Origin of the sequence: Sorangium sp. So ce1036, from assembly GCF_051369805.1 — a bacterium.
GTDB lineage: Bacteria > Myxococcota_A > Polyangia > Polyangiales > Polyangiaceae > Sorangium > Sorangium cellulosum_F.
The window spans coordinates 576,716-807,401 of record NZ_JBBMOX010000001.1 but is presented as its reverse complement, the minus strand read 5'-3'; the positions used below and the strand labels follow the sequence as shown (position 1 = coordinate 807,401).

Below are 230,686 nucleotides of genomic sequence, written 5' to 3'. Positions count from 1 at the left end.
CACCGAACGAGCTGCACCAGGCCCGGATCCGCGCCGGTCAGGCAGGCGGCCCCGAAGGCCACCATCGAGATGTCCTCGACCATTTGGGGATCGTTGGTGCAAATCACCATATCCAACCATCGGATTAGCTCGCCGATATCTCTGGAAGCCCAACGCGCCAGCTCGGCGCGGAGACGCCTGCGCCAGGCCGTGTCCACCGACGTGAGCGCCCAGGCCAGGAGCAGCGGCGGACCGTCCGCCGGGTCGTCTTCCGCGAGCGTGAGCTCCTCCAAGGCCGGATCGCCGCTCCCTTCCCATGGCTGCCCGCTGTCGCCGGGCAGATGCCGCGGACCTGACCAGACCTGGTCACGCCGCGCTGGCAGGAGCGGAAGGAGCGCCTCATGGACGAAGCGGGGACCGAATGGATGGATCACATCCCGAGCCACCGGAATGCAGAGCTCGGCCAGCACCCGCCGACACGAGGGCATGCTGGCCAGCAGCCGGTCGAGCACCCATCCGTGGTAGGTGCAGGCTGCGCCGGCGTCCAGCGCGGCGATGGCCCGTAGCTCCAGGCGCTCTATCTCCTCGCGCGGTAGCTGATCGAGCCAGAGGCCCGAGCGAACCAGGCTGGTCCCCTGCTGCGCGAGCAGGATCGCCGCCTGCGTCAAGGCGTCGCGCCGATCCCGCAGCACCTCGGGGAGCGGCGGCGCCTCGCCTCGTGCCAGCGCGTCCTGCGCCGCCTCGCATGCTCGGCGGGCGATGAGGTAGTCCACGAGGGGCTCAGACGCCAGCTCGACATGCTGGATCGGCGGATGGAGATGGTCGTCCGGCTCCGTCACCCACTCGGTCACGAGGCCGTGCTCCTTGGCCTGGTCGAGCAGCCAGAGGGCGTCGCCGATCGAGAGCCCCTGAGCCGGCGGGAACGCTGCGTAGACCGCGGCGACAGCGTTGTCACGGCTCATCGCACCGCGCCCCATGCTGGCCCCGGCGAGCGCTGTGAGCGCCTCGCGCAGGGGGACGCGCCGACTCCCTTCGAGCTTGTCTTGCAGGGCTTCTTCGACGCGCTTGAGCTTCTCGCTGAGCAGCGCAGTGAGGGACACCTCCTGGGGCCGAGAGCCCCAGGCTGCTGCGTGCGCCGGTCTCCGCCGGCGAAGCTCGCAGTAGAGCCGCGCGCTCAAAGGCTCCCGGATCGCCCAGCGGATTCGCCTGTCCGGGAGCTCGATCTTCCACACTTCGCAGGCTTTCCGCAACAGCGTGTCGACCTCACCGTCCGTGGGGAGCGCAATCTCATGGAACAGGCCGACGCGTACACGACCCAGGATCGCCTCGCGGCTGGCCGTTCGCAGGGTCACCGCGGCCCGTATCCGGGGGTGGCGCTCCAGGTGCACCGAAAGCTCGCCGAGCAGCTCGGCCCAGCGGCGATGCTTCCCCGACTCCTCAAGGCCATCGATCGCGAGCAGGAAGCAGACCGGCTCGGGCTCCACCCCGCCATCGCGGACCGAGGCCGAATCGGCCTGTTGAGCAGAGCCCTGGAGGTCTGCGGCGTCCTGCGGGGCTTGCACCGGCCTTCGCGTCCGTCGCACATCCGCGCGCGTCGCCGTCGCTTCCATGGCGTTCAGGATCTCGGGGAGCCGGGAGCGAGGTTGATCCAGCGCATTACGAAGGATCTCTTCCCATCCTTTTTCGACAGGGCAATCCCTGGCGCGGAGGATCACCGCTGGCATCCCGCGGCTCAGCCGCTGCTGGACCGCATGTGCGAGGCCATGGGTCTTCCCGGCGCCTGGCGCACCTACGTAGGCGCCGAGGAGTCGCGCTCCGCGCCAGCGCGCCCATGCGGCGCGAAGGCACGAGGATGGATGCCCCAGCTCGTCGACACAGCGCTCCAGGTGCTCGCGAATGCTGCGCGTTGGGACGTGGAAGCGGTCGCGTTCGAGATCGAGGAGCATCCCGGCGAGCCGGCGGAGGTGTTGCTCGTCGCGCTCGCTCGGCTCCAGCTGGTCCGGGGGAGGCGTGGCGTGACAGAGCGCATAGGCCAGCGCCTTGCCCGCGCCTATCATGCGGTCCAGGGCGTCGAGGGCTGCCACGCGGAGTTGCTCCGCGTCGGGGACATCGCGTCCGACAATCGATAACCGCTCCAGGCGAGCGACATCCTCGCGCAGCGCCTCCAGCTTGGCCGCTGCCGCCTTCACATGGTGGAGAATCTTCGCGCGCGCTTCACGCTCACCCAAACGGAGCGCGAGATCTTCCTCCAGCCGGCCGGTTGCGTGCAGATCCGGATCGTAGCGGACGTTGAGCCAGCCACGGTGGACAGCCTCGAAGCGCTGGGTTAGGTCGGTCAGTGTGAAGACGCTGTCGGTGAACCAGTACGCGTGCAGCCCCTCGTTTTCGCTCTCACTGAGCAGCGCCTCGAGCTTCGCCCCGTCCCAGAGGTCGACTTCGATGCTCGGCGCAATCTTGGCCGCCCTGTCGATCCAGTCCCTCCACCGCGCCCGGTCCGTCTTCTCCTTGCGGCCGCGGTCGTCGGTCAGGGCACAGGGCAGAGCAACACAGTAGCGCACGAGGTCCGGGCGTACCGTGATCGCCCGCTGAAAGGAGGCGTGGATCTGATCGATCTGGGTTCGATCGAGGTGTCCGGAAAACCACTTCGCCTGCAGGCCGACGACCTCCCCGGATGCCAGCACGGCGTACGCGTCCAGACCGCCATCGCCCCCCCGCCCATCGGGGATCCCGACCTCCCGGAGCTCACCCGCGTACTCCTTCCGGCACCAGCGCTCGAAGAGCTGGCTGGCGAAGGCCTCGAAGGCCTCGGCCTTGTCCTTCCCGCGCGCGTCGAACCGGCTCCAGTCCATGCCTCTCGCAAGCAACATGCCCCCCGACGCCCCCGGGACGCAAGCTGGCCCGGGCCGCTTCGACCCCCGCGCTGTCTCGGCGCCGGGCGCGAGCGGCTCGATGTACGAGATCGTCGCTCGCGAGAGCGCCCAGCGCGTCGTGCTCACGCCCCTGGCGGAGCATGCGCCCGGCGCGCTCTACCGATCCAGCGGAGCTTCCGTCCCAGCCAGGCCAGGGCGAGCGGGCGCGCTCCTCGATGCCGAGGACGACAGGAGAGCCCGCCGCGCGCCCTCGTGGCAGCCGGGCGTCAATACAGGTGGAACTCCGGGTGCCGCACGAGCCCGTAACACACCGCCGCCCACCCCGCCTCGGCCGGCGAGAACCGCGACCTCGCCGCCCCCTTCGCGCGGTGCCGCGCGACCGTGCCCGCATAGAGCGCGAAGAACTTCTCCTCCCGGTCCGGCGGCGCGAGGCGCGCCGGGTAGCTCAGGAACGTCCGGTGCAGCACGTCGAAGCGCGGCGCGAAGGCCGCCTCGTCGAGCTCCTGCCCGGGCAGGTCGAACGCGAAGATGAACCGGCGCTCGATCGGGACCCGCTCCTTCGCCTTGAGGTCGTGCTCCAGGGCGCGGTCGCACAGCGCGATGCCGAGCCGCTCGAACGCCGCCAGCATGAGCGCGTTGGTCTGCGTGGCGCGCGGGAGATCCAGCCTGTAGTCGGGCAGCCCGAGCGCAGCGAGGTAGTCTTGCCAGGTGTCGAAGAGCGCGGCCCCGTCGCTCCCCCGCGCGCGGCGCTCGGCCTCGGCGAGGGTCAGCCCGCCGAACAGCCGGAGATAGGTCCGGAGGTACGCCTCGGCCGGGATCAGCCGCAGGTCCTCCCTCGGCGCCCGGCGCTGGGCCACGCGCGCCGCCTCCCGCGGCGGCGCGGCAGCGGCAGGCCGCGGCGCCACCGCCTCCTTCGGGCCGCACGCGCCCGCGAGCGCAGCCAGGCCGGCCAGGACCAGGGCCCTCCCCCGCCCCGCCGTCACCGCGCCCCCCCGCCGCGCTCCCCCGCGCCCCGCGCGCTCCCTCCGCGCGCGTATGCCGGCGACCGCACGATCGCCCCCACCAGCGCCCGCATCCGGTGGCCGCGCGACACGAACCGCTCGCGCAGCGACCGCAGCAACGCCTCGTCCCCGTCGCCCACCGGCCTCCCGAGCAGCGCCTCGGTCACCCGCCGGACCGCGCACGACGCGAACTCCCGCCTCCGCGTCAGATCCGCCGCCGCCCCGACCGGCCCCCGCTCGGTGTGGTCCTCCGAGGCGTACGCCCCCCGGAGCACCCCGCGCTCCTGGTCCGAGAACGCAGGGTCGTAGAACGGCTGGCACACGAGCCGCGCCTTGCCCTGGGCGTTCAGCTTGCAAAAGGGGTTCTCGATCGGGAACTTCTCGGCCGGCAGATAGGTCCACGTCGTCTCCTCGACCCGCGAAAAGTACGCCGCGAGCGGCTCGAGCGTCGCATGGCAGCTCGCGCAGCCGGGGCGCACCATGAGATCGACCTCGTCCGAGGGCGGGAGCTCCGCGTGCTCGGCACTGAAGCCCTTGCACAGGAATGCATCGTAAAGCGCCGCCGCGCGCGCCCGGCGCGACGCGTACTTCGTGAGGAACACCGGCATGGTGATGAGCCCCGCCGCGCGCGGCCCGCGATCGGGGATGAACGTCCAATCCGACACGTCGTGCGGAAAGACGACCGACGGCACCGCGCTCGGCAAGAACAGGGGCGCCTCGTCGTCGCGCATCCCGAACGCCGTGTGCTGGGCGCAGCACGCCCCGGGCGCGCTCGATTGATAGAACTGCGCGAGCGGCCCGTTGATGAACGTGTAACGCCCGGTCAGCATCTCCCGGAAGTCGCGATCCGCCCCGAAGACGTGCTTCATGTAATGAATCGCCTCCTGGGCCCACCAGAACTTGTGCCAGCCGGAGCTCGTCGTCGTCACGAGCCCGATGGGGTCCTCGACGCCGAGCGGCACATGCGCCGGCAGCAGGAAGGCGCGCGGATCCCGCCACCAGCTCTCGCCGGGCATGCAGCGCACGAGCCCGATGCCGCAGCCGCAATCCACGCTCATCCACGGCGCGAGCGCGCTCCGGCACGAGATCGGCTCGCCCCGGTGCGCCTTCGCGTACGGGTCGTCGGGCATCGGCGGGCGGATGCGGCCCGGTGGGAGCGGCGCGCCCCTCGGCAGCGGGGGGATGTCGCTCGCCCAGAGGTGGCCGACGTCGGCCGTCTGCGCCTCCTCCTTGCAGATCCGGATCGCGACCGTCGGTGTCTTGCCGTCCGGCTCGAACAGGAGCGCTCGTATCGGGCGATAGGCGCTGTCCGGATCCTTCCATCCGGCGCCGTAACGCTGCGTCGGAGAGACCGAGAGATAATCTCGGTAGAGCCAGTAGGGGCGCACGAGCGTGGTCCGCTCGTCGAGCAGGCGCTGGGAGATGGGGATCCGCGTCCCGGTGGGGAGCGCGCCGTTCGCCACCCGGAGCCCGCTCTCGAGCGGGCTGAAGCAGAACTCGCCGTCGATCACGGGGAGCAGGCGGCGCTGGTTCTGGCGATAGTAGACGTGAAGCGGCTTCCCGTCCGGGCCGAGCACCTCGATCCGGTGGAGCGTCGTCGCCCGCGGCGCGAAGTAGACCGCCGGGCCGAGCTCCAGCCGCAGGGCATCCATGTAGATGCGCGTGAGCCGGTCGACATACCCCGGGCCGTCGAGGTGGCGCTCGATCCAGGCGTCGAGATCGAAGCCCGGCGCCTCGAAGTCGGCGAGCTCGGCGCGCGTCGGGAGCCGCCCCAGGAGGTCCAGCGAGAGCGCGCGGAAATACCGGTACTGCTCCAGCGTCGGCGCGGCGGCGGACGGCGGCGCCAGCAAGGCCGCGGCCGCCGCCGCGAGGAGCGCCGCCGCGGGCAGCGCGCGCGCGACGCGCCGCCCCCTCACCGCGCCCCCCGGCCCGCCGCGCTCCGCCCCCTCACGGCACCCCCCGGCCCGCCGCGCGCCGCCCCCTCATGACGCCGCCGCCCCGGCGTGCGCCCCGGCCATCAGCAGCCCGAGCTCGGTCCGCGACACCTCCCCCGCCTCCCGCGTCGCCACGATCGCGCCCCGGGACATCACCGCGATCCGGTCCGACAGCGCCAGGATCTCGTCGAGCTCCGCCGAGACCAGGACCACGGCCGCCCCCGCGTCGCGCGCCGCCACGATCTCGCGGTGGATGTGCTCGATCGACCCCACGTCCACGCCCCGCGTCGGCTGGCTCGCCACGAGCAGCGTCACCGGGCGGCTCAGCTCGCGCGCGAGGATCACCTTCTGCTGGTTGCCGCCCGACAGCGCCGAGACGGGCGCCCCCGCGCCCGGCGCGCGGATGTCGAAGCGCTCGATGAGCCGCCGCGCGTTCTCGTCGCGGGCCTCGTCGCGCAGCACGCCGCGCGCGGCGAACGGGGCCCGGTGGTAGGTGCAGAGCACCAGGTTGTCGGCGACCGAGTACGAGAGCACCAGCCCGTGGCGCTGCCGGTCCTCGGGGACGTGCGCGACGCCGCGCGAGAGGAGCGCGCGGGGCAGCGCGCCCGTGACGTCGTGCCCCCGGAGCAGCACGCGCCCGCTGCGGGGCGGCGAGAGGCCGGTCAGCGCCTCCACGAGCTCGGTCTGGCCGTTGCCCTGCACCCCGGCGACGCCCAGGATCTCGCCGGCGCGCACCGAGAACGACACCTCGCGGACCACGTCGCCGCCGGCCCCGCGCCGGCCGGCCACGCAGAGGCGCTGCACGTCGAGCACGACGTCCCCGGGCTTCGCCGGCCCCCGGTCCACCTGGAGCGCGACCTCGCGGCCGACCATCATCGCCGCCAGGCCGTGCTCGTCCGTCTCCGCCGGGACCGCGGCGCCCACCACCCGCCCGGCGCGCATCACCGTCACCCGGTCGGCCACCGCGAGCACCTCCTTGAGCTTGTGCGTGATGAACAGCACCGACACCCCCCGCGCCGTGAGCCCCCGGAGCACGCGGAAGAGCTCCTCCGCCTCCTGCGGCGTGAGCACGGCCGTGGGCTCGTCGAGGATCAGGATCTCGGCCTGGCGGTAGAGCGCCTTGATGATCTCCACGCGCTGCTGCACGCCGACCGGCAGATCCTCGACGCGCGCGTCGGGATCGACCTCGAGCCCGTACCGCGCGGAGAGCGCGCGGACCTCGGCGCTCGCCCGCCGCCGGTCGAACAGGCCCCGGCGCACGGGCTCCGCGCCGAGCACGATGTTCTCGGCCACGGTGAACACCGGGATCAGCATGAAATGCTGGTGCACCATGCCGATCCCGAGCGCTATCGCGTCGCTCGGCGAGCGCAGCGCGACAGGCCGGCCGCCCCGGCGGAGCTCGCCCTCGTCCGGGCGCGTCAGCCCGTAGAGGACGTTCATCAGGGTCGACTTGCCCGCGCCGTTCTCCCCGAGCAGCGCGTGGATCTCGCCCTTCCGGAGATCGAGATCCACCCGGTCGTTCGCCACGACGCCGGAGAACCGCTTGGTGATCCCCCGGGCCTCGAGGACGAGCGTCACCTGTGCCCCTCCTCCTCGTACGGCTGGCCGTCGGCGGCCGGCGGGGTGGTCTTGCCGATGACGCCCGTGAGGATGAGCAGCGTGAGCAGGTACGGCACGAGCCCGACGACCGACGACTGCTGCAAAAACCCCCACGACGGCGGGATGAGATCGCGGAAGAGCTGGAGGTTGATCTGGAACGCCTGCGCCGCGCCGAACACGAGCGCCGCCGCCCACGACCCGAGCGGCGTCCAGTCGCCGAAGATCATCGCCGCGAGGGCGATGAAGCCGCGGCCGTTCGTCATGAGCGGCTCGAACGACGGCACCGACTCCAGCGTGAAGTACGCCCCGCCGAGCCCCGCGATCGCGCCGCCGAGGACGACGTTGACGTAGCGCACGCGGGCCACGTCGATCCCGACCGTGGCGGCGGCGCGCGGGTGCTCGCCCACGGCGCGCGCGCGCAGGCCCCAGCGCGTGCGGAACAGCGCGAGGTGCAGGAGCCCGACCAGCGCGATCGCGGCGACCGCGATCGGCTGCTGCTCGAACACGGGGCCGACCACGGGCAGGTCCGCGAGGAGCGGGACGCGGAGGCGCGGCAGCACGCCGGGCGCGTGCGGGACCTCGCCGCCGAACGCGCTGCCCGGCCCGAAGAAGAGCTGCCGGTTGAAGAAGCCGGTCATCCCCACGGCGAGCAGGTTGATCACCGTCCCCGCGAGGATCTGGTCCACCGCGAAGGTGACCGCGAGCGCGGCGAGCAAGAGGCCGAGCGCCGCCCCGGTCGCGATCGCGATCGCGACGCCGAGCACGAGGCTCGGCAGCGGCGGCAGGCCGAGGACCGCGCTCGCGTAGATCGACCCGAACCAGCCGGAGAACGCCGCCGCGAGCATCATCCCCTCGATGCCGAGGTTGACGACCCCGGCGCGCTCGCAGACGACGCCCGAGAGAGCCCCCAGCGTGAGCGGCGTGGCCACGGCGAGGGTGGTGGCCGCCATGCTGGCCACGATCGTGAGCGGCGGCACCCGCGACGCGCCGATCAGCGTCACGACGCCGACGAGCACGCTCACGACCGCCGCGATGAATCCGTACCGCCTCAGGCCCATCTGCGCCCTGTCGCCCCTCTCGACGTCTCGCCGCCTAGCCGCCCCAGCCGCGCGTGAGCACGAGCCGCTCGCGCTCGCCCCGGATCCGGTAGATGCGCCGGACCAGCGTGTCCGCCGCGACGAAGAGCAGGATCAGCGCCTGGATGACCGAGATCACGTCGATCGGGATCTGGGTGAGGAACTGCATCCGGGTCGCGCCGCTGCGCATCGCGCTGAACAGGAGGGCCGCGAGCACGGTCCCGCCCGGGTGCGCCTTGCCGAGCAGGGCGATGGCGATGGCGTCGAAGCCGTAGCCCTGCGAGAACCCGAGCTCGTGCCGGTGGTGCAGCGCGCTCACCTCGAGCGCGCCGGCGAGCCCGGCGAGCGCGCCCGAGAGCGCCATGGTCACGATCACGGTGCGGCTCACCCGCACGCCGGCGTAGCGCGCCGCGTCCGGGTTCTGGCCGGCGGTGCGGATCTCGAAGCCGAAGGCCGTCCGCCGGAGCCCCCACCCGACGAGCGCCGCCGCGAGCAGCGCGAGCGGGAAGCCCCAGTGCAGCCGGAAGCCGTCGACGAGCGCGGGCAGGCGCGCGCTCTCGTCGATGAGCGGCGAGCGGGACAGCACGTTGCCCGGGGCGGGATCCTTCATCGGGCCGTTCAGCAGGAAGCTGACCGCGTTGAGGGCGACGTAATTGAGCATGATCGTGCTGATCACCTCGTGCCCCCCGGCGCGCGCCTTGATCCACCCGGGCGCCGCGCCCCACAGCGCGCCTGCGAGCGCGCCGAGGAGGAGCGTCGCGGGGAGGTGCAGCGCGGCCGGCAGGCCCACGCCGAGGAGCCGCGGCAGGGAGTGGCCCGCCCACGCGGCCGACAGCGCGCCGAGCGCGAGCTGCCCCTCGGCGCCGATGTTGAACAGGCCGCCCCTGAACGCCAGCGAGACCGAAAGGCCCGCGAGGATGTACGGCGTCGCCCACACGAGCGTCTCGCTCACGGCCCGCGGCGACCCGAAGGCGCCCTCGGCCATGCCGGCGTAGGCGTCGAGCGGGTTGCCCCCGGCCAGGGCGATGAGGACGCCGCCCAGGATCATCGCGGTGAACACCGACAGCGCGGGCAGGCGCAGCGGTTCGAGCCGCCGGAGCAGCGGCTGGAGCCGCCGGAGCAGCGGCTGGAGCCGCCGGATCAGCCTCTCGCGCATGCCTGGGACTCCGGCGAGGTCACGGGAGAGATCACTGGCCGGGCTTGGTGGGCGGCACGTTCGTCTTGAGCGTCCCGTCGAGGAGCGCTTTCCTGAGCTCCTCCATCTTCGCCTTCACCTCGGCCGGGACCTTGCTGTCGAGATCGTGATACGGCGCGTACCCCGATTTGCCCTGGAAGTTGCCGCTCGGCAGCTTGCCGTCCTTCGCCATCCTGATGAGGTCGAAGGTGCCCTCGGCGATGAGCTTGACGGCGCTGGAGAGGATGACCTTCTGGGCCTCGGGCACCGTGTAGTACTGGTCGGTGTCGACGCCGATGGCATAGACGCCCTTCGTGGCCGCGCCGAGCAGGGCGCCGTTGCCGGTCTTGCCGCCGCCGCCGAAGACGATGTCGACGCCCTTGTCGATCATCGAGACCGCGGTGGTCTTGCCCCACTCGGGGTCGGTGAACGTCTTATCGAACCCGACGTCGTTGTGATAGACGATGCTGAGCTCGATGTCCGGCTTCACGTGGCGCGCGCCGGCGCGGAACCCCTCGCCGAAGCGCCAGACGGGCGGGACGGCGTCGGTGGCGAGCACCGCGCCGATCTTGCCGGATTTCGAGACCATGGCCGCGAGGGCGCCCACGAGGAAGCCGCCGTGGTCCTCGGGGAAGACGAGGCCGACGACGTTCGGCTTCTCGGCGCCGGGGTTCTGGAACTGGTCGATCCCGATGAACCTCACGTCCTTGTACTGCGCGGCCGCGCCGTGGGTGGCCTCGGTGAGGCCGAAGCCGGACGTGACGATGACGTCGTACTTCTCGTCGGCGAAGGTCCCGATGTTCTTGGGGTAGTCCTTCGGGTCGGTGGTCTCGATGTACTGGGTCGTGGCGCCGAGCTCCTTCTGAGCCCGCTGGATCGCCTCCCACGCCGACTGGTTGAACGACTTGTCGTCGATCTTGCCCATGTCGGTCACGAGGCCCACGCAGAACACCTCGGGGCTCGCGCAGTCGGCCTTCTTCTTGTCGCGGGAGCACGCCGGGAGCGCGCCGGCCAGGGCCAGAAGGACGACAGTCGCGAGGCGCCGCTGCTTCAACATGCCAGATCTCCTTGGAGGGGCCGCATTGGACACCGGGCCGCGCACCGAGGCAACCACGGCATCGCACCGGCCCACCTTTGCACACGCGAGCGCGGCGGTCCGGTGTCCTGCGCCGGGGATGGCGTCGACCGAGCTCGTCCCTGGCCCGGTCGCGCGCGCTGGAAGCAACTTTTTCCGGTCGAGCGTTGTCACAGCCGAGCGGTGGCGCCCGATGAGCCCGGGGGGTGGGCTGCGGGGACGCACGCCTGCCCTGAGGAGGTCTTTCCATGAACGGTCCTGCCGTCCGAGTCTCGCTGTGTCTTGCGCTCGCCTCGTCCGTCTTCGTCGCCTCGGGCGACGCGTCGGCCTGCGGTGGCGTGGAGGTGATGCCCGCCATCGACCACCGGGTGATGGGGGTCGCCCGGGCCGAGCAGGCGCTGCGCGACGGCCGGCTCGCCGTCGCCGCCGGGAGCGTGATCCGCATGTTCCCCGAGATCCGCCGGATCTCCCACGGCCAAGATCCGCTGCTCAACCGCGCCTTCCGCGTCCTCGCCGTGGCGGCGGCGCGCGCGGAGGGGGCGCTCGGGGTCGGCGCGGAGGTGCCGCGCGCGCTGCTCGGCGCGTGGGGCGGGACCTCGGCCGAGGATCGCCGGGCGAACATCGACTGGTCGATCCGCACGCTCCAGCGGCTGAACGAGCAGCGGAAGAACGACCCGGCGCTCCAGGGCGACCTGGGCGAGGCGCTCGCCAGGGCGCCGGAGCGCCGCGGCGAAGCGCTCCGGCTGCTCGGGGGTCTGGCGGAGAGGGATCTCCTGGCGAGCCCCGAGGCGTACGCCGCCCTGGCGCGGCTGCGCGCGCTCTCGGGCGACGGCGCAGGGCACGACGCCGCGGCGAGCCGCTGCGAGGCGATGGCGAAGAACACGGCCCTCTGCCGGACGAGCGGCGCGACCGGGCCGCAGAGCTGACGCCGATGCGCCCCCGCCCGATGCGCTCCCGCCCGATGCGCCTCTGCCCGATGCCCGCCCGCTCGACGCGCCCCCGCTCGACGGGCACCTGCCCGATGCCCGCCCGCTCGATGCGCCCCCGCTCGACGGGCACCTGTCCGACGCTCGCCCGCTCGACGCGCGCGCGTCCGCTGCTCGCCGCGCTGGTCGCGCTCGCCGCGGGCGCCGCCGCGTGCACTTCCGGGGACACGCGGGGGCCCGCGCCCGCCGCGCCGCCGGCGGCGCAGGATGGCGGCGCGGCGGGCGCGCCGGCGGCGGCCGCCGCCATGGCCGTGACCGGGGCCGTGGAAGCGGCGCCCGCCGGGGATCCGGAGCGCGGGCGGCGGCTCGTCGCCGAGGTTCAATGCAACCGCTGCCATGACGGAACGGGGCAGGCGCCCGCGCCGCGCGAGGCCCATTGCGTGGCGTGCCACCAGGACATCGCCGCCGGTCGGTTCCAGGCGCCGGCCGCGGCGCTGAAGCGGTGGAACGAGCACCTCGTGCTGCTGCGCGAGGTGCCGTCGCTCGAGGCGCTCGGCGACCGGGTGCGCGGCGGCTGGATCCGCGGGTTCCTGCTGGATCCGCGCGATATCCGGCCGCGGCTGCACGCGACGATGCCGCGGCTCCCGCTCGGCCCCCAGCAGGCGGCGGACATCGCGGCCTACCTCACGCGCGATCGCCGGGCGCTGCCGCCCGTGTCGCTCGAGGGCGCGAGCGCGGCGCGGGGGCGCGCGCTCTACGAGGCCAAGGGGTGCGGCACCTGCCATGCCTTCACCGGGGTGGCCGGGGTGACGGCGGTCGCGCCGGTGCGACCAGGGGAGAAGGAGACCCGCGCCGTGGGGGCGCTGGCGCCGGACCTCCGGGTCGCGCGCGATCGCATGGAGCCGGAGAGCCTCGTCGCGTGGCTGCTCGATCCCGCGGCGATCAAGCCCGGCACGCCGATGCCCAGGCTGCCGATGTCGCCCGCGGAGGCGCGGGATCTCGCGGCGTTCGTCCTGACCGCGCCGCTCTCGCCGCGCGTGCCGGAGCGGGTGCCCGACAGGCTGCCTGTCCTGACGCGGCGGGTGACCTATGAAGAGGTGGATCGCCGGGTCTTTCGCGTCACGTGCCGGCATTGCCACTCCGAGCCCGATTACGCGCTCGGCGACGGCGGACCTGGCAACACCGGGGGGTTCGGGTTCAAGCCGCGCGGGCTGAACCTCGCCACCTACGAGGGGATCGCCGCGGGCTACGTCGACGATCACGGCGAGCGGCGGAGCGTCTTCGCCGCCGGGCCGGGCGGCCGCTCGCGGCTGGTCGCGGCGCTCGTGGCGCGTCAAGCGGAGGAGGCAGGCCACCCCGATCCGGCGGTGCGCGGCATGCCGCTCGGCCTGCCCGCCCTCGGTCCGGAGGAGATCCAGCTCGTCGAGAGCTGGATCGCGCAGGGGCGCCCTCAGTAGCGCGCGGCGGCCTCGCGGCAGCGCGCGGTGGCCTCACGGCAGCGCGCGGCGGCCTCACGGCAGCGCGCGGCGGCCTCACGGCAGCGCGCGGTGGCCTCACGGCAGCGCGCGGCGGCCGTTAGGCCGGGGCGCGGCGGCGCGCGCTTGACGAGCGGCATCGGTCCGCGCACGGCGTGGCGGGGTCAACGCCACCGGGAGGGAAGCCTGCCGAGAGTCGCGGGGCTGAATTGAAATTCAAACCGAGGCTGCCGACAGGGCGGTGTCCTAATTAGGACAGACGGGTCCTTGGCCTCTTGACCGCGCGAACGCGTGCGGCCCGCGCAACCCCGCATCTGCTTTCCTCGGTCACACCTGACCTCACCACGCGATCTCGCCATCCGGCAGCCGTCCACGCGCCCCGCCAAGGCGTCCCGCTGCCTCTAGGACGGACCATGTCACACGGCGCGGCCGTTCCCCTTGACTGAGCATAAAAGCCCGCGTTTGACGCTGGATCTGCGCAGATGGCTCGGACAACCGCTGTCCTAGCTGCGCTGGAGACGCAGGAAACAAGGGTTATACTCACTTGCACAGGCAAAGCGCCCCGTCGCGGCTGGTACCCGCGACGGGGCTGCGGAACGCCGGATGGTTGGCCACCCGTCGCACTACGCACGACGATCATGGGCTCGCGTCCGGGGAGGTGCAAGGCCCATGGCGAACGTGCTCCCAGCGGAGCGGCGGCTAGAGGTGTTGGCCGCGCTCGTGAACGGCACCAGCATCCGAGCATCCGAGCGCATGACCGGCGTGCATCGGGACACGATCGGCCGCTTCGCGCAGGCGATGGGCGAGGGCTGCACGCGGCTCCATGACCGCATGGTGCGCGACCTGACCTGCCCGCTCGTAGACCTCGACGAACAGCACTCATGGTGCAGGAAGCGCCAGAACAAGGTGGACGCCGCGAAGGATGACGCGGCGGCCGTGGGCGAGCAGTGGACGTGGGCAGCCATCTGCCGGACCAGCAAGCTCATCATCGCCTGGCACGTCGGGAAGCGCGACCAGGAGAGCGCCGATGCTCTCGTCGAAGACGTGCGCGCGCGGCTCGTCGTCATGCCGCAGATCACCACCGACGGGCTCGCGCTGTACGCGCAACCCATCGCGGCGAACTTCGGGCCCGCCGTGCCGTACATGCAGACCGTCAAGAACTTCTCCTCGCGCCCCGGGAAGCCGGGCGTCTCGGAGAAGTACGCGGTGCCGCGCGGCGTCGACTTCATCCAGAAGCGCGCCGTGTTCGGCACGCCCGACCCGGCGAAGGCGACCAACTACGCGATCGAGCGGAGCAACCTCACCGCGCGGCAGTGGAACGCGCGGCTGCGGCGCCGCACCCTCGCCTTCAGCAAGAAGCGATCGCGGCACTGCGCCGCGATCGCGCTGCACTACGTCTACACGAACCTCTGCCGCATCCCGCGCAACATGCGGATCACCCCGGCGATGGCCGCGGGCGTCACGGACAGCGTGTGGACCCTGGAGATGCTCATGGACGCCGCGCTGGCCGAGCCCGCTGGCGAGAAGCCCGAGCCGAAGCCGCTCGCCATCCCGAAGCCAGAGGGGCCCACCAGGGAGCTCCCGGCCGGGCGCGGATGGCTTCGAATCGTCTCGGGTGGACCTGCCCCGTCGGCTCGCTTGTCGCCGCAGCCTCCGCCTATGGTACCGCCCCCGGCCAGCCATCCCCACGAGCCGGGACTACCAGCGCAGCCCGGCATGCTAACGCAGCCACCCATTGCGCCCCAAGCGCCGATGTGCCAGCTTGACCTTTTCTCTTGGCAGCCGAGGCCGCAGAAGCCGATCCAGCTATCGCTGTTTGGCGATCCGCCGGACCGCGCGGAGTAGCTGCGCTGCCGTTGTACCAGTGGCCATGCGTTGGCAGGGACGAGCTGAACGGATTCTCAGAATCCGGAACGGCTTCAGCCATCAGGCCCGCCGCCCGCTTCGCCACAGCGTAGTGGCCCGTTCCTTGCATGATCGCCTGGCGAGGCTGCGCCAGATCGAGCCATCCAAAGTGTGGCGGGCACAGGTCCGCCGCGTGCCGCTTCGACGGAAGCGCAAGGGGAACGAGCCGTAAGTTGTTGAAATTATTGAATTAAAGGGAACTTGACAGAAGTATATCCGGACACTACGGTTACCCATGGCGGGTAACGCCTAGGCGCGGCAGGCGCCAGGACCTGCGACGAGGATAGTTCTATGGTCGAGCGCTACAACTTTGCGTTCACTGTCAAGCCGGCCGAGGATGTGCCTGGGCAGTGGCTTGCGCATTGCCTCGACATCGATGTGATGACGCAGGGGAATTCGCTCCTGCACGCCGTCCGCATGCTCTTCGAGGCAGTGGTGATGGTTGCCATGGCAGACCGAGAAGTGGGGCAAGATCTGCGCGACCGTAAGCCGGCCCCCGAGGAGGATTGGGCGGCATTCTGGTCTGTTCTGACCGACGGAGAGCGGGTGGAAATGAGGCAGATGCTGGATAAGCCCGACACTAACGTGTTGTTTCTGGCCGGCAATCTACTCTTGGAATTCCGCGATAAGCACACGGAGCCGAAAGTCCCTGCCGCATGGGAGATCGAGGCATCGAGGCGTAGCAACCGAATCCACTGCCACGCTTGAGTCTCGCGCGTGCCCGCCCGTCTTCGCGACATAAAGCGCGTTTTCGAGGCTCTTGGAGTCTCGATCGAAGAGCCTAGCACGGGCTCTCATTACAAAGCCATTCTGGGTAGTATCACTTACACGATACCTGCGCACAACGGCCTCAAGACCGAGATTTCGGATGTGTACATTCGCAGTGCATGCCGGAATCTCGGCTTGGATTACGAAGCTGTGAAGAAGGCTTTGTAGCCAAGGCCCCCGCAAGGTGCATCGCACCTCGATCTGCGCCGGCGGATCTACCCTCCGCCCTCGGCCATCTGCGCCATGACGGCGATCTCGCGCAGCACCTCGCCCGGGTACGCCTACTTCCGGCGCACGTGCGCGGCGTCCAGCGCGTCGAGCACCTTCAGCGCGCCGATCGCCTGCTGGAAGTGCTCCCACGCGCGCGGCTTGCGCTTGCGGGAACGGGCGGATCGGACGCCGAGGTCGAGCACGGCGCGCCACAGCGCCCGCGGGTTCCACGGTCGGACGCCGGGGAGCCCGTCCAGCAGGCCGCTCGCTTCGGCGATGCTGGACAGGTCGTCCCGGGTGAGGCGGGGCGCCCGGTCGATGCGTCGCTTCATCGTCGCCACCTCCGGAGCTTCAGCGCCAGGGCTTCGCGGGCGATGCGGAGCCGGGACGCCGCGGTGTTGCGGTTCATCCCGTGCCGCGCGGCGTACGCGCCGAGGGACTCCGGGTCGTCTACGGCGAGCAGGATCCGGAGCTGCCACGGCTTGAGCTGCCAGAGGGCTTCCAGCACCTCGCGCGCTTCAAGCTGCCCCTCGAAGCTCGGCCGCGCCAGCTCGCGCATAAGCCCCAGCGGCTCGGGGTGGATGACCTCATGACGGACGCTCGCCCGCTCGCGGTAGTGCGAGGCTGTGCGCCAGCAGATTGCATGCACCCACTTGCAGAGCGCCTGCCGTGGGTCGATCGCCGGGTCCGGCCGGTACATGCCGCGCCGCACGGAGAGCCACGCGCCGAGCAGCACCTGCTGCGCGACATCGGGCCGGTCGCGCCGCGGCACGCCGCAGGCGATGAGGGTCGCCAGGATGAGCCCCCGCTCGGCTGCGATCGTCTCGAAGGCCGGGTAGCTCGGGGGATGCGTCGCGGCAGGCGGGCGGCGAGCCCCCTTCCGCGGGCGCTTCACCCGCTCCTCCCGCACGTCGGACAGCGGTCAGCGGCGACCGGACGGCCAAGGATCTGGTCGAGGCTCACTCCGGCGGCCTTCGCGGCGCGCAGGGCCATCGCGTGCGAGCCGCCGTTGCCGCTCGCGAGCTGCTGGAGCGTCCCGGCGCTGACGCCCATCACCTCGGCCAAGCAGGCCCAGGTGCCGTACAGCGCGCGCAGGTTGCGGATGGCGGCGCGGAGCCGCATGCGCTCCACGTCGGTCAGGGAGAGGGATCGGCTTCGGTGGTACGGGCGGCGCGCGGGCGCACGTCCGCCTTGCCCTCCATCGGGAGGGATCAGGTACAACTGCATCGTCGGACCTCGTGGTGCGGGGTTCGGCCACGCAGCCCGGACGGTTGGCCCCGTCGCGGGCTGCACTACTTCCGGCCGAGCCTAACCGCTCACGCGAGACCCGGAGTCAAACTAGGACAAGGATCCTCAAATTAGGACACCACCGCCGACAGCCTCCGGGCTGAATTGAAATTCAAACCCCGGGCTGCCGACGGCCTCCGGGCTGAATTGAAATTCAAACCCCAGGCTGCCGGCAGCCTCCGGGCTGAACCGAAATTCAAACCCGAGGCTGCAGGCATCTGTGACACCGAACAATTCCTGCACCACTGTAGCATCGGATGGTCTTCAGCGCTCCGGTTGTCCGGATGCCAGGGGGCGGGTGCGCTGTCCCGAGCGCTGCGTGCCCCACGACGGCGGCGTACCGCCCGCTGGACGCGGTGAGGCAAGAGGGCCGCAACGCGGAGGTGCTGGTCGGCGACGCGACCCATGCTTCAGACGCAGCGAGGAGTGCCTCGCCCAGGGCAACCCGACGACCCGACCCATGTTTCAGGCGCAGCGAGGAGCGCCTCGCCCAGCGCATTCCGGCCCATGCTTCGGGCGCAGCGAGGAGCGCCTCGCCCAGCGCAATCTGTGATCGCGGCGCAAGCGCCCCCGGAATTCCTGGGTGGAGCCTCACCGCCGGCGCGTAGCGCCCGCGGGGCCGACCCCATGACGCCCACCCCGCACGACGCCCTCTTCAAGGCCACCTTCAGCCAGCCGGAGCACGCGGCCGCGGCGCTCCGCCAGGTGCTGCCACCGGCCCTGGCCGCCCGCATCCAGTTCGGGTCGCTCTCGCTGCTGCCCGGCAGCTTCATCGACGAGAAGCTCGCCGCGAGCCACAGCGACCTGCTCTTCTCCGCGAGCATCGAGTCCGCGAGGCGCGAGCAAGCATCGATATTGCTCTACCTGCTCTTCGAGCACCAGAGCACCACGCACCCGCTCATGGCCTTCCGTCTGCTCGAGTACATGGTGCGGATCTGGCAGAGCCATCTGCAGCGCCACCCGAAGGCCACGCGCCTGCCAGCGATCTTGCCCGTGGTCCTGCACCACAGCGACACCGGCTGGACCGCGGCGGTGGCCTTCCAGGACCTGATCGACTTGCCGCCGGAAACCTTGGCGCTCATGGCCGAGTACGTCCCGCGCTTCCGGTTCGTGCTGGACGACATCAGCGCGGAGACCGACGACGCGCTCCGGGCGCGGGCCATGACCGCGCTGGGGCGGCTCGTGCTCTGGTGCCTGCGGCACGCCCGTCACCCCGAGGACCTGGTGGCGCGCCTGTCCGCATGGACCGAGGTGGTCCGGGAGGTGCGTCTCGCCCCCGGCGGTGGGGCTGCGCTCTCGCGCGTGTGGCGGTATATCTTGAACATCGCCGACCCGGCCCGGCCCAGGGAGCTGCTCGAGCGGCTGCTCCTCTCGGCTGGGCCGGAGGCGAAGGAGGAGATCGTGACCATCGCAGATTACCTTCGCGAGCAGGGCCGCCTGGCGGGCGAGCGCGAGGGCCGCCTGGCGGGCGAGCGCGAGGGCCGCCTGGCGGGCGAGCGCGAGGGCCGCCTGGCGGGCGAGCGCGAGGGGCAACGGAGCACGTTGCTCAAGCTGCTCCGGCTGCGCTTCGGCGAGCTCCCGGCTCCGGTCGTGGCGCGCGTCCGCGCCGCCGACGCCGCGCGGCTCGAACGCTGGACCGAGCGCGTCCTCTCCTCGCCCACCCTCGACGACGTCCTGCTCGAGCGCTGAAGTCGCCCTCCGCCCCGGTGGCCGAGGCCCTCCGCCCCGGCGGCGGAGCACCTTGAGCCGCGCTCCCTGCGCAATCTGTGATCGCGGCGCAAGCGCCCCCGGAATTCCTGGGTGGAGCCTCACCGCCGGCGCGTAGCGCCCGCGGGGCCGACCCCATGACGCCCACCCCGCACGACGCCCTCTTCAAGGCCACCTTCAGCCAGCCGGAGCACGCGGCCGCGGCGCTCCGCCAGGTGCTGCCACCGGCCCTGGCCGCCCGCATCCAGTTCGGGTCGCTCTCGCTGCTGCCCGGCAGCTTCATCGACGAGAAGCTCGCCGCGAGCCACAGCGACCTGCTCTTCTCCGCGAGCATCGAGCCCGCGAGGCGCGAGCAAGCATCGATATTGCTCTACCTGCTCTTCGAGCACCAGAGCACCACGCACCCGCTCATGGCCTTCCGTCTGCTCGAGTACATGGTGCGGATCTGGCAGAGCCATCTGCAGCGCCACCCGAAGGCCACGCGCCTGCCAGCGATCTTGCCCGTGGTCCTGCACCACAGCGACACCGGCTGGACCGCGGCGGTGGCCTTCCAGGATCTGATCGACTTGCCGCCCGAAACGCTGGCGCTCATCGCCGAGTACGTGCCGCGCTTCCGGTTCGTGCTGGACGACATCAGCGCGGAGACGGACGACGCGCTCCGGGCGCGGGCCATGACCGCGCTGGGGCGGCTCGTGCTCTGGTGCCTGCGGCACGCCCGTCACCCCGAGGACCTGGTGGCGCGCCTGTCCGCATGGACCGAGGTGGTCCGGGAGGTGCGTCTCGCCCCCGGCGGTGGGGCTGCGCTCTCGCGCGTGTGGCGGTATATCTTGAACATCGCCGACCCGGCCCGGCCCAGGGAGCTGCTCGAGCGGCTGCTCCTCTCGGCTGGGCCGGAGGCGAAGGAGGAGATCGTGACCATCGCAGATTACCTTCGCGAGCAGGGCCGCCTGGCAGGCGAGCGCGAGGGCCGGCTCGAAGGGCAGCGGAGCACGTTGCTCAAGCTGCTTCGGCTGCGCTTCGACGAGCTCCCGGCACAGGTCGTGGCGCGCGTCCGCGCCGCCGACGCCGCGCGGCTCGAACGCTGGACCGAGCGCGTCCTCTCCTCGCCCACCCTCGACGACGTCCTGCTCGAGCGCTGAGCGGGGCGGCTCGGCTGTACCCCTGGAGCAACCAACGGATTGAAAGGCGAAGAGGGCGCGAGAATTCAACCCCAAGGCGCGAAGGCGCAAGGAGAAGATCTCTTTCTTGCGCCTTTGCGTTGATCGCCGGCTTCCAAGCGGTTCGGTGTTCTAGCAAGCAGCCGGTCGAGGTCTCTCTCATCGAGATCGCCTGTTCTCCGTCTCTCTCCCTGGCGAGAACTGGAATCGGTACAGTGATGCGTTCGCGCGCTCTGCTCACGCGGCGCCGGCTCGCGCCTCGCATCGCCATCTCTTGAAATCGCCACTGTTTCCGGCGACCGTTCGTCATCGACCGGTTTCTCTGGCGGGGCTGCTCCGCGGGGGCGATTTGGCGGCTGTCCGCCCGTGGCAGCGCGCGGTTACCGACACGCCCTAACAGGATGGAGATGTCTTGCGGCTCGATCCCGTCCTTCGAGGATCGAGCTCAAGGTGTTTTTCGCTGACATTGCGCCGATGCCAACGCTCGAGCACGTTGACGAGGGCCGCGCGGACCCAGCCCAACGCTGCCCCGAGGCCAGGCGAAGGCTCGTCGCACAGCGTCGGTGCGACCGGGAGCCGCAGCCGGTCCTGAATGATCTCCTGAGCGCGGCGAATGGATCGTGGATCCCGGCGGTCGAACCAGATGGCTTCGCCAAACGACTCGTCCGCCTCGGGACCTTGGTCCTCCGCGGGCCCGAGGTACAGGGTCACGGTGTGTCGTCCCAGTGTGGCAGGTGGATCGATCAGCATGCTCCTAGGAAACAGCGTGAGCCGCGCTCGTGACAGCTCGGTGGCGCCAGCGAAGACTCTCAGTTACAGCGCGACGCTCACCCCGCAGGCTGTGGCCCAGGTGCTGCCACCGGCCCTGGCCGCCCGCATCCAGTTCGGGTCGCTCTCGCTGTTGCCCGGCAGCTTCATCGACGAGAAGCTCGCCGCGAGCCACAGCGACCTGCTCTTCTCCGCGAACATCGAGCCCGCGAGGCGCGAGCAAGCGTCGATATTGCTCTACCTGCTCTTCGAGCACCAGAGCACGACGCACCCGCTCATGGCCTTCCGCCTGCTCGAGTACATGGTGCGGATCTGGCAAAGCCACCTGCAGCGCCACCCGAAGGCCACCCGCCTCCCGGCGATCTTGCCCGTGGTCCTGCACCACAGCGACACCGGCTGGACCGCGGCGGTGGCCTTCCAGGACCTGATCGACTTGCCGCCGGAAACGCTACCAGCGGTTCATCGCCGAGAACCCTGACTTCGTCGCGCTCACGCGACAGCGGGCGACGAGCTACTGGAACTGCTACCATCGCAGCCTCTGGCCCCGCAAGGACGACTACCCATCGCTTCAGCTGCTCAACGAATGCGTGGCCAGGCGAGCCACCGTATGAGATGAGCGCGCTTGGCGTGGTTGGACCGGCGCCGCCCCCTTGACGCGGAGCTCAGCCCGCGTGCGCCATCCCGCGCGCGCCGCCTTCAGCCTTGTCTCGCTGCGTCATGGCACCCGCTGGCCGGCCCCTTGGCCGGCCACGGCCGCCCCCCGGACCTGATGGCTTGATGCGGCATCCCCGCGATGCGCGACGTTTCGCGCCGAGCGAGGGTGCCGTGGACCGGGTACGCCCCGTGCTTGGGCGCGGCCGCAAGCCGCCAGCGAGCGCAGGTCGAGCTCATCGCGAGGCCAGCGCGCGCGTTCGACCGCGCCAGCAGCCGCCTCGTCGACGGCGCAGCCATGAGGAGAGTGCTTTTATATGGACAGCTCTACGAGACGAAGCCCACGATGGCCCCTCGCGGCGGCCTGGTCGTGGACGCTCACCCCCCTGATCGCGCTGCTGGGCTGTGGCAATCCATTCGACGCGAAGTCGTGCGCGCCCGGTGCCGTGGCGGGCGTGGACGAGGGGTGCGCGCCGAGGCCGTGCGGCCCGGGGGAGATCCCCCTCGAGGCGGGCGTGTGCCAGCCCGCAGGGCTGCCGCCGGACATGTCGTGCCCGCCGGGCCAGCTCGCGCTGGACGGCCAGTGCCACCCCGCAGGGCTGCCGCCGGAGGCGTGCGGAGAGGGCGCCGAGGGCCACCGTCGTTGCGCGGAGATCCTCCCCGCGACGATGTGTCCGGAAGGAAAGATGGCCATTCCCAAAGAACGCGCGTGTCGCGAGGTCGCCTCCTGCGGCGATGGACCTTGGGGCGAGATCCCGGTCGAGACCACTACCCAGTTCGTCGACGGGGCCTACGAAGGCGACGACAGCGACGGGACGGCGACGAGGCCGTGGACGACGATCCAGCGGGCGATCGACGAGGCGCAGGACGGGGCCATCGTCGCGGTCGCCACGGGGTCGTACACCGAAGACGTCGTGATCAGGGACAAGGCGGTGCGCCTGTGGGGACGATGCCCCGGGCGTGTGACGATCCACGGGACGGGGCAGCGACCCGCCGCCGTTCAGGTGCTCAGGAAAGTCGCGAGCAGGACCGAGATCCGGAGCCTCGCCGTGACCGGGACCGGCAAAGGTCTGTCCGTGGGAGGCGCGCGCGACGTCACCATCGAGCAGGTATGGGTGCATGGGTCGAGCGAGCTGGGGGTCGAGGTACGCGGCGAGCCTGGATCGACCAGCGCGCTGCTGAAAGGCTCCCTCGTCGAGCAGAACCACGACACGGGCGTGCTCGTCCAGGGGTCGGAAGCGACGCTCGAAGGCACGGTCATCCGCGCCACCAGGCCCGGCGCGGAAGGGAGAGGACGCGGCATCGAGATCGAGAGCGATCCCGACACAGGCACACACGCAAACGTGAGCGTGCGCGCCAGCGTCATCGAGCAGAACCAGGATTACGGCATGTTCATCTCTGGCTCGGATGCGAGCATCGAGGACAGCGTGGTCCGTGGCACCCAGCCCGGCGCCGACCGGACAGCAGGACGGGGCATCGAGGTCCAGGGGTGGCCCGGCACAGGCGCGCGTGCCAGCTTGACCGTCCACGCCAGCGTCATCGAGCAGAACCATGAGGCGGGCGTGTTCGTCTCCGGCGCGGACGCGACGATCAAGGCCAGCGTCGTCCGCAACACCGAGCCCGGCTCGGACGGGATGGCAGGACGGGGCATCGAGGCCCAGGGGCGGCCCGAGACAGGCGAGCGCGCCAGCCTGACCGTCCACGCCAGCGTCGTCGAGCAGAACCAGGAGGTGGGCGTGCTCGTCTCCGGCGCCGACGCGACGATCGAGGCCAGCGTCGTCCGCGGCACCCGGCCCAACTCGAAGGATGAATTCGGACGGGGCCTCGGGATCCAGTATGACCGTGATACGGGCCCCGCGCGCGCGACCGTGCGCGCCAGCGTCATCGAGCAGAACCTCGAGGCGGGCGTGTTCGTCGCCGGAGCCGAAGCGATGATCGAGGACAGCGTGATCCGCTACACCAGGCCCGGCTCGGCGGGCGCATCCGGACGGGGCATCGAGGTCAGGCCTGAGAGCCACGAGCGCGGAAGCTTGATCGTCCGCTCGTGCCTCCTCGAGCAGAACCACGGGGAGGGCGTGTTCGTCGCCGGAGCCGAAGCGACGATCGAGGCCAGCGTCGTCCGCGACACCCAGCCCGGCCCGGATGGGATGGGAGGGAGGGGAATCAATGCGCAAAGCGTGCCCGGCACGGGCGAGCGCGCGGACGTGACCGTCCGCGCCAGCCTCATCGAGAGGAACCATGAGCTGGGCGTGTACGTCTCTGGTTCCGACGCGACGCTCGAGGCCAGCGTGGTCCGCGACACCCGGCCCAGACCGGACGGGAGGGGGGGAGCTGGTATCGGTGTTCGGGGTGAGCCCCGCGCAGACGGGCGCTCGAGCGTGACCGTCCGCGACTGCCTCGTCGAGCGGAACCACGAGAGCGGCGTGCTCGTCTCCGGCTCCAGCGCGACGATCGAGGGCAGCGTGGTCCGCGGCACCCGGCCCAGCCGTGATGGGACGGGAGGACGGGGCATCAGCGCTCAGGACGAGCTCGGAACGGGCGAGCGCGCCAGCGTGACCGTCCGCGACTGCCTCATCGAGGAGAATCACGAGGCGGGCGTGTTCGCCATTGCCTCGGACGCGACGCTCGAGGCCACGGTCGTGCGCGCGACGAGGACGCGTGACGATCACAAATTCGGAGACGGAATCGTCGTCGAGGAGGGCGGCACGGCCACCCTCCTCGACACCACCATCACCGGCAATGACGGTGCCGGGGTCGCCAACTTCGCCTCGACGGTCTCGTTCTTCGACGCCACCCTCACCTGCAACGCGGTCCCCCTCCACGGCGAGCGCATCGCAAACGTCCCCGCTTCGTTCCATCGCAGCGGCCGCTGGCTGTGCAGCCGCCGCGGCGCCGAGGACTGCACCGAAACCGACGAGCACTGTCGCGTGACCTCCTTCGGCGTCGAGCCCCCACCCCGCATCGCCGAGCCCCCGAGCCCGGGGGAGCCGCTCCCCCCGCTACCTCTCCCTTCGTCGGAGTAGCCTGACCCGAGGGCAAGGCGCGCGCGCCGCCATCTCCCGCGCAGCACCCCCCGGCGCCGCAACCGCCGCGCTCACGGACGCGGCGCGCTGGGCGCCTGGGGGATCGAGGCGCTGCGCTCGGAGACGGTCTGCGGCGCCTCGCCTCCGGGCCGAGCCTCTCCCGCCGCGACGTTCTGCTGCACGGGAGGCGTGTCCCGGTCATCCGTGACGAGGCGCTGGATACTGCCTCCCGCAGGGCCGTCGATCAGCAGGCTTTGCCGCGCATTGCCGCTCAGGATCAGATCTTCGACCGTCACGTCGGAGCCGCCCATCCAGTCGACGCCGTCCCCCACGGTGTCGGTCGCCGGCTCATTGTCCTTGTCGAAGACGGGCATACTTTCCATCGCGGTCTCCAGGACCGCCGACTTGCACAGGATGATGCCCCGCGACGCGCCCGTGAGGCCGATGCCGACGCCGAAGTTGCCGTCCAGCCTCGCCTTGTGCAGCGCGACGCAGAGCTCCCCGCCAGCGTGGCAGTCCGCGACGGCCGGCTGGACGTCCTGGATCCACAGCCCCCGCGTGTTCCGGCTGATCTCGATGGATTCCTCGTCCGCATGATCCCCCAGGATGGCCGCCGAGTGGTCGACCAGGACGCCGAACGACATGCTGTTGATGACCCGCACCCTCCTGGCGCTCTTGATGTTCGAGCACTCCGCCGCCGAGATGCCGCCCCCGAAGCCGCCCAGCTCGAAGGTGTCGCCCTCGATCGTGTTCATCACGTCCACGTCTTCCAGCTCGGCGATGGCCCCGCGCAGCGAGATGCCGATGACGTGGTTCCGGCGGATGACGCTGCTCCTCACCACGAGCGAAGGACGGCCCGCGCAGGCGCAGGTCTCCTGGTTCTCGCAAAGCGGCCCCTCGATCACGATCCCGCCGCGCTGCGCGCCCGTGACGACGCTCCGCTCCAGGGTCACGTCGGAGTCGACGGCGAGGACGCCAGCATCCCCCGAGCCGGCGATCTCGGAGTCCACGAGGGTGATCGACGAGCCTTCGCGGACATCGACGCCGCGGCGCTCATCGCCCTTCTCCCCGACGATGCGGACCGACTCGATGCGCACGCCGGTCGCCCCGGTCGCGCGCACGCCCCCTCGTCCGACCCTGAGGCCGCGCACGACGGCGCCGTGGCCTGCCCCGAGCGTGATGCCCTCGATCTCCACCGCGTCCGCCGAGCGCCCGAAGAGGCGCACGCCGCCGGCGACCTCGCCGACCACGCCGTACCGGCCCTCTCGCAGCGCGATGCAGGCGCCGCTCGAGGCGCTCCGAACCGCGGACTCGAGCTCCTCGTCGTTCGCGACCTCGACCACCGACGCGCACTCGAGCTCTCTGGCGCACCCCTCGCCGCTGCAGACGTCCCCGGCCGGGACACCCACGCAGATCCCCCGGATCCGGTCCTCGTCGGAGCACGTCGCGGGCGCAGGCTCGTCACCGTCGCACCCGGCGGCAATCGCGCACGCCGCGCCGCCCAGGATCATGACCGAGGACCAGGTCCAGAACCGATTCATCATGCTCTTCCCTCCAAGAATCGCCGCGAACCCTAGCGCGCAGGCGCGCGGCGCGAGCATGCAAAAACGGGAGCACCGGCGGCTCCCGGCCTGGAGATGCAGCGCGACGCCGTGACGACACGGCCGCAGCGCCGCATTCTACGGCTTTCAGCGGATCCGGAGCGCGCGCGCCCCGCGCTTGCCGCGTCGAGGACGAGAGCAACCCCGGTGCCCCGTCGCGCCGTCGCCCATCGATGGCCGGCCAGCGTGCCGGCCATCGACCGGCCAAGCGGCAACATGTCGATCGACGCGAAGAAGATCTATCGCGTCATCCGGTCCTCGCGGCGACAACGCAATGCGACGGAGGCGACCCGGCGGACACGTCGCTTCCCGCGGGCAGGACGACGCGCGGGTGAGGCGTCCGCGCGCGGGTCGCCCCCTTCTCACCGCATCCCGCAGCCGGTACCCTCGCGCGCCATGACGCTGGAGGACCCCTTCGGCTGGGTGGGCGCGACGCTCGACGACCGGTTCGACGTCGAGGCGGTCGTCGGCGAGGGCGGGTTCGGCGTCGTCTACCGCGGCGTGCACCTCGGGCTCGACGTCCCTGTCGCGATCAAGTGCCTTCAGATGCGGCCCGGGTTGGCCTCCTCGGGGCGAGACGGCTTCCTCGCGACGCTCCGGGCCGAAGGCAGGCTCCTCCACCAGCTCTCGCGGCAGACAGCCAGCATCGTCCAGGCCCTCGACATCGGCGCGGCCACCTCTCCGCGCGGCGTCTGGACACCCTACCTCGTCATGGAGTGGCTCGAGGGTGAGACGCTCGCCGCCGCGCTCTCGGCCCGCCGCGCCTCGGGGCTCGGGCCCATGGGCCTCGACGAGGCGATATCGCTCCTCTCCCCGGCCGCCGCGGCGCTCGCCGTCGCCCACGAGAACCACGTGTCGCACCGGGACCTGAAGCCAGGCAATCTGTTCTGCGTACGCCTGCGCGGCGGCGCCGGGATCAAGGTGCTCGACTTCGGGATTGCCAAGGTCTTCGAGGAGACAACGCCGTTCGCGGCCGCCCGCACCGGGACGACCGGGAGCCAGCGCGCGTTCACCCCCGTCTACGCTGCCCCGGAGCAGTTCGTCCGCGAGTACGGCGCCACCGGGCCATGGACCGACGTCTTCGCCATGGCGCTCATCCTCATCGAGGTCGCGTCGGGCCAGCGCGTGCTCCGGGGCGACTCCCTCCTCGCGCTCCTGATGTCCGCGACCGAGGCGTGGCGGCGTCCGGACCTGCTCTCCGGCGTCGCCCCGGAGCCCTCCGGCGTGGCCTCCGTCCTCCGCCGCGCCCTGACGGTCGAGCCCAGCGCCCGTTACCGCAACGTGAAGGAGCTCTGGTCGAGCCTGCTCAGGGCGCGCTCCAGCCCGGCGGAGGCGTCGCTCGTCACGACGGGCCGCGAGATCGATCAGGGCGCTTGCCTCTCCGCGACAGCCGCTCTCCCCGAAGGCAGGCGCGCCACAGGCCCCGCGGACGCGGCGCGGCGCTCGACGCCGCCGAGGTCCGCGCCGGCCTCGCTCCCCCCGTCGGGGGAGAACCGGATCTGCACGGTCCTGTGCGTCGACCTCTCCAGCCTCGCCGCGCGCTCCTCGCACCTCGACGACGAGGAGATCGCCGAGCTCACCGATCGCAGCCGCGCGCTCCTCGCCAGGGAGATCGAGCGCATGGGGGGCGCGCTCACCCGCTCCGGCGACGAGCGCGTGATCGCCGTCTTCGGCGTCCCGCGCGCGACCGACCACGACGCGGAGCGCGCCGTCGTCGCCGCGCTCCGCATGGCCGCCGTGCGCGTGAGCCCCACGCCCGGGCGCTCCGCGGGCCCCGCGCTCCTCGCGGCGTCGTTCGGGATCGCCACCGGGCGGGTGTTCGCGCGGACGAGCGGCGATCCGCAGCGCCCGGAGCTGCTCGTGACCGGGGGGGCCGTGCGGGCCGCGGCCGCGCTGCAGGCGGCCGCGCCCGCCGGGACCATCGCCGTCACGCGCGACACGTACCGGCAGGTCGCGGGCCGGTTCAGCGTGGTGCCGCTCCACGCCGTCGCGATCCCCGGCCGGACCGAGCCGCTCTCCTGCTACCGGATCACGGGCGTGATCCACGACCACGTCGCGTTCGCCCGGACCGACTTCCTCGGCCTCGCGACGAAGCTCGTGGGGCGGGGCGCCGAGATCCAGCGCCTGCTCGACGCGCTCGAGACGGTGCTCGCCGGGGGGCGGGCCCAGCTCCTCTCGCTCGTCGGTCCGCCCGGCGCCGGGCGGAGCCGGCTGCTCGCGGAGCTCCTCGCGAGCCTCGCCGCCCGGCCGCGCGAGGCCCTGGTGCTGACCGCGCAGTGCTCGCCGCTCACCGCCGACATGACCTACAGCCTCGCTTCGGCGCTCCTCCGCCAGCGCTTCCGGATCCGCCCGCGCGACGGTCAGCGCGGGATCCGCCGCAAGCTGCGCCTCGGCCTGCGCTGGCTCCGCGCGCGCCGCGAGGGCCACGCGCCGCCTCCGGAGGACGAGCGCTGGGCGGGCCACGCGACCGGAGAGGAGCTCGACGCCGCGGACATCGACGCCGCGCTGGCCCAGGTCGAGGGGCTCCTCGGCGGGACGGCCGGGACGAGCGCCGCCTTCGACTCGCTCGGGCCCGAGGAGTCGGGGGCGCTCGTGAAGCAGCGCATCGCCGCCGCCCTGACGCGCCTCGCCCGCCTCGCCGCGCGGCATCTGCCGATCGTGGTGCTGTGCGACGATCTCCAGTGGGCCGACGACGCCAGCCTCGACCTGCTGGAGAGCCTCGTCCAGGGCGCGGCGGACCTGCCGCTCCTGCTCGTGTGCAGCGCGCGGGCCGAGCTGCTCGAGCGGCGCCCCGGCTTCGGCCTCGACGCCGAGGTGCACCACCGCCAGGAGGTCGCGCCGCTCGCGCGCCGTCACATCGAGGACATGATCCGGGACTGGCTCCGCCGCGTGCCGGACCTGTCCGCGGACGTCGTGCGGACGCTCGCCGAGCGCGCCGAGGGGAGCCCGCTCATCGTCGACGAGCTGCTCCACCTGCTCGTGGACGCCGGCGCCATCGAGGCGCGGGGGGACGAGGCGTGGGCGCTGCGCGAGGAGCGGCTCGGGGCGCTGCGGCTGCCGTCGACGATCCAGGGGATCGTGCAGGCGCGGCTCGACCGGCTCGAGCCCGACGTCCGCGAGGTGCTCCTCTCCGCGGCGGTCGTCGGGCGGACGTTCTGGCAGGGGGCCGTGGAGCACCTGCGGCGGGCGAGCGCGACGGACATCACGGGCGCCTCGGTGGAGGCGACGCTCGCCACGCTGCGGCAGCGGCGGCTCGTCCGCCTGCGCGAGCCGTCGTCGCTGGAGGGCGAGCGCGAGCTGGCGTTCGCCGACGCGGCGACCCACGAGGTGGCGTACGAGATGCTGAGCGCGAAGCTCCGCCGCGCGCTGCACCTCGAGGCGGCCGGGTGGCTCGAGCGGCGGGCGGAGACGGGGGTCGCGGCGGCGCTCCTGGCCGTGCAGTACGAGCGGGCGGACGACGCGGCGCGCGCGGCCTCGGCCTATGCGCGGGCGGGGGCGCGCGCCATGGCCTTCGGCGAGAACGCGGAGGCGATCCGCCACCTGGAGCGGGCGCGCGTCCTGCAGGACCGGGCCGAGGAGGTCGGCGGCGGAGAGCCCGGCGACGACGACGCGGAGGAGCGGCGGAGCGCCGCCGCCCGGGAGCGGCTGCGCGTGCGGTTCGACCTCGGCGACGCGCTGCGCCGCGTCGGCCGGCTCGACGACGCCGCGCGCGTGTACGAGGAGGCGCGCGCGCTGCTCCGCGGGGTGGAGCGCCGCGCGGGGGCGGGCGGCGGTCGGACCGAGGCGCTCGCCTGGGACGGGCGCATCGACGCGCGGCTCGCGCTGATCGCGAAGGTGCGCGGCGCGCTGCCGGAGGCGCGGGCCCTCGCCGAGCGGGCGATCGCGTGCGCGACGGAGGCCGGGGAGGTCCGCGAGACGCCGGCGATGTACGCGCTGCTCACGTACCTCCACCGCCGCGAGGGGCGGCGCGACGAGGGCTGGCAGGCCGCCCGGACGGGGCTCCGGATCTGCCGGACGATACGGCGGCGCGACGAGCGCTGGCGGGAGGACATCGCGACGATCTTGCTCGGCGTGGCGCTCGCGCTGGCCGCGCGGGGCCGGACGGTCAGCGCGGAGCGGACGTACCGCCAGGTCACGCGCCTGGTCTCGGACGCCTCGCACCCCCACCTCGTCGCCCTCGCGCTGAACGGGGTCGCGGCGATGCGGCTCCGCGCGGGGGATCTCCCGGGGGCGCGCGAGACGTTCCTGCGGGCGATCCGGCTCAAGGAGCGCTCGGGCGATCTGCACCAGATCGCGATCGGGTACAGCAACCTGGCCGAGACCGAGCTCGCCATGAGGGAGATCGCGGCGGCGCGCGACCACGCCCGGCGCGCGGTGCGGCTCGGGGAGCAGAGCCGCGCCGGCTCGGACCTGGCGGAGATGTACCGGAACCTGGCCGAGGCGGAGCTCGGGAGCGGCGATCTCGGCGCGGCGCTCGCGGCGGGGAGGAGGGCGCTCTCGATCGCGGAGACGCGCGGGCAGGTCTACCTCGGCGACGTCGCGGAGACGCTGGCGCGGACGATCGCGCGGGCGGCGCCGTCGGCGGACGCGGCGCTGCGCGGGGCGGCCGCGGGCGCGGCGGCGGCGCTCGAGGCCTCGCTCCGGGCGCACTTCCGCGGGGGCGAGCTCCGGCAGCGGGCCGAGGCGTGCCGCGCGCTGCTCGCGGGCGCCGTGGTCCACGATGGGCTGGCGGCGGCCGGGTGCGCGGTGGGGACCTAGATCGTCCTCGGCCGCCTGGCTCGGTCCGGTTCTGTTCGGCGCTCTGCGGCCCGACGTCGATCCGCACCTCATCTCCCGGGCAAGCCGGCGGGCATCACGGCGCCCAGGCCTGATCGTCCGTGTTGATGAACCGCACATCGCGCGACGCGCACTCCGCCTCATCAGGAGGCTCCCACAGGTCGCTCGCCATGTCGAAGATGTCGGGCGGCACCACCATCGAGAACGTCGCCCCCTTCGCGCGGTTCCGCTGCTCCACGCGCTCCCGGCGCAGATCGCGAGAGGCGTCCAGCACATGAATCGTCAGGTCATGGCCGGCGCCGGCCATGCGCCGGTAGAACCGCTCGCGGTCGCGCCGCTGGATCAGGCCGATCTCGAGGACCACGTCCGTGCCCGCGTCCATCGTCCTGGTCGCCACCTTCCAGATCTGTTCGATGCAGCGCCCGGTCCGCTCGACATACCATGAGATGACGCCAGAATCCGGCCTGTCCGGGCTGAAGAGCGTCGCCATCCACTCGTCCAGGTTGAGGTGGACCGCCGCGTGCTCCCGGACGAGCTGATGCGCAAATGTCGATTTTCCTGCCCCGACCGGGCCGATGATCAGATGAAGGCGCGCCATGCACCGAGGCTGCCCGTCGGCCCTCGGGAGGTCAATACCCGCTCCACCACCGCCAACGCAGAGCGGTCACCCATGCGGTCGTGATCGTGGTCGTGGACGTGAACGTGGTCGTGGACGTGAACGTGGTCGTGGACGTGAACGTGAACGTGGTCGTGGACGTGGTCGTCAACGGATCGATCGTGAACGTGAACGTCCCCCGGAACTCGCCTCTCCCATTTCCCACGATTCACATCGGCCAGCGCCCTCTCCAGCAACCCTCGACCCCTGGCGGGCCTCAGGGCTTGCCCTTGGGTCCGCCCCCCTTCGCGCCGCCGCCGCCCTTCGCATGGACATGCACCTTGTCGCCCCCGCCATGGCCCTTGTCGTGGACCATCACCTTCACCTTGTCGCCCCCGCCATGGCCCTTGTCGTGGACCATCACCTTCACCTTGTCGCCCCCGCCATGGCCCTTGTCGTGGACCATCACCTTCACCTTGTCGCCCCCGCCATGGCCCTTGTCGTGGACCATCACCTTCACCTTGTCGCCCCCGCCATGGCCCCTGCCGTGGATCCTCACGTCCGCGTCGGCGCGCGCCCCCGCATGCACGCGGACCTCGGGCCCGTCCGCAAAGCCCTTCACGAGGATCTTCACCCGCGGCGCCCGCGCGGGCGTCGCGATCACGCGCACGCCGGGCCGGTGGCCCCAGAGCGCCACGCGCGTCGTGCCGCGGTATCCGAGCGCGACGGTCAGCTTCAGCGGATTCACCGCCGCCGCGAGCTTGCCCACGAAATAGAACCCCGCGGAGGCCGGCGCGAGCACCAGCGTCTCCGGTCGCTCGGCGACGAGGGCCAGCTTGACGGTCCGCCCCTCGATCGAGACCGGCCTGAGGTCGGCGTCGAGCACGTAGACGCGCACCTCCCCCGTGGCCTCGTCGGCCACCATCTCGAGCCGGTCCTCGCCGACCACCTGAATGGAGCCGCCGTGAGGGCCCACCGTGACCTCGGGCAGCTGGATCTCCGCGCTCGCCCTGGCGCTCGCCACGAGCTCGGCCGTGCCGCCCGCGGGCACGTGCAGCACGCCGCTCCACGGCTTCCCCGAGATCGTGAGCGTGTAATCGACCTCCGTCAGATCCGCCTCGAGCTTCGGCCCCGCCCCGACCAGGAGCCCCGTCCTCGCGTCGACCGCGAGCGGGATCGTCCTCGCCTCTCCGGACGGCAGCTTCCAGACGAGCGTGCCGCCGACGTCCTCCTTGATGCGTTCTCCGGTGCTGGCCGAGATCGCGGCCTTCACCTGGCCGTCGCCGTCGATGTGCCACGCGACCGCCCCCGCTTCATGCTCCTCGACCAGCGCTCCGGGGCCGAGCTCCTCGCTCACGACCAGCGCCGCCTCGGCCGTCGCCTCGGCCTCCGCCTCGGCCGTCGCCCCCTCCCGGCAGGCAGGCATGAACGCGACCGCGAACGACACCAGCGTGATCCGAGCCCAACGAGCCATCCGTGCCTCCGTCCCCCACCCTCGCGGGCACGATCTGCCGCGCGTCGAGCGGTCCTCCCCCAGCAGTGCGTCCACCGGGCCGCCGCGGCTCAACAATCCGTGGCGCCCCACAGGCCACGTGCGCGCCGCCCAGCGCACTCCGGCGCACACCCCTGCTCGACGACGGAGCTACCGCACCTCCACCCGCGCCCCGTCCTCCAGCGTGTCGCTCGGATGCACCACCACGCGGTCCCCCTCGCCGAGCCCCGCGAGCACCTCGGCGTCGCTGCCGCTGCGCTTGCCGATCTCCACCTCGCGCAGGTGCGCGCGGCCGTCGGCCAGGACGAACACCGCCCAGCGATCGCCGCGCCGGAAGAGCGCGGTCTGCGGCGCCTTGATGACGTCGGCCTTCTGCCACACCACGACGCGCGCGTAGACGCGGTACCCGTCGCCGAGCGCCGCGCGGGCCTCCGGAGGACCGGAGAAGTCGGCGATCACGTTGACCCGCTGCTCCTCGACGCCGAGCGCCGAGACCTTGGTGAAGCCGCTCGGCTCGACGAGGCGCACCCGGGCCTCGAGCGGCGCCTCGCCGCCCCAGCGCTCGACGCGCACCTCGGCGCCCGGCTTCACCGCCACGGCGTCGGCGGAGAGCAGGTCGATCACGATCTCGAGCGCGCCCGGGTCGCCCAGCTCGAGGATCGGCGCCCCCGCCTGGAGGAGCGTCGCGCTCTCCTGGAAGACCCGCAGCACCGTGCCGTCCACGGGGCTCTCCAGGGCCACGCTGCCGTCGCCGCCGCCCGCCCGCCGGGCGGGCGCGCCGGGCGCGGCGGGCCTCATGCGCACGAGGGCGGCCTCGGCCGTCTGCAGCTCGTACTGGGCCACGCGCGCGCCGAACTTTGCGCTCTCCAGCTCGGCCTGGGCGGCGCGCTCGCGGAACTCCGCCGCCTCCAGCTCGGCCTGGGGCACGCCGCCGCGCTCGTGGAGCGTCCTCACGCGCGCGAGCTCGACGCGGGCCTGGGCGAGCGACGTCTCGGCGAGGGCGACGCGCGCCTTCACCTGGGAGACCCCGGCGCGCGCGCTCCGGGCGTGCGCCTCGGCCTGGGCGCGGGAGCGGGCGTCGAGCAGCGGCGGGTCGATGGGCGCGATCTCGACGAGCGCGGCGCCGCGCGCTACCCGGTCGCCAGGGTGCAGCTCGAGGCGGGGCATCTGCCCGCTCACGGGCGCGGAGATCACGAAGCGATCCTTGATGCGCGTCCGGCCGTCGCCGTCCACGGTGACCACGAGCGGGCCGCGCGTCACCGCCGAGGCCTCCACCAGCGCGGGCTTGGGCAAGGACGCCAGCGCGATGGCCCCGACGAGGAGCGCGGCGAGCACGGCGTAGAGGATCTTCCGGGCGATCGTCATGCGTCAGTCCCTGGTCTTGAGCACGCCCACGAGGTCGAGCTGGTCGACGCGGCGCCGCACCAGGAGCGCCGAGACGGCCGCGGAGACGAGCACCACGAGCGCGGCGTACGCGTAGGTCGAGGGGTGGATGATCAGCGGGAACCGGAACAGCTCGGTGTCCTCGTAGGCTTTGCACATCGCCCACGCGAAGTAGTACCCGAGGCCCAGGCCGAGCGGGATGCCGGCCAGCGTGGTCACGCCCAGCTCGCCGAGCAGGATCAGGCTGACCTCGGCGCGGGTGAAGCCGAGCACGCGCAGGCTCGCCAGCTCGCGGCTGCGCTCGGCGAGCGCGATGCGCGCCTTGTTGTAGACCACGGCGAAGGCGATGATGCTCGAGAAGACGACCTGGATGGCGCGCATCACCCCGAGGTTCTCGCCCATGATCTTGTCGAAGCTCTCCAGCGCGGCGCGGGTGGTGCTCACCCCGGCGACGGCGGGGGTGCGCTTGAGCCGCTCGTAGGCGGCCTCCTCGCCGAGGCGGTCGACGGCGAGGTAGGCGCCGGAGATGGAGTCGCCCTCGCCGAGGAGGCGGTTCAGGGCGTCGAGATCCATGGCCGCCGAGGCGCCGACCAGGTCGTCGATCAAGGCCGCGACGGGGACCTCCCGCACCGGGCGGCGGCCCTCCAGGACCTCGACGGTGAGCACGTCGCCGGGGCGGACGCCGAGCCTGCGCGCGAGATAGACGCCGAGGAGCAGGCCCTCGTCGGGGAGCGGGACGAAGGCGCCGTGGCGGTCGACGGTGCGGTGCAGGACCGCGTCGGGCGAGGTGCCGACGATCGCGGTGCGGTGCTCGCGGTGGCCGGCGCGCAGGGCGACCGGCGCGGCGCGCATCGGCTCGACGTGGAGGACGCCGGGCACGTGCGCGAGCTCGGTCAGGGCGGCGCGGGGCACGGCCCGGTAGAAGAAGACCGCGGCGTCCTCGCCCTGCACGAGGCGAAACTGCATGTTCATCATGTACTGGCCCGCGTCCTCGGTGAAGCGGCCGACCACCACGATGGAGACGGCGACGGCCACGCCCGCGGCGCCGAGCAGCGCCTTCACCGGGCGGCGCGAGACGTTGCGGAGGATCATCCGCGCGGCGGGCGAGAGCAGGCGGCCGAGGCCGAGCCGCTCGACCAGGGTGGGCCTGTAGCTGGCCGGCGCCTCGGGGCGCATGGCCTCGGCCGGGGGCAGGCGGACGGCGCGCGCGACGGCGAGCGCGACGCCGAGGGTCGCGGCGACGACGCTGATCAGGGCGCCGAGGGCGGCGGTGCCCGCGGTGATGCGCAGCTCGAGCACGGGGAAGCGGTAGAACTCGGCGTAGAGGCGCGTCATCCCGTCGCCGAGCCACAGGCCCACGAGGACGCCCGCGGCCGCGCCGGCGAGCACCAGGAGGAGGGCCAGCGCGAGGTAGTGCCGGCCGATCGCCCAGCTCGAGTAGCCGAACGCCTTGAGGGTCGCGATCTGCGTGCGCTGGGTGCTGATCACCCGGGAGATGACGACGTTCAGCAGGAAGGCGGCGACGGCGAGGAAGAGGGAGGGGACGACGGTGGCGGTCGAGCGGAGCTGCTGGAACTCGTCGGAGAGGAACCGGTCGGAGATCTGCCGATCGCGGCCGTGCGCGCCGAGGCCGCCGTAGGGGGCGAGGATGCGATCGAGGGCGGCGATGACGTCGCCCTCGGACGCGCCGTGGGCGAGGGTGAGGGCCAGGTCGTTGAAGGCGCCGCGCATGTCGAGCGCGGCGCGCAGGGCCTCCGCGCCCATCCACATCACGGCGAAGCGCTCGTCGTCCGGCCAGGGGCTGGTGCCGCTGATCTGGTAGACGTACTCCGGCGAGAGGGCGAGGCCGACGATCTGGAGGCGGCGCATGCGGCCGTTCACCACCACCTCGACGCTGTCGCCGGGGCGGAGGCCGCGCTTGTCGGCGAACGCCTCGCCGAGCAGCACCTCGTCGTCGCGGCCGGGCTCGATGTAGCGGCCCTCGCGCAGGTAGAGGTCGTTGAGCATGGGGGCGCGCCGCTCGGGGATGGAGATGAGCCTCCCGGTGAGGGGCTCGGCGACGCCCGGGAGCGCGAGCGTGACGTCCGTGACCACGCGGGTCTGCGCCTGCAGCACGCCGGGGAGCCCGGCGGCGCGCCGGCCGACCGACTCCGGGGCCCGCGTGACGCGCGCGAACACGTGGGCGAAGCGGTACTCCTCGTAGTAGGCGGCGCGCGTCAGCTCCAGCGAGTCGAGCGCGCTCCGCGAGGCCACGAAGACGGCCACGCCCGCGGCGACGACCAGGAGGATCGCCAGCGCGGGCCCCCGCATCTGCCAGAGGTCGCGGAGGAGCTTGCGATCGAGGGCGCGCATCACCAGGCGATCTCCGCCGGATCGAGCTTCTCGGCGTTGCGGCGTTCGCCGGCGATGCGGCCGTCGGCGATGGTGATCACCCGGTCGGCCATGCCGGCGATGGCCGCGTTGTGGGTGATCACCACCACGGTGGTGCCGAGGTCGCGGTTGACGCGGGCGAGCGCCTCCAGGACCACCTTGCCGGTGTGCACGTCGAGGGCGCCGGTGGGCTCGTCGCAGAGCAGCACGTCGGGCCGCTTGGCGACGGCGCGCGCGATGGCGACGCGCTGCTGTTCGCCGCCGGAGAGCTGCGCGGGGAAGTGGTCGAGGCGCTTGCCGAGGCCGACCAGCGCGAGCGCCTCCGCGGCGGGCATGGGGGCGCGGGCGATGTCCGTCACCAGGGCGACGTTCTCGCGCGCGGTGAGGCTGGGGATGAGGTTGTAGAACTGGAAGACGAAGCCGACGTGCTCGCGGCGGTAGCGGGTGAGGCCCGCGTCGCCGGCGCGGGTGAGGTCGTCGTCGCGGTAGCGCACGGCGCCCTCGGTGGGCACGTCCAGGCCGCCGAGGATGTTGAGCAGGGTGGATTTGCCGCTGCCCGAGGGGCCGAGCAGGACCACGAGCTCGCCCGGGTAAAGGTCGAGGTCGACGCCGCGCAGGGCGCTCACCTCGACCTCGCCCATGCGGTAGGTCTTGGTGAGGCCGCGCGCGACGAACACCGGCTGGCCCGCCCCGCCGTCGGGACCGACGGGCGCCGGGGCGCGGTGCGCGGGGGGGAGATCGACCTTGGTCATGGCAGAAGAGGTCCGCGCCGCAGGTTCGCCGATCGGCGGCCCGTCCGCCAGCGCGCATTGACACGTCACGTCTCCAGCGCGCCGGCCGCATCCGGCGATCGAGGACCAGGAGGAGCAGGGCAGTCTCACGGTCGCGCGCCGCGCGTCGCTCGTGAAGGTGGCAGATCGCGGGGGCGATCGTACACTCGGTCTTCTTGACGGCTTCGGGCGAGGGAGGAACAGAGCGCGTCCCGCCTCTCGGCTCCCCCCCTCGGCCGGACTCCCCGCGTTGGTATGAGGAGGCGATCTTGACGAACCTTGCCCCGCGAACAGCGCGCTTCGGCTGGAGCGCTGTGCCACGGCTGGTCACCCTGCTCTCGACAGCCTCATGGCTCTCTCTCGCCGGGTGCTCCCTCGACCCCCAGTTCATCGGGCGCGAGCGCGAGGGTTCTTCTCCCCCCGACGACGGCTTCGGCGGCAGTCTCCCGCTGCTGCCGAGCGATGATCCGGGCAGCAAGCCCGGCTGCGCCCCGCGGCTCGAAGGGATCGTGCGCGACTTCAAGGCGTTCGGCACCGAGGGCGGACACCCCGATTTCGAGCAGTTCGAGGGGGAAGGCATGGCGGGCATCGTCGAGGACGAGCTCGGCCCGGACAGGAAGCCCGTTTATGCGTACGACGGGCCCACGCCCTACACCACCGGGCGCGAGCATTTCGACCAGTGGTTCCGGGACGTGCCGGGGGTGAACAGCTCGATCCGGCACGTCATCCCCCTCGACGTGAGCGATCAGGTGTTTCGCATCTTCCACAGCGACGAGTTCTTCCCCATCGACGGCAAGGGCTGGGGCAACCAGGACCGGGACCACAACTACGGCTTCACGTTCGAGCTCCACATGATGTTCGAGTACAGGGGCGGGGACGACTTCATGTTCGGCGGCGACGACGACATCTGGGTCTTCATCAACAACCGCCTGGCGATCGACATTGGCGGGGTCCACGGCTCGGCGTTCATGGTCCTCGACCTGGACGAGATGGCCGAGGAGTACGGCCTCGAGCTCGGGGAGCGGTACCCGCTCGACATCTTCTTCGCGGAGCGCCGCAGCGGAGGCTCGAGCCTCCTGATCTCGACGCTCAAGTACACGAACTGCGACCCGATCCTCCTGTAGCAGCGGCGCTCGCCCCGGCCGGCGCGCTCCCCTGGGCGTCCGGCTTCAGCAGATAGCGCGTACCCGGGTTCTCGCGGCGCCAGATCACGTTATCCATGAAGTAATGGTGGATGTTCACGGACACGTAGATGGCGGCGAGGTACGGCGTGTCGCCCAGATCGGTCGCCGCCTCACCGCCGCTCGTGCCCAGCACCAGCGCGCCGTCGAGGAGCGCGGGCGCGCCGCGGAGCAGGACCCAGCCGAGCCCGATCGCGGACGCCGCCAGGATCCCCAGCCGGAGGCCGGTCGGCCGGCCGAACGACGGCGGCCCCTCGGCCTCACGCGCCTCGTTCCGCGTGAGGAGCCAGACGAAGTACAGGTACTGCACGGAGTGCAGCGCCGGGATCACGTACATCATGAGCCGGTCGAGGCTCGAGTACACCGTCCACAGCCAGATCGTGATGAGGAACCCGGCCAGCGGCCCGAGGGGCGGAATCCGCCGCTCCGCCCGCCACGCGCGCACGAGCGCCGCGATCAGCGCGAGCGCGCTCAGCCCGAAGACCGCCCCGGTGACCACCTCGATCCCGGGCGGGTGCGCGAACGACGTGTAGATGACCCCCTTCTCCGCGACCTCCCTGCCCGGATCGGCCGGGCTCGCCCACGCATACGCCCAGCCCGCGAAGCAGTGCGCGAGGACCACCTTGCGCTCCAGCGGGGTGAAGCGGAACCCGCGCCGCGCCGAGAGCACCGTCAGGACGCCGAAGCCCTGCTTCACGTAATGCCAGCCCACCAGCAGGAACATGAGCTGGATCATGAAGCCCATCGTCCGCGCGGAGCCGGTCGCGAGCGCCGCGACAGACCACGCGACGAGCGCGAGCGGGACCAGGACCCCGGCGACGAGGTAGCGGGCGCGCTGCATGGGGGCGAACGCGTCGCCGAACGCGCGGCGCCTCGCGTCCCTGTAGAACAGGAGGTACGTCACCGCGAAGTGCGGGTCGTTGATCACCGACGCCGCGTGGAACGTCAAGAAGCCCACCGCGAGCTCCGACGCGCCCAGCCCGGCGGCCTCGCGGGCGAGCCACGCGAGGGGGAACAGCACGAGCGTCGCGCCCCCCACGAGCAGAAACTCGATGAGATGAGCCCGGAAGGCCGCCGGACGCGACGCCGCCGCAGCGCCTGTCAGCGTCACGCTCACGGTCGTCATGCGACGAAGCTACCACGCGACCGCGCCGGCACCGGTCACCACACGACGCCCGGGCGGCGGCGCGCGGCCCGGGGGGAATGTTTCTGGTCCGTCTGCTGCGCGCGTTGCCCGTCGCGCATCGAGGCCGGCTCTCGCGCGACTTGCGCAGGATCGGCACGATCCGGGCGGGCCGCGCGGCGCGCGAGGGCGGCGCGCGAGGGCGTCTCCCCGGCGAAACGCCGCCTCCGCGGCTGGCCCGGAGCTCGCATTGGCGCCCTCCGCGACTCGCCGCCCGCGCGCCGTGCGTGGACCAGGCGAGCGCGCTTGGAGGAGACTGGCATGTTCAAGAGATCGCTTACGGTGCTCGCGCTCGTCCTCGGCGGCTCCGTGCTCGGCGTCGGCTGCTACGCCGAGGCGCCGAGCGAGGGAGAGGCGCTCGACGAGGCGCAGGCCGCGCTTCAGCTCACCTGCGGCGGCATCACCGGCCGCGGCTGTCCCGGGGACAACCGGTGCGTCGACGATCCGAACGACGACTGCAATCCGCGCAGGGGCGGAGCCGACTGCGGCGGCCTCTGCGTGGGCGCCCCGTGCGGCGGCTTCGCCGGGCTCGGCTGCGAGGAGGGCTACGTGTGCGTCGACGATCCGCGGGACGACTGCGATCCGCTCAACGGGGGAGCGGACTGCATGGGGACGTGCCTTTACGCCGGCGAGATCCGGTGACGGCGCCGCCGCGGTGCGGCACGCGCCGCGGCGCCCCCTGGCCCGCCCCGCGCGCGTCACTCGTCGGTGACCGCGTGGACGATCCCGTCGAAGAACTCCGCGCTGCCGACCGCGTCGATCATCCGGTTCCACCCGGGCTCGTCGAACGGGGTCGGCAGCCCGTGGTTCGTGAGCAGGATCCCGAACAGCTCGCGGCGGCGATCGATCCACAGGAACGCCCCCGTGCCGCCGGCCTTCCCGAAGGACCCCTTCCGGAGGCGCATCCCGCCCGTGCAGAAGCGGGGAGTCGCGAGCTCCCAGCCATACCCCTTGGGCGTCGACAGGAGGTTCGACAGCGGGGACACGTCGGTGTCCTCCGCCGAGACCTCCGGCGTCTGGTTGCTCACCATCGCGTCGACGAGGTGGCGGCGCAGGATCCGGGCGCGACCGTACTGGCCGCCGTTCAGGATCATCTGGCAGAAGGTGGCGAGGTCCCTCGCGGTCGAGAAGACGCCGTCGCAGCCGACGACGCCGCCGAGCGCGTAATCCTGCTCGTCCTGCACCTCGCCGCGGACCAGGCGGCCCCGGGCCGCGGAGAAGCCCGTGGCCGCGGTCCGCGCTCTCAGCGCGGGCGACGGGTTGAAGGTCGTGTCGCGCATGCCGAGCGGGCGCCAGATGCGCGCCTTCGCGAACGTGTCGAGATCCATGCCCGCGGCGGCCTCGACCACGCGCCCGAGCAGGCGGTAGGTGAGATCGCTGTAAAGCACCTGCGTCCCGGGCTCGTACTCGAGCGGCTCCTCGGCCATCCGCCGCCAGGCGCCCTCGCCGTCCGGATCGTGCTGGAGCGAGACGTCGAGCGGCAAGCCGGCCGTGAACCGGAGCATGTCGCGCACGGTGACGTGGGCCTTGTCGTCCTCCGCGAACTCCGGCAGGTAGTCGCCGACCGGATCGTTCAGCCCGAGGACGCCGTCCTGCACGAGGATCAGCGCCGACGTCGCGGTCGCGACGACCTTCGTGATCGAGAGCAGGTCGAACAGCGTGTCGCGCGTGACCGGCTCGTCCTCGCCGCGGACCCGGGTGCCGAACGCCTGGTGCGCGACGATCCTGCCCCGCCGCGCGATCAGGGCGACCGCGCCCGGGAAGAGCCCGTCGTCCGCGCGGCGCTGCACGCGCGCGAGGGCGTCCGCGACGCGCTTCGAGCTCATGCCGACGCTCTCCGGCGATCCGTCGGTGAGCTCGCGGCAGGCCGGCGCGTGCGCCTCCGCGACCCGGGTCGACAGGGCCGTCGGCGCCAGCGCGGCCACCGCCGCCGCACGACCCAGCCCCCGGAGAAGATCCCTGCGATTGAAAGAGTCATGCTCGCTACACATCGTCGCTCCTGCTTCGTAAGCGAGATCGCTCGCGCCGCCGCACAGCCCGCCAGGGGAGACCTCGCGCGCTGTGGATCGAGGCCGGCGGCGCGGCTCGCGAGCGGGTGATGAGCAGGACGCGTGCCGGGCGGCGCGCCCTCGGGATCCCGCGGCGCGGCCGCGTCGGTCGTCGGCGGCCGCGGCGCCGCTCGTGCAATCGTCTGCACGATGCGCACGATCCTGCACGATCCGTGCAGGTCGCCGCACGCGCCCCGATTAGGATGGGATCATGGACGAGGGCGCTCCTGGCGACGACGCGCGGGGCTCCTGCCCGCCGCTGCGGCTCGCGATCGTGGCGGGCAGCGCGGTCACCTTCGTGCCCCTGCCGCCCCGCGGCTCCGTCGTGCTCGGGCGCGACGAGGGGTGCGACGTGCGCATCGACGATCGCTCCGTGTCGCGCCGGCACGCGGTCCTCCACGTCGGCCCGCCGCTCCGGATCGAGGACCTCGGCAGCGCCAACGGCACCTTCATCGGCGAGCAGCAGGTCGCCGCGCTGACGGCGCGGACCCACCGCCTGCGGCGGCTGTCGCGGGACGGCGCCGAGATCGCCCTCGGCGAGCGGTTCAACCTCGGCGCGACGACCATCGCCGTCTGCCGCGCGCCCGCCGGGCCGCCGGTCGAGGAGCCCGACGGCGGCCACGGGCCCGCGGACGTCGTGGTGCGGGCCCCGGCGATGGTCGCGCTCTACGAGCAGGCCGCCCGCGCCGCGCGAAGCTCCATCAGCGTGCTCATCCTCGGCGAGACGGGGGTGGGCAAGGAGGTGCTCGCCCGGACCGTCCACGCGCGCTCGCCGCGGGCCGGCGGCCCCTATGTCGAGCTGAGCTGCGCCGCGCTGCCGCCGTCGCTGCTCGAGGGCGAGCTGTTCGGCCACGAGAAGAGCGCCTTCACCGGGGCGAGCCACGCGCGCCCGGGCCTGATCGAGTCCGCCGACGGCGGGACGCTGTTCCTCGACGAGATCGGCGAGCTGCCCGTCGCCTGCCAGGCGAAGCTGCTCCGCGTGCTCGAGGACCGGAAGGTGCTGCGCCTCGGCGGCCGCGCGCCCCGCCGGATCGACCTCCGCTTCGTGGCGGCGACCAACCGCGATCTCGAGGCGGAGGTCGCGCGCGGCGCCTTCCGCCAGGACCTCTATTTCCGGCTGAACGGCATCTCGCTGGTCGTGCCGCCGCTCCGCGAGCGCGCCTGCGAGATCGCCCCGCTGGCCCGCCGGTTCCTCGAGGAGGCGTGCCGGCACCTCGGTCAGCGCAGGGCGCCCCGCATCTCCCCGGAGGCGCTCGCCGTGCTCGAGGCGTACGCCTGGCCGGGGAACGTGCGCGAGCTGCGCAACGTGATCGAGCGCGCGGCGGTCCTGTGCGCGGGGGACTCGGTCCTGCCCGGCGATCTGCCGCCGCACCTCCAAGGCGGCGGCGTGAGGCCGCCTCCGGCCGCTGACGCGGTCGCGGCGCGCGCGGCCGGAGGCGAGGACGCCGAGCGCCGCGCGCCCGCCGACACCCTCGCGCCGCCTCCGCCGGGCGAGGACGCGATAGCGAGGCTCCGGCTCCAGATGAAGGCCGTCGACCGGAGGCGCGTGCTCGAGGCCCTGGAGCAGTCCGCGGGCAACCAGACGCGCGCCGCGAAGCTCCTCGGCATCTCGCTCCGCACGCTGATCAACCGCCTCGACGAGTACGGTATCCCACGCCCGCGGAAGCGGCCGCCGTGACCGGCCGGGCCGCCGCCGCCTGGATCCCCTGGAGCGTCGCCTCGACGTCGCGCTCCGCGCCGAGGGCGAGCCCCCGCGCCGCGAGCGTGACCGCGGCGGCCGGGTCGCTCCCGGCGAGCGCCTGCTCGGCCGCGCGCTGGTAGAACTCCACGGCGAGCCGCGGCTCGCCGCCCCGCTCGAAGTGCTCGGCCAGCACCTTGGCGTCGTGCTCCCCCGCCTGCAGGAGCCACTCGGCGGCGAGCCGGTGGCCGAGCGCGCGATCGCGGTCCGGGAGCATCGCGTAGCAGCCGTCGCGGATCAGCGCGTGCCGGAACGCGTACTCCTCCTCGTCCGAGAAGCGGCCCTGCTCGCGCCGCTCGAGGAGCTCGCGCTCGAGCAGCCAGGGCAGCCAGTCGACCACGAGGGTCGAGCCCTCCGCGTCGCCGAGCAGGGCGAGCGCGCCCTTCTTCCAGAACGTCTCGCCGAAGACGCTCGCCGCCCGCAGCAGCCGCCTCGCCTCCGCGGGGATCGCCTCGAGCCTCGCCTCGACCATGCCCAGGATCGTCTCCGGCAGCCTGTCCCCGCGCCCCTCCGCGACCGCCCGGATGAGCTCCTCCAGGTAGAAGGCGTTGCCGCTCGCGCGCTCGACGAGGGGCGCGATCTCCGAGGCCGGGAGCCCGTCGCCGAGCACCTGCCGGACGAGCTCCTCGGCGGCGCGGCGCGGCAGCGCGCCGAGCGTCATCTCGTGGAGCTCGCTGCCCTCCCAGAGCACGGGGAAGGCCTGCCGCACCTCGACGCGCGCCAGGTAGAGCGCCGCGAACGGCCTGTCGCGGAGCTCCCGGAGGGCGCGCGCGATGAGCTTGAGCGACGCCGCGTCGCCCCACTGGATGTCCTCGAGGACGAGCAGGTAGGGCCCCGCCGCGCACGCCGCCGCCATGAAGTCGAGGTAGGCGAGCGGGATCTGGTCGGCCATCAGGGCCGGGCTCTGCCGCGCCTCGAAGAACCTCGGATCGGCCTCGCTCGGGAAGGGGGTCCCGATGATCTCGCCGAGGAAGGCGGCGACCCGCGTCCGGTCGGCCGCCCGGGTGCGCGCGACCAGCGAGAGGAGCCGCTCCCGCTGCGCCGCCGCGGGCTCGCCGCCGGTGATGCCGGCCGCGCCCCGGAGCGCGGAGCCGAGGAGCGAGAACGGCGACCCCGCGCTCAGCGAGTCGCCGCGGCCGACCGCGAGGGTGATCGCGGGGTGCCGCTCCCGCAGCGCCTCGATGAGCTCGTACCGCAGGCGGGACTTGCCGATCCCGGGCGGGCCGGTGATCAGGATCGCCCGGGGCTCGGGCCCGCCGAAGCTGTCCTCGAGGAGCTCGCGCAGGTTCCGGAGCTCCCGGTCGCGGCCGACGTAGGGGCTCGGCTTGCCGAGGAGCGTCCGCGCGGCGCGGCCGACCTCGCGCTCCTGCAGCAGGTAGAAGATGCCGGGCTGCGCGGCCTCGACCTCGAACCGCGCGTCGAGCAGCGCCCGGGTCACGTCGTCGATCCGCACGGGCGCCCGCGCGCCCCCCTGCCGCGCCTCCCGCTCGGCGAGGGCGAGGAGCGCGGCCGCGCGGTCCATGACCGGCCCGACCGGGAGGCTGCCGGTCTGCTCGGCGCGGCCGGTCGCGAGCACGACGGCGGCCTCCGGCAGGAGCGCGCCGAGCGACAGGGCGCACCGCGCCGCGCGCGCGGCCTGGTCGATCGCGTCGCCGACGCCCGCGATCGAGAGCAGGAGCGTCCCGTCGGCGAGCGTGTCCACCCGCGCCCCGATCGGCTGCGCGCTCGAGTGGAGCGCCGTCGCGACCTCGCGGGGCAGCGTGGCGCCGAGCGTGGTGGTCGCGCACGCCGCGGGCGACCGCCGGAGCTCCTTCACCGCCACCATCGAGAGCAGCCGGAGCTCGCCCGCCGTGATCGCCTCGTACAGGGCGGGCACGGCGGACAGGCGGCTGCCCGGCTCGCGCTCCAGGGCGTCGAGCGCCTCGAGCAGGGCCGAGCCGTCGCGCGGCCGCCGCTCCGGGTCCTTCGCGAGCATGCGGGCGACGAAGTCGTCGAGCTCCTGCGGCACGTCCGGCAGGAGGTTGCGCACGCGGGGCGGCTCCTCCATCAGGAGCTTGGCGAGCAGGGCCATCACGTGCTGGCCCTGGAACGCCGGCCTGCCCGTGAGGCACTCGAAGAGCACCGCGCCCAGCGAGAAGACGTCGGCCCGCGCGTCGAGGCGGTCCCGCTCGCCCGTGGCCTGCTCCGGCGCCATGTACCCCGGGGTCCCCATCACCGAGCCGGTCTGCGTCAGCTCCCCGACGGTGCGCCGCATCCGGGCGATGCCGAAGTCGAGCACCTTGAGGCCGGAGACCTCTCCGCCCACGAGCAGGAGGTTGCTCGGCTTGACGTCGCGGTGGACGATGCCCAGCGCGTGCGCCGCCCCGAGCGCCTCGGCGGCCGCGCGGAGGAGGGCGAGGCTCTCCTCGAGGTCGAGCCGCTGCCGGGCGAGGCGCTGCTCGAGGCTCTCCCCGTCGAGCCATTCCATGGCGAGGTAGGGCGCCCCGTCGGCGGTGATGCCGTGCGCCACGTGCCGGACGATCCTCGGGTGATCGAGCTCGGCGAGGATCCGGGCCTCGTGCTCGAAGCGGCCGACGGCGCGCGGGTCCGGCTGCCCGAGGAGCTTCAGCGCGACAGTCGTCCTCGTGGCCCGGTCGAGGGCGCGGTACACCGTCCCCATCCCGCCGGAGGCCGCGAGGCACTCGATCTCGAAGCGGCGGTCGATGACTGTACCTGGGCGCATCGGACAGAGGATGCACCGGCGTGGAGCCGTCATCAACGGTCGCTCCGCGCGCCTCGCCCCGCGCGGACACGCGGCCGACGCGCGTCGAGCGCAGCGGCGCGACGGCCGGATCGATGAGCGCCGAGCGGATCGCGCGGAGCGCTCGCGCCGCGGCGCCTGACCTCGACGAGGGAGATCGCGTCGAGGCGCCTGAGCTCCGAGGACGGGAGTGCTGGGCGCGTCCTCGAGATGCGGTGTCATGGACTCGCAGCGATCGGAGCGCCGCCGTTGGATCGGCGAAAGGGCGCGATCCGCGCGGCCATCCCGGTGGTGAGCCACGGTGCCACGCACTCTGGCATGTGCCGCGGCGCAAGCTGGCACAACCTCGCCGATCACCGCCTGGAGACCGCTGTTTTCAGGGTCTTTCTCGCGCGGTCGGGGTGGCCTCGATCATGCAGAATGGGGAGTCCATGACACATACGACGCTTCTTCTCATCCCTCTCGCACCTCTCCTGCTGGCCGCCTGCGGCCCCGTGATCATCGACGGCGCGCCGACCGACGACGTCGGTCAACCGGTCGCTCCAGCGCACGACGGCGGCACGGACGGGTGCTCGGGAGAAGGCGGCTCGGATGGCGGCGGCGAGCCCGTGCCCACGATGCTGGCGAACGCGATGACCCGCGCGCAGTCCGACGCGCTCTGGGACGAGTACTGGGCGCAGCAAGAAGTCCAGTCCGGCACCACGGGCGGCGGCGGCACAGAGCCCGAGCTCGATCCCGACGACCTCTTCCTCAGGATCTCGGATGTCGGCGTCACGTGCGATTCGCCGACGACGCACCTCACCTGCGGCGGGCACTGGAAGGTGAATTTCGTCGTACCGACCGCTTATCAACAGGTCGGCGTCTACGACATCAACGCTCCCGGCGGCATCGGCGTCACGGGCACCTTCTTCGAGACGGGCGAGCCCTACACGCCGGGGTCGGAGGATGACTGCGCGCAGGGAGGAGGCACCCTCTGGCAGGGCACGATCGAGATCCTCGCCATCAACGACGCGGAGGTGCGGTTCCGGCTCGACGTGGGCTCGTTCGGGGACGCCGACCCGAGCGGGGAGTACACCGCCCCGCGCTGCCCGTGAGCCCCGGCCACGGGGCGAATCAGGTCGTCCTCCGATCCGCGAGCCCTCTCGACGGGCAGCGCGACCCTCATGGTGAGGGTCGAGCCCTCCATTGAACGAAAGATGGCGCCCTGGAGGAATTTCCTGGCACGAACGCGGGCCTGGGCCAGACGTCACAGGCACGACGGCTGGATCGTCATGAGGCGAAGGAGCAGACGATCCCGTGGCAAGGAGACCGACCGTGAGTGAGCACACCGGCGTGAAGGGGGCGAGGTCCTGAGATGGCGCAGCGCGACGACCTCTCCGCCTTCGAGGAGGCCAGGCCCATGCTCCTTGGGCTGGCTTACCGCATCCTCGGCTCGCGCGCGGAGGCCGAGGATGCGGTGCAGGACACGTGCGTGAAGTGGCTGAGCGCCGACAGGAGCGCGATCGAGAACCCGGCGTCGTGGCTCACGACCCTCTGCACACGCCGGTGCATCGATCTCCTGCGGTCTGCCCGCAGGACGCGGGTGGAGTACGTGGGCGCGTGGCTGCCCGAGCCGATCCAGATGTCGGTCGAGCACGAGCCCGGGGAGCGGGCGGCGCTGGCGGCGTCGCTTCAAACGGCGTTTCTGCTGGTGCTCGAGCGCCTCACCCCGAAGGAGCGGGCGGCGTACCTGCTGCACGAGATCTTCGACATCCCTTACCCCGAGGTCGCGACGGCGCTCGACATCCAGGAGACGGCGGCGCGCAAGCTGGTCTCGCGGGCGCGCGCCAACATCGACCGGTCGAAGGTGCGGCACGTGACCCCCCTGGACCGGCAGGAGCAGCTGCTCGCCGCGTTCCAGGCGGCCGTCGCGACCGGCGGCACGGAGCCCCTGATGGCGGCGCTCTCGAGCGACGTCGAGCTCTGGGCCGACGGCGGCGGCAAGGTGCCTGCTGCGCTCCGCGTGCTGCAGGGCAAGGCCGAGGTGCTGGGCTTCATCGATCGCGTGCTCCTCGGGTACTGGCGCACCTGCGCGTGGGAGGTGACGGACATCAACGGCGGCCGGGGCGTCATCCTGCGGAAAGACGGGGAGATCGCGGCGTGCATGTCGTTTGCCTATGACGAGCACGGCGCGGCGACGAACATCTACATCGTGCGCAACCCCGACAAGCTGGCGCGGCTGGGAGAACCGGTCTGATCTCGGCCCGTCCCCGCTCCGCGCTCAACCGGCGTCCTCGCACAGCGCCGCGAGGCGGCGCTCGTCCTCGGGGCCGCCCGCGGAGCGGGTCGTGTAATAGACGAGCTTCTGCCGGCTCGAGGTCGTCGACGCGAGGGTGTGCCACTCGAGCACGAGCGGCCCACCGCCGGCGCCCCGGCCCTCCACCCTGAACGCCTTGATGCCGCTCACCTTGGCGCGCACCTCATGACGCGCCCAGAGCGCCCGGAACGGCTCGCTCGTCTCGAGCAGCTCCGCGATGAGCGCGTCGAGCTCGGGATCGCCGACATACGAGCTCGCGCTGAAGCGGAACGCGGCCACGGCCTCCCGCTCGATCACGCCGATGTCCGCGTAGCGGGCGCGATAGCCGGCGTGATGGAAGGTCATCCAGAGCAGGTTGCGCTTCCGCGAGGGGACGTCGCCGAAGTCCACCAGGAGGCGGCACGCGGCCCCGTTCCACGCGAGCACATCGAACCGCGGGCTGAAGACGAGCGCCGGGACGCGCATCGCCTCGAGCGCGCGCGCCATCGCCGGCTCGGCCCTCTCCTGGCGCGCCGAGGACCGCGCCGTGCCCCCCGCAGGCTCGGGCCGCGCGAGATAGAAGAGGTGGCCTCGCTCGTCCTCGTCCAGCTTCAGCACGCGCGCGATCGCCTCGAGCGTCTCGCGCGAGGGGTTCACGTCGCGCCCTTGCTCGAGCCGCGTGTACCAGTCGACGCTGAGCCCCGCGAGCTGCGCGAGCTCCTCGCGCCTGAGCCCCGGCGTGCGCCGCCGTCTCCCCGTGAACCCACCGCCCGGGAGCGGCGCCGCGCGCGTCCGCCGCCCCCGGAGAAAATCCGCCAGCTCGCTCCGCCTGTCGCTCACGATCCCACGCGCCCCGGACATGCGACCAGGATGCATGAGCCGCGCTCCCGTATCCAGGGATTGCCAGTCCCAGGATCACCGCGCGCCTTCCTGACCTCGAAGCGAAGCTCCAGAGTGCGCTCACCCCCCAGGCGGGGCCCCACCAGGAGCAAACATCATGTCCCAGAATCTCCCTCTCTCAGGTCGTATCGCCGTCATCACCGGGGCTTCCAGCGGCATCGGGGAAGCCGCCGCGCGCGAGCTCGCGGAGCAGGGCGCGGCCGTCGCGCTCCTCGCGCGCCGCAAGGAGCGCCTCGACTCGCTCGCCGCCGACCTCCGCGCCGCGGGCGGGCGCGCGCTCCCGCTCGCCGTCGACGCCACGGACAGGGCCGCCGTCGCCGAGGCCGCGCGGACCATCGCCGGAGAGCTCGGCGCCGTCGACCTCGTGATCAACAACGCCGGCGTCATGCTGCCCTCCGGCGTCGAGGAGCACCGCGTGGCCGACTTCGAGCAGATGATCGCGGTCAATCTCACCGGCGTGATGCGGATCGTCGACGCGTTCGTCGACCCGCTGATCGCGGCCGCGAAGCGGGGCGGCCCCTCGGATCTCATCAACATCTCGTCGATCGGCGCGCACGGCGTCTTCCCGACCTTCGCCGTCTACTGCGCCACCAAGGCGGCGGTCACGCACCTGTCGCGCAACCTGCGGGCCGAGCTCGGCCCGCGGCACGTCCGCGTCTCGGTCATCGAGCCGGGCTTCGTCAACACCGAGCTCCAGAGCCACATGACCGACGAGGCGGCCAAGGCCTGGATCGAGAGCGCCCGGCGGCAGATCACCTGGCTCTCGGCCGCCGACGTGGCGAGCACGATCGCGTTCACGGCCGGCCTCCCGCGGCACGTCAACCTCCAGCAGGTCACCATCATGCCGACCCAGCAGGTGTGAGCGGCGCCGCGCGCGCCCGGGTCCGCGGCCCTCGGGCGCCGCCGCGGGCGCCCCGGCGGCGTCGGCGCGGCGCCCGGGGGCCTCGGGCTTCGCCCGCGGCGCTCCCGTGATAGGCTCCGCCGCGAGCTCGCGCGCGGGCGAGTCGCCCTCGCCGCGAGCCGCGGAGGCCAGCCTCATGACAGGACAGCTCCTCGAAGAGACGTTCTCCGGACCGAGCCTCGATCCGCGGCTCGCGTGGCGTCACCCGCCGGCGCGCTGGTCGGTCGATCCGGCGCGGCGCGCGCTCGTGGTCGAGCCCGCGGCGAAGACCGATTACTGGCAGCGGACCCACTACGGCTTCCGCAACGACAACGGGCCGTTCCTCTTCGCCCGCGCCACAGGCGATCTCGTGATGACCACCCACGTGCGGTTCCGGCCCGCGCACCGGTACGATCAGGCAGGGCTCATGGTGCGGCTCTCGGCGTCGTGCTGGCTGAAGACGTCGGTCGAGTTCGAGCCCGATGGGCCGAGCCGGCTGGGCGCGGTGGTGACGAACGCGGGCTACAGCGACTGGTCGACGCAGCCGTTCTCCCCGGAGCGCCGCGAGCTCTGGCTGCGCATCCGGCGGGAAGGCCCGGATTACCTCGTCGAGAGCTCGGACGACGGCGCGTCGTGGACCCAGCTCCGCATGGCGCACCTCCACGAGGACGACGGCGCCCGCGAGGTGGAGTGCGGCCTGTACGCCTGCAGCCCGGTGGGCGAAGGGTTCGTGGCGGAGTTCGAGCTGCTCCGGATCGCGCCCGGCCGCGCGGCGTGAGCGCCGGCGATGCGCCGCCGGCGGATCAGCGCGGGTGGCGCAGCCGCCGCGAGGCCAGCAGCTCGAGCCCGCCGGTGCGCTCCGCGATGCGCTGGAGCGACCCGAGGAGCGCGCCGGCCTGCTCCTCCCCGAGCAGCGCCCGGAGCCGCCGGTTCACCGCGGCGCGCGCCGCCCGCCCCGCCTCCACCGCCGCCCACCCGCGCTCGGTGAGCTCGACCAGCCGGTTGCGCTGGTCGTCCTCGGCGACGCGCCGCCGCACGTAGCCGAGCTCCTCCAGCTCGCTCACCGCCTTGGAGGCGCCCTGCGCCGTGATCCCGAGCCGCGCCGCGAGCTCCCGCACCTTCAGCGGACCGGGGACGAGGTGCTGGAACACGTACCCGTGGCTCGGCCGGAGATCGCCGTGGCCCGCCCGGGCCACGCGGCGCATCACCTCGTCGCTGTTCGCCGTGGCGATGGCGGCGAACAGCAGCACGAGATCCTCGTCGGGGCGCGCGGGCTCCACGCCGTGAGCCTGTACCGCGCAACCAAGGTTGCGCAAATGACGTTGACAGATCCGCCCGGCGCCCCACATCATCAACCAAGGTTGCGCATTACGCGGCAGGGCGGAGGCCCCGCCGGCGCCGGGCGGGCACGCCCGCGCGCGCCTTGAACCCCGGCGGCTCCGAGGAGGGGCGAGCGATGAACCTCGTGATCCATGGCTCCTGCGACCCCGCGTTCGCGCCCGTGCGCGCGGCGTTCGCGTCGAACTTCGAGCGGTTCCCCGAGCTCGGGGCGGCCGTGAGCGTGGCCGTGCGCGGCCGCGTGGTCGTCGACCTCTGGGCCGGCTTCCGGGACGCGGCGAGGACGGCGCCGTGGGGCGGCGACACGATCGTGAACGTCTTCTCCGCGACGAAGGGCGCGGTCGCGCTGTGCGCCCACGCGCTCGCCGAGCGGGGCGCGCTCGACCTCGACGCGCCGGTCGCCGCCTCGTGGCCCGAGTTCGGCGCGGCCGACAAGGGGGGCATCCTCGTGCGCCAGCTGCTCGACCACAGCGCCGGGCTGCCGGCGATCCGCGCGGAGCTGCCGCCGGGCGCGCTCTACGAGTTCGGCGCCGTGACCTCGGCCCTCGCCGCGGAGGCGCCGTTCTGGGCGCCCGGCGCGCGGCACGGCTACCACGCCGTCACGTTCGGCTTCCTCGTGGGCGAGGTGATCCGGCGCGCGAGCGGCCGGAGCGTGGGGGCGTTCCTGAGGGAAGCGATCGCGGGGCCGCTCGGCCTCGACGTTCACCTCGGCGTCGGGGCGGAGCACGACGGGCGCATCGCCGAGGTGCCGCCGACGATCGCGGGCCCGGGGGGCTTGGGCGGCGCGTTCGGCGCGGCGCTCCGCGATCCGACGTCGCTCACGTCGCTCGCCTTCACGAGGCCACGGGAGCTCGTGACCCCTGGCCTCGTGAACACCGAGCGCTGCCGGCGCGCGGAGATCCCCGCGATGAACGGCCACGCGAACGCGCGCGCCCTCGCGCGCCTGTACGGCGCGCTCGCGAACGGCGGCGCGCTCGCCGGCCCCGCGGGCGCGCGCGTGCTCTCGCCCGAGGCCGTCGAGGCCGCGCTCGCCGAGCGGTCGCGCGGCCTCGACGCGGTCCTGCTCGCGGAGAGCCGCTTCTCGCTCGGCTTCATGCTGCCGAGCGCCCTGCGCCCCTTCGGGCGGGGCGCGCGGACCTTCGGCCACCCCGGCGCGGGTGGCGCGCTCGGCTTCGCCGATCCCGACGCGGCGCTCGGCTTCGGGTACACGCCGAACCAGACGATCGCGAGCGGCGAGGGGGGCGACCCGCGGTGGCCGGCGCTGATCGACGCGGTGTACGCCTGCCTCTGAGGCCCACCGCGCCGCCCAGGTGCGCCCCTGGTCACGGACCGCGTGGGGCGCCGGGCCATGCCCGCATCGCGGCCTCCACGGCTGCGCGGAGGCCCTCTGGCGACGCGCCGTCCCGCGCATGAACCGACATCCCCAGCAGGACGGTCACGTAGAACGTGGCCAGCGCGGCGGCGTCCGTGTCGGACGCGAGCTCGCCGCCCTCGATGGCCCGCTGGATCCGCGCCTGGAGCGAGGCCTGCCAGGCCTCTCGGTGCCCCCGCACCAGGTCCTGCACGGGCCGGGCGCCGGGGGAGCACTGGGTCCCGGCCAGCGCGATCATGCAGCCGGACGGCTGATCGGACCGGGTGAACTCGTCGGCCGCCGTCTGGAGCAGCCGCTGCACCGCGCCCCGGGCCGTCGGCTCCTCGGCGAAGATGCGGTCCATGGAGCCGCCCCCCCTGGCGAGGTACCGATCGACCGCCGCCCGGAAGAGCTGCTCCTTGCCCCCGAACGTCGCGTAAAGGCTCGACGGGCTGATGCCCATCGCCGCGCTCAGCTCGTCGAGCGACGTCGCCTCGTACCCCCGGTCCCAGAACAGGAGCATGGCCCGCTCCAGCGCCGCCTCCTGATCGAAGCAGCGCGGCCGCCCTCGCCCCCGCTGGATCTGCCCCACCGCCTTTTTCATAACGATCGTTCCATAAATCGCTTGACGGACATCGACAGCCTACGTACCTTCCAATTTAGGAACGATCGTTCCAAAAGAAAAGGAGACCTCCCCATGGGAACGTTGAAGGGCAAGGTTGCGCTGGTTACCGGGGGCTCGCGGGGCATCGGGGCGGCCATCGCCAGGCGCCTGGCGCACGAGGGCGCCGCCGTGGCCATCACCTATGCCGCGTCGCCGGCGAAGGCCGCCGAGGTGGTGCACGGCATCGAGGCGGCGGGCGGCAGGGCGCTCGCCGTCCGGGCGGACAGCGCCGACGCCGAGGCGGTGAGGAGCGCCGTCGTCCAGACGGTGAAGACCTTCGGCCGGCTCGACGTGCTGGTGAACAACGCCGGCGTCGCCGCCCTCGCGACCCTCGAAGAGCTCTCGCTGGAGGAGTTCGACCGCCTCATGGCGGTGAACGTCAGGGGCCTCTTCGCCGCCACGCAGGCGGCCGTCCGCCACATGGGCGAGGGCGGGCGCATCATCAACATCGGGAGCACCAGCAGCGACGGAGCGCTGTTCCCCGGGATGGCCGTCTATGCCGCGACCAAGGCAGCGGTCGCCGGCCTGACGCGCGGCTGGGCCCGGGATCTCGGCCCGCGCGGCATCACGGTCAACAACGTCCAGCCGGGCCCTGTGGACACCGACATGAACCCGGCCGACGGCCCGCTCGCCGCCGGGCTCAAAGGCCAGATCGCCGTGCAGCGCTACGGACAGGGCGACGAGGTCGCCAGCATGGTGGCGTACCTGGCCGGCCCCGAGGGCGCCTTCGTCACGGGCGCCCACCTGAAGATCGACGGCGGCCTCACCGCCTGATCTTCCCGCGCCACGCCTGCAAAACTCCTCGACGCCGTGTACGGCTGCCCAGACCCAGCCCTCGGCAGGTGTGCGGGCTCAGTCGGCCGGGCAGGGCTGCTCCTGGACCACGGGGGCGGCCGGCTCGCCATCGGGCGCGGGGAAGAGGCGGCGGAAGGTGAACGCGCGGGGCGTGGGGCCGTGGCGCCGCAGGTGGGTGAGCCGCTCTTCGGCCTCGGCCACGGTCGGGATGTGCCCCGCCGGGATCCACCATAGCACCAGGAAGGCCTCCTTCATCGGGACGAACCATTCCCGGCGACGGCGCATCATCGCGGCGTGCTCGGCGTTGCGGTAGGTGAAATCGGACAGCGCCTCTACCGATTCCCACACGGACATGTTCACGATGAGCCGATCATCGTCGAACCCCCGGACCGCGGTGGCGTCGCCTTCATCGGTCTTGAGCCGCCACACGAACCCGGGCGCTGCTTCGGCGAGCGCGTTGACCGAATCGAGCGCGGCCACGAAGTCGGCCAGCCGCGCCGAGCCGAGCGGCTCCACCGGCAAGGCGATGTTGACCTGAGCAAGATGGTAATTCGACATCCCTCCAGCTATACCACGCCGCCAGAGCTCGTCCCTGACCTCTGCGATGTGACCCCGAGAGGCCCCTGTTCGTCGAAGCGTCATGAGGAGCGCTCGATCCATCATCCATACCGCAGGCCCCCGGAGAGGGTGTTCGTGGGGCGGCGCGGGGGACGGACCGATGTTTGATCCCCAATGGACGTGCTTTCTCCGGCGTGCGATGCACGCCGGAGAAAGAACTTCCCGGGCGAGTTCGGTGGGACCCCCGCGCCGCCCCACGAACACTCTCTCCGGGGGCCGGGCAGCACGGCAACACCCTCTCCTCTCCTCCGCTCCGCAGCCCAGCCGCTGCCCGCGTCAGCCGCCGCTCCCCTCCAGCCCGCCGTCGGACACCCCGGCGCGGCACCGCATCACCATCCGGATCTCGTTGCCCTTCTCGTTGTGCCGCACCTCGTCCATGAAGGTGCGGATCAGCATCAGCCCCCGGCCGCTCGGCTTCTCCAGGTTGGCGAGATCGGTCGGATCCGGCAGGCCCCGCGGGTCGAAGCCGGGCCCATCGTCGCGCACCACGTAGATCGCCTCGGTCCGCGTCTCCCGCGCCACGACGTGGACCCGCCGGTCGCGGTACGGGCGCTCCCGCCGGCGCTGCTCGACGAGCGCCGAGAAGGCGCTCGCGTCCTCGTCGAGCAGCGACGAGCTCACCTCCAGGTTGCCGTGGACGATGGCGTTCACCAGCGCCTCGCGCATCGCCACCGCGACCTGGATCCGGCCCGTCTCGTCGCACAGCCGCATCCGGCCCAGGCTCTGCTCGATGTGGCCCACCAGCGCGGGCACCTTCGCCACGTCGTTGTCGAGCTCGAACTGGGACTCCGTCGCGACGAGGCACGCGAGGAGCTGCTGCTCGCGCCGGTCGAGCCGCGCCACCGCGAGCACGTTCTCGATCGTGCTCACCAGCTCGGCCGCGAGGTTCCGCTTCGGCACGTAGCTCGCGGCGCCGCGCCGGAGCGCCTGCACCGCGATCTCCTCGCTCCCGTGCGCCGTCATCAGGATCACGGGCAGGTACGGGTGCTCGCGCCGGATCGCCTCGACCAGCTCCAGGCCGTCCATCTCCGGCATCTGGAGATCGGTCAGCACGATCTCCGGCGCCGACCTGGCGATCACCTGGAGCGCCTCGACGCCGTTCTCGGCGTACATCGGCTCCATGCCGGCGCGCTTCTTGAGCAGGCTCCCGGAGAGGCGCCGATCCAACGGGGAGTCGTCGACCACGAGCACCCTCACCATCGCGTCACCTCGCTGTCAGAGGGCCGTTCGCCCGGCTCCTTCGGCGGGGGGTCCGCCGGCGCGCCCTCGCGCACGAACGCGGCGAGCTCGGGGATCAGGCGCTCGATCTGCGCGCGCAGCGCGAACTGCGCCTCGGGCAGGCCGACGAGATCGCTCTTGCGCGCCATCTTCTCCAGCGCGAACGCGGCCTCGAACGCGCCGCGCGCCCCGAAGCTGTCGACCCCGCCCTTCAGGCTGTGCGCGGCCCGCTGGAGCTTGCGGGCGTCGCCGGCGCTCACCGCCTCGTCGATGTCGGCCATCCACCGGGGGCACTCCTCGAGGAAGACCTCGGCGAGCTCGCGCAGGAGATCGGCGTCGCCGCCCGTCCGCTCGAGCGCCCGCGTGCGATCGAACATCGGCCGGCTCGCGAACACCGAGGGCGAGCTCGTCCGCCGATCGTCCGACCGGGCGCTCGGCGGCGCGCTGTCGAGCGGCGACGTGGGCACCGGCGTGTGGGACGGAGACGAGCCCGGCGCGCCGAGCGACAGGCGCGTCGTGTCGTCGATGTCCAGGGTGGGCGGCCCGGCGACCAGCCGGTCGATCATATCGTAGAGCTCCTCCACCTGCACCGGCTTCGTGACGTAGCCGTCGAACCCCGCCCGGAGGCACCGCTCGCGATCGCCCTTCATCGCGTACGCGGTCACGACGATGAGCGGCATGTGCCCGCCCTCGCGCCGCTCGCGGGCGCGGACGGCCCGCGCCGCCTGGAGGCCGTCCATCTCGGGCATCTCCACGTCGAGCAGGGCCACGTCGTACTGCCCGGTCGCGATCTTCTCGACCGCGATCCGGCCGTTCTCGACGATGTGCACGCGGTGATCCTGCCGCTCCAGCCAGCGGCGCATCAGCTTCTGGTTGATCGCGTTGTCCTCGGCGACGAGCACGCGCAGGCCGCGGGCGCGCGGCCCCGGCGAGAAGCGGCGCGACTCGGCCGCGCGGAACGCGCTCCGCGTCGGGATGCCGAAGGCGTGGAAGACGGCCTCCTGGAGGTGCGACGGCTTCACGGGCTTCGTGACCATGGCCGAGACGCCGAGATCGCGGCAGCGCGCGGCGTCCGCCTGCGCCGAGGTCGAGCTGAGCATCATGAGGATGCGCCCCTTCAGGATCTCGCGCTTGCGGCAGTGCTCGACCACGGCGAAGCCGTCGACCTTCGGCATCCGGGCGTCGACCAGGGCGAGGCCGAACGAGCTGCTCGCGCCGAGCGCGTTGCCCCCCGGCTTGCCCCAGGGCAGCGCCCACATCCCCGAGTCCTCCGAGAGCGCCGCGATCGCCGCCGCGCCCGAGTCGACGGCGACCGGCCGCATCCCCCACCCCTCGATGGTCTCGGCGAGGATGCGCCGGACGGTCGCGTTGTCGTCGGCGATCAGCACCCGCGTGCCGATCAGCTCCCGCGGGATCTGCAGCCGCCGCGACCGGGCCGCGCCCTCGAGCGCCCTGAGCTTGAGGGTGAAGTGGAAGGTGCTGCCCTTGCCGAGCTCGCTCTCGATCCAGATCCTGCCGCCCATCATCTCGACCAGCCGGGCACAGATTGTAAGGCCAAGCCCTGTGCCACCATACTTCCTCGTGGTCGATCCGTCCGCCTGGGCGAAGGCGTCGAAGACGAGCCGCTGCTTGTCCGGGGCGATGCCGATGCCGGTGTCGATGACGTGCACGTGGAGCACCACGGTGTCGCCGAGCGCCTCGCCCGCGTAGAGGGTCGGCAGGCTGTGGCGGTCCGCGCCGGCCTCTTCCTCGGGCGGGGCGGGCGCGCGCGCGTCGATCGTGGCGCGGACGAGGATCTCGCCGGCGTCGGTGAACTTCACGGCGTTGCTCACGAGGTTCACGAGCACCTGGCGCAGGCGCAGCGGATCGCCGACGAGCGCCTCGGGCACGTCGGGGCCGACGTGGTAGGCGAGCTCGAGCCGCTTCTCGTGGGCCCGGAGCGCGAGCGTCTTCACCGCGTCGCCGAGGATCTCGCTCGGGTCGAAGACGACGGGCTCGATCTCGAGCTTGCCCGCCTCGATCTTCGAGAAGTCGAGGACGTCGTTGATGATGGCGAGCAGCGCGTCGGCGGAGATCTTGACCATCTCGAGGTACTCGCGCTGCTCCTGGGTGAGCTCGGTCTGGAGCGCGAGCGACGTCATGCCGATGATGCCGTTCATCGGGGTGCGGATCTCGTGGCTCACGCTGGCGAGGAACTCGCTCTTGGCGCGGCTCGCCGCCTCGGCCGCCTCCTTGGCCTGCTGGAGCTCGGCCTCGACCTCCTGGCGCTGCATGAGCAGGGCGCGCAGGCTGGCCGAGTGCTCGCGCTCGTTCTGGAGCGAGGCCTCGCCCATGGCGTCGGCGCGCCGCTTGGCGATGCTCGCCATGACCGCCATGGCGGGCGTGGTGACGGCGTAGACGATGACCCGGAGCAGGTTCTCCGCGGAGTAGGAGAACCCGCCATCGGAGTAGTAGCTCGCGAAGTAGGCGCACGAGATGAGCGCGGTGGCGATGCCGCTCCGGAGGCCGCCGCTGAACGCCGCGAAGACGATGATCATCGACAGGATCGCGGGCGGGTTCGGGACGCCCCAGCTGAACGCGGCCTGGAGCGTGGCGACCGCGCCGATGACGAGCAGGGCGAGCACCGGGCCGAGGAGCGGGAGCCAGAGCTTCTCCAGGGCGCGGCGGCTGCTGGGCGCGGGCGCGACCTGGACGGGCAGGACGGTGCTGCGGCCGTCGAGGAGGCCGGCGCCGGTCAGCGAGAGGCGGGGCTCGCCGGCCAGCGAGAGGCGGGGAGGCTCGCCCACCTGCGAGAGGCGGGGGTTGCTGCCCTGCGGGGGCCGGGAGTCGCTGGTCGACGGGGGTCGGGGCTCCGCGCGGGCGGCCCCCGTCGCGGCGGCCGGCGGGGGCTCCTCGGTCGGCGACATGGCGTCCATGGAGATAGCGGGGTCGCGATCGGGCGTCCATGGCCGCGAATGCGGGGCGCGAGGTGGGCGAGCGCCGGCCGGTCGTCAAGACCACCGCCACGGCACCTCGGGATTCGCCTGAGCGCAGGAGATCCAGGCGCCCGCAGCCTCGGCCAGATCTGGACAGACGGCCAGCGTGCGAGCCACGGCGGGCCGGCGTACGCGTCGTGGAGGTCGCGGGCGGGCAAGAACGCCAGGGCGCTCCCTTCCTCGAAGGGACCTGCGTGTTCGCGACGCACGGTCCGACAGGAAGCGTGACGCGCGGCCGGCTCTCGGAGCGAGCGGCGACGGAGCCGTTGATTGACCTGCAGGGGAGAGCCAACCGCGAGGGGCGCAAGATCTCGAGAGCACATCCCATGCGCTCTCCTGGAGGTGTCATTGCCGCTCTGGCCGCCCTCCTCGACGATGGCCAAGAGCGCCGAACGAAACCGGACCGAGCCAGGCGGCCGAGGGTGGGTGCAGCGCTAGGCGCGACGAGGAGCCCTACTGAAGTAGAGCGACGAGGAGCAACGACGCGATGCGCCCGCCCTCGGCCGCCTGGCGACGGGAGGTTTTGAGAGGCGCTCTAAGGCTGAAGACAGGTCCCTCGGGCACGCCGAGCACGAGTGACGGGCCTCCGCCCATTCACGCTCTTTCCCTTGCGCCCCTCGCGGTCCCCTCTCTCGTCTTCTCGGCAGCGCCAGTAGCCAAGGAGTCCGCGCCTCACGCCGCCCGCAGGCTCACCCCGGACTCCGCGTCGAACAGGTGCACCTGCCGGAGCGCCACCCTCACGGTGTCGCCCTTCGCCACCGGCGCCGCCGGCTCCAGCCGCGCCACGAACGGCGCGCCCGCCACGGTGCCGTGGGCGTACGACTCGGCCCCGAGCGCCTCGACGATGGCCACCTGGAACGACGCCCCCCCCTGGCCCGGGGCGACCTCCACCTCGTGCGGCCGCACGCCGACCGTGACCCGCCGGCCGGGCGCGAGCGCCCCCGGGAACTCGGCCGCGTCGATCTCGACCGCGAGATCCCCGTGGGCCGCGACCCACCGCCCGCCCCGGTCCTCCATGCGCGCCTCGAGGAAGTTCATGGCCGGGCTGCCGAGGAAGCTCGCCACGAACTGGGTGCGCGGCCGGGCAAAGACCTCCAGCGGCGGGCCCGACTGCTCCACCACCCCCTTGTTCAGCACGAAGATCTCGTCCGCGAGCGTCATCGCCTCGACCTGATCGTGGGTGACGTAGACGCTGGTCGCCCCGAGCCGGTCGTGCAGCTTCCGGATGTCGACCCGCACCTGGGCGCGCAGCGCGGCGTCGAGGTTCGAGAGCGGCTCGTCGAAGAGGAAGAGCTGCGCCCGCCGCACGATCGCCCGGCCCATGGCCACGCGCTGCCGCTGGCCGCCCGACAGCGCCCGGGGGTAGCGGTCGAGCAGCGGGCCGAGCCCGAGCATCTCCGACGCCTCCTTCACGCGCGCCTCGATCTCGGCCGGCGGCGTCTTCCGCAGCTTCAGGCCGAAGGCGAGGTTCTCGCGCACCGTGAGGTGCGGATACAGCGCGTACGACTGGAAGACCATCGCGATGTCGCGATCCCGCGGCTCCAGGTGCGTGACGTCGCGGTCGCCGAGCGCGATCGAGCCCTCGTCGGCCTCCTCCAGGCCGGCCAGCAGCCTGAGCAGCGTCGATTTGCCGCAGCCGCTCGGGCCGACGAGGACGGCGAACGAGCCGTCGGGCACGTCGACGGAGACGCCCCGCAGCACGTGGGTCTGGCCGAATCGCTTGTTGAGTCCGCGCACTTTGACAGAAGCCATGGGAGAGACTTTCGAGGAAATGGATGCCGGGACGCTTGAGGTTACCGGGACATGCTGGAGGGGTGAATCAAGGACCCGGGGCGATCGGGTCCTCGGGGAAGAACGAGGCGCCGCTCACGGCGCGGCCGCCCGACCGCGACGGCGCCGTCCGCGCCTGCAAACTATGCCTCTTTCTCGGGCGATGGCACGCGGACGAGCGCGGCCCCACGCGCCAGCCCCGCCTCGCCGCCCCCGGAGGGCCCATGGAGCGCGGCGCCCCCGGCCCGGCCGGCCGACCGCGTCCGCCGTATCGGGAGAGGCCGTATCCACGACAGGCCCCTGCCGAGCCGCAGAGCGCAAGACCGAGCCCAGCAGTGGCATGGCCACCCGCGCGCCCGCGACGCGATGCTCCCTCGCCCTCGACGCCCCTCGCACGGCGGGAACGCTACACCACCCAGCGTCGCGAGGTCCACGATTTCTCGATTCGGCGCGTGGGTTCCGGGGCGCACTTCCAATCGACGCATGCGCCTCCGCGCCGCGGATCGCGGCGGCCGCATCGGCGCCGAGCCGCGCTCGCCTCCGCCGAAAATGCCGCGCCAGCGGCCCGACAGGCGCGCTCACGCCAGCCTGCGGGCGCGCGACAGACTCGTGAGATCGCCGCCCCGGCGTATCGCGCGCTCTCCACCATGGATCCATCGCGGTTCCACCACGGACGCTTGTTGACGTGGGATTCCCGCCGCATTGACGGTCTCGCCGCAACATGGCACCGTCAACTCGTGACCTTCTCGGCGCCTCCCGACCTCGAGCAGGAGCAGGCCAGCGCCGGAGATCCCACGTGCGGGTTCCAGGCGGGCGGAACGCTCGGGGACGGCGCCCTCTACATCGAGCGATCCGCGGATGGCGAGCTCTTCAATGCGCTGTTCCGCGGAGAGCTCTGCCATGTGCTGTCGGCCCGGCAGACAGGGAAATCCAGCTTGCGACTCCGGGTCTCAAGGCGGCTCCGCGCCGAGCAGGTGGCGTGCGCGAGCGTGGAGCTCGGGGCGCTCGGCACCGACGGCGTCACGCCGGTGGGCTGGTACCTCGGGATCGCCTCGGAGATCGCCGAGCAGCTCGGGCTGGAGCCGCCCGGCGAGTTCTGGGACGCGCACTGGCACCTCGGGCCCGTGCACTGCTGGTCACGCTGGCTCGAAGACGTCGTGCTCGAGGAGATCTCGTCCGCGATCGTCCTTTTTCTCGACGACATCGAGGCCACCCTGTCTCTTCCGTTCTCGCGAGACGATTTCTTCGCGGCCATCCGGGCCTGCGTGAACCGCCGCGCCGAGCGCCCGGCGAACGCCCGGCTGACCTTCTGCCTGCTCGGGGCAGCGGCGCCGTGGGAGCTCGCCGCGGATCCGATGCGCGCGCCGTTCAGCATCGGCCGCGCGATCCGGCTCGAGGACTTCACCCGCGCCGAGGTGGAGGGGTTCCGGGCGGGCCTCGCCGGGGCCGTGGCCGATCCCGACGCCGCGCTCGGCGCGATCTTCGCGTGGACCTCGGGGCACCCCACCATGACCCAGCAGCTCTGCGCGGATCTCGCCGGCGCGCGGCGCGGCCTCGGCGTGGACGAGGCCGTGGCGCGGCGCTTCCTCGCGCAGGGCCGGACCACGGACCCGGCCCTGCGCCACGCGGCGCGGTGCCTCGACGCCCCGGGGGCCCGCCGCGCGCAGGCGGCGAAGCTCCTCGCGCTGTACCGGCGGCTGCTCGACGGCGAGCGCGTCGGCGCCGACGGCGGGGATCCGGTCCAGGTCGCGCTGGGCCTCGCCGGGCTCTCGGCCGTCCGTGCGGGCGGAGGGGGCGCGCCGTACCTCGCCGTGCGCAACCGCGTCGTCGCGCGCGTCTTCGACCGGGCGTGGGTCCGGTCGCGCGAGGCCGAGCGGGCGATCACGGCGCCGCTCGTGCGCTGGCTCTCGAGCGGGCGGCGCGACGACTTCCTCGTGGGCGGCGCCGCGCTCGCCGAGCTCACGGCGTGGGCCGACGGGCGCGGGGACCTCTCGGGGGAGGAGCAGGCGTTCCTCTCCGCCTGCGCGCGGGCCGACGCCCAGCGGCGGTCGATGCGGCGGCTGCTCACCGTGCTCGCCGTCGCCGTCACCCTGCTCGGGTCGCTGCTCCTCGTGCTCCTCTGGCAGATGGGGCAGGAGGAGCAGGCGCGGATCCGGGCGCAGCAGGAGGCGCGCGAGCAGGACGCCCGGCGGCTCGCGGCCCAGGCCGCGAAGGAGCTGTCCGAGGGCCTCCTGCAGCGGGCGCGCCTGCTCGCCGTGGAGGCCGGCCTCGCCGCCAGGGCGAGCGGCAGGCCCGCGGGCCCGACCGTGGTGCAGGCCCTCGGCGACGTGGTGTGGGGGCCGGCCGTCGGCCAGGAGGTGCTCGTCGGCCACGGCGGCGCGGTCCTGGACGCCGCCTTCAGCCCCGACGGCCGCTCCGTGGTCACCGCGTCCGCCGACGGCACGGCGCAGCGCTGGCCCCTCGACGGCGGCGGGGCGCCGATCGCGCTGCGCGGCCACGCGCTCGGGGTGGTCGCCGTCTCCTTCAGCCCCGACGGGAGCCGGCTCGCGACCGCGTCGCTCGACGGCACGGTGCGCCTGTGGCACGCGGACGGCCGGGAGGACCGCGCGCTCCGCGCGCACGACGCGGCGCTGGCCAGCGTGGCGTTCGACCCGGAGGGCCGCCGCCTCGTCGCGGGGATGTCGGACGGGACCGCGCGCGTGTGGCGCCTCGACATGGACGACGAGCCGCCGCTCGTCCTCGCCGTCGCCGCGCGGCCCGTCCGGCGCGCCGTGTTCAACCACGACGGAAGCCGGATCCTCGCCACGACGGTCGGCGGCGCGGTCCACGTCGTCCGCGCCGACGGGCAGGGCCCCCCGGCGGCGCTGGGCGCGGCGGGGCAGGGCGTCGAGCGCGCGGACCACGCCCCGCTCGACGACCGCATCGTCGTCGCGGCGGGCGACGGGACGGCGCGCGTGCTCGGCGGGGGCGGGCGCGCGCCGATCGTGCTCCGCGGCCACGAGGGGGCCGTGCGCAGCGCGGCGTTCAGCGCCGACGGCGCCCGGGTCGTCACCGCCTCGGCGGACGGGACCGCCCGCATCCACCGCGCCGACGGCAAGGGGACCCCCACGGTGCTCCGCGGCCACGAGGGGCCCGTGAACAGCGCCGCCTTCAGCCGCGACGGCGGCAGCGTCGTCACCGCGTCCGAGGACGGGACCGCGCGGGTATGGCGCCTCGACGGGCCGGGCGAGCCGCTGCTCCTCCGGGGCCACGACGGGCCGCTGACCAGCGTCGCCGTCAGCCCGGACGGGGGCAAGATCGCCACGACCGGCACCGACGCCACGGCGCGCGTCTTCCGCGCCGACGGCGCGGGCGAGCCCGTCGTGCTGCGAGGGCACGAGGATCACCTGCTCAGCGTCGACTTCAGCCCCGACGGCGACCGCCTGGTCACCGGCTCGGCCGACAGGACGGCGCGGGTGTGGCGCGCCGACGGCAAGGGCCAGCCGCGCGTGCTCGGCGACCACGACGACCGGGTGGTGGGCGTCGCGTTCAGCCCGGATGGCGCCCGCATCGTCACGACCTCGTGGAACGGCATCCTCCGCGTGTTCGAGGACGGCGGCCGCGGCGAGCCCGTCGTGCTGCGCGACGCGCGGGCGGGGCTCCTGCGGGCGGCGTTCAGCCCGGACGGCCAGCACATCGTGGCGACCTCGGGGCCCGACGTGAAGGTGTGGCCCGCGGACGGCCGCGGCGCCCCGCGGGTGATCCCGTCGGGGTACGTGGACCGCGCGCTCACCGCCCTCGCGGTGAGCCCGGACGGCCAGCGCATCGCGATCGCGGCGCCCGACGACGGGGTGCGGCTGCTCCGCGCCGACGGCCAGGGCGAGCCGTTCGTCCTGCCCTGCCCCGGCGCCTCGGTCCGCGCCCTGGCGTTCAGCAGCGACAGCGCCCGCGTCGTGGCCGTGTCGAGCGAAGGCAGCGCGGCGGTGCTCCCCGTCGACGGGCAGGGCGAGCCGATCACCCTCCGCGCCGAGGACGTCATGCTGACGGACGCCGTGTTCAGCCCCGACGCCACCCGCGTCATCGCCGCGGCGAGCGACGGCGCGGCGCGCATTTTTTCGATCACGGCGGACCCGCTGATGGCGCGCGCGTGCGCCTACGCCGGGCGCAACTTCTCCCGCGTCGAGTGGGCGCTGCTCATGCCCGGCGTGAGCTACCGCAGCACCTGCCCCGCGTGGGCGGCTGCCCCCGAGCAGGACGCCGGCGCGGCGCCGCTGCCCAGCGTGCGCTGAGGCACCGACATCGCCCCCTATCGCCCTTCATCGCTCTTTTCGTGCGACCACCACCAGCGCCGCCCGATCTCGGCCGCTGGCCGCTCGCCGCGGCTCTCTGAAGGCGCGGCGCGCGCATCACCGTGCCAAGAGGGCGGACGACCTTGTCGGGTTCGCGCTTCCGCGGGAACCATGTATGCTCGTCTTGGCTTACTCGCATTCTGCCGCGCACGTTGCGGCATCGATCCGCCGCCCGGTCCATGGCCCCGCTCGATCTGCACGCCGAGGAGCCGAACCTCGTAGATGCCGCCGCGGCGCGGATCGGGACGCCCCTGAACGCCAAGTGGCGGCTCGATGATCTGCTGGGCGTGGGCGGGATGGGCGCGGTGTTCGCCGCGACCCACCGCAAGGGCTCGCGCGCCGCGGTCAAGGTCCTCCACATCGAGTTCGCGCGCAACGCCGAGCTGCGCGACCGCTTCCTGCGCGAGGGCAAGATCGCGAACAAGGTCGACCACCCGGCGCGCGTCGCCGTGCTCGAGGACGACCTCAGCGACCGCGGCGAGCCGTTCCTCGTCATGGAGCTGCTCACCGGCACCACCCTCCAGCGGCTCGCGAGCGGCGCCGGCGGCACCCTCCCCCTCGACCAGGTGCTGCCCGTCTTCGACGTCGTGCTCGATCTGCTCGAGAGGTGCCACTCGATCGGCATCGTCCACCGCGACATCAAGCCGGCGAACATCTTCGTGACGAGCGCCGGGCACGTGAAGGTCCTCGATTTCGGCATCGCCCGGATGCGCGACCCCGAGCGGCAGGCGACGCGCGCGGGCATCACGTTCGGCACCCCGGCGTTCATGTCGCCCGAGCAGGCCATGGGCGTCTCCGGCATCGACGGCCGGTCGGATCTCTGGTCGGTCGGCGCGAGCCTCTTCACGCTCCTGTCGGGCAAGCGGCTCAACCGCGGCCGGAGCGAGTCGGAGTCGTACTTCCTCGCGGCCACGCAGACCGCGCCGTCGATCGCGACGGAGGCGCCCGACCTGCCGGTCGAGATCGTGGCGTTCGTCGACAAGGCGCTCGCCTTCGAGCGCGGCAGCCGCTTCCAGAGCGCCGCGGCGATGCGCGGCGAGCTCCGCCGGCTGATCGCCGCGCACGCCTCCGGCCAGCTCACGCCCTCGCGCGAGCGGAAGGCGCCGCGCGTCCTGGTCCGCGGCAACGACGCGATCGACGAGGAGAGCGAGCCCCAGCCCCTGGCCCTCGTCGAGCAGACGTGCCAGCGGCTGGTCGCCATCTGGAAGCTGCTCGCGCTCGCGCTCGGCAACATCCGCCAGTACGGGTGGAACCACCCCCACGTGAACAAGGGCATCCACTTCGCGTTCGACGAGATCACGCGCACGCTGTCGCACAACCCGCTCGGCGTCCGCTGGGAGGTCACCCCGAACGCGTTCACCGCCGGCGGCCAGCCGATCTGGCAGCCCGATCGGCCGCCCTTCGACCGCATCCCCTACCAGCTCTTCGCCGACGGCATCCGGAAGATCCAGGTCAAGGCCGGCGTCACCGAGGCCGAGCTCCGCGATTTCGCCGCCATCCTGCTCCGCGACCAGCGGTTCGGCCTCGGCGAGGACGACGACGCGGTGACGGCGCTCTGGGATCGCCGCTTCGAGCACATCGCCTACATGGCGATCGACCAGTTCGCCGACGGCGACATGGAACAGGAGGAGTTCGAGGAGCAGTGCCGCGAGATCGCGGTCGGCGCGCGCGCCCTCGCGCAGATCGAGAGCCTCTGGGACGAGAGCTCGCTCGCGGGCAGGGCGCTCCAGAGGAACGTCGAGGCCGCGCTCGCGGACGCGGGCGCGGCCGCCTCGGCGCTCGCCATCGACCCTTTGACCCGGAGCACGCTCAGCGCCCAGGTCGCGCTGCCCGCGGAGCAGTGGAGCGAGCGCTACATGGACGCGTTCGTCGACGGCTACGTGGACGCCGCCCGGCACGGCGACCTCGACCTCCTGACCTCGGCGCTCACCGCGTGGACCTCGGACCAGATCGTCCTGCACAGCTACGAGCTCGCGTTCGAGGTGCAGGCGATGCTCCGGCGCGCGTTCGCCGGGCGGCTCGACGAGGTCCAGCGCGCCGCGGCGGGGCGGGGCGGCGAGGGCGCGCCGCGGCTCTCGCGGCGCGAGGTCGACCGGACGCTCGCGCAGGCGATGTTCCCGGTCGAGGCGCTGAAGGCGATCCTCGACGACCTCGCGACGGCTCACCCCGAGGAGGCGGCCGCCGCGGGCCCCGGCGCGGCCGCCGCGGGCCCCGGCGCGCACGGCGGCGCGGGCGCGGCGGCCGCCGCCGGCGCCGCGCCGGGCGGCGCGGCCGCGGGCCCCGGCGCGCACGGCGGCGCGGGGCGGAGCGTCGCGCCGCTCGATCCCGCCATCGTCGACGGGCTGGCCCACGCGCTCGAGGCGCTCGAGGACGGCTCGCTCTTCAGCGCCGCCTGCCAGTGCCACGGCGCGGTGCAGTCCGAGCGCCTGCGCGAGATCCTGCTCGCGTACATGCGGCGGTGGGCGCCCGGCCGGGAGGCGGAGCTCGCGCACCTCCTCGCGCGCGCCCAGGTCCCCCTCGCCCTGACGCTCGTCCAGCTGCTCGGGCAGCTCAGGACGCCCGAGGCGTTCGCCGCGCTGGAGGCCGGCTTCGCGAGCCCGCACGTCGAGGTGCGCATCAGCGCGCTCGCCGAGATCCCGGACGCCACGGGGCCCGACGGCGCGCCGGGCACGGGCGCCACCGCCGAGCGCGTCCGGGAGGAGCTGCAGAAGCTGCTCGACGACCCCGCGCCGCCGGTGCGCCGCGAGGCCCTGCGCATGATCGGCAAGCTCGGCGTCCTCGCCGCGGGCCCGACGCTCGTGCGGCGGATCCTCTCGACCTCGTTCCACGACCTGCCCGGGACCGAGCGCCGGCAGTGGCTCGAGACCGTCGCGCAGCTCAACCCCGCGCGGGCCGAGAAGCTCGCGATCGAGCTGCTCGAGAAGCGCCAGCTCATCCCGTCGGAGGCGATCGAGCAGACCCGCGAGATGGCCGCGCACTTCCTCTGCCAGGCGCGGAGCTACGAGGCGCTCCGCGCGGTGAAGGAGGCGACCAAACCGCGCTGGTGGAACACGCCGCCGGTCCGCGACGCGGCCGCCCGCGCCGCGGTCACGATCGCCGCGCGCCTCGTCGCGCCGACGCGCCAGAGCGACCGGCCGCTGTCGCACGCGTCGCCGTCGTCGCTGCAGCCGGCCGATCCGGGCGGGCCGACCTCGCGCGCGGCGCGCTCGCGCGTACCCGCCTCGGCCCGGCGCTCGAACCCGGGTGTCCCGCTCGGGCTGGAGCCGCTCGAGCCGTGGAGCACCCCGCGCCCGGGCCCCGCGGGGTCGCAGGGCGACGACGCCGGGCGGAGCGCCTTCAGGCCCCCGGGGCTCGGCTCCCCCCTGTCCGGCCCGCCCGCCGCCGGCTCGGTGCCGCCCACCTCGGTGCCGTTCAGCCGGCGCATGCCGCCGCCGCCCTCCGCGGCCTCGTCGTCCAGCCCGACCGCCGCGCCGCCGCCGATGGCGCCGCCGGGCGGGCGCCCGGCCTCCCCGCCGCTGTCCCCTGCCCCGCCCTCCGGCGTGCCGCACAGCGCCCGGCAAGGCCCCGCGCCATACCCGATGAACCCGCCCGTCCGTCCGCTCATCGAGCCTGCGCCCGCGGGCGCGGTGCCGTCGACGAAGCCGGCGCCCTCCCCGGCGCCCCGGGGCGGGAGGAAGCCGTGAGCGAGGAGAAGGCCAACCTCACCGAGAGCACCGGCGGCACGGCGATCTCGGGCGTGAAGGCGGACGGGCGGCGGCGCGCGGCGCTCGGCCTGGTCCAGATGCTCTACCGGCTCGCGAAGGCGTGCCTCCTGCACAGCGACTCGAACCAGGCGGTGCTGTCGCTCGTCCCGTCGGCGATCGACAGCATCGTCCAGTTCTGCGAGCTCTCGGGGACCGAGGCCGCGACCCTGGTGTTCGCGGGCAACACCCTGTTCATCAACGGCCAGATGCTCCGCGCCTCGCGCGAGACGTACGAGGTGGCGCTGGAGCTCGGCAGCTTCTTCGAGACCTGCGACGTCTCGGAGGTCGTGCTCGACAAGGCGGTCCGGCGCGCCGAGCTCGCGGCGTTCGCCCGCCTCCTCGCCGACGCGCAGCGCGACCGCAGCAGCGCCGCCCGCCTCGCGCAGTCGAGCCTGCGCGGCGTCCGGGTCCGCAAGCTCACGAACCCCTTCCCCGGCGGCTCCATCGAGGGCGACGGCACGCGCACCGGCCGCATCAGCCGCACCTACGCGGCGGCGCTCCTGGTGATGCGCGGGTTCTACGCGGGCCTGCGCGCCGGGGAGGCGGCGCTGCCGCAGCGGGTGAAGCGCGTCGCGCAGAAGCTCGTGGCCGCGGCCGAGGAGGACGCGCGCCTCCTGCTCTCGATCGCCGCGGGCAAGGTCGCGGATCCGGACGAGGCGGGGCTCAGCGTGTCCACCGCGATCGTCGCGCTGGGCATCGCCCGCCAGCTCACGACCGACCGGCGGATGCTCGGCGGCCTCGTCACCGCCGCGCTCCTCTACGACGTGAGCCGGCTGCGGCTCACGGGCGCCGTCGCCGGCGCGGCGGCCGGCGGCGGGGAGCCGGCGGCGGGCCCGTTCCTCGAGCGCGGCCTCAGCGAGGACGAGAAGGAGCGGCTGCCGGCCAGCGCGGCCGTGATGCTGACGGCGCTCGGCAAGCTGCACGCGCCGTCGATCACGCGCACCGTGATCGCCTACGAGGCGCTCGCGCTGCGGCCCGGCGGCCCGCGGGGCCCGCTCTACGGCGGCCGGCGCAGCCCCACGGTGCTGGCGCGCATCCTCGCGGTGGCCCGGCAGTTCACGGAGCTCCGGTCGGCGTCGTTCCCGGTCCTCGACGGCGCGCCGGGCGGCGCGTCGCTCGACGGCGTGCTCCAGCGCATGACCACGGGCGCGGAGAGCGCGACCGACCGGGCGATCGGCCGGCTGCTCGTCGGCGCGCTCGGCATCATCCCGACGGGGACGTTCGTGCAGCTCAGCACGGGCGAGCTCGGCGTCGTGCTCGCGACGCCGAGCTCGCCCGCGCATTTCGCGCAGCCGCCGGTGCGCCTCCTCTTCGACGAGCAGGGCCAGCGGCTCGCCGCGCCGGTCGACGTCGATCTCTCGCTGAGGGCGCCGGGCGCGGAGCCGTGCTTCATCATGCGGCCGGCGCAGGTGGAGCCGCACCACGAGCGGGCGATCCGCGCCGCCTTCGGCTTCGGCGCCGCGAGGTCCGCCGCGGGCGTGGACGCGCGCGCCGCCGCCGCGGGCATGGACGCGCGCGCCGCCGCGGGCATGGACGCGCGCGCCGCCGCGGACATGGACGCGCGCGCCGCCGCGCCGCCGCTCCTGTCCGAGGACGAGGTCCCCGCGACCGAGCCGGGCAACACGCTCGCGTCGCGCGCGCTCCGCCCGGCCGAGGAGAGCGCGCGCTCGTCCCCGTCGCGCAAGGACGCGGCGTGGCTCGGCAAGCCGCTCGTGGGCGTTGCCCGCGCCGCGCCGTCCTCGCACGGCGCGCCCCCCAGGCCGCCCGTGTCGGCGGAGCGCCCGGCGCGGGCAGAGCGGGGGCGCAACGAGAACCTCATCTCGACGCAGCCCCCTCCCTCCGCGGCCGCGGCGCAGGCGCCCGCGGTCCCGCCGCCGCCCCGGCTGCCGCGCGACTCGCGGCCGTTCGGGGCGCTCGCGTCCAGCAGGTATCCCGCGCCGCCTCCGTCGCGGCGGAGCGAGCGCCGGGGCGACGCGTCGGCGCCGGACCAGGGCGTGGGCCAGCTCCCGACGATCGGCCCGCCGTCCGGCCCTGCGCTGTCGCGGCGGGCCGGGGATTATCGGCTGGGCCCGCCGTCGCGCCGGCTGGATTCCCGGGCCGAGCCGGAGGAGAGCGACTGGAACGACGAGCTGCCGACGATCGATCCTCCGCCGCCGCACTCGCCGCCGACGTCGCGGAGCCCTTCCTATGTCCCGGAGCCAATTCCCACCGAGCGCAACGCGCAGCAGGCGCTCGCCGGCCTTTCGCACGGCCCGGGCCTGGAGGAAGCGGACCTGACCTGGGCCGATGAGCTGCCGACGCTGGATCCTCCGCCGCCGAGCACGGAGACGGAGGAGCGGGAGCGCGACCGGCTGCTCGCGGCCTACCTCGCCGAGCAGACGCCGCTTCCGCTGGCGGCTCACCGCGAGTGGAGCACGGCGCCTGGCGCAACGCCTTACGTGGCGGAGACCGAGCACGGCACGTGGCGCGGCGGGGCGCCGCCCTCGCAGCGCGGGGCGCCGGAGTCGCGCCGTGGGGCGCCGCCCTCGCAGCGCGAGGCGCCGGAGTCGCGCCGTGGGGCGCCGTCCTCGCAGCGCGGGGCGCCGGAGTCGCGCCGTGGGGCGCCGTCCTCGCAGCGCGGGGCGCCGGAGTCGCGCGCGGCCCCGCCGATCAGCTCGGGCTCGTACGGCGGGTCGCGGCGCCCGCCTCGCGCGCCGATCCCGCGGGAGGAGCCGGAGGACGACGGGTACACCCCTCCGGCGCCGGAGGGGCGGGACCGGTGATGGACCGGGCCGCTGCGTCTCCTCCGCTCGTGGCGCTCCTCGCGCTGCTGTTCGCGGGGGCGGCGTGCGGCGACGATCGGGAGACGCCCCCTCCCCCCGAGGATCCCTGCAAGCTCGGGTTTCTGGGCGAGGAGGGCGAGGACCTCCGGATCGAGGTCATCGCGCTCGGCGCGGACGGCGCGGCGCGCCCGGTGGACGACGGCGACGCGCTCGATATCCTCATGCCGCCGCAGGGCGGGCGGGTGGTGTTCCTGGGTGCCCGGGCGACGAACCTGAGCGCCTGCGGCGTGCAGCTCTCCGGGTCGCTGCGCGACACCGTGTCGGGGCGGGTGATGTCCGAGTCGCGGACGATCAACCTGGATCCGACCGGCGACGGGTGGGGGGCGAGCGTCGATGTCGACATCTCGACGTTCGCGAACGTGGGAGTCTGCCCGAACAACTGGTCGGGGCGAGACATCTACGATGAGGACTACGAGATCGTGGTCCAGGTGCGGGACAGGGACGGCCGGATGGCCAAGGAGACGAGGCGGGTGCGGCCGGCGTGCGGCGAGCCCGGGCTCGAGATCGAGTGCCGGTGCATCTGCAAGCACGGGTATATCCTCGGTGAGGCGTGCGAGTAGGCGGAGTAGCGCGGCGGGCGGGGGCTCCGCTGCCCCGGAGGACATCCCGCCGGGCGAATCAACGAGCTATCGAGTCAGGAGGTACCCACTTTGCACCTGCGCCGGGAGCATGGGCACGGAGGACTTCGACACCCATCCAGACGGCCATCACGGGATGACGCCATGGCTCGCGAGCTACATCACCTCGCAGCGGCAGGCCTGTCCGTGACGCCCCGCACGAACGCACTCCTCCTCGCGCTCGCGCTGGTCGCCTGCTCTGGCGAGCCGGAGCCTGCGAATCCCGCCGGCTCCAGCTCCGCCTCGGGCGGCGGCGGTGGCAGCGACGCGGGCGCAGGGGGCGGCGGCGGTTCGCCGGAGGGCTGCCCGTCTGGCGCCATGATGCTCCAGAGGGCGGCAGTTCCCAGCGATGCAGCATCCGGCTGCGTGGACACGGACAGCCCGCTTGCGATCCCGGTCTGTACGGGGCCCGAGATCTACAAGCTGGTCACGTACACCTGCCTTCGCCGCGTGTCCGACGGCAAGGAGTTCTGGATGGCGCACAACGCCGTTGTTCGTCCTGCTTCGAGCGAGTGGCAGCTCTGCGGCCACGAACCGCATCCCGACGACCTGTCGCCCGAGTGGCCCCGGCCGCCCGCCCCGTGCGCCACGCGCTGCGGTGGCTCCCAGCAGACTGCGCCGCCGGTCCTGACGCCGGCGCCGATCTCGACGTGCAGTCCGGAGGACATGCGGGACATGTTCAGGTGCGGAGCCGCCAACTCCGAGCGTGACGAAGGCTGTTGCCGCCGTCCGTTCTGCGAGACGGACGATGACTGCGGCGACGGCGCATCGTGCAAGCGGGTCGACCCGGTCGGGTTCATCTACAGCTGGGTTGGCCTGGCACCCGACGGCTCGCTCTCCTGCAACTGGGCGGGCGCGATCGGGAGCGCCCCCGAGATGCTCTGCGTTCGCAACGATCCCTGAGGCGACCTCCTCCCCTCCCCTCCCCTCCCCTCCCCACGCGGCGCGACGGGCTCAGCCCCTGGCCGCTGTAGCGCTGATGCGCTTGCTCTCTCGAACGACATGTCCGGGCTCCCCGGGGATGGCGATTGGAGGGCGGCGCCGGCCATCTTCAATTTTCCGACAGGAGCAAAAAATCGAGAAAAGCAGAACATTCAGAACATGTCAAGGACGGATCGCCCATGCCACCCCAGACGATAGAAGATCTCTGACGCGATGCGCCTTCGGCCCGGGAAATTACACCATATCGACAATTTAACGCCGATGCTCCCCCGACGCGCGGGAAGTGTATCCAGAACGTTTCGGCACGATGTCGACGACGACTTCCCCGCGCGCCGCGCCGGTGTATACCCGACGCGACATGGTGCATTTGGACGAAAAAGTAGAGCCGCTCTTCGATCAGATCGTTCGCCGCAACCCCGGCGAGTCGGAGTTCCACCAGGCGGTCCGTGAGGTCCTCGAGTCCCTCGGCCCGGTGCTCTCGAAGCACCCCGAGCTGATGCGGCACAAGATCATCGAGCGCATCTGCGAGCCCGAGCGCCAGGTGATCTTCCGCGTGCCGTGGGTCGACGACCGCGGCGAGGTGCAGCTCAACCGTGGCTTCCGCGTGCAGGTGAACAGCGCGCTCGGCCCCTACAAGGGCGGCATCCGCTTCCACCCGACGGTCTACCTCGGGACCATCAAGTTCCTCGGCTTCGAGCAGGTCTTCAAGAACGCGCTCACCGGGATGCCGATCGGCGGCGGCAAGGGCGGCGCGGACTTCGACCCCAAAGGGAAGTCCGAGGGCGAGATCATGCGCTTCTGCCAGAGCTTCATGACCGAGCTCCACCGCCACCTCGGCGAGTACACCGACGTGCCGGCGGGCGACATCGGCGTGGGCGAGCGCGAGCTCGGCTACATGTTCGGGCAGTACAAGCGCCTGACCAACCGCTACGAGTCGGGCGTGCTCACCGGCAAGGGCCTCGCGTGGGGCGGCTCGCTGGTGCGCCGGGAGGCGACCGGCTACGGCGCCGTCTACTTCGTCGCCGACATGCTGCGGGTGCGCGGCGAGAAGCTCGCGGACAAGACGTGCGTGGTGTCGGGCTCGGGCAACGTCGCGATCTACGCGACCCAGAAGCTGGAGCAGCTCGGGGCCCAGGTCATCGCGTGCTCGGACTCGAGCGGCTACGTGCACGACCCCGACGGCATCGATCTCGCGCTGCTCAAGCAGGTGAAGGAGGTCGAGCGCGCGCGCATCAGCGAGTATGCGACGCGGCGCGGCCGGCGCTCGCGCTTCGTGGAGGGCGGCAACGTCTGGGAGGTGCCGTGCCAGATCGCCATCCCCTGCGCGACGCAGAACGAGCTGAACGGGCGCGACGCGACGACGCTCGTGAAGAACGGCTGTCGCACCGTCGCCGAGGGCGCGAACATGCCCACCACGCCCGAGGGCGTGCGCGTCTTCCTCGAGGCCGGCGTGGCGTTCGGCCCCGGCAAGGCCGCGAACGCGGGCGGCGTGGCGACCTCGGCGCTCGAGATGCAGCAGAACGCGAGCCGCGACTCGTGGACGTTCGAGCACACCGAGGAGCGGCTCGCCGAGATCATGACGAACATCCACCGCACGTGTCACGAGACGGCGGAGGAGCTCGGCGTGCCCGGCAACTACGTGGTGGGCGCGAACGTCGCGGGGTTCCTGCGGGTCGCGCGCGCGATGATCGCGCTCGGCGTGGTCTGACGGCCGGCCGCGGGGGGGAACGAGCTCGCGCGCGAGGAGGCCGGCCGAGGCCGGTCGGCCGAGGATGGGAGGCGAGGACGGGAGGCGGCGGACGAACGCCTCACACGTCGAGGTCCTTCCACCGCTTCGATCGCTGCGTGACGATCAGCATCCCCACCAGCAATGCCACGCCGATCGCCGCGAGCGCGAACCAGATCGCGCAGGGGCGGGAGGTCTCCCAGAGCAGCTTCGTGGCCTCGACCGCGTCGATGTTGAGCACCGCCTGGAGTCTCCTGAGTGCCTCATCCTTGACATGCCCGGACCACTGTGGTCCACATCACACATGAAGCCGTCACCGGTGCGCGCCGATGCTGCGAGCGCGCCTCGAGTTCTCGAGAGCTCGCCGTGCGATCATCCAGTCTTGCGTCGTTCCCCTGGGGTGGCGTCGACCTCCGGAGTCTGCGAGCCCGAGCGCCTGGAGCGTTGCTCGACCCGCCCTGTACGCGCGCTCGCCGCGCGCCCGCTCGTCGCGCTCGTGGCCGCGATGTTGCCGCTCGCCGCCGTGGCCCACGGCTGCGGCGGCGACGCCCCCGCGCCGGATGACACGGGTGCAGCGGGCGCCTCCGGGGACTACCAGATCGAGCTCGATCTACCGCCCGAGATCGGAGCCCGCGTGCTCGAGATCGCGACCGAGCTCGGCGCGGCGATCTGCGAGCGAGCTCGGAGCTGCTGCGACCACTTCGGGTTCGAGCCGCGGACCGATTGCGTGCAGATGGGCGGCGAGATCTTCGCCTACCGGATGCTGGGGGTCGCGGGCCTCGGCGAGGTGGACCTGAGCGAGTTCGACTTCTCGATCAACGAAGCCATGGCGGAGCGCTGTATCGACATCGCGCGCTCCCTCTCGCACCAGTGCACGTTCCCGGCCCTCGAGATCGTCGATTGGTTCTGGCCTTGCTACCTGGTCCTCGAGGCCTCTCGGGAAGGAGAAGTGCCCGACGAGTGCGATGGCGACGAGGTCTGCCAGGTCAAGTATGGCCCGGGCAATGGGTGCTTGAGAAACATCTGCCTGCCGTTCGCCGAGGTCGAGGAGGGCGCAGACTGCGGCCTGCCCCAGGAAGGCCCGACCATCCCCGTCTGCAGCGCGAGCCACTACTGCAGCTCTACCTGCCAGCCGCGAGCGGAGCTCGGCGAGCCGTGTGGCTCCGCAGCGTGCGTTGCAGGGGCCTTCTGCGACCGTGAGGCCGACGCGCGCACCTGTGTCCCGCTCTTGCCGCTCGGCGCCCCCTGCCCGAGCGACCACGCCTGCGCGGAGGGGCTGCACTGCGAGTGCCCGAAGTTCGGGAGCTCCTGCGACGAGCGGTTCTGCTTCGAAGAGCGCGAGATCGGCGAACCTTGCTCCGCAGATCCGGAGTGCCCCTTCCCGACCCGCTGCGAGGGCGGTATTTGCAAGCCATCGAGCCTCGGATTCTGCGAGGCCCCGTGAGCTCCGACACGAGAACGGGCGCGCGACGGCCCGGACATGGCGACGCGACCGAGGCGCGCCCCGGTCGCGGAGAGGAGGAGAGGAGCGCGCGCCCGGTCTCCTCCCCGGCGCCCGCGGCGCGCTGGATCCGCTCGATCAGGAGCGGCATCGCGCCGAACCCCCAGGAGCGGCATCGCGCCGAACCCTGCCCAGATCCGGGGGAGCCGCACCAGCACCTCGCGCGAGCCGTCCGGCAGCGCGGAGGAGCCGTACCCACAGCTCCGGGTCACGTGGCGCCCGCGCGCCGGGTTCCCGGGCGCGCGGCGAGGTAGCCGAGGGCGAGGGCGACGAGCTCGTCCTCGAAGGTCGGGTCGAACAGGGCCGCGGCGTCGTCCTCGAGGGCCGTCGCGACGACGCCCTCGAGCGCGGAGGCCAGCACGCGGGCCGCGACCGCCGGGCGATCGAGCGCCGGGTCGGCGGCGCGCAGCAGCGCCTCGAGCGAGCCGGTGACCAGCTTCGTGGCCTCGCGGAGGGACGAGGGGCCGCCGATCTCCGCCATCGAGGCCTTGAGCGCGAGCGCGAGCTCCCGGTTGTCGCGCTTGGCCGAGAGCAGCTCGCCGATCGTCCGGCGGATCGCGTCCGCGAGCGGCAGCCCGTGCGCGCCCTGGATCGCCGCGAGCAGCCGCCCGGTGACGCGCTCGAAGTATCGCAGGTGGAGCGCGGTCACCAGCGAGCGCTTGTTCGGGAAGTACTGGTAGAGCGAGCCGACCGACACGCCGGCGACCTCGGCGACCCGCGTCGTCGTCAGCGCGCCCGGGCCGTGCTTGCGCAGGACCTGAAATGTCGCCTCGAGCACCGCCTCCACCGTCGCCTGCGACCGCTCCTGAACTGGCCGTTTTCGTTGCTGAACTTGCCGGGCCAGGCGGCCCATCGGCAATGCGAATGGCGAACCTGAAGGTTTCTTCACATTCTTCGAGCATGGTACAGGATCGCAGGGAAGCACGGGAAACGTTCATCGTGACCGGCGCGACGCGGGGGCTCGGCCTCGAGATCGCGCGGGCGCTCGCGCGGCGGGACGGGGCGCGGGTCGTCGCCGCCGTACGCGACCCGGCGCGGGCGGCTGCGCTCGGGCTCGGGCCGCGGGTGGAGATCGTGGAGCTCGACCTGGGCTCGCTCGCGGCGGTGCGGGCGTTCGTCGCGGGCTGGCGCGGGCCGATCGCGGGTCTCGTCAACAACGCCGGGCTGCAGCCCGGCGCGACGCGCCGCACCGCGGATGGCTGGGAGGAGACGATCGCGGTCAACCACCTCGCCGCGTTCGCGCTGACCGTCGGGCTCCTGCCGTGGCTCGACGGCGGGCGCGTGCTGTTCGTCGGCAGCGGCACGATCGACCCAGAAAACCGCGTGCCGAAGCGGCTCGGCTTCCGCGGCGCGCGGTTCACCAGCGTCGCCGCGCTCGCGCGCGGCGAGGGCGAGGGCAGCGAGGTCCAGCGCGGGCGCGATCGTTACGCGACCAGCAAGTTCATGAACACGGTCGCGGCGATCGAGCTCGCGCGCAGGATCTCCCCGGATCGCACGCGCTTCTACACGCTGGACCCCGGGATGATGCCGGGCACCGGTCTCGCGCGCGAGGCCCCCTTGCCCGCGCGCGTGCTGTGGTCGACGGTGCTGCGCTGGCTGGTCCCGCTGCTGCCGGACGCGAGCACGCCGGCCCGCTCGGCGGCGACGGCCGCCTGGATCCTGACCGGCGACGAGGCCGCCGCGCACAGCGGCGAGGTGTACGGGCCCGACCGCCGACCGTCGCGGCGGATGTGGGCCGCCGTGCGCGAGCCGCAGGTCGGCCGCGCCGTGGTCGACGAGACCCTCGAGCTCCTCGGTCTGTCGCTGCCCGACGCGCGCGGCCGCGCTGCGGCGTGAGCGTTCAGGCGATGAGGGGCGCGCTGGCGCGGGTCTCGGTGCTGGGGCAGCTGCCACCGTCGACACGCCGGGGCCCTGGGCTCCAGTCCCTCCGGCTGTGACGTAGCGGTGCTAGCACCGCGTCACCCGAGCTCATCGCTGGTTCATCGCGGAGGGGCCGGAGACGAGGCGGGCCACAACCGGGGCCCGCCGGAGCGCAGGCCCCGTGAGCGACGAACTTGGGTGACCCACCACGAGCCGCGACTCGTGGTCGTTCGAGCACGCCGAGGAGCGGCTCGCCGAGATCATGACGAACATCCACCGCACGAGTCACGAGACGGCGGAGGTGCTCGGCGTGCCCGGCTCGTGCAATGACGCTCTCAAAAAACATGGACATGCTCAGCACCTCGCTCACGTTGCCGTTCGCATCCGTGAGCTGCCACGGGCCGAGGACGCGATAGTCGGGGACGGCTTCCACGGCGTTGCTCAGCCCGTGGTCTCATGGTGGTCGAGGTCGTCGACGCGCAGGTCGGAGGCAATAAACACGAATTCATGAACGACGGTGTTCTTCAACCCGAGCAGGACGCGTAGTAGACTGGTGGCGCGCACGGACGACGGTTGCGATTGGGAGTCTGGCAACCGCTATCGTGGCCGTCCGTCCGTGCGCCTTCCATACCGTGTCTGCCCCCTCGTGCGGGCCCATACGAGGTTTCTGCTTTCGCCAGCGGCGGGACGCGCGCCGGCTGCTGCTCTTCCCCTCCGAGTACCCGGAACCAAGCCGAACTCTCGCTCGGTCACGCCGCCTCGCGCCGCTCACGCTCCCACGAAGCCATCAGGAGGCTCGGTTTTGATGCGCCCGCCCTGGAGTTTAACCCAAGCCGCTCAATTCGCCATCCACCCATTTCACCTCATCGATCAGCGAGGCGGGGATCAGATGGGGAAACTCCTCCACAAAATCCGCAACATCCTTCTGAAGCTGCCTTAACGAATCCCGCTGCAGTTGACCATGGAAGCGCAGAGTATCGTCGCACCGCAGGCGCAGCCACTCGACATCTAGGCGCGGAACGTCCACGGATCGCTCGAGGACAAGCAAGCAGTCCCGGAGCCGCTCGACTGTCTCAACAATAGTCATATCAACACTCACCTCTTTCCATGAGTATTTTCTACCATCCATTTGATACCATCTCTTGTCTCTCGGTACAAAAATCGAGCCGACACTTCTCTCCCCTTGAGATCGAGTGATATCCATCCCTCACGATTACCTGTGAGAGGATGTGGAGTTCTCGCCCTGAGGGATCCCCTCATTATCGCAGCGAAATCTGGCGAATTGATGGTCACATCGAATCACTCCACGGTAGGCACATGTACGATCATTGTGCGACATGACCATCGAACCCCTGAGCTTCATGGATGTCGAAGCGAAGAGTTGCGTCATGCGAGTGAGAAATCGTCGTCGCTGGTCGGAATATACATTGGTAGGAGGCGACCAGCGAGCTTACCGCATGCGCCGTTGGTTCGAGCGACATCATGACGACTCTCGCGAAGGACGCGCACAAGCCTGCCGCACATGGCTCCGCGTCTGCGCCGTCTAAGCAGACCATCCGGTCGAAAATCGACCAGAAGTACATCCAGGCCTTCGTCGAGAATTTGTTCGGCGATGACCTGCACGCGATGCGCGTCCTGTCGCTCGCGAACGGCGTCGTTGGCGTCCTGCAGGCGGCGGTGCTGGCCATCCATGCCATCGGCCAAGCGTATGCGAAGGTCGCCAACATCAAACCGAAGAGTGGGGTCAAGCAGGTCGACCGGCTGCTGAGCAATACCGGCATCGACGTGTTTCATTCCCTGAGGTCGTGGGTACAGTTCGTGATCGGGGTCCGCAAAGAGATCGTGGTCGCATTGGACTGGACGGACTTCGAGAAGGACGACCACACGACGCTCTGCGCCTACCTTGTGACGCGGCATGGTCGTGCGATGCCGCTGGCATGGAAGACGGTAAAGAAGTCCGCGTTAGAAGGTACCCAGAAGGACCACGAATACGAGCTCATCGAGTGGCTTCACGACGCCATCGACGAGACGGTCGAGGTCGTTCTGCTCGCCGACCGGGGCTTCGGCGATCGCAAGCTCTACGACTTTTTGGAGTTCATCGGCTGGAACTTCGTCATCCGTTTCCGCGGTTGTATCGTCGTCGAGAACGCGATCGGGGAAGCGAGGCCCGCCGACGCCTGGGTGCCCGTGAGCCGCCGCGCCACGATGCTGCGCGATGTGCGCGTCACGGACGACCGCGCAAAGGTTCCAGCCGTCGTCCTTGTTCACGCACCGAAGATGAAGGAGGCGTGGTGTCTGGCCACAACGCTTTCGGATCGCAAGGCGGGCGACATCGTCAAGCTCTACGGCAAGAGGTTCACGATCGAGGAGACGTTTCGAGACATCAAGGACAACCACTTCGGGATGGGCCTCTCCGCCACGCACATCCGCAACGCCGGGCGGCGCGATCGGCTGCTGCTGCTCGCGGCTATCGCCTTCAGCGCTCGCCAGAAATGGTCCACCTCTGCTCGCCAAAAATGGTCCAGGCTCGGATCCGCGCTCGTGGCGCTGATCGCGATCATCGACGCCGACCAGCAGGACGGCGCGGTGGCGGCTGTGGCGGGAACGCACCCGGCCGCGGAGGGAGCAGCGGTGGCCAGCCGCCGAGATGGCGATGGAGCTCATGCTGAGCGACGCCCGGCCATCGGGAGCTGCACGACATCCGGCGGGAACGCCTGCCGGCGCGTGCATCCGCAGCCCGGAGCCCCCGCCGGAGGCACATCCACGTGCCCATCGCCCGCAATGCATCGGCGCCGTCGGGCGCAGCGAAAGGCAACTGAGCGCCCGGAGCCACGCGCAGGCAGAGCCGAGCATGGCGAGGACGCGACGTTGCCTGGAGCGAGCACGGCGGCATGCTGCACGAGGCGATGGACCATGCTGACCTTCGCGCTTCGCAGCTCTGAGGGCTGCCGCAACGCCGTCGTCGGTCACCGCGCCTCCGGCTACGCCTTCGGGGAGCGCACACGACGCACTGCGTTAATCGTGTGATTCCGTGTGGTTGCTTCGTTTGCGGCGCGTGCTTCCGTGGGGACGCGCCACAGTTGGCGCGCGCCAAGGGGACCTCGTAAGGGGCGGCGTGTCCCCGAGACTGCGGAACGTCGAAGCACGCCGGTGCACGGCATGAGCATCAACTCCTCCTCCGCTCCTGTCAACGGGTCATTTTTCGCAAGCACGCGCGAGAGCACGCCATCAAATCGCCGCTGCTGGGAGCCGTCTGCGCGTAGTACGGCCACGAGCCCGCTTCCGCCGCTCCTTGGCGCAGCCGGGGAGTGGACCAGTTCTGGAGAGCACAGATGCCAGCGCCTCGGATCACGGCAGCGCCTGGTCCCAGCCAGCATCAGCCTACGCAGGGGGTGGACCACTTCTGGAGAGCAGACCCGGCTCATTTCTCGTGAGCGTCGAAGGCTATCGCCCATGCGCTCTTGACGCTGCTCGGCGCTGCGAGCGAGGAAGCCGGTCTCGATCGATACCTAAAGGTCAATACGGTCAAGCGCCGCACACACTCGCTCTATCGCCAGGGGCTCTACTGGTACGACTGCCTTCCCACCTTGCGCGAGGACTGGCTTCGGCCCCTCATGATTGCCTTTGACCGCATCGTCCGGGAGCACGCCGTCTTCCGCGAGATCTTCGGTATTATTTGAGGGGATTCCCCAGCCCGTTCACCGGATCTCCCGGCAGACTCGTGCTCGTCAGCCGGTTGCTCGTTTCCGCGTAGGCATACCGCCGCGTCCAGCTCCCCGCACCGGCCTGGTGCACCATTCGCACAATGTTGCCGACGGCATCGTAGAAATACTGCTCGGTGTAGTTCCTCAGCGCCTGCGCGTCGTTCGCGTGCGGCAGCGACTGGATCGGCAGGTCGTTCTGGTCCCGCTGCGCGTCGGCCAGCCCTCCCGCGTGCTCCCGCCCTGTCGCCTCGACCAGCCGATACACCGCGTCGTACACATACTGCGCGCTCGGCGACACCACGTCGTTGTTGAAGAACACCGTCTGTTGCGCGCTGTCCTCGATCTCCACGATGTTGCCGACCGGGTCGTGCACATACCTGAGGTTCTGCAGCACCGCGCCGTCCGCGCTCCGCGTCGTCTTCAGGCGCGCGAGCCGGAACGTCAGCGGGTCATACGTGTACACCGTGAATGTGCCGTTGCCGTACTCGATCCGCTCGCGCTGCCCCTTCGCGTCGTAGTCGATGTCGTCGACGAACGTCGTCCACGCCGCCGCGCCTCGAACCCGCGCCTCGACCCGCTCGAGCAGCCCCGCCTCGTTGTACGCGGGCTTCACCTCGCTCGCGTCCGGCGCCGTCACGCTCGTCGGGCGGTTCAGCGCGTCGTACGCCGTCTGCGTTCCGAAGCTCTCGAGCTCCAGCAGCGGTTCAGCCGCCGTCGCGATGGCGGCCACATCCGTGAGCGCCGCGAGCGCCGACCAGTCCTTTCAGCATGCACGTCGCTGCGCAGCCGCCGCGATGCCTCCAGCACATTGCCCTTGAAGTCGTACGCCTGGCTCGTCACCACACCCGCGCCATCATACACCTGGTACGGCCTGCCGCGCAGGTTCAGCGCTGTTGCTTGTGGATGGGCTTCGCCATGGACATAGCACCGCGCCAGCCGTTCGCCGCCCGAGGCGGGCTGTACGTGCTCGTGCGTCGGCCGGCGCAGCGCATCGTACGACGAGCGGTAGATGAATCCCCGCCCCTTCCAGGCGCGCAGCCGCTGCCCCGTTGCGCCCGCCAGCATCCATCGCTCGCCGCTGTCGTTGCTCTGCTGATAGAGCAGCTGCCCGCCGAGCCCGAAGCGATGCTGCATCGCCTGGTTGCCGCGTGCATCGGTGATCAGGAGCGGCCGCCCCTCGATATCGAGCATGCTCTGCGTGACGTACTGCCCCTCGGCCCCGTTGTCCGCCACCGCACGGAACACCCGCCCCAGCGCGTCCAGGTGGCTCACCGCCGGCGTACCTGCGTGGGTAGCCGCCAGATCTGCCGCGCGCGAGATCCTGGAGCTCCGGCTGCTCGCCGCCGCCCTCAACGCCGTCTCCATCGCGCTCCGTATCGAGCACCCCACCCTCGACGCGCACGCCGCGCCCACGGAGCCGCCTACGCTGTGCGCGGCACGCCAGTTGCTCGTGCAGATCCGCTTGCTCCGCGGCACCATTTACTCTTACCGCGCGGCCGTCCACCGCGTCCTCGAAAGCTGGACGACGACGGCATCCCCTTTTGACGCGCACGCTACGCGCTTCACGCTCCGCGTCCCTCCAAATCCGCGCGCAGAGAACCCTCAATTCTCGTGGTGATGCTCAGTCGGTCGTCCCCGAGCCGTCCACGTCGGCGAGCCGGATCCGCTTCGGGTCGAAGCGCCCCTCGTGGTCGAACCGCATGCGGCCGCCCATCTGCACCTTCGCGCCGAAGCGGCCATGGCCGAGGTTGGGCCAGTAGCACACGTTGCCGTTCCGGATCCGCACCAGGTCGACCAGCCCGTCGCCGCTCATGTCGGCCAAGAAAATGCTCTGCGCCGCGTCGGCGAACACCAGCGACGCCCCGCGCTCCTCGTCGCTCGGGCGCGCGATCGTGATCGGCCGGTCGAACCCGCCCTTGGCCAGCGACGGATACCACGTGAACGTGTCAGGCCCCGTGACGAGGATGTCCTCGTGCCCGTCGCCGTTCAGATCGATGAGCCGGAGGTTCGGGTCGCTCCAGTCGACGTTCGGCTGCGACGCGAACGGCCGGAACGGCGCCCACCCCGCGTCCGTGCGGTCGAAGTAGCCCGCCACCGGCCGCTCGAACACCACCATCTCGTTGCGCCCGTCCCCGTCCACGTCGAGCAGCTGCCCGCCGGAGACGGCCCGACGAGACGTGAGCGGCCGCGCCGCCGACAGCAGGCCGGCGCCGAGGGGGCGCTTGTATTAGAGGATCTCGCCCTCCTCGGCCATCGCCAGCATGCGCGGGCAGCGCCAACGAGCACGATGACCATCGTCAGCATGCGCGAAGCCCGCGATGGCGACGTAGCGATCGCCGGCGCATGCTGGGATCAGCGGAATGGTGGTGATTGCCGAGACGAGAGCGCCGCCAGTGGGGCGCGAGAGGTCACCGATGTCAAGCCCTGCCTCACGGGGCCACGGCGGCATCGCGCCGATCATCAGCGCCCCCAGCTCGAGCAAGAGCGGTGCCAAGAACCTGATACAGCTATCCAAAGATCGCATTACGAAGACACGACAGGAGCTCCTGTTCATCCCACGGAAACGGCTCTCCCTCCTTGACAGCGGGCTGGCCGAGTGCGGTATGCAAATGCGCGAGCAACAACTGCACGGTCTCTGCCTCGGTAATCAAACCGCTCTGCGCGGACTCAAAAGCAGACCGCTCGAACAGAACTTCACGCACCACGCGCCGACACTCTTCGTCTGAAAGCGGCGAAACCGACAAGAGGCTCGCAAACCGACCGGCGCAAAGAACAATTTTTTCAATATCAACCTTCGATCCCTGAGAATTTAGCTCCGCCATTTATTTGCCTCCACTGCTCTGTATGAAAGACCTGATTGCATCGATGTTCTCGATGGTTTCAACCTCAAAATCACCGTCCTCATTCCTTGTTCTCACATGCAGACGGTTTACTTGCGCAGGAACAAGCCGATCTGCATAAATTATCGTCGTATTAGGAACATTGGGCGTGGACGTCTTCTCGATCTTCAGCCCCTCGACATTCACATCTACTTCGATGCTAAACGCGGCTTTTCGGCTCAAGTCAGCACCATGAACAAACGTCGACGCTGCGGAGCCTCCGAGGAACACCTTGCCGCCATCCGGAAGGAAGCCACCGGATTCGATGATCGACAGGATGCCATCGCCCTTTGTGCCGTGGAATCCACTGATTACTCGGCCTCCTTTCGCGGAAGCGCTCGCCGATACCTCCGATGCTCGGGGAGGAGCCTGCGATGCCTCCTTTCCAGCCCTATCATCCGGTGCTGCGCTAAGGTCAGGCGGCGGCTCTTTACGTTCGGCGTCGGGCGGCGGCGGAACGGCAGGCGTCATACCCGGTGCCGGTGGTGGCTGCGGAGGTCCTGGAGGAGGGGCCGAGATGCCGCCATCACCCTTGGCCGAGAGTTTCTCGACGAGATAGCCAACGCCCATCTCGACAAGAACTATCCCGACGCCGATCGCAATCGACGGGCCGGGGCCGCCGGGGGCGCCGCCAGGCGGCGGTCGGGTGGGCGCCGCGCCCCGCGTGGCAGGAGAGATCCGAAAAACTCCCGAAGCGTCACCTCTTGACGGCGCACTAGGCGGCGCGGAAACTGGCTTGGCAGCGGCAGCGCCCAACGCCGCCGGAGTCCCGCCTTCTAGAGGCGCCTCCTCTGAACGCTCTGGGGTTGCGCCGCCAGAGCTCTTCGTCACCGCCGCGGCAATGCCTTTTTGCGCCTCGATCGGCTCCCAAGGCCATCGCCAGCGAATCGGCTGCTGCTGCGGAACTGCACGCCCATCAGGGTCGAACAATGTCGTGGGATTGTTCCTCGCGTACGCGTACAGGCTCGGCCCGTCCACCATCCCCTCTGGATCCGCCGCCGTCCACCTCCCGAGCCACGGCGCATAGTACCGCGCCCCATAGTAGTAGATCCCCGTCTCCTCGTCCTTCTCCTTGCCCGTGTACCTGTACCTCTTCCGGCTCACCTCCACCGCGCTGCTGGCCGACCAGTACGCCGTCGTCCCATAGGGGTGGTACTCCTCGTAGCCGATCACCAGCCCCGCCCCATCGACCTCCAGCGATGCCGAGCCAAGGTGGTTGTCGAGCTGATACCGCACCCGCGGCGTCACCGTGAACGGCCCCGAGGTGTCCACCGTCTTGGTCTCCACCATCGCCACCCGCCGCGCGCCATCCATCACGTGCAGCGTCTGCCGCTCCAGCACGAGCCCCGACCCGTTCCGCCGCCGGTAGACCTCGTAGCCGCCGAGGTAGATGCGCTCCTCGACGAGCCCGCTGTGCTCCCAGACCTTGCGCACGCGCTGCCCCGTAGCATCGTAGTCGTAGTAGACCACCCCGCCGCCACCGAGATCTGTGCTCCGCACCTGGTCGTTCTCGTCCCAGGTCAGCGCCGCGATGTGCGGCATCGCCGTCATGTTGCCGTGCGCATCATGCGCATATGTCGCGCTGTACGGCCCGTTCACCGGATCTCCCGGCAGACTCGTGCTCGTCAGCCGGTTGCTCGTCTCCGCGTAGGCATACCGCCGCGTCCAGCTCCCCGCACCGGCCTGGTGCACCATCCGCAGCAGGTTACCCACCTCATCATAGAAGTACTCCTCCGTGTAATTTCTCAGCGCCTGCGCGTCGTTCGCGTGCGGCAGCGACTGGATCGGCAGGTCGTTCTGGTCCCGCTGCGCGTCGGCCAGCCCTCCCGCGTGCTCCCGCCCTGTCGCCTCGACCAGCCGGTAGACCGCGTCGTACACGTACTGCGCGCTCGGCGACACCACGTCGTTGTTGAAGAACACCGTCTGCTGCGCGCTATCCTCGATCTCGACGATGTTGCCGACCGGGTCGTGCACATACCTGAGGTTCTGCAGCACCGCCCCGTCCGCGGTCCGCGTCGTCTTCAGGCGCGCGAGCCGGAACGTCCGCGGATCGTACGTGTACACCGTGAATGTGCCGTTGCCGTACTCGATCCGCTCGCGCTGCCCCTTCGCGTCGTAATCGATGTCGTCGACGAACGTCGTCCACGCCACGGCGCCTCGAACACGCGCCTCGACCCGCTCGAGAAGCCCCGCCTCGTTGTACGCGGGCTTCACCTCGCTCGCGTCCGGCGCCGTCACGCTCGTCGGCCGGTTCAGCGCGTCGTACGCCGTCTGCGTTCCGAAGCTCTCCATCTCGAGCAACGGCTCGGCCGCCGTCGAGATGGCAGCCACATCCGTGAGCGCCGCCAACGCCGACCAGTCGGCTTCAGCATGCACGTCGCTGCGCAACCGGCGCGACGCCTGCAACACATTGCCCTTGAAGTCGTACGCCTGGCTCGTCACCACACCCGCGCCATCATACACCTGGTACGGCCTGCCGCGCAGGTTCAGCGCCGTTGCTTGCGGATGGGCTTCGCCGTGGACATAGCGCCGCGCCAGGCGCTCGCTGCCCGAGCCGAGCTGCACGTGCTCGTGCGTCGGCCGGCGCAGCGCATCGTACGACGAGCGGTACACGAACCCCCGCCCGTTCCAGGCGCGCAGCCGCTGCCCCGTCGCGCCCGCCAGCATCCACCGCTCGCCGCTGTCGTTGCTCTTCTGATAGAGCAGCTGCCCGCCGAGCCCGAAGCGATGCTGCATCGCCGGGTTGCCGCGCGCGTCGGTGATCAGGAGCGGCCGCCCCTCGATGTCGAGCGTGCTCTGCGTGACGTACTGCCCCTCGGCCCCGTTGTCCGCCACCGCGCGGAACACCCGCCCCAGCGCGTCCAGGTGGCTCACCGCCGGCGTGCCGGCGTGCGCAGCCGCCAGATCCGCCGCGCGGCGCTCCGGGTCGCCCTGGGGCAGCGCCTGCCGGGCCGCATACCACGCGCTCTCCAGCACCGTGTCGTTCGGATCGTGTGACGTCTGCTGCCACGCATCGAACACCACCCTGGAGAACGTGCCGTTGGGCAGGTCGGTCCGGATGAGCCGGCCCAGCGGGTCGTACCGCAGGATCGGCGTGACCCCCCACTCCACGAGCTCCGCCTCGTCCTCGTACTCGTGCGTCGCGCTGAAGAACGGCTCGTACTGCTTGACCGGGTTGCCCTTGTTGTCCAGCACCGTGCGCCCGGTGCCCACCCAGCGCGACGTCACATGCGAGAAGACCAGGTCGCCCTGCGCGTTGTGCACCAGCGCGCCGTTCGCGTCGCGCTCGGGCGCCGGCCCCGGCTCCGCCTTCACCTTGCGCAGCACCTCGTTGCCGGCGCCGTCGGAGTAGATGTACGTCTCCAGCCACCGCGGGTTGCCCGCCCCGTGCTGCTCGCGGGCGCGGGCGTGCACCACGTTCGGCTTGCCCGTGCTCTGGAATCGCTCCAGATCGTACTCGAATGTGACGGTCGGGTCGTCGAGCGTGTCTGAGCAGCGCCTTCAAGATGGAGGGGCGTTCGCTCGATTCCGATCAGGTTTGCCGAGGAACAAAAGACGAAGCCCCCTCAGAAAACTTGCCATAAGTCGTCCGAGAGGGCCCGCTCCGGGTGTGGAAGACCGGAGAGGATGCATGCTGGCTCGCCTTTGTCCTCGGGGACAAATTTTTCTCATGCCTCCAGGAGATCGACCAGGAGATCGCGCGGCAGGTGGCGCGGGCGGGGTGCCCGCGGTGCGGCGGCCCGCTGGATCGTAGCGACTATGACCGCAAGCCCCGCGGCGATCGCTTCATCGCGGCGACCGCGGAGCCGCCGGTGCGAAGGATCAGCTACTGCTGCCGCCGGGAGGGGTGCCGGCGGCGGCGCACGCCGCCGTCGGTCGTCTTTCTGGGCCGGCGCGTCTACCTCGGCGCGGTCGTCATCGTCGCGAGCGCGAGCGCGCTTTTGCGGCGCACGACGGCGTGTCCGCCGGCGCAGGTCCCGCCGGCAGACGTGCCGCCGGCAGAGGTCGCGCCGGCGCAGGCCTCGCCGAGACGGACCCCGGCGACGCAGGTCCCGGCGCGGACGCTCGGGCGGTGGTCGAGGTGGTGGCAGACGGAGTTGCCGGTCACGGGCCTGTTCGTGGCGTTGCGCGGGCTGCTCGCCTCGCCCGTGGACGCGGCGAGACTGCCCTGCTCGCTGCTCGAGCGGCTGACCGGCAGCGCCGTCGAGCAGGTCACGGCGCTGCTCAAGCTGCTGGCGCCGCTGAGCACGGGGTCTGTCGCTGACGGCGCACGATTTCTGAGGAGCGCTGGGGCCTGATGAGGGGCACGCAGAAGATGTAAAATGAAGGGATTCGCAGGTTGGCGTAGGGTTTCCCTCGCGGCGCACGGACAGATGACCCTGCCCGCGGAGAGGACCCATGAGCCACGAAGACACGCCAGCGCGCGTGCGATGGGCACGTCTGCGCCTTTCGATCATCGGACCGCTGCTCGCCTCGCCGGCGGTGCGGGGGCGGCTCGGCGAGACCATCGCCGAGCTCTCCGGCCGCCCCTGGCATCACCCGACGACCGGCGAGACGGTCTGTTTCTCCGCCAAGACGATCGAGCGGTGGTACTACGCCGCGCGCAGCGAGCTCGACCCGTTTCGGGCGCTCGCACGCAAGGTGCCCAAGCACGCCGGCACCCATCCGAGCGTCACGCCGGCTCTCGCCGCCGCGCTCGGCAAGCAGCACGCCGAGCACGAGACCTGGAGTTACCAGCTCCACTATGACAACCTCTGTGCGAGCGCGAAGCAGGATCCATCGCTCGGGAAGCTCCCCGGTTACGCGACGATCTGCCGCTTCATGAAGGACCAGGGCCTGACGAAGAAGAAGCGGCAGACCCGTATCGCCCGGGGCGAGGGCTACGTGCCCCGCGAGGTCAGGTCCTTCGAGGTCGAGCATGTCAACGGGCTGTGGCACCTCGACTTCCACAAGGGCTCGCTCAAGGTGCTCCACCCGTCCGGCGCGTGGGTGAAGCCGGTCATGCTCGGCGTACTCGACGATGCCTCGCGGGTCTGCTGCCACGGGCAGTGGTACTACAAGGAGAACACGCAAGCCCTGGTGCATGCGCTCTCGCAGGGGATCCAGAAGCGAGGACTGCCGCGCGCCCTGCTCGACGACAACGGCTCGCAGATGGTCGCCGCCGAGACCACGGAGGGGCTCTTGCGCCTCGGCATCGTCAACTTCAACACGATGCCCCGCACGCCCGCCCAGAACGGCAAACAAGAGTCCTTCTGGGGCCCGATCGAAAAGCGCCTGCTCGCCATGCTCGAGGGCGTCGAGGGGTTGACCCTCAGCCTGCTCAACCAGGCCACCCAGGCATGGATCGAGCAGGAGTACCACCGCGCTGTCCATAGCGAGCTCAAGGAGACGCCGCTGGAACGCTACCTTCGCGGTCCCGACGTCGGCCGGCCCAGCCCTGGCTCCGAGGAGCTGCGCCGCGCCTTTCGCATGGAGATCACGCGTACCCAGCGCAAAAGCGATGGGACCGTGACGGCGTGCGGCGTGCGCTACGAGGTCCCCTCTGCCTATCGCACCCTGAACCGGCTCCGCCTTCGCGTGGCGCGCTGGGACCTCAGCCATGTCGATCTGGTCGACCCGCGCACCGGCGCTCACCTCACCACGCTCCGGCCGCTCGACAAGGTCAAGAACGCCGATCGCGCGCGCCGCGCGCTCTCCGAGCCCGCGCCGGCGCCGCGGCGCTCCGGGATCGCGCCGCACCTCAAGGCGCTGATGGCCGAGTACGCCGCCACCGGGTTGCCGCCTGCGTACCTGGCGCTCGACGACGGCGGGCAGGACGGCGCTCCCGAGGATGGCGCCGCGCTCGACCCAGCGAACCAAGATCCTTGTCTTGAATCGACGGAGGAGGCCCTCTCATGACCTCGAAGATCCTGTCCCTCTACAGTCTCATCTTCAACCCCTTCCGACCCGACCTCCCCGTCGAGGCGCTCCACGTCACGCCACAGGTCCACACCTTCCTGCGGCGCGTCGAGAGCGGCGTCACCGACGGCGGCTTCGCGCTCGTCACCGGCGACCCCGGCACCGGCAAGAGCGTCGCGCTCAGGCTCGTGCGTGAGCACCTCGGCACCTTGCCTGACGTGACGGTCGGGACCATCGAGCACCCGCAGAGCCGCGTGCCCGACTTCTATCGTGAGCTCGGCGAGCTCTTCGGCGTGCCCCTGAGCGCCCATAACCGCTGGGGCGGCTTCAAGGCGCTGCGGACGCGCTGGAGCGAGCACATCAGCACGACGCGCAGCCGCCCCGTGCTCATCCTCGATGAGGCGCAGGAGGCGCTCACTCAGGTGCTCTGCGAGCTGCGCATCCTCGCCAGCAAGGACTTCGACGCTCGCCAGCTGCTCTGCGTCATCTTCGCCGGCGACGGCCGCCTGCCCGAGCGGCTGCGTACCCCCGAGCTCTTGCCCCTCGGCAGCCGCATCCGCCGCCGCCTCCACCTCGATTACGCCTCCCGCGACGATCTCACCGCCTGTCTCGACCATCTCCTCGAGGCCGCCGGCAACCTCGCCTTGATGACCCCGGAGCTGAAGGCCACCCTCGTCGATCACGCCGCTGGCAACTACCGCATCCTGATGAACCTCTGCGACGAGCTGCTCGCCGCCGGCGCCGACCGCGGCCTGCCACGGCTCGACGAGAAGCTCTACCTCGAGGTCTTCTCTCCGCCCCAGCGGCCGAAAGCATCGACGAAGAAGCGATGAGCCCCTCGGTCCGCCGCAGGCTCTACGCCGCGCGCGAGCTCCTGGAGCTGCGGCTGCTCTCCGCTGCGCTCGATGCCGTCTCCACCGCGCTCCGGCTCGAGCACCCGACCCTCGACACGCTCGCCGAGCCGACGGAGCCGCCTACGCTGTGCGCGGCACGCCATCTGCTCGTCCAGATCCGCTCGCTCCGCGGCGCCATCCGCTCCTACCGCTCGGCCGTCCACCGCGTCCTCGAACAACCCGACGATGACGGCATCCCCTTCTGACGCGCAAGCTACCCGCTTGACGCTCCGCGTCCCTCAAGCTCCGTGCGCAAGAGCCCCTCAATTCTCGTGGTTATGCTCAGTCGCCCTCGCCCGCCCCCGGCTTGCCCATCACCGCCATCGCCGTGACCCTGCCCAGCGCGTCGAAGCGCACCTCGCTCACGTTGCCGTTCGCATCCGTGAGCTGCCACGGGCCGAGGACGCGGTAGTCGGGGACGGCTTCCACGGCGTTGCTCAGCCCGTGGTCTCATGGTGGTCGAGGTCGTCGACGCGCAGGTCGGAGGCAATAAACACGAACTCATGAACGACGGTGTCCTTCAACCCGAGCAGGACGCGTAGTAGACTGGTGGCGCGCATGGACGGCGGTTGCGATTGGGAGTCTGGCAACCGCTATCGTGGCCGTCCGTCCGTGCGCCTTCCATCCCGTCTCCGCCCCCCTCGTGCGGGCCCACACGAGGTTTCTGCTTTCGCCAGCGGCGGGACGCGCTCCGGCTGCTGCTCTTCCCCTCCGAGTACCCGGAACCAAGCCGGACTCTCGCTCGGTCACGCCGCCTCGCGCCGCTCACGCTCCCACGAAGCCATCAGGAGGCTCGGTTTTGATGCGCCCGCCCTGGAGTTTAACCCAAGCCGCTCAATTCGCCATCCACCCATTTCACCTCATCGATCAGCGAGGCGGGGATCAGATAGGGAAACTCCTCCACAAAATCCGCAACATCCTTCTGAAGCTGCCTTAGCGAATCCCGCTGCAGTTGACCATGGAAGCGCAGAGTATCGTCGCACCGCAGGCGCAGCCACTCGACATCTAGGCGCGGAACGTCCACGGATCGCTCGAGAGCAAGCAAGCAGTCCCGGAGCCGCTCGACTGTCTCAACAATAGTCATATTAACACTTACCTTCTTCCGTGAGTATTCTCTACCATCCATTTGACACCATCTCTTGTCTCTCGGTACAAAAATCGAGCCGACACTTCTCTCCCCTTGAGATCGAGTGATATCCATCCCTCACGATTACCTGTGAGAGGATGTGGAGTTCTCGCCCCGAGCCGCGCCGCCGCCGCCGCATCTCCTGCGCGCGAGGCATGAAGGTCCTCGATGATGTCGAAGACCTGAGGATGTAGCTCTTTCGGAATTCCTTCGAACGGATGCGGCGTCGAACCGAGCGCACGAGCCGGACGTAATGACGGCACCAGTTCTTCGACCGCGGGAGCCGACACTCCTTCCCCTGCGTCCGTACTCCTTGGCTGTCTTGCGGGTGACGCGTGCTCGGCGCCGCCACCAGCCTGTGCTATGTTGGCGGATGACTTGGGCTTTGTTGTGCCTCTCGCTTTGCCTCCGGTACTGAGGGCCGTCGTAGCGGTGCCAACCGTATTCAACCCTGGCGCACCGAGGCCGCCGCCCGAGGCCGTGGCTTCGCCTGCGATGGCGGCGCTGCTGGTGACGCGCCCCCCAGCGGTTGCTAGAGCAGGCGTTCCGGACTTAACGGCCGCCGCGGCGCCTTCCATCGTCCTCCCTACCGCGGCCGCACCTCTGCCCGCTGCTCGAGCGGCTCCGGAACCTCCGACCAGCAGCGTCCCGGCATCGGCGGCATTCAAACCGATATCGAGAGTCCGACTTGCAATCTTCTCGGCGCTCTTGTCGCCGTCGTAATGAGTCGCCTCCCAGGCTATATCACCTAGCGCCTCACCAGTATTCTGAACGAGGTGGCCTGCCCCTGAGGGATCCCCTTGTTCTTCGCGGAGCCGGGAATCCATCGCCCGGCGGGTGGTTGATGCGGCAATGCGGCATGATGCCGCCCGTGACCGTTGCCGATTCGCTTTCGACCCAGAAGCCCGACCGAGAGAAGCTCGGCCTGGAGCACACCCGCGAGTTCGTGGACCGTGTCTTCGGCCCCGATCTGCATGCCCTGCGCGTGTTGTCGCTGGCCAACGGCGTCGCCGGGGTTCTGAACGCCGCCGTCCTGTCGATCCACGCCATCGGGCAGGCCTACGCGAACGTGGCGAAGATCACCGCCAAGAGCGGCGTCAAGCAGGTCGACCGCATGTTGGGTAACGACGCCCTGTCGCTCGACATCGTGCTGGCGCGCTGGGTCCGGTTCGTCGTGGGAGAGAACGCGTCGATTCTCATCGCCCTCGACTGGACCGACTTCGACAAGGACGACCACACGACGCTCTGCGCCTACATGGTGACGACCCACGGTCGGGCGATGCCGCTGGCTTGGAAGACGGTGAAGAAGTCGGCGCTGAAGGATCAGCGCACCGGACATGAACTGGAGATGGTCGAGCGGCTGCACACCTGGCTGCCCGAGAACGTGAACATCACGCTCCTGGCCGACCGGGCGTTCGGCTACCAGGAGCTCTACGCGCTCTTGGAAGCGTTCGGCTGGGACTTCGTCATCCGGTTCCGAGGCTGCATCCTCGTCGAATCGACCGAGGGCGCGGTGCGTCCCGCCGAGGACTGGGTGCCGTCGAACGGCCGGCCGAAGTTGCTGGTCGGGGCGCGAGTGACGGACAAGCGTGCCGCCGTGGGCGCCGTAGTGCTCGTGAAGGCGGCGCGCATGAAGGAGGCATGGTGCCTGGCGACGTCGCTCGCGACCACGAAGGCGGCGGAGGTAGTCAAGCTCTATGGCCGGCGGTTCACGATCGAGGAGACCTTCCGCGACACCAAGGACCTCCACTTCGGCATGGGGCTGTCGGCGACGCACATCCGCGATGCGGCCCGGCGCGATCGGCTCCTGCTGCTGGTCGCCATGGCGCACACGCTCTTGACGCTGCTCGGCGCCGCCAGCGAGGCCTCCGGGCTCGATCGAACTCTGAACTTCGGCGCTCACCAGAAGTGACCCACCCGTGCTCGTCAGAAGTGGTCCGGGCGCGGATCAGCGATCGCTGCATGGACTGCGAGCGCGGACTTGGAGCACGCGAGGCGTAGCGCGCCGACGTAGGCATCCGACGGTGCTACGCTCGCGCCCACAGTGCCCTCCGACCTCATCCCGCCCGAGTACGCCGGCTGGTGGCGGATCACCGAGACCGGCACGTGGGTCAGCGAGCACCTGGACGACCTCGGCCCGGCCGTGATCTCGTTCACGGGGCACGGTGATCGGCTCCGCATGCACTGCCTCCTGGCCTACGTCACCGCAAGGTTCACGCGGGGCGGGATCTCGTTCACGTGGGAGGGAGCCTGGGAGTACGACCCGATGTCTGGAACCGGCCGAGCACGGCTCGGAAAGGACGGGCGGCTCACGGGGACGATCAAGATCAAAAACGGCGACGAGTCCGCGTTCGCCGCCGAGCGGACCAACGAGCCCACCGAGCCGATCCCCCAGCCGCCTTCCTACCGTGACAAGTGGCGTCGGAGGTGGTGATGGGCTCGGTTCGGAAGCTCGTGCAGCGCGCAGGCGAGGGTGAGATCGAGCTCGGACGCGAGGTGGGGAGCCACGGAGGACGGCGCTAAAACGGGATCTCGTCCGGCTCGATGGGGCGCGCGGGGCGACGATCACTGTCTTCCCCGGTGAGTAGCTCGCGATAGGCCTCGATGGCGCGGTGCAGCTCGCGGATCCCCTCGAGCAGACGGCGGGCGGTGCGCAGGCCGGGCGGCGGATGGATCAGGGTCACCTCGGGCGGCAGCAGCAGCTCCGGGTGCCGCGCGACAAGGACCTGCACCGTGAAGAGGAGCGTCGCGTCGATGAGCGCGAGCGGCTCGGGGACGTGCAGCGAGATGGGGTCGGAGCGGAGCATGGGACACCTCCGGACGTGGTGGAAACATCAACTCTGGGGGTCGCGCAGCGACGGGCCGTCGATGCGGACGGTGTGACACTGGTGACGCAGGCGGCTGAGCAGCGCCTCGACGAGCGACTTGTTGCCCAGGAAGTTCGCCCACTCGGAATAATCCAAACTGGTTGCAATGATCGTCGGACGACGTCGATACCTCTCCTCCATCAGCTTGAAGAAGATGTTGGTCTGCTCTGGCCGGAGGTTCAGGTAGCCCATCTCGTCGATCACCAAGACATCGACGCGCGCGAGCCTGTCGAGCAGCTTGCGGCTCGATCGGTCCGCCAGCGACGCGTACATCTCGTCGAAGAGATCCTGGGCGCGGACGAAGAGACCGCGGTGACCGTTCTGCAACGCCTTCAGCAACAGCCCCGTGGCCAGGCCCGTCTTGCCGACGCCGGTGGGGCCGATGAAGACGATGTTCTCGGCCTTGGGCACGAAGTCGAGCTCGGCGAAGCCGCGGATCTGGCGCTGCGTGACGCCGGGCTGGCGCTTCCAGGGGAAGGACTCGATCGTCCACTGCTCCGGCATCGAGGCTTGCTTGATCCGATATGCCAGCACGCTCTCCTGCTGGTGGTGCCACTGGGCTCGGAGCAGGCGTGCCCACATCTGCTGGTGCGACAGGCCGTCCCTGTCCGCGCGCGCCAGCTCCTCGTCGAACAGCTCGGCGATCTTGCCGAGCCGCAGCGACCTCAACAACTGCGCGATCTCATCCGTCATCGTCGTCCTCCGATCCGGGGGTGTCGTCGGCCTCGGGCGCCTCTTCGCCGTCGGGCTCGTCGTGACCATCCTCGTCGTCTCTCCCTTCCTCGCAGAGCGGCGCTCCGGCGACCTCGGGCGGAAGCGGGAAGAAGTCGCCGGCGACGTGGCGCAGCACCAGTCTCTCGAGCCGATCCCTGTCGTCGAGCCCGTAGTGCGTCGCGATCCGCACCGCGGCGAGCAGCGGCTCGCGCGGGTAGTCGCGCATCATGGCCGCCAGCCTGCGCAGGACGCGCAGCGACCGGCCGCGCCGCTTGAGCAGCGCGACATACGCGATCACCTCGTCGCCGCCGCGCGACAGCTCGCGCTCCTCGGCCGACGGCGCGTCGCGCGCGAAGACCTTCTCGCTGCGCGGTGGTCGGTGCTCGGGCACGGTCACCCGCGCGTCGATGGGCTCGGGGATCCGCTCGTGCGTGGCGACGCGGCGCGGACCGTCGTACAGATCGATCCGGTCCTTGGTCTCGCGCACCTCGAGGTGCCGCCCGATGAGCCGCCACGGCGCCGAGTAGCGATTCCGATGCACGGTGACGTACCCCTCGCAGTCGACGATCCGCTCGTGGAGCTGGTAGACCTCGGGCACGTGGACCGGCAGAGGCGCGAGGTGCTGCCGCTCGACGGCAAAGAGCTCTCGCGGGCTCGCGTGCAAACTACGCTTGACCTTCGCGTTGACCTTGTCGCACCGCCCGCCCCTCGGCATTCGCGCCGAGCCACGCCGCGTGCACGATCGCCATCTGCCGCGTCGTCAGCCGCAGCGGCGCCGCCGCATCCGCGAGCCGCTCGCCGTCGGCGCGGTTGGCGCGCGCCAAGGGCACCAGGTATTTCATGGCTGCGTGCGCCCCGATCGCGCCCGCGCGCACGTGCGCGTGCACCGACTCGGGCAGCTCCGCGACCAGCGACAGGCGCCGGCTCACCCAGCTCGGCGTCCGGCCGAATCGCTTGCTCAGCTCCTCGCCGCTGAGCCCGAATCGATCCCGCAGCTCGCGCAGAAACCAGCCCTGCTCCAGCGCGTTGTCCGCGTCGCCCGCGCGCAGCATCCGCTCGAGCAACAGCGCCTCCGCCTCGCCCAGGTCCCACGCCGTCGCCCGCACCGTGTCCTGCCCGAGGCGACGAAGCAGCCGCACCCGCTTGTACCCGTCGATCACCACGTGCCGCGCGCACGAGACCGGGCTCACGACGACGATCGGCGCTCGCTGTCCGACCTCCGCGAGCGACGAGAGCAGGCGCCGCTCGCGCGCCGGGCTGCGGCCGCGGAGCTCTTCGTAGCGAAGGTCGAGCTGGTGGAACTCGAGATCCATAGGGCAGCGGGACGCCGCGGCTCGGCGGCGCGCGGCCGACCCTCGCACGCCCCGGCTCGGGTCTTTCCGGCGACCCCCGGGATGTCCGCCCGTTTCTCATGAAGTATCCAGCACTTGCGCCTGCCTCTGGTCTTGCGCGGCGCCCAGCAGGACTCGGCCGAATACCCCAAGGAAATCCGCACCTTGGACCCCGAACTCGTCTTGCGCGACGTCCCAGGGAAGTCGGTCGAGCGGCGGCGGCACCCGCAGCGGCGCAGGCGGCGGCGGCGCCATCGCCGTCCGCTGCTTCAGCCGCCGCGCTACGAAGTAGCCCGGGTTGCGCTCCCGCCACGACGCCTGCGTCTTCTTCCGCCTCGCGGCCTGGCAAGACGGCGACGAGCAGACCTGCTGCCGATCGCCAACGCGAGGATCAGGCTGGAACCACCGACGGCAGACCCGGCACGGTCGTGCACGACGCATCCCCCGAGCGTCGCACCTTGCCCCCCGTCACGATCTCCGCGCTCACCACCGGCTCCACCGCAAACGCGCCGGCGGCGCGCTCGACGGGACCGCCGTCAGCCGGGAGGGGGTGGACCATTTTTCGCGAGCAGAAGCGGGTCAATTCTCGCGAGCGCTGAAGGCCCACAGCTTTCCGGCCCCGCTTCTGCTGGATACCTCGCGGCATCACGCAGGGGACCTGGCTACCTATCTTCTCGACTTTTGACAGGGTGAGCTCCTCTCATCTCACAAGGAACGCGCCGCTTTCACGGCGCACAGGGGATGCCTCAGTGATACAGTAGCAACCTGGTTTCGATTCAGATTTGCAGCGACGATCATCTCACCACGAACGCGCGCCCTTCTGCCACGCGCTCGTGACTACACGACGTCTATCCGCTCTTCAACATGCGTCGCCCCTCATGGCGGAGCTTCTGTGTGGGACCAGAATCGGCGAGCGCCGCAAGCGCTCGTTCTATCTTCGGCGAACGCTCGATAGTTTTGGCCCACCTCAACGCAAGAGCAGTCCAATGCTGGGACTGACTCGTAAGCCCTGTAGCGATCACATCTTCGAACGGAAATAGCTCGATGAACTCCTCCGATATTCCTTTGTCTCGCAACCCTTCCAGAAGGCGCTGTCGTGCCTCGACTGGCGCAACTTCCAGAATTGGCAAGAGATATACGCAGTTCTTTCCCAGCGAAAACTCTCTCGCAGATCTCTCCCCTATTATAACCCACCAGCCATCCGAGGAGATGCCTAAGTCCAATCGCGCTGTCTCGAGCGATGCGACGGGAGTCAACCGGATCATGGATCCGTCGATCGGTCCAGGCAAAACCATCCAATGGATCGACAACCCGACCAGACTTGCTACGAGCTGATGGCGCCGTTCCATATCCATCAATCCTCCCACGGTGTATGCACGACTCGGACTCCATGATTTCTCATAAAGTCGACAAACTGTTGCCTGATCTCGGGAGTCCAATTTCTCCCGTAATGGCCACTCCACTCATCCGTGACCAGTCCTTCAGGCTGCCGCGAAATGCGGCCTCCGACGACGCCCGAGTGCGGCGAGATCCTGGCCGCCTGCAGAATGCTGTCGTGCCCGTGAGGCTGCCTGTCGGTGCTCACGACGAACCTCCCGCTCTTCGAGTCGAAGATGAAGTCCACGGGCTTAGCCGAACCGAAGCGCTGTACGGCCTTCGATGACCGATAGGCATCGCTTACCTCGAAGAAGCCCGCCGCTGGGCCACTGCCCCTCGCGGCGTCAGCGGCGCCCTTCTGCTCCTTGCTTACCGCAGCAGGCGGTCCTTCGGGCTTAGCACTGGCAGCTGAAGTAGCCGCTACCTGGCCTGTCTCTTGCTCTTTTGTACCCTCGGGCGGCGGCGGTACAACAGGCGTCATGCCCGGTGCTGGCGGCGGCTGAGGAGGGCCGGGTGGAGGAGCCGAGATGCCGCCATCACCCTTGGTCGAGAGTTTCTCGACGAGATAGCCAACGCCCATCTCGACAAGAACTATCCCGACGCCGATCGCAATCGACGGGCCGGGGCCGCCGGGGGCGCCGCCAGGCGGCGGTCGGGTGGGCGCCGCGCCCCGCGTGGCAGGAGAGATCCGAAAAACTCCCGAAGCGTCACCTCTTGACGGCGCACTAGGCGGCGCGGAAACTGGCTTGGCAGCGGCAGCGCCCAACGCCGCCGGAGTCCCGCCTTCTAGAGGCGCCTCCTCTGAACGCTCTGGGGTTGCGCCGCCAGAGCTCTTCGTCACCGCCGCGGCAATGCCTTTTTGCGCCTCGATCGGCTCCCAAGGCCATCGCCAGCGAATCGGCTGCTGCTGCGGAACTGCACGCCCATCAGGGTCGAACAATGTCGTGGGATTGTTCCTCGCGTACGCGTACAGGCTCGGCCCGTCCACCATCCCCTCTGGATCCGCCGCCGTCCACCTCCCGAGCCACGGCGCATAGTACCGCGCCCCATAGTAGTAGATCCCCGTCTCCTCGTCCTTCTCCTTGCCCGTGTACCTGTACCTCTTCCGGCTCACCTCCACCGCGCTGCTGGCCGACCAGTACGCCGTCGTCCCATAGGGGTGGTACTCCTCGTAGCCGATCACCAGCCCCGCCCCATCGACCTCCAGCGATGCCGAGCCAAGGTGGTTGTCGAGCTGATACCGCACCCGCGGCGTCACCGTGAACGGCCCCGAGGTGTCCACCGTCTTGGTCTCCACCATCGCCACCCGCCGCGCGCCATCCATCACGTGCAGCGTCTGCCGCTCCAGCACGAGCCCCGACCCGTTCCGCCGCCGGTAGACCTCGTAGCCGCCGAGGTAGATGCGCTCCTCGACGAGCCCGCTGTGCTCCCAGACTTGCGCACGCGCTGCCCCGTAGCATCGTAGTCGTAGTAGACCACCCCGCCGCCACCGAGATCTGTGCTCCGCACCTGGTCGTTCTCGTCCCAGGTCAGCGCCGCGATGTGCGGCATCGCCGTCATGTTGCCGTGCGCATCATGCGCATATGTCGCGCTGTACGGCCCGTTCACCGGATCTCCCGGCAGACTCGTGCTCGTCAGCCGGTTGCTTGTCTCCGCGTAGGCATACCGCCGCGTCCAGCTCCCCGCACCGGCCTGGTGCACCATCCGCAGCAGGTTACCCACCTCGTCATAGAAGTACTCCTCCGTGTAATTTCTCAGCGCCTGCGCGTCGTTCGCGTGCGGCAGCGACTGGATCGGCAGGTCGTTCTGGTCCCGCTGCGCGTCGGCCAGCCCTCCCGCGTGCTCCCGCCCTGTCGCCTCGACCAGCCGGTAGACCGCGTCGTACACGTACTGCGCGCTCGGCGACATCACGTCGTTGTTGAAGAACACCGTCTGCTGCGCGCTGTCCTCGATCTCGACGATGTTGCCGACCGGGTCGTGCACATACCTGAGGTTCTGCAGCACCGCGCTGTCCGCGCTCCGCGTCGTCTTCAGGCGCGAGAGCCGGAACGTCAGCGGGTCATACGTGTACACCGTGAATGTGCCGTTGCCGTACTCGATCCGCTCGCGCTGCCCCTTCGCGTCGTAATCGATGTCGTCGACGAACGTCGTCCACGCCACGGCGCCTCGAACCCGCGCCTCGACCCGCTCGAGCAGCCCGGCCTCGTTGTACGCGGGCTTCACCTCGCTCGCGTCCGGCGCCGTCACGCTCGTCGGCCGGTTCAGCGCGTCGTACGCCGTCTGCGTTCCGAAGCTCTCCATCTCGAGCAGCGGCTCGGCCGCCGTCGAGATGGCAGCCACATCCGTGAGCGCCGCCAACGCCGACCAGTCGGCTTCAGCATGCACGTCGCTGCGCAACCGGCGCGACGCCTGCAACACATTGCCCTTGAAGTCGTACGCCTGGCTCGTCACCACACCCGCGCCATCATACACCTGGTACGGCCTGCCGCGCAGGTTCAGCGCCGTTGCTTGCGGATGGGCTTCGCCGTGGACATAGCGCCGCGCCAGCCGCTCGCTGCCCGAGCCGAACTGCACGTGCTCGTGCGTCGGCCGGCGCAGCGCATCGTACGACGAGCGGTACACGAACCCCCGCCCGTTCCAGGCGCGCAGCCGCTGCCCCGTCGCGCCCGCCAGCATCCACCGCTCGCCGCTGTCGTTGCTCTTCTGATAGAGCAGCTGCCCGCCGAGCCCGAAGCGATGCTGCATCGCCGGGTTGCCGCGCGCGTCGGTGATCAGGAGCGGCCGCCCCTCGATGTCGAGCGTGCTCTGCGTGACGTACTGCCCTTCGGCCCCGTTGTCCGCCACCGCGCGGAACACCCGCCCCTGCGCGTCCAGGTGGCTCACCGCCGGCGTGCCGGCGTGCGCAGCAGCCAGGTTCGCAGCGCGCCGCTCCGGGTCGCCCAGCGGCAGCGCCTGGCGCGCCGCGTACCACGCGCTCTCCAGCACCGTGTCGTTCGGATCATGCGACGTCTGCTGCCACGCATCGAACACCACTTTCGAGAACGTGCCGTTGGGCAGATCGGTCCGGATGAGCCGGCCGAGCGGGTCGTACCGCAGGATCGGCGTGACCCCCCATTCCACGAGCTCCGCCTCGTCCTCGTACTCGTGCGTCGCGCTGAAGAACGGCTCGTACTGCTTGACCGGATTGCCCTTGTTGTCCAGCACCGTGCGCCCGGTGCCCACCCAGCGCGACGTCGCATGCGAGAAGACCAGGTCGCCCTGCTCGCTGTGCACCAGCGCGCCGTTCGCGTCGCGCTCGGGCGCCGGCCCCGGCTCCGCCTTCACCTTGCGCAGCACCTCGTTGCCGGAGCCGTCGGAGTAGACGTACGTCTCCAGCCACCGCGGGTTGCCCGCCCCGTGCTGCTCGCGGGCGCGCGCATGCACCACGTTCGGCTTGCCAGTGCTCTGGAATCGCTCCAGATCTGAGCAGCGCCTTCAAGATGGAGGGGCGTTCGCTCGATTCCGATCAGGTTTGCCGAGGAACAAAAGACGAAGCCCCCTCAGAAAACTTGCCATAAGTCGTCCGAGAGGGCCCGCTCCGGGTGTGGAAGACCGGAGAGGATGCATGCTGGCTCGCCTTTGTCCTCGGGGACAAATTTTTCTCATGCCTCCAGGAGATCGACCAGGAGATCGCGCGGCAGGTGGCGCGGGCGGGGTGCCCGCGGTGCGGCGGCCCGCTGGATCGTAGCGACTATGACCGCAAGCCCCGCGGCGATCGCTTCATCGCGGCGACCGCGGAGCCGCCGGTGCGAAGGATCAGCTACTGCTGCCGCCGGGAGGGGTGCCGGCGGCGGCGCACGCCGCCGTCGGTCGTCTTTCTGGGCCGGCGCGTCTACCTCGGCGCGGTCGTCATCGTCGCGAGCGCGAGCGCGCTTTTGCGGCGCACGACGGCGTGTCCGCCGGCGCAGGTCCCGCCGGCAGACGTGCCGCCGGCAGAGGTCGCGCCGGCGCAGGCCTCGCCGAGACGGACCCCGGCGACGCAGGTCCCGGCGCGGACGCTCGGGCGGTGGTCGAGGTGGTGGCAGACGGAGTTGCCGGTCACGGGCCTGTTCGTGGCGTTGCGCGGGCTGCTCGCCTCGCCCGTGGACGCGGCGAGACTGCCCTGCTCGCTGCTCGAGCGGCTGACCGGCAGCGCCGTCGAGCAGGTCACGGCGCTGCTCAAGCTGCTGGCGCCGCTGAGCACGGGGTCTGTCGCTGACGGCGCACGATTTCTGAGGAGCGCTGGGGCCTGATGAGGGGCACGCAGAAGATGTAAAATGAAGGGATTCGCAGGTTGGCGTAGGGTTTCCCTCGCGGCGCACGGACAGATGACCCTGCCCGCGGAGAGGACCCATGAGCCACGAAGACACGCCAGCGCGCGTGCGATGGGCACGTCTGCGCCTTTCGATCATCGGACCGCTGCTCGCCTCGCCGGCGGTGCGGGGGCGGCTCGGCGAGACCATCGCCGAGCTCTCCGGCCGCCCCTGGCATCACCCGACGACCGGCGAGACGGTCTGTTTCTCCGCCAAGACGATCGAGCGGTGGTACTACGCCGCGCGCAGCGAGCTCGACCCGTTTCGGGCGCTCGCACGCAAGGTGCCCAAGCACGCCGGCACCCATCCGAGCGTCACGCCGGCTCTCGCCGCCGCGCTCGGCAAGCAGCACGCCGAGCACGAGACCTGGAGTTACCAGCTCCACTATGACAACCTCTGTGCGAGCGCGAAGCAGGATCCATCGCTCGGGAAGCTCCCCGGTTACGCGACGATCTGCCGCTTCATGAAGGACCAGGGCCTGACGAAGAAGAAGCGGCAGACCCGTATCGCCCGGGGCGAGGGCTACGTGCCCCGCGAGGTCAGGTCCTTCGAGGTCGAGCATGTCAACGGGCTGTGGCACCTCGACTTCCACAAGGGCTCGCTCAAGGTGCTCCACCCGTCCGGCGCGTGGGTGAAGCCGGTCATGCTCGGCGTACTCGACGATGCCTCGCGGGTCTGCTGCCACGGGCAGTGGTACTACAAGGAGAACACGCAAGCCCTGGTGCATGCGCTCTCGCAGGGGATCCAGAAGCGAGGACTGCCGCGCGCCCTGCTCGACGACAACGGCTCGCAGATGGTCGCCGCCGAGACCACGGAGGGGCTCTTGCGCCTCGGCATCGTCAACTTCAACACGATGCCCCGCACGCCCGCCCAGAACGGCAAACAAGAGTCCTTCTGGGGCCCGATCGAAAAGCGCCTGCTCGCCATGCTCGAGGGCGTCGAGGGGTTGACCCTCAGCCTGCTCAACCAGGCCACCCAGGCATGGATCGAGCAGGAGTACCACCGCGCTGTCCATAGCGAGCTCAAGGAGACGCCGCTGGAACGCTACCTTCGCGGTCCCGACGTCGGCCGGCCCAGCCCTGGCTCCGAGGAGCTGCGCCGCGCCTTTCGCATGGAGATCACGCGTACCCAGCGCAAAAGCGATGGGACCGTGACGGCGTGCGGCGTGCGCTACGAGGTCCCCTCTGCCTATCGCACCCTGAACCGGCTCCGCCTTCGCGTGGCGCGCTGGGACCTCAGCCATGTCGATCTGGTCGACCCGCGCACCGGCGCTCACCTCACCACGCTCCGGCCGCTCGACAAGGTCAAGAACGCCGATCGCGCGCGCCGCGCGCTCTCCGAGCCCGCGCCGGCGCCGCGGCGCTCCGGGATCGCGCCGCACCTCAAGGCGCTGATGGCCGAGTACGCCGCCACCGGGTTGCCGCCTGCGTACCTGGCGCTCGACGACGGCGGGCAGGACGGCGCTCCCGAGGATGGCGCCGCGCTCGACCCAGCGAACCAAGATCCTTGTCTTGAATCGACGGAGGAGGCCCTCTCATGACCTCGAAGATCCTGTCCCTCTACAGTCTCATCTTCAACCCCTTCCGACCCGACCTCCCCGTCGAGGCGCTCCACGTCACGCCACAGGTCCACACCTTCCTGCGGCGCGTCGAGAGCGGCGTCACCGACGGCGGCTTCGCGCTCGTCACCGGCGACCCCGGCACCGGCAAGAGCGTCGCGCTCAGGCTCGTGCGTGAGCACCTCGGCACCTTGCCTGACGTGACGGTCGGGACCATCGAGCACCCGCAGAGCCGCGTGCCCGACTTCTATCGTGAGCTCGGCGAGCTCTTCGGCGTGCCCCTGAGCGCCCATAACCGCTGGGGCGGCTTCAAGGCGCTGCGGACGCGCTGGAGCGAGCACATCAGCACGACGCGCAGCCGCCCCGTGCTCATCCTCGATGAGGCGCAGGAGGCGCTCACTCAGGTGCTCTGCGAGCTGCGCATCCTCGCCAGCAAGGACTTCGACGCTCGCCAGCTGCTCTGCGTCATCTTCGCCGGCGACGGCCGCCTGCCCGAGCGGCTGCGTACCCCCGAGCTCTTGCCCCTCGGCAGCCGCATCCGCCGCCGCCTCCACCTCGATTACGCCTCCCGCGACGATCTCACCGCCTGTCTCGACCATCTCCTCGAGGCCGCCGGCAACCTCGCCTTGATGACCCCGGAGCTGAAGGCCACCCTCGTCGATCACGCCGCTGGCAACTACCGCATCCTGATGAACCTCTGCGACGAGCTGCTCGCCGCCGGCGCCGACCGCGGCCTGCCACGGCTCGACGAGAAGCTCTACCTCGAGGTCTTCTCTCCGCCCCAGCGGCCGAAAGCATCGACGAAGAAGCGATGAGCCCCTCGGTCCGCCGCAGGCTCTACGCCGCGCGCGAGCTCCTGGAGCTGCGGCTGCTCTCCGCTGCGCTCGATGCCGTCTCCACCGCGCTCCGGCTCGAGCACCCGACCCTCGACACGCTCGCCGAGCCGACGGAGCCGCCTACGCTGTGCGCGGCACGCCATCTGCTCGTCCAGATCCGCTCGCTCCGCGGCGCCATCCGCTCCTACCGCTCGGCCGTCCACCGCGTCCTCGAACAACCCGACGATGACGGCATCCCCTTCTGACGCGCAAGCTACCCGCTTGACGCTCCGCGTCCCTCAAGCTCCGTGCGCAAGAGCCCCTCAATTCTCGTGGTTATGCTCAATCGTACTCGAATGTGACGGTCGGGTCGTCGAGCGTGTCGCCCTCGCCCGCCCCCGGCTTGCCCATCACCGCCATCGCCGTGACCCTGCCCAGCGCGTCGAAGCCCACCTCGCTCACGTTGCCGTTCGCGTCCGTGAGCTGCCACGGGGCGAGGACGCGGTAGTCGGGGACGGCTTCCGTGACGTTGCTCAGCGGATCCGTCACCGCCGTCACGAGCAGGCGATATGGGTCGTAGACTACCTGCGACGCATTATCGAACGGATCGATGAATGTCGTCGGCAAGTAGAAGTGCGCCGCCGAGGGCACCGCCCGCCCCGAGGACACCCAGTAGTCCGAATCGCCCGGGAGCTGAAGATAGCGCCCCTCCGCGAGCATGCCGCTCGTGACGCGAGCGCCGAACACGGACGCGATCAGCGACGGCGTGAGCACCTTGGCAAGGCTCTCACACGGCAGCGCCCTGCCCCCGACCTCGCCGAACGGCAGCGGTCCCGTCAGATCGTCGCTCCAGTACATCGTGCGCACCTGCTGCAAGAGGCGCTTCTGGAAAGCCCCGCCCGACGTCCCGTCGTACTCGAGCGGCGTCGCGGCGTCTGCCGCAGCGAGGACCGCCTCGAACGCGAGCACCCCCTCCTGGCCGAGCGGCAAGCCGTGCAGCTCGTAGGTCCGGCTCTCGATTGGTACCCCGATCCGATAAGCCCCCTCCTCACCCGGGATCAGGTGCACCACGTCGTGCTCCGTCAACGTCGCCTTCCCCTGCTCCTGCTCGGGGAACGCAGCCCACGCGGCCCGCCTCCGATACCCGATCTGCACCGTCCTCCGGACCGCGCCGTGGTCGTCGACCTCCAGCGTGAGCGCGTGCGCCACGCGCGGATCGCTCTCGTTCCGCTCGTAATGGTACTCCAGCGCCTCGCGCGGATGCGCGAAGAACACGGCGTGCGCATCGCCCACCGCGGGCTGGAGCCGCCGTAGCGCGTAGCTGCGCTCGGTGACCACGTACGGACGCGGCTCCTCCGCCGACCCGTCGAGCGCATAGACCTCCTGGCGGAGCGGCCGCCCCTTGAGCGCCCGGCACGCCTCGCGCATCTCCACGGCGCGGAGCCCCTCAAGCATCGGCGTATCCGCCAGGCGGACCGCCCCCGCGTCGCCAGCGTAATACTCGCTCTCATACTGCGCCGAGATCTTCGCCCCCTCGACCCACGCGCCCGTATGGAACCACGTCTTCGTCAGCACCGGCGGCAGGTGCAGCTCGGGATCGGCGTTGGCCGCCGGCGGCGCGAAGCCCGCCCCGCTGAACGCCGAGAACGACTCCGTGTCCCACTGCTCCACCATGCCGAAGCCGCGCATCTCCCGCTCCACCCCGTCGTAGTCGCCGTGGTGGTAAGCATACGTCGTCACGAAGCGATGCCGCGAGACCGCGTCGAACACCTCCACGCGCTCGATGACGTGGACCACGAACGGGAGCCTCGTCCCCCACGGGCGGCCGGCAGCCCGGTCGGCGAGGTAGAACTTCGTCGACGGGGCATACGTCACCGTCGTCGTCCTTCCAAGATTGTTCGCGACCGACGTCAAGAGATGCGGTTTCTTGCTCCCGAGCAGATCGATGTAGCGCATCCGCGGGCGCGCCCCGGGCAGCGACGAGGTCCACACGAGGCACCCGGTCCCGGAGCCGAGCAGATCGACCACGTCGACCGCCGCGAGATCGCTCACGTCCGGCAGCCGCGGCAAGATCACCGGCGCAGCCAGCGTGTTGCCGGCGTTGTTCGCGTACAAGCGCACGCCGTCCGCGTGTAGGTAAAGAATGTCGGTCGTCCCCGAGCCGTCCACGTCGGCGAGCCGGATCCTCTTCGGGTCGAAGCGCCCCTCGTGGTCGAACCGCATGCGGCCGCCCATCTGCACCTTTGCGCCGAAGCGGCCATGGCCGAGGTTGGGCCAGTAGCACACGTTGCCGTTCCGGATCCGCACCAGGTCGACCAGCCCGTCGCCGCTCATGTCGGCCAGAAAGATGCTCTGCGCCGCGTCGGCGAACACCAGCGATGGTCCGCGCTCCTCGTCGCTCGGGCGCGCGATCGTGATCGGCCGGTCGAACCCGCCCTTGGCCAGCGACGGATACCACGTGAACGTGTCAGGCCCCGTGACGAGGATGTCCTCGTGCCCGTCGCCGTTCAGATCGATGAGCCGGAGGTTCGGGTCGCTCCAGTCGACGTTCGGCTGCGACGCGAACGGCCGGAACGGCGCCCACCCCGCGTCCGTGCGGTCGAAGTAGCCCGCCACCGGCCGCTCGAACACCACCATCTCCTTGCGCCCGTCCCCGTCCACGTCGAGCAGCTGCCCGCCGTTCAGGACCGCCGGCCTCGACGGCAGCGGCCGCGCCGGCGACAGCAGACCTGCGCCGAGGTTCTGCTTGTAATACAGCGCCTCCCCCTCCTCGATCAGCACGCCGGGCAGCGCCTCGCCGTCGAGATCGACCCACCGCCGCCCAGACCCCATCGTGCCGCTGGGCAGATCGCGCAGACCCTCGGGGTCGAGCGCCTTCACCTCGCGGTGGATCACCGGCTCGCTGTACGTCAGCGCGATGGGCGGGAGCGCCTCGCGGCTATACGCCTGCGTCTGCGGATCGCGCACATATCCGGCCTGCGTCGCGGTGGCGAGCCGCGTCAGGTATGCGTTCTCCGCATACGCGAGGTCGAGCGAGCGCACGAGGCACGGCGTCTCGCCGAGCTCGGACATTTGGTGAAACATCAGCACGCGACGGCAGAGCCGGTACGTGCGGATCTCGAACCCGGCGCGGTACACCGAGAACGGGTCCTGGCGGACCGGCCACGGGGCGCTCTCCGCCGGCGTGGGCGCCACCGCCTCGTGCTCCCCGTAATCGAAGACGACCTCGAACAGGAAGCTCCCCGCGACGCCCGGCACCGTGTTCCCGTAACGGACCCGCTTGAGATAGCGGTTCGCGACCGCCGCGCGCCCCGCGTGGCGGTGGCTCTCCGCGGCCTCGTCGCGCGCCACGCCCGTCAGATCCTCCGCCTTGTACTCGTAGGCGACGACATTGCCCTTGTCGTCCCGCGTCTCCTCCAGCAGCCACGAGAACACGCGCTCCGGCCTCGCCGGGTCGGCGACCCGCGCGTCCTGGCTCCGCCCGTAGACGCTCGTCATGTTGTCCGGCGTCGTCGCCGTCCAGTACACGTTCCCGCTCGCCTTGACCTCGCGGCGCTCGATCCGCGCGAACGCGCCCTCCACGCGGGGACGGTAGCGGATCACCCGCTCACCCTCCGTCTCGTACCGGTCGAGCACCGCGCCGTCGCTCGACCGGGCCGGCACCAGATCCTCCGCGCCGGACAGGACGAACACGTCGCTCTCGTGCGCGTCGTCGTAACGGGGAAGGCCCTTGTCGGTCTTTCGCGTGATGCGCGGGATCGACAGCTGCCAGCCGACGCCGAACGGACCGTTGCCAGCTCCGGAGTCGTACGTCACCGCCAGCCCTGGCCCGAACCCGGCCCGGCCTGGGCTCAGCGGCAGCGGGATCGAGAACGAGCCCGTACCCGTCACCGGGTTCGCGGAGAACTTCTCATCCACCCCGCGGATCGCGCCGCCGCCCTTCGGCAGCGCGGGCGCTGGCAGCGCCGGCGCCTTGGGCGCGCCGGGGAGGCCCTTCGGAGCCTCGGTGTCCTTACCGGACCCGTCCCGGGCGAGGGACGCCGGGTCTCGGCGCTTGCCGCGTGTTCCGACGTCCGGTGCGGCCGGCGCTCCTGTCCGAGCAGCGGTGGTTTCCTTCTTGGGCTCACGAGCGTTCATCCGTCTCTCTCTTCCCATGGCAATGGGCGGCCCGCGCGCCCGGAGCGCCTCGCTCCGGCACGACGGCGTCGACCGCCGAATCCGTGAGCGGCGCCGGGCCAGCGCCGCTCACGGACGGTTCGAGCTCTTTACGGCCCTGTCCTCGTCGCCCGGCTTCCCCCCGGGACAAGGGCTCGTCCCCCCTGCGGGCAGCGCTACTTGTAGAACACGTTCACGATGATCGTGTTCGGCCCCGGTGTGGAGGTGTTGTTGTCTGACGCCGCGGCGGACGCGCCGATCCCGATGCCGTTCGTGAACGCGATGCCGTTCGTGTGCTCGGCCGAGACCACCTGCCCGGCCGGCACCATGAGCGTCAAGGCTGGCTGGGTCGTGCCGACCGTCGGGGCCCCCGCCGTGTCGTAGAGCTTCACGAACGCGTCGCTCGAGCTCCAGTTGGCCAGGTGCCAGCCGAACACCTGCCCGGGGGAGCTCTTCACGTTCTGCCCCGTGGTGCTCAGGCCGACGTTGCGGTAGATGGAGAGCCCACCCGCGGTGGCCGGCGTCACGTGGACCGCGCCAACGGTGTTGGTGCCCGCCGGGAGCGCCCCGACCAGGCCCACCGGCAGCGGGTCGTCCTGCGAGACGTCGACGGCCGTGCCGTCCACGCCCGTCTGCACCTTGGCGCGCAGGACGTGGACGCCGAGGATCTCGTCGGTGGCGAGGATCGTGCCCGCGCCTTCAGGAAGCGTGATGTTGTCCGACATGGATGCTGACTCCTTGGTGAGAGATCGCCTGGGTTTCTTCCATGGTCACGCCGACTGGAAGCGGTACTCGCAGAGCAGGTAGATGTCCTGCAGCGTGTCGTTGAGCCGGTTGTCCTCCGTCTTGAGCCCGCTCGCGATCGAGAGGATCGCGCCGCTGCTCGCGCTGAGCGTCCAGGCGCCGAGCGCCACGCCGTCGACCGGCAAGGTCAGGTCGTCGCTCTTGCCCGTGTTGCGCTGGTTGCTGTCCGGATAGGCCGTGAGCGTGCATGGCTGCGCCTCGGCGCCCGGCGGCGCCACCTGGACGGCGAGCGCACCGCCGCTCGAGTAGTACTGCTCGCCGTTCCACCGCGCATACAGGCTGGCGCGCGTGATCATGACCTTCCGTGTCGCCGGCGCATAGGGGAACATCTCGGCCGTGAGCGGGATCGAGAGCTCCTGCGCCACGTTCGAGTCCGAGGGCGCCGCCATGAACCGGGCCCACTCGAACGGCAGCTCGGACCGCAGGCTGAACAGCCGGCGCCGCGTCGGCGGGTGTTGATCGTAATACGCCTTCGCCGCGGTGGCGAGGGCGCCGTCCGAGCGCGCCGTGTACCGGATGTGCAGGATCACGTCGCTCACCGCCCCGATGTCGAAGCGGTTGCTCGCCGCAGGGAGCTCGATCGTGCACGCGCCGAGCACGCCCGCGCCCTCGAAGGGGAGATACCGCTCGTCACGCAGGTTCGGCTCGAACAGGCCCGCGTCGTTCACCCCGCCGCTCGTCGCGATCACGTTCGTGAGCGGAACGAGATCCGTCCGGAAGTTCCCCGCGTCGTCATAGGAGCCGGTCACCTGCGCCCTGCTGCGCACCTTCGTGTTGCTCAGCGTGAGCGTGCAGCTGACGCCCGCGTACGGCCCGGTCACGGTCGGGATCGTGACGGCGACCGACTTGATGCGCCGGAAGTAGTGGCCCGGGTAGTCGAGATCGAACACCTCCTCCGGCAACTCCACGTCGCAGGTGCCTGTCTCCCGGAGGTGCATGAGCTGCTCGGGCGCGACCTCGGCGAGCGAGACGTGCTTCACGAGCTCCACCTCCCGTGGGGTCTGCTCCAGGAACGCGACCTCCAGGCGGCGGAGATCGTGCTGGAGCCGCTCTCCCGCGAGCAGGCCCTGCTTCAGGCTGTCCCAGGCGCCGAAGCGCACCATCGCGGGCGTGCCGTCAGCCGTGCCCAGCTCGAACCGGAGCGCCCGCTCCGCGCGCTTGGCCATGTCATAGGCCAGCGTGTACGTCTGGTAGTGCACGGTCGACAGCTCCGCCACCATCCAGTCGTACAGCTCCTCGGTCGTGCGCTTCCTGTCGTGGAGGAACTCGAGCACCTCGCGGGCCTGCTCGGTCTGCCGATCGTGGTTCTTGAGCTCCACCTCGGCCACCGCGGCGCGGATCTTCGCGGCGACGATCTGCTTCTCCAGCCCCTGCATCTCCTTCGCCGCGAGCCGCTCCTGCAGCGCCCACTCCTCGGCGCGCCGCTCGTAACCGGCGAGCGTCGACGCGATCGACGCGCCCTCGCGCAGCGCGCCAGCCACCATGGAGAGCACGTTCGACGCCGCCTCGATCGGAGCGCCCGAGGCCTGCCCTCCGACCGTGGTGAGGGCCACCGGGCTCCCGAACGCGCCGGCGCCGCCGAACGTCACCGGAGGGATAGCCTCGACGCCGGGGGCGACGGCGGCGACCGCCTGCGCCACGAGCCCGAGCTCCATGCCCGCGACGCTCATGGCCAGCGCGCCCTGCTCCGCCGCGCTGATCCGCGGCAGGCTCGCATAGTGGTCGCGGCGGAGCCGCGCTGTCTCGAGCGACCGCTCCAGCGCAGCGACGGTCGCCTGGGCGTCCTTGATCTGCTGCGCCTTGATCTCCCGCACCGCCGCGAGCAGCTCGATCTCGTGGCCCGAGCGCAACCGTGCGATCGCCTCGCCATCCTTCTTCTCCATGGCGGCGAGCAGCGCGGCGCCGAGCCCGGCCACCGCGGAGCAGAGCTCCATCGCCTTCGCGTGCAGCACCTGGAAGCGGTAGGGGAGCCGCGGGGAGCTCGCCTCGTTGAGCACCGTCGCGAGATCCACGCCGAGCGCCCTGGCCTGCACGAGCAGCATCGGATCGATGGGCGGCTCGAACAGGGGCAGCGTCCGGACCACGCCCTCGATGCTCATCGAGTGTCGGATCTTGAAGAGCCGATCCGCGACCGTGTCCCACAGCCCCGAGAGCGCCTCGTCGCGGGGCACGCAGAAGTAGAGCTCTCCGAGGTCAGTCGTGTGCCCGAAGAACGTGCTGCGCAGCGAGTCCATCAGCGAGTCGACCACGAGGCTCTCCGCCTCGACGCGGGACCGTGACGCGATCACCGGGTCGGAGAGATCGCCGAGCCCGAGCGCCTCGAGCTGCCAGTAGTTCCGCGGCGTCACCGCGTCCTGCCGCTCGATGCGCACCGGGCGCCGGCCGAGGATGTTGCTGGCGAGGACGTACAGCTGCGTCGCCTCGTTGATCGCCTCGATGGTCTCGCGCCGGAACAGCTGATCGCCCCAGGCGATCAGGTTCTCGATGTACTTCATCACCACCGCCTTCTGGTAGGCGATCGGCCGCATCCGCGCGACGAGGTGCGGATTGAACGGGTCCTTCCGCCACGCCTCGATCTGCGCGGCGAGATCGACCTTCTCCGGCTCGTCGTCCTGATTCGCCAGGAGCGAGCCCAGCAGCCTGGCCATCGTACCCTGCTGCGAGGGCGACAGATCCCGGAGCTCGTCCTCGATCGAGGCGAGATCCTTGTTCTCGCGGAACGGCCGCACGTTCCAGAAGCGCTCGGGCGCCGGGGCCGGATCGCCCGTGGTCGGGTCGAAGATGAAGTGGAACCAGCGCTGCGCCTCGGCGTGCCGGCCGCTCTGCATCAGCCGCAGGGCGATCAGGAACGGCGCGTGGAAGAACAGCTCCCAGTTGTAGAGCGAGTACGCGCCCTGGAACGAGAAGTCGACCTCCTCGACCGGATACGGCGTGAGCACGTTGGCGGGATCCGGGTCGTACGTCTGCTCGAAGAACTTGCTGGAGCGGAGCTGGAGCGGATCGGTCGGGTGGAGCGACCACTTGAGCAGCCCGTCCACGCCGGCGCGCTGCAGCTCTTTCCGGAACAGGCAGGCGTAGGGGTGGTAGAAGGACGTGAAGCGGTACCGCTTCGCGTCTTCGTAGACGTGCGCGATGCGCGTCATCGTGGGCGCTTTCTTCGTCCACGCGTCCGTCATCGGCCCCGCGCGCTTGGCGAGCACGGCGTCGACTCTGGCAACGTCGGCGAATGGCGTGATCCCGGGCTGGATCTTCGAGGCAGGATACCACTCGGTGTGCTCGGTCAGGACGAGCTCGGAGAAGAACGTCGATCTTGCGTCCTTGTAGAAGAAGAACGGCGCGCCGGCATAGGCGCTGTCGTCCCTCTCCCCGCCGCCGATCTCCCGGGGAATGAGCGCGCGGAACGCGGAGACATCCCTGAGCAGCGGGAGCCGCTTCGGGAGGTCGTTGAGCTCGATTGGAACGTCCAGCGAGGGCACATTCATGGTCGAGACCACAAACTGCCGCCGCCAGTTGGTGAAGCTGGGCTTCGCGGGCTGGAACTCCCAGGACTTCTTTTCATCCTCGTCGTGATCGGTGCCCTCCAGTGCACCGCAGCTGCTTCGCTCGAAGTACCCGAGGCGATGGCCGAAGTAATAGTAGATCTGTACCACCGCGATCCGGGGCGGCCGCGGGGTCGATTCGCGCTCCAGGAACAGCGAGATGTAGGTGGGACGATCCGGCATCATCGACACCTCCGAGCCGCCGCTCATACGGCGCGCGCCCCACGTGCCGTTCCGGCGCTCGCTCCACGCGAGCCGGATGTAATGGCGCGTCTCCGCCGTCTCGCCCGCGTGGCGCGTGTCGGACGGGATGCGCTGGCTCGGAAGGGCGCGCTCCTCGATGATGGGCCAGTACAGGTGCGGGCGACGGTCCTCCACGGTGAGCAGGAGGTTCTCCGCCTCGATGTCGAGATCGATCGGCTCCCAGGGAGTCCAGGACAGCCCGTCCACCCGCGTGCGGTAAAAGTACTTGTACGGCTGGGCCGCGGTGCGGCCGACGACGTGGAGCACGTCGATGGGGAGGTGCGTGTCATCGCCGTCCTCCTGCTGGTGGAACGCGGCCACGACCTCGAGGTTCGCGACCTCGTCGAGCCGGTCGAGGTACCGCTCGAACGCCCGCTCCGCGGCCTCGTCGGTGATGTCCTTCTGCCGGAGCTCGGCCTCGAGATCCTTGAAGAACGGGGACTTGTCGTCGCGCAGCGACGGGTCGAGGTACGCCTCGGGCTGGAGGAGGACCTTTCGGTTGGCCTCCCAGACGCGGTAGCTCTTGCGCCACGCCCACTCGCGCGCCGCCTCCTCCGGGAGCGTCAGCTCGTCCGCCTCCAGGTTCAAGAACGCGCGCTGCACGAACGTCTGCACCGAGCCGATCGCCTGCTTCAGGCGCGAGGTGAGCACCGCGGGGCTCGTCTCGACGTCCACGAGCAGGTCGGCGAACAGGTCGTCGCTGTCCTCGTATCCCCGCTTCGCCACGAGATACCCCACCAGCGACGACCGGAGCCGCTCGCGCAGCACGTCGCGCAGCGGCGGCGCCACCCGCGCCCACTCCGCGTCGGAGTACTTCGCCTTGGCGGCCCGGACGATGCTCTCGGCGGGCACGGGGCCGTCCGACATGATCGCGCTCTCCCACGCGAACGCCTGCTCGGCCGAGACGCCGAGCCGCTTCAGCACCACGATCGCGCGACGCATGAGCCCGAGGATCGAGACCTGCTGCGCGGCGTTGCTCGGGTCGAGCGTCACCCAGCCGCGTTCGCTGAGCACCCCCGCGACGTCGGCCGCGGGCCAGCCGGTGGCGGCCGCCAGCGCCGCGGGCTCGGCCACGAACAGGCTCGCCAGCGACGGGCTCGGCCCGACGAGGTGGGAACGGAGCGCGACGAAATCCACGAGCCTCTCCCAGGCCTCGAACAGCGCCGAGCCGGTGCCGTCGGTCACCGCACGCGGCAGGCCGTCGAGGTCGAGCGCCGGCCACGCGCCGGTGAAGATCCGCTCGATCTCGTCGGCGCTCGCGCCGAGCTGCTGCACGATGGCCGCGGCCCTGGCCAGGTGCCGGTAGGCAGCGAGCTGCGCGGCGCGCAGGCCGAGGCTGTCGAGCGACGGCGGCGGCGAGGCGGGCAGCTCCGCAGGCAGCGAGAAGGCACTGGCGAGCGACGCGTTGCCAGGCTCGCCCGTCGTGAGGATGTCCGTGAGCAGGAGGTGCATCGACCGCGCGTCCACCTTGAGCGCCGCGGCGAGCGTGTCCTCGACGAGCGCCGCCTCGGCCTCGCTGTCCGGACCGCCGTTCTTGCCGCGCAGCGCCAGCAGCGCGCCGAACATCTGGTCGAGCACGGGGCTCACGGCCTCGTCCGTCACGGCGACCCGCGCGCGCGGAGACGACCGCCCCCGGAAGACGACCTCGAGGTCGGCGGGCGACAACCCCGAGCGCCGGACGCGCTCGACCGTGTCCAGGAAGCGCAGCGTGCGCTCGGGGTTGTCGGCCTCGAACGGCTTGTAGGCGCTCAGGTTGTAGATCACGAGGAAATCGGGCAGCGACAGGCGCGCCGCCCGCGCGAAGGTCACGATGCGGTGGAGCTTCGCCAGCGCCTCCAGCGCGGGGACCTCCGCGATCATGGGGACGAGGACCGGAAGACCGACGCCCGAGTCCTCGGTGAGCAGCGACAGCTCCTCCCGGCCGATGCGCAGGCCGGCGAGGATCGCGGGGATGTGGTCGGGGAGCAGGTCGGCGGCCGAGAGGCCGGCGACGCCCGGCAGCGCGAGCGCGGCATCGACCGGGCTGGTCACGGTCCTGGCCTGGAAGAGCTGCTCGTAGAACGACGGCGTCTCGCCCGCGTCGCGGCGCTGGGTGTCGAGCGGCCCGAACCAGCTCGCGAGCACCGCGATCGGCAGCGACATGCCCCGATCGGCGCGCAGCGCCTGGATCACCGCGATCACGCGCAGCGCGCGGTCGTTCACGATGTCCGTGCCGGTGGGGGCGCACGCGGTCAGCACCTGATCGAGCTCGCGGATCGACCAGCCGAGGCGCAGCCGGAGCCGCAGGAAGCGGTGCAGGATGTCCAGGTCGGTCAGATCGCCGATCTGACTGTCGATGGTCTGCTCCTCGATCTCGCAGCTCCCCGCGGGCTCGATCGTCGGCGACCCGAAGCGATGGATCACGGAGGTCGCGAGCAGCTCGCGCAGCTCGTCGTAGGACAGCCCCGAGCGCACGAGGAACTCCGGCACGTTGAACAGCCCGCCGGGGATCCAGCCGACGCCCCAGGCGCTCGCCAGGCTCCCGTTCGGGACCGGTTCGCCGCGGATCAGCAGGAGCTCGCGCCATGAAAGCCCGAGCCGGTAGGCGGCCATGTTGCCGGGATCCGCGGTCTCCGGGCTCGACCAGCCCGCCCTCAGCTCGGACATGAGCGCGTGCAGCGGCACGCCGAGGTGCTCGAGATAGACGCGCGCCTCGTGGAGCCGGTGGTGGTACGGCAAGCTGAAGGGGAAGTCGCGCTTCGACAGGCGGTCGTAAGCCGTCTCGTGCCAGTCCTCCTCGCCGCTGGGCGGGTTCGGCATGGCCGCGAGCTCGTCCGCGGTGCCGACGGTCGCGATGTGCTCCGGGAAGACGGGCGGGGCCTCGTTCTCCTCCAGGGTCTCGCCCACGAAGGCGTGGACGAGGATCTCGTTCACCAGGTCGACGTACGGCAGCGGCGTGTCTCGCCCGACGGTGGACAGCGGAGCAGAAGACGGCAGGGGGCGGCCTCGGAGCCCGCGGCGCGACGATCCGTGCGCCCCTGCTCCGCGCCCCCCGCGCGGTCCCGCGAGACATCTGATTGCTTCTGTCGGTCGCGTGATCCAGCCCTTGCGAGCGTCCGCGGCCAGCGCCGGAATCACCTGCAGGACGTCATGGATGAAGTACCACGGCGCGCTTCACTTCACGATTTGTAAAGAGGGATCACCATTCGATGATCCCGGCGTGCCGCCGGGTCATCGCCTCCGGCCTGCATCGCCCGACGGGTGGCGGCGCGCGGCCGCCGTCATGCCGTGAGCGCGCACGCGCACGCGCACGGGGAGGCCAGACGAGGACGAGAGACGGAGACGGGAGACGGAGACGGAGACGGAGACGGAGACGGAGACGGGAGGCGGAGACGGGAGACGGGAGGCGGAGACGGAAGACGGAGACGGAAGACGGGCGGCGGAGACGGGAGGCGGAGGCGGAGACGGGAATGCTACACGTCGAGGTCCTTCCACCTCTTCGATCGCTGCGTGAAGATCAGCATCCCCACCAGCGACGCCACGCCTATCGCCGCGAACGCGTACCAGATCTCGTAGGGGCGGTAGGTCTCCCAGAGCAGCTTCGTGGCCTCGACCGCATCGATGTTCAGCACCTCCTGGAGCTTCCTGAACGCCTCCTGCCGCGAGACCCCCGTCACCTCCGGCAGCGAGGACACGTCGCCGTCCCACGCCCTCCCCTTCACCAGCTCGGTCTTCTCGGCGAGGTAGCGCAGCGCCAGCGTCGCCTTCTCGCCCCGGGTGCCGTACAGGATCCCGGCGAGCTGCGCCCCGAGCGCCGGGCCGATCGCCGCCGGGATGTTGATGTACCCGAGGTACAGCGCCTTCTTCCCCGGGGGCGCGATGAGCGCGAAATACTCGACCTTCTTGGGGCCGGTCAGCATCTCTCCGGTGGAGAAGAGCAGGATCCCGAGGAAGAGCACGTACAGCGACGTCGTCGTCCCGGAGACGAGGATTCCGCCGATCGCCACGAGGATGCCCAGCGACATCGCCGAGAGCACCTTCATCCTCGCCACCAGGTACGAGAACGGCACGAGGAAGAGGACGATGCACACCGCGTTCACGTTGAGCACGTTCTCCTGCTTGAGCTGGACCCCGCGCGGATCCCTCGTGTCGAGCCACGACGTCGGGAGCCACGGGTTGTTCTGCACGAACGAGGTGCTGCTGATCCAGTCCGTGTAGAAGTTCGGCATCAGATCCCAGAGCTGGTACATCATCAGCCAGAACCCCGAGAGCAGCAGGATCACGGTGATGAGCCGCGCGTCCCAGATGTTCTTGATCGTCTCCCGGAAGACCTTCCACGCGTCCGACGTCTTGTCCGCGCCGGAGTCGACCTCCTTGTACGTGAACAGCATCAGGAAGTTCAGCGAGATGATCGCGGCGCAGCCGTAAAACACCCACGGCCAGCTCTTGCCGTGGAGATAGCCGGCCAGAGGCGGGCCGATCGCCGCGCCCACGTTCACGAGCCAGTAGAAGAGCCCCCAGCCCACCGAGGAGTTGGACTTGTCCATCGACTGGGCCAAGGTGCCCTGGATCCCCGGCTTGAAGAGCGCCGTCCCCGTCGCCAGGACCACCACGCCGAGCAGGAAGCCGGTGAAGCTCCGCTGCGTCGCCATCAGCAGATAACCGATGATCTTGAGCCAGACGGTGATGAAGATGGTGCGCTTGTAGCCGTATCGATCGGCGTAGCCGCCCGTGACCATCGGCAGCAGCGACTGGATGAGGGCCCAGACCATGTAAATGGTGCCCTTGTCCTGCTGGCTGAAATGCAGCCCCCCGGGCTCGTCGGCCTGGGCGATGTAGATGGGCATGACGACCCGGACCCCGTAGTAGGCCAGTCGTTCCCACATCTCCATGGTGCAGCCCATCCAGAACGAGCGCGGGAGGCTCTTGATGGTCTGAGCAAAGGAGAGCTTCGGCGGCTCCTTCGCAGCGGGCTCGATCACGGCTGCATTCGACATTCCATGCTCCTCGCACGCCCGCGCCCCCGGGCGAGCCTTCGTAGCACAGCGGGTGCGGCGCACATATCGGGATCATGGGCGCGATGAGCGCCATCCACCGCAGGCCGTCGCGGGCATAGAAGATCGTGTGCCCGGAGCGCCGCGGGCGAGCTCCCCGCCGCCCCCCGCCGGATCAACCATGCAAAGTCGCGCGGCGCGGTGCAGTAGACCACGACGAGGCATTGAGTCCGCGAGTCGCGGAGAGAGGCCTCCTCCGCGCCGCCCCCGTGTCCCGCCGGCCGCGCGCCGCGCCGCCACGACCCGGCTGCGCCGCGGCCGGCGACACGCCGGGCAGCCGGCGCGGCCGCCCGCATCGGCCCGCCGCGCGGCCGGATCACCCCCGGTGCGCGCCCGGCTGCCGCCCCGGCTCGCCCGCCGGCGTCTCTTTGCCCGCCACCGGGCCGAGGTGGTAGGGCAACCCCCGTGATGCACGCGCGGCAGAGCGGGGATCGATCCGGCGGGACCACGCTGGAGCAAGCGATTGCGCGCTTCCTCACCTACCTCACGGCCGAGCGCCGGGCCTCGCGCCACACCGTGGCCGCCTACCGGCGCGATCTCACCCAGCTCGCCCGCTTCGCTCGCGAGCAGTCCGCCGCGGACGCCGAGCGCCGGGCGCCGGCGGCGCGCGGCCAGGCGACGCGGAACAAGGCCGCGCGTGGCAACGCCAAGCCGGGCACGGCCGTGCGCGGCGAGGCGGCTCAGGACGCGGCGGCGCGCGCCGAGGCGGCTCAGGACGCGGCGGCGCGCGCCGAGGCGGCGCAGGACGCGGCGGCGCGCGGCGAGGAGCCGGCCGTGGACGGCCTCGACGTGCTGCTCCTGCGGCGCTGGCTCGGCTCCCTCGCCCGCACCCACGCGCCCGCCTCGATCGCGCGCAAGGTGGGCGCCGCCCGCGCCCTGCTCCGCTACCTCGAGCGGCGCGGCGAGGTCGACAAGAACGCCGCCGCCCAGCTCGCCCTCCCCAAGGTCCGGCGCCCGTTGCCGACCTTCCTCGACGTCGACGCCGCCGCCGAGGTCATGGAGACCCCCGGCGCCGAGACCGCCGAGGGGCTGCGCGATCGCGCCCTCCTGGAGACCCTCTACGGCGCGGGCCTGCGCGTCTCCGAGCTCTGCGGGCTCGACCTCGCCCACGTCGACCGGCAGCCCGGCCGCGCCTCGGTGCGCGTCGTCGGCAAGGGCGACAAGGAGCGCGTCGTCCCCCTCGGCGCCCACGCCCTCGCCGCCATCGAGCGCTACCTCGAGCGGCGCGACGAGCTCGCCGATCCCACGACCGGCGCCCGCGACCCCCGCGCCCTGTTCCTCTCCCGCCGCGGCGCGCGCCTCGGGGTGCGCCGCGTCCAGGAGCTCGTCCACCGCTACGGCGCGCTCGGCGCCGGCCGGGCCGACCTGCACCCGCACGCGCTCCGGCACACCTGCGCGACCCACCTGCTCGACGGCGGCGCCGACCTCCGGGCCATCCAGAAGCTGCTCGGCCACGCGTCGCTCGCCACCACGCAGCGGTACACGCACGTCTCGATCGATCACCTGCTCAAGGTCTACGACGCCGCCCACCCCATGGCGCGGAAGCGGAGCCCGGCGTGAAGAAGACTCCGGCCGGCCCCGGCGCCGCGGTCCCCACGCTGGCGCGCGGGTGGGCGGCGCGGCTCGCCCGGAGCGCGCTCGGCGCCAGCGTCGCCGGCATCCTGGCCGCCAACCTCGACGCCGGCTGGGCGACCACGGGCGGCGCCGACGACCCCTCCTCCCAGCTCGCCACCTACCTCGCCGACGCCGGCGTGATCGCGCCCGTCGTGCTCATCGTCGGGCTCGTCGCGGGCCTCGGGGCGATCGCGGCCGATCCGTCGCGCCCGCCGACGCCGGCGACGCTCGTCGCCTCGCTCCGGCTGCGCGCGATCGGCCGGCCCGCCGACATCGCGGCGTTCGTGCCGCTCACCGTGCTCGCGGCGTTCCTGTGGATGACCCTGTGCGCGCAGCTCGCCCGCGCGCTGCTCGGGCTCGACGCCCCGCCGCTCCTGGTCGGCACCGCCGTGGCCGCCGGCGCGCTCGGCCTCGGCGTCATCGCGGGCCTCGCCGTGCTCGCGCTGACGCCGCCGCTCCGGCGCGCCCTCGCCACGGCCAGCGACGGGCGCCCGGCCTGCGTCGATCCGGCGGTGACCGGCGGCGTCGCGCTCGCCGCCGCCGCGGCGCTGTTCGCGTACGGGGTCGCCACGGGCGGCGTCTCCGGCGAGGGGGGCCTGTTCGGCATCTACGGCGTCTTCAAGCGCCCCGAGCTCGACCTGCGCGCCCCGGCGCTCCTGCTCGGCGTCGCGGTCGCCGCCTTCCTCGCGCAGGCCGCCGCCCGGACGGTCCGCGCCCCGGTCGCGCTGCTCCTCGCGCTCCTGCCGCTCGGGCTGACCGCGCGCGCCGCCACCTCGCTCGGCGCGGCCCCCGCGGTCGCCCAGGCGCTCGAGCGCGGCGCCCCGGTCGCGGGCAAGAGCCTCGCGCTCCTGCGCCGCGCCGCCGATCGCGACGGCGACGGCGCGGCCGCGCTCTTCGGCGGCGGCGACTGCGACGACCGCGACCCGCGCGTCCACCCGCTCGCCGAGGAGGTCCTCGACAACGGCGTCGACGACGACTGCACCGGCGGCGACCTGACCGCCGCGGCGCTCGCCGCGCTCGCGCCCCCGCCCCCCGCCGAGCCCCCGCCGGAGGCCGCCCAGCGCGTGCCGGACGACCTCAACGTCGTCCTGATCACGATCGACACCCTCCGCTGGGATCTCGGCTACGCGGGCAACCCGCGGCCGGTCTCGCCGAACCTCGACGCGCTCGCGGCCCGGTCCACGGTGTTCGAGCGCGCGTACGCGCTCGCGTCGTACACGGGCAAGAGCGTCGGCCCGATGCTCATCGGCAAGTACGGGAGCGAGACGAACCGGAACTGGGGTCATTTCAACAAGTTCGGCGAGGAGGACACGTTCGTCGCGGAGCGCCTGAAGGCCGCGGGGGTGAGCACGATGAGCGTGCACGGGCACCGCTACTTCGGGAAGTTCGGCGGGCTCGATCGCGGCTTCGACGTGGTGGACCTGTCCGCGGCGCCGCCCGAGGGCGCGCCCTGGGACATCGACAACAAGGCGACGAGCCCCGCGCTGACCGACGCGGCGCTCCGGCTGCTCGCGTCGCCCGAGCGCACGGGCGGGCGCTTCTTCCTGTGGGTCCACTACCTGGATCCGCACGCCGACTACCTCCGGCACAAGGACGGGCCGAGCTTCGGGGCGGCGACGCAGCGGGATCTCTACGACGGCGAGGTCGCGTTCACGGACCGGCACATCGGCCGGCTGCTCGACGCGATCGCGGCGGCGCCGTACGGCGGGCGCACGGCGATCCTCGTGACCAGCGACCACGGCGAGGCGTTCGGCGAGCACAAGATGTACCGCCACGGCTTCGAGCTCTGGGAGGAGCTCGTGCGCGTGCCGCTGCTCGTCCACGTCCCGGGCGCGGCGCCGTCGCGGGTGTCGGCGCGGCGCAGCCTGATCGACCTCGCGCCGACGATCCTCGACCTGATGCGGGTCCCCGGCCCCGGCGAGGGCGCGGCCCCGACGGACTTCCTGTCCGGCACGTCGCTGCTGCCCGACGTGTTCCTCGCCGCCGGCGAGCAGGCCCAGGCGCGCGACGTGCTGATCGACATGCCGGCGGGGCCGTACAACGACGCGCGGCGGTCGTTCCTCCACGGCGACCTGAAGCTCACGATCTCGGGCGGCGCCCGGTTCGAGCTCTACGACCTCGCGAGCGACCCGGAGGAGCGGAAGAACCTGTGGGGGACCGAGGCCGGGAAGGGAGCGGCCAAGGAGATCGAGGCGCGCTACGCGGCGATGCGGGCGCGCCTCCGCGAGGTGCGCGTGACCGGCGCGCGCAAGTGAGCGCAACGTAACGCAACCCGGAACGGGGCGCCGCGGGACGCGGGACGCGCGTGATGGCCGGGCGCTGACCGGACCGCGACCGCCGGCGCGGCGACGACCCTCGATCGCGATCCTGCTCCCTGCAGGCCTTGCCATGGATGGCCCGCGTGCGCTCCGCTACAGTCACCATCGTAAGGCCCACGACAAGGAGAACCGGCGCCATGTCGGACGCGCAGATCATCCTTTTCTTGCTCACCTCGCTCCTCGTCATCGTGACGCCGGGGCAGGACATGGTCCTCGTGATGTCTCGCTCCCTCGCGCAGGGCTCGTCGGCGGGGATGGCGACCGCGAGCGGCATCAGCGTCGGCCTGCTGGGCCACACCGCGCTGGCGGCGCTCGGGCTCGGGTCGATCCTCATGGCCTCGAGCGCGCTGTTCCTCGTCCTCAAGCTCGTCGGCGCGGCGTACCTCGTCTATCTCGGCGTGCGCCTGCTGCGCGCGCCCGCGGCCGCGCTGGAGCTCTCGGGGGCGCGGGCGTCGAGCCTGGTCAAGCTGTTCGCCGAAGGGGCGCTGTCCAACCTGTCGAATCCGAAGGTGACGATCTTCTATCTCGCCTTCCTGCCGCAGTTCGTCCCCGCGGACGCCGAGCACCCGACCCTGCTCCTCGTCGCGCTCGGGACGGCGTTCTCGCTGCTCACCTTGCTGGTGAAAGGGCTGGTCGGCCTCTTCTCCGGCGCCCTGTCCGCGTGGCTGCGCGCGCGCCCGAGGGTCCTCACCGGGGTGTACCGGACGAGCGGCGCGGTGATGGTCGGCCTGGGGGTCAAGCTCGCGCTCGAGCGGCGCACGTGAGCGCTCCCGACATGCGTTGACCGGCGCGCGCAGGGCGACGGGCGAGCGCCGGCACCTCGCGGCCGCGAGGCGCCGGCCGCGGCGCGCGGGGCGGGAGCGCTGGCGCCTCGCGCCGCGCGCCGACCGTGCCAGGATGCGGGCTGGAGCATCGCATGGAAACGCTGAGCTGCCCGGGCAAGACCGTCTCCGGTGGCTCGACGGCAGCTCATCTGCCCGGGCGAGGCCGTCTCCGGTGGCCCGACGGCAGCTCAGGTGCCGGATCCCAGGGCCGACAAAAGAAGGACAGGGCCTCGGTTCAGCAAGGAGATGCGCACATCCCAGCGGGCAGTCTTTCAGCTCGCCGATCGGCTCACGGAAGCGTGGTGGAAGGTCGAGTCGCCCGCCATCTACCCCGACACGGGCGAGGACGTTCGAGCCGAGATCTTCGAGCGGGAAGGGACGCCCACCGGGCTCTCACTCGACCTGCAGGTGAAAGGGCACAAGAGCCTCAAGGGGTTTGTCGGGAAGGGAGAACTTGCGCATCTGCATCATTCGCTGGACGTCAAGCACCTCCAGAACTGGGAGAGCAGGAGGAGCTATCTCCACTGGGCCCCTGAAGGTAGCCTCGAGGATCGCCTCGACGCTCTGGCGAAAGAGCAGGCCGGGTACTTCACGGCCGAACAAGCGCGGGCGGCGGGCTGCTTTGCAGATTACCTGGACTACATGGAGCAGCGCAATAAAATCGAGACGGTGGTGGAAGGCGTGTTCCGCCTGGTGCACTTTCCACCGGTATCCGACGTGGAAGATCTGGTCGTCGTCTGGCTCCAGAGCGGCAAGACGGCGGTTTTCTCCCACCACACCGCGCTCATGCTCCGCGGGCTCTCCGATATCCTTCCCCCACGGATCCATGTGACTGTTCCGCCCGACTGGGCGCCTGCTGCGTCGATGCCGGCGCACGTCGTCCTGCACCGTGCGACGTTGATGGAGTCGGAGATCACCTGGCACGATGTCGTGCCTGTCACGGCTCCCCTCCGCACCGTCCGAGATTGCAGCGCGGCCGGGTTGGATCCAGAGCTCTTGGACCAGGCGCGCCGCGAGGGGATCGAGCGCGGCATATTCCCGGCCGAAGAGCTGCCCCCGAGCCCTATTGTAGCCGCGGAATGAAGACGCGCAGCTACCGGACCGCAGATCAGCTTCGACAGGCGCTCGAGCAGCGGATCCGCACCGAGGCGCAGCGCAGCGGCATGCTCATCGCGCGCGTCCGCCAGATCGTGATCTTCGAGCGGTTCACGGCGCGGCTGGTAGCGGCCTTCGGGTCGCGCGTGGTGCTCAAGGGAGGCTTTGGGCTGGAGTTGCGTCTTCACGGCGCACGCGCGACGCGTGGTTGGCCTTCACCCTGCCCCCGACAGGGAAAACCCCTCGTACCCCCGGGCCGCGACGGCCTCGCACGTCTTCCTGTAGGCCCCGACGCCGCCGGCATAGGGCATCAGGACGCGCGGCTTGCCAGGGATGTTGGCCCCGAGGTACCAGGAGCTGGCCCGGGGATAGAGCGTGCCGTCGGCCACCTCCTTGACGTGCGCGACCCACCTGTCCTCCGCCTCGGCGGTGGCCTCGATGCATCCCAGGCCGCGCGCGCGCAGGGTCGCGATGCAGTCCGAGATCCACGCCACGTGCTGCTCGATCGACACGATCGCATTGCTGAACACGGAGGGGCTGCCCGGGCCGGTGATGGTGAACAGGTTCGGGAACCCGGCGACGGCGATCCCCAGGTACGTGCGCGGGCCGCCGGCCCACTTCTGCTTCAACGACGCGCCGCCCCTCCCCCGGAGGTCGATGCGGGTCAGGGCGCCCGTCATCGCGTCGAAGCCCGTCGCGAGCACGAGGCTGTCGAGCTCGATCTCCGCGCCCCGCGTCCGGAGCCCCCTGGGCGTGATCTCCTCGATCGGGGACGCCTTGACATCGACCAGGGTGACGTTGTCCCGGTTGTAGGTCTCGTAATAGCCGGTGTCGACGCAGAGGCGCCTGGTGCCGAGCGGATACCCCCGTGGGCAGAGCGCCTCGGCCACGGCCGAATCGCGGACGGTCGCGCGGATCTGGGATCGGACGAACTCGGCCGCGGTCTCGTTGGCCTCCGGGGAGCGCATCACGTCCGAGAACGTCGCGAGAAAGCCGGTGCCGCCCTGCTCCCATCGCGCCCTGTACTCGCGCTCCCGCGCCTCGGGCGACACCTCCAGCGCCGACGCCGGGTTGCCCTCCATGACGACCCCGGCGCGCGTCTCGCGGGCCCTGCGCCGGTACTCTGGATAGCTCGCCTTCATCCACGCCGCGTGCGCCGGATCCAGGGGCGCGTTGCGCGCGGGCACGCTGAAGCACGGGGTCCGCTGGAAGACGAAGAGGCGGGCCGCCTGCTCGGCGAGGACGGGGATGATCTGGACCCCGGACGAGCCCGTGCCGATGACGCCCACGCGCTGGCCGCTGAAATCGACGCCCTCGTGCGGCCAGCGGCTCGTGTGGTACACCGCGCCCCGGAAGGTCTCGAGCCCCCTGAAGTCGGGCGTCTTCGCGGCGGACAGGCAGCCCGTCGCCATGATCAGGAACCTGGCCGACACGCCGGCGCCGTCGTCCGCGCGGATCACCCAGCGATCCGTCGCCTCGTCGAAGACCGCGGCGGTCACCCGTGTCCCGAGCTGGATGTCCCGGCGGAGATCGAACCGGTCCGCGACGTGCTCGAGGTAGCGCAGGATCTCCGGCTGGGTAGCGTACCGCTCGGTCCACGTCCATTCCTGCTCGAGCTCGGGCGAGAACGAATAGGAGTAATCCATGCTGGGGATGTCGCAGCGCGCGCCGGGGTAGCGGTTCCAGAACCACGTGCCGCCCACCCCGCCGCCCGCCTCGTAGACCCGCACCGAGAGGCCGAGCTGGCGCAAGCGGTGGAGCATGTACAGGCCCGCGAACCCGGCGCCGACGACGACGGCGTCGAGGCGGCGCTCAGGCGCCGCGCCGCCTTCCGGACGATTCGACTGCAAATCAGACATGATGCTCGCCTCCCTCTGGACATGGATGTGCGCCCGGGCGCCTCGCGCCCCGGCGCGGTGGCCGCGAAGAAGCGTGGCGTACCGCGTCGCCCCGCCGCGTGTCCCGAGCGTCAGGTGCGGTGGACGTGGCAGGCCAGCGCCATCAAACCGAGGACCAGCAGCACGCCGAGGTGCAGCAACCCGCCCCACCCGAGCGCCGACAGGAGGGCTCCGGACGAGAGCGACGCCACGCCGCTGGCGGCAAACACGCACAGATCGTTGACGCCCTGCGCGCGGAAACGCTCGGCCCCCGCGCGGCTGCGCGCAACGAGGGTCGTCGCGGTCACGAACACATAGCACCAGCCGACCCCGACCAGCGCCAGCCCGAACAGGTGCCCTCCAAGACCCGGGATCCAGCTTGTCAGAAACCCGACGAGCAGAAACAGGAGCCCGAGGGCCTGGACCTGCGCGATCGACAGCCGCCGCAGGAGGGCGCCGACCGAGAGCGAGGGCAGGTACATGCACAGGAGGTGCACCTGGATCACCCAGCCTGCCTGCTGGATCGAGGTCCGCTCGATGCCGCACATCTGCAAGGGCGTGGGCACCATGAGGAGGCTCATCACCAGGAAGGCGCCGGCGCCCATGACCACCATCGGCCAGTACAGGCCGCGGGCGCGCGCGTCGGGCGCGGCGGTGGCCTCGACGGGGCGCGCGTCTTGCGGCCGGTACGCCACGAACGCGAGGGCGGCCAGCGCCTGGAGCACCGCGAGGATCCAGAGGGCGCTCGGCATGTCGCGGTAGGTCCGCCCGCCGAGCAGGCCGAAGAGCGACACGCCGGGGACGATGCCGGCGGCGCTCGCGAGCTGGATCAGGGTCAGAAGGCGCGGCGCGCGCTGGCTCGCTTGCCCCTCGAGGATCGCAAAGCGGTACTGCTGCACGAAGGCGCCTTGCACCCCCACGCCGATGACCGCCGTGCAGAACAGCGGGAGATCCGATCGCTCGACCGCCCGCGCCGCGAGCGCGAGGCAGCCGGCGGACAGGAGGGCCGCGGCGATGAAGCAGGGCCTGCGTCCGAAGAGGCGCATCACCTGGCTGGCCGGCCAGGTGCCGAGGGCCGAGGACAGCACGAGCACGGCCACCGGCAAGGTGGCGAGCCGCATGTCCATCGCGAGCCGCTCGCCCACCAGGCTGCCGACGAACTGGATCGCGACCACGCCGGCGATCCCCACGACCTGACAGAGGAGCAGGACCAGCGTGTTGATGGACGTCGCGGGCGCGGCGCGCAAGGCCCGACGGATCAACGGGCGCGCTCCGCGTCGGGCGGCGCGGCCCCGTCCCCGGCTTCGAGCGCCGCGATGGCGTCCAGGGAGAGCCCCATGCGCTCGTGGAGGAACCGCGCCATGGTCCAGTGGGGCAGCGCGCCCTCGTCGAACGGGCCGAACTCGTCGCGGTACAGCGGCAGCCAGCGCAGCCCCTCCTCGAGCGCCTGCTCGCGGCTGGGCTGCGTCCCCTGGTAATCCTCGTACGGCAGGCTGCGGTGGTGGATGAAGAAGCGCCCCGGCAAGCGCTCCTCGCAGAGCTCGCGATACTCCCGCGTCTGCAAGATCAGATAGTGCCAGATCTCGTCGATCGCCTGCTCCACCGGCAAGAACAGCCCGGCCAGCCGCTCGGGGTAGCGCGAGATGAGGTACAGGTACCTCAGGCATTCGATGACCTGTCGCTCGACGAGCGCGGGCTCCTCGCCGGTGGTCCGCGCGAAGCGCCGCACCACGCCGGAGAAGAGCGCGTCGTCGAGCAATGCCTTCAGCGCGGCGGTCGTCACCCTGGGCTCCTCGGATCTCACGGGCCACCTCGCTCCGCGTCCTCGCCGTCCTGCGCCAGCCAGGCGTACTTTCCGGACTTGCCGATCGCGATGTGCGCGCGATGTTCGAGGGCGCAGTCGAGCCCGGCGCCCTCCAGGAGCGCCTGCCGCAGCGCGCGCGCCGTGGCCGGATCGACCGGCCTGTCGTCGAAGGTGGTGTACAGCAACCGCGCCTGCGCGGGCCCCCTCGGGTGGAGCTGATAGAGGAAGATGCGCGGCGTGACGGCGCTGATCCAGTCGTCGAGGTGGGCCTGGGAGATCAGCCCCCCGCGGGCGAGCCGCAAGAGCTCTCGCTCGCGCCCGCAGAACCGGCGGATCCGGAGCGGGTCGGGGGAGCCGTCGACCGTCTCGGCGCAGTCGCCCGAGCGATAGCGGATGAGCGGCATGTGCGGGTTGCGCACGCTCGAGACGACGAGGCTGTAGATCGCGCTGCCCTCCTCGACCGGGATCAGCTCCAGGTGCATCCTGTCGAGGTAGGGCCAGTATCGCCCGTGACGATCGCTGTAATAGAGGTACCCCAGCTCGGTGCTCCCGAACAGATCGACGATGGGACACGCGAAGTGCCGCTGCAGGAAGCGCCGCACGTTCCTCGGCGTGTACTCGTAGGCGTGGATGACGCTGGCTGGCCGCGGAAAGCGCTGCCACGCCCCCCAGGCGAGGGCCTTTTGCACGAGGTGCGCGAGGTGGTAGCCGTCGCAGTCGAGGTGGTAAAGGCGCCGCGGATGGGCCTCCGCGACGACGGCCATCTCCTCGAGCATGCGCTCGACGTCGCCGCGCTCCCAGAGCGCCGGGTCGAGCCGCAGGTTGAGGTAGAGCGTGCGCGGGTCGAGCCGGCGCTCCTCGAGGCTCGGGATCGCCGGCGCCTCGGCGCCGCGCCGCCTCGCGTTGAGCCGCGCCACGTGCTCGGTCGCCAGCACCGTGGTGATCGAGACGCGCTGGCAGCCCTCGCGCCAGGTGCCGGCGATATCGGGGTGCTCGCTCCACAGCCGGTAGTAGGAGTGCAGCAGGAAGAACGGCGGGCGGATGATCTGCATCCGCGCGTGGTGGGTCCCGGTCGAGAGCACGATCTCCGCCTCGCCGACCTTCAGCGCGTCGGCGAGCCTCGGGGTCATCCAGCTATCCGGGAAGCCTCTGGCGATCTCTGGCTTCTCCAGGATCGGGAAGGAGCCCGCCTCGATCGACGGACGGTAAATGGGAATGTCCCTGACCTGATCGATCATCTCGGCGAGCGGCTGTCGGTGGGCGTCCATCGATCGACTCCAGGAAGACGGCCGGACGGGCCATCGAGAAGCGTTGCACCACGGGTCCGGGCGGCTGCGAGCGAGGCGGAGGCCCCGGCGACGAGGACGTCCCCGCCTCGCTCGCGAGCCCGATCATTCCTGTCAGCTGATGCAGCCGGCCTTGCGCGAGATGCAGCCGGCCTTGCGCGAGATGCACCCCGCCTTGCGCGAGATGCACCCCGCCTTGCGCGAGATGCAGCCGTCCTTGCGCGAGATGCAGCCGGTATCGAGGGTGGGATCACCGGCCGAGTTGGCCGCGACCCACTGATTCCAGAGATGATCCTGGGCGATCTGCCGAATCAAGTATTCCATTCGAGCCTCCGAGAGCGTCATGAGTGGACGATGCGTGACGAACGCACACCTCCACAGCCCGCGCGCTGCTGCGGTCGTGTGGTCGACGGCCTGGGCAACACAGACTGTTGTCCCCCCAACCGTCTCGCTGACTATACGGGGCCGCCCAGGAGGGTCAAGGACGCCATCTCGATCGAGACGAGGTGAAATGGATATCGACGGGGCGCCCCGTGAATGCATGACATCAACCGGCCATCGGCCGACGCGGAGGCTCCAGGCGCAGCGTAACCATCTCGCAGAGTGCCCCCGTGAGCCCACGAGCTGGCCGACGCGCGACCATTTCGGCGCGAACACCTGGAAACACACCGCAAGGGTGGCGTTGCAATGGGCCCCGCCTCGCCCGGGACGCTCGTGCTGGCCGTCCTCGCCGCGGACGCGGATGTCGTCGGGTGAAGCTCGCCGCGGCCGCGGCCGCCGTCAGGCGGGGCTCGCCGCGCTCTCCGCGGCGTAGAAGCGCTGCGCCTCTCGCACGAACAGCCGATCCGGCATCCACGCGAGCGCCGCGTCGCGCACCGCCGCGCGCACGCGGCTCCGGCCGAGGACGAACCCCCGCATCTTCCACGCGCTCTGCTGGTAACGGGCCGCGATGGGCCGAATCCCGGCCTCGTAGCGCAGGAGCGCGGCCGGCACGTCCCCGGGGTGCTCCTCGAGCGCCCGGGCCAGGTGGTACGCCCCCTGGAGCGCGAGCGCGCTGCCCATGCCCGAGAGGAACGTGGGACACGCGCCGGCGTCGCCGAGCAGCGCCACCCGCCCCTTCACGAGCCGCGGCGGCCGGACCATCGTGATGGCGTCCGTGAAGACGTAGCTGCTCGCGTCGATGGCCTCGAAGGTCCGGCGGACGGGCGCGTCGAAGTCGCGGCAGGCGCGCAGGAGGAAGTCGCGCACGTCGGCCGCGCTGCGGGACGCGGGCTGCTCGCCGCCGTCGGCGTGGTAGACGAACGGCGAGGCCACGCGGGGGCCGATCGGGATGAGGCCGACCATCTGGCCGCGGCCCAGGTAGGCGGCGACGAAGCGCGGGTCGAGCCCGTGGTCGACCTCGACGGTGAGCGCGATGTAGCGCCCCCCGAGCGGCACCTCGTGGCCCGACCCGAAGACGCGCGCGCGCGTGGGCGAGCGGACGCCGTCCGCGCCGATCAGCGCGTCGAACGCCTCGGAGCGGCCGTCGCTCAGGCGAACCTCGACGCGCTCGGGGCCGGCCTCGAGGGCCTGCACCTCGGTGCCCAGCCGGAGCTCCACCTTGCCGGAGACCGCCTCGTGCAGCGCGGCGTGCAGGTCGGCGCGCCGGAAGAAGAGGACGCCGCCCAGCTCGCGCTCGAGCCGCGTGGCGCGGTTCTCGCGCAAGAGCCGCCCGGACCGCGTGTGGAAGCGCACGCCGTCGAGCCGCTGCTCGCGCGCGCGGCAGGCGTCGAGCAGGCCCATCCGCTCGACCGTGCGCACGCCGTTGCCCTTGAGCCCGATGTAGTGCCCGAGCGGCTCGAGCCGCCTCGCCCGCTCCGCGATCACCACCTCGACGCCGCGGCGCTCGAGCAGGAGCCCGAGCGAGAGACCGGCGATTCCACCTCCAGAAACGAGGACGCGCATCATCTCACCTCGGCGGCAAAACAGGATTTCAGGAGAGCTCGGCCCGTGGCGCGAGCGCGCGGCGCAGGCTCCCCCGGTGGCCATGTCGAAAGGCGCGCTGTTTCCGGAGATCCAGCCTGTCGAGCCTGGGGAGCGGCATGTCGAGGCCGGGCATCGAACCACGGATCGGAGCGATGGTCTAACGGGAGCGAGCGACCCTGGAGAGGATTTCAACCCTGGCCCGTGGGCCGCCTTCCGTTCCCGATGCCGGAGCACCATGACGAGCGGGGGAGCTGATCGATGCGCCCGGTGCGCCCGCATCGTCGGCGAGCAGGATCTCGTGCGTAACGGAGGCGACATGAAGGCGGTGCGGATTCATCACGGAATTTCTGGGCTCCTTGCCGTGGCCTCGTTCTCGCTCGCGCTCGGGGCGTTCACGGGCATGGCCGGCGGCGCGGAGGACGCCCACTGGGAGAGCTGCAATCGACTGGCGTCCTACGCGGCCCGCCACGTGGAGCACGCCAGGTCCTATCACCTGGCATGCTCCAGCGACGTCGATTGCATCCTGGCCGACCCGAGCACCGATTGCCAGGGCATGTGCTTCACGCCGATCAACCGGAGCGGCCTCGAGCAGATGAGGCGCGTCGTCTCCTACCTGAACAAGACCACATGTCGCGAGCATCGCGCGATGCGCTGTCCTTACGCCACGCCGTCGTGCCTGGCGACAAGGCCCGTCTGCGCCCGCGGGACCTGCGCCGCGGTCCCATGAGGGGCGGCCGCGCGTGGGCCCGCGGAGCGCTGGCCAGCGGCCGCCCGCGCGCAGCCGCCGCGCGGGCGCCCCGTGTCACCGCCGCCGAATCCGGTCGAGGCGCTCCGGCCTGCGGCGGCCCGCTCCACCTCGCCAGGAACCCCGGAGCGCGCTGGGCTCGGCGACGCAAAACCAGCCTTCGGATCCGGTGCCATGAAGCCCGACCGGACCGACGCCGGGCGCGCCCGGCCGGTAGCGGACGCCGGCCGGACGGCCTCGGGCATGGCGCGTGACGCCGGGGAGCATCGTCGCTAGACTGACAGCAGCCGCGAGGGCGCCGGAGGAGGAGCTAGCATGCAGGCCGCGAAAGTCGCCATCGTCATCCCCGCAGATCGCCGTGTCCAGCTCCAGCTTCCCGCCGACCTCCCGGAAGGGCCGGCGGAGGTCATCGTCCTCGTCACCTCCCAGAAAGCTGCGCCGATCGACAGACGCGCGGCGCTTGGCATGGATCGCGGCAAGGTCCAGATCGCCGATGACTTCGATGCGCCGCTACCGGAGGACATGCAGCGGGCGTTCGACGGTGAAACATGAGGTTGCTCCTCGACACGCACTGCTGGCTCTGGCTCGTCGCCCAACCCGAGAGGATCCGTCACGACGTGGTGGAGATGCTCGTCGCCGAGGACAACCATGTCCACGTCTCCACCGCGACGGCGTGGGAGATCGTCATCAAGCACTCTCTTGAAAGCTCTCGCTCCCGGCCCCGCCGGCCGAGTACATCCCTCCACGCATGACGGCCCTCGGCCACCGTCCTCTGCCCATCGAGCAACAGCACGCGCTTCAGGTCGCCCGACTTCCTCCGCATCACAGGGATCCCTTCGACCGAATCCTGATCGCGCAGGCGCAGGTCGAGGACATTCACCTCGTCACCGCCGATCGGCTCATGGCGCCCTACGATGTCCGCTTGATCTGGGCGAACGCATGACTCGGCGCCGGGTGGTGGAGGGGAGCACCAGGCTCGTCTGGTCCCATAGTGCAGAGCATGGGTTACCCGCCGGCCCACGTGAAGTCGGGGAGGGACAGGCGCCGGGCGGGCCCGCCGTCGACCCGGGAGAACGTCACGACCATGCGCGGGCCCGCGCCGCCCTCACCGAGCGACAGGACGCCCGCCTCCTGCAAACACCGCAGCGCCGGGTCGGCCTGGGCGCCGGGCGATAGATCGAGGTGCACGCCCGCGATGTCCGCGAAGCCCGCGGGGCGCTGCCGCGCGCCGGCCCTGCCGTCCGCCCACGCGTCGGGCCGCCTGGCGCCCGGAGGACGGAAGAGAAACGGCTGCCGCAGATCGGCGCTGGCCAGCGCCACGTCGATCGCCACGCCCTCGGGCACGTACGGAGGGCGGTAATCCCACGTCGCGAACGGGAGCGGCGCCCCGGGAGGGGCCGAGCGGACCGCCACGCCGAACGGCGACGCGCCCGTCCGCCGCCACGCTGCCCGCGCCGCGAGGCGGGTACGGGCGACGAGCGGGGACGCGAGTTCGTCCCGCGCCTCCACCCAGAGCAGCTCCAGGTAGGCGTTGTCGAAGCAGAAGCACACGTTCGCCGTCCCCTGGCCCGGGTGGCTCCGCCGGAAGCTCTCCCGCAGGCCGGCGGACTCGAGGGCGACGCGCTCCGGCGCTCCTCGCTCGACGAGGACGAACAGATGATCGAGCGCCAGGCTGTCATCCCTCGTCGGCATCGATGGCCCCTCCGGGGCGACATGGAAGCATGGCGCCCCCGCCGATGCTAGGCTCCCGCCGGCCCGCGGCGCGCGGGCCCAGGCACCCGCAGAGAGGAGCGTCATGATCGTCGTCACGAACCGCATTCCCGTCGCCGAGGGCCATGAAGCCGAGTTCGAGGACCGGTTCAAGAACCGGGTCCACCTGGTCGATCGCGCGCCAGGCTTCCTCCGCAACGAGGTGCACCGCCCGAAGCCGATGAAGCTGGACCACGCGACGGGCGCGTTCGTCCCGGATCCGGACGCGCAGGGGTTCTACGAGGTCAAGACCTGGTGGCGTTCCATGGACGACTTCGTCGCCTGGACCCGGAGCCCCGAGTTCGCCGAGGCGCACAGGAACCGGGCGCCGAAGGAGATGTTCGCGGGGCCGAGCAAGCTCGATATCCACGAGGTGTTCCTCAGCACCGATCTCTCGCCGTAGCGGGCGCGCGGCAGGCCGGCGCGCCGCGCCGCTCACCCGAGGTGACCGCCGCCGTCGACGTCCCAGTTCGAGCCGGTGACGAACCCTGAGGTGCGCTCGTCGAGCAGCGTCAGCGCGACGCGCGCGACCTCCTCGGGCGGCGCGGCGCGCTTGATCAGGGCACGCGCGATCTGGTCTTCGACCAGGTCCGGGATGTGCCTGGCGGCGGAGCGGACGGCCGGGGTGTCGGTGAGGCCGGGGGAGATGCAGTTGACGCGGATCCCGGCCGGCGCGAGCTCGATCGCCCAGCTCCGGGTCAGGTAGATGAGACCGACCTTGGTGGCGCCGTACATGCTCGTACCGGGGACGTTCGCGCGCCGGGCGAACGACGAGACCATCAAGATGGCCGCGCCCTCGCGGCCCGTGAGCGGCGCGACCGCGGCCTGCGTGCTCGCCATCCAGGGGCGGACGAGCAGGAGCTTCGCGTTCGCGTTGCAGCGAGGCTGTAGGGGCGCGACTGCGCGCGCAGGCTGTTCGGCCAGGTGCCGGACGACGCGACGTGACCCCATGAGCGCCTCGACAGATGTCGTCACGGCGCTGGACGCGGCGTTGCGCGTGGCGGCCGCGCTCGAGAGCATCGGCTGCGAGTACTTCATCGGGGGCAGCCTCGCGAGCTCGCTCCAAGGGGAGCCTCGCGCGACGAACGATATCGATCTGGTCGTCGCGATGATGCCCCATCGTGTGCGCGCGTTCGCCGAGCAGCTCGGTCCGGACTTCGAGGTGGATCAAGACATGCATCCGCGATGCCCTGACCCGCGGAAGCTGCGCGAACATCTTCTACCTCCCCATGGTGACGAAGATCGACATCTTCGCTCTCGGACCGAGTCGATACGACGAGATCGAATTCAGCCGTCGGCGAAAGGTCAGGGTCCGAACCAGCGGTGAGGAGCTGTTTGTCAAGGCGCCAGAGGATACCGTTCTCCGGAAACTGCTCTGGTACCGCGAAGGTGGTGGAGTGTCGTCCAAGCAATGGCGCGATATCATCGAGGTGCTTCGAGTCAGCGGGGCCGAAATCGATCACCAGTACCTGATCACATGGGCCGAAAAGCTCGGAGTCGATGACCTTCTCACCCGAGCACAGGACGAGGCCGCCGGGAAGCTGGACCCGCAATAGCTTGCTCGATAGGCTACTGGACCAGCGAGCAGACGTAGAACCGCTTGTCGTCGCAGTAGTCGCCGCTGCACTCCACCGCGGTGATGAACCGGTTCGCGCCGAAGTGCGCGTACCACTCCTCCTCCGACAGCCAGTCCGACCAGGAGCAGCTCGTGAGGCGCCCGGCCGCCGGCCTGGTGCACTCCAGCGAGATCTCGTCGCAGTAGCTGTCCGAGCACCGGATGCCCGTCACGATGGCCTTGTTGCTGCGGCTGCCGCAGTAGCGGACATTGTCGCCGAGCTCGAACGTCTCGCAATGGCCGCCGCTCGGGCCGTCGTAGCACACCTGCTGGCCGAGATCGCTGTCCCCCTCCTCGGAGAAGTAGTCCGTCCAGTACCTGGTGGAGGTGTCCAGTGAGCTGAAGGAAGGCAGGGCGTTGCAGTGCAGAGCGACGTCGTCGCAGTAATCCCCCCAGCACGCGAATCCGGTCGCGGCCTCGGTGCCGGGGCAGAGCGCGGGGCCGTCTTCCTCCGAGACGTAGTCGGTCCAGTCAGCCTGGGCGGGAGACGCGGCCGCGATCGACGCGAGCGCAACACAGCCTCCGAGCAGCACGGCGATCTTCTTCATGACGAAAAGCTCCTCTCTCTCGTGTCGGCAGGGCCTGGTCGGGCGGGCGCCGGCCGGGGGATCCCGGCGAGGCAGGCGTGGCTCGGGAAACCCCGCCCGCGCCCCCGCCGCCTGCGTCCGAGCACCTGCGCGCGACGTGGGATAGCAATCGATGCGCCATCCGCCGCGAGCGCGTCGGGCGCCGGCTGTGAGGCGCGCTGTCGAGATACGCGCTCGGCGGCTTGCGCCATCCTTGCGCAACTCGAGCGCCGTCGGCCCGAGCGGGCTCGTCGGTCCTCCGGACGATCGCGACCTCCGGACGATCGCGCCCTCCCGACGATCGCCTCCCCCGCGCCGTTCTCTCCCGGCCCCGTTCTGGGGTAGCCTCGTCCGGCCCCCATGAGCGACCTCCGCCAGCCCGCCGAGACCAAGTACGAGCACGAGCTCGCGGCCCTCGCCGCCCACGACAACGCGCCCAGGCCGCCCGGCTGGCGCCTCTCCCCCCGCGCCGTCGAGACCTACATCCTCGGCAGCGACAAGCCCGTCGGCGGCGTCGCGATCACCCCCAAGTACATCGGCGATCGCTCCCTCGTGCAGGTCGCCCTCGCCACGCTCGCGTCCGACCGCGCGCTCATGCTCGTGGGCGAGCCCGGCACCGCGAAGAGCTGGCTCTCCGAGCACCTCTCCGCGGCCATCAGCGGCACGAGCGCGCTCGTGGTCCAGGGCACCGCCGGCACCAGCGAGGAGCACGTCAAGTACGGGTGGAACTACGCCCTGCTCCTCGCCGAGGGGCCGTCGCCGAAGGCGCTCGTGCCCTCGCCCATCCTGCGCGCGATGCGGGACGGGCGGTTCGCGCGGTTCGAGGAGATCACCCGCACCTCGCCCGAGATCCAGGACGCGCTCATCTCCCTCCTGTCCGAGAAGCAGGTCGCGATCCCGGAGCTCGATCAGGTGGTGTCCGCGCAACGCGGGTTCAACCTCATCGCCACCGCCAACACCCGCGATCGCGGCGTCAACGAGATGAGCGCCGCGCTCAAGCGCCGCTTCAACTTCATCACGGTCCCGGTGGTCGACGACCTGGAGCAGGAGATCCGCATCGTGCAGAAGCGCGAGGCCGAGCTGCGCGGCGACTACCAGGTCGGCGTCGAGCCGCCCGCGGAGCTCGCCAGGCTGCTCGTCACGCTGTTCCAGGAGCTCCGCGCCGGCGTGACCAAGGACGGCAAGACCAAGGTGAAGGCGCCCGGCTCGGTGCTGTCGACCGCGGAGGCCATCAGCGTGCTGTTCAACAGCGGCATCCTCGCGCAGCACTTCGGCAGCGGGAAGGTGACCGTCGACGACCTCTCGCGCTCGCTGCTCGGCGCCGTGACCAAGGAGGGCGGCGACGATCTCAAGGCCGTCCGCGAGTACTGCGAGACCGTGGCCAAGGGGCGCGCGGGGCTGTGGAAGGAGCTCTACGCCGCGTCCCGGAAGCGGCTCGCGCCGTGACGGCTCGCCCCGTGACGGCTCGCCCCGCGATGGAGCCCTGATGGACCTGGACCTCGACCGGCTCGCCGCCGTCCACCTCTTCCCGGTGCGCCACCACTCGCCGCGCTCCAGCGCGGCGCTCCGCGCCTACCTCGACGAGGTGCGCCCGAAGGCGGTCTTCGTCGAGGGCCCGAGCGACGCGAACGCGCTGCTCGAGGCGCTGGTCGATCCGAGGACCGTGCCCCCGGTCGCGATCCTCGGCTACCGGACCGACGGCGCGCCCGCGTCGTCGCTGTGGCCGTTCGCCGCGTACTCGCCCGAGTACGTGGCGCTGAAGTGGGCGTTCGAGCACGGCGCGCGCGCGGAGCTCATCGACGTGCCCGTGGGCGTGACGCTCGCGCCGTTCGAGGGGGATCGGGTCGGCCACGACGACGCCGAGGACCCGGGCGGCGACGCGCGCGAGGTCGGCGCGGAGCGCAGCGAGCACGCGGGCGCGGGCGGCGACGACGCGGACGAGGACGACGCGCCGGCGAGCGCGGAAGACGAGGCGGAAGGCGAGCTGGAGAGCATCTACGAGGCGTGCGCGCGGGCCCGGGGCTTCCGCTCGTTCGAGGAGTTCTGGGAGGCCTCGTTCGAGGCGCCCCGCCACGATCCCCGGTCGTTCCGCGAGGCGCTGCTCGCGTACGCGGACCTCGTGCGCGGCGAGGGCGACCGGCTGGTCCACCGGGCGCGCGACGCGTACATGGCGCGGCGCCTGCTCGACCGCATGGGGCCGGGCCTCGCGCCGCACGAGGTCGTGGCCGTGCTCGGCGCGGCGCACGCGGCGGCGTTCGCGGCCCGCGACGTCGATCCCGCGCTGGAGGCGCGGCTGCCGGCCCCGGCGCCGTGCGCGGCGACGCTGATCCCGTTCAGCTTCCCGCGCCTGTCCGAGCAGCTCGGCTACGGCGCGGGCAACCGGGCGCCGCAGTACTACCAGCGCGCCCACGACGCCGGCGGCGACTTCCGCCGCGCCACGCTCGAGGTGCTGATCGACTTCACCGAGCACCTGCGCCTGCGCGGCTTCATGGCGTCGCTGGCCGACACGATCGAGGCGTTCCGCCTCGCGGTGGCGCTCGCCGAGCACCGCGGCAAGGCCGAGCCCGGCCTCGACGAGGTGCGCGAGGCGACCATCGCGACCCTGTGCCGCGGCGACGCCACGCACGTCGACGGCTTCCTCTGGCCGGCGGTCATCGGCCGCAACGTGGGCCGCGTCGCCGACCGGATCGGGAAGAACTCGCTCCAGGAGGAGTTCTGGCGCGAGGTGCGCGAGCGGAGGCTCCCCGCCACGGACGCGCCCGAGGCGTTCCGGCTCTCGCTCACCAACGAGGTCGAGGTCGGCACGAGCGTGCTCTTGCACCGGCTCCGCATCGCGAAGATCCCCTACGCGGCGTACGCCGGTACGCGCGCGGCGGGGCGGCGCGCCGGGGCGGCGGGGCGGGGCGGCGCGGCGGCGCAGCAGGCGCCGCCGGAGGAGCTGCTCGGGCAGCTCAGCGAGACGTGGGAGGCGCAGTGGACGCCGGCGACCGACGTGGCGCTGGTCGAGAAGATCGTCCTCGGCGACACGCTGGAGCAGGTGGCGACGCGGCTGCTCGAGGAGGATCTCGCGGCCTGCCACACGACGGGCGAGGCCGCCGACGTGCTCCTGAACGGCGTGCTCGCGTCGAGCGCGCGCGCCGTGGCCGCGGCGCTGCGCGCGTGCGACCAGCTCGCGGCGGGCGACGGCGACCTGCCGTCGCTGGCGCGCGCGTGCCGCGCGTTCGCGGGGCTCGTGTCGTTCGGGTCGTCGCGGTCGCTGTCGTCGCTCGGCGACGGGGTGATCGCGCCGATGCTGGAGAGGACGTTCGCGCGCGCGGTGCTGCGCGTCCACGGCGGCTGCACGGGCAGCGACGAGGCGGTGGCGGGGGCCAAGGAGGCGCTGCGCACGCTGCACGACGTGGCGCTGTCGCAGCCGCTCGTCGACCGCGGGGCGTGGCTCGAGGCGGCGCGGGGGCTCGTGGACAGCGAGGCGGTGAACCCCACGGCGTCGGGGCTGGCCTGCGGGCTGCTCTACCTGGCGCAGGGGATCGACGACGCGGAGGTGGCGCGGGTCGTGGGCCTGCGGCTCGGGGGCGCGGCCCCGCCCGAGGCGGCGGCGTCGTTCCTTGCGGGCTTCCTCGAGGTGAACGCGCTGGTGCTCGTGAAGAGCCGGCCGGTGGTGGAGGCGCTCGACGCGTTCCTCGGCGGCATCGCGCCGGAGCGCTTCAAGGACGCGTTGCCGGTGCTGCGGCGCGCCTTCTCGGGGCTCGGGGCGACGGAGCGGCGGTACCTGCTCGAGAACGTGCTCGCGGCGCGGAGGCTCGGCGACAAGGCCCGGGCGGCGCAGGCGGTGCTGCTGGAGAAGGACCGGGAGAAGCTCAAGGAGATGAGCGAGGACCTCTCCCAGGCGATGGATGATCTGGACGATCTGCTCTGACGGCGGGCTGTAGCGAAGCGACCAGCGGCCCGACCAGCCCACGATGTCGCCGACCCGGGCCTCGACATCACGGATCCCACGTGTGAGGAGGGTTGATATCCGACCACCACTGCCCGCGCGATGAGATCGTCTGGGAGCCAGCACGTTCGAGCGCTTCCGAGAGCTGCCTGCCCACGGAGCCGATGGCCACGACATCGAGCCCCATCGCATCTCGTAGCGCAAGGGCGCCTCTCTCGCCTCCGCATTGAGCGCGCCGGCGCGCGTCGCCGCGTGCAAGCTCACCTTCGGTTCCCCGTTCCAGAAGCACGCCGGCGCGATCTGCGGCGACGGAGCATTTCCGCTTCCGCAGGGAGCGTTACGAGCACGTCGACACAATCGCGGATATCGCCGCCGCTGCTCTGGCGGGGTAGCTCATGACGGAGCAAAAATCGTGGTCCGCCAATGCGCGCCAGGTGGCGCCGGCATCACCTTTCACGCCGGACGGGGGAGCGAGCGACTTGCGGGATCGGAGCGCTTGCGGCGCGATATCGCGTCAACGGAGCTGGGCGCAGGGCGGCGTCGGCCCTGGCGGGGGCGGGCAAGAGGCGAGGGCCTGCGATAGGAACACGCGCGCCCGGCGGGGTCGCTGCTTCCCGCCGGGGTCCGCGTCATTCGAGGCACGTCGGCTTCGCCGGCGGCTGAGTCTCAGATGCCCCCCGTCGAGATGCCCACCTTCCGCGTCGGCGCGCTGCTGTGATGGAAGGTGCGAGCCGTCATCGAGAAGCGATAGGTCTTCAAGGGGGTCACACCAGTGCCGACGCTCAGCGCCTTGCACGTCCCTGTGCCCGCATCCCACTGGCCGTTGTCATCCATGGAGAACTGGTACACCCAATTTCCACCGATCGACTCGAACACGTCCGCCTGGATCCAACTATCTTCGCAGGCCGCTTGCGTGGTCGGCGCGCTGTCGGCCCAGTACATGGTGGCGTACGCCACACCTCCAGGCGCGGCGATGTTGTTCACGTCGACCACCACGCCCTTGTAGCAGGAGATCGTGTCATACGTCTGGGGCGAGACCCAGTTGGCAGAGCCGTTGACGGAGACCGTGGCGGTAGCGCCAGCGCATTCGCTCCCGATCGCTTGCTCCGTCTCGCCCAAGTCCTCGTCGAAGACCTCGCCTTCCGCGCTCCCGAGGCAGCCCGAGAGCACCAGCCCGCTCATGCAGACCGACACGACACCCATGCGCAACATGATTCCTTCAATATTCATTGCAATTCTCTCAATCTATAATCGTCGACGATCGTTAGCCCGAAGCCACGTGAAGTGGCACCGTTCGTGATGACCCGAGCGCTCGAACCGCTCATATGGACCACGCGTCCGTGAACGCGACCGGCCTGGCACATCCGTCGGCTTCAACGACGCTCCAGGCCGGCCGCCCCGGACGAATTGCAATCCGCGGGCCATCGCCGGGAGAGCGGCTCAGGCGCCGATCGGCCGCGTCCAGCGCCCCCCTTGGCGGCGCTTTGCGGGCACCTCGGCCAGCTCGGCGCCGGTCGCCTTCCACCTGGGCAAGCACAGGCACGTCGCGATGGACGAGGCACCAATCGCGTGGGATCGTGCACGATCCTGACGGCGGAGCCTGTCCTTGTCGCCGGGGATGGGTCTCCGAGCGACCGCCTCGCCCGGCGTCCGGCGCTCGCTCCGCCGCACGAGGCGCCCAGTCATGCCCGATCCGTGACATGTCACGGCTCGAGCGTGACATGTCACGGCTCGAGCGTGACATGTCACACGGGCACGGCCGACCTCGTCGCGCATGTCGCCCGCGATCTCTGCGCCGAGACCTCTGGTCGGACGTCCGCAGGATACTCGATCAGCACCCGCAAGCAGCACCTCGCGACGGTGGAGGAGCTTGCGGCGCACTTCGGCCGTCCGGTTGCAGAGCTCGGGCGCGACGAGCTTCGGGCCGATGTCGAGCACCTGTGGACGCAGCAGCGGAGCGCGTCGTGGCTGAAGATGAAGCTCAGCGCGATGGCGTTCGTGTACCGGAAGACGCTGGGTCGTCCCAAGGACGTGTCGTTCATCGGCTGGCCGAAGCAGCGCTGGCCGCTGCCGACGGTGCTGAGCGCTGACGAGGTGCAGGCGCTGCTGCGTGCCCTCGCCAACCGTCGTCATCGAGCGATCGGCATGGTGCTGTACGGCGCTGGCCTGCGGATCTCCGAAGCCCTGGCGCTGGAGGTGACGGACATCGACGGAGCGCGCGGCGTTCTTCGCGTGCGGCACGGCAAAGGCAATCGAGCCCTGGAGGCGAAGCTGTCGCCAGCGCTGTACGTCTGGTTGCGGAGATACTGGGCTGCCGAGCGGCCGCCACGCCCCTACCTGCTCGCCTCTGCTCATAGCGGGCGCCTGTCTCGGTGTCGCCGTCACGTCCGCCCCGGCGCCGGCGAAACGCTCGCTGACGTGCGGCGGGCCAGGTGCGCGACCAGCGCCTCCGATGCGCGGGCCTGCTCGAGGTGGATCTCGACCAGGCGATCGAGCGCGTTGAACGCCTCTCCGCGTGATCCATCTCGGTCCACTGGACGGTGATCCCCGTTTCCCCGACACTGCCCGCGATGCCTGCCCGCCCCCCCCGCAAACCGCCGCCCGCCCCCGCCGGACCCGCCCCCGCGCCGGACGACCTCACCGACGCCGACCGCGACGCCCTCCTGCGCTGGCGCCTCGCCCTCGGCCCCGAGGCCGAGCGCGTCGACCCGCGCCTCGACCTCGGCCGCCTCGGCGCCGCCGCCTCCGCGCTCCACGTCGACCCGCGCCGGGTGGGCGACCTCGACCGGGCGCTCTCGTTCCTCTACGACGAGCGCGCAGGCAACCTCGGCGGCTCGCGGCCCTATGTCCCCGAGTGGCTCGCCGCCGTGCGCGAGTTCTTCAGCCACGATGTCGTCGCCCTCGTCCAGAAGGACGCCATCGAGAGAAAGGGGCTGACCCAGCTCCTCTTCGAGCCCGAGACGCTGCCGTTCCTCGAGAAGAACGTCGAGCTCGTCGCCACCCTCATGAGCGCGAGAGGCCTCATCCCCGACGCCGCCCGCGAGGCCGCCCGGCAGATCGTGCGCGAGGTCGTCGACGACGTGCGCCGCGCGCTGGAGTCCGAGGTCCGCACCGCCGTCCTCGGCGCGCTGCGGCGGAACACCACGAGCCCGCTGCGCGTCCTCAAGAACCTCGACTGGAAGCGCACCATCCGCAAGAACCTGAAGGGTTGGGACGCGGAGCGGCGCCGCCTCGTCCCCGACAAGCTCTATTTCTGGGCCAACCAGACGCGAAGGCACGAGTGGGACGTCGCCATCCTCGTCGACCAGTCAGGCTCCATGGGCGAGAGCGTCGTCTACAGCTCCATCATGGCGGCCATCTTCGCGTCGCTCGATGTCCTCCGCACACGGCTCCTCTTCTTCGACACCGAGGTCGTCGACGTGACGCCGATGCTCGTCGATCCGGTCGACGTGCTGTTCACCGCGCAGCTCGGCGGCGGCACCGACATCAACCGCGCCGTGGCCTACGCCCAGGAACACTTCGTCGAGCGGCCCGAGAAGACGCTGCTCATCCTGATCACGGACCTGTTCGAGGGCGGAAACGCCGAGGAGCTCCTCGCCCGGATGCGGAGGCTCGCCGACGACAAGGTGCGCTCGATCTGCCTGCTCGCGCTCTCGGACAGCGGAAAGCCCTCGTACGATCACGACATGGCGCAGAAGCTCGCCGCGCTCGGGACTCCCTGCTTCGGCTGCACACCGAAGCTCCTCGTCAAGGTGGTGGAACGGATCATGCGAGGGCAGGACCTCGGCCCGCTGCTCGAGGCCGAGGCGAGGTGAGCGCTCCGCGCGAGCCCTCGGCGGCACACCCGTGAAGCCGGTCACATACCTTGAAAACCACGATCCCGGTGCGTCAGCGCGTCCCACACGCCCGTGGTCGCTACGCTCCGGGCACCAAGGCGTCTAGCCCGCGCGCGCCTCGGTCCGCCGCGCCGCGGCGCGCTTCCGCGCTGCGGCGCGCCGGGCAGCGCCCGCGGCGCCGCGCCGGCGGCCACCCGCTGCGCGATACGCCTCTTCGAGGGGCGACTCGACCAAGAGCGGACCGGCGCCTTTCGCGGCGCTGATCGAAGGGCCAACTAGGCTGATGGAAAGTTTCACTTGAACTACCAATGCGGTGGCGGACAGATCACGTCGTGCAGCGGAGGGCTCATCACCTATAAACCGTTTCGATCTTCCACGCAGCATCAACACAACGAGAAGATCAGGAGCCCTGGAGCGTCCGTCCGGACGTGTTGACGTCCACCCGGGAGGTCCACTCGCCTTCCGCCACGGAGGTCGGAAACACGCTCATGTGCACCGCGGAGGCACGAAGGCACGGGTCTGGATCTGTTCCGTGCCTTCGTGTCTCCGCGGTGCATGACGAGGGGGTGCCCCGGATGTCGCACCGGACGCTCTGTCACGAACACGTTGCACGATGCAGGCCAACCATGCCGCGATGCCGGCATCGCCGCTTTTCCCGGGGTGCTCGCGGCGCGTCTTTCATCGTTGAAACGGCTGGTTGCAACCGTGGCGCGACGCCGCGCCGTCCGCCGGCGAACGTCGGGTGATCCGGCGCTGCCGTCCCGGAGGGCCGCGCCGCGGCGGCCACCTCCGCCGAGGCGTCGCCGTCCACGGGACCCGTCCCCCCGCGGGACCGGTCCTGCGCGCCGCGGCGGCCACCTCGGAGGTCGTCCCGGCCGGCAGGGCCGATCCGCGAGGATGCCGGACGCGCGCTCGGCGCCGGAACGGACCGACGGCCTGGGTGGGCGCGCTGAACATCAAGGCCAGCGCGCGGAGCGAGCTCCTGAGCTCGTGCGAGGTGACCGGCATAAAATCCTTGCGGAGCCGGCACCTATCTGGATCACCTGCGTCGAGCATCCGAGCGCCGTCCTGCGGAGAGCACGCGAGGCGCGCGGTCCACACGACCGCTCGACGACCGCTCGCCAGCCCACCCCCGCCGGCGACGAGCTCTCATGGACGAGCCTGGGTCCCCCGTTCTGAAGAGCCGCGCTCTGGCGATTGACAGGGCGCAGCCCGGGCCGAGCTCCCGCGCCTTAGCAGATTGACACCTGGCTGGTCAAGGCATGCGGACATCCGGTTGAGCACCGGCCCCCCGTTTGCTCCCGCCGTTTCCAAGGGACGCCCACGAGCATCGGACAGGAGCCCTCTCGCGCACCAGCGGCTCGGTCTCGGTCACGGCTTGGCCGTCGCGGCCTGGCACGGCCCGAGGCGCCAGCGGCTGCCGTCCGTGAAACGCGACAAACGTTCACCCTGCCCTCAACCATCCCGATTGGTCGCGCTCGTCGAGCAGGGCGCCACGACGCGAGAGGCGCACACAGCGCCCTCCGCGCAACCACTCCACACGATCAGGTCCGCGCGATCAAATCCACACGATCAAGCGCTTCCATGTTTCCAAATTGCATCGCCGATAAATTAGGAAAGAAAAATCAATCCGTGCGGGCGCTTGCAAAGCCCGGCGCGGGTGGTAACTTGCCGCAATTCTTCTATGTCCGAGACGACATCGCTGAGCCCTGCCCTGGCGCCGGGGCTTCGGGATTGCTGCGCTCGCCTCACGGAGGACGCATGGCCGCCATCGGCGCTCGCTCGTCCATTCGCTGGTATTGCCGTGGTGGGAATGGGATGCCGCTTCCCTGGCGGCATCGACTCGCCCGGGTCCTTGTGGGCAGCGCTATCTGCAGGGCGCGATCTCGTCAGTGAGGTCCCGCCCGACCGGTGGGATGTCGATGCTTACTACGACGCCGACACGAGCGCCCCCGGGAAGATCGCGACCCGTCATGGCGGCTTCCTCGCCGGGGTCGCGGCCTTCGACGCGCCATTCTTCGACCTCTCGCCGCGCGAAGCGAAGCACATGGATCCGCAGCAGCGCCTCGGCCTGGAGACGGCGTGGGAGGCGCTGGAGGACGCGGGCATGGATGTGGGAGGCCTGCGGGGCGGCCGGGCAGGCGTGTTCGTCGGCTCGATGTGGGCGGAGTACGACGTGCTCGCGGCGCGACATTTCGAGTCGATTTCGCCCCACGGGGCCACGGGGAACGACCCGGGAATGATCGCGGCGCGCATCGCGTATACCTTCGGCCTCCGCGGGCCGGCCCTGTCCGTGAACACGGCGTCGTCGTCCTCCCTCGTGGCCGTGCACCTCGCGCTGCAAAGCCTGCAGAACGGAGAGTGTGACCTCGCGCTGGCCGGCGGCGTGAACCTGATCCTGACTCCGTACAACACGATCAAGATGACGAAGCTCGGCACGATGGCGCCGGACGGTCGGTGCAAGGCGTTCGACCACCGGGCCAACGGCTACGTGCGCGCCGAGGGCGTCGGGTTCGTGGTCCTGAAGCGGCTGTCGCGCGCGGCCGCGGACGGCGATCGGATCTATGCGGTGGTGCGCGGCGCGGCCGTGAACAACGACGGGCTCACCGAGGGGCTGACCGCGCCGAGCGTGGAAGCGCAGGAGGCCGTGCTGCGGGAGGCCTACGCGCGCGCCGGGGTATCTCCCGCCGAGGTGGACTATGTCGAGGCGCATGGAACGGGAACGCCGCTCGGCGATCGCGTGGAGGCGACGGCGCTCGGGCGGGTGCTCGGCAAAGGGCGCGCAACCGATCGCGCGCTGCGGGTCGGCTCGATCAAGACCAACCTCGGTCACGCGGAAGCTGCCGCCGGAATCGCCGGGTTGATGAAGGCGGCGCTGTCGCTGCGCCATGGCTGGATCCCGGCGAGTCTGCACCTGGAGCGCCCGCACCCGGAGATACCCCTCGAATCGCTGGGCCTCGAGGTCCAGAAGGAGAGCGGCGCGTGGCCGGAGGTCGATCGGCCACGGCGAGCAGGCGTGAGCTCCTTCGGCTTCGGCGGCACGAACTGCCATGTGGTGCTCGAGGAGTGGCGCGGTGGCGTCCAGCAGGACGCCGGGCGCGATGGCGTCCAGCAGGCCGCCGCGGAGGCGGATCGCGAGCCGGGCGCCACGCCGCCCGTGCCTGTCCTCCCCCTCTTGCTGTCGGCGAGGGACCCCGGGGCGCTGCGGGCGCAGGCGGGCCGGTGGGCGGCGTGGCTCACGGCGCACGCGGAGGCGCGCTGGGCGGACGTGGTCCACACGGCGGCGGTGCGGCGGACGCACCTCGGCGCTCGGGCCGCGGTGATGGCGGCCGGCGTGGCCGAGGCCGTCGAGGGGCTGACGGCCCTCGCCGAAGGGCGCGCCCACAGGGCGGTGACGACCGGTGAGGCGCGCGCGCGGCGCAAGGCGGTCTTCGTGTTCCCGGGCCAGGGCAGCCAGTGGCCGGCGATGGGGCGAGCGCTCCTGTCCGCGTCCAGGGTGTTCGCCGAGGCCGTCGAGGCGTGCGACGCGGCGCTGAGGCCGCTGACCGGCTGGTCGGTGCTCGCGGTGCTGCGCGGCGACGAGGGGGACGCGGCGCCGTCGCTCGAGCGCGCCGACGTGGTGCAGCCGGCCCTGTTCGCGATGGCGGTCGGGCTGTCCGCCGTCTACCGCGCGTGGGGCCTCGAGCCTTCGGCCGTGGTGGGCCACAGCCAGGGCGAGGTCCCGGCCGCGTACGTGGCGGGGGCGCTCTCGCTCGACGACGCGGCGCGGATCGTGGCGGTCCGGAGCGCGCTGGTGCGGCGGCTCTCGGGCGCGGGGGCGATCGCGGCGGTGGAGCTGCCGGTCAGCGAGGTGGAGCGTCGCCTCGTGCCGTTCGAGGGCGCGCTGTCCGTCGCGGTGGTGAACACGTCGAGCTCCACGGCCGTGTCCGGGGACGCCGACGCGGTGGACAGGCTGGTCTCGCAGCTCGAGGCCGAAGGCGTCTTTTGCCGGAAGGTGAACGTCGATTACGCGTCCCACAGCGCGCACGTGGACGTCGTGCTGCCGGAGCTCCGGGAGCGCCTGGCACAGGTCCGGCCGGTGGCCACGAGCCTTCCATTTTACTCGACGGTGACGGGCGGCGTGCTGGAGGGGACGGCGCTCGACGGGGCGTACTGGTGCCGCAACCTGCGCGAGCCGGTGCGCCTGGACCGCGCGCTCACCCGTCTGCTGGACGACGGGCACGAGGTCTTCGTGGAGGTCAGCGCGCACCCGCTCCTGGCCTTGCCGCTGGCCGCGGCGTGCGCCGAGCGCGACGGCGTGGTCAGCGGCAGCCTGCAGCGCGACGACGGCGGCCTCGGGCGGCTGCTCGGCGTGCTGGGTGGGCTGCATGTGCAGGGACATCCGATCGATTGGCGCGCGGTGCTGGCGCCGTTCGGCGGTGGCCTCACGGATCTGCCCACGTACGCGTTCCAGCGTCAGCGCTACTGGCTCGACACGGACGAGGCCCTCGCGGCCAGCGCGGCGTCCAGCGCCGCGGAAGCGTCGTGGTCAGAGAAGCTGGCCGGGCTGTCTCCCTCGCGGCGGGAGGAGCGGATGCTCGAATGGGTGCGCGCGGAGATCGCGGCGGTGCTCGGGCTGGCAGAGGCGCACGCGGTGCCGCCGGACGCCTTGCTGCGGGACCTCGGGCTGAAATCGCCGATCGCCGTGGAGCTGGGGAGCCGCCTGGGGCGCAGGACCCGCCGAAAGCTGCCCGTGACCTTCGCCTACAACTACCCGACACCGCGAGCGATCGCGCGCGCCCTCCTGGAGCCGATGTCCTCTCCCGAGCACGCACCTGGTCGCGGGAGCCAGGATTCTCCATCGAGCGCCGCGGGCGAGCGCCGGCCGCAGGAGGCGCATGCCGGCGCTGCGCCTCGACAGGCCCTGGAGCCGTCCGCGATGTCCGACGAGGAGCTGTTCCAGTCGATCGATGCGCTCGTCTAGAGGGACCGTCAAACGCCGCGCCGCAAGGATTGCTCGTGGATCGAAGCGATAAACTGCGTGCCTATCTGGAGAAGACCGCGGCCTCCCTGGTCGAGGCGAAGGGCCGGATACGGGAGCTGGAAGCGCGCTCGCGCGAGCCGATCGCGATCGTGGCGATGGCGTGCCGGTTTCCGGGCGGCGTCGACAGCCCCGAGGAGCTCTGGGCCCTGCTCGACGAGGAGCGGGATGCGATCACGGAGGTGCCGCCGTCGCGATGGGACCTCGAGCGCTTCTACGATCCCGATCCGGACGCCGCGGGCAAGACCTACAGCCGCTGGGGCGGCTTCGTCGACGACCTGGACCGCTTCGACGCAGCGTTTTTCGGCATCAGCCCCCGCGAGGCCGCGAGCATCGACCCGCAGGAGCGCTGGCTCCTGGAGACCACGTGGGAGGTCTTCGAGCGGGCCGGGGTGCGCGCGGACTCGCTGGAAGGGACCCTGGGGGGCGTTTACATCGGCCTGTCCGGCTCGGAGTACCAGCTGGAGGCGCTGCACGATGCGGAGCGCATCGATGCCTATTCCCTGACCGGCGCCTCGCCGAGCACGACCGTGGGGCGCCTCGCCTACTGGCTCGGGCTGCGAGGCCCCGCGGTCGCCGTCGACACGGCGTGCAGCTCCTCGCTCGTCGCGGTGCACCTGGCCTGCCAGGCGCTGCGGAGCGGGGAGTGCGATTTTGCGCTGGCGGGCGGCGTCAACGCGCTCCTTTCGCCCGAGAGCTATGTCGCGTTCTGCCGGCTCAGGGCGCTGTCCCCCACCGGGCGGTGCCAGACCTTCTCCGCGAACGCGGACGGTTACGTGCGCGCGGAAGGGTGCGGGCTGCTGCTGCTCAAGCGCCTGTCGGACGCGCAGCGGGATGGCGACCGCGTCCTCGCGGTCATCCGCGGCAATGCCATCAACCAGGACGGTCGTAGCCAGGGGCTGACGGCGCCGAACGGGCTCGCCCAGGAGGACGTCATCCGCAAGGCGCTGTCGCTGGCCGCCGTCGAGCCGGCGACGGTCGATGTCGTCGAGTGCCACGGGACCGGCACGGCGCTCGGCGATCCGATAGAGGTCCAGGCGCTCGGGGCGGTGTACGGCCATGGGCGTTCCGGTGACAGGCCGCTCGTGATCGGCTCCGTGAAGACGAACCTCGGCCATACCGAGGCGGCGGCGGGCCTGGCCGGCGTCATCAAGGCCGTCCTTTCGCTGCAGCACGCGGTGGTCCCGCGCTCGTTGCACTTCGCCGCGCCGAGCCCCTACATCCCCTGGGATACGCTCCCCGTCCGTGTGGCCGCGCAGCGCGCCGCATGGGAGCGGCGCGAGCACCCGCGGCGCGTCGGGGTCTCGTCGTTCGGGATCAGCGGCACCAACGCGCACGTGCTCCTCGAGGAAGCGCCGGCAGGGCCGGAGGCGCCGGAGCCGGAGGCGTCACCGCGACCGGCGACGCTGCCGCTGCTCGTGTCGGGGCGGGATGAAGCGGCGCTCCGGGCGCAGGCAGGGCGGTGGGCGGCATGGCTCGCGGCGCACCCGGAGGCGCGCTGGACGGACGTGGCGCACACGGCCGCCGTACGGCGGACGCACCTGGAGGCGCGCGCGGCGGTGATCGCGACGAGCACCGCCGACGCGGCGGCGGCGCTCTCGGCCGTGGCCGCCGGGCAGCCGCACGGGGCGGTGTCGCAGGGCGAGGCGCGCGCGCGCGGCGAGGTCGTGTTCGTGTGCCCGGGGCAAGGCAGCCAGTGGCCGGCCATGGGGCGCGCGCTGCTGGCCGAGTCCGAGGTGTTCGCCGCCGCGGTCGCGGCCTGCGACGCGGCGTTCCACCCGCTCACCGGCTGGTCTTTGCTCTCGGTGCTCCGCGGGGAGCAGGGGGAGACGGTGCCGCCCGCGGACCGCGTGGACGTCGTGCAGCCGGCGCTGTTCGCGATGGCCGTGGGGCTGTCGGCGGTCTGGCGCGCGTGGGGCGTCGAGCCGTCCGCGGTGGTCGGCCACAGCCAGGGCGAGGTCGCCGCGGCGTACATCGCCGGGGCGCTGTCGCTCGAGGATGCGGCGCGGGTGGTCGCGCTGCGCAGCCGGCTCGTGCGTCGCCTCGCCGGCGCCGGGGCGATGGCCGTGATCGAGCGCCCGGTCGGCGAGGTGGAGCAGCGGATCGCGCGGTTCGCCGGCGCGCTGTCGGTGGCGGTGGTGAACACCCCGGGCTCGACGGTGGTGTCCGGGGACGCCGCCGCGGTCGAGCGCCTGCTGGCCGAGCTGGAGGCCGAGCACGTCTTCGCGCGGCGGGTCAAGGTCGACTACGCGTCGCACAGCGCGCACGTGGACGCGATCCTGCCGGAGCTCGAGGCCGCGCTGGCCTCGGTCGAGCCCCGCGCCTGCGAGATCCCGCTGTGCTCGACGGTGACGGGCGAGGTGCTCGCCGGCCCGGAGCTCGACGGGGGCTACTGGTGCCGCAACCTGCGCGAGCCGGTGCGGCTCGACCGGGCGCTCGCGCGGCTGATGGCGGACGGGCACGGGGTGTTCATCGAGCTCAGCGCGCATCCGGTGCTGGCCATCCCGCTGACGGCCGCGAGCGCCGAGCGCGGCGGCGTGGTGGTCGGCAGCCTGCAGCGCGGCGACGGCGGCCTGGGCCGGCTGATGTCCATGCTGAGCGCGCTGCACGTGCAGGGCCACCCCGTGAGCTGGCAGCGGGTGCTGGCGCCGTACGGCGGTGCGCTCGTGGATCTGCCGACGTACGCGTTCCAGCGGCAGCGCCACTGGCTCGAGCCGTCGCGGCACACGGCGGGGGCCGCCGGCAGCGCGACGCGTCGCGCCCCGATGTACCGGGTCGCGTGGGAGGAATCGGCGCTGGAGGAGGCGCCGTGGGCGCCCGAGGAGCACGTCGTGCTCGGCGGCGACGGAGCGCTGGCCGCTGCGCTGGGGGTGCGCGCGGCGGCCGGGATGCCGGAGCTGCTCGAGACGCTGGCCGGCGGCGCGGCCGCGCCGCGTCGGCTGATGGTGGACCTGACGGCGGGCGACGAGGGCGAGACCGTCGCGGCCGTGCACACCGCGGTGCGCGACGCGCTGGCGCTGGTGCAGGCATGGCTCGCGGCGCCCCGGCTCTCGGGCACCGAGCTGGTCGTGGTGACGCGCGGGGCGGTGGCGGCCGATCCGGACGAGGGCGTCGCGGCGCTGGGCCCCGCGGCGGTCTGGGGGCTGCTGCGCACGGCCCGCGTCGAGCACCCCGATCGCGCGGTGCGCGCGCTGGACCTGGGGCGCGAGCTGCCGGACGTGGCGCTCCTGCGGCGGGCGCTGGGGGCGGCGGAGGAGCCGGAGCTCGCCCTGCGCGCGGGCGGCGCGCGGGCGGCGCGCCTGCGCGCGGTCGACGGCGGCGCGGGCGCCACGGCGCCGGCGCTGGCCCCGCAGGGCACGGTGTGGATCACCGGTGGCACGGGGGAGCTGGGGCGGCAGGTCGCGCGGCACCTCGTGGCGGCGCACGGCGTGCGGCACCTCCTGCTGACCTCGCGGCGCGGGATGGACGCGCCCGACGCCGCCGCGCTGGTCGAGCAGCTGCGCGCCGACGGCGCCGAGACGGTCGAGGTCGTGGCGTGCGACGTCACGGACGGCGCGGCGCTTCGGGCAGCGGTCCAGTCGGTCGCCGCGGAGCGCCCGCTGACGGCCGTGGTGCACACCGCGGGGGTGCTGGCGGACGGGGTGCTCACGGGGCTCTCGGCGGAGCAGCTCGCGCGCGTGTTGACGCCGAAGGTCGACGGGACGTGCCATGTGTACGACGCCGCGCACGACCAGCCGCTCGTCGCCTTCGTGCTGTTCTCCTCGGTCGTCGGCACGCTGGGCAACGCGGGCCAGGCGAACTACGGGGCCGCCAATGCGTTCCTGGACGCGTTCGCGGCAGCGCTCCGCGCGCGCGGCGCGCCGGCGATGAGCCTCGCGTGGGGCTTCTGGGAGCAGGCCGGGCTCGGCATGACGGCGCACCTCGGCGCGGCCGATCTGGCGCGCCTCCGGCGGCAAGGCCTCGCGCCGCTGTCGGTCGCGGAGGGCCTGCGCCTGCTCGACCGGGCGCTCGCGCGCCCCGAGGCGGCGCTGGTGCCGGCGGCGCTCGACCTCCCCGCGCTCCAGCGCGCGACCGCGGACCTCGGGCGGGTGCCGCCGATGCTGCGAGGGCTGCTGCGCACGAGCCCCGAGCGCGCCGCGACGGCCGAGCCCCCCGGCGCCGGGCCGGCGGCGGCCTCCGCGCTGCGCGCGCGGCTCGCGCCGCTGCCCGAGGCCGAGCGGCAGGGCGCGCTGCTGGAGCTGGTGCGCGCCGAGGTGGCGGTCGTGCTGCGCCTCCCGGGGCCGGCGCAGGTCCCCGCGGACAGGCCGCTGAAGCAGCTCGGGCTCGACTCGCTCACGGCGGTCGAGCTGAGGAACCGCCTCAGCGCGCGCGCCCAGACGGCGCTGCCGACGACGCTCGCGTTCGATCATCCGACGCCGCGCGCGATCGCGGATCTGCTGCTGCGCCGGGCGTTCTCGGAGCCCGCGGCCGCGGGCGCGACGCGCGGCCACGCGCCGCGCGCCCAGGCGCACGACGAGCCGATCGCGATCGTGTCGATGGCGTGCCGCCTCCCGGGCGGCGTCGACAGCCCCGAGGCGCTGTGGCGGCTGCTGTCGGAGGGGCGCGACGCGATCGGGCCGCTCCCCGAGGGGCGCGGCTGGGACCTGGCGGGGCTGTACGATCCGGACCCGGACGCGCCGGGCAAGTCGGTCACCACCCGGGGCGGGTTCCTCCACGACGCCGACCGCTTCGATCCGACGTTCTTCGGCATCAGCCCGCGCGAGGCCGAGCGGATGGACCCGCAGCAGCGGCTCCTGCTCGAGTGCTCGTGGGAGGCGCTCGAGCGCGCGGGCGTCCCGCCTCACACGCTCGACGCGAGCGCCACCGGCGTCTTCGTCGGGCTCGCGCACAGCGATTACGGCGGGAGGCTCCTGCAGCAGCTCGACTCCTTCGACGGGCACGTCCTCACCGGCAACTTCCTCAGCGTGGGCTCGGGGCGCATCGCGTACACGCTGGGGCTCCGCGGCCCCGCGGTGACCGTGGACACGGCGTGCTCGTCGTCGCTCGTCTCGGTCCACCTCGCGTGCATGTCGCTCCGCGCGGGCGAGTGCGACCTGGCGCTCGCCGGCGGCGCGACCGTCATGGCCACGCCGATGATCCTCGTCGAGTTCAGCCGCCAGCGCGGCGCGGCGCTCGACGGTCGTTGCAAGGCGTTCGGCGCCGCGGCCGACGGCGCCGGCTGGTCCGAGGGCTGCGGGGTGCTGGTGCTCAAGCGGCTGTCGGACGCGCGGCGCGACGGCGACCGGGTGCTGGCGGTCCTCCGCGGCTCGGCCGTCAACCAGGACGGCCGCAGCCAGGGGCTCACCGCGCCCAACGGCCCGGCCCAGCAGGACGTCATCCACAAGGCCCTCGCCGCCGCCGGGCTCACCGCGGCGGACGTCGACGCGGTCGAGGCGCACGGCACCGGCACCCGCCTCGGCGACCCCATCGAGGCGCAGGCGCTGCTGGCGACCTACGGTGAGGCCCGCACCGCCGAGCAACCGCTCTGGCTCGGCTCGCTCAAGTCCAACATCGGCCACACGCAGGTCGCCGCCGGCGTGGCGGGGCTGATGAAGGTCGTCCTGGCGATGCAGCACGGGGAGCTCCCGAGGACGCTGCACGCCGACCCGCCCTCGCCGCACGTCGACTGGTCGCAGGGGCACGTCAAGCTCCTGAACCAGCCCGTGCCGTGGCCGCGCGCGGACCGGCCGCGCCGCGCGGCGGTCTCGTCGTTCGGCATCAGCGGCACCAACGCGCACGTGATCGTCGAGGAGGCGCCGCAGCCGGCGCCGATGGCGGACGAGGAGGCGCCGGAGGAGCTTCCGATCCTGCCGCTGCTCGTTTCGGGGGCCGACGAGGCGGCGCTGCGCGCGCAGGCCGGCCGGCTGGCCGAGCACCTGCGCGCTCATCCGGACCAGCGGCTGCTCGACGTCGCCGCCAGCCTGGCGACCACGCGCACGCACCTCGCCGCGCGGCTCGCGCTGCCCGTCCCGGCAGGGGCGCCCCGGGGGCCGTGGGTGGAGGAGCTGGAGGCGTTCGCCAGGGGGGGCGCGGCGCCGGCGCAGGCCTCGCAGACCTCCGCCGAGAGCAGCACGGGCAAGGTGGCGGTGCTGTTCACCGGCCAGGGCAGCCAGCGCGCCGGCATGGGGCGCGCGCTGTACGCGACCCACGGCGCGTTCCGCGCCGCGCTCGACGCCGCCTGCGCCGAGCTCGACCGACACCTCGACCGGCCGCTCCTGCGCGTCCTGTTCGCCGACGCCGGCTCCGACGACGCCGCCCTGCTCGACCAGACCGGCTGGGCCCAGCCCGCGCTCTTCGCCCTGGAAGTCGCCCTCTTCCGGCAGTGGGAGGCCTGGGGCCTGCGCCCCGAGCTGCTGCTCGGCCACAGCGTCGGCGAGCTCGCCGCCGCCCACGTCGCCGGCGTGCTCGACCTCCGCGACGCCTGCGCCCTGGTCGCCGCGCGCGGCCGGCTCATGCAGGCCCTGCCGAGCGGCGGCGCCATGGCCTCCGTCGAGGCCGCCGAGGACGAGCTGCGGCCGCTGCTCGACCAGCACCCGGGACGCCTCTCTCTCGCCGCCCTCAACGCCCCGCGCCAGTCGGTCGTCAGCGGCGACCAGGCCGCCGTCGAGCAGGTCTGCGACCACTTCAGCGCCCTCGGCCGCCGCACCAGGCGGCTCCACGTCAGCCACGCCTTCCACTCCCCGCTCATGGCGCCGATGCTCGACGCCTTCGCCTCCGTCGCCCGCGGCCTGACCTTCCACCCGCCCCGCCTGCCCCTCATCAGCAGCGTCACGGGCGCGCGCGCCACCGCCGAGGAGCTGACCTCGCCCGGCTACTGGGTGCGGCAGGTCCGCGAGACGGTGCGCTTCGCCGACGGCGTGCGCGCCCTGCTCGCCGCCGGCGCCTCCACCTACCTCGAGTGCGGCCCCCACGGCGTCCTCTGCGCCGCCGCCGCCGAGTGCCTCGCCCCCGAGGGCGCGCGCGACGCCGGCTTCCTCCCCAGCCTGCGCAAGGACCGCGACGAGGCCGAGGCGCTCATGCTCGCCGCCGGCGCGCTCCACGTCCGCGGCCACGCCCTCGACTGGCGCCGCCTCTTCGACCCCACCGGCGCGCGCCCCGTGGACCTGCCCACCTACGCCTTCCAGCGCCAGCGCTACTGGCTACAGGCCCCGCAGGCCCGGGGCGGCCTCGACGGCCTCGGCCTCACCCCCGCCAACCACCCCTGGCTCGGCGCTGCCGTGCGCCTCGCCGACCGCGATGGCCACGTCCTCAGCGGCCGCCTGTCCACCGTCGACCACCCCTGGGTCCTCGACCACGTCGTGCTCGGCACCGTCATCTTGCCGGGCACCGCCTTCGTCGAGCTCGCCTGCGCCGCCGCCGACGTGGTGGGGCTGTCCGGGGTAGCGGAGCTGGCCATCGAGGCGCCGCTCGTGCTGCCGGCGCGCGGGGCGGTGGCGCTGCAGGTCGCGATCGACGCTCCCGACGCGGCCGGGCGGCGCGGCATCGCGATCTACAGCCGCCCCGACGGCGCAGCCGACGCCCCCTGGACAGCGCACGCGCGCGGCGCGCTGGGCGCCGCGGCCCCCGACGCGGTCGCGGTGTGGGCCCAGGGCGCGTGGCCGCCGCCAGGAGCCGAGCCGGTCGACGTGACGCGGTGGCTCGAGATCGTGGACGCGTGGATCGGCCCGGCGTTCCGGGGCGTCGTGGCGCTGTGGCGCGCCGGACGGACGATCTACGCGGACGTGGCGTTGCCGGATGGCGTGGCGAGCACGGCGCACGATTTCGGGCTGCATCCGGCCTTGCTCGACGCGGCGCTCCGCGCGTTCCTGAGGGCGGAGCTCGGCGCCGCGCCGTCGCCCCGGGAGGGCACGGTGGTGCCGTTCGCGTGGTCGGACGTGGCGCTCGAGGCGCGCGGGGTAGCCGCGCTGCGGGTGCGCGTGGAGGTGCAGGACGACGGGGACGACGACGCGATCGCGGCGTCGATCGAGCTGGCCGACCGGCAAGGCCGCCTGGTCGCGCGGGTGGGAGCGCTCCAGATGCGGTGGACGACGGCCGAGCGGGTGCGCGCGGCCGCAGCCGCGGCGGAGCGCGATCTGTACCGCGTCGCATGGACGGATGTGGCGCTGGGCGACGCGGCGTTTGCGCCGGAGGAGCACGTCGTGCTGGGCGGCGACGGCGCGCTGGCGGCCGCGCTCGGCGTGCGCGCGGCGGCGGGGCTGCCCGAGCTGCTCGCGTCGCTGCCGGCCGGCGCCGCGGCGCCGCGCCGGCTGGTGATCGACGCGACCGCGGGCGCCGCGAGCGCGGCCGTCGAGGCCGTGCACGCCGCGAGCGCGGTCGTCGAGGCCGTGCACGCCGCGACGCGCGACGCGCTGGCCCTGGTGCAGGGGTGGCTCGCCGCGCCGCAGCTCTCGGCGACGGAGCTCGTGGTCGTGACGCGCGGCGCGACGGCGGTCTCGCCGGACGACGGCGCGGCGGCGCTGGGCCCTGCCGCGGTCTGGGGGCTCCTCCGCGCGACGCGCGTCGAGCACGCGGATCGCGCGGTCCGCATGCTCGACCTGGGCTCCGCGGCGCCGGACACGGCGCTCTTGCGCCGCGCGATCGCGGCGGGCGACGAGCCGGAGCTCGCGCTGCGCGCGAACGGAGCGCGGGCGCCGCGCCTCGACGCGGCGGGCGAGGCCGACGGAGAGCTGGCTCCGCCCGGCGGAGCGCGCGCCTTTCGCCTGTGCGTCCGGGAGAAGGGCTCGATCGACGCGCTTCACCTCGCGGACGCTCCCGACGCGCTGCGCCCGCTCGGGCCGGGCGAGGTGCGGCTCGCGGTCCGCGCTGCGGGGCTCAACTTCCGCGACGTCTTGAACGTCCTGGGGACGTACCGCGGCGAGGCGGGGCCCCTCGGCCTGGAGGGGGCCGGGGTGGTGCTGGAGGTGGGCGAGGGGGTCACCGCCCTTCGACCCGGCGACCGGGTGATGGGGTTGCTCCAGGCGGGCATGGCGACCCACGCGATCGTGGACGCCCGGCTGCTGGCGCGCATCCCGCGGGGGCTCTCCTTCGTGGAAGCGGCGACGATCCCGGCGGCCTTCCTCACCGCGCTGTATGGGCTGCGCGACCTCGGCGCGCTGAAGGCGGGGCAGCGCGTGCTGGTGCACGCCGCGGCCGGCGGCGTGGGCATGGCGGCGGTCCAGCTCGCGCGCCTCTGGGGAGCCGAGGTGTTCGCGACGGCGAGCGAGGGCAAATGGCCGACGCTGCGTCGCATGGGGCTCGACGAGGCCCATGTCGCCTCGTCGCGAACCCTCGATTTCAGGGGCGCCTTCCTCGCGGCGACCCACGGGCGCGGCGTCGACGTGGTGCTCGACGCGCTCGCGGGAGAGTTCGTCGACGCCTCGCTCGATCTGCTCCCGCGCGGCGGCCGGTTCGTGGAGATGGGCAAGAGCGATGTGCGGGACCCCGAGCGCATCGCGAAGGACCGCCCCGGGGTTCGCTACACGGCCTTCGATCTGCTCGACGCCGGGCCCGAGCATCTCCAGGAGATGCTGAGGGAGCTCGTCACGCTGTTCGAGGAGGGCGCCCTCGCGCCCCTCCCTTCCGTGGTACACGACCTGCGCCGCGCCCCGCGCGCGTTCCGCTCCATGGCCAACGCGCGCCACACGGGCAAGCTCGTGCTGGCGCCGCCGGCCGCGATCGATCCTGACGGCACGGCGCTGATCACGGGCGGCACGGGAGAGCTCGGTCGGCAGGTCGCGCGGCACCTCGTGGCGGCGCGCGGCGTGCGCCACCTGGTGCTGACGTCGCGGCGCGGGCCGGAGGCGCAGGAGGCGGCGTCGCTCGTCGCGGAGCTGCGCGCGGCGGGCGCCGCGACGGTGGAGGTCAAGGCGTGCGACGTGACGGACCGCGAGGCGCTCGCGGCCGTCGTGCGGGCGATCCCCGCGGCGCACCCGCTGACCGCGGTCGTGCACACGGCCGCCGTGCTGGACGACGGCGTCGTGGCGGGGCTCTCGACCGAGCAGCTCGCGCGCGTGCTGCGGCCCAAGGTCGACGGCGCCCTCCTGCTCCACGAGGTGACGGAGGACGCGCCGCTCGCGGCGTTCGTGCTCTTCTCGTCGATCGCCGGCACGCTGGGCAGCGCGGGGCAGGCGAGCTACGCCGCCGCGAACGCGTCCCTCGACGCGCTGGCGGCGGCGCTCCGCGCGCGCGGCGTGCCGGCGATGAGCCTCGCGTGGGGCTTCTGGGAGCGAGGCGGGATCGGGATGACCGCGCGCCTCGGCGCGGCCGACATGGCGCGGCTGAAGCGTCAGGGCATCGTGCCGATGACGGTCGCGCAGGGCCTCGGCCTGCTCGACCGCGCCCTCGATCGCCCGGACGCGGCGCTCGTGCCAGCCTCCCTGGACCTCTCGGCGATCCAGCGCGCGGCGAGCGACCCCCGGCAGGTGCCGCCCATGCTGCGCGGGCTGGTCCGCCTCGCGCCGCGGCCGGCGGCGGGGGCAGCGGACGGCAGGAGCCGTGAGGCCTCGACCCTGCGCCAGCGGCTCGCCGCGATGTCCGAGCCGGAGCGGCGGCAAGCGCTGCTGGATCTGGTCCGGACCGAAGCGGCCGCCGTCCTGGTGCTGCGCGGGCCGGATGCGGTCCCCGCCGACAAACCGCTCAGGGAGCTCGGGCTCGACTCGCTCACGGCGGTGGAGCTCAGAAATCGCCTCAGGATCCGGGCGCAGATCGAGCTGCCGTCGACCCTCGCCTTCGACTACCCGACGCCGAAGGCCGTCGCCGCGTACCTGGCGCAGGAGCTCGGCCTCCACGACGTCGTCACGGAGGGGCGTGAGCCGGGCTTGCGCTCCGACGACGAGATCAGGTCGGCCATCGCGAGCATCCGGATCTCGGCGCTACGCCAGGCAGGGCTGCTCGACAGCCTGCTCCGGCTCGCCGCGAGCGAGGCCGCCCCCGCGCCCGCCGACGCGGCGCCGGAGAGCGACGAGCTGATGCTGCAGCAGATCGGAGATGAGGAGCTGGCGCGGCTGGTCCTCGACCTCGCCGGAGGAGCGCAATGAAAGAAGAGATCTCCGCCCGTCACGCGCTCGAGAAGAGCGTCATCGAACTTCGCCGCCTCAAGCGAGAGGTCGATCGTCTCAAGGCGAGGTCGAGCGAGCCGATCGCGATCGTGTCGATGGCGTGCCGCCTCCCGGGCGGCGTCGACAGCCCCGAGGCGCTGTGGCAGCTCCTGTCGGAGGGGCGCGACGCGATCGGGCCGTTCCCCGAGGGGCGCGGCTGGGACACGGTGGGGCTCTACGACCCGGACCCGGACGCGCCCGGCAAGTCGGTCACCGCGCAGGGCGGGTTCCTCCACGACGCCGATCGCTTCGACCCGGCGTTCTTCGCCATCAGCCCGCGCGAGGCCGAGCGGATGGACCCGCAGCAGCGGCTCCTGCTCGAGTGCTCGTGGGAGGCGCTCGAGCGCGCGGGCGTCGCGCCCCACACGCTCGACGCGAGCGCCACCGGCGTCTTCGTCGGGCTGTCGGTCACGGACTACGGCGGGCGGCTGCTGCACGAGCCCGAGGCCCTCGACGGCTACATCGCCACCGGCACCCTGCCCAGCGTCGGCTCGGGGCGCATCGCGTACACGCTGGGGCTCCGCGGCCCCGCGGTGACCGTGGACACGGCGTGCTCGTCGTCGCTCGTCTCGGTCCACCTCGCGTGCATGTCGCTCCGCGCGGGCGAGTGCGACCTGGCGCTCGCCGGCGGCGCGACCGTCATGGCCACGCCGATGGCCTTCATCGAGTTCAGCCGCCAGCGCGGCACGGCGCTCGACGGTCGTTGCAAGGCGTTCGGCGCCGCGGCCGACGGCGCCGGCTGGTCCGAGGGCTGCGGGGTGCTGGTGCTCAAGCGGCTGTCGGACGCGCAGCGCGACGGCGACCGGGTGCTGGCGGTCCTCCGCGGCTCGGCCGTCAACCAGGACGGCCGCAGCCAGGGGCTCACCGCGCCCAACGGCCCGGCCCAGCAGGACGTCATCCAGAGGGCCCTCGCCGCCGCCGGGCTCACCGCGGCGGACGTCGACGCGGTCGAGGCGCACGGCACCGGCACCCGCCTCGGTGACCCCATCGAGGCGCAGGCGCTGCTGGCGACCTACGGCAAGGCCCGCACCGCCGAGCGGCCGCTCTGGCTCGGCTCGCTCAAGTCCAACATCGGCCACACGCAGGCCGCCGCGGGCGTCGCGGGCATCCTCAAGCTCGTGCTGGCGATGCAGCACGGGGAGCTCCCGAGGACGCTGCACGCCGACCCGCCCTCGCCGCACGTCGACTGGTCGCGAGGGCACGTCGAGCTCCTGAACGAGCCCGTGCCGTGGCCGCGCGCGGACCGGCCGCGGCGCGCGGCGGTCTCGTCGTTCGGCTTCAGCGGCACCAACGCGCACGTGATCGTCGAGGAGGCGCCGGCGCCCTCCGCCGAGGAGGCGAGCCGCGCGGCCCAGGCGCCCGCGGCCGCTCCTCCTTCGCCCCTGCCCCTCGTGGTCTCGGGGGCGGACGAGGCGGCCCTGCGCGCGCAGGCGGGGCGATGGGCGGCGTGGCTCGAGGCGCACCCGGAGGCGGGCTGGGCGGACGTGGTGACCACCGCGGCGGCGCGGCGGACGCACCTGGGCGCGCGCGCGGCGGTGACCGCGGCGGACGCGACCGGCGCCGTCGCGGCGCTGACGGCGCTCTCGCGCGGGGAGCCGCACGCCGCGCTGGTCGTGGGCGAGGCGCGGCCGCGGGGGAAGGTCGTCTTCGTGTTCCCGGGCCAGGGCAGCCAGTGGCCGGCCATGGGGCGGGCGCTGCTCTCGCAGTCGGAGGTGTTCGCCGCGGCGGTCACGGCGTGCGACGCGGCGCTGCGGCCGTTCACCGGCTGGTCGGTGCTCGCGGTGCTGCGCGGCGAGCCGGGCGCGGAGGCGCCGCCGCTGGAGCGCGTCGACGTCGTGCAGCCGGCGCTGTTCGCGATGGCGGTGGGGCTCGCCGCGGTGTGGCGCGCGTGGGGCCTCGAGCCCTCGGCGGTGGTGGGCCACAGCCAGGGAGAGGTCCCGGCGGCGTACGTCGCGGGGGCGCTGTCGCTCGAGGACGCGGCGCGCATCGTGGCGGTGCGCAGCCGGCTGGTGCGCCGGGTGTCCGGGGCCGGCGCGATGGCCGTGATCGAGCGCCCGGTGGGCGAGGTCGAGCAGCGGATCGCGCGGTTCGCCGGCGCCCTGTCGGTCGCGGCGGTCAACACGCCGCGCTCGACGGTGGTGTCCGGGGACGCCGAGGCGGTCGATCGCTTGCTGGCGGAGCTCGAGGCCGAGCAGGTCTTCGCGCGGAAGGTCAACGTCGACTACGCGTCGCACAGCCGGCACGTCGATGGGCTGCTGCCGGAGCTCCAGGACAGCCTCGGCGCGGTGCGGCCGCGCGAGGGCACGATCCCGATCTACTCGACGGTGACCGGGGCGGTGCTGACGGGCGCGGAGCTCGACGCCGCCTACTGGTGCCGCAACCTGCGCGAGCCGGTCCGGCTGGACCGGGCGCTCTCGCGGCTCCTGGACGACGGGCACGGCCTGTTCGTCGAGGTGAGCGCGCACCCGGTGCTCACGTTGCCGCTCACGGGCGCGAGCGCGCCGAGCGGCGGCGTGGTGGTCGGCAGCCTGCAGCGCGACGACGGCGGGCTGGGGCGGCTCCTCGCGATGCTGGCCACGCTGCACGCGCACGGCCACGACGTCGACTGGCGCGCGGTGCTGGCGCCGTGGGGCGCGGGCGTGGCCGACCTGCCGACGTACGCGTTCCAGCGGCAGCGCTACTGGCTCGACGCGCCGCGAGGCCGGGCGGGGCTCGAGCGCGGAGGGCTGCTCTCGGTGGGGCACCCGTGGCTGAGCGCGGCGGTGCGGCTGGCCGACCGCGACGGCTACGTGCTGAGCGGGCGGCTGTCGACGGTCGAGCACGCGTGGGTCCTCGATCACGTGGTGCTGGGCACGGCGCTGCTCCCGGGCACGGCGTTCGTCGAGCTGGCGCTCGCGGCGGCCGACGCCGTCGGGCTGCCCGCGGTGTCGGAGCTCACGATCGAGGCCCCGCTCGCGCTGCCGGCGCGAGGGGTCGTCACGCTGCAGGTGACGGTCGAGGCGCCGGACGCGGCGGGGCGGCGTGGGTTCGCGATCCACAGCCGGCCCGACGGGGCGTACGACGCGCCGTGGACGGCGCACGCCCGCGGCGTGCTGGGCGCGGCGACGACGGCGGCGACGGCGGCGTGGGCGGCGGGCGCGTGGCCGCCGGCGGGGGCCGAGCCGATCGACGTCACGCGGTGGGTCGAGGCGCTGGACGCGTGGGTCGGCCCGGCGTTCCGGGGCGTGGTGGCCGCGTGGCGCGCGGGGCGGTCGATCTACGCCGATGTGGCGTTGCCCGAGGGGGTCTCGGAGCGAGCGCGGGACTTCGGCCTGCATCCGGCCTTGCTCGACGCGGCGCTCCAGGCCCTGCTGAGGGCCGAGCTCGGCGCAGGCTCGTCGCCGCGGGAGGGCATCCCGATGCCCTTCGCGTGGTCGGACGTGGCGCTCGAGGCGCGGGGGGCAGCGTCGTTGCGGGCGCGCGTGGAGGTCGAGGAGACCGGCGACGGGGACCAGCTCGCGGCGTCCATCGAGCTGGCCGACGCGCAGGGGCAGCCGGTCGCGCGCGCAGGGGCGTTCCGGGCGCGGTGGGCGACGGCGGAGCACGTGCGCGCGGCGGCAGCGGACGCGGGCGAGCGCGACCTCTACCGGGTCACGTGGACGGATGTGGCGCTGGAGGACGCGGCGTGGGCGCCCGAGGAGCACGTCGTGCTCGGCGGCGACGGCGCGCTCGCGGCGGCGCTGGGCGCGCGCACGACGGCGCTCCCGGAGCTCATGGCAGCGCTGGAGGAGGGCGCGGCCGCGCCGCGCCGGCTGATGATCGACGCGACCGCGGGCGGCCCCGGCGACGACCTGGTCGCGGCGGCGCACGCGGAGGCGCGGCGGCTCCTGTCGCTGGTGCAGGCGTGGCTCGCGGAGGCGCGGCTCGCGGAGAGCGAGCTGGTCGTGGTGACGCGCGGCGCGGTGGCGGCCGGCTCCGACGACGACGTGGCGGGGTTGCGCCACGCGCCCCTGTGGGGGCTCGTGCGCACGGCGCGAGCGGAGCACCTCGACCGGGCGCTGCGCCTCCTCGACCTGGGGCCCGAGCCGCTGGACGGGGCGCTCCTGCGCCGGGCGGCGGCGGCCGACGAGCCGGAGCTGGCGCTGCGCGGAGGCGGGGCGCGCGCGCCGCGCCTCCGCGAGGCGCGCGCGGGCGCGGCCGACGCGGCGCAGCCGACGCGGCTGGATCCCGACGGGACGGTGCTCATCACGGGCGGCACCGGGGAGCTGGGGCGGCAGGTCGCGCGGCACCTCGTGGCGGCGCACGGCGCGCGGCACCTCGTGCTGACGTCGCGGCGCGGCGTGGACGCGCCCGACGCCGCGGCGCTGGTGGACGAGCTGCGGGCGGCGGGCGCGGCGACGGTCGACGTCGCGGCGTGCGACGTCGCCGACGCCGCGGCGCTGGGGGCGGTCCTCGCGAAGATCCCGGCGGCGCGGCCCCTGACGGCCGTCGTGCACATGGCCGGCGTGCTCGACGACGGCATGGTCACGGCGCTCTCGGCCGAGCAGCTCGCGCGCGTCCTGCGGCCGAAGGTCGACGGCGCCTGGCACCTGGCCACGGCGACGCGAGGTCATCGGCTCGCGGCCTTCGTGATGTTCTCGTCCGCGGCCGGCACCCTGGGCAGCCCGGGGCAGGCGAACTACGCCGCGGCCAACACGTTCCTGGACGCGCTCGCGGCAGCGCTCCGCGCGCGCGGCGTGCCGGCGATGAGCCTCGCGTGGGGCTTCTGGGAGCAGGCCGGGCTCGGCATGACGGCGCACCTCGGCGCGGCCGATCTGGCGCGCCTCAGGCGGCAGGGCATCGCGCCGCTCGCGCTCGCGCAGGGCCTCGGGCTGCTCGACCGGGCGCTCGCGCGCCCCGAGGCGGCGCTGGTGCCGGCGGCGCTCGACCTCCCCGCGCTCCAGCGCGCGGCCGCGGACGCCGGGCGGGTGCCGGCGCTGCTGCGCGGGCTCGTGCGCCCGGCGGCCGGGCGGCGCGCCGCGGCGCCGGCGGCCGCCGCGACCGGAGCGGCGGCGCTGCGCGCGCGGCTCGCGCCGCTGCCCGAGGCCGAGCGGCAGGGCGCGCTGCTCGATCTGGTGCGCGCCGAGGCGGCGGCCGTGCTGTGCCTCCCGGGGCCGGCGCAGGTCCCCGCGGACAAGCCGCTGAAGGAGCTGGGGCTCACGTCGCTCACGGCGGTCGAGCTGAGGAACCGCCTCGGCGCGCGCGCCCAGACGGCGCTGCCGGCGACGCTCGCGTTCGATCATCCGACGCCGCGCGCGATCGCGGATCTGCTGCTGCGCCGGGCGTTCTCGGAGCTCGCGGCCGCGGGCGCGCCGCGCGCCCAGGCGCCGCGCGCCCAGGCGCACGACGAGCCGATCGCGATCGTGTCGATGGCGTGCCGCTTCCCGGGCGGCGCCGACAGCCCCGAGGCGCTGTGGCGGCTGCTGTCGGAGGGGCGCGACGCGATCGGGCCATCCCCCGACGGGCGCGGCTGGGACCTGGCGGGGCTGTACGACCCGGACCCGGACGCGCCCGGCAAGTCGGTCACCACCCTGGGCGGGTTCCTCCACGACGCCGACCGCTTCGATCCGACGTTCTTCGGCATCAGCCCGCGCGAGGCCGAGCGCATCGACCCGCAGCAGCGGCTCTTGCTCGAGTGCTCGTGGGAGGCGCTCGAGCGCGCGGGCGTCCCGCCCCACACCCTCGAGGCGAGCGCCACCGGCGTCTTCGTCGGCCTCGTGTACAGCGATTACGGCGGGCGGCTGCTGGAGCACCTCGAGGTGTTCGACGGCCACATCGCGACCGGCAGCTTCCCCAGCGTGGGCTCGGGGCGCATCGCGTACACGCTGGGGCTCCGCGGCCCCGCGGTGACCGTGGACACGGCGTGCTCGTCGTCGCTCGTCTCGGTCCACCTCGCGTGCATGTCGCTCCGCGCGGGCGAGTGCGACCTGGCGCTCGCCGGCGGCGCGACCGTCATGGCCACGCCGATGCCTTTCATCGAGTTCAGCCGCCAGCGCGGCATGGCCCCGGACGCCCGGTGCAAGGCGTTCGGGGCGGCGGCCGACGGCATCGGCCCCGCGGAGGGCTGCGGGGTGCTGGTGCTCAAGCGGCTGTCGGACGCGCGGCGCGACGGCGACCGGGTGCTGGCGGTCCTCCGCGGCTCGGCCGTCAACCAGGACGGCCGCAGCCAGGGGCTCACCGCGCCCAACGGCCCGGCCCAGCAGGACGTCATCCACAAGGCCCTCGCCGCCGCCGGGCTCACCGCGGCGGACGTCGACGCGGTCGAGGCGCACGGCACCGGCACCCGCCTCGGCGACCCCATCGAGGCGCAGGCGCTGCTGGCGACCTACGGCGAGGCCCACACCGCCGAGCGGCCGCTCTGGCTCGGCTCGATCAAGTCCAACATCGGCCACACCCAGGCCGCCGCGGGCGTCGCGGGGCTGATGAAGGTCGTCCTGGCGATGCAGCACGGGGAGCTGCCGAGGACGCTGCATGCGGCGCCGCGGTCGCCGCACATCGACTGGTCGCAGGGGCACGTCGAGCTCCTGAACGAGCCCGTGCCGTGGCCGCGCGCGGACCGGCCGCGCCGCGCGGCGGTCTCGTCGTTCGGCATCAGCGGCACCAACGCGCACGTGATCGTCGAGGAGGCGCCGGCGGCGGCGCAGGCGGCAGAGGCGGTGGAGGCGGCGGCGGTGCCGTCGGCGCTGCCGCTGCTCCTGTCGGGTCGCGACGAGGCGGCGCTGCGCGCGCAGGCCGGCCGGCTGGCCGAGCACCTGCGCGCTCATCCGGACCAGCGGCTGCTCGACGTCGCCGCCAGCCTGGCGACCACGCGCACGCACCTCGCCGCGCGGCTCGCGCTGCCGATCGCGGCGGACGCAACCGCGGCGGATCTGGGCGCGCGCCTGGCCGCGTTCGCCGCGGGCGGCCCGGCGCCGAGCGGGGCCGCGGTGACCGCGCCCGGACAGCCGCCGGGCAAGGTGGCGGTGCTGTTCACCGGCCAGGGCAGCCAGCGCGCCGGCATGGGGCGCGCGCTGTACGCGACCCACGGCGCGTTCCGCGCCGCGCTCGACGCCGCCTGCGCCGAGCTCGACCGACACCTCGACCGGCCGCTCCTGCGCGTCCTGTTCGCCGACGCCGGCTCCGACGACGCCGCCCTGCTCGACCAGACCGGCTGGGCCCAGCCCGCGCTCTTCGCCCTGGAAGTCGCCCTCTTCCGGCAGTGGGAGGCCTGGGGCCTGCGCCCCGAGCTGCTGCTCGGCCACAGCGTCGGCGAGCTCGCCGCCGCCCACGTCGCCGGCGTGCTCGACCTCCGCGACGCCTGCGCCCTGGTCGCCGCGCGCGGCCGGCTCATGCAGGCCCTGCCGAGCGGCGGCGCCATGGCCTCCGTCGAGGCCGCCGAGGACGAGCTGCGGCCGCTGCTCGACCAGCACCCGGGACGCCTCTCTCTCGCCGCCCTCAACGCCCCGCGCCAGTCGGTCGTCAGCGGCGACCAGGCCGCCGTCGAGCAGGTCTGCGACCACTTCAGCGCCCTCGGCCGCCGCACCAGGCGGCTCCACGTCAGCCACGCCTTCCACTCCCCGCTCATGGCGCCGATGCTCGACGCCTTCGCCTCCGTCGCCCGCGGCCTGACCTTCCACCCGCCCCGCCTGCCCCTCATCAGCAGCGTCACGGGCGCGCGCGCCACCGCCGAGGAGCTGACCTCGCCCGGCTACTGGGTGCGGCAGGTCCGCGAGACGGTGCGCTTCGCCGACGGCGTGCGCGCCCTGCTCGCCGCCGGCGCCTCCACCTACCTCGAGTGCGGCCCCCACGGCGTCCTCTGCGCCGCCGCCGCCGAGTGCCTCGCCCCCGAGGGCGCGCGCGACGCCGGCTTCCTCCCCAGCCTGCGCAAGGACCGCGACGAGGCCGAGGCGCTCATGCTCGCCGCCGGCGCGCTCCACGTCCGCGGCCACGCCCTCGACTGGCGCCGCCTCTTCGACCCCACCGGCGCGCGCCCCGTGGACCTGCCCACCTACGCCTTCCAGCGCCAGCGCTACTGGCTACAGGCCCCGCAGGCCCGGGGCGGCCTCGACGGCCTCGGCCTCACCCCCGCCAACCACCCCTGGCTCGGCGCTGCCGTGCGCCTCGCCGACCGCGATGGCCACGTCCTCAGCGGCCGCCTGTCCACCGTCGACCACCCCTGGGTCCTCGACCACGTCGTGCTCGGCACCGTCATCTTGCCGGGCACCGCCTTCGTCGAGCTCGCCTGCGCCGCCGCCGACGTGGTGGGCGCCGCCGCCGTGTCGGAGGTGACCTTCACGACGCCGCTCGTGCTGTCGCCGCGCAGCGCGGTGGAGCTGCAGGTGAAGGTCGGCGAGCCCGACGCGGCCGGGCGGCGGATGTTCGCGGCGTACAGCCGGCCGGAGGCGAGCGACGCGGAGTGGACGCAGCACGCCACGGGCGTGCTGAGCGCGGAGGCAGCGGCCGGGGCCGATGTGGCCGACCTCTCGACGTGGCCGCCGCCGGGCGCCGAGCTCGTGGCGTCCGACGGCGGGTACGCGTGGCTGGCCGCGCAGGGCTACGGCTACGGTCCGGCGTTCCAGGCGCTGCGCGAGGTGTGGCGCGCGGGCGAGGCGCTGTACGCGCGGGTCGCGCTGCCGGACGCGGTGGCGGGCACGGCGCAGGGCTTCGGGATCCACCCCGCGCTGCTCGACGCGGTGCTGCATTCGCTGCTGTCGCGGTCGGCGCTGCAGGAGGCGCCCCAGGACGACAAGGTGCTGCTGGCGTTCGCGTTCTCGGACGTGCGGCTCGAGGCGCGCGGGGCGGCGGAGGTGCGCGTCCGCCTCGTCAAGCAGGCCGGCGACGACGGGAGCGGGATCACGGCGTCGATTCACCTCGCCGACGCGCACGGGCGGCCGGTCGCGCGCGTGGGGGCGTTCCAGGCGCGGGCGACGACCGCGGAGCGGGTGCGCGCGCTCGCGGGGGAACGCGAGCGCGATCTGCACCGGGTTGCGTGGACGGACGTGTCGCTGGACGAGGCGCCGTGGGCGCCGGGCGACGATGTCGTGATCGGCGGCGACGGCGCCCTCGCGGCGGCGCTCGGCGTGCGCGCGGAGGCGGGGCTGCCCGAGCTGCTCGCGTCGCTGCCGGCCGGCGCCGCGGCGCCGCGCCGGCTGGTGGTCGACGCGACCGGAGACGAGCCCGGCGACGGCCTGGTCGCGGCGGTGCACGCGGCGACGCAGCGGGGCCTTGCGCTCTTGCAAGGGTGGCTCTCGGAGCCGCGGCTCGCGGCGACGGAGCTGGTGGTCGTGACGCGCGGCGCGGTGGCGGCCGCGCCGGACGAGGGGGTGGCGACGCTGAGCCGCGCGCCGCTCTGGGGGCTCGTGCGCGCGGCGCGCGAAGAGCACCCGGCGCGCGCGCTGCGCCTGCTCGATCTGGGGCGCGAGGCGCCGGACGGCGCGCTCCTGCGCCGGGCGCTCGCGGCGAACGACGAGCCGGAGCTCGTGATCCGGCAGGGCGCGCTGCGCGCGCCGCGGCTGGGCCTCGCCCACGCCGGCCCGGACACCGAAGCGCCGGCGGCGCGGCTCGGCCCCGACGGGACGACGCTGATCACCGGCGGCACGGGAGAGCTCGGCCGGCACGTCGCGCGGCACCTCGTGGCGGCGCACGGCGTGCGGCACCTCGTGCTGACGTCACGGCGCGGCCTGGACGCGCCCGACGCCGCGGCCCTGGTGGACGAGCTGCGCGCGGCGGGCGCCGGGACGGTCGATGTCGCGGCGTGCGACGTGGCGGACCGCGACGCGCTGGCGGCGCTGCTCCGGACCATCCCGGCGTCGCGCCCGCTGACCGCGGTCGTGCACGCGGCGGGCGTGCTCGACGACGGCGTCGTGACGGGGCTCTCGACCGAGCAGCTCACGCGCGTGCTGCGGCCCAAGGTCGACGGCGCCCTCCAGCTCCACGAGGCGACGAAGGACGCGAAGCTCGCGGCGTTCGTGCTCTTCTCGTCGGCGGCCGGCACGCTGGGCAGCCCGGGGCAGGCGAATTACGCGGCGGCCAATGCGTTCCTCGACGCGCTGGCGGCGGAGCTCCGCGCGCGCGGCGCGCCGGCGATGAGCCTCGCGTGGGGGTTCTGGGAGCAAGGCGGGCTCGGGATGACGGCGCACCTCGGCGCGGCCGACATGGCGCGGGTCAAGCGGCAGGGCGTCGTACCGATGGCGATCGCGCACGGCCTGCGGCTCCTGGACCGCGCGCTGGAGAGGCCCGAGGCGACGCTGGTGCCCGCGGCGCTCGACGTCGCGGCCCTCCAGCGGGCGGCGGGCGATGCCGGGCGGGTGCCGCCGATGCTGCGCGGCCTCGTGCGCCCGGCGGCCGTCCGGCGCCCGGCGGCGCCGGACGCCGCGGCGACGGGGGCGGCGGCGCTCCGCGCGCGGCTCTCGCCGTTGCCCGAGGCAGAGAGAAAGGACGCCTTGCTCGATCTGGTGCGCGCGGAGATCGCAGACGTCCTCGCGCTGTCCGGGCCTGCGGCGGTGCCTCCCGATCAGCCCATCCGGGAGCTGGGGCTCGACTCGCTCACGGCGGTGGACGTCCGGAACCGGCTTGCCCAGAGGAGCGAGATCGATCTCGCCGTGACCCTCGCCTACGACTACCCGACGGCGCGGGCGATCGCGGAGCATCTGGATGCGCAGATGGGCCTCGCGGAGGCGCCGCGAGACGGGGAGTCGGCGCTCGACGAGGACCAGGTCCGCGCCCTCCTCATGAGCATTCCTGTCTCCACGCTGCGCCGGTCGGGGCTCCTCGGGCGCCTGATCCGGCTCGCCTCCCAGGAAGCGCCCCTGGGCGAGGAGGGCGAGCGCGACACGACGACCTTCGAGCACCTCGGGAACGAGGAGCTCTTGGATCTTGCATCGAGGCTGCTCGAGGACGAGGGAGCATGAGTCAAGAGGCGGTTCTCCGGCAGACCCTCGAGAAGAGTCTCCACAAGATCCAGCACCTTCAGCGGGAGCTCGAGCGCCTCAAGGCGAGGTCGACCGAGCCGATCGCGATCGTGTCGATGGCGTGCCGCCTCCCGGGCGGCATCGACAGCCCCGAAGCGCTGTGGCAGCTCCTGTCGGAGGGGCGCGACGCGATCGGGCCATTCCCCGAGGGGCGCGGCTGGGACGTCGAGGGGCTCTACGACCCGGACCCGGACGCGCCCGGCAAGTCGGTCGCCACGCAGGGCGGGTTCCTCTACGACGCCGACCGCTTCGATCCGGCGTTCTTCGGCATCAGCCCGCGCGAGGCCGAGAGCGTCGACCCGCAGCAGCGGCTCTTGCTCGAGTGCTCGTGGGAGGCGCTCGAGCGCGCGGGCGTCGCGCCCCACACCCTCGACGCGAGCGCCACCGGCGTCTTCGTCGGCCTCGTGTACAGCGATTACGGCGGGCGGCTGCTGGAGCACCTCGAGGTCTTCGACGGCTACGTCGCCACGGGCAGCTTCCCGAGCGTGGGCTCGGGGCGCATCGCGTACACGCTGGGGCTCCGCGGCCCCGCGGTGACCGTGGACACGGCGTGCTCGTCGTCGCTCGTGTCGCTCCACCTCGCGTGCATGTCGCTCCGCGCGGGCGAGTGCGACCTGGCGCTCGCCGGCGGCGCGACCGTCATGGCCACGCCGATGGCCTTCATCGAGTTCAGCCGTCAGCGCGGCATGGCCCCGGACGCCCGGTGCAAGGCGTTCGGGGCGGCGGCCAACGGCATCGGCCCCGCGGAGGGGTGCGGGATCCTCGTGCTCAAGCGGCTGTCGGACGCGCGGCGCGACGGCGACCGGGTGCTGGCGGTCCTCCGCGGCTCGGCCGTCAACCAGGACGGCCGCAGCCAGGGGCTCACCGCGCCCAACGGCCCGGCCCAGCAGGACGTCATCCAGAGGGCCCTCGCATCGGCCGGGTTGACCCCGGCCGACATCGACGCCGTCGAGGCGCACGGCACCGGCACGCCGCTCGGCGACCCGATCGAGGCGCAGGCGCTGCTGTCGATCTACGGCAAGGCCCACACCGCCGACCGGCCGCTCTGGCTCGGCTCGATCAAGTCGAACATCGGCCACACGCAGGCCGCCGCAGGGGTCGCGGGCATCCTCAAGCTCGTGCTGGCGATGCAGCACGCCGAGCTCCCGAGGACGCTGCACGCCGACCCGCCCTCGCGCCACATCGACTGGTCGCAGGGCCACGTGCGGCTGCTGAACCAGCCCGCGCCGTGGCCGCGCGCGGACCGGCCGCGCCGCGCGGCGGTCTCGTCGTTCGGCGTCAGCGGCACCAACGCGCACGTCATCGTCGAGGAGGCGCCGGCGCCGGCCGCAGAGGCGCCGGCGGAGGCAGCGGTCGCGCTCACGAGGCTGCCGCTGCTCGTGTCCGGGCGGGACGAGGCGGCGCTGCGCGCGCAGGCAGGGCGGCTCGCGGAGCACCTGCGATCCCGTCCAGACCAGCGGCCGCTGGACGTGGCCGCGACCCTGGCCACGCGGCGAACGCACTTCGGCGCGCGGCTCGCGCTGGCCGTCCCGTCGGACGCGACGGCGGCGCGGCTCGGCGAGGAGCTCGCGGCGTTCGCGGCGGGGGGGGCCGCGCCGAGCCGGGCGGCGATCACCGCGCCGGACCACGCGCCGGGCAAGGTGGCGGCGCTGTTCACCGGGCAAGGAAGCCAGCGCGCCGGCATGGGGCGCGCGCTGTACGCGACCCACGGCCCGTTCCGCGCCGCGCTCGACGCCGCCTGCGCCGAGCTCGACCGACACCTCGACCGGCCGCTCCTGCGCGTCCTGTTCGCCGACGCCGGCTCCGACGACGCCGCCCTGCTCGACCAGACCGGCTGGGCCCAGCCCGCGCTCTTCGCCCTGGAGGTGGCCCTCTACCGGCAGTGGGAGGCCTGGGGCCTGCGCATCCACGCGCTGCTCGGCCACAGCCTCGGCGAGCTCGTGGCCGCGCACGTCGCCGGCGTGCTCGACCTCCCCGACGCCTGCGCCCTGGTCGCCGCGCGCGGCCGGCTGATGCAGGCGCTGCCGAGCGGCGGGGCGATGGCGGCGCTCGACGCCGCGGAGGAGGAGGTGCGGCCGCTGCTCGAGGGCCTCGCGGCGCGGGTGTCGCTGGCGGCGCTGAACGGGCCGCGGCAATCGGTCGTCAGCGGCGACGAGGATGCGGTCGCGCCGATCTGCGCCCATTTCAAGGCGCTGGGCCGGCGCGCGAGGCGGCTCTCGGTCAGCCACGCCTTCCACTCCGCGCGCATGGAGCCGATGCTGGCGGCGTTCGCCGAGGTCGCGCGCCGGCTTTCGTACCGCGCGCCCCGGGTGCCTATCGTGAGCAACGTCACCGGGCGCCTCGCGACGGCGGAGGAGCTGACGTCGCCGGAGTACTGGGTGCGGCACGTGCGCGAGCCGGTGCGGTTCGTCGACGGCGTGCGCGCCCTGCGCGCGGAGGGCGTCACCACCTACCTGGAGTGCGGGCCCGATCCGGTGCTCGGCGCGATGGCGGCGGAGTGCCTCGAGCCCGAGGGCGCGCGCGGCGCGGGCTTCGTCCCCAGCCTGCGCAAGGACCGCGACGAGGCCGAGGCGCTCATGCAGGCCGCGTGCGCGGCGCACGTCCGCGGCCATGCGCTCGACTGGCGGCGCGTCTTCGACGGCGCCGGCGCCCGCCCCGTGGAGCTCCCGACGTACGCTTTCCAGCGCCAGCGCTACTGGCTGGAGGCCCCGCGGCGCGCGGCGGGGCTCGAGGGCGTCGGGCTCGCCGCCGCGGACCACCCCTGGCTCGGCGCGGCGGTGCGGCTCGCCGATCGCGACGGCTACGTCCTCAGCGGGCGCCTGTCCACCGTCGACCACCCGTGGGTCCTCGACCACGTCGTGGCGGACACGGCGCTGCTGCCAGGGACCGGCTTCGTCGAGCTGGCGTGGGCGACGGCCCAGGCGGTGGGCGCCGCCGCGGTCGCGGAGCTCACCCTGACGACGCCGCTCGTGCTCCCCGCGCGTGGCGCGGTGCAGCTCCAGGTGACGGTCGCGGAGCCGGACGCGGCCGGGCGGCGGGCGTTCGCGATCCACAGCCGACCGGACGGAGCCGACGACACGGCGTGGACGCAGCACGCGACCGGCGTGCTGCGCGCGGACGCGCCGGCGGACGTCGTCGACGAGGCGGCGGAGCTCTCGGCGTGGCCGCCGCCGGGCGCGGAGGCGGTGCCGCTCGACGGCCTGTACGAGCGGCTGGCCGAGCACGGGTACGGGCACGGCCCGGCGTTCCGGGGGCTGCGCGCGATGTGGCGCGCGGACCGGACGCTGTATGCGCAGGTCGCGCTGCCGGACGCGGCGGGCACGGAGCAGCGCTTCGGGCTCCATCCGGCGCTGTTCGACGCGGCGTTGCACGCGCTGGCGCGGCTCTCGCGCGAGGAGGTGGCCGCCGACGACCCGGCGCTGGTGCCGTTCGCGTGGACGGACGTGGCGCTGCGCGCGACCGGCGCGACCGAGCTGCGGGCGCGCATCGCGCTGGAGCCGACGGAGGGCGGCGCGCCCGCGGTGGCGTCGCTGCTGCTCTCCGACGCGCAGGGGCGAGCCGTGGCGACGACGGGGCGGGTGCGCGGGGCGAGCGCGGCGCAGGCGCGATCCGCGGCGACCCGCGCGGAGCCGATGTACCGCGTCACGTGGACGGACGTCGCGCTGGAGGAGGCGCCGTGGGCGCCGGACGACCCTGTCGTGCTCGGCGGCGACGGCGCGCTGGCGGCGGCGCTCGGCGCGCGCGCGGCGGCCGGGCTCCCGGAGCTGCTCGCGGCGGTGGCCGGAGGCGCGGCCGCGCCGCGCCGGCTGGTCGTGGACCTGACGGCGGACGACGCGGGCGCGGTCGCCGCGGCCGTGCACGCCGCGGCGCGCGGCGCGCTCTCGCTGGTGCAGGGGTGGCTCGCGGCGCCGCAGCTCGCGGCGGCGGAGCTCGTGGTGGTCACGCGCGGCGCCGTGGCGGCGGGGCCGGGCGAGGGCGCGCAGGCGCTGGGGCCGGCGGCCGCCTGGGGGCTGCTGCGCGCCGCGCGCGCCGAGCACCCCGATCGCGCGGTCCGGGTGGTGGACCTCCCGCGCGAGGCGCCCGACGCGGCGCTCTTGCGTCGGGCGATGGCCGCCGTGACGGAGCCGGAGCTCGCGCTGCGCGGGGGCGAAGCGCGCGCGCCTCGCCTGCGCGAGGTGCGCGGGGGCGAACCGACCGCGGCGCCGATCCGGCTGGATCCGGAGGGGACCGCGCTGATCACGGGCGGCACCGGGGAGCTCGGGCGCCTCGTCGCGCACCACCTCGTGGCGGCGCACGGCGTGCGCCACCTCGTGCTGACGTCGCGCCGCGGCCTGGACGCCCCCGGCGCCGCGGCCCTCGCGGACGCGCTGCGCGCGGCCGGCGCCGCCACGGTCGAGATCGCCGCGTGCGACGTCGCCGACCGCGCCGCGCTCGCCGAGGTCCTCGCCGCCATCCCCGCGGCCCGCCCCCTGACCGCCGTCGTGCACGCCGCCGGCGTGCTCGACGACGGCCTCGTCACCGGGCTGTCCGCCGAGCGGCTCGACCGCGTGCTCCGGCCCAAGGTCGACGGCGCCTGCCACCTCCACGAGCTCACCCGGCACGCTCCGCTCGCCGCCTTCGTGCTCTTCTCCTCCGCCGCGGGCACGCTCGGCAGCCCGGGGCAGTCCAGCTACGCCGCCGCCAACGTCTTCCTCGACGCCCTCGCCTCCCACCTCCGCGCCCGCGGCGTGCCCGCCATCAGCCTCGCGTGGGGCTTCTGGGAGCAGCAGGGCCTCGGCATGACCGCCCACCTCGGCGCCGCGGACATCGCGCGCATGCGCCGCCTCGGCGTCGTGCCGATGCCCGCCGCGCAGGGCCTGCGGCTGCTCGATCGCGCGCTCGCGCAGCCCGAGGCGTCGCTCGTGCCGCTCGCGCTCGATCTCTCGTCGGCGCAGCGCGCGGGCGGCGGCGCCGGGCCGGTGCCGCCGATGCTGCGCGGCCTCGTGCGCGCGCCGGCCGGCCGGCGCGCGGCGGCGTCCTCTGCCCGCGCGAACGGGAACGGTGCCGGCGCGGCGGCGCTCCGCGAGCGGCTCGCGCCGCTGCCCGGGGCGGAGCGCCAGAAGGTGCTGCTCGATCTCGTGCGCGCGGAGGTCGCCGAGGTGCTGCAGCTGCCGGGGCCCGCCCACGTCCCTGCGGACAGGCCGCTGAAGGAGCTGGGGCTCGACTCGCTCATGTCGGTGGAGCTGCGCAACCGCCTCGGCGCGCGTGTCGAGGCGACGCTGCCCGCGACGCTCGCGTTCGACTACCCGACGCCCGGGGCCCTCGCGGCCTACCTGGGCTCGCTCCTCGACGCGCCCGGCGAGGGCGCTCTCCCGGCCGCGTCGCGACGCGCGTCGGACGAGGAGCGCGAGATCCGGGCCGCGATGGCGCGCATCCCGATAGCGACCCTGCGCGAGGCAGGGCTCCTCGAGCGCTTGCTCCGGCTCGCCCCCGACCAGGCGGCGCCCGAGGACGCCGCGCCGCGAGCCGATGAGCTGATGGTCGAACACCTCGGAGATGAAGAGCTGTTGAAGCTCGCCTTCGAGTCCACCGGAGGAGTCAAGTGAAGGACGAGGCGCTCTCTTTCCGCCGCGCTCTGGAGAAGACCATCGTCGAGATCCACCGCCTCAACCGGGAGATCGACGACCTGCGGACGAGGTCCAACGAGCCGATCGCGATCGTGGCGATGGCGTGCCGTTTTCCGGGCGGCGTCGACAGCCCCGAGGCGCTGTGGCAGCTCCTGTCGGAGGGGCGCGACGCGATCGGGCCGTTCCCCGAGGGGCGCGGCTGGGAGCTGGCAGGTCTGTACGACCCGGATCCGGACGCCCCGGGCAAGTCCATCACCACGCAGGGCGGGTTCCTCTACGAGGCCGACCGCTTCGATCCGGCGTTCTTCGGCATCAGCCCGCGCGAGGCCGAGCGCATCGACCCGCAGCAGCGGCTCTTGCTCGAGTGCTCGTGGGAGGCGCTCGAGCGCGCGGGCTTCCCGCCCCACACGCTCGACGCGAGCGCCACGGGCGTCTTCGTCGGCCTGATGTACACGGAGTACGGCCTGCGGCTCCTGGGCCGGCCCGAGGCCCTCGACGGCTACATCGGCATCGGCAGCGCCGGGAGCACGGCTTCCGGGCGCATCTCCTACACGCTGGGGCTCCGCGGCCCGGCGGTGACGGTGGACACGGCGTGCTCGTCGTCGCTCGTGTCGCTCCACCTCGCGTGCACGGCGCTCCGCCGCGGGGAGTGCGACCTCGCGCTGGCGGGAGGTGTCGCCGTGATCGCGACGCCGGCCCCGTTCATCGAGTTCAGCCGGCAGCGGGCCCTCGCGGTCGACGGGCGATGCAAGTCGTTCGGCGCCGGGGCCGACGGCGTCAGCTGGTCCGAGGGGTGCGGGATCCTCGTGCTCAAGCGGCTGTCGGACGCGCGGCGCGACGGCGACCGGGTGCTGGCGGTCGTCCGCGGCTCGGCCGTCAACCAGGACGGCCGCAGCCAGGGGCTCACCGCGCCCAACGGCCCGGCCCAGCAGGACGTCATCCAGAGGGCCCTCGCCGCCGCCGGGCTCGCCGCGGCGGACATCGACGCCGTCGAGGGGCACGGCACCGGCACGCCGCTCGGCGACCCGATCGAGGCGCAGGCGCTGCTGTCGATCTACGGCAAGGCCCACACCGCCGACCGGCCGCTCTGGCTCGGCTCGATCAAGTCGAACTTCGGCCACACGCAGGCCGCCGCGGGCGTCGCGGGGGTGATGAAGCTCGTGCTGGCGATGCAGCACGCGGAGCTCCCGAGGACGCTGCACGCCGACCCGCCCTCGCGCCACATCGACTGGTCGCAGGGCCACGTGCGGCTGCTGAACCAGCCCACGCCGTGGCCGCGCGCGGACCGGCCGCGCCGCGCGGCGGTCTCGTCGTTCGGCGTCAGCGGCACCAACGCGCACGTCATCCTCGAGGAGGCGCCGGCGCCGGCCGCAGAGGCGCCGGCCGCAGAGGCGCCGGCCGCAGAGGCCGCGCCCCCTGGAGCGGCGCCGCCCGCGATCGCGCTGCCGCTGCTCGTGTCGGGGCGGGACGAGGCCGCGCTCCGGGCGCAGGCGGGGCGGTGGGCGGCGTGGCTCGAGGCGCACCCGGAGGCGCGCTGGACGGACGTGGTGCACACGGCCGCGGTGCGGCGCACGCACCAGGGCGCGCGCGCGGCGGTGACGGCGGCGAGCGCGACCGACGCGGCCGCGGCCCTGACGGCGCTCTCGCGAGGGGAGCCGCACCCCGCGGTGACCCCCGGCGAGGCGCGGCCGCGCGGCAAGGTCGTCTTCGTGTGCCCGGGGCAAGGCAGCCAGTGGCCGGCCATGGGGCGCGCGCTGCTGGCCGAGTCCGAGGTGTTCGCCGCCGCGGTCGCGGCCTGCGACGCGGCGCTGCGGCCGTTCACCGGCTGGTCGGTGCTCGCGGTGCTGCGCGGGGAGCAGGGCGAGGCGGCGCCGCCCGCGGACCGCGTGGACGTGGTCCAGCCGGCGCTGTTCGCGATGGCCGTGGGGCTGTCGGCGGTCTGGCGCGCGTTTGGCGTCGAGCCCTCGGCGGTGGTCGGCCACAGCCAGGGCGAGGTCGCCGCGGCGCACATCGCCGGGGCGCTGACGCTCGAGGATGCGGCGCGGGTGGTCGCGCTGCGCAGCCAGCTCGTGCGTCGCCTCGCCGGCGCCGGGGCGATGGCGGTGATCGAGCGCCCGGTCGGCGAGGTGGAGCAGCGGATCGCGCGGTTCGCCGGCGCGCTGTCGGTGGCGGCGGTGAACACGCCGGACTCGACGGTGGTGTCCGGGGACGCCGCCGCGGTCGACGCCCTGCTGGCCGAGCTGGAGCACGAGGAGGCGTTCGCGCGGCGGGTCAAGGTCGACTACGCGTCGCACAGCGCGCACGTGGACGCGATCCTGCCCGAGCTCGAGGCCGCGCTGGCCTCGATCGCGCCCCGGGCCTGCGCGATCCCGCTGTGCTCGACGGTGACGGGCGAGGTCCTCGCCGGCCCGGAGATGGACGCGGCCTACTGGTGCCGCAACCTGCGCGAGCCGGTTCGGCTCGACCGGGCGCTCTCGCGGCTGCTCTCGGACGGGCACGGGGTGTTCGTCGAGCTCAGCGCGCACCCGGTGCTGGCCATCGCCCTGACGGCCGCGAGCGCCGAGCGCGACGGCGTGGTGGTCGGCAGCCTGCAGCGCGACGACGGCGGCCTGGGGCGCCTCGTCGCGGCGCTGGGCGCGCTGCACGCCCAGGGGCATCCGGTGGACTGGGCCAGCGTGCTCGCGCCCCACGGCGGCAGCCTGGTGGACCTGCCGACGTACGCGTTCCAGCGGCAGCGCTACTGGCTCGAGGCGCCCAGGGGCCGGCTCGACGCGAGCGACCTCGGGCTCTCGGCCACGGGCCGCCCGCTGCTGGGCGCCGCGACCCGGGTCGCCGGCACCGACGGCTACCTCTTCACGGGTCGGCTGTCGCCCGCGGAGCACCCGTGGATCTCGGGGCAGGCCGTCTTCGAGCGGACGTTGTTCCCGGCGGCGGGTTTCCTCGCGCTGGCGCTCGAGGCCGCCGAGGCGACGGGCGCGGCGGGGGTGGTCGAGCTGGTCGTGCCTGCGCACCTGGTCCTGCCGGCGCGGGGAGCGGTGCACGTCCAGATCGCGGTCCAGGGACCGGACGAGGCAGGGCGCCGCCCGTTCTCCGTGTACAGCCGCGCGGAGACCGTGGGGCTCGACGCGGAATGGACGCTGCACGCCACGGGGCTGCTCGGGGGAACGCCCGCCGGCGCGGCGGCCGAGGCGGGGCTCGAGGGGTGGCCGCCGGAGGGCGCCGCCCCGGTGGACGTCGACGACGCCTATGCGCGCCTGGAGGCCGCGGGCGTGCGCTATGCGCCGAGCCTGCGGGGGCTCGTGGAGGTCTGGCAGGCGGAGCGGCACCTCTACGTGCGGGCGGCGCTGGCGGACGGCGCTGCGCTGGCCGATGGGCTCCACCCGGCGCTGTGGGACGCGGCGCTGCACGCGCTCTCGCTGGGGGTCCCCGGGCAGGGCGCCGAGCGCGCGGGGGTGCTGCTGCCTCGGGCCTGGTCCGACGTGGCGCTCACGGCGTCCGGAGCGACCGAGCTGCGGGTGCGCATCGATCGCGCGGACGCGGACGCGGAACACGTCACGGCGTCGCTCACGCTGGCCGACGCGGACGGCCAACCCGTGGCGACGGTGGGGTCGGTGGAGCTGCGCCGCGTGACCGCGGCCGAGGTGCGCGCCCTGGGCGCCGCGACCCAGCACCTGTACGGGGTCACGTGGAAGGCGGTGGAGCTCGCGGCGCCTCCGCGGTCCGCGGGGGAGCAGGTCGTCCTCGGGCCGGACGGCGAGCTCGCGGCGACGCTCGGCGCGCGCCGCGTCGACGCGCTCGAGGAGCTGCTCGCCGGCGGCGAGGCGGCGCCCTCCGCGCCCAGGCGGCTCGTGGTCGACGCGCGGGCGCGCCGCGACGGCGACGTCCCCGCGGCCGCGCACCAGGCGACGCGCGAGGGGCTCGAGCTCGTGCAGCGGTGGCTCTCGGACGAGCGCCTCGCGGACACCGAGCTCGTGGTGCTGACGCGCGAGGCGGTGTCGACCGGCCCGGACGAGGGGGTCGAGGACCTGGGCCACGCGGCGCTCTGGGGGCTCCTGCGCGCCGCGCGGGGTGAGCACCCGGACCGCGGGGTGCGCCTCGTCGATCTCGGCCCTGACGCCCCCGCGGCGGAGCTGCTCCACCGCGCCCTCCAGGCCGCGACGGAGCCCGAGCTGGCGCTCCGGCGAGGGATCGCGCTGTCGCCCCGGCTCGGCGCGCTCCACGATCGCACGGAGGCGCCGGCGCCGATCCGGCTGGATCCGGAGGGGACGGCGCTGATCACGGGCGGCACCGGGGAGCTCGGGCGCCTCGTCGCGCACCACCTCGTGGCGGCGCACGGCGTCCGCCACCTCGTGCTGACGTCGCGCCGCGGCCTCGACGCCCCCGGCGCCGCGGCCCTGGTGGAGGCGCTGCGCGCCGCGGGCGCCGCCACGGTCGAGGTCGCCGCGTGCGACGTCGCCGACCGCGCCGCGCTCGCCGAGGTCCTCGCCTCCATCCCCGCGGCGCGCCCCCTGACGGCCGTCGTGCACACCGCCGGCGTGCTCGACGACGGCCTCGTCACCGGCCTGTCCGCCGAGCGGCTCGACCGCGTGCTCCGGCCCAAGGTCGACGGCGCCTGCCACCTCCACGAGCTCACCCGGAACGCGCCGCTCGCCGCCTTCGTCCTCTTCTCGTCCGCCGCGGGCGCGCTCGGCAGCCCGGGGCAGTCCAGCTACGCCGCCGCCAACGTCTTCCTCGACGCCCTCGCCTCCCACCTCCGCGCCCGCGGCGTGCCCGCCATCAGCCTCGCGTGGGGCCTCTGGGAGCAGCAGGGCCTCGGCATGACCGCCACCCTCGGCGCCGCGGACATCGCGCGCATGCGCCGCCTCGGCGTCGTGCCGATGTCGCCGCAGGAAGGGCTCGCGCTCCTGGACGCGTCGCTCGAGCGGCCGGCTCCGCTCCTCGTGCCGGCGCCGCTCGATCTCGCCGCGCTCGAGCGGGCCGCGCGCGAGGGCGCGCCCGCGTCGCCCCTGCTGCGCGAGCTGCTGCGCGTCGCCCCCGCGCGGCGCGCGGCCGCGGCCGACCGCGCGGGCGGCAAGGCCTCGGCGCTGCGCGCCCGCCTCTCGCGGTTGCCCCAGGGCGAGCGGTTCGCGGCGGTCCTCGACCTCGTCAGGACGGAGGCGGCGCGCGTGCTCCGCCTGCCGGGGGCGGCGGCGGTGCCGCCGGATCGGCCGCTCAAGGAGCTCGGGCTCGACTCGCTCACCGCGGTCGAGCTGCGCAACCGCCTGGCGGCGCGGACGGAGATCCGGCAGCCGGCGACGCTCGTCTTCAACCACCCGACCCCCAGCGCCATCAGCAGGCTGCTGCTCAAGCAGGCCGGCGACGACCTCGCCCCGGGCGAGGCCGCGGCGGGCCTCGCCCGGGCCCGCCAGCGCGCCCCCCTGGACGAGCCGATCGCGATCGTCTCCATGGCGTGCCGGTGCCCCGGCGGCGTCGACAGCCCCGAGGCGCTCTGGCGGCTCCTCGCCGAGGGGCGGGACGCGATCGGCCCGCTCCCGGAGGCGCGGGGCTTTCGCCTGGAGCAGATCCTCGGCCGCGACCCGTCGGCGGCCTCGAGCAGGCCGTTCCGCGGCCAGGGCGGCTTCCTCTACGACGCCGACCAGTTCGACGCCGAGTTCTTCGGGCTCACCCCGCGCGAGGCCAGGTTCCTCGACCCGCAGCACGCCCTGCTCCTCGAGTGCACCTGGGAGGCGCTCGAGCGCGCGGGCGTCGTCCCGCAGTCGCTCGAGGGGAGCGCGACGGGCGTGTTCGTCGGCATGGTGGGCGGGATGGCCGCGGATCGCGCCGCGGCGTCGAGCGAGGGCTACGCGCTCACCGGGACCGCGATGAGCACCGCCTCGGGGCGCATCTCGTACGCCCTCGGCCTGCGGGGCGCGGCGGTGACGGTCGACACGGCGTGCAGCTCGTCGGCCGTGGCGATCCACCTCGCGTGCACGTCGCTGCGGACCGGCGAGTGCGATCTGGCGCTCGCGGGGGGCGTGACCGTCATGGGCAGGCCCGAGATCTTCACGGAGTTCGGCCGGCTCGACATCCTCGCGCCCGACGGCCGGTGCAAGGCGTTCGGGGCCGACGCCGACGGCGTCGGCTGGGGCGAGGGCTGCGGGGTCCTGCTGCTGAAGCGGCTGTCGGACGCGCAGCGCGACGGCGACCGGGTGCTGGCGGTGATCCGCGGCTCGGCCGTCAACCAGGACGGCCGCAGCCAGGGGCTCACCGCGCCGAACGGCCCGAGCCAGGAGGCGGTCATCCAGAGGGCGCTCTCGGCGGCGGGGCTGGCGGCGGCGGACGTCGACGCCGTCGAGGCGCACGGCACCGGCACCCGCCTCGGCGACCCCATCGAGGCGCAGGCGCTGCTCTCGGCCTACGGCCAGGCCCACACCGCGGAGCGGCCGCTGTGGCTCGGCTCGATCAAGTCGAACCTCGGGCACACGCAGGCCGCCGCCGGGGTCGCGGGGGTGATCAAGGTGGTGCTGGCGATGCAGCACGGGCTGCTGCCGAGGACGCTGTACGCCGACACGCCCTCGCCGGACATCGACTGGTCGCAGGGGCACGTCAGGCTCCTCCGCGACCCGGTGCCCTGGCCGCGGGGCGCGCGGCCGCGGCGCGCGGGCGTCTCGTCGTTCGGCATCAGCGGCACCAACGCGCACCTCCTCATCGAGGAGCCGCCGGAGCCGCCGCAGGCCGACGCCGCGCCGCGGGGCGCGACGCCGCCGTTCCTGCCGCTCCTGGTCTCCGGGCGCGACCTCGCGGCGCTGCGGGCGCAGGCCGCGCGGCTCTCCGCGCACCTGCGCGATCGCCCCGACCAGCCGCTCTCCGACGTGGCGGCGAGCCTCGCCACGACCCGCGCCCACCTCGCCGCGCGGCTCTCGCTGCCGATCGCCGCGACCGCCGGGCGCGACGAGGTGAGCGGCGCGCTCCACGCGTTCGCCGAGCGGGGCATCGCCCTGGGCGGCGCGTGGGTCACGCCGGCGCAGCACCGCCCTGGCAAGCTCGCCGTGCTGTTCGCGGGCCAGGGGGCCCAGCGGCCCGCCATGGGGCGCGGCCTCTACGAGGCGCTGCCGGTGTTCCGCGAGGCGCTGGACGAGGTGTGCGCGCGCCTCGACGCGCACCTCGACGCGCCGCTGAAGGACGTCCTCTTCGCCGCCGAGGGCTCCCCCGAGGCGAGCGCCTTGAACCAGACCGGGTGGGCGCAGCCGGCGCTGTTCGCGCTGGAGGTGGCGCTGTACCGGCAGTGGGAGGCCTGGGGCCTGCGGCCCGACGCCTTGATGGGCCACAGCCTCGGCGAGATCGTGGCGGCGCACGTGGCCGGGGTGCTCGGCCTCGCGGACGCGTGCGCGCTGATCGCGGCGCGCGGCCGGCTGATGCAGGCGCTGCCGGCGGGCGGCGCGATGGCGTCCGTCGAGGCCACCGAGGGCGAGGTGCGGCCGCTGCTCGAGGCCGGGCAGGGGCGGGCCTCGCTGGCGGCGCTCAACGGCCCGCGGCAGACCGTCGTCAGCGGCGACGAGGACGCGGTCGAGGCGGTCCTGGGCCACTTCAAGGCGCAGGGGCGCCGCGGCAAGCGGCTGACGGTCAGCCACGCCTTCCACTCGGCGCGCATGGAGCCGATGCTCGAAGCGTTCCGCGCGGTCGCCGCGACGTTGACCTTCCAGGCGCCCCGGATCCCGATCGTGAGCAACGTCACGGGCGAGCGGGCGCCGGTCGAAGCGCTGACGTCGCCCGAGTACTGGGTCCGGCAGGTGCGAGAGGCCGTTCGCTGGACCGACGGCGTGCGCGCGCTCGAGGCGGACGGCGTGACCACCTACGTCGAGTGCGGCCCCGACGGCGCGACGAGCGCGATGGCGTCGCAGTGCGTCACGCGCGCCGGCAAGGCCCCTGCGTTCGTCTCCAGCCTGAGCCGGAAGGGCGACGAGGCGCAGGCGCTCGTCAGCGCCGCCTGCGCCGTCCATGTCCGCGGCGACTTCCTCGACTGGGGGGCCTTCTTCGCGGGCTCGGGCGCCCGGCGGGTGGAGCTGCCGACCTATGCATTTCAGCGACGGCGATACGGCGCGGACGAGCCGAGCCCGCGCCCCGCGGAGGTCCGGGCGCCGGCCTCGGCGCCGGACACCACGCGGACGCGCGTGCGCGTGAGCGCCGACGATCCGGCGGTCCACGGGCACGTCGTCGGCTCCCGGACGCTGTATCCCGCCGCTGGCTACATCGACCTCGCGCTCAAGGTCGCGGCGAGCGCCGGGCATGCCTGCGTGCGCGCCGCGAACCTGGCCTGGTTCGCCCCGGCCGTCGTGCCGCCGGAGGGCCTCTCGCTCGAGGTCGAGCTGCGGCGCACGCCGGCCGGCCTCGAGTGCGAGATCTCGAGCGGCGAGTCCACCCCGCGGACCGTCCATTTCCAGGGCACCCTGCGGGGCGACGACCCGGGCCCGTGGCCGTCGATCGACCTCCGGCGGATCATCGGGCAGTGCGCTGTTCGCCTCGACAGGGCCCACCTCTACGACCTCTTCGCGCGGTACGGGTTCAGCTACGATCAGGCTTTCCGGTCCGTCGCGTGGCTCGTCAGCAACGCGGACAACGTGGTCGGGCGCGTGGAGCTGCCCGCGTCCGGGCCGGCGACCGCCGAGCACCACCTCCAGCCGAACCTGCTCGACGGCGCTTTCCAGACCGTCGTGGGGCTCGACGCGGTGAACGCGCTGAGCGGGTCCAGGGACGCGGACCAGGGCTTCGTGCCGTCCGCCATCCAGGAGGTGCGGATCTTCGGGCGCCTTCGCCGCGCCGCCTACGTCCATGCGACCCGGCGCGACAAGGCGCACGGCTCGCCCACGTTCGACTTCCAGCTCCTCGGCGAGGACGGCGAGCCGATCGCGCTCGTCGCGGGCCTCACGTTCCGCAAGCTCCGCTCCCGCGCGGCGCCCGACGCGCCCTCCGCGCCCACCCGGAGCCCGAGCCCCGCGGACGCGGCTCGCCCCGCGGACGCGGCTCGCCCCGCGGACGCGCCGGCTCCCGGCAATGGCCACGCCGGCGCGCCCCCGCGCGCGCCGACGGCCGAGGTGCTGTTCTTCTCGCCCGCGTGGGTGCCGGAGAAGCCTGTCATGGCCGCCTCCGTGACCGGGGATATCGTCGTGTTCGGGGACGACGACGCGCAGATCACCCAGCTCCGGGGGCTCCTGCCGCTCGCCCGGCTCATTCACGCCCGCTCGGGGCCGGGCTTTCAGCGCGTCGGCCCCGCGGCGTACGTGGTCCGCCGCGACAGCCAGGAAGATCTCTCCGCCCTCTTCGCCGAGCTCGACGACGACCGCTCGAAGTCGCTCAAGGCGATCTATCTCTGGGGCTTCCCCCGCGGCGCGGCCGGGGGCTCGACGACCCCGGGCGAGGGTGACGTCGCGGCGGCGCTCCGGGCGCTGTTCGTCCTCTTCAAGGCGCACATGACCGAGCGGCGACGGGGGATGCAGCTCCTCTACCTCACGTCGTCGGCGATGAGCGCCGTGCCCGTGAACGAGGCGGTGCTGGCGTTCCTCCGGACCCTCCGGACGGAGAACCCGACCTACGTGGGCAAGGTGATCGCCGTGGCGGATCCGGATCACGTCGGCCGCGCCTGCGCCACGGAGCTCGGCCTCCCGACCGGCAGCGACGTGGTCCAGCACGTCGACGGCGCGCGCCACGTCCGGAAGCTCTTCTCACGCGATCCGGCCCCTCTGGAGCGCCTGCGGGACGCGCTCCCGGTCGAGCCGGGCGGCACCTTCGTCCTCACGGGCGGCGCGGGCAAGATCGGCCTGCTCCTCACGGACATGCTGGTGCGGGAGTACCAGGTGAACGTCGCCCTCATCGGCCGCTCCCGGCTCGACGAGCCCCGGCGACGGGCCATCGACAGCATCCGTTCGGGTCCTGCCCGGGCGTTCTACTACCCGGCGGACGTCGGGGTGCTCGACGACGCCGACAGGGCCATCCAGGCGGTTCGCAGGACGCTCGGCCCCATCCGTGGGGCGGTCCATGCGGCCGCGATCATCCGCGACAGCTTCTTCATCAAGAAGACGCTGGAGGAGGTCGACAGCGTGCTGCGGCCGAAGGTCAACGGCGCCATCCACCTGGACTTCCTGCTGCGCGACGATCCGCTCGAGGTGTTCGTCCTGTGCTCGGGCCTGGCGGCCCTCCTGGGCAACCAGGGGCAATCGGACTACGCGGCCGCGAACGGGTTCCTCGACGGATTCGCGGTGCATCGCGAGTCGCTCCGGCGGGCAGGCCGACGCCAGGGGAGGACCGTCTCCATCAACTGGCCCCTGTGGGGGGGCGAGGGCGGCATGGGCGTCCCCGATTACATCGAGGCCGAGCTCCTGAAGCGGGGGCTCGTGCCGCTCGACATCAGCGACGGCGTGACGGCGTTCCGGCAAGCGCTCGCCATGAAGGAGCCGCAGGTGGCGGTCGTCGCCGGGCAGAGGGCCGCAGCCCGGCGGCTCCTGCGTCCATGGCTTTCGGAGGGGCGAGTGGAGGATCATCGATGACGAGCTGGTTGCTTGCGAAGACCGAGGAGTTCCTCGGCGACCTGGTGTCCGAGGTCAGCGAGATCCGCCGGGACACGATCTCGCCGGAGGCCGATTTCCAGGAGTTCGGCCTCGACTCTCGCTTCGTCATCGCGATGAACTCGAGGCTCGAGCAGCACTTCTCCGGCCTGCCTCGCACGCTGTTCTTCGAGTACCCGTCCATCCGCGCGATCGCCGGCTACCTGGTCGAGGAGTTTCAGGACCAGCTCCACGCGCTCTTCTCCGACGGCGCGCCGGCGGATCCGCTGCCCGCGGCGCCGAGCGCGGCGGCCGCGTCCTCCGGCGACGCCGTGCTCGGCGGCGCAACGAGCGCGGCGGCTGCGCCCTCCGGCGCCGCCGTGCCCGGCGACGCCGCGCCCGGCGGCGCAACGAGCGCTGCGACCGATCTCTCCGATCTCTCGGCCCTGGCGCAGCAGATCCCGCTCCCGGCAGCGCTCCTGTCGGAGGGCGACCTCCCCCGAGCGGACGCCCGACCTCGGGCCCCCGCGCCCCCTGTGGCCAGAGCGTCGGGCCGCGACCGGAGCGGCGACGACATCGCCGTGATCGGGGTGGCGGGCAGGTATCCGAAGGCGAGGAACATCGAGGAGTTCTGGCGCAACCTGCGCGAGGGGCGCGACTGCGTCGAGCCGCTCCCGAAGGAGCGATGGACCCCGGCGCCGTCGGACCCGCTCCGCTGGGGCGGGTACCTCGACGGCGTCGCCGAGTTCGACTCGCTCTTCTTCGGCATCTCGCCGCGCGAAGGAGAAGGCATGGATCCCCAGGAGCGGCTCTTCCTGGAGGTCGCGTGGGAGGCCATCGAGAGCGCCGGGTACGACCCCTTCAGGCTGGGTCGCAGCGGGGAGCCGGCGCCGGTCGGCGTCTTCGTGGGCGTCATGTACGGCGAATACCAGGTCTTCGGGGCGGAGCTGACGCTCCTCGGCCAGCCGACGCTCGTGAGCTCCTCGTACGCGACGATCCCGAACCGCGTCTCGTACTTCCTGAACTTCAGCGGCCCGAGCCTGGCCCTGGACACGATGTGCTCGTCTTCCCTGACGGCGCTCCACCTCGCGTGCGCGAGCCTGCGCTCGGGGGACTGCGAGATGGCCCTGGTCGGAGGCACCAACGTCACGATCCATCCCAACAAGTACCGGCTGCTGGAGGCCGGAAAGTACCTGGCGAGCGACGGCCGGTGCCGGAGCTACGGCGCGGATGGAGATGGATACGTCCCCGCCGAGGGCGTCGGCGCGGTGCTCCTCAAGCCCCTGGCCGACGCGCGCCGCGACGGCGACACGGTCTGGGGCGTCATCAAGAGCACGAGCATCAACCACGGGGCGCGCTCGCGCGGTTACACGACCCCCAACCCCAACGCGCAAGCGAGCTCGCTGTCGCGCGCGCTGGAGCGCGCCGGGATCGATCCGCGCACGCTCGGATACATCGAGGGGCACGGCACCGGTACGTCGCTGGGCGATCCGATCGAGATCCGCGGCATCCAGAAGGCCGTGGGCGCCGTCGCGGAGAAGATCCCGATCGGCTCGGTCAAGTCGAACATCGGGCACGCGGAGTCTGCCGCGGGCGTCGCGGGCCTCACGAAGGTGCTCTTGCAGCTCCGGGCGCGGGAGCTCGTGCCCTCGATCCACTGCGAGCCCCCGAACCCGAACATCGATTTCGACAGGTCGCCCATCCGGGTGCAGCGGCACGCGGCGCCCTGGGACCGCAAGACCGTCACGGCGGGCGGGGTCACTCGCGAGGTCCCCCGGCGGGCCGTCGTCTCCGCCTTCGGCGCGGGGGGGAGCAACGCGCACGTCGTCGTCGAGGAGGACGACGCGCCGGCGCCGCAGCGCGCCGTGCCGGCGCAGCCCCGGCTGTTCGTCCTGTCGGCGCGCTCCGTCGAGCGGCTCCGCGCCCACGCGCAGGGCTTCCTCGACTTCTTCTCCAGGATGCCGCCGCTCCGGGAGGCCGAGGCGCGGGAGCTCTTCTACGACATGTGCGCGACGCTCTACTTCGGTCGCACGCCGTTCGACGCGCGGCTCGCCATCGTGGCCGAGAGCCTGCGGACGCTGCAGCAGAAGCTCGCCGCGTTCGTCTATGGCGCCTCGCGGGACCCCGACATCGTCGTGAGCGACGGGCCGTCGCTCGCGGCCGCGGCCGGCGGGCAGCGCCAGCTCTCTGGCCTCGCCGATCTCGGGCGCCGCTGGGTCGCGGGGGAGGCGGTCGACGGGAGCGAGCTGTTCCCGCACCCCTGGAGGAAGCTCTCCCTGCCGACCTATCCCTTCGAGCGGCGGCGGCTGTGGGCGCCTTCCGGGGAGAAGCTGTACGACCTCAAGCCCGCCTCGGCGCCGGCGCTGGCCGCGCCGCCGGGGAACGGGGCTCCACCGCGGGACGTCGCTGCGGAGGCGCCGCGGGCCGCTCGCACGGACACCGCCGTGGCCGCCGCCGCGAACGGGAGGCAGCACGAGCGCGAGGAGCCGGCCGCGTGGAGGGTCGACGCGGCCGAGCGGCCGTCCTCCCCTGCCCTGGGCCCGTCGGTGAGCGGGACGCGAGGGGCCGAGGGCGGCTCCCTGGCCGTCAGCACGCTGGCCGCCGGCACGTCGAACGGCCACGCCGCGCGGGCGGCGGCGCCCGGCAGCCCGGCGGCGAGCGTCCAGGCGGTCGGTCCGGCGACGCCCGCCGCGAGCGCCCCTCCGGCGACGCCCGCCGCGAGCGCCCCTCCGGCGACGCCCGCCGCGAGCGCCCCTCCGGCGACGCCCGCCGCGATCGTCGAGGAGATCGTCCGCGATCTCGTGGCGCAGATCCTCTTCGTCGATCGCACGACCCTCCGCTCCGACACGGCGCTGTTCGATTACGGCCTCGAGTCGGTCAGCTCCGTCGAGCTCGCGGAGCGGCTCAACGCGATGCTCGGCACGGACATCTCGCCGACGAGCTTCTTCGAGTTCAACACGCTCGCCCATTTCAGCCGTCACCTGGTCGAGCGCCACGACCTCGCGGACCGGCTCTCCGGCCTGAGCGCCGGCCTCGCAGCCGGCGGAGGGGGCGCCGCTCCCGCGGCCCCCGGCCGCGCGGCCCCGCCGGCGCAGGCCGCCGCCGCGGCCGAGCCCCTCGAGGGCCGCGCCGCCGCCGCCGAGCGCGCGGCCGATCCCGGGGCCAGCGGGCTCACCATCGAGGAGCTCTGGGCCAGCGCGCTGCGCGCCGAAGGGATCGAGGCGCCCCAGGGCCCGGAGCGCCGGCGCCCGGACGCCGAGGTCGAGCGCCCGCCGTCGCCGGCCCGGGCCGCGGACCAGGCCACGCCTGCCGCGATCGTCGAGGAGCTCGTCCGTGATCTCGTATCGCAGATCCTCTTCGTCGATCGCGCCACCATCCGCTCCGACACGGCGCTGTTCGATTACGGCCTCGAGTCGGTCAGCTCCGTCGAGCTCGCGGAGCGGCTCAACGCGATGCTCGGCACGGACATCTCGCCGACGAGCTTCTTCGAGTTCAACACGCTCGCCCATTTCAGCCGTCACCTGGTCGAGCGCTACGACCTCGCGGACCGGCTCTCTGGCCTTCCCGGGCCGAGCGGAGCCCCCGCCGGGGCGAGCTCCGCCCCCGCGCCGAGCGGAGCCCCCGCCGGGGCGAGCTCCGCCCCCGCGCCGACCCGCGCGCCTCACGCCGAGGGCTCCGCCGCGCTCGCGGGCTCCGAGCCGCGGCGCACGGACGCCGGGATCGAGCTGCACGTCATCCCCGGCGTGGACGGGCTCGCCGTGGAGTTCGCCACGCTCGGCTCGGGCGTGCCGCTCTTCGTGCTCGGCGGTCTGCTGGCGACCCACGAGGCGCTGACCTTGAACCCGGACATCCTGTCGCTCGGGCAGGCCTACCGGGTGATCATGCTGCACCCGCCCGGCGCTGGCCGGAGCGAGCTGCCGCGCGAGGAGCTCTCGATGGACTTCATCGTACGGCAGCTCGATTGCGTGCGGCATTCCCTCGGGCTCTCGCCGATCGTGCTGGTCGGCTACTCGTTCGGCGGCCTCGTCGCGCAGGCGTACGTCGCGAAGTACCCCGAGCGGGTCTCGAAGCTCGTCCTCGCGTGCACGACGTCGGACCCGGCGAGCGTGGTGAACGGGATGCACCTCGTCGCGGCCGAAGCGCAGCGCCACCCGGACGGCCTCCGGGCCCTCCAGTTCGCCGACCTCGGCAAGTTCCCGCTCTACTCCCGCCTGAGCACGGGCCTCCGGCCCGAGGCGCTCGCGCACCCCAGCGTCCCGACCCTCATCGTGGCGGGCGCCGAGGATCGGTACGTGCCGCCCGTGCACGCCGAGCGCCTCGCGCGCGCCAACCCCGGCGCGACGCTCCACGTCGTCGAGGGTGCCGGGCACTTCCTCGGCCTGTCCCACGGCGGCGTGCTGGTCTCCCTCGTGAACGGCTTCGTGCTCGGGGACGAGGCCGCGCCGGCGCGCTCAAGGCCCGGCGCGGCGCGGCGCGGCGCGCTGCGCGAGATGAGCCAGGCGTCGCTCGGCGCGCTGAAGAGCTACCTCGAAGAGGGAGAGATCGCCTCGGGCGTAGAGGTCTCGCCCGTCGCGGGTCAGGTCGGCTACCTGCTCAACCGGCTCCTGAGCTCGGAGGGGGCGCCGAGCGCCCCGTACAACTGCTTCTTCCTGCCGTCCGGCCTCGAGGCGGTCGACGCCGCGCTGCGCTTCGGGCGCCGCCGGGCGAGGCTCGCGAGGCGCCTCGGCGACGCGAAGACGCTCCTCCTCGACCCCGACGGAGCGCTCCGCCGGCATTTCGAGTTCCTCCCGGGAGAGCGGCTCTTCCCCGATCTGATCTTCGCGGCCGACGCGCGCGAGCTGCTCCAGCGCTTGCAGAGCGCCGAGGACGTCGGCGCCGCGTACGTCACCACGGCGTGCGACGACGCGACCCTCGAGTCGGTCATGGCGGCGTGCGCGCGGCGCGGGATCGTCTCGGTGCTCGGAGAGCTGCACGCGGACGCCGGCGAGCTCGCCACCCGGGCCCTGCGATCGAAGCCCGACGTCGTGGTGCTCGACGAGGCCATCGCCGGGTTCGAGGTGCCGTTCGGCGTGTGCGCGATACGGCGCTTCCAGGAGAGCGGCGTGTGGACCCGCCAGCCCGAGGAGTTCGCGGTGCGCCTCCCCGGATCGATGGCGGGGCCCGCGCTGACGGTCGTAAGGGAGAACCTCCTCCGGCGGTTCCGGTCCGTCGTGACGAGCGACGCGGTCGCGGACCTGCGGGCGATCGCCGCGGATCACCGGCGGACGAAGGAGGCCCACCGGCGCTACGTGAACCCCGCGCTGGTGGAGTCGCTCGACGCGTTCGGGCTGGCGGTCCGCCAGCGGCACGCCGACCGGCGCGGCTACGAGATCGAGCGCGAGGACGGCAGCTCGGCCCGGGTCACCAACCTGTACCTCGTGACGAGCGCGTCGTATCGAGGGCACACCGGCGCCGAGGTCGCGCGGTCGGTCCTGGGCGCCCACGACGTCACGAGAGATTACTGGGCCGATCTCGAGCAGCGCACGCCGCGCGAGACCGGCTTCGCCCGGATCTTCCCCGCGGCGAGCCCCTCGACCGTGGTCGAGTCGGCGTTGAAGCTCGGGCTGCTCGCCGCGAGGGAGGGCTCGGCGCTGCTCGTCCTCAAGGGGAGCCCCGTCTTCACGCGGCTCGGGGCGCTCATCTCGCACGCGGAGCCCGGCTCGGCGCTGGAGGCCCTCGTCGAGCGCTGCCCCTGGTCCAGGGTGATCGCGGTCGATCCGTTCGGCGAGGGCGCGGCCTCCGAGATCGAGGCGAAGCTCGCGTCGGGCGAGGTCGGCTTCGTCTGGCTGGAGACGCTGCAATCGGACTGGGGCGGACTGCGGAGCATCCCGGACGCCGTGCTCCAGGCGATCGACAGGCACCGGGAGCGAGCGGGGTACCTGGTGGGCGTCGACGAGACCTACACGAGCCTCGGTTGCGGCCGGATGTTCCACTGGCAAGGCAAGCTCGCCCGCCCCGATGTCGTCACGGTGTGCGTGGGCTGGACGGACTGCCAGCTCCTCGCGGGCTACGTGCTCACGACCGAGGAGGTCGCGGCGCGCGCGCGGCGGCGCAACGCGGCGGCGGCGGCTGCGCTGCGCGAGCAGGCCCGCTGCCAGCTCACGGCGCACGCGACGCTGCGCGTCCTCGACGTCCTTCACGAGGAGCAAATCCTGCCGCGGATCGCCGAGACCGAGCGGCGCTTCTCCGCCGCGCTGGACGACCTCGCGGCGGAGAGCCGCCTCGTCAAGCGCTTCTGGGGAGAGGGCCTCTTCTGGGCGGTGCAGTTCGATCTCGACGGGTGGCCCCGCTTCGTCCGTGACTGGTTCTCCTCGTTCCTCTGGAGCGAGTGCTTGCGAGATCCGGCGGCGCCCGTCGCGCTGTCGATGCAACCGCTCACGCCGGCGACCATCCGCGTCGAGCCGCGCTACGACATCCCGGACGCGGAGCTGAAGGCCGCCATGGGCACGCTGAAGCGCGTGCTCGACAGGGGCGTGGAGGGCATCGTGGCGAGCGTCGCCGACGACGTGGAGCGCCGGGGGGACGCCCGCCGCGCGGCGCTGTTCCGACAGTTCCTTCGAGGGTTCAAGGCGACATGAGCGTTCAACCTGAGTACTGCATCATCGGCGGCGGCCCCATCGGCATCGGCATCGGGAAATGCTTCGCCCAGGAGGGCCTGAAATTCACGATCGTCGAGGCCGACGAGGACTTCGGCGGGACATGGGCGCTGTCCCAGCGCTCGGGCCTCGTGTACCGCTCGACGCACCTGATCTCGTCGAAGAAGAACACGGAGTTCATCGATTTCCCGATGCCGGCGGACTACCCGCACTATCCCAGCCACACGCAGATGCTCTCGTACCTGCGGAGCCTGGCGTCGCACTACGGCCTCTACGAACGGGCGTTGTTCGGCGTCCGCGCCGAGCGCGTGGAGCCGACCGGCGCGGGCTGCCTCGTCCGCCTCTCGAGCGGCGAGACGCGCTCGTTCTCGGCCGTCGTCGTGGCCAACGGGCGCATGCGCAGGCCGCTGATCCCGAGCTATCCGGGGGTCTTCACCGGGGAGACGCTGCACTCGGCCGCCTACAAGTCGAGCGACGTCTTCCGCGGCAAGCGCGTGCTCGTCGTCGGCGGCGGCAACTCGGGCTGCGACATCGCGGTGGACGCGGCGCTCTCGGCCGAGCAGGCGCTCCACAGCACGCGGCGCGGGTACCATTACATGCCCAAGTTCATCCACGGCAAGCCCACCCAGGAGTGGCTCATGGACATGGCGTCGCGGTTCCCCTCCCAGGACGACTACTGGGCCTTCGTCCAGCGGGAGTTCAAGGCGGCCGGCTACGATCCCGTCGATTACGGCCTGCCGCGCCCCGACCACGCCATGCACGAGGCGCACCCGATCCTGAACTCGCTCGTCCTCTATTACATCGGGCACGGGGACATCCGTCCCAAACCGGACATCCGGCGCTTCGATGGCCGGACGGTCGAGTTCGTGGACGGCACCCGCGCGGAGATCGATCTCGTCCTCTACGCGACGGGCTACGAGATGGATTTCCCGTTCCTGTCGGACGACCTGCGGCCGAGCGACGGCGCGCTGGAGCTATTTTTGTCGATGTTCCACCGGAGGGCGGACAGCCTCGTGTTCGTCGGCTACTTCAACGCGGCGTCGGGCCTCGGCAATCTGCTCAACTGCGGGGGCGCCCTGGTCACCGACTACCTCATCGCCCGCGAGAAGAACACCGAGGCGTTCCGGGTGCTGCGCAGGCTCATCCAGGGGCCCGAGCCCGACATCGGCAGGGATCGCTTCTTGAAGACCCCACGGCACCGCGTCGAGACGGATCTCTGGAAGGCGATCAAGGTCATCAATTTCTTCCGGTCGGTCCTCAATCCGGCGCGGGCAGCGCGCGAGTCGGCGCGCGCCTGACGGCGGTCGGGCGCCCATATCGCCGGCGGCAGGACCCGAGAGCTTCATGAAAACGACATGAGATCGCGCATCCCACACAGCGCTTCCTCCGCGGCCGGCGCGCGCTCGACTCGCCACGACGCCGCGCCATGGCGCTTGACGAGGAGCATGCTCGATCGTAATCGAATTCGAACAAAGCCAGCGTCTTCCAGCGCTCGAGCGACAAGGGACGGCTCCGATGAACGTTGAGATTCCGGCGCCCGCGGCCAAGAACGCCGTGGACCTGTTCAAGCATTATGCGGCGAGCGCTCCCGACGCCACGATCGCCGTGTTCGTGGAGCACGAGGGGCAGGAGCAGGCGCTCACGTACAGGGATCTCGAGCGCGCGGCCACGAACCTGAGCGTCGAGCTCGCGTCGGCCGCCGCGGCGGGCGACAGGGTCCTCGTCGCGTACGACGCCGGCCACGAGTACCTGGTGGGGGTATGGGCGGCGCTCTATGCCGGCATGATCGCCGTCCCCGTGGATCCGATCGGCCCCGATCGCCCCGCGGCGAACGTGACGCGGCTCCTGAACGTCGCCGCCGACTCGGGCGCCACGGTCTGTATCTCCTCGCGCGGCATGCTCGACGCGGTGAAGGGCCACCCGGGCGCGCGGCGGCTCGCGGAGACGCTCCGGTGGGTCGTCCCCTCGCTCCCGGCGCTCCTCGAGCGGGTCCCCGGCCCCCCGCCGGCCGCGCAGCGCGCCGCGGAGGACGTCGCGCTGCTCCAGTATGCGTCGGGCTCGACCGGCGCGCCGAAGGGGACGATCGTGACGCACGGGAGCCTGCTGAAGCTCGCGCGCGCGATGCTCATCTCGACCTCGGCCGAGAGCCCGTTCGGCCGCCCGGACGTCGAGGTCACGTGGCTCCCCCTGACCCACTCCACGGCGGGATACGGCTTGCTCATGAGATGCATGACCGGAGCCATGATGTCCGCGTGGTACATCGCGCCCAGCGCGTTCGCGCGGTCGCCCGCGCTCTGGCTGCGGACCATCGCCCGCCACAAGGGGAAGCAGGTCTACTCCGTCGCGCCGAACTTCGCGCTCGACTGGTGTGTCTCGTCGACCACGGAGGCCGAGCGCAAGCAGCTCGACCTGAGCTGCTGGACGCACTTCATGAGCATGGGGGAGAAGGTGCGCCCCGAGACGTGGAGGGCGTTCTGCGACGCATTTCGCGAGAGCGGGTTTCGTCCCAGGCTGTTCATCGCCGGGTACGGCATGTCGGAGACCGGGTTCGTCTCCGGCTCGGTGAACGGCGGCAAGACCGTCCTCTTCGATCGCGCGGCGATGGACGGAGGCCGGTTGGTCCCGGCGTCCGAGGGCGGGACTCCCTTGCTGTCGTCGTCCGGGTTCATCCTCCCCGGCGTGCGCGTGCTCATCGTGGACCCGGAGAGCAGGGAGGTCCTCCCGGAAGGCACGATCGGCGAGATCTGGGTGTCGACGCCCACGGCGATGACGGGCTACTGGAACCGGCCCGAGGAGAGCGCGCGGCAGTTCCAGGCGCGGGCGGCCGACGGGAGCGGCCCCTTCTTCCGCAGCGGGGACACGGGCGCCTTCCACGACGGCAGCCTGTTCGTGACCGGCCGGCTGAAGAGCCTCATCGTCATACGCGGGCGCAAGCACTACGCGGAGGACATCGAGTCGACGCTCGAGCGCGAGCTCGACTGGCTCGGCGCGAACTCGACCATCGCCTTCGCGGACGACGTGGACGGCGTGGAGGAGCTCTTCCTCGCGGTCGACCCGAGGAGCGCGGGCGACGGCCTCGATCTCGAGGCGCGCGCGGACGCCATCCGCGGCGTGGTCGCTCGGGAGTTCGGCGTCCGCGTCCACGAGGTCCTGTTCCTGGCCCCGGGGCGGCTCCCGAGGACCAGCATGGGCAAGGTCTCCAGGGTCTCTTGCAGGGAGCTCTTCCGCAGCGGAGAGCTCGAGATCGCGGCGCGGCGCGGCGCCTCCTCGCGCGACGCCGGCGCGCTCCCGGTCGCGGATCTCCACGCGATCTTGGGCGAGGCGGATCCGGAGCGCCGCGTGGAGCGGATGGCCGAGGCGGTGAGGAGCCTGCTCGCGGCGTCGCTCTCCGTTCCGGTCGACGCGCTCAGCCTCACCAAATCGTTCGACGAGCTCGGGGTCGACTCGATGGCGGGAGTTCGCTTCCGCGGCGAGCTCGTCCGCGCGCTCGGGGTGGAGCTCCCCGAGTCGCTCGTTTACAACCATCCGACGATCGGACAGCTCGCGTCCTTCCTTTGCGAGAGGCTGGCCGCCCCCGCCGCCGGCGGGGGCGCGGACCGCGGGGATCGAGGGCCCGCGGCGCTCGCGGATCTCGACGTCGAGGGCATGTCGGAGGAGGCCGCCGAGGCCGCGCTGCGCGCCCACCTCGACCGTCAGAAGTAGAAGGCGCTCCGGCCGACGCCAAGCCCCCCGGGAGTGAAGTGACATGAGCGAATCGGGCGAACTCTCTCTCACCAAACGCGCGCTCCTCGCCCTGCAGAAGGCGGAGCTCGAGATCCGCCGGCTCCGCGACGCTCGGCCGGAGCCGATCGCGATCATCGGCGTCGGCTGCCGGATCCCCGGCGGCGCCACGTCGCCGGCCCGGTTCTGGGACCTGCTGGAGCAGGGCTTCGACGCGCTGGCCGAGATCCCGGCCGAGCGACGGAGGCTGTTCGAGCGGCAGGGGGCGCGCAGCCCGACGTCGGGTGGGTTCCTCGATCAGATCGACCGGTTCGATCCGGCCTTCTTCTCGATCTCGCCGCGAGAGGCCATCTCGATGGATCCGGCGCAGCGGCTCCTGCTCGAGGTCTCGGTCGAGGCGCTCGAGGACGGCGGCGTCCCGCTCGGGCAGCTCCGGGGCACCCGGACAGGGAACTTCATGGGGTTCTCCGGGTACAGCGGCTATGGCTCGCTCACCTACGCGCAGGTCGAGGAGCTCTATGCCGTGACCGGGCTCTCGATCAACGTGGCCGCCGGCCGGATCTCGTACGTCCTCGATCTGCAGGGTCCGTGCGTGTCCGTGGACACCGCCTGCTGCTCGTCGCTGGTCGCGGTGCACCTCGCGTGTCAGAGCCTCCGCAACGGCGAGTGCGACCTCGCGCTCGCCGGGGGCGTCAACGTGATCGCCGCGACGGCCGGCAACGAGGCGATGGCGGCCACGGGGGCGCTCTCGGCCACGGGCGGACGCTGCAGGACGTTCGACGCGGCGGCGGACGGCTACATCCGCTCGGAGGGCTGCGGGGTGGTCATCCTGAAGCGGCTCTCGGACGCGATGGAGGCGGGCGATCGGATCCTCGGCGTCGTCGCCGGCTCCGCCGTGAAGCACGACGGTCACAGCAACGGGCTCACCGCGCCCAACGGGCGTACTCAACAGCAGCTCCTCCGCGAGGCGCTGTCCGCCGCGCGCGTCCAGCCCGAAGAGATCGATTACATCGAGACGCACGGGACCGGCACGCCGCTCGGCGATCCGATCGAGCTGGAGGCGCTCCTCGAGGTCTTCGGCAGCTCGCGTGGCCCCGATCGGCGCCTGATGCTGGGCTCGGTGAAGACCAACGTCGGGCACCCCGAGGGGGCGGCCGGCATCGTCGGTCTCATCAAGGTCCTCGGGATGTTCCAGCGCGGCATGGTCGCGCGTCACCTCCACTTCAACACCCCGAACCCTCGGTTCGCCTGGGATGCTGCGCCCTTCCTGGTCCCGCGCGAGACGCTCCCCTGGCCTGCCGCCGACAAGGTGCGTGTGGCCGGCGTCAGCGCGTTCGGGTTCAGCGGCACCATCTCGCACGCGATCGTCACGGCGCCGCCGAGGGCGCCGGAGCGGGGCGCGGACGACCGGCCGGCGACGGAGGGGCGCCCGCTCCTCCTGCCGATCTCCGCCAGGACGCCGGAGGCGCTACGGGCCTATGCCGCGGCCTACCTCGACCACCTGAGCGCGGAGGCGACGCCGGAGGCGACCGATCGGGACGTGGCCTATACCGCGAGCCTGCGGCGAGACCATCACGAGCACCGGCTGGTGGTCGTGGGCAGCGATCGCGCGGCGTGGCGCGAGAGGCTGCGGGGCTACCTGGCCGGCGAGGGCCGCCGCGGCCTGGTCGAGGGGACGGTCCCGGAGATGCGCCCGCGGCTCGCCTTCGTCTTCTGCGGCCAGGGCCCTCAATGGTGGGGGATGGGGAGGCAGCTCCTCGAGAGAGAGCCCGTGTTCCGCGGCGCCCTGGAGGCGTGCCATGAGCGGATACGGGAGGCGGGGGGGCCCTCGCTGCTCGACGAGCTGCAGCGCGAGGCCGCCGCGTCGAGGCTGAACCAGACGGAGATCGCCCAGCCGGCCCTGTTCGCGCTGCAAACGGCGCTCGCGGCGCTGTGGCGCTCGTGGGGAGTGCAGCCCGACGCCGTGGTGGGCCACAGCATCGGCGAGGTGGCGGCGGCCCATGTCGCCGGCGCGCTGCGCCTGGAGGACGCCGCGCGGCTGGTGGTCCACCGCGGGCGCATCATGCAGCGCGCGACCGGCCTCGGGAAGATGCTCTCGGTGGCCCTGCCGCTCCCGGAGGCCCGGCGCATCGTGCGTGATTACGCCGAGCGGATCTCCATCGGCGCGAGCAACGGCCCCACGTCGACCGTGCTGTCCGGCGAGGCGGCGGCCCTCGAGCAGGTCGTCGAGCACCTCCAGCGCCGGCAGATCGAGGCCAGGTGGCTCCCCGTCGACTACGCCTTTCACAGCGCCCAGATGGAGGGCTACGGCGAGGCGCTGAGCGAGGAGCTGCGCGGCCTCGCCCCTTCGGCGAACGGCCCCCTCTTGATGTCGACGGTCACCGGCGCGGAGCAGCGCGGGCCCTCGTTCGACGCGGACTACTGGGGGCAGCAGATCCGGAGGCCGGTCCTCTTCGCGCCGTGCGTGGAGGAGCTCTCGCGCAGAGGATACGGCCTCTTCCTGGAGATCGGGCCCCACCCGGTCCTGTCGACGTCCATCCTCGAGACGCTGGCCGCGCGGGACAAGCCCGGCCGCGTCGTGGCCTCGCTGCGTCGCCAGGAAGAGGAGGTATCCATGCTCCTCGAGTCGCTGGGCCAGCTCCACTGCGCGGGCTACCCGGTGGACTGGTCGAAGCAGCATCCGGCGCGCGGCCGCGTGATCTCGCTGCCCACCTATCCGTGGCAGCGGGAGAGCTACTGGCTCGAAGGCGCGAGGCCCCAGGCGCCGCGCCAGCACCAGGCGGAGCACCACCACGTGGTGGAATGGCGCCTGGCCGAGCGCGCGCGGCCCGTCGCGCCGCGGCCGGGCGGGTGGCTGATCCTGGCCGACTCGGGGGGGCGCGCCGCCGCGCTGCAGACCTATCTCGAATCCCGGGGCCACGCGTGCGTCCGCGTGACGGCCGCCGACACGTACGCGCGGCGCGGTGCCCGCGACTACCAGGTGAACCCCCGGGAGCCCGATCACTTCGCCCGGCTCCTCGGCGAGGAGGAGGTCGCCGCCGCGCTGGCCGCCTCCACGCCTCCGGGGCCGCGCGGCGTCGTGCACCTCTGGAGCGCGGACGGCGCGCCCGCGCCCACGCTCGAGGCGATCCGGCAGGCGCAGGCGCTGGGCTCGATCAGCGCCCTCCACCTCGTCCAGGCCCTCGCGCGCGCGGGATGGCGAGCGCCGCCACGCCTCTGGCTCGTGACGCAGGAGGTCCAGTCCATCCAGGACCCGACCGTCTCGGTGGCGCAGGCGCCGGTGTGGGGGTTCGGCGCGACCGTGGCGCTCGAGATGCCGGAGCTCGAGTGCACCCTGCTCGATCTCGACGCCGCGTCGAGCGGCGAGCGCCTGGGGGAGGAGCTGCTCGCCGCGGACGACGAGGACCGGATCGCGCTGCGCGGCGCCGAGCGCTACGTCGCGAGGCTGGTCCCGTACGCACCCGCGCAGCGCCCTGCCCCCGGGCCGCTCTCGTTCGACGCCGACGCGACCTACCTCCTCACCGGAGGCCTGGGGGGCATCGGGCTCGTGGTCCTGGAGTGGATGGCGGCGCGAGGCGCCCGGCACTTCGCCCTGCTCGGGCGGAGCGGCCCGTCCCCCTCGGCGGAGCAGGTGCTGGACCGGCTCCGCGAGGGCGGCGCCGAGGTCCGGACCTTCTCCGTCGACGTCGCCGACCGGGAGCGGCTCCGGGCCGCCCTGGAGCAGATCCAGCGCACGATGCCGCCGCTGGCCGGGGTCCTCCACGCGGCCGGCGTGGGCGATCAGAGGGCGATCCCTGACCTGGACGGGCCCTCCCTCCAGGCCATCGGCCGGCCGAAGGTCGACGGCGCCTGGAACCTGCACGAGCTGACGAAGGATCTGCCGCTCGATTCCTTCGTCCTGTTCTCGTCCGTCTCATCGCTCTTCGGGTCGCACGGGCAATCGAGCTACGCCGCGGGCAACGCCTTCCTCGACGCGCTCGCGCACCACCGGCGCGCGCACGGCCTGCCGGCGCTCAGCCTCAACTGGACCGCGTGGACCGACGTCGGCATGGCGACGCCGATGATCGCCCACACGTCGAGGTACCTCGCCACGCAGGGCATGGGCCCCCTCCCATCGAGCGAGGCCATCGCCTCGCTGGAGCAGCTCTTCCGGGCGTCGCCGGCCCAGATCGCGGTCGTGCCCCTGGCGGTCCCCGCGCTGCCACGGAGGCCGCTCTATTCCGTGCTCTCGCCGCCCGCCGCCCCGGCGGCGACGGCGCCGCCGGTCCGGGCCTCCGAGCGCATCGCGGCGCGGCCGCCCGGGGAGCGACAGGAGGCCGTGGAGGGCACGCTGCGGGAGCTGTTCGCCAGGGCGCTGCGGATGCCGCCCGACAAGCTGAAGCCCACCGAGGCGCTCCAGAACCTGGGCGTCGACTCCCTCATCGCCCTGGAGCTCCGCCGCCGGGTCGACGAGGAGCTGGGCGTCAAGCTGCTCGCCGCCGAGATCGCCAAGGTCGCCAACCTGCGCGAGCTCAGCCAGCTCGTGACCGCCAGGTTCGACGCGCTCCACCACGGCGCGAGCGCGGGGCAGGGCGCGCAGCACGCGGCCCACGGCCCGCTCACCGTCCTCAGGCCGGTCCCCCAGGGGGCGGCGTTGCGTCTGGTCTGCTTCCCCGCCTCGGGCGGCGCCGCCGCCGACTTCGCGGAGTGGGCGGCGGTGATGCCGGACGGCTGCGAGCTCGTGGCCGTGGAATACCCGGGGAGCGGCGCGCGGCAGCTGGAGTCGTGCGAGCATCCGCTGGCCGCGCTCACCCTGCAGGTGGCCGGCGCCCTCGTGGCCATGCCGAGGTGCCCGCTCGTGCTCTTCGGACACAGCCTGGGCGCCCTCATCGCGCACGCGACGGCGGTGGAGCTGGAGCGGCACGCCATGGGCCCCACCCGCGTGGTCCTGTCCAACCCCGCCAACGTGATCACCGTCCAGCGGGATCTCACGCGGGAGCAGCTCCGTGACAAGGAGTTCCTGACGTGGCTGGCCCGATCGATCGGGATCTCCATCGACCCGGAGGCGGCCGAGAGCGAGGCCACGCGCCGCTTCTTGAAGACGTTCGGAGACCAGCTCGCGTGGACCTACGACTTCGATCTGCGCTGGAGGGTCTCCTGCCCTGTCGTCGTTACTTGCGGTCGAGACGACACGACGCTCCACGCCGAGAGCCTGGAGTTCTGGAGGCGCAGCGGGGGAGCCCTGGAGGAATGGAGCTTCGCGGGGGCCCACGACTACATCCGCCAGGAGTTCGCCGGGGTCGTATCCAAGATCATGAACACATCCGCCGATCGGGACAGAACATGAGCCGCGCGATTGTCATCGGGGGCAGCATCGCGGGCATGTGCAGCGCGCGCGTGCTGTGCGATTTCTTCGACGAGGTGGTGCTCCTGGAGCGCGATCCTCTCCCCGCCGGGATCGGGCCTCGCCCGGGCGTGCCGCAGAGCCGTCACACGCACGTGCTCTTGCCGCGGGGGGAGCAGGAGATCGAGGCGCTCTTCCCCGGCTTCACGGCCGCGGTGCTCGGCGCGGGCGCGCTGAAGTTCGACGTCGGCACCGGCATGGCGGTCCGGCGCGTCTTCGGCTGGCAGACGGTCGGGCCCACGGGCCGCGATCTGCTCTGGGCCAGCCGCGATCTGTTCGAGGGCACGATACGCTCGCTCCTGCGACAGCAGACCAGGGTCGAGGTCCGGGGGGGTGCCCAGGTGCTCGCGCTGCGCGGCGCGACGGCCGGTCGCCCGAGGATCCGGGGCGTGGTCGTGCGCGACGAGGCCTCGGAGCGGGAGCTGGAGGCCGACCTCGTCGTCGACGCCAGCGGCCGGAATACCCGCGCCGAGCCGTGGCTGCGCGAGCTCGGCCTGCCTGCGCCGACGACCCGGTGCGTCGACTCGGGCGCCGGGTACGCCTCGCGCTTCTACAAGGCGCCTCCGCCCGAGCGCCGGCCGTCGGACTGGTGGTGGAAAGGCCTGTGGGTCGAGGCCGAGCTCGGCCGGCCACGCGGCGCCGTCGTCTTTCCGATCGAGGGCGACCGCTGGCTGGTCACCGCGTCGGGCTTCAACGGCACGCATCCGCCCACGGACGAGCAGGGCTTCCTCGATCACCTCGCGAGCCTCAGCTCACCCATCGTGTCCCGGGCCGTGGCGCTGGCCGAGCCGCTCTCGCCGATTCACGGCAATCGATCCATGGCGAACGTGTCGCGCGCCTACGATCGCTGGGAGATCGAGCTGCCGGGCTTCATCGCCGTGGGCGACGCGGTCTGCGCCTTCAACCCTGTCTACGGCCAGGGCATGTCGACCGCGGCCGTCTCTGCCGCCATCCTGCGCGACGTGCTGCGCCGCCGCGGCCCGGGCCCCGGCTTCGAGCCGGTCTTCTTCCAGCAGCAGGCCAAATTCCTGCGCTCGGTGTGGGATTTCGCGACGCGCTCCGACTTCCGGTGGCCGGCGACGAAGGGCGAGCGCCCGCGCACGCCGGCGCTCCTCGCCGCGTACGCGAAGATGGCCTTCGAGTCCGCCCACCACGACAGCGCGCTACGGCGGCATCTGTTTCCGGCGTTCGATCTCACCGGCTCGGCGACGCTGCTCTTCGAGCCCGGCTTCGTGGCCAGGGTGCTCCTCTCCACCGGCCAGCGCCGCGTTCGCCAGCGCTTGTTCGGCACGCCCTCCATCCCCGACTCGCCGCCTGCGCCCGGTTGAGCCGCGCCCGCTGGCCATGATAAACCACAGTCGAACGGACATTTTCACAAAGGAGAATCGGCAATGCGTTACATGATCTTCGTGGCGAGCGACGAGTCGTTGTGGGCCAGCGCGACCCCCAAGCAGCGGGAGGAGATCTACGGCCAGTACATCAAGTACACCGAGGAGATGAAGAAGGCGGGCGTCATGCTCGGCGGCGAGTCCCTCCAGCCGACGAGCAAGGGCGCGCGCGTCTCGATCCGGAACGGCGAGCGCATCGTCGAGCAAGGCCCCTTCGCCGACAAGACGGCCATCGGCGGCTATATCCTCATCAAGGTCAACTCCAAGGAGGAGGCGATCGAATGGGCGGCGAAGAGCCCGGGCGCCGCGTACGGGACCATGGAGGTCCGCGAGGTGACGGAGTTCGGCTGACGCCCGCCCCGCGCCGGCCTCGCGGGGGAGCGCGCCCGGGCGGAGATCACGAGGCGGCGAGCGGTCGCCTGCGCCCCGGGGCGGAGATCACGAGGCGGCGAGCGGTCGCCTGCGCCCCGGGGCGGAAATCACGAGGCGGCGAGCGGCAGCCTGCGCCCCGGGCGCGTCGCCTCGCGCCCGTCGGCGGCCTCGGGCGTCGCCCCGATCGCCCGCCCGCGATAGATCCGATCGATCCGCTCGCGCGACGCGACCAGGGCCTTGTCGAACCGGCCGAGGACCCGGCCTCTCAGGTCCCCGCGCCGGTCCGCGAGGCGGGCCAGGATCTTCATGTCGAGCCGCAGCTCGAGATCCATGGCCGCCCGCATGGGCGGCCAGATCAGCGCGCCGAGCCCGAATTCGCTGAAGCGCCCCAGCGTGGCGAAGAGGAACGTGAAGATCTCCGCCGAATCCGGGCCCACCGGGTTGAAGAACACGGCCGACCGGAGCGGGTACGTGACACACTCCCCGGTCCGCGCGTCGATGAAGGAATGGTCATACACCGCGTGGACCGGCGAGAAGCGCGCCGTCCACTCGACGACGAACTTCGCGTCGTGCGGGATGCGGAGCATCCTCTCCAGGATCCGGGGCATGGGGCGCTTCGGCCCCGTGTTGACGACCTGGACCGCGTCGTCGGAGAGGGTCACCCGCGCCTCCACCTCGGGCATCTGCTCGAGGGCATAGCCGAGCATGAAGTGGACGAAGGGCGTGTGCTCGACCTCGATGAAGTTGTCGAGCGCCAGCTCGAACGGCACGGCGGCGCGGTGGCGGAGGACCCCGGCCGGCCAGTACCCGTCGGTGTCGAAATGCGGGAACGTGGCCTGCGCCCCTGCGCGCTTCACCCAGATCGCGCCGTACCGCTCCACCACGTCGAACACGTCCTCGCGCCGCGCGCAGGGCCGCGCCGCCGGGGTGGCGGGGATCTCGCCGCGGCCGTCCGCGGCCCAGCGCCAGCCGTGATAGCCGCACACCAGGCGATCACCCTCCACCCACCCCTCGCTCAGGCGCATGCTGCGGTGCGGGCAGCGATCCGTGAACGCCCCGAGGCCGCCGCTCGCGGTCCGAAAGACCACGATCTCGTGATCCGCGAGCCGCACGCCGAGGGGCTTGCGGCCGAGCTCGCGGCCGAGGAGTACCGGATGCCAGTGGTCGAGTTCAGCCATGATCAGTTCGCCTTTCGGAGGTGCCGCGCGACGCGCGGCGCCTCAACCGCGATGTCGCGGAGCTGTCCGGTGATCGGGTTGCGGAAGCCGACGAAGTACAGCCCCGGCGCCGGCGCCGGGGCGCCGTGCCAGCGCGGGTAGCCGCGCTCATCCGTGTAGCGCGCCGCATCCTCGAGGAAGTCGTCGAGCCCGGCGCGGTAGCCCGTGGCGAGCACCACGGCGTCGAAGGGCAGCTCGCGCCCGTCCGTGAAGATCACCCCCGTCTCGGTGAACGCGCGCGGGCCAGGCACCACCTGGATCTTGCCCTGCCGGATCAGCGCGATCGTGCCGTTGTCGATGAGCGGGATGCGGCCCTCCTTCACGACCCGGGAGCCCGGGCCGACCGCGGGCGGGCGGATCCCCCAGCGCGACAGATCCCCCACCGCGCGGGACAGGAGCGCGGCCGCGAGCCGGTCCGCGACGGACAGCGGGAGACCGCCGTAGAGGGCAAGGGCGTTGAGCTGCGCCGGGAGCTTGAACGGATCGCGCGGAATCACGTGGATGCCGCTGCGCGCGGAGAGCGTCGCCTCGGCGCCGTGCTCCCAGAGATCCATCGCGATCTCGCTCCCGGAGTTGCCGGCGCCCACCACGAGCACCCGCTGCCCGCGGAACGCCGCGCCCGATCGGTAGGTGGAGCTGTGGAGGACAGGCCCTCCGAAGCGCTCCTGACCGGGCCAGGTGGGCACGTTGGGGACGCGGTTGTACCCCGTGGCCACCACGAGAGCGTGGCTCTTGAACTCCCCTGCCCGCGTCCGGGTCACCCACCGCGATCCCTCGCGATAGGCGCGCACGACCTCGGCGCCGAAGCGGGGCTCCAGGCGGAAGCGCTCGGCGTAGCGCTGGAGATAATCGATCATCTGCCCGCGGGAGGGGTACGGCGGGGCATATTTGGGCCAGGGCTGCCCGGGCAGCGCGGAGAGCCGCTTGACCGTGTGGAGGTGCAATCGATCATAGTGGCGCCGCCATGCGGCCCCGACCGCGTCCGACTGCTCGAGGAGGAGGAACGGGATACCCTGCTCACGCAGGCAGGCCCCCACGGCGAGCCCCGATGGCCCGGCGCCGATGATGAGCACATGGCTCTCTTCCATGACGTCCGCAGTTTAACCGAACTTCCCCGGGACACCAGGCGTATTGGCTCGGCGCCGACTCGACGCGTGGTCTCGCGGCTCGGGCGACGCGGGCCGCGCCGGGCCAGGCCCTGTCGGACGAGCTGCCGCGCGGCACGAACCGTCAGACAGAGGCTACAAGAAATCCGCGAGCCTGCCGACGAGCGGAGCGCGCTTGAAGGTGGCGACGATCGCCGCCCGCAGGCCCCGGTACTTGGCGGAGGTGTACGGGAACAGGAGGGGGCTGTTCAGCGGCATCGCGAAGCGGTCGTAGTTGACGTGGCGCGGATGGCACATCGCACGCAGCGACTCGTCCGAGTGCACGCGACCGTAGCCCGAGCTCTTGATCCCGCCGAACGGCGCCTCGGGCGCGCAGTACGAGACGAGCACGTCGTTGATCATCACGGTCCCCGCCTCGACCCGCGCGGCGATCGCGCGCGCCCGCGCCTTGTCCTGCGAGAACACGTACGCGTGCAGCCCGAGCGACGAGTCGTTCGCGAGCCGGATCGCCTCCTCCTCGTCGCGCACCTTCATGATGGGCACGATCGGGCCGAAGATCTCCTCGCGCATCACCGTCATCTCGGGCGTGCAGCGGGTCAGCACGGTGGGCTCGAAGAACATCCCGGGCCCCTCGACCCGGCGGCCGCCGGTGGCCACGTGCGCGCCGCGCGCCACGGCGTCCTTGATATGCGCCTCGACGATATCGATCTGCCTGGCGAAGATCATCGGGCCCACCTCGACGTCGCGCGCGCGCGCGTCGCCCTGGCGAAGCTCGCGCGTGAGCGCCACCACGCGCTCCACCAGCCGGTCGTGCACCGCCTCGGTCGCGAGCACCCGCTCGACCGAGATGCAGAGCTGCCCCGAGTTGATGAAGCCGCCCGCGACGATCGACCGCGCGGTGCGCTCGACGTCGCAGTCGCTGCACGCGATGAGCGGCGCCTTGCCGCCGAGCTCGAGCACGCACGGGATGAGCCGCTCCGCGCACGCGGCCCCGACGCGCCGGCCCGTGCTCACCCCGCCGGTGAAGACGACCTTCTGCACGCCGGCGTCGATCAGCGCGGCGCCGGTGCGGCCGTCGCCGGTCACCACCTGAAAGAGGTCCGACGGGATCCCGGCCGCGTCCGTGATCTCCCTGGCCTTGAGCAGCGCGAGGGGCGTGAGCTCCGAGGGCTTCACCACGACGGCGTTGCCCGCGATCAACGCCTCGATCACGCTGCCCATCGGGATGGCGAGCGGCAGATTCCACGGCGAGATCACGCCGATCACGCCCATGGGCACGTGGGTGACGTAGCTCCCGCGCCACTTCATGTGATGGAGCTTGATGGGCGTATCGGCGAGGATCCGCGCGGCGTGGCGCGTGAAGTAGTGGCACACGTCCGCCACCGTGATCCATTCGGCGAGCGCGTCGTTGCGGGGCTTGCCGGTCTCGAGCACCACCGCGTCGACGAGGTCGTCCATGCGCTCGACGAACGCGTCGATGATGCGCGCGACGCGCTCGGCGCGGGCCTCGATCGGGAGCTCTGCCCAGGCGCGCTGGGCGGCGCGCGCGCGCTCCACCGCGGCGCGGACCTCGGCGTCGCCCATCAGCGGCACCTCGCCGCGGCGCGAGCCGTCGATAGGCGAGTGGAGCACGAGCGTGCGGGGGGCGGGCGTTGTCGTCGTGGACGCGGGGAAGGCCTGGGCCATGGAGGGCTCCTGGGTGCTCGAAGAAAGGGGCGTCAGGTTACCACTCACGCCGCGGCTCGCAACGGAGTCGCGCCACTGGGAGGGTGAGCTATCGTGGCGCGCCTCATCGACGTCGCCAGGGCCGCACGGCGGAGCTCGGCTCCCCTGTTCGTCGTCCTTCGAGGCTCGACCAGAGCGGCAGAGCGACGCACGCGCCGACAGGCTCGGTCGGCCCGGCCTTGGACGGGCGCGGCACGCGTGCAATATTGCGCCACCACGGTGAACGCGAGCGCGCGTGTCGCCACGCCGGAAACGCGGCGCGCCGCCTGGACTTGACAGGGCGACGTCCCTACGGCTTTCTAGCGAATCGTTGTGCAGCTCCTCATGCTGTCGCGAGCTACAGCTCCGCAGGCCCGCGCGACTCCGGAGGAACACAACCGGCGTGTGGGACGCACCGGCGGGCCCGCGCAGGGGCTCGTGACGGCGGGCCCCTCCTCGCGGCGGGGTCGCCGCGAGGGGGGGACGGGGGCGCGGGCTACGCCCCCGGAGCGCCCCCGGCGCCCTGCGGGAGCGCCGGCGGTCGCTGCAGGGTCGAGGGCGCGCGAGCTGAACGATCCACGAGGGAATCATGCAATCGAAGGCGCTCATCGTCGTCCTGCCCGTCCTGTTCGTACTGATGGCCATCGAGGCCGCCGTGGCTCGTCATCGGCGCGGGGACACGACGTACCGCCTGCCCGACACGGTGGCCAGCGTGGGCGTCGGAATCGGGTACTTCGCGCTGACCGCGTCCTTCAGCTTCATCTCGATCGTGGCCTACGACCTCGTGTACGATCGATGGGCGATCGCGCGCCATGAGAGCTCGACGGCGGCGATCCTCGTCGCCATCGTCGCGGCGGACTTCCTCTATTACGTGTTCCACCGCGCCAGCCATCGCATCAACGTGCTCTGGGCGATCCACGTCGTGCATCACCAGAGCCGCGAGCAGAACCTTGCCGTCAACCTCCGGATGCCGTGGCTGCAGCCGGTATATCAGTGGCTCTTCTACCTGCCGCTCGCCTTCCTGGGGCTCCCCCCGGCCGCCTTCGTCGCCGCCCGCGGGGTGAGCACCGCATACAACATCCTCACGCACACCCGCGCGGTCGGGAAGCTCGGCCCGCTGGAGTACGTGCTCAACACACCATCTCACCACCGCGTGCATCACGGGATGGACGAGCAGTACCTCGACTGCAACTACGGCGGGATCTTCATCGTGTGGGATCGCCTCTTCGGCACGTTCGTCCCGGAGGGCAAAGAGCCGACGTACGGAACGCGCAGAGAGGTCGTCTCGTGGAATCCGATCTGGCTCAACGTGGAGCCGTTCGTCCACCTCGCGAAGCTGTCGCGCGCCGCGAGGGAGCCGTGGGATCGCGTCAAGGTGTGGTTCATGCCGCCCGAGTGGCTGCCCGCCGGCGCCGTGGGCTCCGGCGCTCCGCCCGGACCGCGCGAGGCGGAGGGCCGCGAGTCCACGGCAGCGTCGATCGCCCGGATGGCGTTCAGCGTCGGCATCACGATGATCGTCTTCGCGATGCTCATCGCCACCACGGGCACCTCGATGACGCAGAAGCTCGCGCTGCTCGTGCTGCTGCTCGCGTCGCTCGGTGCGCACGCCCGGTCCCTCGAGCGGCCCGGCGCTGGCGCGGGGTTCGAGATCGCGCGCGCGGCCGTGCTCCTCGCCGTCGCGGCCTGGTTCGGCGCGAGCTCGGCGCGGCCGCTGGCCGGCGTGGCCCTGGCCGCCGGGGGCCTGTCGGCCCTGAGCGGCCTTCTGTTCCGCCTTGCGCGTCGCCCGGGCGGCCCGACGGCGGGAGAGGTCGAGGTCGCCGCCCGGTCGACATCGCTCTCGGCGGGGCCGTAGCAGGCCCCCCTTCCCGGCGCCTCGGCCCGGATCGCGTCCTGTGCGCAATCAGCCGAGTGATTCGTTCTCTGTCAGGAGGGAAGTCATGGCGTCGTTCGAAGGTGGGCCGCGCGGATGGTCGAACACGAAGAGCCAGGCGCTGCAGGAGCGCGCGGCGGAGGTGATGCCGGGGAGCCAGACGAACTTCAGGGGCGGTCTGTTGAACACCCCCCTCTTCTTCACGCACGCGCGGGGCGCGCGCCTGTGGGACGTCGACGGCAACGAGTACATCGATCTCATCAACGCCGGCGGTCCGGGCATCCTCGGCCACAGCCACCCGGAGTACATCGAGGCGCTGAAGCGCCAGCTCGACACGATGTACTCGCTCGGGTCGGGGATCTGCCAGACCGAGATGGATATCGAGCTGTCCGAGAAGATCGTGCGCCACGTCCCGTGCGCCGAGCGCGTGCGCTTCTGCGTCACCGGCTCCGAGGCGGTGCACCTCGCCATACGGCTCGCGCGGGCCCACACGAAACGCCCCTATTTCATCCGCTTCCAGTCCCACTACCACGGCTGGTTCGACAGCGTGCTGGGGGGCGTCGCCGACGCGAGCCCGGCGGACCGGCCTCTCCCGCTCGAGAGCGAGCGCGATTTCTTCCACACGGAGGGCAGGGCCCCCGACGCGTTCAAGTACTCGTTCCTCTTGCCCTGGAACGACATCGACGTCCTCGAGGCGACGCTCGAGAAGTACGGGCACGAGGTGGCCATGATCCACATGGAGCCGATCCTGGTGAACGGCGGAGGCTGCCCCCCTCGGCCCGGCTACCTCGAGCGCGTGCGCGAGCTCTGCGACGAGCATGGGATCGTGCTCAGCTTCGACGAGGTCATCACGGGCTTCCGCGTCGGCCTCGGCGGCGCGCAGGCGGCGCTCGGCGTCACGCCCGACCTGGCCACGCTCGGCAAGGCGCTCGCGGGTGGGCTGCCGATGGCGGCGGTCGCCGGAAAGAAGGAGATCCTCGATCAGCTGCGGGTCGGCAAGGTGGCGGGAGCAGGCACCTTCAACGGCTATCCTCTCGGCGTCGCCGCGTCGCTCGCCACGCTCAAGATCCTGGAGAAGGACGACGGCGCGGTCTACAGGAGGATCGACCTGATGCAGGCCCGGCTCAAGGAGGGCCTGCTCGAGATCTGCGAGCGACGCGGGATCCCCGCGCTGGTGCAGGGGCCGCGCGGCGTCTTCTTCTTGCTGTTCACGGACAAGCCCGTGATCTACAGCTTCAAGGAGCTCATGCAGGTCGATCTGCCCAGGCAGCTCAAGTTCTACTCGCTGATGCCCGAAGAGGGGACGATCCTCATGTACGGGGGCCGCTGGTACGTGTCCGCGGCGCTGACCGAGGCAGACGTGGACCGCGCGCTGGAGAGCGCCGACAGGACCTTGGCGAGGCTATGACGCAGCCTCTCCTTCACGAACCACAACCCGCGGCGCGGCAGGGCGCGCTGGACACCGATCTTGAGAGGAGCGCCAGCCTGGGGCTGGCGTGTGTTCGATGCCCCCTATAGGAGAGCTGAAAGAGGTGCTGGAGCGGCTCGGCTCGGCCAGTCTGAGCCACGAAATCGAGCTGGACAAGCTCATGCCCCCGCTCACGCCGGAGCAAGTGATGTTCTGCTTTCTCTTCGTCCAGCTCGGCATGGCCGAGCGGTTCGGAGAGAAGCCCCTTCGGTTCACGGAGATGCCGGGCGCGCCGGACAGGTTCTGGAAGGCGATGGCGCTGCACGTGGGCGCCCTCTCCGGGGATTTCAAGCCGCTGCCGCCGTCGTACCTCAAGGACGCGTGGCTCCGCTTCTTGAAGGAGCGGCCCGGGGAGGAGCCGCTGTCGCTCCTCGAGTACTACAGCCTCGCCGCGCAGCTCCTCAGCGACAGGGACAGGATCTTCATCAACCACGGATACGCGTTCCTGAACCCCGCGGACGAGCCCGCCCTCGCTGCCTGGGAGGAGCCGTGGCGCCTCGGCATCCAGCTCTATCACAAGCTCCTCGGCGCCCACGACTTCACCGGGCTGGATGTGGTCGACATGGCGTGCGGACGAGGGGGCGGCAGCCTTTACCTGAAGCAGCGCAAGAACGCCCGGCTCGTGGCGGGCGTCGACGCGGTGCGCACCCACGTGCTGCTCGCGCGCGAGGCGCACGCGTCGCTCGAGGGCGTCTATTTTCTCCACGGGCGAGCGGAGGAGACCCCCCTGCCCGCCGGCGCCTTCGACGCGTTGATCGCGGTGGATGCGGTCTTTCACTTCCCGCTCAGGGAGTTCCTCCGCGAGGCCCATCGCCTGGTGAAGCCGGGCGGGCGCTGCTTCCTCAACAGCTGGGGCACGCCGACCTGGTACATGGAGCTCGAGGGCGCCGTGGAGTCGTGCGGCTGGAGGCTCGAGCGTGCCGAGGACATCACGACGGGCACCCTCCTGGCCAGGGAGCAATGGCAGACCCATGGCCTCTTCTCGTGGGTCCGTTTGCAGCCGCGCAAGTGCCGGCCGGAGATCTACATCGAGTTCGACAGGGTGGTGATGAAACCGGTCGACGGTCGCCACTATTACAATTTCCAGCTCACCCGGCTCGACGAGCAGGCCGGCTGAAGCGGTCCGGCAGAGCGCTCTCCCCCCGGCGAGCTCGAGGAGGAGCTCGCCACGCCCCCGGCTACCGGTAGGCGACGATGCCGCCGAACGGCCACTTCGCGTGGTCCTCGGGCGCCGGGTAGACCTCCCATTCCGAGAACCCGGCCGCGCGGAGCGACAGCTCCCACTCCCGCAGCGTAAGATAACCCACATGCTCTCGTCGCGGCGGGTCGAGCTTGGCCTTGTTGTAGGTGTGCAGCATCGACTGGAAGAATTCATTGGGGAAGAACAGCGAAGGCCTGTCGCGAAATGACATGGTGAACGCGAGCTGGCCGCCCGGCTTCAGCATCGTGTGGAACGCCTGCAGCGTGGCGTGGAGGTCGCGCACGTCGTAGAGCACGTGCTCCAGCACGATCAGGTCCACGGAGGCAGCCCGGGCAAACGCGTTGCCGGCGGTGGACAGGGCGTCCAGGTCCAGGCGCTGGAAATGGATGCGCTGGAACAGGTCAGCCGGCGCGTGGGTCCGCAGCCACTGCTTCCCCGCCTCCATCAGCAGGGCGCTGATGTCGGTGTAATCGTACCGGGCGAGATTCTTGCTCAGCGGGAGGAAGCGCGGGTCGGACAGCGCCTCCCGCAGCACCACGCCGAGCCCCGCGCCCCCCTCGAACACCGAGATGCCCGGCGACTCCGCGAGCTTGGCCAGCAGCACCCGCGCCAGCATCACATTGCACGGCTTCTTGGCGGGCAGCCTGATCATCGAGTATTCCCAGAACTTCAGCGAGGACTGCATCCCGAACTGGAGATCCATCGTGGCCAGCGCGTCCTTGCCCGCCAGCACCGGCCCGGCCAGCCCCCGGTAGCGCTGGAGGAACTCGAACATTTCACCCAGCGTGGCCCGGTCCGCGGCGCTGGCGGACTCCTTGTCAGCGACGCGCCTGCGCACCGCCTCGCCGGGCAAGAGCCGCCCGTCTTCGCCCGGGATGAGCTCGCCCTTGTCGCTGAAGTAGTCGAGCAGCTTCTTGTGAAACTGGTAGGCCGTGACCGACGGCGCCGCCTCCGGGCGCCCCTCGAGCGCCTTGACCGCACCGCTCTGGTCGAGGAGATGCTCGAGCAGGATCTCGCTGGCGACGAGCTCGGTCTGGCGACGAAATGCTTCTACGTAAGCGGTGTAAGCGTCGTGGTAGAGATCGGTCAGGTCCAGGCGTTGTCGCATGCGGGTCCTCGCGGCGATGGCGCTCATCCTGCCCAGCGCAGGGATGGGGCAGGCCATGGAATGGTCCAGCTCGCCCGTGAAAGCAAGGGCGGACCACCGCCGGTCCGGCGCCGCTCCTTTGGGCGCCGCGCGCGAAGCGCGCTTCGGGCGGGCTCCGCCCCCGAAGCGCGCTTCGGGGGCGCCACGCGGCCGCGCGGTCACCGCATGTTCATGGTCGGCCCGCCGCCCCCGCGGTTCTTGTCCACGATGCCGTACAGGATGAGCACGTAGGCGCAGAGCCGGAACATGTACAGGTAATGGACGGCGTCATCCTCGACGCGGTTGAGGGCGACGGCGATGCGGCCGAGCATCATCAGCCAGAACGCCGCCGAGAACAGGGCGAACAGCCGGTCGCGCGTCTGTTTCCAGAAGCGGAGGAAGAAGAGCGCGACGACCGCATAGCTGAACATCATCGCACCGATCATGAAGTCGTTCAAAGGTCATACCTCACGTCTACGTGCGATTACTCGCGCAGGTCCCAGATGAGCCCATAGAGGAGCAGGGACAGCCCGATGAGCGCGGTAAGGTGGCGCAGGGGTGAAAAATCGATGTCCGGGATGAGGACGAAATCCACGAAGAGCAGGATGTTGTTCGCGGTGAGCCCGGCGAAGCAGAGGCCGCTCCACAGGAGGAGGCGAACCTTGCGCTTCGCGTAGCCGCGCAGGAGCAGCGCGGTGCACGCGGCGCTGGTCAGGGCGCAGAGGATGTAGACCGCCGCTGCCATGGCTAGCCCTCCCCTCCCTTCTTCGTGATCCGGAACGCCTCCGAGAAGCTCTGGATGTCGCTTGGTGGAGGCTTGGCGTAGATGAGATTGATGATGCTCAACCGGCGCTCCTTGTAAGCCTTCGCCAGATCGTCGACCGTCCGGCGAGTCTCATCGGTCGTCGGGGCGTACCGGTACAGGATGTCCTCGGAGTCTTCCCTGGCCACGAGCAACCCCCTGCTGGCAAGCCCCGCGAGCCGATCGTGCATGGACATCATGCTGGAGCCTATCTCGCGAGCCACCGCGGCCGCGTTCCACTCGCGCTCCTCCGTGCGGCGCAGCAGCAGCAGCACCTCGAGCTGCTCGATCGAGGTGATATGCTGGCCAAGGAAACGCTGAACTTGCTCCGAGATCCCGCTAGACACGAGCCCCTCGTCGGCCGATCGAGTTCCCCATCACCGGTGCAACCATGACCGGAGCGTCGCGAGCAGGTGCTCGGGATCCACCGGCTTCGGGATGTAGTCGTTCGCGCCCGCCTCGAAGCACTTCTCTCGGTCGCCCTTCATCGCCTTGGCCGTGACCGCGATGATGGGCAGGGCACAACAGCCGGGCGTTGCACGGATCGCGCGGATCGTGTCGTAGCCGTCCATCTCTGGCATCATGATGTCCATGAGCACGATGTCAATGTCCGGTGTCCGCGCGAGCACCTCGATCGCCGCTCGACCTGTCTCCGCGTAAACCGTCTTCATTTGCTGGGCGTCGAGGAGGGTCGTCATCGCGAAGATGTTCCGGATGTCGTCGTCGACGACCAGCACCCTCTTGCCCACGAGCACCTTGTTCGACTGGTGCAGATCCTCGAGGATCTGCCGCTGCCGCTCGGAGAGCGCCGCCACCGGGCGGTGCAGGAACAGGCAGACGTCGTCGACGAGCCGCTCCCTGGAGCGGACGAGCTTGAGCACCATCCGCTGGCCGAAGTGGCTCAGCTGCGCCTCGTCCGCGGCCGAGATGTCGCCCGGCGCATACACCAGGATCGGCAGGTCCGTGGGCTCGCTGCCCTGCGCGAGCTGCTCGATCACCTTGAAGCAGCGCATGTCGGGCAGGTCGAGGCGCATGACGAAGACGTCCGCTCGCTCGGTGAGGAGCGTGCCGAGCGCCTCCTCCCCGGTGGACACGCTCCGGACCGTGACGTCGTCGCCGCCGAGGAGCGCGATGAGCTCCCTTCGCTCGGCCTCGCTCGGCTCGGCGAGCACGACCGCCCGCTGGCGCGACACCAGGAACTGCGACAGGCGCCGGAAGACCCCGTCGAGCGCGTCCCGGGTCTTGAGCGGCTTGCAGAGCACGCCCTTCGCGCCCAGGCGGAGCGCCCGCTCGCGCTCCTCCTCCGTCGTGATCACCTGGACGGGGAGGTGCCGCGTCTCGAGATCGTGCTTCAACCGATCGAGCACGCGCCAGCCGTCCATGTCCGGCAGGTCGACGTCGAGCGCGATCGCGCTCACATTCCGCTCGCGGGCGATCGAGAGCGCGGCCCCGCCGCGGTAGGCGACGAGCGCCTTGAACTCGTGCTCATGCGCGACATCCATGACGAAGCGCGCCAGGGCCGCGTCGTTCTCGACGACGAGCACCACGCGGTCGCCGGTCTGCAGGTTCGCGCTGTCGTCGATGTTCTGGCTGACGAGGTGCGGCGGCGGCTCGATCACCGAGCGCGGGGCGACGTCGCCGGGGGTGAGCTCCGCCGGCGCCGAGAGCACCTCCACGGCCGGCTCCTTCTTGCGCGGGCGCGTCGGCGTGTACGCGACGGGCAGGTACAGCGTGAAGGTGCTCCCGGTCCCCGGCTCGCTCGAGAGCTGGATCTCGCCGCCGAGCATCCACGCGATCTCGCGGCTGATCGCGAGGCCGAGGCCGGTGCCGCCGTACTTCCGGCTCGTCGAGCCGTCGGCCTGCTGGAAGGCCTCGAAGATGATCCGCTGCTTGTCGGGCTGGATGCCGATGCCCGTGTCGCGCACCGACATGGCGATCGCCGCGCCGGCGCGCGACAGGTCCTCGTTCTCGGGGCTCCACCCCGAGGTCGCCAGATCGACGTGGAGCGCGACGCTGCCGCGCTCGGTGAACTTGAAGGCGTTCGAGAGCAAGTTCTTGAGCACCTGCTGTACGCGCTTCGCGTCCGTGTGGATGACCTGCGGCAGGTTCGACGCGAAGCTGAGCTCGAAATCGAGCTTCTTCGACTCGGCGACGTGCCGGAACGTGCGCTCGACGTAATCCTGCAGATCGCCGAACGACAGCTCGCCGACGTCGACGACCACGGTCCCCGACTCGATCTTGGACAGGTCCAGGATGTCGTTGATGAGCGCGAGCAGGTCGTTTCCCGACGAGTGGATCGTCCTGGCGAACTCGACCTGCCGCCCGGTGAGGTTGCCGTCGGCGTTCTTCGAGAGCTGATCCGACAGGATGAGCAGGCTGTTCAGCGGCGTCCGGAGCTCGTGCGACATGTTCGCGAGGAACTCCGACTTGTACTTGGAGGTGATGGCGAGCTGCCGCGCCTTCTCCTCGAGCGCCTGCCGCGCCTGCTCCACCTCGCGGTTCTTCCGCTCGACCTCGACGTTCTGCTGGGCGAGCAGGCGCGCCTTCTCCCCGAGCTCCGCGTTCGTCTGCTGCAGCTCCTCCTGCTGGCTCTGGAGCTCGCGCGCGAGGGACTGCGACTGCTTGAGCAGGTCCTCGGTGCGCATGTTCGCCTCGATCGTGTTGAGCACGATCCCGATCGACTCCGTGAGCTGGTCGAGGAACGCCTGGTGGGTCGGGCTGAAGCGCTCGAACGACGCGAGCTCGATGACCGCCTTGACCTGCCCCTCGAAGAGCACGGGGATGACGATGATGTTGACCGGCGGCGCCTCGCCGAGCCCGCTCGTGATCCGGATGTAGTCGGGGGGCGCGTTGACGAGGAGGATCTTCTCCTTCTCGAGCGCGCATTGCCCGACGAGGCCTTCCCCGAGCTTGAACTGGTTGTCGATGTTCTTCCGCTCCTTGTACGCGTAGCTCGCGAGGAGCTTGAGGACCGGCTCCTCCTTCGACGCGGTCATCGTGAAGAACACCCCCTGCTGCGCGCCGACGACCGGGGCCAGCTCGGACAGGATGAGCCGGCCGACCGTGAGCAGATCCTTTTGCCCCTGGAGCAGGCGCGAGAACTTGGCGAGGTTGGTCTTGAGCCAGTCCTGCTCGCTGTTCTTCAGCGTCTGGTCCTTGAGGTTCTGGATCATCTCATTGATGGTGTCCTTGAGCGACGCGACCTCCCCCTGCGCCTCGACCCGGATGGTCCGGGTGAGATCGCCCTTCGTCACCGCGGTCGCGACCTCGGCGATGGCGCGCACCTGCGTCGTCAGGTTGGCGGCGAGCTGGTTCACGTTGTCGGTCAGGTCCTTCCACGTGCCGGCCGCGCCGGGGACGAGGGCCTGGCCGCCGAGCTTGCCCTCGACGCCGACCTCGCGCGCCACCGTGGTCACCTGATCGGCGAAGGTCGCGAGCGTCTCGATCACGCCGTTGATCGTGTCCGCCAGCGCCGCGATTTCGCCCTTCGCGTCGAAGGCCAGCTTGCGCTTGAGGTCGCCGTTCGCGACCGCCGTCACGACCTTGGCGATGCCGCGCACCTGGCTCGTCAGGTTGCCGGCCATGAAGTTCACGTTGTCGGTCAGGTCCTTCCACGTCCCGGCCACGCCGGGGACGCTGGCCTGGCCGCCGAGCTTGCCCTCGGTGCCCACCTCGCGCGCCACCCGCGTCACCTCCGACGCGAAGGCGTTGAGCTGGTCGACCATCGTGTTGTTGATGGTGTTCTTGAGCTCCAGGATCTCGCCGCGGACATCGACGGTGATCTTCTTCGACAGATCGCCGTTGGCCACGGCCGTGGTCACGGCGGCGATGTTGCGGACCTGCGCCGTCAGGTTCGACGCCATCGAGTTGACCGAGTCGGTCAGGTCCTTCCACGTCCCCGCCACGCCGGGGACGCTGGCCTGGCCGCCGAGCTTGCCCTCGGTGCCCACCTCGCGCGCCACCCGCGTCACCTCCGACGCGAACGACCGGAGCTGGTCCACCATCGTGTTGAAGGTGTCCTTCAGCTCCAGGATCTCGCCGCGGACGTCGACGGTGATCTTCTTCGACAGGTCGCCGTTGGCCACGGCCGTGGTCACGGCGGCGATGTTGCGGACCTGCGCCGTCAGGTTCGACGCCATCGAGTTGACCGAGTCGGTCAGGTCCTTCCACGTGCCCGCCACGCCGGGCACCTCCGCCTGGCCGCCGAGCTTGCCCTCGGTGCCCACCTCGCGCGCCACGCGCGTCACCTCCGACGCGAAGGAGCTCAGCTGATCCACCATCGTGTTGAAGGTGATCTTCAGCTCCAGGATCTCGCCCTTGACGTCGACGGTGATCTTCTGGGTCAGGTCGCCGCGGGCGACGGCCGTGGTCACGGCGGCGATGTTGCGCACCTGCGCCGTCAGGTTCGACGCCATCGAGTTGACCGAGTCGGTCAGGTCCTTCCACGTCCCCGCCACGCCGGGGACGCTGGCCTGGCCGCCGAGCTTGCCCTCGGTGCCCACCTCCCGCGCCACGCGCGTCACCTCCGACGCGAACGACCGGAGCTGGTCCACCATCGTGTTGAAGGTGTCCTTCAGCTCCAGGATCTCGCCGCGGACATCGACGGTGATCTTCTTCGACAGGTCGCCGTTGGCCACGGCCGTGGTCACGGCGGCGATGTTGCGGACCTGCGCCGTCAGGTTCGACGCCATCGAGTTGACCGAGTCGGTCAGGTCCTTCCATGTGCCCGCCACGCCGGTCACCTCGGCCTGGCCGCCGAGCTTGCCCTCGGTGCCCACCTCGCGCGCCACGCGCGTGACCTGGGCGGCGAAGGAGCGGAGCTGATCCACCATCGTGTTGAAGGTGTTCTTCAGCTCCAGGATCTCGCCGCGGACATCGACGGTGATCTTCTGGGTCAGATCGCCGTTGGCCACGGCCGTGGTCACGGCGGCGATGTTGCGGACCTGCGCCGTCAGGTTCGACGCCATCGAGTTGACCGAGTCGGTCAGGTCCTTCCACGTGCCCGCCACGCCCTTGACCTCGGCCTGGCCGCCGAGCTTGCCCTCGGTGCCGACGTCGCGCGCCACGCGCGTCACCTCGGCCGCGAAGGAGCTCAGCTGATCGACGGTCGTGTTGATGACGTCCTTGATCTGGAGGATCTCGCCGCGGACATCGACGGTGATCTTCTGGGTCAGATCGCCGTTCGCGATGGCGGTCGCGACCTTCGACACGTCGCGGAGCTGGACCGTGAGGTTCGACGCCATCGAGTTGACCGAGTCGGTCAGGTCCTTCCACGTGCCCGCCACGCCCTTGACCTCGGCCTGGCCGCCGAGCTTGCCCTCGGTGCCCACCTCCCGCGCCACGCGCGTCACCTCCGACGCGAACGACCGGAGCTGGTCCACCATCGTGTTGAAGGTGTCCTTCAGCTCCAGGATCTCGCCGCGGACATCGACGGTGATCTTCTGGGTCAGGTCGCCGCGGGCGACGGCCGTGGTCACGGCGGCGATGTTGCGCACCTGCGCCGTCAGGTTCGACGCCATCGAGTTGACCGAGTCGGTCAGGTCCTTCCACGTGCCCGCCACGCCGGGCACCTCCGCCTGGCCGCCGAGCTTGCCCTCGGTGCCCACCTCGCGCGCCACGCGCGTCACCTCCGACGCGAACGACCGGAGCTGGTCCACCATCGTGTTGAAGGTGTCCTTCAGCTCCAGGATCTCGCCGCGGACATCGACGGTGATCTTCTGGGTGAGATCGCCGTTGGCGACGGCCGTGGTCACGGCGGCGATGTTGCGGACCTGCGCCGTCAGGTTCGACGCCATCGAGTTGACCGAGTCGGTCAGGTCCTTCCACGTGCCCGCCACGCCCCTGACCTCGGCCTGGCCGCCGAGCTTGCCCTCGGTGCCCACCTCGCGCGCCACGCGCGTCACCTCCGACGCGAACGACCGGAGCTGGTCCACCATCGTGTTGAAGGTGTTCTTCAGCTCCAGGATCTCGCCCTTGACGTCGACGGTGATCTTCTGGGTCAGATCGCCGTTGGCGACGGCCGTGGTCACGGCGGCGATGTTGCGCACCTGGGCGGTGAGGTTGCCGGCCATCGAGTTGACCGAGTCGGTCAGGTCCTTCCACGTCCCCGCCACGCCGGGGACGCTGGCCTGGCCGCCGAGCTTGCCCTCGGTGCCCACCTCGCGCGCCACGCGCGTCACCTCCGACGCGAAGGAGCCGAGCTGATCGACCATGGTGTTCACGGTCGTGGCCGTCTGGAGGAACTCCCCGTCGAGCGGCCGCCCGTCCACCTTGAGCGCCATCGTCTGGGAGAGATCGCCCTTGGCCACCGCGCCGATCACGCGCGCCATCTCCCTCGTGGGCTGCACGAGATCGCCGATCAGCGCGTTGACCGAGGCGACCTCGCCGGCCCAGGCCCCGCTCACCTCGCCCATGGTGGCGCGCTGGCCGATCTTGCCCTCCTTGCCGACCGCGCGGCTCAGCCGCTCGAGCTCCAGCGCGAACTTCTCGTTCAGCTCGACGACATCGTTAAATGTGTCAGCCACCTTACCATCCAACCCCTCGAGGTCGATGGGGAGGCGTACCGAGAAGTCGCCCTTCTTGAGCGCCACGAGGGCCGCGAGCATCTGGCCCAGCTCGAGGCCGGGCCGCGCCGGCCGCCGCATCACGTCGTCCTGCGCGGCGCGCCGCCGCGGGCGCGGCGGGTCTTCGGCAGGAACGGGCTGCGAGCGCTGCTGGAGCGAGATGGCTTGCAACGTCCGAGCCGCGCTGTCGGCGCGCCCGGCCTTCGTGCCCTTGCCGGCGCTGAGGTTCTTGCCGTTCGTGCCGCTCGCGCCCTTGGCGGCGCCGCCCTTCGGGGACGCCGTCCGGCTCCGAGGCGACGCAACCTTGCCGCTCGTCCGCTGCTCCATCTTGTTCCTCTCCGGGGCGCATCACGCTAACCCGCTTGGCGGGGCGTGAACCATAGAAAGATGCTCTCGTAGCTGCCGTATCCGAGGGTCAACGCAGGGTCGGGACGATCCCGACATCGATTCACGGAGTTTCTCCATATGCGATGAGACCACGGGGCCCACACGGAGCGCGCGGCGCGTCCGTGCGCGGGCGCGCCCCTCGTACTGCTGTGCTCGTCATCACGCCCCCTCTCCCCGGCCCTTCGTGGCCCCGCGCGGGCGTGCGCGCCCGCGCTTCACCTGCGCGCGCGCATGACCGCGCGCGCGGTCGTCGCTCGATGCGCCCGTGAGCGCGCGCGGCGCCCCGTCCGCGAGCATCTCGCCCCACCTCGTGATCGCCTTGGCGACCTCCCGGAACCCCCGCCCGACGTCGGTCAGCTCGTACTCGACCCGGACCGGCGGCCCGGGCAGGACGCGCCGCACGACCAGGCCGAGCGCCTCGAGATCCTTGAGCCGGCTGGAGAGCATCCGGTCGCTGATCGCGTCGAGCCGCTCGCGGAGCTCACCGAAGCGCAGCGCGCCCTCCTCGAGCGTCGCGATGATGAGCCCATTCCACGGCCTCGCGAGCACATCCATCGCCGCCTGGAACTTGTCGCAGAGGTGCTGACATGAGCGCTTCATTCCTCGTCCCTGAACATCAGCGTGACACTTCGCTACCAAAAAGGAAGTAACTTGACATTCTCCCGCAGCGACACATCCTGCCCCTTCGAACGGATGCTACTTCCGTTTCGGAAGTTACAGCTTATTCGGAAGGGGAATGGAACGTGACGACCTCATCTGACCTGTTGTTCAGCTCATTTTCATTCGGCCCCCTCTCGCTGCCGAACCGCGTCGTGATGGCGCCGCTGACGCGCTGCCGCGCGGGCGAGGGCAACGTGCCGACCGAGCTCATCGCACGTTACTACGAGCAGCGCGCCTCGGCGGGCCTCATCGTCAGCGAGGCCTCGCAGGTCAGCCAGCAGGGCACGGGGTACGTCGGGACGCCGGGCATCTACACGGACGCACAGGTCGAGGGGTGGCGCCTCGTGACGGACGCCGTCCACAGGGCGGGAGGGCGCATCTTCCTGCAGCTATGGCACGTGGGGAGGTCGTCGCACGTGTCCTTCCAGCCGGACCGGCAGGCGCCCGTGTCGTCCTCGGCGGTCCGCATCCGCGCGGGCCACGCGCACACGCCCGAGGGCCCGCAGCCGTACAGCACCCCGCGCGCCCTCGAGATCCACGAGATCCCCGGCGTCGTCGGGCAGTTCGAGGCCGGCGCGCGCCGGGCCAAGGCCGCCGGCTTCGACGGCGTCGAGCTCCACTCGGCGAACGGCTACCTCATCGATCAGTTCCTCCGGGACGGCGTGAACCAGCGCACGGACCGGTACGGCGGCTCGGTGCAGAACCGCGCGCGGCTCCTGCTCGAGATCGTCGAGGCCGTGACCGGCGTCTTCGGCGCGGACCGGGTGGGCGCGCGGCTCTCGCCGCGGAGCGAGTACAACGACATGAGCGACAGCGACCCGGCGGAGCTCTTCTCGCACGTCGCCACCGAGCTCTCCGAGCGCAGGCTCGCCTACATTCACGTGGTGGAGCCGCTGGAAGGGCGGGCGCTGGACGCGCCGGAGCGGGTGACGCCGCTCCTCCGCGCGCGGTTCCGCGGCGCCTTCATCGTGAACGGCGGCTACACGCGCGAGACCGCGGAGGAGGCGCTGCGCACGGGCGCGGCGGACCTCGTCTCCTTCGGCGCGCCGTTCATCGCCAACCCCGACCTGCCCGAGCGCCTCGCGCGCAGGGCGCCGCTCAACGCGCCGGACGTCTCGACCTTCTACGCCGGCGGCCCGCGCGGCTACATCGACTATCCGCGCCTCGACGAGGCGCAGCCCGCGGCCGCCGGCGCCGGCTGAGCGCGGGCGCGCGCGGCCGCGACGAGGCGCCGCCCGCGGCCGCCGGCGCCGCGCGAGCGCGCATGCGCGCGCCGGGCCGTCCGCGGCGCCGGGGCCGGGCGCCGCCGCGGCGCCGCCCGTGGTAGGCTCCCCGGTCGATGTCGACGCTCGCTTCCCGGGGAGATGAGATCGAATCGACGCGCCGCCCGGCGCGCGCGCCCGCGGGGGCGGCGTGAGCGCGGCGCCGGGCGAGGTGCAGCGCATCGGGGCCGGCGAGCTCCGGGCGTTCATCCCGGACGCGGCGGAGCTCAGGAAGGGCGCGCTGCTCTACGACGGCGGGCAGCTCCTGAACCTCGCGCGCCACGAGAACAAGCTGTTCTGCGAGGCCAGGGGCTCCGGCGCCGCGCCCTACAAGGTCACGCTCATCTACAGCGACGCGCCGGCGCCCGGCTTCAAGGGGCGCTGCACCTGCCCCGCGCGGACGTTCAGCACCGCGTTTTGCAAGCACGCGGCGGCGCTGCTCGTCGCCTGGGCGCGCGCGCCCGAGTCGTTCGTCGTGAGCGACGCGGCGCCGGCCGGCGCGCCCGGCGCGGCGCCGGCGCGGCGGAGCGTGAAGAAGGGCAGCGCCAGCGCCGAGGCCCTGATGAAGGCGGGCGTCGAGCAGGTCAGCACGCTCGTGCGCGAGCTCGCCGTGGCCGGCGTCGCGGCGATCGGCAAGGACCGCATCGAGCAGCTCGCGCAGCTCGCCGCGGCGCTCCGGGAGAACCGCCTCCGGCGGCTCTCGGCCCGGACGCTCGACCTCGCGGCGCTCCTGGGCCCACACGCCGCGGGCGGCCGGCCGTCCGCGGGCGCCCGGGGGGGCGCGCTCCCGGCCGTCGCCTACGCGAACCTCCTCACCGACCTCCTGCTCACGGCCCGCAAGCTCGAGAAGCACCTCGCCGGCGAGCCGCTCGACGACCGCCACGTCGAGGAGCTCGTCGGCAAGACGTGGAAGGCGTCGGACAGGGCGCCCGTGGAGGGGCTCACGCTCGTCGAGTACGCCTTCTCGACGCGGGCGACGAGCGACGGCTTCGTCATCCGGGAGAGCCGCTTCCTCGACCTCGAGTCCGGCCGGCACCTCAGCGAGAAGCAGATCCTGCCGGCGTTCCTGGCGAAGCGGACCGAGCCGAAGCGGAGCTTCGCCGGCGAGGTGCTCGCCGGGGCGCGCGGGTCGACCTACCCGGGCTACCCGCCGCTCCGGGTCGACTTCACCGATCTCGGCGACAAGCGCCCCCTCGATACGGGCGCCCTCGAGGCGATCCTCGCGCGGGCGCTGCCCGACGCCTCCGCCGCGCTCGCGGCGCTGCAGGAGCACAGGAAGGACGTCTTCGCGCCCGATCTCGCGCCCGTCGCGGTGCGCGTCGACACGCTCTTCGCGCGGGGCGCGCGGCTCTCGGCGGTGGACGACAAGGGGCAGGCCGTCCACCTGCCGGACGACGCGGCGCTCGAGGAGCGGCTCGCCGGCGCGCTGCGCGACGCGCGGCTCCGGGCGCTGCTCGGCGACGTCGGGATCGACGCCGCGCTGCCCACGCTGTGGCCGCTCGCCGCGGTGGTCGAGGGCCCGCTCGGCCTCGAGCTGCGCGCGATCTCCGATCAGGGCGCCGACCAGGGCGCGGCGGCGCGGCGCGGCCCGCTCGAGGGCACCGCGTGGAACGCCGCGGCCCGGGAGGCGGGCGCCTCGCCCGCGGCCATCGCGCTCGGCGAGGTGCGCGAGGAGCTCGCCGAGGCGCTCGTCACGGGCCTCACCGGGCTCAGCGCGCGCGGGATCGACCCGCTCGCCGAGCGGCTCCGCGATCTCCGCCTCGAGAAGCAGGCCGCGCTGCTCCAGGGCCTCCTGCAGCGGCCCGACCCGGCGGATCGGCTGGACGACTTCATCAAGCTCTACCAGGTGCTCGAGGTGGCGCTCGTCCGCCTGGCCGGCGCGACGTCCGTCGACCGCGCCGGGGCCGAGCGCGCGCCGGCGTACGAGAGCGTCCTCGTCGCGCGCCCCGCCGAGGCGCTCACGCCCGAGGAGGTGACGGCGCGCCGCGCGACGGGCGCGATGAGCCGCTACGTCGCGGCGGTCCACCACGCCCGCTACTACGCGTCGCTGCCCGCGGGCGAGCTCGCCGAGCGGCTGTTCCCGATCTGGGCGGACGGGACCGCGGCGCCGACGCTCGCGCGGCGGTTCGCGCCGCTCGGCGCCGAGGCGATCCGCGCCGCGGAGCGGGCGCTCACGGTCAAGGCGGGCCGCATGGCGCGGCTGACGGCGGTGCGGGTGCTGCAGGCGGTCGCCCAGCACGGCGGGCCGCCCCGCGCCGAGGCCGCGGCGATGCTGGGGCGGGTCGCGGAGCACGCGAAGGACGCGGGCCTCCGGGCGCTCGCCCGCGACGCGCTGGACGCGCTGGAGGCCGCCGGCCCGGGCGCCGCCGCGGTGCGCGAGCGCCGGGCCGCCCGGATGGCGCGGGTGCAGGAGCTCGCCCGGGCGCTCGGCGCGGCGCCGACCCAGGAGGAGCGGGGCGAGGCGCTCAAGGCGCTCGCGGAGCTCGGCGATCTCGCCGCGCTGCCGGCGCTCCGCCGGGCCTTCCACGCGGACGCGGCCCGCGGGGTGCGCGAGGAGGCCGCGTACGCGCTCGCGCAGCTCGGGGACGTCGAGATGGTCGAGACGTTCGTGCGGATGCTCGCGGGCCGGGGCGAGGACGAGCGGGAGGCGAAGATCGCCGCGTACGCGCTCGGGTACCTGGGCGACGTCCGCGGCCTGAACGAGCTCCTGTCGGCGTGGGCCGCGGGGTACAAGCCTGGCGTCGTGGCGGACGCGCTCCGCGCGTTCGGCGCGGCGGCGCTCGCGCCGCTCGTCGACCTCCTCGAGGCGCGGCCGGAGCTCGCGAAGCGGGCGACGGCGCTCGACGCGCTGAAGCGGATGGAGGACACCGCGGTGTCGGCCTGCCTGCTCGATCGGATCGCGACGCGACGGGGCGAGCCCGACTTCGCGGCGAGGGCGCAGCTCTACCTGAAGCTCGCGGACGCGCACCCGCACGGCAAGCGCGAGGTGGCGGCCGCGATCGCGGCGGCGCGACGGCGCGGGGGGCAAGGACGCGCAGGCGGCCCGGAAGGCGGCGGAGCGGGCGCTCGGCGTCGTCAAGCGCCGCGGCTAGCCCCAGACGCTCCCGGACGATCGTTCTCTATCAGATCAGAACACGCTCCCGGTTGTGCCCCTTCGCACGACGGCATCGTCAGCGTGCGGACCCGATCTTCGAAGAGAAAGGTTTGAACCACAGAGGCACAGCGGGCGCAGAGAAGAAGAAGAAGAAGAAGAGAGGCAAGAGTTCTTTTCTTTCTCTCTCCTCTGTGTCCTCTGTGTCGCTGTGGTTCAAATTCTCCCCCTCACGGACGGGGGACGATCTCGGCGACGCGGTGCTGGCGGGATCCCCGCGCGCTCCCGCGTCGCACGATGGGGAGAGCACCACGATATCGTCGGATCGTTCGATTCGATTCCATGGCGGAGCGCAGCGGTTGTGTCGAGTCCGCCGGACGGCGCGCACCGCACCTGGCGCGGAGGCCGGTCAGCTCGCGCGGGGTCGCTGTCGCCAGAGCGTCATCAGCACGCGGCCGACCTGGAAGACGCGGCCGACGCGGCCCTTGGGGCGGGGGTCGGCGGCGCGGAACGGCTCGGGGCGGTAGCTCGGGCCCGCGGGCGCCGGCTCGCGCGGGGCGCTCGCGCTGTCGGCGGCGGGGGCGGCGGCGACCGTCGCCGGCCCGAGGCGCCGGTCGAGGTGCACCTCCACGGCCTCGCCGACCAGGTTGCTCACGTCGCGGTCGTGCTCGATGCAGTGGAGCACCAGCCGGTCCGCGAGCGGATCGGGGAGGTAGACCGTGACCGCGCGCCGCGAGCGGCCGTCGGCGCCGACGAGCACCGGCGGGACGGCCGGCGGCTCCGGGGTGGTGGCGAGCGCCTGCGGCGGGGCCGGCGCGCTCGCGGGCTGCGGCGCCGCGGCCAGCTCGGCGCCCGGCTGCGCCTCGGGCGCCTGCTGCGCCTCGGGCGCCTGCTGCGCTGCCGGCGTCTGCTGCGCCTCCGGGGCCTGCTGCGCTGCCGGCGCCTGCTGCGCTGCCGGCGCCTGCTGCGCTGCCGGCGTCTGCTGCGCTGCCGGCGTCTGCTGCGCCTCCGGGGCCTGCCCCTGCTTCGCCTGGGCCGGCGGCCTGGCGTCCTGGGCCCGCCTGTCGGCAGCGGCCTTCGACCGGGAGCCGGCGGGCCTCGATGCTTTGGTGTCGTGCTCCGCCGCGCCGTCCGTGCCGCCCGCGACGAACGCGTCGACCTTCTCAGGCGACGGCGGCTTTCTGAGCGAGACCGCGACCTGCTTTTTCGCCATGGTGAAGCTTCTCCAGTTCCTCGAGGAGATGGGTGATCTCTTTGGCAGCGGCGTCCCGCGGCGCGTAGTTCGTGACGCCCTGCCCGCAGGCGAGGGCTTCCTGGTAGGCGATGCGGTAGCCGAGCTCGGTGGAGAGCACCGGCAGCCCCGAGGTCTCGAGCACCCCGCGCGCCGACTTGCCGAGCGCCGTGCGGCCCTGCTTGCGCGTGATGAGGATGCAGCCCTTGAGCGCGCTCCGCAGGGTGGCCGCCTCGCGGAACACCTCGAGCGCGGCGGTCAGCGCCCAGGCGTCCGCGGCCGTGGGCCCGCAGGGGTAGATGGCGACGTCGGCGATCATCAGCGCCGACCGGGCGATCTCGCCGTGGCGCGGCGGGCAGTCGATGACGGTGAGGTCGTACGCGGCGGCGACCTCCGGAAGCTGCCCCGGCTTGTGCATCGAGGCGCCCATGGCCATGACGGTCGGCGTCTCGTGCCCCGCCTCGGAGGCCACGTCGCCCCACGTGCGGACCGTCCCCTGGGGGTCGGCGTCGACCAGCAGCACCCGCCGGCCCTTCGCCAGCGCGGCCACGGCGAGGCTGACGGCCGTGGTGCTCTTGCCGATCCCGCCCTTCTGTCCGGTGAGCGCGATGATCATAATACCCACCCCCTAGCAGAACCTGCGTCGCGCAGTCCACTTTCTTGCAATCGCCCACACCGCATCTGGCCGCTCCCGCGCGCGCGGCGGCCGCGGCGCGGGGGCAGGGAAATCCGTACGTGGCCGTGAACAGCGTCGCTGGCCGCGGTCCTGTCGACAGGCTGGGTGGCACCTCACCTATCGGGCTCATCCCTTGTCCTTCCGGGCTGGTGGCTCGCCCGCGCCCCTCGACAGCGCCGTCCGTCCCACGTTACGCTGAGAAAGGACGGCATCCGTCCCGAGTTACCTCGAGAACGCACGATGACGAGCACGGCTCCCGTTCCCGGCTCCCAGGAGTTTCCTGAGAGCGCCATGAAGGCTGTCCGCGGCGCGCCCTTTGC

Annotated in this window: 136 protein-coding genes and 3 pseudogenes (2 of these 139 cut by a window edge); 68 read left to right on the top strand and 71 right to left on the bottom strand. The window is 72.4% G+C overall.

Features of this window, described 5'->3' with window-relative positions; genetic code table 11:
* The 7 genes from WMF31_RS02860 to WMF31_RS02830 form a co-directional block, all read right to left on the bottom strand.
* On the bottom strand, positions 1-2,828 hold the 5' portion of the coding sequence (locus WMF31_RS02860; protein ID WP_436600467.1) for a hypothetical protein. 2,041 nt of this gene lie to the left of the window's left edge; 2,828 of the gene's 4,869 nt are visible here — the first part of the coding sequence; it begins with the start codon at positions 2,826-2,828; its stop codon lies off the left edge, out of view.
* Positions 2,829-3,115: 287 nt separating this feature from the next.
* Entirely contained in the window at positions 3,116-3,832 is a 717-nt protein-coding gene (locus WMF31_RS02855; protein ID WP_436600466.1) for a hypothetical protein, read from the bottom strand.
* Complete coding sequence (locus WMF31_RS02850; RefSeq protein WP_436600465.1) at positions 3,829-5,766, bottom strand: DUF1585 domain-containing protein; 1,938 nt, start codon at positions 5,764-5,766, stop codon at positions 3,829-3,831. The genes WMF31_RS02855 and WMF31_RS02850 overlap by 4 nt, the downstream gene beginning before the upstream one ends.
* 66 nt (positions 5,767-5,832) lie before the next feature.
* Positions 5,833-7,362, bottom strand: a complete 1,530-nt coding sequence (locus WMF31_RS02845) for an ABC transporter ATP-binding protein (protein ID WP_436600464.1) — start codon at positions 7,360-7,362, stop codon at positions 5,833-5,835.
* Entirely contained in the window at positions 7,359-8,441 is a 1,083-nt protein-coding gene (locus WMF31_RS02840; RefSeq protein ID WP_436600463.1) for an ABC transporter permease, read from the bottom strand. The genes WMF31_RS02845 and WMF31_RS02840 overlap by 4 nt, the downstream gene beginning before the upstream one ends.
* A gap of 34 nt (positions 8,442-8,475) precedes the next feature.
* Positions 8,476-9,615, bottom strand: a complete 1,140-nt coding sequence (locus WMF31_RS02835) for an ABC transporter permease (RefSeq protein WP_436600462.1) — start codon at positions 9,613-9,615, stop codon at positions 8,476-8,478.
* Positions 9,616-9,646: 31 nt separating this feature from the next.
* Positions 9,647-10,690 carry a BMP family lipoprotein gene (locus WMF31_RS02830; protein WP_436600461.1) on the bottom strand — a complete coding sequence of 348 codons (1,044 nt, stop codon included), beginning with the start codon at positions 10,688-10,690 and terminating at the stop codon, positions 9,647-9,649.
* A gap of 266 nt (positions 10,691-10,956) precedes the next feature.
* Between WMF31_RS02830 and WMF31_RS02825 the strand changes: the two genes are divergently transcribed.
* From WMF31_RS02825 to WMF31_RS02810, 4 genes are all read left to right on the top strand, one after another.
* Positions 10,957-11,634 (top strand): hypothetical protein, encoded by a 678-nt coding sequence (locus WMF31_RS02825; protein ID WP_436600460.1) that lies wholly within the window; start codon positions 10,957-10,959, stop codon positions 11,632-11,634.
* Positions 11,635-11,744: 110 nt separating this feature from the next.
* On the top strand, positions 11,745-13,091 hold the full coding sequence (locus WMF31_RS02820; protein ID WP_436600459.1) for a c-type cytochrome: 1,347 nt from the start codon (positions 11,745-11,747) through the stop codon (positions 13,089-13,091).
* A 687-nt stretch (positions 13,092-13,778) separates the two neighbouring features.
* Complete coding sequence (locus WMF31_RS02815; RefSeq protein WP_436600458.1) at positions 13,779-14,954, top strand: IS1 family transposase; 1,176 nt, start codon at positions 13,779-13,781, stop codon at positions 14,952-14,954.
* 351 nt (positions 14,955-15,305) lie between these two features.
* On the top strand, positions 15,306-15,722 hold the full coding sequence (locus WMF31_RS02810) for a hypothetical protein (protein WP_436600457.1): 417 nt from the start codon (positions 15,306-15,308) through the stop codon (positions 15,720-15,722).
* Positions 15,723-16,063: 341 nt separating this feature from the next.
* Here WMF31_RS02810 and WMF31_RS02805 read toward each other — a convergent pair whose 3' ends face one another.
* From WMF31_RS02805 to WMF31_RS02790, 4 genes are all read right to left on the bottom strand, one after another.
* On the bottom strand, positions 16,064-16,324 hold the full coding sequence (locus WMF31_RS02805) for a hypothetical protein (protein WP_436600456.1): 261 nt from the start codon (positions 16,322-16,324) through the stop codon (positions 16,064-16,066).
* The gene (locus WMF31_RS02800) at positions 16,321-16,887 is read right to left on the bottom strand and encodes a sigma-70 family RNA polymerase sigma factor (RefSeq protein ID WP_436600455.1); all 567 of its coding nucleotides are present in this window, start codon (positions 16,885-16,887) and stop codon (positions 16,321-16,323) included. Before WMF31_RS02800 ends, WMF31_RS02805 begins: the two co-directional genes overlap by 4 nt.
* On the bottom strand, positions 16,884-17,219 hold the full coding sequence (locus WMF31_RS02795; protein ID WP_436600454.1) for a transcriptional regulator: 336 nt from the start codon (positions 17,217-17,219) through the stop codon (positions 16,884-16,886). Before WMF31_RS02795 ends, WMF31_RS02800 begins: the two co-directional genes overlap by 4 nt.
* A 126-nt stretch (positions 17,220-17,345) precedes the next feature.
* Complete coding sequence (locus WMF31_RS02790) at positions 17,346-17,522, bottom strand: hypothetical protein (protein ID WP_436600453.1); 177 nt, start codon at positions 17,520-17,522, stop codon at positions 17,346-17,348.
* 384 nt (positions 17,523-17,906) lie between these two features.
* Between WMF31_RS02790 and WMF31_RS02785 the strand changes: the two genes are divergently transcribed.
* A complete protein-coding gene (locus tag WMF31_RS02785) occupies positions 17,907-18,968 on the top strand; it encodes an Rpn family recombination-promoting nuclease/putative transposase (RefSeq protein ID WP_436600452.1) in 1,062 nt (353 codons plus the stop codon).
* A gap of 155 nt (positions 18,969-19,123) precedes the next feature.
* Positions 19,124-20,125, top strand: a complete 1,002-nt coding sequence (locus tag WMF31_RS02780) for an Rpn family recombination-promoting nuclease/putative transposase (RefSeq protein ID WP_436600451.1) — start codon at positions 19,124-19,126, stop codon at positions 20,123-20,125.
* Between the two features lie 411 nt (positions 20,126-20,536).
* Here WMF31_RS02780 and WMF31_RS02775 read toward each other — a convergent pair whose 3' ends face one another.
* Positions 20,537-20,893: a hypothetical protein gene (locus WMF31_RS02775; RefSeq protein WP_436600450.1), complete on the bottom strand. Its 357-nt coding sequence runs from the start codon at positions 20,891-20,893 to the stop codon at positions 20,537-20,539.
* Positions 20,894-20,909: 16 nt separating this feature from the next.
* Here WMF31_RS02775 and WMF31_RS02770 point away from each other — a divergent pair, with 16 nt between their 5' ends.
* Together WMF31_RS02770 and WMF31_RS02765 are read left to right on the top strand one after the other, a co-directional pair.
* On the top strand, positions 20,910-21,389 hold the full coding sequence (locus WMF31_RS02770) for an Rpn family recombination-promoting nuclease/putative transposase (RefSeq protein WP_436600449.1): 480 nt from the start codon (positions 20,910-20,912) through the stop codon (positions 21,387-21,389).
* A 490-nt stretch (positions 21,390-21,879) separates the two neighbouring features.
* Positions 21,880-24,585, top strand: coding sequence for a right-handed parallel beta-helix repeat-containing protein (locus WMF31_RS02765; protein ID WP_436600448.1), 2,706 nt, complete (start codon positions 21,880-21,882; stop codon positions 24,583-24,585).
* A gap of 71 nt (positions 24,586-24,656) precedes the next feature.
* On the opposite strand, the gene WMF31_RS02760 is transcribed toward WMF31_RS02765, so the two are convergent.
* A complete protein-coding gene (locus WMF31_RS02760) occupies positions 24,657-26,129 on the bottom strand; it encodes a right-handed parallel beta-helix repeat-containing protein (protein ID WP_436600447.1) in 1,473 nt (490 codons plus the stop codon).
* Between the two features lie 453 nt (positions 26,130-26,582).
* Between WMF31_RS02760 and WMF31_RS02755 the strand changes: the two genes are divergently transcribed.
* Positions 26,583-30,944, top strand: a complete 4,362-nt coding sequence (locus WMF31_RS02755; RefSeq protein ID WP_436600446.1) for a protein kinase domain-containing protein — start codon at positions 26,583-26,585, stop codon at positions 30,942-30,944.
* A gap of 94 nt (positions 30,945-31,038) precedes the next feature.
* On the opposite strand, the gene WMF31_RS02750 is transcribed toward WMF31_RS02755, so the two are convergent.
* The 6 genes from WMF31_RS02750 to WMF31_RS02725 all read right to left on the bottom strand — a co-directional run bounded on the left by WMF31_RS02750 (position 31,039) and on the right by WMF31_RS02725 (position 37,443).
* Positions 31,039-31,560, bottom strand: coding sequence for an AAA family ATPase (locus WMF31_RS02750; protein WP_436600445.1), 522 nt, complete (start codon positions 31,558-31,560; stop codon positions 31,039-31,041).
* A 31-nt stretch (positions 31,561-31,591) separates the two neighbouring features.
* On the bottom strand, positions 31,592-31,783 hold the full coding sequence (locus tag WMF31_RS02745; RefSeq protein WP_436600444.1) for a hypothetical protein: 192 nt from the start codon (positions 31,781-31,783) through the stop codon (positions 31,592-31,594).
* Positions 31,784-31,834: 51 nt separating this feature from the next.
* The gene (locus WMF31_RS02740; protein ID WP_436600443.1) at positions 31,835-33,031 is read right to left on the bottom strand and encodes a hypothetical protein; all 1,197 of its coding nucleotides are present in this window, start codon (positions 33,029-33,031) and stop codon (positions 31,835-31,837) included.
* Positions 33,032-33,199: 168 nt separating this feature from the next.
* Entirely contained in the window at positions 33,200-34,414 is a 1,215-nt protein-coding gene (locus tag WMF31_RS02735; protein ID WP_436600442.1) for an efflux RND transporter periplasmic adaptor subunit, read from the bottom strand.
* Positions 34,415-34,417: 3 nt separating this feature from the next.
* Positions 34,418-36,784, bottom strand: a complete 2,367-nt coding sequence (locus tag WMF31_RS02730) for an ABC transporter permease (protein ID WP_436600441.1) — start codon at positions 36,782-36,784, stop codon at positions 34,418-34,420.
* Complete coding sequence (locus WMF31_RS02725) at positions 36,784-37,443, bottom strand: ABC transporter ATP-binding protein (RefSeq protein ID WP_436606511.1); 660 nt, start codon at positions 37,441-37,443, stop codon at positions 36,784-36,786. Before WMF31_RS02725 ends, WMF31_RS02730 begins: the two co-directional genes overlap by 1 nt.
* 398 nt (positions 37,444-37,841) lie before the next feature.
* Here WMF31_RS02725 and WMF31_RS02720 point away from each other — a divergent pair, with 398 nt between their 5' ends.
* A complete protein-coding gene (locus WMF31_RS02720; protein WP_436600440.1) occupies positions 37,842-38,696 on the top strand; it encodes a fibro-slime domain-containing protein in 855 nt (284 codons plus the stop codon).
* Here the strand turns inward: WMF31_RS02720 and WMF31_RS02715 are convergent.
* Complete coding sequence (locus WMF31_RS02715) at positions 38,662-39,879, bottom strand: hypothetical protein (RefSeq protein WP_436600439.1); 1,218 nt, start codon at positions 39,877-39,879, stop codon at positions 38,662-38,664. The genes WMF31_RS02720 and WMF31_RS02715 overlap by 35 nt on opposite strands.
* A gap of 318 nt (positions 39,880-40,197) precedes the next feature.
* Between WMF31_RS02715 and WMF31_RS02710 the strand changes: the two genes are divergently transcribed.
* Entirely contained in the window at positions 40,198-40,578 is a 381-nt protein-coding gene (locus WMF31_RS02710; protein ID WP_436600438.1) for a hypothetical protein, read from the top strand.
* A 56-nt stretch (positions 40,579-40,634) separates the two neighbouring features.
* Here WMF31_RS02710 and WMF31_RS02705 read toward each other — a convergent pair whose 3' ends face one another.
* Positions 40,635-41,927, bottom strand: a complete 1,293-nt coding sequence (locus WMF31_RS02705; protein WP_436600437.1) for a serine hydrolase domain-containing protein — start codon at positions 41,925-41,927, stop codon at positions 40,635-40,637.
* A 268-nt stretch (positions 41,928-42,195) separates the two neighbouring features.
* Here WMF31_RS02705 and WMF31_RS02700 point away from each other — a divergent pair, with 268 nt between their 5' ends.
* The gene (locus WMF31_RS02700; protein WP_436600436.1) at positions 42,196-43,662 is read left to right on the top strand and encodes a sigma 54-interacting transcriptional regulator; all 1,467 of its coding nucleotides are present in this window, start codon (positions 42,196-42,198) and stop codon (positions 43,660-43,662) included.
* On the opposite strand, the gene WMF31_RS02695 is transcribed toward WMF31_RS02700, so the two are convergent.
* Complete coding sequence (locus WMF31_RS02695) at positions 43,610-46,444, bottom strand: serine/threonine-protein kinase (protein ID WP_436600435.1); 2,835 nt, start codon at positions 46,442-46,444, stop codon at positions 43,610-43,612. The genes WMF31_RS02700 and WMF31_RS02695 overlap by 53 nt on opposite strands.
* Positions 46,445-46,893: 449 nt before the next feature.
* Here WMF31_RS02695 and WMF31_RS02690 point away from each other — a divergent pair, with 449 nt between their 5' ends.
* The gene (locus WMF31_RS02690) at positions 46,894-47,556 is read left to right on the top strand and encodes a hypothetical protein (protein ID WP_436600434.1); all 663 of its coding nucleotides are present in this window, start codon (positions 46,894-46,896) and stop codon (positions 47,554-47,556) included.
* Between the two features lie 260 nt (positions 47,557-47,816).
* Positions 47,817-48,698: an RNA polymerase sigma factor SigJ gene (sigJ, locus tag WMF31_RS02685; RefSeq protein ID WP_436600433.1), complete on the top strand. Its 882-nt coding sequence runs from the start codon at positions 47,817-47,819 to the stop codon at positions 48,696-48,698.
* Positions 48,699-48,722: 24 nt separating this feature from the next.
* On the opposite strand, the gene WMF31_RS02680 is transcribed toward sigJ, so the two are convergent.
* Positions 48,723-49,577: a helix-turn-helix transcriptional regulator gene (locus WMF31_RS02680; RefSeq protein WP_436600432.1), complete on the bottom strand. Its 855-nt coding sequence runs from the start codon at positions 49,575-49,577 to the stop codon at positions 48,723-48,725.
* Positions 49,578-49,734: 157 nt separating this feature from the next.
* Here WMF31_RS02680 and WMF31_RS02675 point away from each other — a divergent pair, with 157 nt between their 5' ends.
* On the top strand, positions 49,735-50,499 hold the full coding sequence (locus WMF31_RS02675) for an SDR family oxidoreductase (protein ID WP_436600431.1): 765 nt from the start codon (positions 49,735-49,737) through the stop codon (positions 50,497-50,499).
* Positions 50,500-50,674: 175 nt separating this feature from the next.
* Positions 50,675-51,295 (top strand): DUF1349 domain-containing protein, encoded by a 621-nt coding sequence (locus WMF31_RS02670; RefSeq protein ID WP_436600430.1) that lies wholly within the window; start codon positions 50,675-50,677, stop codon positions 51,293-51,295.
* Positions 51,296-51,320: 25 nt separating this feature from the next.
* On the opposite strand, the gene WMF31_RS02665 is transcribed toward WMF31_RS02670, so the two are convergent.
* The gene (locus WMF31_RS02665) at positions 51,321-51,797 is read right to left on the bottom strand and encodes a MarR family winged helix-turn-helix transcriptional regulator (RefSeq protein ID WP_436600429.1); all 477 of its coding nucleotides are present in this window, start codon (positions 51,795-51,797) and stop codon (positions 51,321-51,323) included.
* A gap of 176 nt (positions 51,798-51,973) precedes the next feature.
* Here WMF31_RS02665 and WMF31_RS02660 point away from each other — a divergent pair, with 176 nt between their 5' ends.
* Positions 51,974-53,146: a serine hydrolase domain-containing protein gene (locus tag WMF31_RS02660; RefSeq protein WP_436600428.1), complete on the top strand. Its 1,173-nt coding sequence runs from the start codon at positions 51,974-51,976 to the stop codon at positions 53,144-53,146.
* A gap of 31 nt (positions 53,147-53,177) precedes the next feature.
* On the opposite strand, the gene WMF31_RS02655 is transcribed toward WMF31_RS02660, so the two are convergent.
* Entirely contained in the window at positions 53,178-53,810 is a 633-nt protein-coding gene (locus WMF31_RS02655; RefSeq protein WP_436600427.1) for a TetR/AcrR family transcriptional regulator, read from the bottom strand.
* A gap of 93 nt (positions 53,811-53,903) precedes the next feature.
* Between WMF31_RS02655 and WMF31_RS02650 the strand changes: the two genes are divergently transcribed.
* Positions 53,904-54,644: a 3-oxoacyl-ACP reductase family protein gene (locus tag WMF31_RS02650; protein ID WP_436600426.1), complete on the top strand. Its 741-nt coding sequence runs from the start codon at positions 53,904-53,906 to the stop codon at positions 54,642-54,644.
* Between the two features lie 78 nt (positions 54,645-54,722).
* Here the strand turns inward: WMF31_RS02650 and WMF31_RS02645 are convergent, their stop codons facing one another.
* From WMF31_RS02645 to WMF31_RS02630, 4 genes are all read right to left on the bottom strand, one after another.
* Complete coding sequence (locus WMF31_RS02645; RefSeq protein ID WP_436600425.1) at positions 54,723-55,223, bottom strand: DUF3291 domain-containing protein; 501 nt, start codon at positions 55,221-55,223, stop codon at positions 54,723-54,725.
* Between the two features lie 336 nt (positions 55,224-55,559).
* Positions 55,560-56,483 (bottom strand): response regulator, encoded by a 924-nt coding sequence (locus WMF31_RS02640; protein ID WP_436600424.1) that lies wholly within the window; start codon positions 56,481-56,483, stop codon positions 55,560-55,562.
* On the bottom strand, positions 56,477-59,407 hold the full coding sequence (locus tag WMF31_RS02635) for a response regulator (protein ID WP_436600423.1): 2,931 nt from the start codon (positions 59,405-59,407) through the stop codon (positions 56,477-56,479). Before WMF31_RS02635 ends, WMF31_RS02640 begins: the two co-directional genes overlap by 7 nt.
* A 741-nt stretch (positions 59,408-60,148) precedes the next feature.
* On the bottom strand, positions 60,149-61,228 hold the full coding sequence (locus WMF31_RS02630; protein ID WP_436600422.1) for an ABC transporter ATP-binding protein: 1,080 nt from the start codon (positions 61,226-61,228) through the stop codon (positions 60,149-60,151).
* 755 nt (positions 61,229-61,983) lie between these two features.
* On the opposite strand from WMF31_RS02630, the gene WMF31_RS02625 reads away from it, so the two are divergent.
* The 6 genes from WMF31_RS02625 to gdhA all read left to right on the top strand — a co-directional run bounded on the left by WMF31_RS02625 (position 61,984) and on the right by gdhA (position 75,406).
* Complete coding sequence (locus WMF31_RS02625) at positions 61,984-65,514, top strand: AAA-like domain-containing protein (RefSeq protein ID WP_436600421.1); 3,531 nt, start codon at positions 61,984-61,986, stop codon at positions 65,512-65,514.
* A 239-nt stretch (positions 65,515-65,753) separates the two neighbouring features.
* Positions 65,754-69,257 carry a protein kinase domain-containing protein gene (locus tag WMF31_RS02620; RefSeq protein ID WP_436600420.1) on the top strand — a complete coding sequence of 1,168 codons (3,504 nt, stop codon included), beginning with the start codon at positions 65,754-65,756 and terminating at the stop codon, positions 69,255-69,257.
* Positions 69,254-72,079, top strand: coding sequence for a hypothetical protein (locus WMF31_RS02615; RefSeq protein WP_436600419.1), 2,826 nt, complete (start codon positions 69,254-69,256; stop codon positions 72,077-72,079). The genes WMF31_RS02620 and WMF31_RS02615 overlap by 4 nt, the downstream gene beginning before the upstream one ends.
* Positions 72,079-72,699: a hypothetical protein gene (locus tag WMF31_RS02610; RefSeq protein ID WP_436600418.1), complete on the top strand. Its 621-nt coding sequence runs from the start codon at positions 72,079-72,081 to the stop codon at positions 72,697-72,699. Before WMF31_RS02615 ends, WMF31_RS02610 begins: the two co-directional genes overlap by 1 nt.
* 423 nt (positions 72,700-73,122) lie before the next feature.
* Positions 73,123-73,659, top strand: coding sequence for a hypothetical protein (locus WMF31_RS02605; RefSeq protein ID WP_436600417.1), 537 nt, complete (start codon positions 73,123-73,125; stop codon positions 73,657-73,659).
* A 397-nt stretch (positions 73,660-74,056) separates the two neighbouring features.
* Positions 74,057-75,406: an NADP-specific glutamate dehydrogenase gene (gdhA, locus tag WMF31_RS02600; protein ID WP_436600416.1), complete on the top strand. Its 1,350-nt coding sequence runs from the start codon at positions 74,057-74,059 to the stop codon at positions 75,404-75,406.
* Positions 75,407-75,506: 100 nt separating this feature from the next.
* Here the strand turns inward: gdhA and WMF31_RS02595 are convergent, their stop codons facing one another.
* Entirely contained in the window at positions 75,507-75,665 is a 159-nt protein-coding gene (locus WMF31_RS02595) for a hypothetical protein (RefSeq protein ID WP_436600415.1), read from the bottom strand.
* A 141-nt stretch (positions 75,666-75,806) separates the two neighbouring features.
* Between WMF31_RS02595 and WMF31_RS02590 the strand changes: the two genes are divergently transcribed.
* Positions 75,807-76,868: a hypothetical protein gene (locus WMF31_RS02590; protein WP_436600414.1), complete on the top strand. Its 1,062-nt coding sequence runs from the start codon at positions 75,807-75,809 to the stop codon at positions 76,866-76,868.
* Positions 76,869-77,133: 265 nt separating this feature from the next.
* Here WMF31_RS02590 and WMF31_RS02585 read toward each other — a convergent pair whose 3' ends face one another.
* Positions 77,134-77,712, bottom strand: a complete 579-nt coding sequence (locus WMF31_RS02585) for a TetR/AcrR family transcriptional regulator (protein WP_436600413.1) — start codon at positions 77,710-77,712, stop codon at positions 77,134-77,136.
* Positions 77,713-77,825: 113 nt separating this feature from the next.
* Between WMF31_RS02585 and WMF31_RS02580 the strand changes: the two genes are divergently transcribed.
* The gene (locus tag WMF31_RS02580) at positions 77,826-78,761 is read left to right on the top strand and encodes an SDR family NAD(P)-dependent oxidoreductase (RefSeq protein WP_436600412.1); all 936 of its coding nucleotides are present in this window, start codon (positions 77,826-77,828) and stop codon (positions 78,759-78,761) included.
* Between the two features lie 847 nt (positions 78,762-79,608).
* Here WMF31_RS02580 and WMF31_RS02575 read toward each other — a convergent pair.
* Complete coding sequence (locus tag WMF31_RS02575) at positions 79,609-79,989, bottom strand: hypothetical protein (RefSeq protein ID WP_436600411.1); 381 nt, start codon at positions 79,987-79,989, stop codon at positions 79,609-79,611.
* A gap of 278 nt (positions 79,990-80,267) precedes the next feature.
* On the opposite strand from WMF31_RS02575, the gene WMF31_RS02570 reads away from it, so the two are divergent.
* The gene (locus WMF31_RS02570; protein WP_436600410.1) at positions 80,268-81,812 is read left to right on the top strand and encodes an IS4 family transposase; all 1,545 of its coding nucleotides are present in this window, start codon (positions 80,268-80,270) and stop codon (positions 81,810-81,812) included.
* Between the two features lie 434 nt (positions 81,813-82,246).
* Complete coding sequence (locus WMF31_RS02565) at positions 82,247-82,465, top strand: hypothetical protein (protein ID WP_436600409.1); 219 nt, start codon at positions 82,247-82,249, stop codon at positions 82,463-82,465.
* Here the strand turns inward: WMF31_RS02565 and WMF31_RS02560 are convergent.
* From WMF31_RS02560 to WMF31_RS02535, 6 genes are all read right to left on the bottom strand, one after another.
* A complete protein-coding gene (locus WMF31_RS02560; protein WP_436600408.1) occupies positions 82,458-83,219 on the bottom strand; it encodes a hypothetical protein in 762 nt (253 codons plus the stop codon). The two genes, WMF31_RS02565 and WMF31_RS02560, sit on opposite strands and share 8 nt — an antisense overlap.
* Positions 83,141-83,761, bottom strand: a complete 621-nt coding sequence (locus WMF31_RS02555) for a hypothetical protein (protein WP_436600407.1) — start codon at positions 83,759-83,761, stop codon at positions 83,141-83,143. Before WMF31_RS02555 ends, WMF31_RS02560 begins: the two co-directional genes overlap by 79 nt.
* A 349-nt stretch (positions 83,762-84,110) precedes the next feature.
* Positions 84,111-84,629 (bottom strand): FG-GAP repeat domain-containing protein, encoded by a 519-nt coding sequence (locus tag WMF31_RS02550; protein WP_436600406.1) that lies wholly within the window; start codon positions 84,627-84,629, stop codon positions 84,111-84,113.
* 87 nt (positions 84,630-84,716) lie between these two features.
* Positions 84,717-84,983 (bottom strand): hypothetical protein, encoded by a 267-nt coding sequence (locus tag WMF31_RS02545; protein ID WP_436600405.1) that lies wholly within the window; start codon positions 84,981-84,983, stop codon positions 84,717-84,719.
* Between the two features lie 13 nt (positions 84,984-84,996).
* Positions 84,997-85,311: a hypothetical protein gene (locus WMF31_RS02540; protein ID WP_436600404.1), complete on the bottom strand. Its 315-nt coding sequence runs from the start codon at positions 85,309-85,311 to the stop codon at positions 84,997-84,999.
* On the bottom strand, positions 85,312-88,785 hold the full coding sequence (locus WMF31_RS02535) for an RHS repeat domain-containing protein (RefSeq protein ID WP_436600403.1): 3,474 nt from the start codon (positions 88,783-88,785) through the stop codon (positions 85,312-85,314).
* 191 nt (positions 88,786-88,976) lie between these two features.
* Between WMF31_RS02535 and WMF31_RS02530 the strand changes: the two genes are divergently transcribed.
* From WMF31_RS02530 to WMF31_RS02515, 4 genes and pseudogenes are all read left to right on the top strand, one after another.
* Positions 88,977-89,666 carry a hypothetical protein gene (locus tag WMF31_RS02530; protein ID WP_129348455.1) on the top strand — a complete coding sequence of 230 codons (690 nt, stop codon included), beginning with the start codon at positions 88,977-88,979 and terminating at the stop codon, positions 89,664-89,666.
* 100 nt (positions 89,667-89,766) lie between these two features.
* Positions 89,767-91,176 (top strand): annotated as a pseudogene (locus WMF31_RS02525) (IS481 family transposase); the annotation flags it as partial.
* An 86-nt stretch (positions 91,177-91,262) separates the two neighbouring features.
* Positions 91,263-92,099 (top strand): ExeA family protein, encoded by an 837-nt coding sequence (locus WMF31_RS02520; RefSeq protein WP_129348457.1) that lies wholly within the window; start codon positions 91,263-91,265, stop codon positions 92,097-92,099.
* On the top strand, positions 92,096-92,365 hold the full coding sequence (locus tag WMF31_RS02515) for a hypothetical protein (RefSeq protein ID WP_129348459.1): 270 nt from the start codon (positions 92,096-92,098) through the stop codon (positions 92,363-92,365). Before WMF31_RS02520 ends, WMF31_RS02515 begins: the two co-directional genes overlap by 4 nt.
* 76 nt (positions 92,366-92,441) lie before the next feature.
* Here WMF31_RS02515 and WMF31_RS02510 read toward each other — a convergent pair whose 3' ends face one another.
* Positions 92,442-92,588 carry a hypothetical protein gene (locus WMF31_RS02510; protein ID WP_436600402.1) on the bottom strand — a complete coding sequence of 49 codons (147 nt, stop codon included), beginning with the start codon at positions 92,586-92,588 and terminating at the stop codon, positions 92,442-92,444.
* 391 nt (positions 92,589-92,979) lie between these two features.
* Positions 92,980-93,243 carry a hypothetical protein gene (locus WMF31_RS02505; protein ID WP_436600401.1) on the bottom strand — a complete coding sequence of 88 codons (264 nt, stop codon included), beginning with the start codon at positions 93,241-93,243 and terminating at the stop codon, positions 92,980-92,982.
* 901 nt (positions 93,244-94,144) lie between these two features.
* On the opposite strand from WMF31_RS02505, the gene WMF31_RS02500 reads away from it, so the two are divergent.
* Both WMF31_RS02500 and WMF31_RS02495 read left to right on the top strand, forming a co-directional pair.
* Positions 94,145-95,197: an IS4 family transposase gene (locus WMF31_RS02500; RefSeq protein WP_436600400.1), complete on the top strand. Its 1,053-nt coding sequence runs from the start codon at positions 94,145-94,147 to the stop codon at positions 95,195-95,197.
* Between the two features lie 132 nt (positions 95,198-95,329).
* Complete coding sequence (locus WMF31_RS02495) at positions 95,330-95,719, top strand: hypothetical protein (RefSeq protein WP_436600399.1); 390 nt, start codon at positions 95,330-95,332, stop codon at positions 95,717-95,719.
* Between the two features lie 85 nt (positions 95,720-95,804).
* On the opposite strand, the gene WMF31_RS02490 is transcribed toward WMF31_RS02495, so the two are convergent.
* From WMF31_RS02490 to WMF31_RS02465, 6 genes are all read right to left on the bottom strand, one after another.
* A complete protein-coding gene (locus WMF31_RS02490; RefSeq protein WP_436600398.1) occupies positions 95,805-96,092 on the bottom strand; it encodes a hypothetical protein in 288 nt (95 codons plus the stop codon).
* A 27-nt stretch (positions 96,093-96,119) separates the two neighbouring features.
* Positions 96,120-96,845 carry an IS21-like element helper ATPase IstB gene (gene istB / locus WMF31_RS02485; protein ID WP_436600397.1) on the bottom strand — a complete coding sequence of 242 codons (726 nt, stop codon included), beginning with the start codon at positions 96,843-96,845 and terminating at the stop codon, positions 96,120-96,122.
* Positions 96,835-97,581, bottom strand: a complete 747-nt coding sequence (locus tag WMF31_RS02480) for a Mu transposase domain-containing protein (RefSeq protein ID WP_436600396.1) — start codon at positions 97,579-97,581, stop codon at positions 96,835-96,837. Before WMF31_RS02480 ends, istB begins: the two co-directional genes overlap by 11 nt.
* The gene (locus WMF31_RS02475; RefSeq protein WP_436600395.1) at positions 97,532-98,179 is read right to left on the bottom strand and encodes a ParB/RepB/Spo0J family partition protein; all 648 of its coding nucleotides are present in this window, start codon (positions 98,177-98,179) and stop codon (positions 97,532-97,534) included. Before WMF31_RS02475 ends, WMF31_RS02480 begins: the two co-directional genes overlap by 50 nt.
* A 1,372-nt stretch (positions 98,180-99,551) precedes the next feature.
* Positions 99,552-100,925, bottom strand: coding sequence for a polymorphic toxin type 43 domain-containing protein (locus tag WMF31_RS02470; RefSeq protein ID WP_436600394.1), 1,374 nt, complete (start codon positions 100,923-100,925; stop codon positions 99,552-99,554).
* Complete coding sequence (locus WMF31_RS02465) at positions 100,898-103,000, bottom strand: RHS repeat domain-containing protein (protein WP_436600393.1); 2,103 nt, start codon at positions 102,998-103,000, stop codon at positions 100,898-100,900. Before WMF31_RS02465 ends, WMF31_RS02470 begins: the two co-directional genes overlap by 28 nt.
* A 155-nt stretch (positions 103,001-103,155) precedes the next feature.
* Between WMF31_RS02465 and WMF31_RS02460 the strand changes: the two genes are divergently transcribed.
* From WMF31_RS02460 to WMF31_RS02445, 4 genes and pseudogenes are all read left to right on the top strand, one after another.
* On the top strand, positions 103,156-103,845 hold the full coding sequence (locus WMF31_RS02460) for a hypothetical protein (RefSeq protein ID WP_129348455.1): 690 nt from the start codon (positions 103,156-103,158) through the stop codon (positions 103,843-103,845).
* 100 nt (positions 103,846-103,945) lie between these two features.
* Positions 103,946-105,355: pseudogene (locus WMF31_RS02455) on the top strand (IS481 family transposase); the annotation flags it as partial.
* An 86-nt stretch (positions 105,356-105,441) separates the two neighbouring features.
* On the top strand, positions 105,442-106,278 hold the full coding sequence (locus WMF31_RS02450; protein WP_129348457.1) for an ExeA family protein: 837 nt from the start codon (positions 105,442-105,444) through the stop codon (positions 106,276-106,278).
* Entirely contained in the window at positions 106,275-106,544 is a 270-nt protein-coding gene (locus WMF31_RS02445; RefSeq protein WP_129348459.1) for a hypothetical protein, read from the top strand. Before WMF31_RS02450 ends, WMF31_RS02445 begins: the two co-directional genes overlap by 4 nt.
* Before the next feature lie 76 nt (positions 106,545-106,620).
* On the opposite strand, the gene WMF31_RS02440 is transcribed toward WMF31_RS02445, so the two are convergent.
* From WMF31_RS02440 to WMF31_RS02425, 4 genes are all read right to left on the bottom strand, one after another.
* Positions 106,621-110,415, bottom strand: coding sequence for a SpvB/TcaC N-terminal domain-containing protein (locus tag WMF31_RS02440; RefSeq protein WP_436600392.1), 3,795 nt, complete (start codon positions 110,413-110,415; stop codon positions 106,621-106,623).
* 194 nt (positions 110,416-110,609) lie between these two features.
* A complete protein-coding gene (locus WMF31_RS02435; protein WP_436600391.1) occupies positions 110,610-111,158 on the bottom strand; it encodes a hypothetical protein in 549 nt (182 codons plus the stop codon).
* A 45-nt stretch (positions 111,159-111,203) separates the two neighbouring features.
* Entirely contained in the window at positions 111,204-117,932 is a 6,729-nt protein-coding gene (locus WMF31_RS02430) for a neuraminidase-like domain-containing protein (protein WP_436600390.1), read from the bottom strand.
* A 539-nt stretch (positions 117,933-118,471) separates the two neighbouring features.
* Positions 118,472-119,995 (bottom strand): MFS transporter, encoded by a 1,524-nt coding sequence (locus tag WMF31_RS02425; protein ID WP_436600389.1) that lies wholly within the window; start codon positions 119,993-119,995, stop codon positions 118,472-118,474.
* 465 nt (positions 119,996-120,460) lie between these two features.
* Between WMF31_RS02425 and WMF31_RS02420 the strand changes: the two genes are divergently transcribed.
* The 4 genes from WMF31_RS02420 to WMF31_RS02405 all read left to right on the top strand — a co-directional run bounded on the left by WMF31_RS02420 (position 120,461) and on the right by WMF31_RS02405 (position 125,891).
* A complete protein-coding gene (locus WMF31_RS02420) occupies positions 120,461-121,612 on the top strand; it encodes a tyrosine recombinase XerC (protein WP_436606510.1) in 1,152 nt (383 codons plus the stop codon).
* Positions 121,609-123,921, top strand: coding sequence for a sulfatase-like hydrolase/transferase (locus WMF31_RS02415; RefSeq protein WP_436600388.1), 2,313 nt, complete (start codon positions 121,609-121,611; stop codon positions 123,919-123,921). The genes WMF31_RS02420 and WMF31_RS02415 overlap by 4 nt, the downstream gene beginning before the upstream one ends.
* A gap of 200 nt (positions 123,922-124,121) precedes the next feature.
* On the top strand, positions 124,122-124,748 hold the full coding sequence (locus tag WMF31_RS02410) for a LysE family translocator (protein ID WP_436600387.1): 627 nt from the start codon (positions 124,122-124,124) through the stop codon (positions 124,746-124,748).
* Positions 124,749-125,054: 306 nt separating this feature from the next.
* Positions 125,055-125,891: a DUF4365 domain-containing protein gene (locus WMF31_RS02405; RefSeq protein WP_436600386.1), complete on the top strand. Its 837-nt coding sequence runs from the start codon at positions 125,055-125,057 to the stop codon at positions 125,889-125,891.
* A gap of 227 nt (positions 125,892-126,118) precedes the next feature.
* Here WMF31_RS02405 and WMF31_RS02400 read toward each other — a convergent pair whose 3' ends face one another.
* The 6 genes from WMF31_RS02400 to WMF31_RS02375 form a co-directional block, all read right to left on the bottom strand.
* Positions 126,119-127,762: a flavin-containing monooxygenase gene (locus WMF31_RS02400; protein WP_436600385.1), complete on the bottom strand. Its 1,644-nt coding sequence runs from the start codon at positions 127,760-127,762 to the stop codon at positions 126,119-126,121.
* A 110-nt stretch (positions 127,763-127,872) separates the two neighbouring features.
* Entirely contained in the window at positions 127,873-129,042 is a 1,170-nt protein-coding gene (locus WMF31_RS02395) for an MFS transporter (RefSeq protein WP_436600384.1), read from the bottom strand.
* Positions 129,039-129,584 carry a glycine-rich domain-containing protein gene (locus tag WMF31_RS02390; RefSeq protein WP_436600383.1) on the bottom strand — a complete coding sequence of 182 codons (546 nt, stop codon included), beginning with the start codon at positions 129,582-129,584 and terminating at the stop codon, positions 129,039-129,041. The genes WMF31_RS02395 and WMF31_RS02390 overlap by 4 nt, the downstream gene beginning before the upstream one ends.
* On the bottom strand, positions 129,581-130,852 hold the full coding sequence (locus tag WMF31_RS02385; RefSeq protein WP_436600382.1) for a hypothetical protein: 1,272 nt from the start codon (positions 130,850-130,852) through the stop codon (positions 129,581-129,583). Before WMF31_RS02385 ends, WMF31_RS02390 begins: the two co-directional genes overlap by 4 nt.
* Before the next feature lie 132 nt (positions 130,853-130,984).
* Positions 130,985-131,194 (bottom strand): hypothetical protein, encoded by a 210-nt coding sequence (locus WMF31_RS02380; protein ID WP_436600381.1) that lies wholly within the window; start codon positions 131,192-131,194, stop codon positions 130,985-130,987.
* Between the two features lie 456 nt (positions 131,195-131,650).
* Positions 131,651-132,817: an FAD-dependent monooxygenase gene (locus WMF31_RS02375; protein ID WP_436600380.1), complete on the bottom strand. Its 1,167-nt coding sequence runs from the start codon at positions 132,815-132,817 to the stop codon at positions 131,651-131,653.
* 334 nt (positions 132,818-133,151) lie between these two features.
* Here WMF31_RS02375 and WMF31_RS02370 point away from each other — a divergent pair, with 334 nt between their 5' ends.
* The 3 genes and pseudogenes from WMF31_RS02370 (at position 133,152) to WMF31_RS02360 (ending at position 134,523) form a co-directional block, all read left to right on the top strand.
* On the top strand, positions 133,152-133,562 hold the full coding sequence (locus tag WMF31_RS02370; RefSeq protein ID WP_436600379.1) for a hypothetical protein: 411 nt from the start codon (positions 133,152-133,154) through the stop codon (positions 133,560-133,562).
* Positions 133,563-133,895: 333 nt separating this feature from the next.
* The gene (locus WMF31_RS02365; protein ID WP_436600378.1) at positions 133,896-134,132 is read left to right on the top strand and encodes a hypothetical protein; all 237 of its coding nucleotides are present in this window, start codon (positions 133,896-133,898) and stop codon (positions 134,130-134,132) included.
* Positions 134,129-134,523 (top strand): annotated as a pseudogene (locus WMF31_RS02360) (type II toxin-antitoxin system VapC family toxin). Before WMF31_RS02365 ends, WMF31_RS02360 begins: the two are co-directional and overlap by 4 nt.
* A gap of 62 nt (positions 134,524-134,585) precedes the next feature.
* Here the strand turns inward: WMF31_RS02360 and WMF31_RS02355 are convergent.
* A complete protein-coding gene (locus WMF31_RS02355; RefSeq protein ID WP_436600377.1) occupies positions 134,586-135,272 on the bottom strand; it encodes a VOC family protein in 687 nt (228 codons plus the stop codon).
* 103 nt (positions 135,273-135,375) lie between these two features.
* On the opposite strand from WMF31_RS02355, the gene WMF31_RS02350 reads away from it, so the two are divergent.
* Positions 135,376-135,732, top strand: a complete 357-nt coding sequence (locus tag WMF31_RS02350; protein WP_436600376.1) for an antibiotic biosynthesis monooxygenase family protein — start codon at positions 135,376-135,378, stop codon at positions 135,730-135,732.
* Positions 135,733-135,764: 32 nt separating this feature from the next.
* Here the strand turns inward: WMF31_RS02350 and WMF31_RS02345 are convergent, their stop codons facing one another.
* Positions 135,765-136,367 carry an SDR family oxidoreductase gene (locus WMF31_RS02345; protein ID WP_436600375.1) on the bottom strand — a complete coding sequence of 201 codons (603 nt, stop codon included), beginning with the start codon at positions 136,365-136,367 and terminating at the stop codon, positions 135,765-135,767.
* A gap of 191 nt (positions 136,368-136,558) precedes the next feature.
* On the opposite strand from WMF31_RS02345, the gene WMF31_RS02340 reads away from it, so the two are divergent.
* Entirely contained in the window at positions 136,559-136,885 is a 327-nt protein-coding gene (locus tag WMF31_RS02340) for a hypothetical protein (protein ID WP_436600374.1), read from the top strand.
* Positions 136,886-136,898: 13 nt separating this feature from the next.
* Here WMF31_RS02340 and WMF31_RS02335 read toward each other — a convergent pair whose 3' ends face one another.
* On the bottom strand, positions 136,899-137,492 hold the full coding sequence (locus WMF31_RS02335; RefSeq protein WP_129354041.1) for a hypothetical protein: 594 nt from the start codon (positions 137,490-137,492) through the stop codon (positions 136,899-136,901).
* Positions 137,493-137,870: 378 nt separating this feature from the next.
* Between WMF31_RS02335 and WMF31_RS02330 the strand changes: the two genes are divergently transcribed.
* Together WMF31_RS02330 and WMF31_RS02325 are read left to right on the top strand one after the other, a co-directional pair.
* On the top strand, positions 137,871-138,956 hold the full coding sequence (locus tag WMF31_RS02330; RefSeq protein WP_436600373.1) for an ATP-binding protein: 1,086 nt from the start codon (positions 137,871-137,873) through the stop codon (positions 138,954-138,956).
* A gap of 40 nt (positions 138,957-138,996) precedes the next feature.
* On the top strand, positions 138,997-141,426 hold the full coding sequence (locus WMF31_RS02325; RefSeq protein ID WP_436600372.1) for a DUF5682 family protein: 2,430 nt from the start codon (positions 138,997-138,999) through the stop codon (positions 141,424-141,426).
* Between the two features lie 684 nt (positions 141,427-142,110).
* Here the strand turns inward: WMF31_RS02325 and WMF31_RS02320 are convergent.
* On the bottom strand, positions 142,111-142,674 hold the full coding sequence (locus WMF31_RS02320) for a hypothetical protein (protein ID WP_436600371.1): 564 nt from the start codon (positions 142,672-142,674) through the stop codon (positions 142,111-142,113).
* A 339-nt stretch (positions 142,675-143,013) separates the two neighbouring features.
* Between WMF31_RS02320 and WMF31_RS02315 the strand changes: the two genes are divergently transcribed.
* The 13 genes from WMF31_RS02315 to WMF31_RS02255 all read left to right on the top strand — a co-directional run bounded on the left by WMF31_RS02315 (position 143,014) and on the right by WMF31_RS02255 (position 205,981).
* Positions 143,014-143,988, top strand: coding sequence for a tyrosine-type recombinase/integrase (locus tag WMF31_RS02315; protein WP_436600370.1), 975 nt, complete (start codon positions 143,014-143,016; stop codon positions 143,986-143,988).
* Positions 143,989-144,014: 26 nt separating this feature from the next.
* Positions 144,015-145,259 carry a VWA domain-containing protein gene (locus tag WMF31_RS02310; RefSeq protein WP_436600369.1) on the top strand — a complete coding sequence of 415 codons (1,245 nt, stop codon included), beginning with the start codon at positions 144,015-144,017 and terminating at the stop codon, positions 145,257-145,259.
* Positions 145,260-147,084: 1,825 nt separating this feature from the next.
* A complete protein-coding gene (locus WMF31_RS02305; RefSeq protein ID WP_436600368.1) occupies positions 147,085-150,243 on the top strand; it encodes a type I polyketide synthase in 3,159 nt (1,052 codons plus the stop codon).
* 35 nt (positions 150,244-150,278) lie between these two features.
* Complete coding sequence (locus WMF31_RS02300) at positions 150,279-161,354, top strand: SDR family NAD(P)-dependent oxidoreductase (RefSeq protein ID WP_436600367.1); 11,076 nt, start codon at positions 150,279-150,281, stop codon at positions 161,352-161,354.
* A complete protein-coding gene (locus WMF31_RS02295; RefSeq protein WP_436600366.1) occupies positions 161,351-172,321 on the top strand; it encodes a type I polyketide synthase in 10,971 nt (3,656 codons plus the stop codon). The genes WMF31_RS02300 and WMF31_RS02295 overlap by 4 nt, the downstream gene beginning before the upstream one ends.
* On the top strand, positions 172,318-177,966 hold the full coding sequence (locus tag WMF31_RS02290) for a type I polyketide synthase (RefSeq protein ID WP_436600365.1): 5,649 nt from the start codon (positions 172,318-172,320) through the stop codon (positions 177,964-177,966). The genes WMF31_RS02295 and WMF31_RS02290 overlap by 4 nt, the downstream gene beginning before the upstream one ends.
* Positions 177,963-188,507, top strand: coding sequence for an SDR family NAD(P)-dependent oxidoreductase (locus WMF31_RS02285; RefSeq protein ID WP_436600364.1), 10,545 nt, complete (start codon positions 177,963-177,965; stop codon positions 188,505-188,507). The genes WMF31_RS02290 and WMF31_RS02285 overlap by 4 nt, the downstream gene beginning before the upstream one ends.
* Entirely contained in the window at positions 188,504-195,121 is a 6,618-nt protein-coding gene (locus WMF31_RS02280; protein WP_436600363.1) for an alpha/beta fold hydrolase, read from the top strand. The genes WMF31_RS02285 and WMF31_RS02280 overlap by 4 nt, the downstream gene beginning before the upstream one ends.
* Positions 195,118-196,437 carry a flavin-containing monooxygenase gene (locus tag WMF31_RS02275; RefSeq protein WP_436600362.1) on the top strand — a complete coding sequence of 440 codons (1,320 nt, stop codon included), beginning with the start codon at positions 195,118-195,120 and terminating at the stop codon, positions 196,435-196,437. Before WMF31_RS02280 ends, WMF31_RS02275 begins: the two co-directional genes overlap by 4 nt.
* Before the next feature lie 217 nt (positions 196,438-196,654).
* The gene (locus WMF31_RS02270) at positions 196,655-198,841 is read left to right on the top strand and encodes an AMP-binding protein (RefSeq protein ID WP_436600361.1); all 2,187 of its coding nucleotides are present in this window, start codon (positions 196,655-196,657) and stop codon (positions 198,839-198,841) included.
* Positions 198,842-198,884: 43 nt separating this feature from the next.
* Positions 198,885-204,185: an SDR family NAD(P)-dependent oxidoreductase gene (locus WMF31_RS02265; protein WP_436600360.1), complete on the top strand. Its 5,301-nt coding sequence runs from the start codon at positions 198,885-198,887 to the stop codon at positions 204,183-204,185.
* Complete coding sequence (locus WMF31_RS02260; protein WP_129354065.1) at positions 204,182-205,570, top strand: NAD(P)/FAD-dependent oxidoreductase; 1,389 nt, start codon at positions 204,182-204,184, stop codon at positions 205,568-205,570. The genes WMF31_RS02265 and WMF31_RS02260 overlap by 4 nt, the downstream gene beginning before the upstream one ends.
* A gap of 63 nt (positions 205,571-205,633) precedes the next feature.
* Positions 205,634-205,981: a YciI family protein gene (locus WMF31_RS02255; protein WP_129354067.1), complete on the top strand. Its 348-nt coding sequence runs from the start codon at positions 205,634-205,636 to the stop codon at positions 205,979-205,981.
* Positions 205,982-206,109: 128 nt separating this feature from the next.
* Here WMF31_RS02255 and WMF31_RS02250 read toward each other — a convergent pair whose 3' ends face one another.
* From WMF31_RS02250 to WMF31_RS02240, 3 genes are all read right to left on the bottom strand, one after another.
* Positions 206,110-207,180, bottom strand: a complete 1,071-nt coding sequence (locus WMF31_RS02250; protein WP_436600359.1) for a Rieske 2Fe-2S domain-containing protein — start codon at positions 207,178-207,180, stop codon at positions 206,110-206,112.
* 2 nt (positions 207,181-207,182) lie between these two features.
* Positions 207,183-208,307 carry a flavin-containing monooxygenase gene (locus WMF31_RS02245; RefSeq protein WP_436600358.1) on the bottom strand — a complete coding sequence of 375 codons (1,125 nt, stop codon included), beginning with the start codon at positions 208,305-208,307 and terminating at the stop codon, positions 207,183-207,185.
* A gap of 153 nt (positions 208,308-208,460) precedes the next feature.
* Positions 208,461-210,011, bottom strand: a complete 1,551-nt coding sequence (locus WMF31_RS02240) for an aldehyde dehydrogenase family protein (protein WP_436600357.1) — start codon at positions 210,009-210,011, stop codon at positions 208,461-208,463.
* A 607-nt stretch (positions 210,012-210,618) separates the two neighbouring features.
* Here WMF31_RS02240 and WMF31_RS02235 point away from each other — a divergent pair.
* From WMF31_RS02235 to WMF31_RS02225, 3 genes are all read left to right on the top strand, one after another.
* Positions 210,619-211,881, top strand: a complete 1,263-nt coding sequence (locus tag WMF31_RS02235; RefSeq protein ID WP_436600356.1) for a sterol desaturase family protein — start codon at positions 210,619-210,621, stop codon at positions 211,879-211,881.
* Positions 211,882-211,966: 85 nt separating this feature from the next.
* Positions 211,967-213,307, top strand: coding sequence for an aspartate aminotransferase family protein (locus WMF31_RS02230; protein ID WP_436600355.1), 1,341 nt, complete (start codon positions 211,967-211,969; stop codon positions 213,305-213,307).
* Positions 213,308-213,404: 97 nt separating this feature from the next.
* Entirely contained in the window at positions 213,405-214,484 is a 1,080-nt protein-coding gene (locus WMF31_RS02225) for a class I SAM-dependent methyltransferase (RefSeq protein WP_436600354.1), read from the top strand.
* Positions 214,485-214,545: 61 nt separating this feature from the next.
* Here the strand turns inward: WMF31_RS02225 and WMF31_RS02220 are convergent, their stop codons facing one another.
* From WMF31_RS02220 to WMF31_RS02195, 6 genes are all read right to left on the bottom strand, one after another.
* On the bottom strand, positions 214,546-215,676 hold the full coding sequence (locus WMF31_RS02220; RefSeq protein ID WP_436600353.1) for a class I SAM-dependent methyltransferase: 1,131 nt from the start codon (positions 215,674-215,676) through the stop codon (positions 214,546-214,548).
* A gap of 197 nt (positions 215,677-215,873) precedes the next feature.
* Entirely contained in the window at positions 215,874-216,152 is a 279-nt protein-coding gene (locus WMF31_RS02215) for a DUF5985 family protein (RefSeq protein ID WP_207213706.1), read from the bottom strand.
* Positions 216,153-216,178: 26 nt separating this feature from the next.
* Entirely contained in the window at positions 216,179-216,439 is a 261-nt protein-coding gene (locus WMF31_RS02210; RefSeq protein ID WP_129354085.1) for a DUF5985 family protein, read from the bottom strand.
* Between the two features lie 2 nt (positions 216,440-216,441).
* Positions 216,442-216,771 carry a hypothetical protein gene (locus WMF31_RS02205; protein WP_436600352.1) on the bottom strand — a complete coding sequence of 110 codons (330 nt, stop codon included), beginning with the start codon at positions 216,769-216,771 and terminating at the stop codon, positions 216,442-216,444.
* 102 nt (positions 216,772-216,873) lie between these two features.
* A complete protein-coding gene (locus WMF31_RS02200; RefSeq protein WP_436606509.1) occupies positions 216,874-223,140 on the bottom strand; it encodes a HAMP domain-containing protein in 6,267 nt (2,088 codons plus the stop codon).
* A gap of 465 nt (positions 223,141-223,605) precedes the next feature.
* On the bottom strand, positions 223,606-224,046 hold the full coding sequence (locus WMF31_RS02195) for a winged helix-turn-helix transcriptional regulator (RefSeq protein WP_436600351.1): 441 nt from the start codon (positions 224,044-224,046) through the stop codon (positions 223,606-223,608).
* Positions 224,047-224,189: 143 nt separating this feature from the next.
* Between WMF31_RS02195 and WMF31_RS02190 the strand changes: the two genes are divergently transcribed.
* A complete protein-coding gene (locus tag WMF31_RS02190; RefSeq protein ID WP_436600350.1) occupies positions 224,190-225,308 on the top strand; it encodes an alkene reductase in 1,119 nt (372 codons plus the stop codon).
* Positions 225,309-225,519: 211 nt separating this feature from the next.
* Entirely contained in the window at positions 225,520-228,576 is a 3,057-nt protein-coding gene (locus WMF31_RS02185) for a HEAT repeat domain-containing protein (protein WP_436600349.1), read from the top strand.
* A 292-nt stretch (positions 228,577-228,868) separates the two neighbouring features.
* Here the strand turns inward: WMF31_RS02185 and WMF31_RS02180 are convergent, their stop codons facing one another.
* Positions 228,869-229,672, bottom strand: coding sequence for a hypothetical protein (locus WMF31_RS02180; RefSeq protein WP_436600348.1), 804 nt, complete (start codon positions 229,670-229,672; stop codon positions 228,869-228,871).
* Positions 229,623-230,306: a ParA family partition ATPase gene (parA, locus tag WMF31_RS02175; protein ID WP_129354099.1), complete on the bottom strand. Its 684-nt coding sequence runs from the start codon at positions 230,304-230,306 to the stop codon at positions 229,623-229,625. Before parA ends, WMF31_RS02180 begins: the two co-directional genes overlap by 50 nt.
* Positions 230,307-230,657: 351 nt before the next feature.
* Here parA and WMF31_RS02170 point away from each other — a divergent pair, with 351 nt between their 5' ends.
* A protein-coding gene (locus tag WMF31_RS02170; protein WP_129354101.1) for a PAS domain-containing protein crosses the window boundary here: on the top strand, positions 230,658-230,686 show its 5' end (the start). It continues 1,150 nt past the right edge of the window; 29 of the gene's 1,179 nt are visible here — the first part of the coding sequence; the start codon lies at positions 230,658-230,660; its stop codon lies beyond the right edge, outside the window.

Bases quoted from the DNA above. Each gene is read 5' to 3' on its own strand.
- WMF31_RS02840 (WP_436600463.1), bottom strand. From the start codon at position 8,441: ATGGGCCTGAGGCGGTACGGATTCATCGCGGCGGTCGTGAGCGTGCTC.
- WMF31_RS02835 (WP_436600462.1), bottom strand. From the start codon at position 9,615: ATGCGCGAGAGGCTGATCCGGCGGCTCCAGCCGCTGCTCCGGCGGCTC.
- WMF31_RS02830 (WP_436600461.1), bottom strand. From the start codon at position 10,690: ATGTTGAAGCAGCGGCGCCTCGCGACTGTCGTCCTTCTGGCCCTGGCC.
- WMF31_RS02825 (WP_436600460.1), top strand. From the start codon at position 10,957: ATGAACGGTCCTGCCGTCCGAGTCTCGCTGTGTCTTGCGCTCGCCTCG.
- WMF31_RS02820 (WP_436600459.1), top strand. From the start codon at position 11,745: ATGCGCCCCCGCTCGACGGGCACCTGTCCGACGCTCGCCCGCTCGACG.
- WMF31_RS02815 (WP_436600458.1), top strand. From the start codon at position 13,779: ATGGCGAACGTGCTCCCAGCGGAGCGGCGGCTAGAGGTGTTGGCCGCG.
- WMF31_RS02810 (WP_436600457.1), top strand. From the start codon at position 15,306: ATGGTCGAGCGCTACAACTTTGCGTTCACTGTCAAGCCGGCCGAGGAT.
- WMF31_RS02805 (WP_436600456.1), bottom strand. From the start codon at position 16,324: ATGAAGCGACGCATCGACCGGGCGCCCCGCCTCACCCGGGACGACCTG.
- WMF31_RS02795 (WP_436600454.1), bottom strand. From the start codon at position 17,219: ATGCAGTTGTACCTGATCCCTCCCGATGGAGGGCAAGGCGGACGTGCG.
- WMF31_RS02785 (WP_436600452.1), top strand. From the start codon at position 17,907: ATGACGCCCACCCCGCACGACGCCCTCTTCAAGGCCACCTTCAGCCAG.
- WMF31_RS02780 (WP_436600451.1), top strand. From the start codon at position 19,124: ATGACGCCCACCCCGCACGACGCCCTCTTCAAGGCCACCTTCAGCCAG.
- WMF31_RS02775 (WP_436600450.1), bottom strand. From the start codon at position 20,893: ATGCTGATCGATCCACCTGCCACACTGGGACGACACACCGTGACCCTG.
- WMF31_RS02765 (WP_436600448.1), top strand. From the start codon at position 21,880: ATGGACAGCTCTACGAGACGAAGCCCACGATGGCCCCTCGCGGCGGCC.
- WMF31_RS02760 (WP_436600447.1), bottom strand. From the start codon at position 26,129: ATGATGAATCGGTTCTGGACCTGGTCCTCGGTCATGATCCTGGGCGGC.
- WMF31_RS02755 (WP_436600446.1), top strand. From the start codon at position 26,583: ATGACGCTGGAGGACCCCTTCGGCTGGGTGGGCGCGACGCTCGACGAC.
- WMF31_RS02750 (WP_436600445.1), bottom strand. From the start codon at position 31,560: ATGGCGCGCCTTCATCTGATCATCGGCCCGGTCGGGGCAGGAAAATCG.
- WMF31_RS02740 (WP_436600443.1), bottom strand. From the start codon at position 33,031: ATGGCTCGTTGGGCTCGGATCACGCTGGTGTCGTTCGCGGTCGCGTTC.
- WMF31_RS02735 (WP_436600442.1), bottom strand. From the start codon at position 34,414: ATGACGATCGCCCGGAAGATCCTCTACGCCGTGCTCGCCGCGCTCCTC.
- WMF31_RS02730 (WP_436600441.1), bottom strand. From the start codon at position 36,784: ATGCGCGCCCTCGATCGCAAGCTCCTCCGCGACCTCTGGCAGATGCGG.
- WMF31_RS02725 (WP_436606511.1), bottom strand. From the start codon at position 37,443: ATGGGCGAGGTCGAGGTGAGCGCCCTGCGCGGCGTCGACCTCGACCTT.
- WMF31_RS02715 (WP_436600439.1), bottom strand. From the start codon at position 39,879: ATGACGACCGTGAGCGTGACGCTGACAGGCGCTGCGGCGGCGTCGCGT.
- WMF31_RS02710 (WP_436600438.1), top strand. From the start codon at position 40,198: ATGTTCAAGAGATCGCTTACGGTGCTCGCGCTCGTCCTCGGCGGCTCC.
- WMF31_RS02705 (WP_436600437.1), bottom strand. From the start codon at position 41,927: ATGTGTAGCGAGCATGACTCTTTCAATCGCAGGGATCTTCTCCGGGGG.
- WMF31_RS02700 (WP_436600436.1), top strand. From the start codon at position 42,196: ATGGACGAGGGCGCTCCTGGCGACGACGCGCGGGGCTCCTGCCCGCCG.
- WMF31_RS02695 (WP_436600435.1), bottom strand. From the start codon at position 46,444: ATGCGCCCAGGTACAGTCATCGACCGCCGCTTCGAGATCGAGTGCCTC.
- WMF31_RS02690 (WP_436600434.1), top strand. From the start codon at position 46,894: ATGACACATACGACGCTTCTTCTCATCCCTCTCGCACCTCTCCTGCTG.
- sigJ (WP_436600433.1), top strand. From the start codon at position 47,817: ATGGCGCAGCGCGACGACCTCTCCGCCTTCGAGGAGGCCAGGCCCATG.
- WMF31_RS02675 (WP_436600431.1), top strand. From the start codon at position 49,735: ATGTCCCAGAATCTCCCTCTCTCAGGTCGTATCGCCGTCATCACCGGG.
- WMF31_RS02670 (WP_436600430.1), top strand. From the start codon at position 50,675: ATGACAGGACAGCTCCTCGAAGAGACGTTCTCCGGACCGAGCCTCGAT.
- WMF31_RS02660 (WP_436600428.1), top strand. From the start codon at position 51,974: ATGAACCTCGTGATCCATGGCTCCTGCGACCCCGCGTTCGCGCCCGTG.
- WMF31_RS02655 (WP_436600427.1), bottom strand. From the start codon at position 53,810: ATGAAAAAGGCGGTGGGGCAGATCCAGCGGGGGCGAGGGCGGCCGCGC.
- WMF31_RS02650 (WP_436600426.1), top strand. From the start codon at position 53,904: ATGGGAACGTTGAAGGGCAAGGTTGCGCTGGTTACCGGGGGCTCGCGG.
- WMF31_RS02645 (WP_436600425.1), bottom strand. From the start codon at position 55,223: ATGTCGAATTACCATCTTGCTCAGGTCAACATCGCCTTGCCGGTGGAG.
- WMF31_RS02640 (WP_436600424.1), bottom strand. From the start codon at position 56,483: ATGGTGAGGGTGCTCGTGGTCGACGACTCCCCGTTGGATCGGCGCCTC.
- WMF31_RS02635 (WP_436600423.1), bottom strand. From the start codon at position 59,407: ATGTCGCCGACCGAGGAGCCCCCGCCGGCCGCCGCGACGGGGGCCGCC.
- WMF31_RS02630 (WP_436600422.1), bottom strand. From the start codon at position 61,228: ATGGCTTCTGTCAAAGTGCGCGGACTCAACAAGCGATTCGGCCAGACC.
- WMF31_RS02620 (WP_436600420.1), top strand. From the start codon at position 65,754: ATGGCCCCGCTCGATCTGCACGCCGAGGAGCCGAACCTCGTAGATGCC.
- WMF31_RS02610 (WP_436600418.1), top strand. From the start codon at position 72,079: ATGGACCGGGCCGCTGCGTCTCCTCCGCTCGTGGCGCTCCTCGCGCTG.
- gdhA (WP_436600416.1), top strand. From the start codon at position 74,057: ATGGTGCATTTGGACGAAAAAGTAGAGCCGCTCTTCGATCAGATCGTT.
- WMF31_RS02580 (WP_436600412.1), top strand. From the start codon at position 77,826: ATGGTACAGGATCGCAGGGAAGCACGGGAAACGTTCATCGTGACCGGC.
- WMF31_RS02575 (WP_436600411.1), bottom strand. From the start codon at position 79,989: ATGGATATCACTCGATCTCAAGGGGAGAGAAGTGTCGGCTCGATTTTT.
- WMF31_RS02570 (WP_436600410.1), top strand. From the start codon at position 80,268: ATGACGACTCTCGCGAAGGACGCGCACAAGCCTGCCGCACATGGCTCC.
- WMF31_RS02540 (WP_436600404.1), bottom strand. From the start codon at position 85,311: ATGGCGGAGCTAAATTCTCAGGGATCGAAGGTTGATATTGAAAAAATT.
- WMF31_RS02520 (WP_129348457.1), top strand. From the start codon at position 91,263: ATGACCTCGAAGATCCTGTCCCTCTACAGTCTCATCTTCAACCCCTTC.
- WMF31_RS02515 (WP_129348459.1), top strand. From the start codon at position 92,096: ATGAGCCCCTCGGTCCGCCGCAGGCTCTACGCCGCGCGCGAGCTCCTG.
- WMF31_RS02505 (WP_436600401.1), bottom strand. From the start codon at position 93,243: ATGACTATTGTTGAGACAGTCGAGCGGCTCCGGGACTGCTTGCTTGCT.
- WMF31_RS02500 (WP_436600400.1), top strand. From the start codon at position 94,145: ATGATGCCGCCCGTGACCGTTGCCGATTCGCTTTCGACCCAGAAGCCC.
- WMF31_RS02490 (WP_436600398.1), bottom strand. From the start codon at position 96,092: ATGCTCCGCTCCGACCCCATCTCGCTGCACGTCCCCGAGCCGCTCGCG.
- istB (WP_436600397.1), bottom strand. From the start codon at position 96,845: ATGACGGATGAGATCGCGCAGTTGTTGAGGTCGCTGCGGCTCGGCAAG.
- WMF31_RS02480 (WP_436600396.1), bottom strand. From the start codon at position 97,581: ATGCCGAGGGGCGGGCGGTGCGACAAGGTCAACGCGAAGGTCAAGCGT.
- WMF31_RS02475 (WP_436600395.1), bottom strand. From the start codon at position 98,179: ATGGATCTCGAGTTCCACCAGCTCGACCTTCGCTACGAAGAGCTCCGC.
- WMF31_RS02450 (WP_129348457.1), top strand. From the start codon at position 105,442: ATGACCTCGAAGATCCTGTCCCTCTACAGTCTCATCTTCAACCCCTTC.
- WMF31_RS02445 (WP_129348459.1), top strand. From the start codon at position 106,275: ATGAGCCCCTCGGTCCGCCGCAGGCTCTACGCCGCGCGCGAGCTCCTG.
- WMF31_RS02440 (WP_436600392.1), bottom strand. From the start codon at position 110,415: ATGAACGCTCGTGAGCCCAAGAAGGAAACCACCGCTGCTCGGACAGGA.
- WMF31_RS02435 (WP_436600391.1), bottom strand. From the start codon at position 111,158: ATGTCGGACAACATCACGCTTCCTGAAGGCGCGGGCACGATCCTCGCC.
- WMF31_RS02425 (WP_436600389.1), bottom strand. From the start codon at position 119,995: ATGTCGAATGCAGCCGTGATCGAGCCCGCTGCGAAGGAGCCGCCGAAG.
- WMF31_RS02420 (WP_436606510.1), top strand. From the start codon at position 120,461: ATGCACGCGCGGCAGAGCGGGGATCGATCCGGCGGGACCACGCTGGAG.
- WMF31_RS02410 (WP_436600387.1), top strand. From the start codon at position 124,122: ATGTCGGACGCGCAGATCATCCTTTTCTTGCTCACCTCGCTCCTCGTC.
- WMF31_RS02405 (WP_436600386.1), top strand. From the start codon at position 125,055: ATGCGCACATCCCAGCGGGCAGTCTTTCAGCTCGCCGATCGGCTCACG.
- WMF31_RS02400 (WP_436600385.1), bottom strand. From the start codon at position 127,762: ATGTCTGATTTGCAGTCGAATCGTCCGGAAGGCGGCGCGGCGCCTGAG.
- WMF31_RS02385 (WP_436600382.1), bottom strand. From the start codon at position 130,852: ATGGACGCCCACCGACAGCCGCTCGCCGAGATGATCGATCAGGTCAGG.
- WMF31_RS02380 (WP_436600381.1), bottom strand. From the start codon at position 131,194: ATGGAATACTTGATTCGGCAGATCGCCCAGGATCATCTCTGGAATCAG.
- WMF31_RS02375 (WP_436600380.1), bottom strand. From the start codon at position 132,817: ATGATGCGCGTCCTCGTTTCTGGAGGTGGAATCGCCGGTCTCTCGCTC.
- WMF31_RS02370 (WP_436600379.1), top strand. From the start codon at position 133,152: ATGAAGGCGGTGCGGATTCATCACGGAATTTCTGGGCTCCTTGCCGTG.
- WMF31_RS02365 (WP_436600378.1), top strand. From the start codon at position 133,896: ATGCAGGCCGCGAAAGTCGCCATCGTCATCCCCGCAGATCGCCGTGTC.
- WMF31_RS02355 (WP_436600377.1), bottom strand. From the start codon at position 135,272: ATGCCGACGAGGGATGACAGCCTGGCGCTCGATCATCTGTTCGTCCTC.
- WMF31_RS02350 (WP_436600376.1), top strand. From the start codon at position 135,376: ATGATCGTCGTCACGAACCGCATTCCCGTCGCCGAGGGCCATGAAGCC.
- WMF31_RS02345 (WP_436600375.1), bottom strand. From the start codon at position 136,367: ATGAAGTACTCGCAGCCGATGCTCTCGAGCGCGGCCGCCACGCGCAAC.
- WMF31_RS02340 (WP_436600374.1), top strand. From the start codon at position 136,559: ATGGTGACGAAGATCGACATCTTCGCTCTCGGACCGAGTCGATACGAC.
- WMF31_RS02335 (WP_129354041.1), bottom strand. From the start codon at position 137,492: ATGAAGAAGATCGCCGTGCTGCTCGGAGGCTGTGTTGCGCTCGCGTCG.
- WMF31_RS02330 (WP_436600373.1), top strand. From the start codon at position 137,871: ATGAGCGACCTCCGCCAGCCCGCCGAGACCAAGTACGAGCACGAGCTC.
- WMF31_RS02325 (WP_436600372.1), top strand. From the start codon at position 138,997: ATGGACCTGGACCTCGACCGGCTCGCCGCCGTCCACCTCTTCCCGGTG.
- WMF31_RS02320 (WP_436600371.1), bottom strand. From the start codon at position 142,674: ATGAATATTGAAGGAATCATGTTGCGCATGGGTGTCGTGTCGGTCTGC.
- WMF31_RS02310 (WP_436600369.1), top strand. From the start codon at position 144,015: ATGCCTGCCCGCCCCCCCCGCAAACCGCCGCCCGCCCCCGCCGGACCC.
- WMF31_RS02295 (WP_436600366.1), top strand. From the start codon at position 161,351: ATGAAAGAAGAGATCTCCGCCCGTCACGCGCTCGAGAAGAGCGTCATC.
- WMF31_RS02290 (WP_436600365.1), top strand. From the start codon at position 172,318: ATGAGTCAAGAGGCGGTTCTCCGGCAGACCCTCGAGAAGAGTCTCCAC.
- WMF31_RS02280 (WP_436600363.1), top strand. From the start codon at position 188,504: ATGACGAGCTGGTTGCTTGCGAAGACCGAGGAGTTCCTCGGCGACCTG.
- WMF31_RS02275 (WP_436600362.1), top strand. From the start codon at position 195,118: ATGAGCGTTCAACCTGAGTACTGCATCATCGGCGGCGGCCCCATCGGC.
- WMF31_RS02270 (WP_436600361.1), top strand. From the start codon at position 196,655: ATGAACGTTGAGATTCCGGCGCCCGCGGCCAAGAACGCCGTGGACCTG.
- WMF31_RS02265 (WP_436600360.1), top strand. From the start codon at position 198,885: ATGAGCGAATCGGGCGAACTCTCTCTCACCAAACGCGCGCTCCTCGCC.
- WMF31_RS02260 (WP_129354065.1), top strand. From the start codon at position 204,182: ATGAGCCGCGCGATTGTCATCGGGGGCAGCATCGCGGGCATGTGCAGC.
- WMF31_RS02255 (WP_129354067.1), top strand. From the start codon at position 205,634: ATGCGTTACATGATCTTCGTGGCGAGCGACGAGTCGTTGTGGGCCAGC.
- WMF31_RS02250 (WP_436600359.1), bottom strand. From the start codon at position 207,180: ATGGCTGAACTCGACCACTGGCATCCGGTACTCCTCGGCCGCGAGCTC.
- WMF31_RS02245 (WP_436600358.1), bottom strand. From the start codon at position 208,307: ATGGAAGAGAGCCATGTGCTCATCATCGGCGCCGGGCCATCGGGGCTC.
- WMF31_RS02240 (WP_436600357.1), bottom strand. From the start codon at position 210,011: ATGGCCCAGGCCTTCCCCGCGTCCACGACGACAACGCCCGCCCCCCGC.
- WMF31_RS02235 (WP_436600356.1), top strand. From the start codon at position 210,619: ATGCAATCGAAGGCGCTCATCGTCGTCCTGCCCGTCCTGTTCGTACTG.
- WMF31_RS02230 (WP_436600355.1), top strand. From the start codon at position 211,967: ATGGCGTCGTTCGAAGGTGGGCCGCGCGGATGGTCGAACACGAAGAGC.
- WMF31_RS02225 (WP_436600354.1), top strand. From the start codon at position 213,405: ATGCCCCCTATAGGAGAGCTGAAAGAGGTGCTGGAGCGGCTCGGCTCG.
- WMF31_RS02220 (WP_436600353.1), bottom strand. From the start codon at position 215,676: ATGCGACAACGCCTGGACCTGACCGATCTCTACCACGACGCTTACACC.
- WMF31_RS02210 (WP_129354085.1), bottom strand. From the start codon at position 216,439: ATGGCAGCGGCGGTCTACATCCTCTGCGCCCTGACCAGCGCCGCGTGC.
- WMF31_RS02200 (WP_436606509.1), bottom strand. From the start codon at position 223,140: ATGCGGCGGCCGGCGCGGCCCGGCCTCGAGCTGGGCCAGATGCTCGCG.
- WMF31_RS02195 (WP_436600351.1), bottom strand. From the start codon at position 224,046: ATGAAGCGCTCATGTCAGCACCTCTGCGACAAGTTCCAGGCGGCGATG.
- WMF31_RS02180 (WP_436600348.1), bottom strand. From the start codon at position 229,672: ATGGCGAAAAAGCAGGTCGCGGTCTCGCTCAGAAAGCCGCCGTCGCCT.
- parA (WP_129354099.1), bottom strand. From the start codon at position 230,306: ATGATCATCGCGCTCACCGGACAGAAGGGCGGGATCGGCAAGAGCACC.